This is a genomic window from Streptomyces sp. NBC_00210 (assembly GCF_045160975.1).
Lineage (GTDB): Bacteria > Actinomycetota > Actinomycetes > Streptomycetales > Streptomycetaceae > Streptomyces.
In genome coordinates this window covers 6,601,045-6,829,406 of the sequence record NZ_CP108120.1, presented here as the reverse complement: position 1 = coordinate 6,829,406, position 228,362 = coordinate 6,601,045, and the positions used below count along the sequence as shown (strand labels likewise).

Sequence of the window (228,362 nt, the reverse complement as noted above, 5' to 3'; positions counted from 1 at the left end):
AGCTGCGCCGCCCGGACGGTTCGGGCAGCACCCTGCCGCGTTCCGGTGGCCCCGCGGGGGCCGTCGTACGCATCCCCGGGGGCGAGCGGCTCGTACTGGAGGAGCCGATCGCCCCCGGTGCGCAGCGGCTGTGGTGGGCGTCGGTGTCAGTGGACGTGCCGACGCTGCTGGGTCGGTACGGCCGTCCGATCCGGTACGGATACACGGTGCAGGACCAGCCCCTGTCCGCGTACCAGACGGTCTTCGCGCTCCCCTGCCCCGACGGCTCGGGATCCGCGGAGATGCCGAGCGCCGCGCGCCCCTTCACGGCCGGGTTGGTCGCGGAGCTGGTGAGCCGCGGAGTGCAGTTCGCGCCGCTCACGCTGCACACGGGGGTGGCATCGGCGGAGGCGCACGAGCCGCCGTATCCCGAGCGCTTCGAGGTGCCCGCCTCGACGGCGTGGCTGGTGAATGCCGCGCGGGCGGGGGGCGGCAGGATCATCGCGGTGGGCACGACGGCCGTACGCGCCCTGGAGTCGGCGGCACGTGACGACGGTGTGGTGCGCGCGGCCGCGGGCTGGACGGATCTGGTCATCACGCCGGGGCGCGGGGTGCGCGCCGTGGACGGGCTGCTGACCGGGCTGCACGAGCCGGAGGCCTCGCATCTGCTGATGCTGGAGGCCATCGCCGGGCGGGAGGCACTGGGCCGCGCGTACCAGGAGGCTCTGGGCCATCTCTACCTCTGGCACGAGTTCGGCGACGTCCACCTCATTCTTCCGAATGAGGGCCCTCACTCTTTGCATTGCTGGCGCAACGGATGGTGAACCCGTTTCGCGCCCGGTGTGAGCCCGGGCATAGGACGTACATCACTTACGAACGCCTCTAGTGGATACATAAAGGGCACTTGAGCGGGGACGGGGCGGTCGAAAGGGGGCTATTGGGACACCCTGATCCACTACTGCGGATAGTACGTCACACCTTTGCCAAGGCATTTTGCGGCCGCTAAGAATTGCCGACGTCGCCCGCCGAGGAGCGCAGCGCCGCCCCGGCCTGATGCGACTTCCGCTATTCGAAGAGGTATGACTGTATGTCCGCGTCCAGCACCCGCCTGACCAAGACCCACAAAGTCTCGATCGCCGGTATCGCCGCCGCCGCGGTCGCAGCACTCACGTTCTCGCTCGTCCCTGACAACGCCTCCGCCGAGGCCGAGGGCCTCGTCGCGAAGTCCGCTTCCGTGAAGACGCTGTCCGCCCAGGAGCGCGCGGCACTGGCCAAGGCCCACGCGCTGACCAAGGCTCACGCCGAGGCCGTCGCCCACGCCCAGGCCAACGCCCACACCGTCGCCAAGGCCAACGCCCACCTCAAGGCGAAGGCCCACGACATCGCCCAGGCCAACAAGAGGGCCCGCGTGCACAACGCGGCCAAGGCGCACGACATCGCCCAGGCCAACAAGAAGGCCGCTGCCAAGGCCGCCGCGAAGAAGCGCGCCAAGGCGCTTGCGGCCAGCCGTGCCGCCGCCCGCAAGCCGATCTACGCGAACAACCTCGACGGCTGGATCCGCGAGGCGCTCGACATCATGAAGAAGCACAACATCCCGGGCTCCTACGAGGGCCTGCACCGCAACATCATTCGTGAGTCCGCCGGTAACCCGAACGCCATCAACGGCTGGGACATCAACGCGATCAACGGCACCCCGTCGATCGGCCTGCTGCAGGTCATCAAGCCGACGTTCGACGCCTACCACGTCGCGGGTACGGCCAACAGCCAGTACGACCCGGTCGCCAACATCGTCGCCGCGGCCAACTACGCCGCCGACAGGTACGGCTCGATCGACAACGTCAACAGCGCCTACTGAGCAGTCGGACGTCTCACGCCTGACACGTGACGTCTGACACGGAAGGGCGGCACCCCATGCGGGTGCCGCCCTTCGGCGCGTTGCGGATCGTGCCGGTGATGCCGGCGATGCCTGTCGTGCTTACTTGCGCATGACCTCGGGCTCGTGACGGCGCAGCAGTCGCGCGACCGCGATGCCGCAGAGGACGCCGATCACCAGCAGGATGGTGATGTTCATGCCCCACTGGCCCGCCGAGTGCTCCCACAGGGGGTCCAGGTCGGTGGGCTTGTTCGGGTCCCACGGCGGCATCAGGTGCGACAGGTCGAGCGTCGCGCCCGCACCGGCGATGGCCCAGCGGGACGGCATCAGCCAGGCGAACTGCTCCAGGCCGGGCGAACCGTAGACCTGGAAGAGGATGCCGGTGAACACGACCTGGACGATGGCGAACATGACCAGCAGCGGCATGGTCTTCTCTGCGGTCTTCACCAGCGAGGAGATGACCAGGCCGAACATCATCGAGGTGAAGCCCAGCGCGATGACGACGAGGCAGATCTCGACGGCCGGCGGCATGATCAGGCCCTCTTCGGGCAGCTCGCGGGTGGCGAAGCCGATGCCGCAGATGATGACGCCCTGGATGGCCGTGATCACGCCGAGGACGATCACCTTGGACATCAGATACGCCGAGCGGGCCAGGCCGGTGGCCCGTTCCCGTTCGTAGATGACCCGTTCCTTGATCAGTTCTCGTACGGAGTTGGCCGCGCCCGAGAAGCACATGCCGACCGCGAGAATCAGCATGATCGTGCCCGCGTCGCCGTTGAACTTGCTCGGCGGCGTGGGCGGCGCGAGGCCGAACTTCGCCGGGATGACCACGCTGACCAGGCCGAGGACCGCGGGCAGGATGACCATCAGCCCCATGAAGCCCTTGTCGGAGGCGATGACGGAGGAGTAGCGGCGGATCAGCGTCCACAGCTGTGAGCCCCAGCTCTGCGGCTTCGGCGGGCGCATCTGCTGCGGCGACGGCATGTTCACCGACTGCGCAGCGACGGCGTCGATGTCGGCCGCGTACATCTGGTAGTGCTGCGAACCGCGCCAGCGGCCCGCCCAGTCGTAGTCGCGGTAGTTCTCGAACGCCGAGAAGACATCGGCCCAGGTGCTGTAGCCGAAGAAGTTGAGTGCCTCCTCGGGCGGGCCGAAGTAGGCCACCGAGCCGCCGGGGGCCATCACGAGGAGCTTGTCGCAGAGCGCCAGCTCGGCGACGGAGTGGGTGACCACCAGGACCGTGCGGCCGTCGTCGGCGAGGCCGCGCAGCAGCTGCATGACGTCGCGGTCCATGCCGGGGTCGAGGCCCGAGGTGGGCTCGTCCAGGAATATCAGCGACGGTTTGGTCAACAGCTCCAGGGCGACGGAGACGCGCTTGCGCTGACCGCCGGAGAGCGAGGTGACCTTCTTCTCCTTGTGGATGTCGAGCTTGAGCTCGCGCAGCACCTCGTCGATACGGGCCTCGCGCTCGGCCTCGGCGGTGTCGCCGGGGAAGCGGAGCTTGGCCGCGTACTTGAGCGCCTTACGGACCGTGAGCTCCTTGTGCAGGATGTCGTCCTGCGGAACCAGACCGATGCGCTGGCGCAGCTCGGCGAACTGCTTGTAGAGGCTGCGGTTGTCGTAGAGGACGTCGCCCTGGTTGGCGGGCCGGTATCCGGTGAGCGCCTTGAGCAGGGTGGACTTGCCGGAGCCCGAGGGGCCGATGACGCCGATCAGCGACTTCTCCGGTACGCCGAAGGAGACGTCCCGCAGGATCTGCTTGCCGCCGTCGACCGTGACCGTGAGGTGGCGGGCGGAGAAGGAGACCTCGCCGGTGTCGACGAACTCCTCCAGCCGGTCGCCGACAAGACGGAAGGTCGAGTGGCCGACGCCGACGATGTCGTTGGGGCCGATGAGTACGGTGCCGGACTTGGCGATCGGCTGACCGTTGACGTACGTGCCGTTGTGGGATCCGAGGTCGCGGATCTGGAAGCGGCCGTCGGGGGTCGCCGTGAACTCGGCGTGCAGACGCGAGACTTGGAGGTCGGAGACGACCAGTTCGTTCTCGAGCGCACGGCCGATGCGCATCACGCGGCCGAGGTCCAGCTGGTGGAAGGTGGTCGGGCTGCGGTCCCCGTACACCGGCGGGGCCCCCGCGACACCGCCCGCGCCGCCCGGTCCCTGCTGGTGCGGGATCTGTGCCTGCGGCTGCCAGGCCTGCTGCGGCTGCCCTGCCTGGGGCTGCTGCCAGCCCTGGTTCGGCTGCTGCGCCGGGGCCTGGGCCTGCTGATTGACCGCCTGCTGCTGGGGCGCGGCGCCCTGGCCGCTGTACGCACCGGCGCCTGCCGCGGCACCGGAGAGGTTCAGCCGGGGGCCGTCGGTGGCATTGCCGAGGTGCACGGCGGAGCCGGGGCCGACCTCCATCTGGTGGATCCGCTGGCCCTGCACGTATGTGCCGTTGGTGCTGCCGTGGTCCTCGATCACCCAACTGCGGCCGCCCCAGCTGATGCTGGCGTGCCGCCACGAGACCCTGGCGTCGTCGATCACCAGGTCGCCCTGCGGATCACGTCCGAGGGTGTATGACCTGGACGGATCGAGGGTCCAGGTCCTTCCGTTCAATTCCAGTACGAGTTCCGGCACTCCATGCCCCACTAGTTGTCCCCCGACATACCCCCATTGCAGGGAGTCTAGGGATGGCGAACATCGTGAGGAACTATTTCAGGCCCGGTCGTGTATCCGAAAGTCGGGCCATGTGAAGACCGCGGCCGGGATGACCGTTGACGAAGGAGAAACACGCCCGGAGAGTAGTAAGCGCCCATGAGTGCGTACGGATCATGCGCGAGTGGGGGTAACTGGGTCAAACCCAGCAGGGATCGGGGGGTCCGATGGATGCGAGCGGCAGCACCGGCAAGGTGCCGTGGGGCGACGTGGTGCTGGCGTCGGTCGCCGCGGTGAGCTGGGCGCTGGTCGGGATGGCGGGCGCGGCGGCGCTCGGACTGCATCTGCTGGGCGCGGATTCGGCGGCTGCGCTCGGGCCGATGACCGCGGCGGCGGTGGTGCTCGCGGTGGGCGGATCGGTCACTCCGACAGGTGAAGTGTCCGCGTTCGGGCTGGAAGGTGCACAGGCGCGGACGGCCGTCGACATCACGCCACTTGGGGTGGGCCTGGTCGGGGCACTGCTCCTTGCGTACTTCTTTCTACGTTCGCTGCGCCGCGCGGAGCCGTATATCTCGGGGGGTGAACTCGCCGCGCGGGCGGCCGGGGTGGTGGTTCTGTTCGTCGCGACCGTCGGCGGGTTGGCGTGGGCAGGTCACGACGTGATCACGATCGACGGAGCGAAGCTCGGTCTTGACGATCTGCCGGGCGGGGGCGGGGGCGGCATCGAGGTGCCGGGGCTCGGCGACATCGAGGGGCTGCTGCCGGACCGGCTCGGAGATCTGGTGGACGCGAAGGCGGCGGTCGGGTTCAGCGTGAACACCGCGGATTCGTTGGCGGGTGCCCTGTTCTGGGTGCTCGGGGTGCTGGTGATTTCACTGCTCGCCTCGCGGCGTATGCCCCTGCCGCGCGGCGCGGTGTCGGCGGCGCTGAAGCGGAATGTACGGCCGGCGGCGTCCGCGGTCGTGGCGGTGCTGCTGGTCGCGGTGCTCGCGGGGTATGCGGCTGCGGGGTACGCGGCTGCGGGCGACGACAGCCCGAAGCGCATTGCGGGCGCTGCACTGCTCGGCGCTCCCAACGGGGTGTGGCTCGGGGTCCCCCTCGGTCTCTTCGTGCCGTGGGACGGCCAGGCGAAGGGTGAGCTGGCGAAGGTGCTGCCGGATCCGCTCGACGAGCTGTTACGGGTCTCGGCCGACGAGCCGGCGACGGTGGGCAGGCTGGCGGAACTGGACGGGCGGGTGTGGCTGCTGGCGGTCGCGGCGGCGGTGATGATGCTGTACGCGGGCGTGCTCGCCGCGGCGCGCACGCCCCGGGGCGGGCTGCGGGCGCCGGCCTTTGCGGGGCGGTGCGCGGTGCGGCTGGCCGCGGTGACGGCGTTGGCGCTGCCGCTGCTGGTGTGGCTGACGGATGTCTCGGCGGCCGCGTCGCTGTCGGTGCTGGGCTTCGACGCGTTCGGCGCGGGGATCGAGCTGCACGGGTCGCTGGGGGTGGCGCTGCTGCTGGGGGCGGTGTGGGGAGCGGGTGCGGGGGGTGTGGGGGCGCTGCTGGTGTACGCGACGCGGGGTGAGCCGGCGCGGGCCGTGCCGGTCGCTGCGTCCGAGGCGGAGCTGCCGGGGCCGTACCGTCCGGCGCCGCCGTACCGCCCGTCGAACGATGCGACGAATCCGTATCTGCGGCTCCCTCCTGAAATCCACGGCGCCCCGACGATGGCGAGCCCGCTGGCTCCGCCCCCGCTCCCACCCCCGCCTGCGGACCCGGAGGACGGCCCGCCGCCACCGGACAGGCCGCGGAGGGGCGGCTGAGGAGCGGCTGAGGAGCGCGCAGCCGGGACCGGAGCCGGGGGCCACAGCCCCAGAGCCGCCCCACGGGGTCCGGGGCCCGGCCCCGGTGGTGTCCGGCAGGCGGGACAGGGCGGCTGTCCCGCCTGCCCGCCAGATACGGTGGAAGCACCATGAGCGCTTCGCAGACCTCCGACGTACGCACCCTTCTCGTCAAGATCTTCGGGAAGGACCGTCCCGGGATCACCGCCGGGCTCTTCGACACCCTCGCCGCCTACTCCGTCGATGTCGTCGACATCGAGCAGGTCGTCACCCGGGGCCGCATCGTGCTGTGCGCCCTCGTCACCGCCCCCACCGTCGGTGAGAGCACCGAAGGGGACCTCCGCGCCACCGTCCACAGCTGGGCGGAGTCCATGAAGCTGCAGGCCGAGATCATCTCGGGCACCGGCGACAACCGCCCCCGCGGCAGCGGACGTTCGCACGTCACTGTCCTCGGGCACCCGCTGACCGCCGAGTCGACCGCCGCCATAGCGGCCAGGATCACCGCGACCGGGGGCAACATCGACCGGATCTTCCGGCTCGCCAAGTACCCGGTCACGGCCGTCGAATTCGCGGTGTCCGGTACCGAGACCGAGGCCCTGCGCACCGTACTGGCGACCGAGGCCGCCGGGATCGGTGTCGACATCGCGGTCGTGTCGGCCGGGCTGCACCGCCGGGCCCAGCGCCTGATCGTCATGGATGTGGACTCGACCCTCATCCAGGACGAAGTCATCGAGCTGTTCGCCGCACACGCGGGCTGCGAGGACAAGGTCGCCGAGGTCACTGCCGCCGCAATGCGCGGGGAGCTCGACTTCGAGCAGTCACTGCACGCCCGCGTCGCGCTGCTCAAGGGGCTCGACGCCTCGGTCGTCGACAAGGTGCGCGCCGAGGTCCGGCTGACTCCCGGCGCCCGCACCCTGATCCGTACCCTCAAGCGCCTCGGCTTCCAAGTCGGCGTCGTCTCCGGCGGGTTCACCCAGGTCACCGATGACCTCAAGGAACGCCTCGGTCTTGACTTCGCCTCGGCGAACACGCTGGAGATCGTGGACGGAAAGCTCACCGGTCGCGTCACCGGCGAGATCGTGGACCGCGCGGGCAAGGCCCGCCTGCTACGCCGGTTCGCCGCCGAGGCAGGCGTACCGCTGGCCCAGACCGTTGCGATCGGCGACGGTGCGAATGATCTGGACATGCTCAACGCGGCCGGTCTCGGCGTCGCCTTCAACGCCAAGCCGGTCGTGCGCCGCGCCGCCCACACCGCGGTCAACGTGCCGTTCCTGGACACCGTCCTCTACCTGATGGGCATCACCCGCGAAGAGGTCGAGGCCGCGGACGGCGAGGGCGAAGAACACTGACCGGACACTGCTGACCCGACGCAGTACAAGGCCCCGGCGCGCAGACTTCGCGCCGGGGCCCGTTTTTCGGCAGACGAGGCTGTTACGCGTGCGGCGCCCAGTATTCGAGCAGCGTGCCCACGCCGTGCTCGACGGACTTCCAGGAGCCGGAGAAGCCGACGACCGCGAACGCCGCAGCCGGGAAGCCGCTCTGGGTCATCCGCGCCAGCGTGTCGCCCTCGGCCTTGCCCGCAAGCGCGTCCGCGAGCGCGTGCACCCCGGGGTTGTGGCCGATCACAAGCAGATCGTTGACCTCGTCCGGGGTCTCGTTCAGCAGCGCGATCAGCTCGCCGAGGGAGGCTTCGTACAGCCGCTCCTCGTACACCGTCTTCGGGCGGTGCGGCAGCTCGTGCACCGCCAGCTTCCACGTCTCGCGCGTTCTGCTCGCGGTCGAGCACAGAGCCAGATCGAAGGCGATACCGGAATCGGCCAGCTTGCGGCCGGCCACCGAGGCATCCATGCGGCCGCGCTCGGCGAGCGGGCGGTCATGGTCGGACATCTGCGGCCAGTCGGCCTTCGCATGCCGGAGGAGCACAATCCTGCGGGATTCAGGGGATCCGGGGGCAGTCCCCGCGGAAGACACGGCGTCGCTCATGCACCCCAGCTTCGCATGAAATGCGCCAGCGGGCGCGGGGTGTTGACGGGCTCCCCCATGACGGGTGAATCACTCACCGGGACAGGGTCTGCTGGATACGCTCCAGGATCTGCCCCACCGCGGGCTCGCCGCCCGCGGCCTGCGCCTGGGCGGGGTCCGCGATCAGCACGAGCAGCACGACGAAGGCGAGCATGGGCAGTGCCACGGCCCACCACGGCAGCCGGATGTCGACGCTGCCCGCGGCCTTGCCGGTGGACGGGGTGTGCGTGTGGGCCGACATGGCCGCCTCCGGGGCTCCGTAGGTCTGCGGTCTGATGCTTCAAACCTACGGATCATGGGCGGCCGGGCCCATCCGGTGACCCACCCACTTCACCCTGAGCCTGACCCCCTAGGGGATGGTGGTGCCAGCACCACCATGAGGGCCGCGGAGCGCCGAACGCCCGCTTCAGGGCGAGGCGATGGACGCGATGATCGCGATCACGACCGTGACGGCGATCATGGCTCCGAAGACATAGAGGAGCTTCTTCTGGCCATTCTGGGGGTTCGGGTCGAGCACAGGCATGCAGCCAGTCTCGCACCTCAGCATTCGTCCTCGATCGTCCGGTCCCGCCCGGCCAGCACACCGACCGCGATCTGCGGCACGATCAGCCCCGCCATCAGCGCGATCGGCAGCTCCCAGCCGCCGCTGTGCTGGTAGAGCACGCCCACCAGCAGCGGGCCCGGGATGGAGATCAGATAGCCGGTGGACTGCGCGAAGGCCGACAGGCGCACGACTCCGGCCCCGGTCCTGGACCGCATGCCGATCATGGTGAGGGCGAGCGGGAAGGCGCAGTTGGAGATGCCCAGCAGCAGGGCCCACGCCCAGGCTCCGGCGGCCGGTGCGAAGAACAGGCCCGTGTAGCCGGTCAGTCCGCACAGGCCGAGGGCGACGACGAGCGGGCCCTGGGTCTTCATCCGGGTGGCCAGCCGCGGGATGACGAAGGCGAGCGGCACGCCCATCACCATGGTCACGGCGAGCAGCACCCCGGCCGTGCCCGCCGAGACCCCCGCGTCACGGAAGATCTGCGGCATCCAGCCCATGGTGATGTACGCGCCGGTGGCCTGGAGGCCGAAGAAGCAGCCGAGCGCCCATGCGGTGCGGCTGCGGGTGACCCGGGGCTCGGGGCTCTGCCCGGCGCCGGGCCGTGCGACGCTGCGCGCAGCTGCGCCGCGATCACCGGCCAGGCCGATCCAGGGCAGTACGGCGAGGGCGGCGAGGACCGCCCAGACCCCGAGGCCGACCTGCCAACTACCGCCCAGCGCCTCGGTCATGGGCACGGTCGCGGCCGCGGCGACGGAGGTGCCGAGTGCCAGCGCCATCGAGTAGAGCCCCGTCATGGAGCCGACGCGATCGGGAAAGTACCGCTTGACGATCACGGGCATCAGGACGTTGCTGACGGCGATGCCCATGAGGGCAAGCGCGCTGGCGGCCAGAAAGCCCGCCGTGCCGCCCGCGAAGGGGCGGATCAGCAGGCCGGTCGCGATGGCGGCCATGCCCGCGCAGACGACGGCGCCGGGGCCGAAGCGGCGGGCGAGCCGCGGCGCGGCGATCCCGAAGATCGCGAAGCAGAGCGGCGGCACCGAGGTGAGAACGCCGGCCACGCTGCCGCTCATGTGCAGTCCGACCCGGACCTCTTCGAGGAGTGCGCCGAGGCTGGTGATCGCGGGACGGAGATTGAGTGCCGCGAGGACGATGCCGACGATGACGAGCCGGGTGAGCCAGAGCCGTGGGGCCGGGACATCCACGGCGGTACGGTCCGTTGCGGCGGGGCTCAGCGTGTGCGTCTGGGTCCGGGTCTCGTCGGGCATGAGAGCCATCATAGAATCATGGGATGATTGATTGTCCAATCGTCCACTCGTCTTGTACGCAAGGAGCACGATGTCGCTGACCTCCCCCCGGCGTTCGGGGCTCACCGACCAGGTGATCGCACAGCTGCGGAACCAGATCACCTCGGGCGAGTGGCCGGTCGGTTCCCGCATCCCGACCGAACCGGAGCTGGTCGAGCAGCTCGGGGTGGCCCGTAACACCGTCCGCGAGGCCGTCCGCGCGCTCGCGCACAACGGGCTGCTGGACATCCGGCAGGGCTCGGGGACGTACGTCGTGGCCACAAGTGAACTGGCGGGCGTGATGCACCGCCGCTTCGCCGACGCAAGCCCGCGACACATCGCCGAAGTGCGCTCGACCCTCGAGTCCTCGGCCGCCCGGCTGGCCGCGCAGCGGCGTACGGACAAGGACCTGGGGCAGCTCGACACGCTGCTCGCCCGGCGCGACGAGGCGTGGCAGGCGGGCGACGCGGAGCAGTTCGTCGCCGCGGACTCGACCTTCCATATGGCCGTCGTGGCGGCCTCCCACAACGAGGTGCTCACCGAGCTCTATGCCGACCTCGGCGATCTGCTGCGGGACTGGCTGCGCGACGACGTGGGCCGGGAGCTGGGCCCGGAGAACGCCATGGACCATGCGCGGATGGTTGCGGCGATCCGGGCGGGCGACGGAGAGGCCGCGGCCGCGGAGGCGGCGAGCTACCCGTTCATGTGCCTGCGGAGTCCCGCTGGGGCTGATGGCTGACCCACACCGAGCTGATCTCCTTCCAGCAGCGGTCGGTGAGCTCGGTGTACCCGGCGGGGGCGATCTCGACGGGCGCGCTGTCCACGTCGATGTCCCACCAGCGGGCGCACTCGATGTGCAGCTGGACACGGTCGGTGGCGGGGTAGGGGTTGTGACAGTAGGCGGTGGCCCGGGAGCCGTCGATGACCGTACGGCAGTCGGCCTCGAAGGCCTGGGGCTTGGGCTCGGGCTTCGGCTTGTCGCGGTGCTGCTGGGAGACGGCGAGCGGCGCCGTCCACAGCGTGACCGTCACCGCGGCCAGTGCGGAGGCATAACGCCAGGTCGGACGCACAAGCGGGACCTCCTCGGCCGTACTGCGGCCGGGTGGGCCGCGGCTGCACCACAAGGGGGATTGCCTCTCCAGCGTCGCCGCCCGCGCGCCGCGGCGCGCGCTTTGGCGGCCGAACGGGCGACGCCCCGCTCCCCGCGCGCTGCGGGGAACGGGGCGTCGTCGACGTACGCCGCTCGGGGCCTTGGACACCGTCGAGGCCGCGCCGGACGCAGGTCCGGGGCGGCCGCCTCACGGTGCCAACGCCTAAGACGTGCTAGGCACCCATCATGTGTACGCCGCCGTCGACGTGGACGATCTCGCCCGTGGTCCGCGGGAAGAAGTCCGAGAGCAGACCCACGACACCGCGGCCGGCCGGCTCCGGGTCGGCCAGGTCCCAGCCGATCGGGGCCCGGTGGTTCCAGACGTCCGCGAGCTCCTCGAAGCCCGGGATGGACTTCGCGGCAATCGACTTGATCGGGCCGGCCGCGATCAGGTTGCAGCGGATGTTCTTGGCGCCCAGGTCGCGGGCCAGGTAGCGGTTGGTGGACTCGAGCGCCGCCTTGGCCACGCCCATCCAGTCGTACTTCGGCCACGCGATCGTCGCGTCGAAGGTGAGACCGACGACCGAGCCGCCCCGCTCCATCAGCGGCAGGCAGGCCATGGTCAGCGACTTGTAGGAGTACGCGGAGACCTGCACCGCGGTCGACACGTCCTCCCAGCCCGCCTCCAGGAAGTTGAAGGCGCCCTGCGGGCCGAAGGCGATCGAGTGCACGATGCCGTCGAGGCCCGAGTCGTCGCTGGAGTGCTCGCGGATCTTGTCCGCGAGGGAGTCCAGGTGCTCCTGGTTGGTGACGTCGAGCTCGATGACCGGGGCGGGCTTGGGCAGCCGCTTGGCGATGCGCTCGACGAGGGTGAGCCGGCCGAAGCCGGTGAGGATGACCTCCGCGCCCTCCTCCTGCGCCACCTTGGCCGCGTGGAAGGCGATGGACCCCTCGGTGAGGACGCCCGTGACGAGAATGCGCTTGCCGGCGAGGATTCCACTCATGGTGATCAGTGACCCATGCCCAATCCGCCGTCAACGGGGATGACGGCTCCAGTGATGTACGAGGCGTCGTCGGAGGCGAGGAAGCGCACCGTTGCGGCAATCTCCTCCGGCTGCGCATAGCGGCCGAGCGGCACCTGCGAGACGATGCCCGCACGCTGCTCGTCCGTGAGCGCCTGAGTCATGTCGGTGTCGACAAAGCCGGGTGCGACGACGTTGAACGTGATGTTCCGCGAGCCCAGCTCACGGGCGAGGGAGCGGGCGAAGCCCACGAGACCGGCCTTGGAGGCGGCGTAGTTGGCCTGCCCCGCCGAGCCCAGCAGCCCCACCACGGAGGAGATCAGCACGACACGGCCCTTCTTGGCGCGCAGCATGCCGCGGTTGGCGCGCTTGACGACCCGGAAGGTGCCGGTGAGGTTGGTGTCGATGACGGAGACGAAGTCCTCCTCGGACATCCGCATCAGCAGCTGGTCCTTGGTGACACCGGCGTTGGCCACCAGCACCTCCACCGGACCGTGCTTGTCCTCGATCTCCTTGTAGGCCTGCTCCACCTGCTCGGCGTCGGTGATGTCGCACTTGACGGCCAGGAAGCCGGCCGGCGGCTCGCCGGAGCGGTACGTGATCGCGACCTTGTCGCCGGCATCGGCGAACGCGCGGGCGATGGCGAGGCCGATGCCCCGGTTTCCTCCGGTGACGAGAACCGAGCGGCTCAACGGATCACCCTTTCGATAGCGGTCTGGTACCTCGGAAACCTATCGGTCCTGTCCCTCTCGCGGAGAATCGGGCCCTGACAGCGCCTTCATCCAGTCACTGTCGGGTCCCTACAGAATGGCGCTGGGCAATCACGCCCCCGGCGCGACATGATCAGGGCGACCCGTCTCGACGACAGGAGACATCCGTGCCTCATTCCATCGACGAAGCCTTCACAGCGCTGCCGCTGCGGGCCCTCGCCGACGCGGCACTCGCCCGGGCGCGTGCGCTCGGCGCCGAGCATGCCGACTTCCGCTTCGAGCGCGTGCGCAGCGCGGCCTGGCGGCTGCGCGATGCCAAGCCCGCCGGTTCATCGGACACCACGGACCTCGGGTACGCGGTCCGGGTGGTGCACGGCGGCGCCTGGGGGTTCGCCTCCGGGGTCGACATGACCATGGACGCGGCGGCCAGGGTCGCGGGCCAGGCGGTCGCGATGGCCAAGCTCTCGGCGAAGGTGATCGCCGCGGCGGGCTCCGACGAGCGGGTGGAGCTGGCGGACGAGCCGGTGCACGCCGACCGCACCTGGATCTCCTCGTACGAGATCAATCCTTTCGAGGTACCCGACGAGGAGAAGACCGCGCTGCTGACGGAGTGGAGCGCGCGGCTGCTGCGGGCCGAGGGGGTGGCGCACGTTGACGCGGCGCTGCTCACCGTCCAGGAGAACAAGTTCTACGCGGACACCGCGGGCACCGTCACCACGCAGCAGCGGGTGCGGCTGCATCCGTCGCTCACGGCCGTCGCCGTCGACGAGACGACGGGCGAATTCGACTCGATGCGCACGATCGCGCCGCCGGTGGGGCGCGGCTGGGAGTATCTGACCGGCACGGGCTGGGACTGGGAGTCCGAGCTGGAGCAGATCCCGCCGCTGCTGGCCGAGAAGATGCGTGCGCCGAGCGTCGAGGCCGGGCGGTACGACCTGGTGGTCGACCCGTCGAATCTCTGGCTGACCATCCATGAGTCGATCGGCCACGCCACCGAGCTGGACCGGGCGCTGGGGTACGAGGCGGCGTACGCCGGGACGTCCTTCGCGACCTTCGACCAGCTGGGGAAGCTGGCGTACGGCTCCTCGATCATGAATGTGACGGGCGACCGGACCGCCGAGCACGGGCTTGCCACGATCGGCTACGACGACGAGGGCGTCGAGGCGCAGTCGTGGGACCTGGTGAAGGACGGCACGCTGGTGGGCTACCAGCTGGACCGGCGGATCGCGAAGCTGACGGGCCTCGGCCGGTCCAACGGCTGTGCGTACGCGGACTCACCCGGCCATGTGCCGGTGCAGCGGATGGCGAACGTATCGCTGCAGCCGGAACCCGGCGGTCTGTCGACGGAGGATCTGATCGGCGGCGTGGAGCGCGGGATCTATGTGGTCGGCGACCGCTCGTGGTCGATCGACATGCAGCGCTACAACTTCCAGTTCACCGGGCAGCGCTTCTTCCGCATCGAGAACGGCAAGCTGGCGGGTCAGCTGCGGGATGTGGCGTACCAGGCGACGACGACGGACTTCTGGGGCTCGATGGACAAGGTGGGCGGCCCGCAGACGTATGTACTGGGCGGCGCTTTCAACTGCGGCAAGGCCCAGCCGGGCCAGGTCGCGGCGGTCTCGCACGGCTGCCCGTCCGCGCTGTTCCGCGGCGTGAACATCCTCAACACGACGCAGGAGGCGGGCCGGTGAGGGGGCACCACGCAATCTGCCGGGGGTCCGGGGGACGCCCCCCGGGCAAGCACAGTCTCAACACGACGCAGGAGGCCGGTCGATGAGCCGCAACAGCAAGCCGCACGAGATCGTCGAGCGGGCCCTGGAGCTGTCCACGGCCGACGGCTGCGTCGTCGTCGCCGACGAGCACTCCTCCGCCAATCTGCGCTGGGCCGGCAACGCCCTGACCACCAACGGCGTCACCCGCGGCCGCACCCTCACCGTCATCGCGACCATCGACGGCGCCGAGGGCACCGCGTCCGGTGTCGTGTCGCGCTCCGCCGTCACCGCGGACGACCTGGAGCCGCTGGTGCGCGCCGCGGAGGCCGCCGCGCGCGGGGCAGACCCCGCCGAGGACGCCCAGCCGCTCGTCGAGGGGGTCCCCTCATCCCCCGACTTCACGGACGCGCCCGCGGAGACCTCCTCCGCCGTCTTCGCGGACTTCGCGCCCGCCCTGGGCGAGGCCTTCGCCCGTGCCCGGGCCGGTGAGCGCGAGCTGTACGGCTTCGCCAACCACGAGTTCACCTCCACCTATCTCGGTACGTCGACGGGGCTGCGGCTCCGTCACGACCAGCCCAACGGCACGCTGGAGCTCAACGCCAAGTCGCCGGACCGCTCGCGTTCCGCCTGGGCGGGCCGCGCCACGCGGGACTTCAAGGACGTCGACCCGGGCCTGCTCGACGCGGAGCTCGCACAGCGGCTCGGCTGGGCGGAGCGCCGTATCGACCTGCCCGCGGGCCGGTACGAGACGCTGCTGCCGCCCACCGCGGTGGCGGATCTGCTGATCTACCAGATGTGGTCGTCGACGGCCCGGGACGCTGCCGAGGGCCGGACGGTCTTCTCCAAGCCGGGCGGCGGCACCCGCGTCGGCGAGACGCTTTCGCCGCTGCCGCTGACCCTGCGCAGCAACCCGAACGAGCCGGGACTGGAGTCCGCGCCGTTCGTGATCGCGCACTCCTCCGGCGACGACGCGTCGGTCTTCGACAACGGCCTGCCGCTGTCGGCGACGGACTGGGTCCGCGGCGGAAGGCTGGAGCATCTGATCACCACCCGGCACAGCGCCGGTCTGACCGGGCTGCCGGTCGCCCCCGGGATCGGCAACCTGATCCTGGACGGCGGCGGTGAGCGTTCGCTGGACGAGATGGTCTCGGCGACCGCCCGCGGGCTATTGCTGACCTGCCTCTGGTACATCCGCGAGGTCGACCCGGCGACGCTGCTGCTGACCGGGCTGACCCGGGACGGCGTCTACCTCGTGGAGAACGGCGAGGTGGTCGGCGAGGTGAACAACTTCCGCTTCAACGAGTCGCCCGTCGACCTGCTGTCCCGGGCCACGGAGACCGGCCGCACCGAAAAGACGCTGCCGCGCGAGTGGAGCGACTGGTTCACGCGGGCCGCGATGCCCGCGCTCCGGGTCCCGGATTTCAATATGAGTTCGGTCAGCCAGGGCGTATAACCTCGTACACGTCTATTGGCACAGCGAAGGAGACGCGAGAGACGTGACGGACATCGTCGACGAACTGCAGTGGCGGGGGCTGATCGCCCTCTCCACTGACGAGGACGCATTGCGCAAGGCGTTCGCGGACGGTCCCGTCACGTTCTATTGCGGCTTCGACCCGACCGCGCCCAGCCTGCACCTCGGCAATCTCGTCCAGATCCTGACCATGCGCCGGATCCAGCTGGCGGGCAACCGTCCGCTGGGCCTGGTCGGTGGCGCCACCGGTCTGATCGGCGACCCGAAGCCGAACTCCGAGCGCACGCTCAACGCGCGGGAGGTCGTCGCAGGCTGGGTGGACCGGCTGCGCGGCCAGATCGAGCGCTTCCTCGACTTCGAGGGTCCGCACGCCGCGATCATGGTCAACAACCTGGACTGGACGTCGGGCCTGTCGGCGATCGACTTCCTGCGCGACATCGGGAAGTACTTCCGGGTCAACAAGATGATCGCGAAGGAGGCGGTCGCCCGGCGGCTGAACTCCGACGCGGGCATCAGCTACACCGAGTTCAGCTACCAGATCCTGCAGGGCATGGACTTCCTGGAGCTGTACCGGCGGTACGGGTGCGTCCTGCAGACCGGCGGCAGCGACCAGTGGGGCAACCTCACCGCGGGCACCGACCTGATCCACCGGGTCGAGCCGGAGGCCGCGGTGCATGCGCTGGCCACCCCGCTGATCACCAAGGCCGACGGCACGAAGTTCGGCAAGACGGAGACGGGCACGGTCTGGCTGGACGCGGAGCGGACCACTCCGTACGCCTTCTACCAGTTCTGGCTGAACGCGGACGACCGGGACGTCTCCAAGTTCCTGCGGATCTTCAGCTTCAAGTCCCGCGAGGAGATCGAGGAGCTGGAGAGGCTGACCGAGGAGCGGCCGCAGGCGCGTGCCGCGCAGCGGGCGCTCGCGGAAGAGCTGACGACGCTCGTCCACGGCGCGGACCAGTGCGCCGCGGTCGTCGGCGCGTCGAAGGCTCTCTTCGGACAGGGCGAGCTGGCCGAGCTCGACGAGCCGACGCTGCGCGCGGCACTCTCCGAACTGCCGCACGCCAGGGTCGCCGAGCCGGCTCAGGTGGTGGACCTGTTCGCCGAGGTGGGTCTGGTGGCCAGCAAGTCGGCGGCCCGCCGCACGGTGAAGGAGGGCGGGGCCTACGTGAACAACGTCAAGGTCACGGCCGAGGACGCGGTGGTGGCCCCGGAGGATCTGCTGCACGGCCGCTGGCTCGTACTGCGCCGTGGCAAGAAGAACCTCGCCGCGGTCGAGGTCACGGGTTAGGTCCTGTCCGGTCGATCAGGCCGGATCAGCGAGCCCGGCAAGATCGGCCGGACAGGACCTCGTAACAGAGCGGCGGCCGGGCGGGCATCGTGCCCGTCCGGCCGCCGTCGCCCTGCGCGCAGGCGCGCTCAGGCTCTGCCTCTGCGGCGTTGTGAGGAGTTGTAGGCCTTGTCCCCGAAGAGGACGAGGACGACGGCCGCACCGAGCTGAAGGGCATGACGGCCCCAATCGATGCCCCTGGTCTCGGCGATGCCCAGCCCCGATGCCATCCAGTTGCCGAGCAGGGCCCCACCGATGCCCAAGATGGTGGTCATCCAGAGGGGCAGGTGCTGCTTGCCCGGGATGACCGCCTTGGCGATCAGCCCGAGTACGAATCCCACGATGATCGCCCACAACCAGCCCATGGCTGCCTCCTCGTACGGCTCTGCGTGAGCAGTTACGCCGTCAGTCTCGGCTTGTCCGCCATACAGCGCATGTCGGGCGGCGCCATACGCGCGAAGACGCAGCCCGCGCGCGCAACCCGGGCCCGACCCCCTCTCGTAGGTGTCGGAGCTGCGGCGTACCGTGGAATCCGTCAGGACCGGGGAGCGTCCGGCATGGAAACCTGGTGGTGGAACGTGATGCGGAAGCACGGCAATGCGGAGGTCTTCCGGATCACGGGAGCGCGGCAGGGCCTCGCCGATGATGTGCGCGGCCGGCAGCGGCGCTATGTGATCTCCATGTCGGTGCGGACCCTGTCGGTGATCCTCGCCGCTGTCCTGTGGAATGTGGAACGCCCTGTGGCGATCGTGGCACTGGTGCTCGGCGGAATTCTCCCGTACATCGCCGTCGTGATCGCCAACGCGGGCCGGGAGAGCGCTCCTTCGCTGCCCTCGACATTCGTCACCGCACCTACTCCGCCGATGATCGCCCCCGCCTCAACCGCCACCGCCGCGGAACCCGAGCCGGAAGCCGATGGCAGCCGACAGGAGCGCCAGCAGGGGGAACCAAGCTGATTCCACCGTGCCTGGGAAGCTCAGGAAAAGCTCAGATCAATCATGAAGTTCCGGTGCACCGCACCCCGCTTGCCGTGACATACTTCGAAGCGCGCTCCGCATCCCCCGTCGGAGCGACGGACCGACGCCGGGCAGCTCCCCCCGTGGCTGCTCGGCGTCGCCATGTGGTCGCCTTCTCCGTACGGACGTAAGAGTGAGTGACGAGACCCCGATCTGTTCCGCGAAAGGCTGCCGCGCCGACGCGGTCTGGGTGCTCGCGTGGAACAACCCGAAGCTGCACACCCCCGAGCGCCGCAAGACGTGGCTCGCCTGTGACGATCACCGCGAGCATCTCTCCAACTTCCTTGGCCTGCGCGGCTTTCTGAAGGATGTGCTGACGCTCGATGACTGGGAGCGGGGCCACGGCTCCGGCTCAGCCGCGGATCGCTGACGCCCGTCGATCACTGAACCTGATCCGCTGACGGTCTGCAGCCTGACGGTCGGCCGCCGATCGGGACGCTGATCCGGCCGACGCTCAGCCGCCGATCGCCGACATCGGGCGGTCGGGCTGCAGGAACGACGGATCGTCGAGGCCCGAGCCCGCCTTCTTGCCCCACATCGCCAGCTTCCAGATGCGGGCTATCTCCTCGTCCGGAGCCTCCGAGCGCAGCGCAGCGCGCAGATCCGTCTCCTCGCGGGCGAACAGACACGTGCGCACCTGGCCGTCGGCGGTGAGCCTGGTGCGGTCGCAGGCCGCGCAGAAGGGGCGGGTGACGGAGGCGATGACCCCGACGCGGTGCGGTCCGCCGTCCACGATCCAGCGCTCGGCCGGCGCGGAGCCGCGCTCCCCCTCGCCCTCGGCGGTGAGCGTGAAGCGCGTACGCAGCGAAGCCAGGATGTCGCCTGCGGTGATCATCCCGTCGCGCTTCCAGCCGTGCTGCGCGTCGAGCGGCATCTGCTCGATGAAGCGCAGCTCGTAGTCGTTGGCCACGGCCCAGGCGAGCAGCTCGGGGGCCTCGTCGTCATTGAGGCCGGGCATCAGGACCGTATTGACCTTGACCGGGGTGAGGCCCGCGGCGCGGGCGGCCTCCAGGCCGTCCAGCACATCGTGGTGGCGGTCGCGGCGGGTCAGGGTCTTGAAGACGTCGGGCCGCAAGGTGTCCAGCGAGACATTGACCCGGTCCAGGCCCGCGGCCTGCAGGGCGCTCGCCGTGCGCTTCAGCCCGATGCCATTGGTGGTCAGGGACATCTTGGGGCGGGGCTCGAGGGCGGCGCAGCGCTCGACGATCCCGACCAGACCGGGCCGGAGCAGCGGCTCTCCGCCGGTGAAGCGGACCTCGGTGACGCCGAGGTCGGTGACGGCTATGCGGATCAGCCGGACGATCTCGTCGTCACTGAGCAGATCGGGCTTGGCGAGCCACTGCAGGCCTTCCTCGGGCATGCAGTACGTGCAGCGCAGATTGCACCGGTCGGTGAGTGAAACGCGCAGGTCAGTGGCCACGCGGCCATAGGTGTCGATGAGCACGGTGGGCCCCCTCCCCGGTTCAGCGGATCTTATTGCCTCCGAGCCTACGCCAGAGGTCCGACAACGAAGGGGGCCGATTGTCACGAGGAGCGGCACGGCCGCGTCGTAGGACTCTACGACGCGGCCGTGCCAGGCATGCCTGCGATGCCCGGTCAGTGGGCGGTCGGATGCCCGGTCAGTGGGCTCCGATCCCGGTGAGGGACTTGACCTCGAGCTCCGCGTACTTGCCCTTGTCGGGCTCCTCCTTGGACAACAGGGTGCCGAGCCAGCCGAGCAGGAAGCCCAGCGGGATCGAGATGATGCCCGGGTTCTCCAGCGGGAACCAGTAGAAGTCCGCCTCCTTGAACATCGAGGTGGGCTTGCCGGAGACGACCGGTGAGAAGAGCACCAGCACCACGGCCGCCGTCAGACCGCCGTAGATCGACCACAGGGCGCCCTGCGTGGTGAACCTCTTCCAGAACAGGCTGTAGAGGATCGTCGGCAGGTTCGCGGATGCGGCGACCGCGAAGGCGAGAGCGACCAGACCGGCGACGTTCAGATCGCGGGCGAGCGCGCCGAGCCCGATGGAGACGACGCCGATGGCGACGGTCGCCCAGCGCGCCGCGCGGACCTCTTCCTTCTCGGTGGCCTTGCCCCTGCGGATGACGTTCGCGTAGATGTCGTGGGCGAAGGAGGACGAGGAGGCCAGGGTCAGGCCCGCGACCACCGCGAGGATGGTGGCGAAGGCGACCGCTGAGATCACCGCCAGCAGGATGGAGCCGCCGGTGGATCCCGAGCCGCCGCCGATCTCCAGGGCCGCCAGTGGCGCGGCCGTATTGCCCGCCTTGTTGGAGGCGATGATGTCGCCGGGCTTGAGCAGGGCAGCCGCGCCGAAGCCGAGCACGATCGTCATCAGATAGAAGGCGCCGATGATGCCGATCGCCCAGTTCACCGACTTACGGGCGGCCTTCGCAGTGGGCACGGTGTAGAAGCGGATCAGGATGTGCGGCAGACCCGCGGTGCCGAGCACCAGCGCGATGCCGAGCGAGATGAAGTCCAGCTTCGATGTGCCGGTCTTGCCGTACTTGAGTCCCGGCTCCAGGAAGGACGCGCCCTTGCCGCTGTTCTCGGCCGCCTTGCCGAGCAGGTCGGAGAGGTTGAAGTTGAACTTCAGCAGGATCAGGAAGGTGATGAGCACGGTGCCCGCGATGAGCAGGACAGCCTTGACCATCTGCACCCAAGTGGTGCCCTTCATACCGCCGATGGTCACGTACACGATCATCAGTACGCCGACCAGGGCGACGATCGCGACCTTGCCCGCATCGCTGGTGATGCCGAGCAGCAGCGAGACGAGTACGCCCGCGCCCGCCATCTGCGCCAGCAGATAGAAGATCGAGACGACGATGGTGGAGGTGCCTGCAGCGGTGCGGACCGGGCGCTGGCGCATGCGGTACGCGAGGACGTCGCCCATCGTGTAGCGGCCGGAGTTGCGCAGCGGTTCGGCGACCAGCAGCAGCGCGACCAGCCAGGCGACCAGGAAGCCGATGGAGTAGAGGAAGCCGTCGTAGCCGAAGAGGGCGATGGCGCCCGCGATGCCGAGGAAGGACGCGGCGGACATGTAGTCGCCGGAGACCGCGAGCCCGTTCTGGAAGCCGGTGAACTGGCGGCCGCCCGCGTAGAAGTCGGCGGCGTTCCTGGTCTGGCGGCCGGCCCACACGGTGATGAAGAGGGTGGCGACGACGAAGCACGCGAAGAGCGTGATGATCAGTGGCCGGTGCTCGCTCGCCCCGTCGGCGGCCAGCTGGACGGTGGGATACGCGGCGTGCGCGGCGCTCATGCGTCGTCCTCCATGCGGGACTTGATCGCCTCGGCCTTCGGGTCGAGCTTCGCGGCTGCATGACGCGAGTAGAGCCAGGCGATGAGGAAGGTGGTGGCGAACTGGGCGAGTCCGAAGACGAGGGCGACGTTGATATTGCCGAAAAGCTTCGTGCCCATGAAGCCGCCGGCGTAGTTGGACAGCAGGACGTAGAGCAGGTACCAGGCGATGAACGCGACGGTCAGCGGGAAGGCGAAGGAGCGGTATGTGCGGCGCAGTTCGCCGAATTCCGCACTCTCCTGTACGTCGACGAACTGCTCTGTCGTGGGCTGAGCTGGGCTGGTGTCCGTACCGCCGGGGGGCGACGGTGCATCGGTAGCCACGGAATCTCCTCGCGACGCGGGTGCGGTGGGGAAGGACAGGGGGCCTCACTGGGGAAGTGGTTTTGATGTTGCTCCACCCCCTGACAACGGCACGGAGAGCACACCGGACCGGTTCAACATCGGCCTTTTTCTTCCCGACTTTCTTCGGGTTTCTTCTCGAACTGATTGATGGACGGCCATGATCGGCGATAGCTTCGCTGGTCATGTACCCGCCCATTTCATAGGGGTCTGGGCGGGACACGGATGATGTGGAGAACCCATGGCTCATCTGGGATCCAGACGGCGGCGCGCACTCGCGCTTCCCGCCGGTCTGGCGCTCACGGCCTCGCTCGGCTTCCTTCCCGCGGGAGCCGCCTCGGCAGCCCCGGCGGACGAAGTACCCGCCGCGGTGGCGACCGACGGTCCGAAGCTGTCGTACGTGGTGAACGTCAAGGGCGGTCACGGCACCGCCAAGTCGGTGAAGAAGGCGATAGCCAAGGCCGGCGGTTCGGTGGTGATCGCGTATGACCAGATAGGCGTCATCGTCGTCCACTCGCAGAACCCCGCCTTCGCCAAGACGATCCGTCAGGTCAGGGGCGTCCAGTCGGCCGGCGCGACGCGCACCGCGCCGATCGCTCCGGCGGCCGACACGGCGATCGACTCCGAGCGCCCGCTGACCGCCCAGGAGGCGAAGACCGCGGCGGCGCAGGCCACCGCCGGCCAGGACCCGCTCGAGCCGCTTCAGTGGGACCTGCCCGCCATCAAGGCGGACAAGGCTCACAAGAAGACGCTGGGCAGCAGGAACGTCACGGTCGCGGTCATCGACACGGGTGTTGACGACACCCACCCCGACCTCGCGCCCAACTTCGACGCCAAGGCGTCGGCCAACTGTGTGACCGGCAAGCCGGACACCACTCCCGGCTCCTGGCGGCCGGCCGCCAACGAGAGCGACCACGGCACGCATGTCGCGGGCACGATCGCCGCGGCCAAGAACGGCGTTGGCGTCACCGGTGTCGCCCCGGGCGTCAAGGTCTCCGGCATAAAGGTGGCGACCACGGACGGCTTCTTCTACACCGAGGCGGTCGTCTGCGGCTTCGTCTGGGCCGCCGAGCACGGCGTCGATGTGACCAACAACAGCTACTACACCGACCCGTGGCTGTTCAACTGCAAGAACGACCTCGACCAGGGGGCTCTGGTCGAGGCACACCGCCGGGCCATCGGGTACGCGGAGCGCAAGGGCGTGGTGAACGTCGCCGCGGCCGGCAACTCCAAGATGGACCTCGCCGCCGACGAGCTCCCCGACGCGACGAGCCCGAACGACACCACCCCCGTCGAGCGGGTCATCAACCCCCGTGAGTGCCTGGACATTCCCACCCAGATTCCCGGGGTCGTCACCGTCTCCGCGCTGGGTGCGAAGAACCTGAAGTCCTCGTACTCCAACTACGGTCTCGGCGTGGTCGACATCTCCGCCCCGGGCGGTGACTCGACCCTCTTCCAGCGGCCGGACGCGCCGGCCGTGGACGGCCGGATCCTGTCCACGCTGCCGGGCGGCAAGTACGGCTACAAGGCCGGCACGTCGATGGCCTCGCCGCATGTCGCGGGCGTCGTCGCGCTGATCAAGTCGAAGCACCCGCATGCCTCGGCGGCGCAGGTGAAGGCGCTGCTGTACGCGGAGGCGGACGACAGGGCCTGCACCAACCCGTACGACATCGACGCCGACGGCAAGGTCGACGCGGTGTGCGAGGGCCCCAAGGGCAAGAACGCCTTCTACGGGACGGGTGTCGCGGACGCGCTGGACGCGGTTCGCCGGTAACACCTGCTGAGGCGGGCAACACCTGCTGGGACAGTGCTGTTCGGGGCCGGACGCGGCGTTTCGCGTCCGGCCCTCTGCTGTTTCTACGGCTTGATGAGGACCTTGAGCGCGGTGCGCTCGTCCATCGCCCGGTAGCCCGCGGGGACGCCGTCGAGGCCGACCGACAGGTCGAAGACGGGCGACGGGTCGATCGTGCCGTCCAGGACGTCGGGCAGCAGCTCCGGTATGTACGCGCGCACGGGCGCGACGCCACCGCGCAGGGCGATGTTGCGGTCGAACATGACGGAGAGGTCCAGGCCGGTGCCGCTGCCGTGCGGCACGCCGACATAGCCGATCGCGCCGCCGTCGCGGGTGATTTCGACGGCCGTACGCATCGACTGCTCGGTTCCGACGGCCTCGATCACGGCGTGTGCGCCCTGACCGCCGGTGAGCTCGCGGACGGCCGCGACGGCCGCGTCGCCGCGCTCGGCGACGACATCGGTGGCGCCGAAGGTCTTGGCGATGTCGGTACGCGCCTGGTGGCGCCCGAGCGCGATGATCCGCTCGGCGCCGAGCCGCTTGGCGGCCAGCACACCGCACAGCCCGACCGCGCCGTCACCGACGACCGCGACGGTGGAGCCCCGGGTGACGCCTGCGCCGATCGCCGCGTGGTGCCCGGTGCCCATGACGTCACAGAGCGCAAGCAGCGCGGTCAGCAGCCGGTCGTCGGACACGGCTTCGGCCGGGAGCTTGACGAGGGTGCCGTCGGCGAAGGGCACGCGTACGGCCTCGCCCTGGCCGCCGTCGTAGCCGACCGAGCCCCAGAAGCCGCCCTGCGGGCAGGACGTCTGCAGGCCCTCCGAGCAGAAGTCGCAGGTCCCGTCGGACCAGACGAACGGCGCGACGACCAGGTCGCCGGGCTGGAAGCCGGTGACCTCGGAGCCCGCCGCCTCGACCACGCCCAGGAACTCGTGGCCGATGCGCTGCCCCGGCTGCCGGGCCGACTCGCCGCGGTACGCCCACAGGTCGCTGCCGCAGATGCAGGCCCGCAGGACGCGCAGCACCACATCGGTGGGCTGCTGGATCGCCGGGTCGGGCACCTCCTCCACGCGGATGTCGTGCGGAGCGTGGATGACGGTGGCGCGCATGCTGCGGGTCCTTGCTGATCAGACGGATGTACAGCCCTCCACGGTACGCCTGTGAGGAAGCGGTCAGCGCTCCGGTGGCCGGCGGCGGCCGGGCCGCACACCAGGTGAGCATGATCCAGAAGCCGGGCACGGTCGCGGTCGGGCCGCCGCACGCCGCCGCGCCGGCACGAGGCCCCCGCAGGCCGAGTCGGACCTCAGACGCCCGCCGCGCCGAGCAGCGAGCCCACTGCGTAGGTCACCGCCATCGCCAGTGCTCCCCCGCCCACGTTCCGCAGCACCGCGGGCCGCAGCGCCGCGGCGCCCAGGCGGGCGCTCCACCAGCCCGTCAGGGCCAGCGCCGCGAGCACCGACAGGACCGTGACCAGCAGGCGCAGGGACGAGGGCGGCAGGACGATCGCCAGCAGTGGCAGCAGCGCGCCCACCGTGAAGGCCAGGAAGCTCGCGCCCGCCGCGTGCCACGGGTTGGCCAGCTCGTCCGGGTCGATGCCGAGCTCCACGCGCGCGTGGGCGCGCAGTGCGTCCCGTGCGGTGAGCTGTTCCGCCGCCTCGCGGGCCACTTCCCGGGACAGGCCGCGGTCCACCAACAGCCCGGTCAGCTCCTCCAGTTCCTCCTCCGGCTGCTCGCGCAGCTCGCGCCGCTCCAGGGCCAGGGCCGCCTTCTCGGAGTCGCGCTGGGTGGAGACGGAGACGTACTCACCGGCCGCCATGGACAGGGACCCGGCCAGCAGTCCGGCGAGACCGGCGGTGAACAGAGCGGCGCGCGAGTCGGTGGCGCCGGCGACGCCGACGACGAGGCCCGCGGTGGAGACGATGCCGTCATTGGCGCCGAGGACCGCGGCCCGGAGCCAGTTGAGGCGCGTGCCGAGTGCCCCGTCGTGGGCCTCGTCGTGAGTCGATGGCTCAGTCATCCCGGGAGGGTCTCACTCCCCCTGTCACCAGACGCGCACCGACCCGCCTTTGGCGAACGCAGGGCTCGTCGCCCCCGGCGGGATGTCCGTCAGCGGCTCGGCGATCTCCTCGACGGTCGGACCCACCCTCGCCGCGATCGGGTCGAGCAGGCCGAGGTCGAAACCGTAGACGCGCGCGGCGTTGCCGCCGGTCATCGCCGCGACCTCGTGCCTCGACAGGCCCGCGTAGGCGATGCGGAGGCCTTCGCGGGAGTAGGGGGCTGTGCCTTCGTCATGCGGATAGTCGCTGCCCCACATGATCTTGTCGAGGCCGATCCGGTGGCGCAGCGGCACCTCGTGCGGGCGCATGAAGCTCGCGCCGACGAAGCAGTTGTCGCGCCAGACCTCACTGGGGCCGCCGCCCATCGAAGCGGCAAGCCCCGCACCGAACTTGGACTCCGCGGTGGCGGCCTTGGTCGCGGCTGCCACCAGCCGGGCGTGGTAGTAGTCCAGCATGTCGAGCACGCCCGGGATCCAGCCCGAGCCCTGTTCGGTGAGGACCAGCTTCAGGTCCGGGTGGCGGCGGAAGGCCCCGCCGAAGATCAGATGCCACAGGGCCCGGTGCGAGAACCACGTCGTCTCCACCATGAACACCGCACGCGCCGCCGGTTCCTCGCCGAGCGGCGGGGACGCCGAGCCGCCGTGGTGGTTGACGGGTACGCCGAGTTCGTCACAGACCTCCCAGATCGGGTCGTATGTCTGCGAGTACAGCTCGGGAAGGCCGGAGCCCGGTGGCGTACCGGGCAGCAGGATGCCGCCTGTCAGACCCGCCGACGCCACCCGCCGGATCTCGCGGACCGCCTCGTCGACGTCGTTGAGGAGAATCTGCGCCACGCCTGCCCGGCGCCCCGGTGCGGCGGCGCAGAAGTCGGCGAGCCAGCGGTTGTGGGCGCGCAGACCGGCCCAGCGCTGCTCGTACTCCTCCTTCGACGGCGCCGGGGCCATGAGTGAGGCGCTGGGGAAGAACGGCGGGATGGTGTTGGGGAAGACGACTTCGGCAACGATGCCGTCGGCCTCCAGCTCGGCAATGCGCCGGTCGGAGTTCCAGTTGCGGTCCGCCGTTTCGGCCTGGAGATCCTCGTACGGATTGACGTATGTGGCCGCCCAGGCGTCGAAGTCGTCGTGGTAGCTCTTCTCCAAGTACGGCTCGTAGTCGAGGAGATCGGCGCCGGCGTGGCAGTCGGCGGAGATGACGGTGTAGCGGTCCGCTCCGTCAATCATGACGCCCCCAGGACCGGGAAGTCGTGGTCCGTCAGCCAGTGCCGGCCCACCTCTCGCGACCTCGCCCAGGACGCCTCCACGGCCGACTGGTCCGCCGACTGGCCGAGTTCGGCCGGTGTCGGTCCGATGCGGCGGGCGATCGGGGCCAGCTTGCGGGTGTCGAAGCCGAAGACCTCGGCCGCTGCCAGGCCCAGCATGCGGCGGGTTTCGGCGACCGGGATGTCGTGGAAGGTTCTCGCCAGCCATGCGCGCGTGTCGGGCCAGGTGCCCTCGGGGTGCGGGAAGTCGCTGCCCCAGAGGATGTTGTCGACCCCGATCTCGTAGCGCTGGGCGAGTTCGCGCCGCTTGGTGTTGGTGGCGCAGATGAAGACCTGGCGGTCCAGATACTCGCTCGGCGGCCGCTTCAGCTCGGCGAACGGTGAGAGCTTCTTGCCGCCGTGCGCGCCGAGATAGAGCCGGTCCATGAACCAGAGCAGATTCGGCAGCCACCAGCACCCGGACTCGGCGACGCCGAACGTCAGACCGGGATGCCGCTCGAAGACACCGGACCAGAGCAGGAACCACAGCGGGCGGGCCGGCCACCAGGTGACCTCGGAGACGTAGATCCCCAGGTGGTCGCCGTACTCATGGCGCGGGGCCGCACCGGAGTGGGTGACCATGGGCATGCCTGTCTCGGCGGCCGCCGCCCAGATCGGGTCGTAACGCCGGTCGTGGTACGGCGCCTTGTCCACCCACATCGAGGGGATCATCAGCGCCCCGAGCCCGGACTCCTTGGCCCGGTGGATCTCGGCGACGACCCGCTCGACCTCGCCCGTGACGGGCAGCAGGGCCACCCCGCAGTGCCGTTCGGGGTTGGCGGAGACGAACTCGGCGAGCCACCGGTTGTGCGCCTGCGCGCCCGCCATGCCGAGGTCGGGGTCCTGGTCGCCGGAGAGCCCGAGCCCCACGCCGAAGGGAGCGGCCGTCTGGCTGTCGACGGCGTCCGCGTCCGGGAAGACGACCTCCGCCGCCACTCCGTCGCCGTCGAGCTCCTTGAGCCGCTGGGCGGGGTCCCAACCGCCTTTCAGTCCTTCCTCGTTGTCGCTGAACCACTTGCTCGCGAAGGCTTCGTTACGTACGCCGAGCCGGGTCATCTCCTCCCGGCGGCGGTCGCGCCCGGCGAGGAATTCGTCGAAGTCCCGGTGGAACCGGGCGTCCAGATAGGGCCGGTACTGCTCGGTCGGCAGTCCGGCGTGGCAGTCGGAGGAGATGATCAGGTACGGGTCCTGCTGTGCCGTCATCACGTGTCCCTCATCGGTCCAGAATGAATTTCTCCAGGTACGACGGGTTGGCGCGGTCGAGCATCGACTGCGCCCGCGCGCGGATCTGCCGGTCGCTGTGCTCGCTCGCCGGCAGCAGCCAGAAGCGGCCGGCGCGGATCCCGTCCACGACGAACGCGGCGACCTCCTCGACCGGTGTGAACGCAACCTCGTGCCCGGCGTCCTTCATCGCCGCCTCCCACTGGTCGAGGCTGCGGTAGGGAGTTCTGCGCGGCCGCTCCTTGGCGTACCGCTCCGGCCTGTTGCGGTGCGACTCCCACAGCCCGGTACGCAGCATGTGCGGCCCGGGGAACAGGACGGACGCGCCCACGCGCGCGTGTTCCGCCTTCAGATGCGCGTACAGCGACTCGGTCATCGTCACGACGGCGGCTTTGGTGACGGCGTAGACCGATGCGGTGGGCAGCGGCGCGATCCCGCCGTCACCCGACGAGGTGTTGACGACATGGCCGGGCTCGCCGCTCGCGATCATGTGCGGCACGAAGGCCTGGATGCCGTGGAAGACACCCCAGACGTTGACGGCGAAGGCCCACTTCCAGTCGTTGGGCTCGTGCTCCCACATCCGGCCCTCGGCGCCGGAGCCGACCCCCGCGTTGTTGCACAGCACATGGACGGCGCCGAAGGTCTCGTACGCGGCGTCCGCGAGCTCCGAGACGGAGTCGCGGTCGCCCACGTCGACGGTCTGCGCGAACACCCGGGCGCCGTCCTGTGCGAGCTGGTCCGCCGCCTTGTGCAGAGCCGCCTTCTCGACGTCCGCGAGGACGACTTTCAGCCCCTCGGCCGCGAACCGCCGCGCCATGGCGAGCCCGATGCCGCTCGCCGCGCCCGTGACGACGGCGACCTGTCCCTGGCTCAGCCGCATCACAGGCTCCCCGCAGGCGGTCCGTCGAGGATCTGCTGCGGGTCGTCGTAGCGCTGGTGGATGTACGGCAGCAGCGCCTGCGCGCTCACCCGCTCGACCGCCTTCCCCCGCTGGTCGGTGGTCTTCTCGCCGAGGGTGAGCTCGACGAGACGGCGTACGGGGAGGTCGGCGACGGGGTCGTACGGCGACTCGCGCAGCACCACGTCGCCGCTGAGCCTCTCCAGCCTGCGGAACTTCTCGTTGCGGATGCAGTGGACGAGTACGGGGTCGGCGTCGAAGCCCCGACCGTCCACCGCGGGCAGGAACTTGAAGTAGAAGTCCAGCTTCTCGGCCGGCTCGGGCAGCGGCAGCGGTCCCTCCACCGCGCCGCGCACCTCGACGAAGGCGATGCCGTGCCGGGCGAGCAATGCCCGTACCAGCAGACCGTCGCGTTCGACGGCGACCTCGCCCAGCTTCTTCGGCTCGCCGAAGACCTCGCGTCCGCCGATCAGCGCGCGCTCATGGGTCATCGGCATGACGAGCGGGTACCAGCCCTCGAGCCCGTCGTGCAGCGCGGCGACGGCCACCGAGCCCGCGCCTGGGGGTACCTCCCGCGCCGAAGGCTGCGGGGGAGGGTAGCCGGGCAGGTCGACCTTGCTGATGTTTGCCCGTACAAGGGGCCGCCCGGTGGGCTTGAGGGGCGGCGGGAGTACGGCCGCCACCGCGTCCGGGTCGCTCTCCCACACCGCCACGACGCCCGTGGACCAGATGTCGGGGAGCCGGGAACCGGCTGCGCGGGCCGCGGCGATCTCCGCCTCGCTGCGCGCGCCGTACCGTACACGTGCCATGACGTACCACCCTTCGCTTCATCGTCGGGGGTCGGTTCTGTAACACAGTTACACCGGCGGCGATGAAGGGTAAAGAGCCGTGCATGCAGATGAGTTGAGGAGCGAGATGCCACGCACCGCGCTGACCCGCGAAGAGGTGCTCCGGACGGCGGCAGCCCTCGTGAAGCAGCACGGACCCGACGCGCTCACCATGCGCAAGCTCGCCGCAGAGCTCGGCACGGCGGTCACCTCGATCTACTGGCATGTGGGCAATCGCGAATCCCTGCTGGACGCACTGGTGGAGCGCACGGTCAAGGAGATGGGCGCGATCCGGCCGGTGGGGCGCACGCCCGCGCAGCGCGTCGTCTCGGTCGCCCGCCGGCTCCGCCGTGAGCTGCGCGAGCGGCCCCATCTGATCGCGATGGTCCATGAACGGGGGCTCACGGAAAGGATGTTCCTGCCTGCGCAGCAGGCGCTCGTCCATGAGGTGCACGCCGCCGGGCTGCGCGGAGCGCGCGCCGCCGAGGCCGTGCGCGCCGTCCAGTTCCAGGTCGTGGGCTTCGTACTCGTCGAGCGCAACCGCGAGCGCTCACCGGTCCAGTCGCCCGGCGAGGGGGAGCTGTGGGACGCGAGGACGTCGGAACACGACGCGGCGCTGGCCCGCGCGCTGGCCAGGCCCGCGGACCCGGAGCGGCTCTTCACCTCGTCCGTACGGGCGTTGGTGAGCGCACTGCTGGGGGCGTGAAGGAGCATACGGACCAGGCGGATCCGGCGATGTCAGTCCCGGCCCGTATTCTCTGTGACCATGCTCGACGACCGTACGACTGCAGCGACAGCGTGGCCGGCCGCGTATCCACAGGGGTACGCGGTCGTCGACGTGGAGACCACCGGACTCGCCCGCGACGACCGGATAATCTCCGCTGCGGTGTACCGCCTCGACGCACAGGGGGATGTCGAGGACCACTGGTACACCCTGGTCAACCCGGAGCGCGATCCGGGTCCGGTGTGGATCCACGGTCTGACGAGCGATGTGCTGGAGGGCGCACCGCTCTTCGGCGATATCGCCACGGAGTTCTCACAGCGACTGGACGGCCGCGTCCTCGTCGCGCACAACGCCATCTTCGACTGGTCGATGATCGCCCGGGAGTACGCACGCGCGCAGCGCACCGCGCCCACCCGGCAGCGGCTGTGCACCATCGCGCTCTCCAAGGAGCTCCGGCTGCCGCTGCCCAACCACAAGCTGGCGTCGCTCGCCGCGCACTTCGGGGTGGTGCAGCAGCGGGCGCACCATGCGCTGGACGATGCGCGGGTGCTGGCGGAGGCGTTCCGGCCGAGTCTGCACACGGCGGCCCGCGACGGGGTGCGGCTGCCGCTGCACGAATGCCGCCCGCTGACCGAGTGGTCGGACTCCCCCGTGACTCCCCGCATCGGCTACCAGGCGTCGTACGGCCAGTCGTCCGGTCAGTCGTCGTCCGGGTCGTCCTACGGGCAGTCGGTCTACGGCCACGGCAGCTGGCGTCCCTCGCGCAAGCGCCCGCCCTGCCCGTACCCCAACCCCGGTCGGTACGAGGTGGGCAGAGCGCTTGTGCAGGGCATGCGGGTGGCGTTCTCCGGCGACACCTCCGTCGACCGGGAGCTGCTGGAGGACCGGGCGATCGAGGCGGGCCTCCATGTCGCGACCAGCGTCTCCCGGCTGACCAGCCTGCTGGTGACCAACGATCCCGACTCGTCCACCTCGAAGACCGTGAAGGCGAAGTCCTACGGCACGCCGGTCATCGACGAGGCGGCCTTCACCCAGCTGTTGCGCGATGTGGCCCCTGCAGACGGGTGACGGCCGGGCGTGCCGCCCACACCTCGGGGACCGTGCCGCGCACCCTGTGGCGCATGGCACGTTGCGAGGTATGCGGAAACGACTACGGCATGTCCTTCGAGGTGCACGCGCAGGGCGCCGTGCACGTCTTCGACTGCTTCTCCTGCGCCATTCACCGCATGGCGCCCATCTGTGAGCACTGCCGGGTCCAGATCATCGGCCAGGGCGTCGAGGTCGACGGCCACTGGTACTGCGGCGGGCACTGCGCCCGCGCGGAGGGGAGGGCGGGCATCGTCGACAAGGTGTGACGGACAGGCGGGGCGCGCGGCCCGGACGGGACCCACCGTCCGGGCCCGGGGCGGCAGCGGGTACGGTCGAAACCGTGTACCGCTTCCTGTTGTCCCGCCAGTGGGTGATCCTCACCCTCATCGGCCTCGTACTCATCCCCACGATGATCGAGCTGGGCTTCTGGCAGCTCCACCGGCACCAGCACCGGGTCGCGCAGAACACACTGATCGCCGAGAACCTCCGGGCGAAGCCTGTCCCGGTGACCGAGCTGACCTTCCCCGGTCACACCGTCCCGCGCGCCGACTACTGGCGCCGGGTCACCGCCACGGGCACCTTCGACACCGCGCACGAAGTCGTCGTACGCCGACGAACTTCCGCCGACGACCAGGTCGGCTTCCATGTGCTGACCCCGCTGATCCTGGCCGACGGCCGCGCCGTCCTGATCAACCGCGGCTGGATCCCGGCCGCCGCCGACCAGAAGGCCTTCCCCTCCGTGCCGCCCGCCCCCAAGGGCACGGTGACCGTGACCGGCCGGCTCGAGGCCGACGAGACGACCCGGGCCAGCGGCATCAAGGACCTGGCCGGTCTGCCGCCCCGCCAGGTCATGCTGATCAGCAGCGCACAGCAGGCCGAGTCGCTGGGCCGCACCGTGCTCGGCGGCTATCTGGAACAGACGGCGCCCGAGCCCGCGGGCAGCAGCCCCGAACTGATCCCGGATCCGGACCACGACTCCATCGGCCCCCACATGGCCTATGCCGTTCAGTGGTGGCTGTTCGCCGCGGGGGTACCCGTCGGCTGGGTGATTCTGGTACGCCGCGAGAAGCGCGACCGCGAGGCCGCCGCGGACCCCAGCACCCCGGAGCCCACCCCGGCGAGCGTCTAGGGCCTGTCTTCCCGCGAAGGTCCGGCGGTCACCCGCAGCCCGGACCTCGACTGCTTAACCACCGCACTGGGCGGGAACACGCCAAAGCGTGACGCTACGCATCGAGGACTACGCCCTCATCGGCGACCTGCAGACGGCCGGACTCGTCGGCAAAGACGGCTCGATCGACTGGCTGTGCCTGCCCCGCTTCGACTCGGCGGCCTGTTTCGCGGCGCTGCTCGGCAACAAGGAGAACGGCCACTGGACGATGGCTCCCAAGGGCGCGGGCCTGTGCACCCGGCGCGGCTATGTCGGCGAGTCGCTCGTCCTGGAATCGGTGTGGGAGACCCGCACCGGCACGGTGAAGGTCATCGACTTCATGCCGCAGCGCGACGCGGCACCCGATGTCGTACGCATCGTGGAGGGCGTCAGCGGCTCGGTCGAGATGAGGGGCACGCTCCGGCTGCGCATGGACTACGGCTCCGTGGTGCCGTGGATGCGGCGGTCGGACGGGCAGCGCGTTGCCGTTGCGGGCCCCGACTCCGTGTGGCTGCGCAGCGAGCCGGAGGTCAAGACATGGGGTCAGCAGTTCAGCACCGTGTCGTCGTTCACGGTCGGCCCCGGGGAGAAGGTGGCGTTCGTCCTCACCTGGCATCCCTCGCACCAGCCCCGGCCGACGCTCGTGGACCCGTACGAGGCGCTGGAGAGCAGCCTGGCGGACTGGACCGAGTGGTCCAGGAGCTGCTGCCGGACCGCGGGCCCCTATCAAGAGGCCGTCCTGCGCTCCCTGGTCACGCTGAAAGGGCTCACGTATGCCCCGACCGGCGGAATCGTCGCCGCGCCCACCACGTCGCTGCCGGAGGAGCTCGGCGGGGTACGGAACTGGGACTACCGCTACTGCTGGCTGCGCGACTCCACCCTCACGCTGGGCGCGCTGCTGGCGGCCGGCTATCACGAAGAGGCCGAGGCCTGGCGCGACTGGCTGCTGCGCGCGGTGGCCGGGGACCCGGCGGACCTCCAGATCATGTACGGGCTGGCGGGCGAGCGGCGGCTGCCCGAGATGGAGCTGCCGTGGCTGAGCGGCTATGCGGGCTCCGCGCCGGTCCGCACCGGCAACGAGGCCGTGACCCAGCTTCAGCTCGATGTGTACGGAGAGGTCATCGACTCCCTCCATGTGGCGCGGGAGGCGGGCCTGCCGGCGGAGAAGCACGCCTGGAGCATCCAGTTGAGCCTGCTCGGCTTCCTCGAGTCGAAGTGGCGGGAGCCGGACGAGGGGTTGTGGGAAGTGCGAGGTCCACGCCGCCACTTCGTGCACTCCAAGGTCATGGCATGGGTGGCGGCGGACCGTGCCGTACGCACCCTGGAGGCGTGCCCCGAGCTGAGCGGCGACCCGGCGCGCTGGCGGGCGATGCGGGACGAGGTGCACCGGGAAGTCTGCGAGAAGGGGTACGACCCGGTACGGAACACCTTCACGCAGTCGTACGGCTCCGCCGAACTCGACGCAGCGACGCTGCTGATCCCGCGGGTCGGCTTTCTGCCGGCGGAGGATCCGCGGGTGATCGGGACAGTGGACGCGGTGCAGCGGGAGCTCGGCACGGGCGGTCTCGTACGCCGCTACAGCACCGAGGGCATGCCGGTGGACGGGATGCCGGGGAGCGAAGGGGCATTTCTGGCCTGCTCGTTCTGGCTGGCCGATGCGCTGCGGATGACGGGGCGGGCGAAGGAGGCGAGGGAACTCTTCGAGCGGCTGCTCGCGCTGCGCAACGACGTGGGGCTGCTGGCCGAGGAGTACGACCCGGTGGCCGGGCGGCAGCTCGGGAACTTCCCGCAGGCGTTCAGCCATATCGCTCTGGTGAACACGGCCCTCGCGCTCGGGCAGGAGGAGACGGCAGGATAGCTCCATGGATCTTGGACTGAAGGACCGCGTCTATGTCGTCACGGGTGCGTCGCGGGGGCTGGGCAACGCGACGGCGCGGGCGCTTGTCGCGGACGGCGCGAAGGTCGTCATCACCGGACGGGACGAGAAGACCGTCGCGGACGCCACCGCCGAACTGGGGCCGAACGCGGTGGGCGTTGCCGCGGACAATGCCGACCCGGCGGGTGCGGAGCGCCTCGTCGCCGCGGCACGGGCGCACTTCGGCGGCTTCGACGGCATTCTGATCAGCGTGGGCGGCCCGGCGCCGGGCTTCGCGGTAGACAACACGGACGAGCAGTGGCAGGCGGCGTTCGACGCGGTGTTCCTGGGGGCGGTACGGCTGGCCCGCACCGCGGCGGCGGCGCTGGGCGAGGGCGGGGTCATCGGCTTCGTCCTGTCCGGTTCGGTCCATGAGCCGATCCCGGGCCTGACGATCTCCAATGGCCTCCGCCCGGGCCTGGCGGGCTTCGCGAAGTCCCTCTCGGACGAGCTGGGCCCCCAGGGCATCCGGGTCGTGGGCCTGCTCCCGGCCCGCATCGACACGGACCGCGTGCGCGAACTCGACGCACTGTCGGGCGATGCGGAGGCGGCGCGCACGGCGAACGAGTCACGAATTCCGCTGCGGCGGTACGGGACGCCGGAGGAGTTCGGCAAGGCGGCGGCGTTCCTGCTGTCGCCGGCGGCGTCGTACCTGACGGGGGTCATGCTCCCGGTGGACGGGGGCGCACGCCACGGGTTCTGACACGGGGTGGGGGTGGGCCCCCGCTGCGCGGGGGGCTTCGTCCCGCCCGTCCTATCACTGGTCGGCCACTGCGGGCGAGCAGCATGCCTGACGCTCGGCGCAGGCCCGAGCACGGCGGCGCGAAGCTGCCGCTCACCCCGCGAGCGGGTGCCCCGCAAACCGCACCCCTGAGGGGTCCGGGGCCAAGCCCCGGTTCGGGGGGAGTCGCGGGGTGGCGAAAGCCCCGCGCAGCGGCCAACCGTTCCGCCCCGCCAAACCGCACCCCTGAGGGGTCCGGGGCAAAGCCCCGGTTCGCGCGGAAGGAGTCAACTCACCCTCTGCGCACCGTGCTTCGCCGCGCGCAGTCTGACCTCCGCCGGCAGCACCCCCAGCCCCGCCGAGTCACGCGCATGCCCCACCGCCTCCTCCGTCAGCCGCGCAAGGGCGTCCCCGGGCGACGCGAACGGTTCCAGCAGCAGGTTCACCCGTGCCTCCGGGGCGCTGCGGCGGCCCGTCAGCATGACGTGGGCACGGGCAACGCCCTCCAGGGATTCCGCCTCGCTCTCCAGGACGCCCTCCAGCGCGCGGCCCCGCAGCAACGCGCCCTCGCCGTCGCCGCTGTCGACCAGGACCTCCGCCAGCCGGGCCCGGCGGAACTGGGCGATCAGCCACCACAGCGCAAGCAGCACCACCACCGCCAGCACCGCGATGACCACCGGCCACCACCAGCCCTCGTCGCGCCAGCGATCCCGGGCCGCCTTGCTCAGCAGGACGTCGTCCGGGCCGTCCCAGGGCCACCAGGACGGCACCGGCCACCCGGCCCCCGCGGCGAGCACCGCGCCGCCCACGCACAGCAGCACCAGCCCGGCGAGGCCGAGCAGTACACGATTGACCACCCGAAGCATTCCCGCCTCACCTCTTCTTCGCCGGTGGCCGGCCGACATGCACGGTCAGGGCGGGTGGCCTGGCAAGGCCGAGCTCACCGATCGCCGCGGCCGTCGCGACATCCAGATCCGCCCGTACGTCGTCGAGTTCGCGGAAGTGCGACTGCGCGCGCACCGAGACCTTCGCCCGCCCCATCCGTACCCGGACCGACTGCACCCCGGAGATCTCCATCGCCCGGTCCCGCAGCACGAACGCCGCGGCCTCCCGGTCGATACCCGCGCGCACCGAGGCGACGTCGCGGCGCATCGGCAGCAGCGACCGCAGTCCGGGTGTGACGGCGAGGACGATCAGGACGACGCCGATGACCATCGCGACTGCTGCGGCCGCCAGCACCCCGGGGTCGTCGAGCCGCCACTTCGCGAGGTCTGCCGCGAGCACCCGGCGCCAGTGCATGGCGGGTCGGCCGGCCCGTACCGCCGCGATGTCGTACAGCAGCAGCCCTGAGCCCCCGAGCACCACCAGGGCCACCACGCCGGCGGGCACGCGGCGCACGGACCAGAAGCGACCGCCCTTGCCGCCCTCGCCGTCCTTCGGCCCCGGCCCCGGGTGGTAGGCGGCGGCGGACGCCGACTGGTCGAGATCGAGTACGGGCCGTACGGGCTCGCTCATCGGATCCTCCCGTGTGCCGCGCTGCGCGAGTAGACCGAGTGCAGTCGTTCGACCTGCACGGCCACCTCGGGCACGTCCATCCCCGCCAACGCCTTTACCCGCTGGGCGACTCGGTGACGCACCGCGCCGCACTGGCCGCCGATGTCGGAAGGATAGTCGAGCTCCAGGCTGACCCGCACCCGGGCGTGGTCATGGTGCACCGTGACCATGGCGCGGGGCGGCACGCCGCCCTCCGGAACACCGGACAGCGCTTCCCGCGCCGCCTGTGTGGCGATCTTCGCCACCACCCGGTCGGCGATCGTCGTCGCCCCGCGCTCGGCGGCCGGGACTCTCCCCCTACGCCCGGTGGAGGGACCCCCAGTGGCCACGGCGGGTCACCGCCGCCGGTCGCCGCGCTCGCGACTGCGGAAGAAGTCGCCCGGTTCGAGGTCGCCGTCAAGGAACCGGCCCGCCACGAAACCGACCGCCCCCAACGCCGCGACCAGCAGAAAGGCACCGAATCCGCCGAAGTATCCAGCGAAGCCGAGCGCCATGCCGGCGATCAGGCCAGCCACAGCCATGCTCATCGTGGGCTCCTCCACTTCAGATGCCGAAGGCGCTTACTGGAGACGTTGCTCCGGCTCTTCGTCTTCCTCATCGGGCAGTTTCACATCGCTGACCGCGATATTGACCTCGACGACCTCGAGTCCCGTCATCCGTTCCACCGCGGAGATGACGTTCTCGCGCACCGCACGGGCGACGTCCGAGATGGAAACGCCGTAGTCGACGACGATCTCAAGGTCGAGGGCCGTCTGCACCTCGCCCACCTCGGCCTTCACACCACGCGTGGCGGTGGACTTGCTGGTGCCCGGCACCCGGTCGCGGACCGCGCTGAAGGTGCGGGAGATCCCGCTGCCCATCGCATGGACACCGAGCACATCGCGGGCGGCGAGCCCGGCGATCTTCTCGACGACGCCATCAGCGATGGTGGTACGGCCACGGGATGCGGGGTCGCCGCCGCCGCGCTTGGTCGTGGAGGTCTTCCTGGGCTCCTCGGCCGAGCCGAACGACTCGCCACCGGGGTTCTCGGGTCGGCTCCGCAGCATAGGGTCGGTCATCGCCGTGTGTCCTTTCCCTGTCGAATCCGGGTCGGGGTCGGTCCACTCCTCCGGACGGGATCCATTCCTTTGCCCACACTAAGTGCGCTTGCCCGCTCTCGCGCCAGGGATGCGGCAGGCTGGAGCAATGACCACGGCTGATGCGGTGCGGCGACGGCTCGGACTCGGAAGGCTGCTTCCGCTGGGCGGCGCGGCGGACGGGGCCTGGCTGGCCGAACAGGCTGCCGAGGCGGTACTTCGGTCGGCGGCGGCACAGGTGCCCGGGGTGGCGCCCGGCCGGCTGAGGCTGGCGCTCGCGGACCCCGACACGGCGGCGACGCCCGCCGTCCCGCCACCGCCGAGCGCGCTGCCGCCCGGCCCGCTGCGTATCGAGGCGGATTTCGCCGCGGTGGCACAGGAGCCGCTGCCGGCCACCGCATCCACGCTGCGTACGGCGCTGTTCGCGGCCTCGGCCCAGCTGCTGGATCTTGAGGTCACCGAGGTGGATCTACGGGTGACGGAGCTGCTGGACGCGGCCCCGGAGACCCGGGCTCCCGCTCCGCCACCCGGGGTACGGGCCGTCGATCCGACGGATGCTGCCGGCACGGCGGCGTCCGGCGCCCCGGGCGTGGCTCATCTGACGGCCACGCTGGGCACGCCGGTGCATCTGGCGCCGGACCATGTCCGCGTCGAAGTGGCGACGGCGAGCGGTCACCGTCCGCTGGAGGTGGTCCGGGCAGTCCGCGAGGCTGTGACGGCGGCTCTCGCGGACGGGCGCCCGGTTTCTGTGCTGATCACCTCGGTGAATGGGTGATCAGTCGCCGGTGCCCGCGCGGTCGCGGAATCGCCGATCAGTCGCCGATCCCCGCGAGGTCGCGCAGCCGGCGCGCCTGCGCCGCCCGCTCCGCGGTGCGCTGCTCCTCGTACGAACGACCCGTCACTCCCTGCAGCAGCGCCTTCGTCTCGATCACCGCGTCCCGCGGCGCCGCAAGCAGCGCCGCGGCCAGGTCCCGTACCGCGCCGTCGAGTTCGTCGCCGGGCACGACAAGGTTGGCCAGGCCGGTGCGCTCGGCCTCGTCCGCGTGGACGAAGCGGCCGGTCGCGCAGATCTCCAGCGCCCGGGCACAGCCGACGAGCGACACCAGCGGGTGAGTGCCGGTGAGGTCGGGGACGAGCCCGAGGCTGGTCTCGCGCATGGCGAACTGCACGTCCTGCGCGACGACCCGCAGGTCGCAGGCGAGGGCGAGCTGGAAGCCTGCACCGATCGCATGCCCCTGGACGGCCGCAATCGTGACGATGTCACTGCGGCGCCACCAGGTGAACGCCTCCTGGTACTCGGCGATGACCAAGTCGAGCTCCTTGTCGGAGCCGCGTGCGAGGTCGATGAAGGACGGCTCGCCGTCGAAGCCCTCGGGTGTGAACGCCTGCCGGTCGAGGCCGGCGGAGAAGGACTTGCCCTCGCCGCGCAGCACCACGACCCGCACACTGCCCGGCAGTGACCGACCCGCCTGCGCCAACGCCCGCCACAGAGCGGGAGATTGGGCGTTGCGCTTGTCCGGGTTGGTCAGCGTGACCGTGGCAACCGCGTCCTCGACGGTGAGCCGTACGCCGTCCTTGTCGAGCACAGAGTCGAGCGAAGTCATGGGGCGCCTCCGGTTCGGGTGCAGTCGGTCCGTATCGGCAAAGCCGACACGGACGAAGTTAAGTGACTGCACAGTAACCACCTGGTCGATCGCATGACCGACCGGGTGGCCACCGCAGGAACCGGTGGACCGGAGGAGCCTCGATGTTCAGGCCGAAGCGGTCAGGCCGTGGCCTTCTTGCCTCGCGTCGCTCCGCCGCGTCCCCGCAGCGTGACTCCGGACTCGCTGAGCATCCGGTGTACGAACCCATAGGAGCGGCCGGTCTCTTCGGCCAGCGCCCGGATGCTCGCACCGGAGTCGTACTTCTTCTTCAGGTCTGCCGCGAGCTTGTCGCGCGCGGCGCCGGTAACCCGGCTGCCCTTCTTCAGAGTCTCGGCCACCCGTGCCTCCTCATGGGAAGTGCGCTCTGGACTTCTCATGATCACCCCTCGAGGGCTTCCTGGCCACCCATTCGGCAAGGTCCGTGCGACAAGCTTTGCCGTGTGCTGTGCGACCGACACGACCGGAATCAATCATTCCGCACGTCTGTGTTCGCACGTCCGAGCGGGTTTCCGGCAGAAATGCCAGGTCAGCGCCGCGCACGGGAGACGGGCGCGGCGAGGGACCGGACGGAGCGGATCCGCTCGGCGCCACGCCGCTGTACGAGACACACTCACTCAGATGATGGATCACCTGTAGGCCGAATGATCCATACGGAGTGGATCAGAGCCGGACGCGCCCCGGAAGCGCCGGACCGGGGGCCCGGAACCGCTGGACCGGGACCCGGAAGCGCCGGTCCGGGCCCGGTGGAGCCGGTCCGTGCCCGGTCAGGCGAGCGCCACCAGGTCCGCGTAGTCCGCGCCCCACAGGTCCTCGACGCCGTCCGGCAGCAGGATGATGCGCTCGGGCTCGAGCGCCTCGACCGCTCCCTCGTCGTGCGTGACGAGGATGACCGCGCCCTTGTAGGTGCGCAGGGCGCCGAGGATCTCCTCGCGGCTGGCCGGGTCGAGGTTGTTGGTCGGCTCGTCGAGCAGCAGGACGTTCGCGGACGAGACGACCAGGGTGGCCAGCGCCAGACGCGTCTTCTCGCCGCCGGAGAGAACTCCGGCCGGCTTGTCGACGTCGTCGCCGGAGAACAGGAAGGAGCCGAGCGTCTTGCGCACCTCGACGAGGTCGAGATCGGGCGCGGAGGAACGCATGTTCTCCAGGACCGTGCGGTCCGGGTCGAGAGTCTCGTGCTCCTGGGCGTAGTAGCCGAGCTTGAGCCCGTGACCCGGAGTGACCTCGCCGGTGTCCGGCTGCTCGACGCCGGCGAGCAGGCGCAGCAGCGTCGTCTTGCCCGCGCCGTTGAGGCCGAGGATGACGACCCGGGAGCCCTTGTCGATGGCGAGGTCCACATCCGTGAAGATTTCGAGGGAGCCGTACGACTTGGACAGGCTCTCCGCCGTCAGCGGGGTCTTGCCGCAGGGCGCGGGCTCCGGGAAGCGCAGCTTGGCGACCTTGTCGGAGACACGTACCGCTTCCAGGCCGGACAGCAGCCGCTCGGCCCGCTTGGCCATGTTCTGCGCGGCCACGGTCTTGGTGGCCTTGGCGCGCATCTTGTCGGCCTGGGAGTTGAGGGCCGCGGCCTTCTTCTCGGCGTTCTGGCGCTCGCGCTTGCGGCGCTTCTCATCGGCCTCGCGCTGCTGCTGGTAGAGCTTCCAGCCCATGTTGTAGACGTCGATGTTGGCGCGGTTGGCGTCCAGATAGAACACCTTGTTGACGACCGTCTCGACGAGGTCGACATCGTGGGAGATCACGATGAAGCCGCCGCGGTAGGACTTCAGGTACTCACGGAGCCAGACGATCGAGTCGGCGTCGAGGTGGTTGGTGGGCTCGTCGAGCAGCAGGGTGTCGGCGTCCGAGAAGAGGATGCGCGCGAGCTCGACGCGCCGGCGCTGACCGCCGGAGAGCGTATGGAGGGGCTGGCCGAGCACCCGGTCGGGCAGGCCGAGCGCGGCCGCGATGGTGGCGGCCTCGGCCTCGGCGGCGTAACCGCCCTTGGTGAGGAACTCCGTCTCCAGGCGCTCGTACTTCTTCATCGCCTTCTCGCGGGTGGCGCCCTTGCCGTTCGCCATCCGTTCCTCGTTCTCGCGCATCTTCTTCAGCACGGAGTCGAGGTCGCGGGCGGAAAGGATCCGGTCGCGGGCGAGAACGTCGAGGTCGCCGGTGCGCGGGTCCTGCGGGAGGTAGCCGACCTCGCCGGAGCGGGTGATGTTGCCGGCGGCGGGGATGCCTTCGCCCGCGAGGCACTTGGTGAGGGTGGTCTTGCCCGCGCCGTTGCGGCCTACCAGGCCGATGCGGTCGCCTTTGGCGATACGGAAGGAAGCGGACTCGATGAGGATGCGTGCGCCGGCGCGCAGCTCGATGCCGGAAGCGGTGATCACGGAAAGACTCCAGGGCGGTATGGACGGCGGAAGGGATGGGCGTGGGAGCTTCGACGCCGTCTAATGCGCAAGGAGAATTGCCATACGACTCAGTCTAGCGGGGCCCTGCAAGTGCTTTTGCGCCAGCTTTCGCGGCGGTGGCCCGGGCTCGATCGGCGCTTGAGGGCAGGGCGTTGCCGGGGCCGCCCGCCGCCGCCAGCGGTTCTGCACCGGCTTGCGCACCGGCGACGTGGCCCAGCGCACCGCCTTCCGCCGACTGTCAGTGCCCACTGCCACACTGAGATGCAGATCACATTTCCATCGTCGAGTCTGAAGGAGTGATCGGGATGTCGCAGTCACCGAGCATCTGTCCGACGCTGGTGTACGCGGACGCGAAGGCCGCGATCAAACAGCTCACGGAAGCCTTCGGCTTCACCGAGCACGCGGTGTACGAGGACGAGACCGGCGCGGTCGTGCACGCCGAGCTGACGTACGGCAGCGGCATGGTGATGCTCGGCAGCAAGGGCACCGGCAGCGAGTTCGACAAGCTGATGAAGGGCGGCGGGCCGACGGGCGTGTTCGTCCATGTCGACGACGTCGATGCCCATCATGCCGGTGCGCTGGAGCACGGTGCGGACATCGTGATGCCGCCGACCGACCAGGACTACGGCGCGCGTGACTACATGGCACGCGACATCGAGGGCAATGTGTGGAGCTTTGGCACCTACGCGCCGGGGGCGGCGGAGGGCTGAGGCCTCTCTCCGCCGCCGCTCGCCGAGTCCGCCGGGCGTCGAGTCCGCCCGGGTCAGACGCCTCCGGTGTGCACCTGGAACGCCGCCCTGCGTACGGCCTTGGCGAGGGCGGGGTCGGGGTGCGCTGCGGCCAGGGCCACCAGAACCTGCACGGTGCGGGGGTGGCCGCCGGCCCGGACCGCTTCGAGCAGTGCGGGGACCGTGCCCTGGACCGCGGAGTCGAGGTGGCGCAGCAGCAGCTGGGGCTCGCCGTGGTCGGCGACTGCCGCCGCGGTGTCCACCCACAGCCAGGTCGCTTCCTCGCGGGTGAGGACGTCGGCCGCGTCCTCGGGGTCCGCGCCCTCGTACTCGGCGAGCCACAGGAGTACGTAGGGGCGCAGCGAGGGCTCGACGACGGCGGCGCGGACCTCGGCCTCGGCGGGGGCGCCGACGACGCGCAGCGCCTCGAAGGCGAGTCCGCGCAGCAGGGCGTCCTCGCCGCGGGCCACGGCGAGCAGCTCGGTGACCGCACTGGAAACGGTGCGGGCGGCGAGCCAGGCGCGGTACTCGGCGCGGGCCGGGCCCGGGGTGAGGCGGGCGCAGCCGCGCAGCATGTCCTCGGCGGACTGCTCGATATTGCCTGCGGGGCTCTGGGCGGCGACGCAGATCTGCTCCAGCTTGACCCAGACCGCCCAGTTGCCGAGGGGGGTGAGGGTGGCGGAGCGGCCCTTGTCGAGGGTCAGCGCACCGACGGAGGAAAGGCCCTCCAGCGCCCAGTCGAGAAGGAGCGAGACGGGTACGTCAGCACCCGAGTCGGCACCGGAGTCAGCACCGGACCGGGCGTCCGGCTGCGGGCCGTAGGGGACTTCGCAGCGCTCCTCGCGCAGTTCGGCGACGCGCTGCTGGAGCAGGTCGAGCAGGACCGGCACGAGCACCGGGCCGGCCGAGAGCTGGAGGAGGGAGAGCACCTGGGGGACGGCCTCGACGACCTCGGCGACCGCGGTGGGCGCGACATCGTCGGGCGCCGGGTGGGCCAGCGACCAGGCATCGAAGAGGGCTACCCAGCCGCGCAGCACGGCCATGTCGTCGCGGTCCCAGGCGCGCAGCCGCCAGCCGGGGCGGGCCGTGTCACCGTGCAGCTCGACCAGGCCGGCGAGGCGGGCCCGGTCCCACCCCGCGCGGACCTGGAGCGGGGTCAACTCCATCGCGGCGGCGGCCCGTTCCTGGGTCCGTTCGGTGAGCTGTGCGGTGCTGGGGTCCCTCTCGACGGCGGCCCAGCGGGCGATTCGTACGGCGTCGGCCAGCACCGTCCGCGCCTGGCGGGCGAGCTCCGAGGGGGCGGGCGTGCCTTCGGGCGGCCGGGGGGCCGGCCGGGTGCGCCGGGTCGTCACGGCCCGCCGTGCGGTGGCCAGGGATCGCGGGCGGACAAGACGAAGTCTGGTGTTGCGCGCCAATTGCTCATCAGGCTTTCGGGACGTCACGGGGAGCAGTCTTCCCGCTGACGGCCCGAAAGCCCAAACGGAACGTGCCCGGCCGGGCCCGGCGGCCCGGCGCGAGTGCTACATCAAGGGGGTGAGGAAGCGGCGGAGGGCCTCTTCGTAGCGTTCCGGGTCGGCGTTCCACATGGCGGCGTGGGGGGCGTCCGTGACGGTGTGGAGGCTGACCAGGTCGGGTCGGCGGGCGGCCAGTTCGCGGGACGGCCCCCAAGGGGCGAGGGTGTCGTCCGGGCCGTGGAAGATGAGGGTCGGCACCCGCATCGCCTTGGGGTCGGCCGCTTCCTGCAGCCGGTCGCCGTGCAGTCCTGTCCTGCCCTTGGCCGCCCTGACGGCGAGCGGCAGCAGGAACGCCGGGGTCCGGCGGGCGGCGGCCAGAGCCCGCAGGGTGGCTTCCCAGTCCAGGACCGGCGAGTCGAGGACGAGGCCGCTGATCCGGTCGCGCAGCCCGGAGTTGACCGCGGCGTGCAGAGCCATCGAGGCGCCGGTGGACCAGCCGTGCAGGATGACCTTTTCGGCGCCGAAGCGGACGGCGAAGCGGATCGCGGCGTCCAGGTCGCGCCATTCGGAGTCGCCGAGATGCCCGAGCCCGTCGTGAGGCTCGGGTGCGCCGGGGTCTCCGCGGTAACCGAGGCCGAGCACCGGGAAGTGACGGGTGTGCAGGAACGGCAGGAGATTCAGAGGGTGTTCCCGCGTGGTACCCAGGCCGTGCACGGCGATCACCCAGGTGTTGCGGTGTCCGGGCACGAACCAGGAGGGCAGCGCGCCCAGTTCGCCTGGTATGTCCACATCGCTGTGATACATGCCGAACGCGCTCGACGGATCGCCCGTGTGCACCTGCGGCGTGAGTCGCACCCGGCTGCCCGGCTCCAGGCTGCCGAGACTGACCCGCTCCAGGCGGCGTACGACGGTGTCGACGGGGTGCGGCACCGCGTCGAGCACCGGTCCGACGACGGCATGGATGCCCTCGCCGTCGAGTCCGTATCTGCCGGGGCGCTGTGCGGCGAGGCTGCGGGTGAGGGTGATCTGGCCCGCGGCCGTGGCGTGCACGGTGAGCCTGGGGTCGCCGGGCAGTGGGCGCCCTTGGGGCAGCTTGAGCGCGGCGTCGCTGGCGTACCGGCCGGCCGCGACCGCGGCCGCGCCGAGTCCGATCAGGGTGGTGACGGTCGCTGCCGTCGCTGTTGCCGGGCGCACCCGTCCAGTGTCGGCACCCGCGCGCCGGGCTGCCAGTGGACGGCAGCCGCCGGTGTCAGCGCGGCTGGCCGTAGCTCCGGAACTTCTCGGCGGCTTCGCTCAGCTGGGAGTCGGAGAGGAGGCTGGGCGCATATCCGGGCAGCGCCGCCGCGGTCAGCCAGAGACGGCACATCCACTCCAGCTGGGCGGTGCGGTCGTAGGCCTGGTCGAGGCAGTCGCCGTACGCGACCGTGCCGTGGTTCTGCAGCAGGCAGACGGTGCGCTCCGCCAGGGCGCGGAGCATGTTCTCGGCGAGCTCCTCGGTTCCGAACAGTGCGTACGGGGCGACGCGGACGGGGCCGCCGAGTGCCGCGGTCATGTAGTGGATGGGAGGGAGCACGGGGACGAGGGTGGAGACGGCGGTGGCGTGCACGGCGTGGGTGTGGACGACGGCGCCGGCGGAGGTGTTGCGGTAGACCTCCAGATGCAGCGGCAGTTCGCTGGTGGGGGCGAGATCGCCGAGGAGCTGGTTGCCGTCGAGGTCGACGGCGACGACGTCCTGCGGGGTGAGCCGGTCGTAGGCGACTCCGGTCGGGGTGATGAGGACGAGTGGGCCGACCCGCACCGAGACATTGCCCGATGTGCCGACCACCAGGCCTTCCGCCGCCGTCCTGCGGGCCGTGGCGACGAGGTCCAGCCATGCCCGTTCGATCGCGTCCTGCCGCATCTCATCGGTCATGCGGCGATCCTGCCAGGCGGGGCCTCAGGCCGCAGGGGCGACCGTGACGAAGATCACGCGTATCGCCACAAACCCAGCCTTTCGCGGCGCTACTCCTTCGATACCGGCCCGGCAGGGCAAGCGGAGCGAGGAATCCTCACGCGCAGACACCGCTACGCCTGCCTCAGTTCATCTTCCGTTCATCCAGATTACCTACGTTCAACAGGCCAATGACGTCGAACGATTGCCTGGGTAAATGGAACACATCACCTTGCTGCTCGCGATTGTGATCGTGACAGCGCTCGTGTTCGATTTCACGAACGGTTTCCACGACACCGCCAACGCGATGGCCACGACCATCTCGACCGGCGCCCTGAAGCCCAAGACCGCGGTGGCCATGTCCGCCGCGCTCAACCTCGTCGGCGCGTTCCTGTCCGTCGAGGTCGCCAAGACAATCTCCAGCGGCATCGTCACCGAGGAAGGCATCACACCGGAGGTCATCTTCGCGGCGCTGGTCGGCGCCATCCTCTGGAACCTGATGACCTGGCTGATCGGCCTGCCGTCCAGCTCCTCGCACGCCCTGATGGGCGGACTGGTCGGCGCCACCATCGCCTCGGTCGGCGTCAGCGGCGTCAACGGCGGCACCGTCGTCACCAAGGTCCTGATCCCCGCGGTCGCCGCCCCGCTGGTGGCCGGCATCGCGGCCTTCCTCGCCTCCAGGCTGACGTACAAGATCGGCCAGAACGCCGACGCGAAGGCCACCGCGAAGGGCTACCGCGCCGGTTCCATCGCCTCGGCGGGCCTCGTCTCGCTGGCCCACGGCACCAACGACGCGCAGAAGACCATGGGCATCATCACGCTGGCGCTCATCGCCGGCGGCGTGCTCTCCCCCGGCTCCAACCCTCCGCTGTGGGTCATCGTCTCGGCCGGCAGCGCGATTGCGCTGGGCACCTCCCTCGGCGGCTGGCGCATCATCCGCACCATGGGCAAGGGACTCACCGACCTCCAGCCGCAGCAGGGCTTCGCCGCCCAGACCAGCGCGGCCAGCGTCATCCTCGCCTCCTCCAACCTCGGCTTCTCGCTGTCCACCACGCACTCCTGCTCCGGCGCCGTGATGGGCGCGGGCCTGGGGCGCAAGGGCGGCGTGGTCCGCTGGTCCACCGCCACCCGGATGTTCGTCGCCTGGGGTCTGACCCTGCCGGCCGCGGCCCTGGTCGCGGCGGGCTCGGAGTTCGTGGCCAGACAGGGCGACTGGGGCGTCGCGGTGGTCGCGGCCTTCCTGATCGGCGCCTGCGCCGCGATCTGGTTCGTCTCACGCCGCCAGGTGGTCGACCACACCAACGTCAATGACGTGGCCGGCGACGCCGAGCCCGCGGGCGTGGTGACCGCCGCCATCGCGGCCGTCGCCCCGCCGCCGGCCGGCACCCCCGCGCAGGACCTCAAGACGACCATCCAGGCTCCGGCGCCCGCCGCGGGCTCCGAGCCGGCGACCCGCCCGGCCGCGGTGTAAGGACAGATCAGCATGAAAATCGACTGGGCAGCTCTCGGCTCCGTCTTCGGCGTGAGCCTCGTGGCCACCGTCGCCCTGGTGGGCCTGTTCACCCTGGGCGTCGTGGGCCTGACCAAGCAGGAGTCGGCGGCGGGAGGCTCCGCGGTCCTGGCCCGCACCGGCGCGTATGCGTGCTTCGCACTGTGCGCGGCGGCCGTGTCGTACGGGATCTATCTCATCGTCGCCTGAGCACAGACAAGAGCAGACGCAGTGTGGGCGGGACGGATGTCCCGCCCACACTGCGTTTTTCGACGGTCCGCGCGTGGTGCCGGTGTGGGCCTTCGCACACTGTCCCGTCGCAGGTCAAGGGTGAGTTGACGGCCCTCACGGGGCCGTGGTGGACTGCCGGAGCCAGCTACGGCGGCAGCAGAGGAAGCCGGTGCGAATCCGGCGCGGTCCCGCCACTGTCACCGGGGAACAGTCCCCCGGAAGCCAGGAACTCTCGCCGCCGGTCTCGTCGAACCAGGGCGCGGACACCCTGAGTGAGGACATATCGCCATGCCCGGGTGCAGTTCGCTTCCTGCTGTGAGTACGAGGGTCCGTCCAGGCGAAGCGCCGGCCTGAACCCATGCGTGCCGACCGGCAATTCATGTACGGCGCCACCGCCGGCCTCGTCGGCGACCTGCTGCTCGGCGATCCTCGCCGGGGGCATCCGGTCGCCGCTTTCGGGCGCGCGGCGGGCACCGTCGAGCGCCTGCTGTGGCGTGACCACCGCGGCTGGGGCGCGCTGCACACCGCCGTGTGCGCCGGAGGCGCTGCCGCGACCGCCGCGCTCCTCGCACGCGGGGTACGGAGCCGCCCCGCCGCATCTCTCGCGCTGACCGCCGCCGCCACCTGGGCGGTTGTCGGAGGCACTTCGCTGGGCCGCGAGGCGCGGGCCATCGGCGGCGCGCTCGCGGCCGGGGACGTCGAGGCGGCCCGGGAGCGGCTGCCGCATCTGTGCGGGCGCGACCCGCAGGCCCTGGACGAGCAGCAGATCGCGCGCGCCGTCGTCGAGTCCGTCGCCGAGAACACCTCCGACGCGGTGGTGGGCGCGCTGGTGTGGGGAGCGCTGGCCGGTGTACCGGGACTCGTCGCGTTCCGCGCGGTGAACACCCTCGACGCGATGGTGGGGCACAAATCGGCCAAGTACCGGCGATTCGGCTGGGCTTCGGCGCGCCTCGACGATGTGGCCGGGTGGCCGGGGGCCCGCCTCACCGCGGGACTCGCAGTGCTCGCGGGCCCGGATGCGCGCGGAGCCGTACGGGCGTGGCGCGCCGACGCGAAGAAGCATCCGAGTCCCAATGCGGGGCCCGTGGAAGCCTCGTTCGCGGGCGCTCTGGGTGTACGGCTGGGCGGGACGCTCTCGTACGGCGGCCGGGTCGAGCACCGGCCCGTACTGAATGGCAATGGTCGCCCGGTGGAGTTCGGTGACGTCGAGCGTGCCGTACGGCTTTCGCGCCGCATCGGCTGGCTGACACTGGCGGCCTGCGCGGCGGGCCGCCTGACGGGGCATGCGCTGCGCGCGCGGCGCGCGGGAAAGGGGCGGACATGACCGGTACCGGCCGCACCGGCGGCGGGCTGCTCGTCGCGGGCACCACCTCCGACGCCGGCAAGAGCGTCGTGACCGCCGGGATCTGCCGGTGGCTCGTACGGCAGGGAGTGAAGGTCGCGCCCTTCAAGGGGCAGAACATGTCCCTCAACTCCTTTGTGACGCGGGAGGGCGCCGAGATCGGGCGTGCCCAGGCCATGCAGGCGCAGGCCGCCCGCGTGGAGCCCAGCGCGCTGATGAACCCCGTGCTGCTCAAGCCGGGCAGCGACCGGTCCAGTCAGGTCGTGCTGATGGGCAGACCGGTCGGCGAGCTCAGCGCACGCGGGTTCTTCGGGGGGCCTGGGGGGGCGTCCCCCGGGAAAACACTGCACGGAGGGCGGCAGGAAGCCCTGCTTTCCACCGTTCTGGAGTGCCTGGAGGAACTGCGGGGCACGTATGACGCCGTGATCTGCGAGGGGGCGGGCAGTCCGGCCGAGATCAATCTGCGGCGCACGGACATCGTGAACATGGGCATCGCACGGGCCGCGCGGCTGCCGGTGCTCGTGGTCGGGGACATCGACCGCGGCGGTGTCTTCGCGTCCTTCTTCGGTACGACGGCGCTGCTCAGCGCGGCCGACCAGGCGCTGATCGCGGGATATCTGGTCAATAAGTTCCGGGGCGACGTGACGCTGCTCGAGCCGGGCCTTGAGATGCTGCACGGGCTGACCGGGCGGCGCACCTACGGCGTGCTGCCCTTCGCCCACGGCCTCGGCATCGACGAGGAGGACGGGCTGAGGGTCTCACTGCGCGGTGCGGTACGGGAGTCGGCCGTCGCGCCGCCGGTCGGCGAGGACGTACTGCGGGTCGCCGTGTGCGCGGTGCCGCTGATGTCCAACTTCACGGACGTGGACGCGCTGGCCGCCGAACCGGGTGTGGTCGTGCGGTTCGTGGACCGCGCCGAGGAGCTCGTCGACGCCGACCTGGTCATCGTGCCGGGCACCCGCGGCACCGTGAAGGCCCTTGCCTGGCTGCGCGAGCGGGGGCTTGCCGACGCTCTGCTGCGGCGGGCCGCCGAGGGGCGGCCGGTGCTCGGCATCTGCGGCGGCTTCCAGGCGCTGGGCGAGCGGATCGACGACGAGGTCGAGTCGCGGGCGGGCACCGTCGACGGGCTCGGGCTGCTGCCCGTACGGGTGCGGTTCGCGAAGGACAAGACCCTCGCGCGGCCCGTCGGCGAGGCGCTCGGCGAGCGGGTCGAAGGCTACGAGATCCATCACGGGGTCGCCGAAGTGCTCGGCGGGGAGACCTTCCTGGACGGCTGCCGGGTCGGCTCGGTGTGGGGCACGCACTGGCACGGGTCGCTGGAGAGCGACGCCTTCAGACGCGCCTTTCTGCGCGAGGTGGCGGCGGCAGCCGGCCGGCGCTTCGTACCGGCCCCGGACACCAGCTTCGGCGCGCTGCGCGAGGAGCAGCTGGACCGCCTGGGCGACCTGATCGAAGAACACGCGGACACGGACGCGCTGCTGCGGCTGATCGAGTCGGGCGCTCCGCCGGAACTGCCCTTCATTCCACCGGGAGCGCCATGAGCACCGTGCTGTTGTTGTCCACCGCCGACACCGATCTGCTGGCGGCCCGCGCCTCCGGCGCGCCGTACCGGATCGGCAACCCGACCCGGGTCGATGTCGCCGGTGAACTGCCCGCGCTCATCGAGGGCTGCGACATCGCCGTCGTCAGGCTGCTGGGCGGCAAGCGAGCCTGGGAGGACGGGCTCGCCGCGCTGAAGGCGGCCCGGATTCCGACGGTGCTGCTCGGCGGCGAGACCGTGCCGGACGCCGAGTTGATGGCCGAGTCGTCCGTGCCGGCCGGTGTGGTGGCGGAGGCCCTGCGGTATCTCGTCGAGGGCGGTTCCGGGAACCTCGTCGAGCTGGCCCGCTTCCTCTCCGACACCGTGCTGCTGACCGGTGTGGGCTTCGCCGGGCCGCAGAAGATGCCCGAGTACGGCGTCCATGGCACGCGCCCGTTCACGGAGGGCCGCCCGACGGTCGGTGTGCTCTTCTACCGGGCGCACGAACTGTCCGGGAACACGGCCTTCATCGATGTGCTGTGCGACCGCATCGAGGAGCGGGGGGCCAACGCCCTTCCCGTGTACTGCGGTTCGCTGCGCGGCGCCGACACCGGGCTGTACGAACTGCTCGGCAGGGCCGACGCGCTGATCGCCACCGTGCTGGCCGCGGGCGGCACGCGCGCGAGCGACGCGAGCGCCGGCGGGGACGACGAGGCATGGGACATCGGGGCGCTCGCCGAGCTGAACGTGCCCGTTCTGCAGGGCCTCTGCCTCACCTCCTCGCGCGCCGTGTGGGAGGCGTCGGACGCCGCCCTCTCCCCCATGGACGCTGCGATGCAGGTCGCGATCCCGGAGTTCGACGGACGGCTGATCACGGTCCCGTTCTCCTTCAAGGAGCAGGGCCCCGACGACGTACCGGTGTACGTCGCGGACCCGGAGCGGGCCGGTCGCGTCGCCGGAATCGCCGTACGCCACGCCGAGTTGAAGCACAAGCCGAACGCGCAGAAGCGGCTCGCGCTGGTCTTCACGGCCTATCCGACCAAGCACTCGCGGGTCGGAAACGCCGTGGGCCTCGACACGCCCGCATCCGCGGTACGAGTCCTGGACGCCCTGCGCGATGCCGGATACGGCGTCGACGGCCACCCGGCAGGCGGCGACGAGCTGATCCACCGCCTCATCAACGCCGGTGGGCACGACGTCGAGTGGCTGACCGAGGAGCAGCTGGCCGCCGCCCCCGCCCGCGTGCCGCTCGCCGACTACCGCGCCTGGTTCGACACGCTGGACCCGCAGCTGCGCGAGGGAATGCTGGAGCACTGGGGCGAGCCCCCGGGCTCGCTCTATGTCGACGGCGACGACATCGTGCTCGCTTCCCTCCGGTTCGGGAACGTCGTGGTGATGATCCAGCCGCCGCGCGGCTTCGGTGAGAACCCGATCGCGATCTACCACGACCCCGACATGCCGCCCTCGCACCACTACATGGCGGCCTACCGCTGGCTGGAGGCCGCGGCATCGGAGGGGGGCTTCGGCGCGGACGCGATCGTCCACATGGGCAAGCACGGCACCATGGAATGGCTGCCGGGCAAGGGCCTTGGCCTTTCGGCGGGCTGCGGACCGGACGCGGTGCTCGGCGAACTCCCGCTGATCTACCCCTTCATCGTCAACGACCCGGGCGAGGGTACCCAGGCCAAGCGCCGCGGCCACGCCACGATCGTGGACCATCTGGTGCCACCGATGGCGCGCGCGGACACCTACGGGGATCTGGCAAAGCTGGAGCAGCTGCTCGACGAGTACGCGCTCGTCAGCGATCTCGACCCGGGGAAGGCCCCGGCCGTACGGGCGCAGATCTGGACACTGGTGAAGGCCGCGGAGCTCCACCACGATCTGCATGTCGACGAACAGCCGGACGACGGCGACTTCGACGAGTTCGTGATGCACATCGACGGCTATCTCTGCGAGATCAAGGACGTCCAGATCAGGGACGGTCTGCACATCCTCGGCGGTGGTCCGCAGGCGGAGGCGCGGGTCAATCTCGTGCTCGCCGTGCTGCGCGCCTCGCAGGTGTGGGGCGGACAGGCCCATGCGCTGCCGGGGCTGCGGGCCGCGCTCGCCGAGCACTTCTCTCTTGTGGAGAAGGCGCTGCTGGGCGAGCCGGGCGCCGCGGTGAAGGTGCCGGCCGAGCTGACCGCGCTGGTCGATGGTCCGGCCCGGACCGCCGCCGATGCGATCGATCTGCTTGAGCAGCTGTGCCGGCGGCTCGCCCTGGGCATGGAGGAGCGCGGCTGGGACGCGGCCGCGGTGCCCTCTCTCGTACGTGAGGTCGTGGGCAGCGAACTCCCCGACGCCGTCGCGGTGCTGGAGTTCGCCTGCCGTGAGGTCGTGCCGCGGCTGGCCCGTACGACCGACGAGATCGGCAACATCCTGCGGGCACTGGACGGCGGCTACGTCCCGGCCGGCCCCTCGGGCTCTCCGACACGCGGCCTGGTCAATGTCCTGCCGACCGGGCGCAACTTCTACTCCGTCGACCCGAAGGCCATCCCCTCCCGGCTGTCGTGGGAGGTCGGCCAGGCGCTCGCCGACTCGCTGGTGGAGCGGTATCTGGCGGACACGGGCGCGTATCCGAAGTCCGTGGGTCTGACGGTGTGGGGCACCTCCGCGATGCGCACGCAGGGCGACGACATCGCCGAGATCCTGGCGCTGCTCGGCTGCCGCCCGGTCTGGGACGACGCATCCCGCCGCGTGACGGGCTTCGAGATCGTGCCGGCGCAGGAGCTGGGTCGGCCGCGCATCGACGTCACGGTCCGCATCTCCGGCTTCTTCCGGGACGCCTTCCCGCATGTGGTGGGCCTGCTCGACGACGCCGTACGGGCGGTGGCCGAGCTCGACGAACCCGCGGAGGCCAACTATGTACGCGCGCACGCGGACGAGGACACGGCACAGCACGGCGACCGGCGGCGGGCCACGGCGCGGATCTTCGGCTCGAAGCCTGGGGCGTACGGAGCCGGTCTGCTGCCGCTGATCGACGCGCGGAACTGGCGCTCCGACGCGGACCTCGCGGAGGTGTACGCGGTGTGGGGCGGCTATGCGTACGGGCGCGGTCTTGACGGCCGGGCGGCGCGCGGGGACATGGAGACGGCGTTCCGGCGGATCGCGGTCGCCGCGAAGAACGTCGACACGCGGGAGCACGATCTCGTCGATGCGGACGACTACTTCCAGTACCACGGCGGGATGGTCGCCATGGTGCGGCATCTGACGGGTGAGTCGCCCGAGGCGTATGTGGGTGACTCCGCTGTTCCGGACCAGGTCAAGACGCGCACGCTGGGCGAGGAGACGCATCGGGTCTTCCGGGCGCGGGTGGTCAATCCGCGCTGGATGGCGGCGATGCGGAGGCACGGCTACAAAGGTGCGTTCGAGATGGCCGCGACGGTGGACTACCTGTTCGGGTACGACGCGACGGCGGGCGTCGTGGACGACTGGATGTACGAGAAGTTGTCGGCGGAGTACGTCTTCGATCCGGAGAACCGGGAGTTCATGCAGAAGTCCAATCCATGGGCGCTGCGCGGGATTACGGAGCGGCTGCTGGAGGCGGCCGATCGCGGGCTGTGGGCCGAGCCGGACCAGGACACGCTGGAGCGGTTGCGCGCGACATATCTGGAGCTCGAGGGCGATCTGGAGGGGGACGCGTGAACGTCTTTTCCTGCTGGGGGCTCCGCCCCCATACCTCGCGCCTCAATCTCCCCCGGACTTCGTCCGGGGAGACCCCCACCACGGGGCTGGTTTTTACGATCGAGGAGTCCGCATGAGCACCCCCTACCCGTTCACCGCGATCGTCGGGCAGGAGGACCTGCGGCTCGCGCTGCTGCTCAATGCGGTCAGCCCGCAGGTCGGTGGCGTGCTCGTGCGCGGCGAGAAGGGGACCGCCAAGTCCACCGCCGTACGTGCGCTTTCCGCGTTGATCCCGGAGGTTCCGGTCGTCTCCGGGTGCCGGTTCTCGTGCGACCCCGCGGCGCACGACCCGGCGTGCCCCGACGGCCCCCACGAGGCGGGCGGTGATACGACGCGGGCCGCGCGGATGGTCGAGCTGCCCGTCGGCGCCTCCGAGGACCGGCTCGTCGGCGCGCTCGACATCGAGCGGGCGCTGGCGGAGGGAGTGAAGGCCTTCGAGCCGGGGCTGCTCGCCGACGCCCACCGCGGAATCCTCTACGTCGACGAAGTCAACCTCCTCCACGACCACTTGGTGGATCTGCTCCTGGACGCGGCCGCGATGGGCGCGTCGTATGTGGAGCGCGAGGGTGTGTCGGTGCGCCATGCCGCGCGTTTTCTGCTGGTGGGGACGATGAACCCCGAAGAGGGCGAGCTGCGGCCCCAGTTGCTGGACCGCTTCGGGCTCACCGTCGAGGTCGCGGCCTCGCGCGAGCCCGATCAGCGGGTCGAGGTGGTGCGGCGCCGGCTCGCGTACGACGACGATCCCGGTGGTTTCGCCGGTCGCTGGTCGGACGACGAGGCCGCGCTGCGGGCGCGGATCGTGGCGGCGCGGGCGCTGCTGCCCGATGTACGGCTCGGCGACGGCGCGCTCAGGCAGATCGCCGCCACCTGCGCGGCCTTCGAGGTGGACGGTATGCGCGCGGACATCGTGATGGCGCGGACGGCGACGGCGCTGGCCGCGTGGGCGGGGCGCAGCGACGTACTCGCGGAGGATGTGCGGCAGGCCGCTCTGCTGGCGCTCCCGCACCGGCGGCGGCGCAATCCCTTCGACGCGCCGGGCCTGGACGAGGACAAGCTCGACGAAACGCTGGAGGAGTTCGGCGACGACGATCCGGATCCCGGTCCGGACGGGCCGGGCGGGGGCGGTGGGCAGCCTCCGCAGGACGGTCCGGAGACATCGCCGCCTGGTGACGCGGGTGAGGCCGAGACGCCCGCCGAGACGCAGGAGGCCGAGGGCGGGCAGCCGCAGCCCTGGGGCGGCGGTGAGCAGCAGCCCGTACGGGCCGGGGAGCCCTTTCGTACGAAGGTGCTGAGCGTGCCCGGTCTCGGTGAGGGCGCGGCGGGGCGCAGGTCGCGTGCGCGGACCGAGCACGGGCGGACGACGGGCGCGCGCAGGCCCCAAGGGGCGCTGACCAAGCTGCACTTGGCGGCGACCGTACTGGCCGCGGCCCCGCACCAGCGGGCGCGCGGGCGGAGTGGGCGCGGCCTGGTGGTCCGGCGTGACGATCTGCGGCAGGCGACCCGGGAGGGGCGCGAGGGCAATCTCGTGCTGTTCGTGGTCGACGCTTCGGGCTCGATGGCGGCCCGGCAGCGGATGAGCGCGGTCAAGGGTGCGGTGCTCTCGCTGCTCCTCGACGCCTATCAGCGGCGCGACAAGGTCGGTCTTGTCACGTTCCGCGGGAAGGACGCGGAGCTGGCGCTGCCGCCGACTTCTTCGGTGGACGCCGCCGCCGCCCGTCTCGAGACGCTGCCGACGGGCGGCCGTACGCCGCTGGCGGCCGGGCTGCTGCGGGCGCACGACGTGCTGCGGGTGGAGCGCATGCGTGATCCGTCGCGCCGCCCGCTGCTGGTCGTGGTGACGGACGGGCGCGCGACGGGCGGCGTGGACCCGGTCGCGCTCGCCTCACGGGCCGCGCGGCTGCACACCGCCGAGGGCACGGCCTCCGTCGTCGTGGACTGCGAGTCGGGGCCGGTGCGGCTCGGGCTCGCCGGGGACCTCGCCCGTGATCTGGGCGGCACCGCCGTCACCCTGGACGAGCTGCGCGCCGACAGCATCGCCGGGCTCGTCAGGGATGTACAAGCGACCAGGAGGGCCGCGTAATGCCGCAGGGACAACCGTCCGTCGTACCCGAGGACGGGCTCACCACCCGCCAGCGCCGCAACCGGCCGCTGGTGATGGTCCATACGGGCGTCGGCAAGGGCAAGTCGACGGCCGCCTTCGGGATGGCGCTGCGCGCCTGGAACCAGGGCTGGCCGGTCGGGGTGTTCCAGTTCGTCAAGTCCGCGAAGTGGAAGGTCGGCGAGGAGAATGCCCTGAAGGTGCTCGGCGCGAGCGGCGAGGGGGGCACGGTCGACTGGCACAAGATGGGTGAGGGCTGGTCCTGGATCCAGCGGGCCCCGGCGGACGGCGAGCTGTCCAACGAGGAGAAGGCGCGGGAGGGCTGGGAGCAGGTCAAGCGCGACCTGGCCGCGGAGTCGTACAAGTTCTATGTGCTGGACGAGTTCGCGTACCCGCTGCACTGGGGCTGGGTCGACACGGACGAGGTGATCCAGGTGCTGCGCGACCGCCCCGGCACCCAGCACGTGGTGATCACCGGCCGCAACGCCCCCGCCGAGCTGGTCGACTTCGCCGATCTCGTGACCGACATGTCGAAGGTGAAGCACCCGATGGACGCCGGTCAGAAGGGGCAGCGGGGCATCGAGTGGTAGCACGTCTCGTCATCGCCGCGCCGTCGTCCGGCAGCGGCAAGACCACCGTCGCGACGGGCCTGATGGCGGCCTTCGTCGCGGCGGGCCTCGCCGTGTCCCCGCACAAGGTCGGCCCCGACTACATCGACCCGGGCTATCACTCGCTCGCGACGGGACGTCCGGGACGGAACCTGGACTCGTTCCTGTGCGGTACGGAGCTGGTGGCGCCGCTGTTCGCGCACGGCGCGACGGGGTGCGACGTGGCCGTGGTCGAAGGCGTGATGGGCCTGTACGACGGCGCGGCGGGCGCGGGCGAACTGGCCTCCACGGCACAGGTCGCGAAGCTGCTGCGGGCGCCGGTGGTGCTGGTGGTGGACGCGTCGTCGCAGTCGCGTTCGGTGGCGGCGCTGGTGCACGGCTTCGCGTCGTGGGATCCGGAGGTGCGGATCGGAGGCGTGATCCTGAACAAGGTGGGGTCCGACCGGCACGAGGAGCTGCTGCGGGAGGCGCTGGAGGAGTCGGGGGTGCCGGTGCTGGGGGTGCTGCGGCGGGTCGAGTCTGTCGGGACGCCGTCCCGGCACCTGGGTCTTGTGCCGGTCGCCGAGCGGCGGGCGGACGCGGTGGCCGCAGTGGCGGCGATGGCGGAGGTGGTGCGGCGGGGCTGCGACCTGGAGGCGCTGCTTGCGCTGGCGCGGTCGGCCCCGCGGCTGGATGGGGGTGCGTGGGATCCGGCGGCCGTGCTTGCCGGGGAGACTTTTCCCCACCCCGCCCTCCCCCTACGGCCTGGCGGCCGTGATAGGTACCCCCATCCCGTAACGGGCTCCGCCCCGGACCCCACGCCTCAAACGCCGGCGGGGCTGAAAGTGTCGGCCGGGCCGCACAATCAAGCCCCTCCGGCGTTTGAGGAGCGGGGGTTCGGGGGCGGAGCCCCCGGTTACAGGCGACCCGTCGTCGCCGTTGCCGGTGGCCCCGCGTTCACCTTCTCCTACGCCGAGCACACCGAACTCCTCACCGCCTCCGGCGCCGACGTCGTCCCCTTCGACCCGCTCCGGGACGAGCAACTGCCCGACGGCACCTCCGGGCTCGTCATCGGCGGCGGGTTCCCGGAGATGTACGCCGCCGAGCTCTCCGCCAACGAGCCGCTCCGCAAGGCCGTCGCCGAGCTCGCCCACACCGGCGCGCCCGTCGCCGCCGAGTGTGCCGGGCTGCTGTATCTCGCCCGCTCCCTCGACGGGCAGCCCATGTGCGGCGTCCTGGACGCCGAAGCGCGGATGTCGAAGCGGCTCACGCTCGGCTACCGCGAGGCCGTCGCCGTGAGCGACAGCGTCCTCGCCGCGGCCGGGACACGACTGCGTGGACACGAGTTCCACCGGACCGTCGTGGAGCCCGCCGCGGGCCCGGCCCCCGCCTGGGGCATGCACAAGCCTGAGCGACGCGTCGAGGGCTTCGTACAACAGGGCGTGCACGCGAGCTATCTGCATACGCACTGGGCTGCCGAGCCCGGTGTGGCGCGCCGATTCGTTGAGAGGTGTACGCGATGAGCAGGCTGATCGGCGTCGGAGTGGGGCCCGGCGACCCGGAGTTGGTGACGGTGAAGGGCGTACGTGCGCTTCGGGAGGCCGACGTCGTCGTCGTACCGGTGATGGACACGCTGGAGCGCGGGCGCGCCGAGGCGACCGTGCTGCACTACGTGGGTGAGGAGAAGGTCGTACGGATCGTCTTCGCGCTCAACGAGCGCACCGACCGCGCCCGCCGCGAAGCCGCGTGGGACGCCGCCGGTGAGCGCGTCGCCGAACTCCTGCGCAGCCACGGGACCGTCGCCTTCGCGACGATCGGCGACCCCAACGTGTACTCGACGTTCACCTATCTCGCGCAGACGATTGGCGAGGTGGTCCCGGGGACGGCCGTCGAGACCGTGCCCGGCATCACCGCGATGCAGGATCTCGCGGCCCGCAGCGGCGCAGTGCTCACCGAGGGAACCGAGCCGCTGACGCTGGTTCCGGTGACCGCCGGGGCCGCCGTGCTCAAGGACGCCCTGGAGGGTCCGGGCACGGTCGTGGCGTACAAGTTCGGGCGGCTGGCGGCCCAAGTGGCGACCGCGCTGCGGGAGACGGGGCGTACCGAGGGCGCGGTGTGGGGGTCGGCGCTCGGGCTGCCCGAGGAGTCGATCCGGTCGGCCGCGGAGCTGGGCGAGGACCCGTTGCCGTATCTCTCGACGCTGATCGCGCCCGCGCCGCGGGACGGCGGACGCGGGGGCAAGCTGTGAGCCGACCATCCGGGTCCTCACTCGGCGAGGCCCACCACCAGCCAGATGAAGCCCACTCCCCCGGCCGTGCACAGCAGGGTGGAGCGGGCGGGGTGGGCGTGGTGCGCCTCGGGCAGGATCTCGGCGGCGGCGAGGTAGAGCAGCGCGCCGCCGAAGAACCCGAGGTAGCTGCCGAGGAGTTCCACGGGAAGCGTGAACAGCACGGCGGACGCGGCGCCGACAAGAGGCGCGAGCGCGTCGGCGACGAGCATCGCGACCGCCTTGCCGTGGGTGTTCCCGTACAGGCTGGTGATCGTGTACGTGTTGAAGCCGTCGGCGAAGTCGTGGGTGATGACGGCGAGCGCCACGGTCGCGCCCATGCCGCCGCCCACCTGGAAGGCCGCGCCGATCGCGACGCCGTCCATCAGGCTGTGGCCGACCATGGCCGCGGCCGCCGTCAGTCCCACCTGCGGCATCCTCTCGTCCGCACCGTGTGCCGCCTTGCGGACCGCCAGCAGCCGTTCCACCAGGTGGGCCGTGAGAAAGCCGCCGACGAACAGCAGCAGTGCCTGCGGCACCCCGAACACCTTGTTGCCCGCCGCCTCAAGGGCCTCGGGCAGGAGGTCCAGGCCGACCACGCCGAGCATCAGACCGCCGGCCAGGCCGAGCACCAGGTGGCGGCGGTCGGTGACGCGCTGCGCCGTCCAGCCGCCGAACAGCGTCATCAGGAACGCGCCGAGCGCGACGAGCACCGCCATGCGCCCTTGCTAGCGGATTGACCGGCTTCCTGGCACATCCGAGCTGTCCAGATCCACCCGAATGACACGAATAACCCGAGAGGACCACCGCTCATGGCCGATGCCGCCACCCGTGGCAAGGTGACCTTCGTCGGCGCGGGCCCGGGCGCCGCCGATCTGCTGACATTCCGGGCCGCACGGGCGATCGCCGATGCCGACATCGTCATCTGGGCGGCCAGCCTGGTGCAGGCGGAGGTCCTGGAGCATGCGCGCGAGGGCGCCGAGATCCTCGATTCGGCGGCCATGTCGCTGGAGGACGTCGTCGCCGTGTACGAACGGGCGCGGGCGGACGATTTGCGCCTCGCCCGCATCCACTCCGGCGACCCGGCGCTGTGGGGCGGCACTCAGGAGCAGCTCGACCGCTGTGTGGCGCTGGGCATCGACGTCGAGATCGTGCCGGGCGTCTCGTCGTTCTCTGCGGTCGCGGCGCTCGCGCAGCGCGAGCTGACGATCCCTGAGGTCGCGCAGTCCGTGATCCTGACCCGGCTCGGCGGCGGGAAGACGCCGATGCCGCCGGGCGAGGAGGTACGGGAGTTCGCGCGGCACGGCACGACGATGGCGCTCTTCCTGTCGGCGGCCCGCTCCGGGCAGTTGACGCAGGAGCTGCTGGAGGGCGGCTACCCGACGAGTACGCCGGTGGTGGTCGCGTACCAGGCGACCTGGCCGGAGGAGCTGATCCTGCGCTGCACGATCGGCACGCTGGAGGAGACCGTCAAGGAGCACAAGCTCTGGAAGCACACGCTGTTCCTGGTGGGGCCCGCGCTGGCCGCTTCGGGGACGCGCTCGCACCTCTATCACCCGGGCCACTTCCATGGCTTCCGGAAGGCCGATCCGGCCGCCCGCAAGGCCCTGCGCACCAAGGGAGCGAATCAGTGATCGGCCTGATCTCCGCCACGGCGGCGGGCGCTGCCGCCCGCGACCGGCTGGCCGCCGCCTGGCCCGAACGGACCCGGATCTACGAGGGCCCCGTACGCCGGTCGGTGGAGCGGGCATTCGCGGAGTGCGAGCAGCTGGTGTGTTTCCTGGCGACGGGCGCGGTGGTGCGGCTGATCGCCCCGCTGCTGGCGGGCAAGTCGGCGGACCCGGGCGTGGTGTGCGTGGACGAGGGGCAGCGGTATGCGGTGTCCCTGCTGGGCGGCCACGGCGGTGGTGCGAACGAGCTGGCGGCGCAGGTCGCCGACGTTCTGGGCTGCGCCCCGGTGGTGACGACGGCGACGGACGCGGCGGACATTCCGGGACTGGACACCCTGGGCTGGCCCGTCGAGGGCGCGGTCGCGTCGGTGACGCGGGCGGTCCTCGACGGCGAACCGGTGGTGCTGCGGGCGGACGCGGTGTGGCCGCTCCCGCCGCTGCCGGCCAATGTGACGCCGCAGGACACCACGCCGGAGGACACCGCGCCGCAGGAGGGCGTGGCGCGGGAGGGCGTGGCGCCGCAGGACGCCGGCGCCGTACTCCATGTCACCGACCGGTCCTTCGACGCCGGACCGAACGACGCCGTGCTGCGACCGCCGTCGCTCGTCGTCGGCGTCGGGGCCTCCAAGGGCGCCCCCGTCGACGAGGTCGTCGGCCTCGTCGAGCAGACCCTGCGCGGGGCGGGGCTCTCGGCGCTGAGTGTGGCCGAGCTGGCGACCGTCGATGCAAAGGCCGACGAGCCGGGGATCTTCGGAGCCGCGGAGCGCCTTGGCGTGCCCCTGGTGACGTACCCCGCCGAGCGGCTCGCCGAGATCGCGGTGCCGAACCCGTCCGGCGCGCCGCTCGCCGCAGTCGGAACGCCCTCCGTCGCCGAGGCCGCAGCGCTCGCGGGGAGCGGCGAACTCCTCGTCCCGAAGCGGAAGTCGAACCCCGCCGGCCGGGCCGCGATGGCGACCTGCGCGGTCGTGCGCCGAGCGCCGCGCGGGCGGCTCGCCGTGGTCGGGCTCGGGCCCGGGGCCCGCGATCTGCTCACCCCGCGCGCGACGGAGGAGCTGCGCCGCGCATCCGTACTGGTCGGGCTCGATCAGTACGTGGACCAGATCCGTGACCTGCTCAGGCCGGGCACCCGGGTCGTCGAGTCCGGCCTCGGCGCGGAGGAGGAGCGGGCCCGTACGGCGGTGGCCGAGGCCCGCGCCGGACATGCGGTCGCGCTCATCGGCAGCGGCGACGCGGGCGTGTACGCGATGGCATCCCCCGCGCTCGCCGAGGCGTCCGACGACATCGACGTGGTGGGCGTGCCGGGCGTGACCGCGGCGCTGGCCGCCGCCGCGATCCTCGGTGCCCCGCTCGGGCACGACCATGTCTCGATCAGCCTCTCCGATCTGCACACGCCGTGGGAGGTCATCGAGCGCCGGGTACGGGCCGCGGCGGAGGCGGACATCATCGTGACCTTCTACAACCCGCGCAGCCGCGGCCGTGACTGGCAGCTCCCGAAGGCGCTGTCGATCCTCGCCGAACACCGCGAGCCGGGCACGCCGGTGGGCGTCGTACGCAATGCGTCCCGGGCGGACGAATCGAGCCGCCTGACGACACTCGAGGGACTGGATCCGGCGACGGTGGACATGATGACGGTCGTGACGGTCGGCAACACGGCCACGCGCGAGATCGCCGGCCGCATGGTGACACCGCGCGGCTATCGGTGGCAGTCATGAAGGACCGGAAATCCTCCAATCACTGCCGCGCCCTCGCCCCGGGCGGCGTCGCGCGCGATGCTCTGCCGTACCACCCCCACATCAAGGAGAACGCGTGACCACCCCGCCCGCACTGCTGATCGCCGGTCACGGCACCCGTGACGAAGCCGGGGCCGAGGCCTTCCGGGACTTCGTACGGGAGCTGGGGCGGCGCCATCCCGAACTCCCCGTCGGGGGCGGCTTCATCGAGCTGTCCCCGCCGCCCCTCGGCGAAGCCGTCACCGAACTGGTCGAGCGGGGCGTGACGCGCCTCGCCGCGGTTCCGCTGATGCTGGTGTCCGCCGGGCATGCCAAGGGCGACATCCCGGCCGCTCTTGCCCGTGAGCGGGAGCGGCACCCGGAGATCTCGTACACCTACGGCCGCCCTCTCGGCCCGCACCCCGCGCTGCTGCGCGTTCTGGAGCGGCGGCTGAACGAGGCGCTGGGCTCCGGGCCGCGCACGCCCGCGGACCGCGCCGATGTGACGGTGCTGCTGGTGGGCCGCGGTTCGACCGACCCGGACGCCAATGCCGAGGTGCACAAGGCGGCCAGGCTGCTCTGGGAGGGACGGGGGTACGCGGGCGTGGAGACGGCGTTCGTGTCGCTCGCCGCGCCCGATGTGCCGAGCGGTCTCGACCGGTGCGTGAAGCTGGGGGCCGGCCGGATCGTGGTGCTGCCGTACTTCCTGTTCACCGGCATCCTGCCGGACCGGGTGCGGCAGCAGACGGAGGGCTGGGCGGAGGCGCACCCCGGCGTCGATGTGCGCTGCGCCGATGTCATCGGCCCGGAGCCGGAGCTGCTCGACCTGGTGATGGAGCGCTACCGGGAGGCCGTGGCGGGCGACATCCGGATGAACTGCGACTCGTGCGTCTACCGGATCGCGCTGCCGGGCTTCGAGGAGAAGGTGGGCTCTCCGCAGCAGCCGCACTTCCACCCGGACGACGACGGGCACCATCACGACGGACACCACCACGGCCACGGCCATCAACACCACGGCAGCCATGCGCACTCCCATTGACGCACACGACCTGCGGCACCACGGTGACGCGGAGGTACGGGACGCCGGTCTGACGGATCTCGCCGTCAATGTCCGCTGCGGGACTCCCCCGGAGTGGCTGCGTGAGCGCATCACGAGCTCGCTGACCGCTCTCGCCGCCTATCCGGACGGGCGGGCGGCACGCGCCGCGGTCGCGCAGCGGCACGGAGTGCCGGTGGAGCGGGTGCTGCTGACGGCGGGGGCGGCGGAGGCGTTCGTACTGCTGGCCCGAGCGCTGACGGTACGTCACCCGCTCGTCGTGCACCCGCAGTTCACGGAGCCCGAGGCGGCGCTGCGGGACGCTGGGCACCAGGTGGCCCGGCTGCTGCTGAAGGAGGAGGACGGTTTCCGGCTCGACCCGGCGGCCGTGCCCGACGCGGCGGACCTCGTGATGATCGGGAATCCGACCAACCCCACATCCGTACTGCATCCGGCCGCCGACATCGCCGAACTGGCCCGTCCAGGAAGGCTGTTGGTGGTGGACGAGGCCTTCATGGACGCGGTGCCCGGCGAGCCCGAGGCGCTGGCGGGACGGACCGACATCCCCGGCCTGGTGGTGCTGCGCAGCCTCACCAAGACCTGGGGGCTCGCGGGCCTGCGCATCGGCTATGTGCTCGCCGAGCCCGGGACCGTCGCGGCGCTGCAGCAGGCTCAGCCGCTGTGGCCGGTCTCGACGCCCGCGCTGGCGGCGGCGGAGGCGTGCATGGGGCCCGGCGCGCTCAAGGAGGCCGAGCAGGCGGCGCAGGTGATCGCGACGGAGCGGGCCCATCTGCTGGCGGGTCTTGCGGAGTTCGACGAGGTGCGGGTGGTGGCGGCGGCCGAGGCCCCGTTCGTACTCGTCCACGTCCGGCGTGGGGCCGAGGTGCGGGAGCGGCTGCGGGCTCTGGGCTTCGCGGCCCGCCGGGGCGACACGTTTCCAGGGCTCGGTCCCGGCTGGCTGCGGCTGGCGGTGCGCGACCGGGTGACGACCAATCGCTTTCTGCAGGCGCTCGACCAGGCGCTGACGATGGTCGGGGACTGACGCGCCCCGGCCGACGTCGCGCACGGACGTCGGCCGGGGCTGCAGCGCCCGGCACCCATGATCGATCCCTTGTCGGCCCGCGGTCGGCGGCGGGCATGAGCGCCGTGGTCAGCGGCGGGCGCGGGCGCGCCTGTCAGCAGCGGGTTCGGGCGCCGTGGTCAGCGGCGGGCGCGGGCGCGGGCCAGCACCATGACGCTGCCGCCGAGCGCCAGCAGCAGGGCCGCGCCTCCGGCGATGTACGAGGTCGCGGCGCTGCCGCCCGTCTCGGCGAGGTCGTCCTGGGCCGGATCGGCGCCGGACTGCGCCTTGACACCGGTGCCCGGCTTGCCAGTCGGGCCCTGCGCGGCGGACGGGTCCTGTGCGGCCGCCGGGTCCTGTGCGGCCGCGGGCCCGGACTCGTCGTGTGCCGCGCCGGGCGACTCGCACTTCGCCTCGGCGAGGGTGACCGAGCCGGTCACCTCGGCGACGTTCAGCTTGGCCGGGTTGACGGAGACCCTGAGCTCCAGCGCCGTGGCCGCAGCGGTACGGGACGTGGTGTGCGTCTTGGAGAGATCGAGCGTCACCTCACCGACGCCCGGCACCTCGACCCGGGTCGTGCCACCGGTGGAGAGCGTGGTCCGCTTGCCGAGCACGGTCACCCGGCCGAGCAGATTCGACTCTGCGACCGGCTGCCTGCCTGCCTCGCAGACGGCCTTCGACGTGACCTTCTCGACCTCGACGACCGAGAGCAGCGGCAGTCCCGGCACATGTACCCGGGCACGGACGAGGTTGCTGTACGCCTCTGCCCGGTGCCGGTCGGCGCTCGCCTTCGCGGTGGCCACGTCCGCGCGCAGCAGCTGGACGGGCCTGCCCCGGTCGACTCCGTCCACGTGCACGCGCAGCGTGGTCTTCTCGGCGCTCGCGGGCGCCTGCACCTCGTTGAGCGCGGCCTTGACCGGAACATCGACGGACTTGTTGAGCAGGGACACATCGAGCCCGGCACGGAGTACGACCGCACTGGCCCGGCCCTCGCCGCCGCCCCCGGTGGCGTTCGCCGGCCCGGCGACCACGACGGGTCCGGCGACCAGCGCGGCTGCTGCCGTCACGGCGGCGCAGCGGCGTGCGGGCATGCGGAAGGTGTTGCTGTTCAAGGTGGTGGAACCCCCACAAGAGACACGGCGTCGCCGCCGCCCGACGGGGACACGTGGGGCGGCGGCGACTGAACACGGGAAGTTTCACGGCACTGAGAGTGAACTGACAGTTGCCTGGCGCGAGTTCACCCCAAAGTGGGGTTTCCGCCACGGCATTCGAATCTCTCGGTACGTGTGTTCCCGCGGCTCACCCGTGTCGCGTATCCCGAGAGCGCACTGGGGGCGCTTGCGTGGGAGCGCGCCAGAAGTGGTCGAACGAGGAACGTGGGCCAGGGGTAACGCACTGTCAACCCTGCAACAGGGACAGCGGGGACAGCAGGGCCGGGTTATCAGCCGATCACCCGGCCGTTGAGGATCACCCGGCTCGGCGCCGCCAGCGCCCTGACGTCCGCCCGCGGATCCTCGTCGTACACCACGAGATCCGCCGGCGCGCCCTCTTCGAGCGCCGGGCGGCCGAGCCACTGCCGCGCCCCCCAGGTCGTCGCCGACAGGGCCTGCAGCGGCGGGATTCCGGCCTTCACGAGTTCGACGACCTCGGCCGCCACCAGGCCGTGGGCGAGCGAGCCGCCCGCATCGGTGCCGACGAAGACCGGGATGCCCGCGTCGTACGCCGCGCGCACCGTGTCATAGCGGCGCTGGTACAGCCGCCGCATATGGGCGGACCACCGGGGGAACTTGGACTCGCCGCCCGCCGCGAGGTCCGGGAAGGTGGCGATGTTGACCAGGGTCGGCACAATCGCGACGCCGCGCTCGGCGAAGAGCGGGATGGTGTCCTCGGTGAGGCCGGTGGCGTGCTCGATGCAGTCGATGCCCGCCTCGACCAGGTCCCGCAGCGAGTCCTCGGCGAAGCAGTGCGCGGTCACCCGCGCGCCGAGCCGGTGCGCCTCGGCGATGGCCGCCTCGACGGCGCCACGCGGCCAGCAGGCGCCCAGGTCACCCGCTTCGCGGTCGAGCCAGTCGCCGACGAGCTTGACCCAGCCGTCCCCGCGCTGTGCCTCCCGCGCGACATGGGCGACGAGCTCGTCCGGCTCGATCTCATGGGCGAAGTTACGGATGTAGCGGCGGGTGCGCGCAATGTGACGGCCGGCCCGGATGATCTTCGGCAGGTCCTCGCGGTCGTCGATCCAGCGGGTGTCGGCGGGAGACCCCGCGTCCCGGATGAGCAGGGTGCCCGCATCCCGGTCGGTCAGCGCCTGCTTCTCGCTGGTCGTCTCGTCCACCGCACCGTGGGCGTCGAGCCCGACATGGCAGTGCGCGTCGACCAGGCCGGGGAGCGCCCAGCCCTGGACGGTGACGGCCTCGGCACGCGGCCGCTCGTACGAGATCCGGCCATCGACCACCCACAGCTCGTCCCGCGCCTCCTCGGGCCCGACGAGCACCCGCCCCTTCACATGCAGCACCACGTGATCGCTCATAGCCAGCACTGTACGAGGCCCCCCGGCGCCCGCGACCGAGCGGCTGCACGGGCACCGGCCCCCGGCGCCGAACCGGTCGCACTCCCGGTGAACTCAATTTCTCAGGCCGTGAAAGTCTGGGTTAATTAAGGAATGCTGGAAGCTGCTTTATTTCGGGCAGCTTCCCACATTCTTCTGCCCCCGTTCCCGGATCCTAAACACCAAGATTTCAACAAGATCAGACTGCGTAATTCGAGCGGGTCTCGTGACAGTTACGGATATGTGACCGACCCCACAGCGCGCCCGGTTCATCGCTTATTTCCGCTGCAAATCGCCCGAAAAGGCCGCTGTCCACCACTAGCGCACGCGCCCGCGCGATAACACAGGGAGCCGCTCCACCCAACCCCTTCCGACAATGCAATTTCAGAATTAGCTCGGTAAATTACCTCGGCATGACCGCCGCACAGGAAGACCTTGTACGAACCAGCACGCCGAGCGAATTCACGACGATTGACACCCCACGAGTGGAGGACGGAGCCGCGATCTGGCGCATCGCCCGCGACTCCCAGGTCCTGGACCTCAACTCCTCGTACAGCTATCTGCTGTGGTGTCGCGACTTCGCCGCCACCTCCGTGGTGGCGCGCGACGCCGACGGCGCACCGATCGCCTTCGTCACCGGCTATGTGCGCCCCGAGCGCCCGCAGGCCCTCGTCGTCTGGCAGGTCGCCGTCGACCACGCGCACCGCGGGCAGGGCCTGGCCGGTGTCCTCCTCGACGCGCTGACCGCCAAGGTGACCGGCAAGGGCGGGGTGCGTGAGGTCGAGACGACCATCACCCCCGACAACACCGCGTCCGACCGGCTCTTCACCTCGTACGCGAAGCGCCACGAAGCGCCCCTTGCACGCGAAGTCCTCTTCGACGGCGGGCTGTTCCCCGAAGGAACCCACCAGCCCGAAGTCCTCTACCGCATCGGCCCTCTCTCCGCCTGACGCCCCCCACCTCTGGAGACTTGCTGTGACTATCACCCCGCCCGCCCTGAGTGTCTTCGAGACCCTGGAGTCGGAGGTGCGCAGCTACTGCCGCGGTTGGCCGGCCGTGTTCGACCGCGCGCAGGGCAGCTACCTCCACGACGAGGACGGCCACACCTACCTCGACTTCTTCGCCGGCGCCGGATCACTCAACTACGGACACAACAACCCGGTGCTGAAACGCGCGCTGATCGACTACATCGAGCGCGACGGCATCACCCACGGCCTGGACATGGCCACCACGGCCAAGCGCGCCTTCCTGGAGTCGTTCCAGAACGTGATCCTGCGGCCGCGCGACCTTCCGTACAAGGTCATGTTCCCGGGCCCGACCGGCACCAACGCGGTCGAGTCCGCGCTCAAGCTGGCCCGCAAGGTCAAGGGGCGCGAGTCCGTCGTCTCGTTCACCAACGCCTTCCACGGCATGTCGCTCGGGGCGCTCGCCGTCACCGGCAACGCCTTCAAGCGGGCCGGCGCCGGCATCCCGCTGGTGCACGGCACGCCGATGCCCTTCGACAACTACTTCGACGGCCAGGTCCCGGACTTCCTCTGGTTCGAGCGCCTGCTGGAGGACCAGGGCTCCGGCCTCAACAAGCCGGCCGCCGTGATCGTCGAGACCGTGCAGGGCGAGGGCGGCATCAATGTGGCCCGCCCCGAGTGGCTGCGCGCGCTCCAGGAGCTGTGCCACCGCCAGGACATGCTGCTGATCGTCGACGACATCCAGATGGGCTGCGGCCGCACCGGCGGCTTCTTCTCCTTCGAGGAGGCGGGCATCACGCCGGACATCGTCACCCTGTCGAAGTCCATCAGCGGCTACGGACTGCCCATGTCGCTCTGCCTGTTCAAGCCGGAGCTGGACATCTGGGAGCCGGGCGAGCACAACGGCACCTTCCGCGGCAACAACCCCGCGTTCGTCACCGCCGCCGCCGCGCTCGACACCTACTGGGCGGACGGCCAGATGGAGAAGCAGACCCTCGCCCGCGGCGAGCAGGTCGAGCAGGCGCTGCTGGCCATCGTGGGCGAGAGCGCTGAGCCCGGCGTGAGCTTCCGCGGCCGGGGCCTGGTGTGGGGCCTGGAGTTCCAGGACAAGGCGCGCGCCTCGGCCGTGTGCGCCCGCGCCTTCGAGCTGGGGCTGCTGCTGGAGACCTCGGGCCCGGAGAGCGAAGTGGTGAAGCTTCTCCCCGCGCTCACGGTCTCGCCCGAGGAACTCGACGAGGGCCTGCGCATCCTGGCCCGCAGCGTCCGCGAGACGGCTTGACCACAGATCAGAAAGGCAGCAACTCACCGTGATCGTCCGATCGTTCAAGGACATCGAGAACACCGAGCGCCATGTGAAGGCCGCGTCCGGGACCTGGGAGAGCAAGCGCATCGTGCTCGCCAAGGAGAAGGTCGGCTTCTCGCTGCACGAGACCGTGCTGTACGCGGGTACGGAGACGTCGATGTGGTACGCGAACCACATCGAGGCCGTGCTCTGCGTGGAGGGCGAGGCCGAGCTCACCAACGACGAGACCGGCGAGACCCACTGGATCGAGCCCGGCACGATGTATCTGCTGGACGGCCATGAGCGTCACACCATGCGCCCCAAGACCGACTTCCGCTGTGTCTGCGTCTTCAACCCGCCCGTCACCGGACGGGAGGACCACGACGAGAACGGCGTCTATCCCCTGCTGACCGAGTCCGAGGAGGGCTGAGAGATGACCACCGCCGCTGTACGCACCGACCTGTACCCGACCCGTGGCGTGGGCGAGGTGACGACGCCTCGCCAGGACCCGGTCGTCTGGTCGCCGCCCGGCGCCCCGGGCCCGATCGTCCCGTCCGAGCTGATGGGTTTCGAGCGGGACGGCTTCCTCACCGTCGACGAGCTGATCTCGCAGGATGAAGTCGCTCTCTACCGCGCCGAGTTGGACCGGCTGATCGCCGATCCCGCGGTACGGGCCGATGAGCGCTCGATCATCGAGCCGAAGTCCCAGGACGTGCGCTCGGTCTTCGAGGTGCACAAGCTCAGCGAGATGTTCGCGGCCCTGGTGCGGGACGAGCGAGTGGTGGGCAGAGCGCGGCAGATCCTCGGCTCGGACGTGTACGTCCACCAGTCCCGGATCAATGTGAAGCCGGGCTTCGGCGCCTCGGGCTTCTACTGGCACTCGGACTTCGAGACCTGGCACGCCGAGGACGGGCTGGCGAACATGCGCACCGTGTCCGTCTCGATCGCACTGACCGAGAACCTGGACACCAACGGCGGCCTGATGATCATGCCTGGCTCGCACAGGACGTTCCTGGGCTGCGCGGGCGAGACGCCGAAGGACAACTACAAGAAGTCGCTGCAGATGCAGGACGCGGGCACGCCGTCGCACGCGGCGCTGACGCGGTTCGCCGACCGGCACGGCATCCGCCTGTTCACCGGCAGGGCCGGGTCCGCGACCTGGTTCGACTGCAACTGCATGCACGGCTCCGGGGACAACATCACCCCGTATCCGCGCAGCAATGTCTTCATCGTCTTCAACAGCGTGGAGAACCATGCGGTGGAGCCCTTCGCGGCGCCGGTGCCGCGTCCGGACTTCATCGGGGCGCGCGACTTCACGCCGGTGCGCTGACAGCGCGAAGGGGGCGGGGCCGGTCCGGTGGACCGGCCCCGCCCCCTTTCTGTGCGGGTCAGCTCGCGCTCAGCGCCGGGTAGTCGGTGTAGCCCTTGTCGTCGCCGCCGAAGAACGTGGCCGTGTCCGGGGCGTTGTACGGGCCTTCGGCCTTGAGCCTGGCGGGCAGGTCCGGGTTGGCCAGGAACAGCGAGCCGAAGGCGAGGATGTCCGCGGTCCCGTCCTCGATCAGCCCGAGCGCCCCGTGGTCGGTCGGGCCCTCGGTCGCCGGGTTGAGTATGAAGGTGCCGCTGAAGTGCTTGCGCAGCTCCAGCGTGACGTCCCGGAAGCCCGGGGTCATCTCGACGACGTGCAGGTAGCCGAGGCCCAGCGGCTCGATCGCGTCGACCAGCGCGGGGTAGACCGCCGTGGTGTCGGTCTCGGCGATGTCGTTGTACCCGTTGCCGGGAGAGACCCGCAGTCCGGTGCGCTCCGGGCCGATGACATCGGCCACGGCCTTGGCAACCTCGACGGCGAAGCGGATGCGGTTCTCGACGGAGCCGCCCCACTCGTCGGTGCGCAGGTTGGTGTTGGGGGCGAGGAACTGGTGGATGAGGTAGCCGTTGGCGCCATGCAGTTCGACGCCGTCGAAGCCGGCGGCGACGGCGTTACGGGCCGCCTCGACGAACTCCGCGATGATGCCAGGGATTTCACCGGCGCTCAGCTCGCGCGGGGCGATGAAGTCCTTGGGTCCCTCGTGCGTGTAGAGCTGGCCGGCGGGGGCCACGGCGGACGGGGCCACACTGATCAGTTCCTGGTCCGGCCACAGCACCGGGTGGCCGATGCGTCCGGCGTGCATGATCTGGGCGAAGATCGTGCCGCCCTTGGCGTGCACGGCGTCGGTGACCTTGCGCCAGGCGGCGACCTGCTCGTCGGTGTGCAGGCCGGGCGTGTTCGGGTATCCCTGGCCGAGGACGGAGGGCTGGATGCCTTCGGTGACGATCAGTCCGGCCGAGGCGCGCTGGCTGTAGTACTCGACCGTGGACTCGGTGACCGTGAGGCCCTCGCCGTACGCGCGGCTGCGGGTCATCGGCGCCATGGCGATGCGGTTCGCGAGCTGCGTGCTGGACAGTTCGATGGGGTCGAACGCGGTGGTCATGGGTGCTCCCAAAGAGTTATATGGTCGGCCAAGTATTCGCGCCGAGTGCCACTGTAGACCATTAATTGGCCGACCAAGGTAAAATTCTTGGAGACACTGTCCACGCGACAGTTGCACCCCTGCCGAGGAGGCCCCGATGACGCCCGAGACCGCGGCCGATCCTGTCTGTTCCGAGATGCCGGCCACCGCGCTCGGCGGACCCGTCAGCCTTGCCGTCTCCCGGGTCGCCCGGCTGCACCGCATGGCGGCGGGCAAGCTGCTGCGGGGAGCCGGGCTCTACCCGGGGCAGGAGCTGGTGATGATGCACCTGTGGGACGCGGGCCCGGTGCGCCAGTCGGAGCTGATCAAGGCCGTCGAGCTCGACCCGTCCACCGTGACGAAGATGCTCCAGCGGCTGGAACAGGCCGGACACGTCCGCCGCCGCCCCGACCCCGCCGACCGGCGCGCCGTACTCGTCGAGGCCACGCCGGACAGCTGCGCCCTGCACTCCGCGGTGGAGGACGCCTGGGCCAACCTGGAGGAGCACACCCTCGCCGGGCTCGACCCCGACGAGCGCAGTGAGCTGACCCGGCTGCTCGGGAAGGTCGAGAAGAATCTCTGCGTCCAGACCGCGGACTGCCCCGCTCGGTCTCAGCCGGAGAGCACGTCCAGCACCCGGTCCACCTCGGCGGCCGTGTTGTAGAGATGGAAGGCGGCGCGCAGATTGCCCGCCCGCTCCGCGAGGATCACTCCCGCATCGGCCAGCCCGGGGACCCGGTGGCCGAGACCCGGCACGGCGACGATGGCCGAATCGCCCGGCACAGGCTGGTGCCCGAGCTCCGTCAGCCCTGCCCTGAACCGCCGGGCGAGCGCCGTGTCATGCGCGTACACGGCGTCGATGCCGGTCTCCTCAAGGAGCGCGAGGGACTCCTTGGCCCCGTGGTAGGAGAGAAAGGCCGGGGGTTCGTCGTACCGGGCGGCCGAGGGCGCCAGTTCCTCGATCGGACCGTACGTGGTCGCCCACAGGTCCTCCGCGGCGAAGGTACCGGCGTGGATCGGCGCCACGGACTCCTGCGCCTCCTCGCTCAGCGTGAGGAACGAGACGCCGCGCGGGCAGAGCAGAAACTTGAAGCCGCCGGTAACCGTGAAGTCCCACGCGCCCGCGTCCAGCGGCAGCCAGCCCGCCGACTGGCTGGCGTCGACGAGCGTACGGGCCCCGTGGGCGGCCGCCGCGGCGCGAATTGCCGCCAGATCGGCGATCCGGCCGTCCGCGGACTGCACCGACGAGAACGCCACCAGCGCGGTGCCCGGCTGCACCGCGTCGGCCAGGCGCCGCAGTGGCGCGTACCGCAGCTTGAGATCGCCGCGCACGAGGAAGGGCGTGATGACCGAGGCGTACTCCCCCTCCGGAAAGAGGACTTCCGCGCCCGGAGGCAGTGAGGTCGCGATCAGTCCGACATGCACGGACACCGAACCGCCGACGGCGACCCGCGTCTCGTCCACGCCGGTCAGCCGGGCGAAGGACTGCCGGGCGGCGCTCACCGACGAGTACTCGCCGGCGCCGCCCGGACGCCCGGCGGCGAGCTCGTCGGCAAGCAGCTTCACTGCCGCGACGGCCCGGCGGGGCAGCAGCCCGCAGGTGGACGTGTTCAGATACGTCATTTCCGGCGCGAACTCGGCGCCGCCCAAGGTCTCCATGTGATCACCCTGCGGTGCCCTCAACGGCAGGTCAATCGCGAATCGTTGAAGGACACCTCTCAGCAACGCTTATGCATGGGCCCCGGGCTGCGGGACCTCGCAGACTCCGTCGGCGTCGCAGGCGGCGGCATCCGCGCCGATGGGGGTGAGGATCCGGCCCTGCCACGCCTGCTCCAGCGCCTGGGTGAACAGCTCGGCCGGCTGTCCGCCCGAGACCCCGTAGCGCCGGTCGAGCACGAAGAACGGCACCCCGGTCGCGCCCAGCTCGGCGGCCTCGCGCTCATCGGCCCGTACCTCGCCGGCGTACGCGTCCTCGTCGGCGAGCACCGCCCGCGCCTCGTCCGCGTCCAGACCCGCCTCGACCGCGAGATCCACCAGGACCTCGGGGTCGAACACGGACCGCTCCTGGGCGAAGTTGGCCCGGTAGGCGAGGTCCAGCAGCTCGCTTTGACGGCCGCGGGCCTTGGCCAGATGCAGCAGCCGGTGGATGTCGAAGGTGTTGCCGTGGTCGCGGCCCTCGGTGCGGTAGTCGAGCCCGTCGGAGCGCGCGTTGGAGGCGACGTGCTCCTCCATCGCCTGGGCTTCCTCGATGGTGCGCCCGTACTTCTTCGCCAGCATGGGGACCACCGGGCCGGTCTCGCCCTTGGCGCGGTTCGGGTCGAGCTCGAAGGAGCGGTGCACGACCTCGACCTCGTCGCGGTGGGCGAAGGCGGCGAGCCCCTTCTCGAAGCGTGCCTTGCCGATGTAGCACCAGGGACAGGCGATATCGCTCCAGATCTCGACGCGCATCTTTTTCATCACTCCAGGGTCGTTCGGGACAACGATGTGCGGAGGCACCCTCCGCTGGGACGACAACGCGCTGCGGGACCGGCTCATTCCCCAGGTTGCCGGGGCACCCGGGAGTCAGCGCCCCGTCCAGAGCGGAAATTTGGCAGAACAGGGCAGCCCAAAGCGCCGAGCAAGGCCCGGTGGTCCGTGTCTTCAGAACATGCCGTTGGGGTTCCTGGGGTTGGCGGGGATGGCCTGGAGTACATCCCAGTGTTCGACGATCTTTCCGTTGTTGTCGAAGCGGAAGATATCGACGCCCGCATACTCCTGGTCCGGCCATACCTGGTGACAGTGAAGGACGACGTGCTCGCCCTCGGCGATGGCGCGCTTGAACTCCACACGCTTTCCCGGGAATTCGGTGGCCATCCGCTCGAAATAGTCGACGAAGTCCTGCCTGCCGTCGCCGCCGAGCGGGTTGTGCTGGATATAGGTGTCGCCCACGTACGTGTCGTAGGCAGCAGCTGGACGGCACTCGTTGAACAAGAGGTCGTAGAACGCCTTGGCCGTGGCCTTGTTTCGTTCGAGATTGTCATCTGTCATGGCAGCCACAGTAGGCATTACCGGTAAGTAGCCCACAGACCGATCCCTCAGTGGTGTCGGCTTGTGACCATACAAGCCTCCGCTGCTCCGGCGTCGGCTCCCGGTCCGCGAGCACGACGGGGCGGCAGAAGGGGCTCAGCCTCGGGCCGCCGGTGCTGCTGAGGGCGAGGTTCCCGTCCACATCCCGGTCGTGGTCTCTGCGCGCGGAGTGGCGGAAGGCGATCGGGGTCTGACCGGTGCGCTGGTGAAAGTACTTGCTGAAGTTGGTGGCACTGGAGAAGCCGAGCTGGGCGGCGATCCGGGACGCGGACAACTCGCCGTGTGCGAGCAGGCGCTTGGCCTCCAGTACGACCCTGCGGTCGATGAACTCCTTCGCCCCGACGCCGGCGGCGGCGAGCGTGGCCCGGGAGAGGGTACGCGCCGAGTAGCCGAGCGCACGCGCGTAGTCGTCGAGGCGACGGGTGCGGGCGAAGTCGCGCTCGACCGCGTCACGGAAGCGCAGATAGGCCGAGCCCGGCTCGGGCGCGGAGCCGTCGGCGGGCGAGGTCAGGTGTGCGAGGCGCAGGACGAGGACGGCCAGCAGATGCCGCAGCACCGCGACGTGTACGTCGACCGGCATCCGTGTCGCCGCGTGGAACTCGCGGTCCAGATGGCGAGCGGCGGTGTGCAGCACATCGACGGCATCGCCGAGCGGCGTCCGTACGACCGGGGCGTACGGGTCGTCCAGGCAGGCGACGGCCGCGGTGGCCGGGTCGGGGAAGTCTTGTTCGAACAGGAACAGCGTGCCGATGGCCCCGGTGATGTCTCCCCACTGATGCACCTGACCTGGCCGAACCCACAGCCAGGACCCGGGCCTGAGGGTGTACGCGGTGAAGTCAACGGTCTGCCGCAGGGACCCGTCGGTGAGGGTGAGCAGGACGTGGAAGTCGTGCCGGTTCGGCCCCGCCAACTGCCTGGGTGTGATCCGTGTACGCAGCTCCGCCAGGGCAAGGACCTCAACCCCGGCCGGGGTGCCAACGGGCGGAGTGAAAGCAAGCTCAGGGATCATCCGGGAACCCCTTGTCGGTTTTTGACCATCACGAGTCGCCAGAATATCAGCATGGGTCCCAGATCCGTCCCTAACATTGCGGCGGGATGCGAGGCGGCTGAATTCCGCCCGTACCGCCACTTGAACGGGCGTTGGATCACGGTGGATTCGCCCTGTGTCATCGAATTTGCTCAATGTAGCAAGTGGGGGCTTGAGGACATGCCTGCACACCTTCCTGGAATGTGCAGGTAGCAGCCGACTCGGGTTCTCCCCATACGGTAAGAATGGTCAGCGAAGCAGGACCCATCTCCGCACGGCCTGCTCGCCATGCACGAGGGATCTCTACTGCTCATGACAGCCAAACTGGACAGCGCGCTGGGTCTCTACCTGGGCGGAATCCGCGACGGCAACATCCGCGAGGCTCTTGACCGGTACATCGGCGATCGCTACACGCAGCACAGCACGGGGGTCGCCGACGGAAAGGAAGGGTTCCTCACCTTTTTCGAGCCTTTCCTGGCCCGCAATCCGCAGCGGGAAATTGACGTCGTACGGGCCATCGAGGACGGGCCGTACGTCTTTCTGCACGTTGCCCAGACGCTCGGCGGATCCACTCGGTGGGTGACCGCCGACCTGTTCGACACCGACGGGAACGACCGTATCGTCGAGCACTGGGACACCATCGCGCTCGGCGGGCAGACCACGCCCTCGGGGCACACCCAGATCGACGGAGCGACCCAGATCACGGATCTTGACCGCACCGCGGAGAACAAGGACAAGGTCGCGGAGTTCATCGCCGTGGTCCTGCAAGGCGGACAGACCGGACGGATCCAGGAGTACGTTTCCGCGGATCGCTACGTACAGCACAACCCGCAAGTCGCCGACGGCATCGAGGGATTCGGGGACTTTTCGGCGGGCCTCGCCGCGGAGGGGAAAGCGCTGACCTACGTCAGGCTGCACCGGCTCATCGGCCAGGGGAACTTCGTTGTCACCCTCAGTGAAGTGGAGCTGGGGGGAACCCTCATGGCCGTCTTCGACATTTTCAGACTCGAAAACGGCCTCATTGTCGAACACTGGGACAACGCCGAACCCATCCCCACACCGACTGAAGCCAACAACAGCGGGAAGTTCTGACCGAGAGCCGGTCGGCGCCGGGCGGCGGGTGCACGTTGGAGGCTGTCCGTTCTTGACCTCAGTGGTTCGGAAATCTACCTCCCACGCCGGATCAATTCCGACAACTCTGGAGGTGCAGCTGGCGGACACCAGGTCCGCCACCCCGGCACCATTGGATGCGCACGTCATGAACAACAAGGATCTGGTCCTCAAGGCCGTAGAAGAGCTGTTCGGCGACAAGGACCCGTCAGCGGTGGATCGCTGGGTCTCGCCGGCATACAGGCAGCACAGCGCGCTTGCCGCCGACGGCCCCGAGGCTCTGCGTGAATTGGTCTCCTCGCTGTCCGCGGACTTCCGCTACGAGGGCGCCCGGGTCATCGCCGACGGGGACCTGGTCGCCATGCACGGGATCTACCACGGATTCGGTCCCGCGCCGCTGGTCGCCTTCGACATCTACCGAGTGGAGGACGGCAAACTCGCCGAGCACTGGGACGCCCTGGTGCCGGTGATCGAGGACACCGTCAGCGGTCGCTCCCAGGTCGACGGCCCGACCCAGGTCAGGGACCTGGAGATCACCGAGGCGAACCGCAAGCTCGTCGCCGAGTACGCCGAGAGGGTGCTCAAGGGCGCTGACTACTCGGCGTCGACCGAATTCACCTCCACCGAAACCTACCTCCAGCACAACCCTGAGGCCGGTGACGGTCTGGAGGGGTTCGGCGTGGCCGCCGCCACGTGGGCCGAGCAGGGCAAGAATGTGGTCTACGCGACGATTCACAGGGTGATCGCGGAGGGTGACTTCGTCCTCGTACAGGCCGAGGGTGAGTTCGGCGAGCCGGTCGCCTACTACGACCTGTTCCGCCTGGCAGACGGGAAGATCGTCGAGCACTGGGACGCCATCCCGGCGATTCCCGCCGAACTGCCGCACGGCAACGGCCTGTTCTGACAGCCTCTCACCAGGGAACACGAAACTCATGGCCAGACCCATGACGGATGCCGAATGGCGTGCTTTCGTGAGCGCAGGCACCCGGACCGCGAAGATCGCCACAACCCGCGCCGACGGACGGCCGCACGTGGCACCCGTCTGGTTCCTGCTGGACGGCGAAGACGTCATGTTCAACACCGACAAGAACTCCGTCAAGGGCCGCACGCTTGTCCGCGACGAGCGCCTCGCCCTCTGCGTGGACGACGATCAGCCGCCGTTCTCCTTCGTCGTCATCGACGGCAACGCGCAGGTGAGCGAGGACTTGCCGGAGGTGCGCGACTGGGCGACGCGGATCGCTGCCCGCTACGTGGGCGAGGAGCGCGCAGCAGAGTACGGCGTCCGCAACAGCGCACCCGGGATTCTCCTGGTGCGGGTGTCGATCGACGAGGTCCTGGCGATCAGCGGCATAGCCGACTGAAGTGAAGATCGCCGTCACCGCGTGAGCGGAGTCAGGATCCGTCGCGCAGCCCCTCCGGCCAGCCCGGCCGGAACTCGATCCGGTCGAACGTCACCACACAGCCCTCCCCCACCGGTGACTGCGCCAGAAAGCCGACCAGCGCGGCCCCGGCCTGCTCCTCGTTCCCCAGCGCGAAGATCCGTACGAAGGTCCACCGCTCGCCGTCCGTCGAGGCGTGGAAGGCAAAAGCCTTGCCGGTGCGGCTGATCCGCAGCCACACGCTGTCGCCGTCGACCACGAAGGAGTTGGCGTCGGACTTGTGCGTCTGCGTCGCCCGCATTTACCAGGCGGAGCGGGATCTTTCAGAGCGCGGGCTCATGGTGACTGCCGAGCGAGGCACGGTGTCATCTACCGGCACGCTGCGTGCGCCCGCAAGGTGGAGCGATGAGGACGAGCGTGATTCCGATGGAGGAGTACAAGAGTGCCCGCGGAGAGGCAGAACACGTGGCGGCGCTGCTACGTGCCGCGCTGACGCGGGCAGGGTTGCCGGAAGATCAGGTTGCCAACGTGCGTCCGCTCGTCACCTCTGCGGGACGCTCCTACGTCCAGTTGGGAGCCTTGCGACTACGCGATGCGGTCACGTTGCTGGAGGCTCTGCCGCTGAGCCAGCCACTGCCGTCGTCCGGGACCGCAAAGTGATCCGCTCACTGGGCCGGGCCATGCAGCAAGGGAGGTGAACTCGCTGGCGCCGGTCTGCGTCGGCCATCGCGTCAGCTCCCGGTCACCGCCGGTAGGAGCTGTCGTAGGACGTCGTCGATCCTGGTCGCTTCGTCGTTGCAGAGCACCGCGACAGTCACTCTCAGGCGGGGCAGCCAGGCGAGGAAGGACTGATACCCGGGATTGTCACCGAAGTGGAAGCGCGCCGCGTGCCCGGCCAGACTGCCCAGGCAGTAGCCGTACCCGTAGGCGTCGGCGGTTGCTGGGCCCTCGGCACCCCATGCCCCCGCCATGGACGCTTGTGAGGCCACCATCGCCTCACGCGAGCGCGCGGTGAGGATGCCACCGGAGTTGAACCCGGCGGTGAACCTGTCCAGGTCGCCGACCGTCGACCAGACGTCGCCGGAGCCTGGCAGGGCCGCGAACTTTGCGGCATCCACCCGCAAGCCCTCCCGATAGCCGCAAGCCACCGCCGCGGTAGGAGGTTCACCGACGCACGTCGACGTCAGGCCGAGCGGCTGCAGGACCCGCTCGGTGAGGAAGCCCGCGTACGCTTGCCCGCTGACCTGCTCGATGATCCGCGCCGTCAGGAGGTATCCGGGCCCGCTGTAGTGCCACGCGCTGCCGGGCGTGCCGAGCAGTGGCACCTTTGAGAACTGGTCGAGGAGTTCATCGACATCCCCTGGCTGGTTGATGTCGAAGCCGGGGTGGTCCCGCCAGTGCCCCATGCCAGATGTGTGCGAAAGCAGCTGCTGGAGCGTCAGATCGTGCCAGCGTGTAGGGCAGTCGGTCAGCCAGGAACTGATCGGGTCACCGAGAGAGACTTCTCCTTCTTCGACCAGAAGCATCGCGGCCGTGGCGGTGAACTGCTTGCTCACCGAGGCAATCTGGAAGCGGGTGTCAGTGGTGCACATCGCACCGGTGTCGAAGTCCGATACCCCGGCGGACGCTTGCAGGACAGCCGTTCCATCACGCGTCACCAGGACCGCACCGCTGAATCCGCAGATCGCCTCCACCCGGCAACGCTAAGCCATCCTTGAAGTGGCCGGAAGGCCCTTCGCCTGTTGTCAAAGCCCTGTCGTGCGAGTCGAGGCGCTCGCGGACAGGTGGGGGTGGACGACGGGCCGGCTCCCCGCGAGACGGTCTGGGCGGAGCTCAGCCTGACGGCCCTGTGACCGGCGCCCGGAAGGCCGGGATCCGGGGTTCCGGGAGATCCCAACCAAAGAACCCTCAGGAAAGAACCAACCAACCCAACCAAACCCGCCCGAGTCACCCTCACGAGTGATCCGCCCCAACTTGGCTGGCGCATATGCCTGTTGTCAGTGCAGTCTCGGCACCAACAACCCCATACATGTGACGGCCCCCGGCCGGGACTCGCAATCCCGATCGAGGGCCTGACCACCCGAGGAAGTAAGGCTTCCCCGATGGCTGAGCAGCAGCTTAACGCGCCGCCGCGCGCGCTTTCCGTCGTTCATGAAACGACCACCGGCGTGATCCAGGTGCACGAGTACCAGGCCGACCGGTACACGATCGTCGGCAACCACCTTGCGCAGCACACCGAGTTGTCGCTGACCGCGATCGGGCTCGCGACGCACATCCTGTCGCTGCCCAACGGGTCGCAGGTGGACATCCGGACGCTGGCGGAGAGATTCCCCGAGGGCAGGGACCGGATCACGGCGGCCTTGCAGGAGCTCGAGGAACACGGCTACGTACAGCGGGTCCTGGTGCGTACGGCCAAAGGGCAACTGGTCACGCGGACATACGCCTTCAGCGACCCCAAGGCGACGCGGACCCGCCTGGCTCGCGAGGCCGAGGACGAGCCGAGGCCCGCCCATGAACCGGTGCCGGAGCGGCCCGCACGGGAGCTGGAGCCAGAGCCGCATCCAGCAGCCGAGCCCGTACGGTCGAGCGTCACCACCGCACTCCTCACCGATCTGCGCCGCCACGACGCCCGGCTGCTGCTGTCCGAACGGGACGTACACGGGCTGGCCCCACTCGTGGGCGCCTGGCTGGAGCGCGGCATCGCACCCGATGACGTTCGCCGCGCCATCACGGCGAGCCTGCCACCGGACCTCCGCAACCCGGTCGGCCTCCTGCGCCACCGCCTCACCACGCTGCTGCCGCCGCCGCTCGCAGCGGCTCCGGCGACCGCCCGCCCCGCCCCGCTCCAGAACTGCGACCACTGCGACCGCGCCTTCCGCGCCACGGGACCGGGCCGCTGCCGCGACTGCCGCCCGCCTCTGGCCCAGGCCGCCTAGCATGAGGGTGATGACTCCGGCCCCGAGGCACAGACAGGGAGCGAGCGCCATGACCATCGCCCCGGACGACGCGCAGCGGGACGCCTCCCTGTACCGGGCGATGCGGGAGTTCGTTCAGTCGATGGACGACACCCTTCCAGGGAAGTTCGAGATCACGAAGGAAGGCATCGTCCACGACATGATGGCGCCCGCCGGCCCTCACGAGCTGACCGTACTGCGAATCCGAAAACGCCTTGAGAAGGTGATGCCGGACGAGCTGGTGGCTCACACCGGGACACCGGATGTGGAAGATCCGTCCGAGGGCATCATGCGTCACCCCGACGTGATGGTGATCGCGGAGGCGGATATGGAGGTCGAGGGGTCCGTCGCCCCCCGTACGCTCATCGCCGCCGTCGAAGTCGTATCGCGCTCCAACCCGGACAACGACTGGGTGAGCAAGATGCGGGACTACCCCCTGCTCGGGATTCCCATCTACGTGATCTTCGACCCTCGGACCGGATCCGGCGCGGTGCTCTCCGAGATTCACCGGACCCCGGACGGCCCGCGCTATGCGAGCCGCAAGGACTTCGTCTACGGCGAGGACATCACGGTCGCCGAGTGGACCATCTCGACGGACGACCTGCCGCGCTACCCGTAACCGGTGATCACCGGCGCGTTCAGCCGAGTGAAGATCGCCGTCACCGCGTGAGCGGGGTCAGGATCCGTCGCGCAGCCCCTCCGGCCAGCCCGGCCGGAACTCGATCCGGTCGAACGTCACCACACAGCCCTCCCCCACCGGTGACTGCGCCAGGAAGCCGACCAGCGCGGCCCCGGCCTGCTCCTCGTTCCCCAGCGCGAAGATCCGTACGAAGGTCCACCGCTCGCCGTCCGTCGAGGCGTGGAAGGCAAAAGCCTTGCCGGTGCGGCTGATCCGCAGCCACACGCTGTCGCCGTCGACCACGAAGGAGTTGGCGTCGTCCGAGTGGCCGCGGGTGACGACCGTGCAGATGGTGGGCTTGTCCGGGGAGAGCTCCAGGCAGAGCTTGGCCCACTCCCGCTCGCCGACGTGCAGATAGAGCACCCCCGCGTCGAAAGCCGCGGCGAAGCCCACCGTGACCCGCGCGATGAGCTGGAAGTCGCCCTCCGGCGCGCCGAGCAGGCGGGGCGCGTCGGAGGCGGGCTCCAGGGCCTCGCCCGCGGGCGGCACGAAGCGGTCCTGCCGGGCGCCGGCCCAGCCGGTCAGCACGCCCTCGTCGTAGGACCAGTTGGCCTCGGGGCCGTACGGCCGCAGCGGGAAGGGGAGTTCGGGCAGTTCGATCTGGTCGCTCACACGCTCAGCTTCCCGGAGTCTCCCGGCGGCCGTCCACCCGACGCGGCAGTGCGAGCGGATTGTCGTCGCGCAGCTCGGGCGGCAGCAGCGCCTCGGGGGTCGTCTGGTACGTGACCGGGCGCAGCCAGCGCTCGATGGCGGTGGCCCCGACCGAGGTGGAGGTGGAGGTGGTGGCCGGATAGGGGCCGCCGTGGTGCTGGGCGGGGGCGACGGCGACTCCGGTCGGCCAGCCGCCGACCAGAACGCGGCCCGCGAGCGGGGTGAGCTCGGCGAGCAGTTCGGCGCCCCGGCCATCTCCCGCGGCCTCGCCGTCGGAGAGGTGCAGGGTGGCGGTGAGATTGCCGGGCAGCCGGCCCAGTACCGCGGTGATCTCTGCGTCCGACTCGTAGCGTGCGACGACGGTGACCGGGCCGAAGCACTCCTCGAGCAGCAGGTCGTGCGGTCCTTCGGCGGCCAGCAGCCGGGCGGGTACGGACAGGAAGCCGGCGCTCACGGTGTGCTCACCGCCCGCGCCGGGGGTGATCGGGGCCTGAACGTCAGGCAGTGCGGCCCTGACCCGTACGCCCTCGACGAAGGCGGAGCGCATCCGCTGGTCGAGCATCACGCCGGGCTCGGTCTCGCTGACCGCGTCCGTCAGTGACTTGAGTAGCCGGTCGCCCGCGTCGCCCGCGGGGGCGAGCACAAAGCCGGGCTTGGTGCAGAACTGGCCCTCCCCGAGGGTCATCGAGCCCGCGAGCCCGGCCCCGAGCTGCTCGGCGCGCTCCCCGGCCGCCGCCTCGGTGACGACGACGGGGTTGAGTGAGCCGAGTTCGCCGTGGAAGGGGATGGGCGCGGGCCGGGCGGCCGCGGCGTCGAACAGCGCGCGCCCGCCGCGTACGGATCCGGTGAAGCCCGCCGCGGCGACCAGCGGGTGCCTGACCAGTTCGACGCCCGCATCGAAGCCGTGCACAAGGGTCACGACGTCGTCGGGCAGGCCGACGCGGCGGGCGGCCCGGCGCAGGACGGAGGCGCACAGTTCGGCGGTGGCGGGGTGGTCGGGGTGCGCCTTGACGACGACCGGGCAGCCGGCCGCGAGGGCGCTCGCGGTGTCGCCGCCGGGCACGGAGAAGGCGAGCGGGAAGTTGCTGGCGGCGTAGACGGCGACGACACCGAGGGGGATCTTGTAGCGGCGCAGGTCCGGCCAGGGCGGAGTCCGCGTGGGGTCCGCGTGGTCGATGTGGATGTCGAGGAAGGAGCCCTCGTCGACGACATCGGCGAAGGCGCGCAACTGGGCGGTGGTGCGGGCGAGTTCACCGGTAAGGCGGGTGGGGCCGAGCGCGGTCTCGGCATCGGCGGCCTCGATGACATGCTCGCCGGCCTCGTCGAGCAGGTCGGCGGCGGTGCGCAGCAGGAGCGCGCGTACACTCCGGTCGGCGAGCGCTGGGCGGGCGGCGTCTGCCGCGCGGACCGCGCGGTCGATCTCGTCGGCGGTGGACTCCACCGCAACCTGCTCACGCGGGTTCCCGGTTCGGGGGTCGACACTCCAGACTGGTGCTGCTGCCACCGCGGCTTCCTTCCCGGTCTACTGCCACCCAGGAGTTGTTCGGTATTCTGAACAGCGTTCCCGATGGTGAATGTGTGGGACTCTATTTCCGGGCGTTCTGCGCGGTCAAGAAGGTCAGCGGGTTCAGGTCAGCGGGTCAAGAAGGGGCGAAGAGCAATGTCGACTGCCGATTCCGGTGGGGCACAGGTCAAGTCCGCGGTGCGGACGGTGGAGTTGCTCGAGTATTTCGCCGGGCGCCCCGGCATGCACTCGCTCGCCGCGGTCCAGGAGGCCGTCGGCTATCCCAAGTCCAGCCTCTACATGCTGCTGCGCACGCTGGTCGAGCTCGGCTGGGTGGAGACGGACGCGACGGGCACGCGGTACGGCATCGGCGTACGGGCGCTGCTCGTGGGCACCTCGTACATCGACGGCGACGAGGTGGTGGCGGCGGCCCGCCCCACCCTGGACCGGCTCTCCGACGACACCACCGAGACCATTCACCTCGCCCGCCTCGACGGCACCAATGTCGTCTATCTCGCCACCCGCCAGTCGCAGCACTATCTGCGCCCCTTCACCCGCGTCGGCCGCCGGCTGCCCGCCCATTCCACCTCGCTGGGCAAGGCGCTGCTCGCCACCCACAGCGACGAGCAGGTGCGCAAGATGCTGCCGGAGACCCTGGCGTCGCTGACCGAGCACACCATCACCGACCGCGAGCAGCTCATCGAGGAGCTGCATGTGATCCGCGAGCAGGGCTATGCCGTGGACCGCGAGGAGAACACGCTGGGGCTGCGCTGCTTCGGGATCGCGATCCCTTACCGCACCCCGGCGCGCGACGCGATAAGCTGCTCGGTGCCGGTGGCCCGGCTCACCCCCGGACACGAACAGATGATCAAGGACGCGCTCTTCGACGCGCGCGACCGGCTCACGCTCGCGACCCGGAGGCTCTGAAGTGTCTGTGCACGTCACCCTGCGCGAAGTCGTCGACAGTGATCTGCCGGACTTCTTCCGGCACATGAGCGACCCCGAGTCGAACCGGATCGCCGCCTTCACCTGCGAGGACCCCACCGACCGGGCCTACTTCGACGCGCACTGGGCGCGGATCCGCGCCTCGGACGCCGTCATACGGACCGTCATCGCCGACGACGTGGTCGTGGGCCACGCCTCGGTGTACGGACCGCCCGAGGAGCGCGAGGTCACGTACTTCATCGACCGCGCGTACTGGGGCCGCGGTGTGGCCACCGCCGCGCTGCGCGCGCTGATCGAACTCGTACCGCAGCGCCCGCTGCACGCGCGCGCCGCAGCCGACAACGCGGGCTCGATCAGGGTCCTTCAGAAGTGCGGCTTCACCGTCACCGGCAAGGACCGGGGTTACGCGCATGCCCGCGGCGCGGAGACCGACGAGGTGCTCCTCACCCTGGCGGGCTGACTCCTCTCCCCCGCACGGCGGAGAGGGATCGTCGCAGCGCAGGAGGTGCGGGGCTCCGGGAGCCGGGAGCGTAAGCAGCATGAGCCCGCACAGTGGTCCCCGTTCCAGCCCCTTCCCGAAGGCGGGGGCAAGCCCCCGCACCCCCGAGCGCCGATTTCGCGGCGCACCCGAGCGGCACGACCCCGCACACCGAGTGCTGCGCGCCGTCGTGATCGCCTCCTGCGTTCCCTATCTCTCGCTCAAGATCGCCTGGATCGCGGGCAGCCGGATCGGCATCCCGGACGGCAGCGTGCTGCTCGACAACCGGGCCCTGATGGCCGTGGCCAACAGCGTCACCGTCCTGATGGACGGTGCCGTCATCGTGCTGGCGCTGCTGCTCACCCAGGGCTGGGGCAGGCGGGTTCCCGCCTGGCTGCTCGCAGTCCCCATGTGGGTCGCGGGCGGACTGCTGCTTCCGATCATGGTCGGCTTCCCGGTCCAGCTGCTGGTCAAAGCCTTCACCGACGGCGGGATCGAGCGCTCCACGAGCGAGCCCTTCCTCGACGAGTGGGTCTTCGGCGTCGTCTACTCCGGCTTCATCGTCCAGGGTCTGACCCTCGGCACGCTCTTCGTGCTGTACGCGAAGGAGCGCTGGGGGCATGTGTGGCGGGGCCGGGTCTGGGATCTGCCCTCGGCCGCCGCCGGCCGGCTGCTGAAGGTGTGCGCCGCGGCCGCCGCCGTGCTCGCGCTCTTCCCCTTCACGATGCGTCTGCTCTGGGCGTGCGGCGCCACGACCGGTCTGAGCCACCCGCGCATAGAGCAGCGCACGGCCGACTTCTATGTACTCGAAGGGGTAAGCGCCCTCTTCGTGGCCGTGGCCGTGGCGGGAGCGCTGCTCATCGCCTTCCGCCCGGCCCCGGCACTGCCGCTGAAGACGCCGCTGGCGATGGCCTGGGTGGGGTCGGGCGCGGTCGGCTGCTGGGGCATCTGGCTGCTGATCGCCGCCATACTGCCCGGGCCCGAAGACGGTGAGCGGGCAACGGGGTTGATGGCCCTGACCTACGCTGTGGGCATGATCGTCGGCCTGCTCGTCGTCACCGGCACCGCCTCATTCCTGCGGCGGCGCGGCGCGTGAAGAGAGCCCTCAAGGTGTCCGCCCGGGCCCTGTTCGGGACGCGGGCAAGGCTTCGCTGGCTCCATCTGATCCTGGGCGGCGCCCTGTTGATGCCGTACTGGCTGGTGGGCACGGTGATCGTCGGCCCGCTCGTCGGTGCCAAGAGCATGTTCTCCGACTCCCTCGCCCTCCAGTTCGGCGCGTACGGCGTCGCGCTGCCGATTGCCGCGGTGACCGCGCTGTTGTTCCCGCTCACCAGACCGCTGGCGGTCGCCCTGGCGAAGGCCCTGTGCGGGGTGCCCGCCGAGCGGTTCGCGGAGGGGCCGACGCGCTCGTGGGACGCGCAGCTGCGGACCTCGGGCTGGTTCACGCTGCACGCGGGAATCGGCGCGTTGATCAGCGGCGCCTCGCTCGCGCTGCCGCCGTTCGCCGTGACGTTGATCCTGCTGCCGCTCTCCGGAGGGCTCAGGGACTGGGTCATGGTCCCCGACTACCTCGGCCACCCCTGGGCACTGGCCCTGTGCCCGTTCGCCGGGATCGCCATGCTGATCGCGCTCGCGGGCTGCGCGGCCGCGGCCGGGGCACTGCTGGCCCGCCAGGCCCCGGTTCTCCTCGGCCCGACCCCCTCGGACCGTCTTGCCGCCGCCGAGCGCCGGGCCACCGAACTGGCCGAGCGCAACCGTCTGGCCCGCGAGCTGCACGACTCGGTGGGCCATGCCCTGAGCGCCGTCACTCTCCAGGCGGGTGCGGCCCGCAAGGTCCTCGACAGCGATGTGGAGTTCGTACGCGAGGCCCTGGCCGCGATCGAGGAGACCACTCGGCGCACGGTGGGCGAACTCGACTCCGTGCTGGGCCTGTTGCGCCAGGGCGAGGACGGAGCGGCCCGGCTCACCGGGCCGACCCTCAAGACCCTGGACGGTCTGATCGCCCGCAGCGGCGTGCCGGTCTCGCTCACCGCCGACGGCGACCTGGCCGCCGTCCCGGCGCCCGTCTCGTGCGAGGCGTACCGCATCGTCCAGGAAGGGCTGAGCAACGCCCTGCGCCATGCCGGGGCGTCCCCGGTGTCCCTGTGGATCGCCCTGCACGGCGAGGAGTTGGAGATCACGATGGAGAATCCGCTGCCCGACAGGGCACCGGTGGTCCGCCCGGGAGGCGGCCGCGGAGTGCGCGGCATCGCCGAGCGTGCCGCGCTGCTGGGCGGACACGCGCAGGCGGGAGAGCAGGACTCGGTGTGGCGGCTGTCCGCGCGCCTCCCCCTGGGCGGCGGACGGTGAGCGCGATCCGGGTCGTGCTCGCCGACGACGAGCGGATGGTCCGTACGGCGCTGCGCGTGATCCTCGACGCCGAGCCCGACCTGGAAGTCGTCGGCGAGGCGTCGACCGGCGCCGAGGCGGTGTCGGTGGTGCGCGAACTGCGCCCCGACGTAGTCCTGATGGATGTGCGGATGCCTCGGATCGACGGCATCCGGGCCACCGAACAGATCCTGGGCACACTCACCGAAGCGCCGCGGATCGTGGTGGTGACGACCTTCGAGAACGACTCGTACGTGTACGACGCGCTGCGTGCCGGAGCCGCCGGCTTTCTGCTCAAACGGGCCGCGGCGGAGGAGCTCGTCCAGGCGGTGCGGCTGGTCGCCCGCAGCGATTCGCTGCTCTTCCCGTCCGCGGTGCGTTCGCTGGCCGCCGAGTACGGCAGCCGTCGGCCCGCGGCTCCCCCGCCGTGGGCGGCCCGGCTGACCGAGCGCGAGGCCGAGGTGCTGCGGCTGATGGCTACGGGGCTGACGAACGCGGAGATCGCCGGGCGGATGGGCGTGGGTCCGGCGACGACGAAGACGCATGTGGCGGCGGTGCTTGCGAAGACAGGCGCGAGGGACCGTACGCAGGCGGTGATCGCGGCGTACGAGTCCGGGTTCATCTCGCCGGGCTGACTCGGGGCGCCGTACGCCTGGTTCACGTCCTACGCCTAGGCCGACCAGAACACAGCCGGTGGCAAGGAGGTCGCGGTCGCCGTCATGATCGAGGATTCGGGCGCGGTCCGCCCCGAGGTCAGCGGCAACGGTCTGGCCGCGCCCATTGCCCAAGATGATGGCCGCGGCCCTGAGGTCCTGATGACCGGCTCGAGATGCCCCGCGCCCCAGCTGCTCGCTGCGGCGTTCAGGCCAGGCCTGACAGCGCGTCCGCCACCGTCGCAAGGTCCGCGTCGGACGCCAGCCCCGCGTGGTAGAGCCGCAGTTGGTTCGCGCCCAGCCCGGCGGCCCGGGCCGCGTCCTTGGCCAGCGTGCCGGGGCTGCCGCCCATGCCCCGCACGACGGTGAGGTTGGCGGCCAGCACCGCGCCGTCGACCCGGCGCTCCGCGAAGGGGGTGAGCAGCTGGGCGCCGCCCGTGCAGGGCACCACCACGCCGTCCGCGACGGACAGGATGTGCGCGGGGTCGACTCCCGCGTTCGCCCCGCAGTGGTAAGCGACGGGGTCGGCGTGCAGCAGCACCTGGAAGCCGTCGGGAGCCGCCGCCCGCACCGCGGCGACGGCGGCCTCCTGGAGGGTGCGGGCCGTCCGCGTCCGGAACTCCAGCGTGGCTGCGGTCAGTTCCGCGCCGAGCAGCTTGTCGACCGGCGCGTCGGCCTGCGCAGTGCCGGCCCAGACCGGCTCCAGCGCGTCCCGTACCGCGGCGGCCAGCAGGTGCGGTTCCAGGCCCTGTCGTCCGTACCCCTGGCGGCAGGCGGGGCAGAAGCACAGCGACATCAGATACTGCGCGGCCTCGCCGATGCCGACACCCGCGATCTTGTCGTGGGCGTGCAGATGCGCGAGGCCGTACCAGCCGCAGGACTCCAGCTCGGTGCCGTGCGCGCCCCTTCTGGTCGCCGCCTCGGCCGCGAGGTCCACCAGCAGGGCGCGGACGCCGCTCTGGGCGATGCAGGGCGCCCAGGGGTAGCGGTCGCCGTAGGCGTTGACGACGGAGGTGTCCGGATGTTCGGCGCCCAGACGGGAGTTGTGGGCGAGGACGACCCAGGTGTGGACCTCGAGTCCGGCGTCGGCCAGGGTCGCTGCGGCCTCTGCGTAGGCATCGCCGGGGGCCCAGTCCCCGGCGGGGTACGGCCGCAGCTCCCGGCCCGCCCAGCGCTCCTGGTCCACTTCGTAGAGCACGGCGGCGTGCTGCGCCGTGACGATCCGGTGCCGGGGGTGGCGCGAGGTCAGGGCACGCGTCGAGTGGTAGGCGGCGGCCAGGGTGACCTGCTGGACGCCGAGGTCCGCGATACGGCCTGCGGCGTCCGGGTCCCCGGTGACGTCCCAGGGGTAGAGGAACGCGGAGACCTTCACGCGCCCTCCGCCAACAGGGCGCGGCCGCGCTCGATCAGCGCCGCGAGTGCCTTGATGTGGATGTCGAGGGGCTCGCTCAGCGGCGGCCGCACCTCGCCCACCTCCAGGCCGCCGAGGCGTACGCCCGCCTTGACGAGCGATACGGCGTAGCCGCGGCCGAGACTGCGCAGTTCGACGAGCGGCACGAAGAAGCCGTCGAGCAGCCGACCCACGGTCTTGTCGTCGCCCGTGGCCAGCGCGCGATGGAAGGCGAGGGCGATGTCGGGGGCGAAGGCGAAGACGGCGGAGGAGTACAGGGTGATGCCGATGCCGCGGTAGGCGAGGCCGGTGAGCTCGGCGGTGGGCAGCCCGTTGAAGTAGAGGAAGTCCCGATCCGGCAGTTCACGGCGGACGGCGCTGACGATGCGCTGCATCAGGTCGAGGTCGCCGTGGCCGTCCTTGAGGCCGATGATGCCGTCGACCTGGGCCAGTTCGACGACGGTCTCAGGGGTGAAGACGGCGTTGTCGCGCTGGTAGACGATGACGTCGAGGGAGGTGCCCTCGGCGAGTGCCGTGTAGTGGTGCAGAAGTCCGGGCTGGTCGGCTACGACGAGGTAGGGCGGCATGGCGAGCAGCCCGTCGGCGCCCGCGGCCTCGGCGATCCTCGCGTACTGGAGGGCGAGCGCGGTGCCGTAGCCGACTCCGGCGACGACGGGCACCTCGCCGGCCGTCTCGGCCACGGCCGCGGCGACGCACTCGCCGAACTCCTCGGGGGTCAGGGCGTGGAACTCGCCCGTTCCGCAGCACGCGAAGACCGCGGCCGCGCCGGAGTCGATGCCGTTCCTCACATGGGCGCGGAAGGCATCGAGGTCGAGGGCGCCGTCCGGTCCGTACGCGGTGACGGGAAAGAACAGCGGTCCTTGGACCCGGGTGAGCCGGGCGGCGAGCGGGGCTGAGGTCACGGGCGCTCCCTGGGCCGTGCACCGAGCCTGCAGACTCGTGCACAATTCTGATCGACGTCCATATTTATGAACGCCCGTCACGCTAGGGCAGCCACACGGGGCAGGTCAAGACGGAACGCCGCAACTCAGAGGCGGATTCGACCCCTCCGCGGGACACTTGACGGTGTCCGGACCACTCCCTAGCGTGTCCATGCATGTGAATGTCGTCTACGGACCTGAGCAGTTCAAGGAGATCCATCCATGCCCGCTCCCCGCACCGTCCTGCTCACCGGCGCCGCCGGCGGCCTCGGCACACTGATGCGGGGGCTGCTGCCCGCGTACGGCTACGAGCTCCGCCTCTTCGACGCCACCCTCATCGAGGGTGTGCCGGATGCGATCACCGCCGACCTCGCCGACAAGGAGGCGCTGCGCGCAGCGGTACGGGGCGTCGACGCGATCATCCATCTCGCGGGCATCTCCCTGGAGGCCTCCTTCGACAAGATCCTCCGCGCGAACATCGAGGGGACGTACAACCTCTACGAGGCGGCCCGCGAGGAGGGCATCGGACGCATCGTCTTCGCCTCCAGCAACCACGCGGTCGGCTTCACCCCGCGCCCGCACGGCCTGCCGCCCTTCGCGCCGGACCAGCTGATCCCCATCGACACCCCGCGCCGCCCCGACACGTACTACGGCCTGTCCAAGTGCTTCGGCGAGGACCTGGCCCAGCTCTACTGGGATCTGCACGGCCTGGAGACCGTCTCCGTCCGGATCGGCTCCTGCTTCATGGAGCCGACATCGGTACGGATGCTCTCGGTGTGGATGAGTCCGGGCGACGGCGCGCGACTCTTCCATGCGGCCCTCACCGCCGAGAACGTCGGCCACGCCGTCGTCTACGGCTCCTCCGCCAACACCCGGCTGTGGTGGGACCTCACAACGGCACGCGCTCTCGGCTACGAACCGCAGGACGACTCGGAGCAGTACGCCGAGAAGCTCATCGCGGAACAGGGCGAACTCGACCCGGACAATCCGGACCACGCGTATCTGGGCGGGCACTTCACGACCAGTCCGCCCCGGTGGCCGTACTGAGCGCCACAGGCTCGGCAAGACAGGGCCGGTAACAGGGCCGCAAGGTAAGGGAACGGTAAAGCGCCCTCGCTCGTTACGTCTGGCATGACAGCTATGACCCCCGGCTCGAACATCCCTCTCGCTGCCGCCCGCGTGGCGGTGGACGTCGCCGCCCCGGTGCGGCTCGACGTATCGGGCCTGCTGCTCACCGCCGACGGCAAGGTGCGCTCAGACGACGACTTCATCTTCTACAACCAGCCGGCGGGCCCCGGCGTCAGCTATCGCTCGGGCGGCGGCACCGCCCCCGACGCGATCGTGGTGGACACCGCCGCCGTCCCGCCCGGCATCGAGAAGATCGTCGTCACGGCGAGCCCGGACGCCGCGGGCCAGACCTTCCAGGGCATCGAGCCCACCGCCACCATCCGTAACGCCGACGACGGAAGCGCGCTCGCCACCTTCACCCCGCCGCGGCTCGGCACCGAGACCGCGCTGGTCGTCGTGGAGATCTATCTGCGGGGCGGCGCCTGGAAGGCCCGCGCGGTCGGCCAGGGCTATGCGAACGGCCTGGCGGGCATCGCCACGGACTTCGGCGTCTCGGTCGACGAGGAGCCCGCCGCCGCAGCCGCTCCGGCCGCGCCCGTGCCCCCCGTCCCTGCGGCCGCGCCCGCCGATCCGCGGATCGCCGCTGCCGCACCGCCCGCACCCTCCACGCCCCCGGCCGCCCCTGCGCCCGGCGCCGGGAAGATCAACCTGGACAAGGGCCGGGTCAGCCTGCAGAAGAACCAGACCGTCTCGCTGGTCAAGGGCGGCCGCCCGCTGCTCTCCCAGGTCAAGATGGGCCTCGGCTGGGAGCCCGCCTTCCGCGGCAAGGACATCGACCTCGACGCGTCCGTCATCGCCTACGGCCCGAACCGCAACCACCTGGACAGCTGCTACTTCGGCAAGCTCTCGATCCTGAACGGCGCGATCAAGCACTCCGGCGACAATCTGACGGGCGAGGGCGCGGGCGACGACGAGGTGATCGTCGTCGATCTGGGCCGCCTCCCGGCCGATGCGACGGGCCTGGTCTTCACCGTCAACTCCTTCTCGGGACAGAAGTTCACCGAGGTCGCCAAGGCCTACTGCCGACTGCTCGACGCGGCGACCGGCGAGGAGCTGGTCCGCTTCGACCTGACCAGCGCCGAACCGCAGACCGGCGTGATGATGGCCAAGCTGATCAAGCAGTTCTCGGGTGAATGGGAGATGACCGCCCTGGGCGACTTCGTGAAGTCCCGCACCGTGCGAGGCATGGTGAAGCCCGCCGCCCAGGCGCTGTGACCCACGCCGCCGGGCCCCCCATCGACCCCGATTCAGGTGATGGCGGGCCCGGTGGCCACGGTCCTCAGAGTTTGGCCAGCTTCGAGTAGGGGCTCAGGATTCTTCCCTGACGCCCGGAGAAGTCGACCAGTACGGCGGCATTGTCACCTTCGACTGCGATGACTCTGCCGAGCCCGAACTGGTCGTGCGAGACCCGGTCACCCACTTCGTACTGCTCGATCGGCGGCGCAGCTGCGGCCGGTCGGTTGAAGGGGCTGGAGGGCAAATGGCGGCGGGATCCGGCTGATTTAGTCATTACCTGGAGTATGGGGCCTCGGGACCCCGCCACGCCACGTCAGAACAGCGCGCTGTAGGCATTGAGTGCGGGCTGCCCGCCGAGATGGGCATAAAGCACCCTCGCCCCCGAACCGATCTCACCGCGTGTGACCAGGTCGATCAGCCCCGCCATCGACTTTCCCTCGTAGACGGGGTCCGTCACCATCCCCTCCGTACGGGCCGCGAGCCGCATCGCCTCCAGCGTCGTTTCGTCCGGAATGCCGTACGTCCCCGCGTGGTAGCGCTCGTCCAGTTCGATGTCCGTATCCCGCAGCTCACGCTCCACCCCGATGAGTGAGGCGGTGTTGCGTGCCATACGCCCGATCTGCTCCCTGGTGCGCTCCGGCGCGGCGGACGCGTCGATGCCGATCACGCGCCTCGGCCGGCCACCCGCCTCTTCGAGCGCGGCGAAGCCCGCGACCATCCCGGCCTGGGTGCTGCCGGTCACCGAGCACACCACGACGGTGTCGAAGAAGATCCCCGACGCCCGCTCCTGCTCGTCCACTTCGTACGCCCACTGCGCAAAGCCGAGGCCACCCAGCGGGTGGTCGGAGGCGCCGGCCGGGATGGCATAGGGCCGCCCGCCGCTCTCCTCGACCTCGTGCAGCGCCTGTTCCCAGCTCTCCTTGACGCCTATGCCGAATCCGGCGCGCACCAGCCGGACGTCGGCGCCCGCGAGCCTGCTGATCAAGATGTTGCCGACCTTGTCGTAGCCGGCGTCCTGCCAGTCGACCCAGCTCTCCTGCACGAGGACACAGGCAAGGCCGACGCGGGCGGCGACCGCGGCGACCTGGCGGGTGTGGTTCGACTGCACCCCACCGATCGATACGAGGGTGTCGCAGCCCTTGGCGAGAGCGTCGGCCACCAGGTACTCCAGCTTCCGCGTCTTGTTGCCGCCGTAGGCGATGCCGGAGTTGCAGTCCTCGCGCTTGGCCCAGATCTCGGCGCGGCCGAGGTGGCGGGTGAGCCGGTCGAGCCGGTGCACCGGCGAGGGGCCGAACAGTAGCGGACAGCGCTCGTACGACGTGATCGAGGCGGTCGGCACGGTGAGCTCCTTCGGATCGGACGCTGGTCGGACGCTGGTCGGACACGGATCAGATGCGAATCAGATGCGGATCAGATGACAGAGGCTCCGTCCGCAAGCTCTTCGAGCGCGCGCCAGATCCGGGCGGTGATACGGGCCGCCCCGTCCGCGTCCGATCCGGCGCAGGCGTCGATGAGCCGCTCATGCAGCTCGGCCGACTCCAGCGCGCTCGCCTCGGCGAACTGCCGCCACTCCAGTCGGCGGATCAGTGGGGTGTAACGCGAGATCGTCGCCGCGACGGCGCGGTTGCCACAGGCCCGTACGAGAACGTCGTGCAGCTCGTCGTCCGCCTGAAGCGCCTCACCGACCGCGCCGCTGCGGGTCGCGTTCTCGAAGCGGGCGTTCGCGGCCCGCATCGCGGCGACGTCCTCGGGCGTGAGCAGCGGCACGGCGGCGCGGGCGGCCAGTTCGTGCATGGCCCGTACGACCACGGCCGCCTCGCGCACGGCCCGCGGTTCCAGCCGTGTCACGCGTGTGTAGCTCTGCGGCTTGGTCTCGACGAGCCCTTCGTCGGCGAGCCGCGCGAGCGCGTCGCGCACCGGGGCTCGCGAGAGCCCCAGCCGCTCGGCGAGGTCTGCGTCCCGCACCGGCTCTCCCGGTGGGAGCTCGCCGCGCACAATGGCGTCGCGGATGGCCGCGTACGCCGTGTCGCGCAGCAGGGTCCTCGGTACCGGTCGCAGTGCTCCCATGAACTGAAATGTTAGATGTCAATCCATGGAAGCACAACGGCGAGCCCAACGGCCGCGGCTCATCCCCAGGGCCAGTCGGCGTCCCGGCCCCGCTCGAGCAGCGGCACCATGCGGAAGGCCGCATCCGTGAGGCCGCCGAAGGTGTGCCGGTTCGGCTTCCCCGACTGCGCATGGCCCGCCCCGTAGCCCGCCAGGTTCCAGGTGTAGACCGGAATGTGCGCCGGGATCTGCTCGGTCGGGTCCCCGTGGTAGCTGTACGCCGTCTGCTCGTCGGTGACGATCAGCACCCGGTCGTGTCCCTCGTAGTGGGCCCGTACCGCCGAGGTCGTGTCGGTGCCGCCGAGGTTGCCGAAGCGGCCCAGAACCCTGAGCACCGACTCGCCCTTGGGATACCTCACGCGCGAGCTGGTCGTACCGAACTGCACCAGGTCGGCGTCGGCCGCCCGCATCGCCACGGCCGTGCCGAAGATCGCGGCCGCGTCCGCGCGGTTGAGCTCGGAACGGTCCGAGAGCGGCGCCCACATGGAGCCCGAGCGGTCGACCAGGACCAGCGTGCGGCCGGGCAGCGCGGGCACATTGGCCAGTGAGTGGCCGAGCGCCTGCTCCAGCGCGTACGACCAGCGCAGCGAGGGGGCGTGCTGGTAGGCGGCGAGATAGCGGAACGGGAACTGACGCGACTTCACGACGACTTCCGGGTCCGAGATCTTCGCCGCGACCGCTGCGGCAACCCTGTCCGAGATTCCGGCCTCGTCGAAGTTCCGCAGATTGCGGACCAGCGCCATCGCGCCCATGGACGGGATCACGGCCTCCCAGGCCGTCGCGTCCATGGGGCCCTGCAGCCAGCCCGCGAGCGCCTCCCAGGTCATTGACGCCCCGGCGAGGCGTGCGGCCCCCTCGGGCGCGGTGATCACCGCGCGCCGCTCGGCGACCGGAACCGCCATCAGCGCCCGGTGGGCGGCGAGAGCGGGGATCGCGGCGGGCGGCTCGGCCGTGTCCGGGTTGTGCCGGCGGTCGAGTGCGTACTGGAACAGCGCGCCCTGCCACGGCTTGTCGGGGTCGGGCGAGGCGTGCACCAGGTTGAGGATGTCGCCGAAGCGGTAGCCCTTGGAGGCCGTGTCGTACTTCAGCAGGGACGTAGCGCTGTACAGGCGCGCCACGGCGTCGGCAATACCGCGCTTGACGGGCTTGGGCACGGCGCGGCCGTACTGCGAGGTCCAGTAGCCGAGCAGTTCGCCGGGCTCGTCGGCGCGGCGCAGCACGGAGTCGACGACCTGACGGTTCGCCGGTCCCCCGGTGGCTCCGGCGTCGAGGCGCGCCTTGACGTACTCGGCGGCGCCGACGATGGAGGCGGTGCGCATATTGCCCTCGCCGCTCAGCCAGCCGAGCAGCCCCGCGGTCCACTCCGGGTCCTCGACGGCGAGCTCCCGCACGAGAGTGCTGAAGCGGTCGTCGCGGTCGCCGCCGGACTCGTAAAAGGTCTGCTGCGAAACGAAATTGGCTACCGCGAGCAGAAAAAGCTCGCAGCGTGCGTCGCGCTCGGCGCCGATGCCGCCCTGGTGAGTACGCAGGGTGCGACCGGTCGAACGCACGGGAGAGGTCGCTCCCGCCCTGGCCTTGCGGATATTGAAACGTGCCATGTGAATCCCCCGAATTCCTGGGGGAAGCACAGCAAAGGAGTGCCCGAGATCAGAGGTCGGCGACGGACTAGCCGGGCGAGCTTCCAGACTGCTCCACATCGCCGAAGCTGGGCGGGATTCGAACCCGCGACCTCCCGGTCCGAAGAAGTAACCGTTGCCTGCGCACCGGGCACCCCATGCTGAGCCTCCCGAGATCAAAAGTGGCGGCGGCGTGATTTCGTTGGAGGAAGTAGCCGCAGCCTGCGCACCGGGAGGTGCATGAAGCTTTCGTCGAAGACTCTAGGAGCCCAACCCCAAGGCGCGCCAAGGGTTTTCCGGGGCCAGGCCCTGGGTTCAGTCGCGCTGCGAGTGGCGCTTCCAGGGGCCCGTGATCGCGAGCATGATGCCCGGGGTCTGGATATTGGCGTACAGAGTCTTTCCGTCGGGCGAGAAGACGACGCCCGTGAACTCGCTGTCGTTGAGGTCGTTGCGGGCTATCGGGTACGTCCGCCCACGCTCCGTCGCGCCGAAGAGGTGTTGGATGCCCTCGCCGTCCTCCGCGATGACGAGACCGCCGTACGGCGAGACCGTGATGTTGTCGGGGCCGTCGAAGGCGCCGTCCTTGGCCGGGTCCGGGTTGACGCCCAGCAGCACCTTCAGGGTGAGGGTCCGGCGCCGCGGGTCGTAGAACCAGACCTGGCCGTCATGCTGGACAGGGCTCTCCTCACGGGCGTACGAGGAGACGATGTACACGCCGCCGTCGCCCCACCACATGCCTTCGAGCTTGCGGGCGCGGGTGATGTCCTTGTCGGCGAACTGCTTGCGTACGGACGCGGTGCGGCCGTCGCGGTCGGGTACGTCGACCCAGTCGACGCCGTAGACCGTGCCGATCTTCGTGGCGCGCGAGAGGTCGTCGACGAACCGGCCGCCGGAGTCGTAGCACTTGGTCGCCTGGAGTACGCCCGCGTCGTCGGCAAGCGTCCTCAGCTGTCCGCGGCCGTGTTTGAAGCCGTGCGGCGGGACCCAGCGGTAGAGCAGGCCGTTGGGGCCGGACGCGTCCTCGGTCAGATAGGCGTGGCCGCGCTTGGGGTCGATGACGACGGCTTCGTGGGCATACCGGCCGAAGGCCTTGACGGGCTTCGGGTTCTGGTTGGCGCGCCGGTCGCAGGGGTCGACCTCGAAGACATAGCCGTGGTCCTTGGTCATGCCGTTCTTGCCGGCGAGGTCCTCGGTCTCCTCGCAGGTGAGCCAGGTGCCCCAAGGGGTGCGGCCGCCGGCGCAGTTGGTGGAGGTGCCCGCGATGCCGACCCACTGGGCGACCTCGCCGCTGCGGTGGACCTCGACGACCGAGCAGCCGCCGGACGCGGCGGGGTCGTAGACGAGTCCTTCGATGAGCGGGACGGGGTACTTCCAGCCGGACCGGGGGCCCTTGAGCTCGTGGTTGTTGACCAGGAGCGTCACTCCGCGCGGGCCTTCGAAGGTGGCGGTGCCGTCGTGGTTGGACGGGGTGAACTCACCCGACTCCAGCTTGGTCACGCCGCTCTCGGTGATGATCCGGTACGTGAATCCGGCGGGCAGCGCGAGGATGTTCTTGGGGTCGGGGAGCAGCGGACCGTAGCCGGGCTCGTGGTGGTGGCCGGCGGTCTCGGCGGTCTCGGTAGTCTCCGCGGTGTCCTCCGCGGCGAGGGCGCCGGGCGCGGTGGCGAACGCGCCGACGGCGCCGGTGAGGGCGACTCCAGCGCCGGTGATCGCGGACTGTCTGGCGAATTCCCTGCGGGTGAGCGGCATCGAGTACTCCTGAAGGAACACATCCGGCTGGCTGATGACGGCCACACCCTCCCGCCCGCGCATAAACGGGACTTGAACACAGGCCGACAACGAGAGGCCCCGCTGCCCATGAATATCCATGCCACCGGCCGCCGCGTCCTGGTGGGCGGAGGCTCCCGGGGCCTCGGCCGTGCCGTCGCGCAGAGGCGGTCTGGGCCCCTCGGTCTCAACGGCGCCTCACGTCTGCGCACCTGACGGCATGTCCGAAGAGTATTGGTAAACATCTCAACAGGAACGGATCACTACCAATCCCAAGATTTAGTGCAGAACTCCTTGACCCCCGAGGGGCCTGGCAATAGACATGCCCTACACCTGCATCACCTGCGGGGGGAGGCGAGCCGCTCGGATGGATGCGAAACGGGCTCGCGAACTCCATGAGAGCCGGCTCATGCGGCTGGCCAATGTGACCGGTGTCGGTACCGGGCGGGACGAGCACTCGGGCGTGGACGTGATCGTCGTCTTCGTCACCCGCAAAGTGCCCCGCGACCGGCTCCGGGAAGAAGACGTGGTTCCCGCACAGCTCGAAGGCGTACCGGTGCGCGTGCTCGCCGTCGGTGAAGTCGGCGCCCACGACCAGGAGCTGTGAGGAGCCCCTTCGAACCAGGGGAAGAGGTGGTCTGGCGTGACCAGCCAGCCCGAAATGATGCGAGGACCGACCGGCGGACAGCTCAGTGACAGCTCCCGTCGGCAAGCGATGAGTGACTTCCTGCGGCCGCAGGCGCCGCTCGCCAATGTCGTGGGCTTCGGCCACGGCGTGAAGTGGAGCGACGGCCAGCCGACCGGTGAAGAGGCGGTGCTCGTCTTCGTGACCCAGAAGGTCCCGGAGTCGATGCTGCCGGAGCGGGATGTGATCCCGCAGCAGATGGATGACGGAACGCAGACCGATGTGATCGCGGTCGGTCATGTCTCCGCGCAGCGCCGGCAGCGGCAGCAGCCGCGGAGTGCGGCGGAGCCGGAAGCCGGCTACCGGCCGGACGGCAGCGTCGCGGACCAGCTCGCGCAGCTGTCACAGCCGCTGCTCGAGGAGCTCCGTGAGATGGGCACGCTGGAGCCGCAGCTGCTGCGGCGCCGGTTACGGCCCGCGCCCTCGGGGATCTCGGTCGGCAATGTGAAGGTGACGGCCGGGACGCTCGGCAGCGTGGTCTACGACTTCCTGCCCGGCGCCACGACGGACCCGCCGGGGCCGGGGCTGGGAGTGCCGGGGAAGTTCTACATCCTCTCCAACAACCATGTGCTCGCGGACTCCAACCGCGCGCAGCTGGGCAGCCCGATCGTGCAGCCCGGTGTGTTCGACGGCGGGCAGGACCCGGCCGACCGGATTGCGACGCTGGACCGGTTCATCACGATCCAGTTCGCGCCGCAGATCCCGCTCGACCGGCACAACAACGTGGTCGACGCGGCGCTCGGCAAGGTCGAGTTCGAGGACGCGACGCGCGAGCAGTACTTCGGCGCCGCGCCGCGGGCATGGCGGCGCAAGGCGAATGTGGCGGTGGGCGACCTGGTGAAGAAGACCGGGCGTACGACGAACGTCAGCTTCGGCCGGATCATCGCGGTGGACGCGACGATCGACGTCAACTACGGCACGGCGGGGACGGCTCGCTTCAAGGACCAGATCCTGACGACGAACATCTCGGCGGGCGGCGACTCCGGTTCGCTGGTGACGTCGCTCGACAACGTCGCGCTCGGTCTGCTGTTCGCGGGGTCCTCCGTGGTGACCGTGGCCAACCACATCGAGAACGTCCGCGCGCTGCTGCGCGTCGAAATCGCCGAGCAGCTGGCCTGAGGAGAGGACGCACGATGACCACGCAGGCGCGTAAGCAGAAGGGTCAGGCGCGGGCCGAACACCGCTACCTCAACCCGCAGGGCGCGGAGGTCAAGACGCGCGACGAGGCGTTCGCCAGGCCGATGGAGGTCGCGGCGGAAGCGCTCCAGACGACGGCGAAGCTGGAACTGCACAACGGTCAGGTCACCTTCGCCATCGAGGTGAAGTACAACCCGAACACGTACCCGCACGTGGTGACGGGCGGCCAGATCACATCGGGCATCTGTGGCGCGCCGTGGAACATCACGGGCGGCACGATCGGCGACCAGTTGCGGCTGGACGCGAAGCGGGCGGGCCAGGGTTCGTGTGCGAACACGATCACGATCGTGGGCGAGTACCAGAACCCGCCGGCCTACCGGGGTACGTACGGTTTCGAGGGAGCGACGTCGTCGTTCAAGCACACGACCAGGTACGAGTGCTGACGGACCCTCACGGACTGGGCGCCGTCCCTTCACTGGGGCGGCGCCCGCCACTTGCGCCACGTGCGCCCGCGCGGCGAAGCCGGCGCCCTGCGTTTCCGGGCGCCCCGGACGAGTGGGGGCTTCGCCCGCTGGACCCCCAGTACGCGCTTCGCGCGTGTCCTCAATCTCCCCCAGACTTCGTCCGGGGCCCCCAGACGGGCTCAACTTCAGCCCCGCCGGCGTTTGAGGCGTGGGGGTCCCCCCACGCCCGCAGGGCGTAGGGGGAGGGTCCGGGCGGAGCCCCGGTTGAAGAAACCGGCGGAGACACGCCCCCGGTGCGGCGCGAGCCTCAACCCCCCGACCGTGACCGCGCCTTGAACGCCGCCTTGCGCGCTTCCTTGGCCGCCCTCTTGTCCCGGTGCAGCCGCCCCATCGCCTCCAGCACATCCGCCGTCGCCGGGTGCTCCACCCGCCAGGCCGCGTCGAAGAACCCGCTGTGCTGACCGACCAGCCCCTCCACCAGGCCCTGGAGCTCCTCCAGCTCCCCCTCCGCGTCCAGCTGCGCCGCAATCGTGTCGATCGCCAGCCAGAAGATCATCGACTCCGGCGGCGCCGGCACATCACTCGCGCCGCGCTCCGCCAGCCACACCCGCGCCAACCCGCCGAGCTCGGCGTCGTCGAGGACCGCCCGTACCTCCGGTTCGGCCTGCGGGCCCACCAGGGCCAGCGCCTGCTGGCAGTGCAGGCGGCGCAGCGGACCGCCCGAGTCCGCGCCCCTCGCCGCCCCAAGGATTTCGCGCGCGGCGTCGGCCGGCCCTCGCCGGGCCAGCCACTGCTCCGTCTCCGCCCGCGCCGCCAGCTCCGGGAAGTGCGCAAGACCGTCCAGCAGAACGTCCGCGCCCTTGTCCGCCAGCTCCCCCACTGCCGGCGCGTCGATCCCCGCCTCCAACATCCGCGCTCTGATGCCGTAGAGACCGAGCGGGGTGAGCCTGACCATCCCGTACCGGGAGACGTCCTCGTCGTCCACCGGCGGTGCGGGCTCTTCGCCCTCCTCCGCCATCAACGCCTCGTCCACCGGCCGGTATTCGACCAGGCCCACCTCCTCGAACAGGCGGAACTGGTCGTCCAGCCGCATCATCGCCACCGACACCTGCTCCAGCACGTCGTCCGTGGGCTCGCCCATGTCGTCCGGCACGATCATCGACGCCGCGAGCGCGGGCAGCGGCACCGGCCCCTCCGCGCCGCCCTCCGTGACGGTCAGCAGATACAGATTCCCCAGGACCCCGTCGAGGAACTCCGCCTCCGCGTCCGGGTCCCAGTCCAGCGCGCCGTAGTCGATCTCGCCGTTCTCGGCGATCGCGTCGGTCAGCTCGTCCAGTACCGGCGCGATGGCGTCGGCGTGCACGACCTCGAGCGCGTCCAGCCAGATGGCGAGGATGTCCTGCGGCCCGCCGGAGATGATCACCGCAAGGGTCTCCCCCGCGGCGGCCGTGCCGTACTCGGCGTCGTCGTCGGCCGGGTCCTGGACTTCCACCAGCCCGGTGTCGACGGCGGTACGCCATGCCTCGCTCGCGTACGCCGGGCCGTCGTCGTCTGACCCGAGGCCCAGCTCTTCGGCGGCCGCGGGCAGCTGCTCGTCGACGAGTTCGCCCCCCGCGCCGACCCGCGTGTCCGGCCCCGCCCAGCGGGCGAGCCGTACGGCCCTGGTCAGCAGCGGCGCGGCGAGCGCGTCCCGCGCCAGTTCCGCGTCCGAGTGCAGCCGCACCGGCGGCAGGGTGGGGCGGTCTTCGGGCATCTGGTGGTTCTCCTCGGCGCGTACGGGGTTCCGGGCGGCGGCCCTGTGGGCGGCCCCAAGCGTAGACGCATTTCACCGGGTTTCGCCGCGCTCGGCCGCGAAGCGCAAGCAGCCCGGCCACGGTTCGCAGGTCGGCCCGCACACGCGGCGCGGGACAGCCCGCCCTCGCTGCCTGAGACAGCCCGCGCACGCTGCGCAAACAGCCCCGCCCTGCGCGGCCCCCGCGGCGCCGGCAGCCCGGTTCACCCGCCCTTCGATCGGTGTACACCCGTCAACTCTTGACAACTCCCCTGTGCAACCAAGAGATTGACGCGCGTAGACCAAATGCACCGCACTGCATCACCCTCATCCCTCACACTTCCGGAGTTCCTTGATGCCTTCCTCCGTCGTACCGAGAACGGCCGTCGCGGCTGTCGTCGCCGCCGCGCTGGCCGCCGGCCTGCTCGCCGGATCGTCCGCCGCCTCCGCAGACTCCGCCGCCGAGGTCCGGATCCATGACATCCAGGGCACCACCCGGATATCCCCGCTGGCCGGACAGCAGGTGACCGGCATCCCCGGCATCGTCACGGGCGTACGGACCTACGGCTCCAAGGGCTTCTGGTTCCAGGACCCGCAGGCCGACGCCGACCCGGCCACCAGCGAGGGCATCTTCGTCTACACCGGCTCCAACCCGACCGTCGCCGTGGGCGACAGCGTGCTGGTCAGCGGCACCGTCGGCGAGTACATCCCCGGCGGCACCTCCTCCGGCAACCAGTCGCTCACCCAGATCGCCAAGCCGGCCGTCACCGTGGTCTCCTCCCAGAACCCGCTGCCCGCACCGGTCACGATCACCGCACGGTCGGTGCCCTCCGCGTACGCCCCGTCCGGCGACGCGGCGGCCGGCAACAGCATCAACGCGCTCCCGCTCCAGCCCGGCACGTACGCCCTGGACTACTACGAGTCCCTGGAGGGCACGAACGTCCGCATCGGCACTTCGCGCGTAGTCGGCGCCACCGACCCGTACGCCGAGCTGTGGGTGACGGTGAAGCCGCACGAGAACCCGAACCGCCGCGGCGGCGCGGTCTACGGTTCGTACACCGCCCAGAACACCGGGCGCCTGCAGATCCAGTCGCTGACGCCGCTCGCCCAGCAGCCCTTCCCCAAGGCGAACGTCGGCGACGTCCTCGCCGGGACGACCGAAGGCCCCCTGGACTTCAACCAGTTCGGCGGCTACACGATCACGGCACGCACCCTCGGCACGGTCACCGACCGCGGCCTGAAGCCCGAGGCGACCTGCAAGCAGGGGCGCGGCGAGCTCGCGGTCGCCACGTACAACGTGGAGAACCTCGACCCGACCGACCCGCAGGAGAAGTTCGACGCGCTGGCGAAGGCCGTCGTCAACAACCTCGCCTCGCCCGACATCGTCGCCCTGGAGGAGATCCAGGACAACAACGGCGCCAAGAACGACGGCACGGTCGCCGCCGACGAGACGGTGAAGAAGTTCACCGCGGCGATCGCCGCGGCCGGCGGCCCGGCCTACGACTGGCGCTCGATCAACCCCGAGAACAACAAGGACGGCGGCGAGCCCGGCGGCAACATCCGCCAGGTCTTCCTCTTCAACCCTCAGCGGGTCTCCTTCACCGACCGCGCGGGCGGCGACGCGAAGACGGCGACCGGCGTCGTGGCGGACAAGGGCCGCGCGGCCCTCACTCTCTCCCCCGGCCGGATCGACCCGGCGAACTCCGCCTGGGAGAGCAGCCGTAAGCCGCTCGCGGGCGAGTTCACCTTCCGCGGCCGCACGGTCTTCGTGATCGCGAACCACTTCGGCTCGAAGGGCGGCGACGAGGGGCTGACCTCGCACCACCAGCCGCCGAACCGTTCCTCCGAGGCCAAGCGTCTGCTGCAGGCGCAGGCCGTGAACGCCTTCGTCAAGGACGTCCTCAAGACCGACCGTCGCGCCGACGTCCTGGTCCTGGGCGACATCAACGACTTCGAGTTCTCGGCGACGACCAAGGCGCTCACCGACGGCGGCGCGCTCTACCCGGCGGTCAAGTCCCTGCCGCGCAGCGAGCGTTACTCGTACGTCTACCAGGGCAACAGCCAGGTCCTGGACCAGATCCTGATCAGCCCGTCGATCGGCGACTTCGCGTACGACAGCGTGCACATCAACGCGGAGTTCGCGGACCAGAACAGCGACCACGACCCGCAGGTGCTGCGCTTCCGTCCGTAACCGTCCTTACTGCTACGCGCCCGCGCCGAAGCTCCTGAAGCTCAGTGCGGGCGTGTAGCGGCTCACGCCGCCACCGTGCCTCGCGGTGCACGTCGTCACTGTTCAGCCTTGCTTTCCCCTCACCCCAAGAAGAACTAAGTAGACCTTCACAGTCGTGGGGTTGAGACTGCGAAGCATGACCACACCACGCCCTTTCGGCCGCGCGCTCTGCGCAATGATCACGCCCTTCGGCCCCACCGGCGAGCTGGACCCGGAGGCGGCCGCCCGCCTCGCCGTCCGCCTGGTGGCCGAGGGCTGCGACGGACTGGTCCTCAGCGGCACCACAGGCGAGTCCCCGACGACCAGCGACGCCGAGAAGACCGCGCTGGTACGGGCCGTACGCGAGGCGATCGGAGAGAGCGCGTACGTGGTGGCGGGTGTCGGCACCTCCTCCACGCGCCACACCGTCGAGCTGGCCCGGGCGGCCGAAGAGGCGGGCGCGGACGGTCTGTTGGTGGTCACTCCGTACTACAGCCGCCCGCCGCAGGACGCGCTCCAGGCGCATTTCCGTACCGTCGCGGACGCCACCGGTCTGCCCGTGATGCTGTACGACATCCCCGGGCGCACCGGCACACGTATCGAGGTGGGGACCCTGCTGCGGCTGGCGGAGCATCCGCGCATCGTGGCCGTCAAGGACTGCGCGTACGACCTGCTCGGCTCGGCCAAGGTGATCGCGCGCACCTCGCTGGCGTACTACTCGGGCAGCGAGGAGCTGAATCTGCCGCTGTACGCGGTGGGTGGCGCGGGGTTTGTGAGCACGGTCGCGAATGTGGCCGCGCGGCAGCTGCGCGCGGTGCTCGACGCGTACGACAAGGGCGACACCGCCGAGGCCACGCGGCTGAATCAACTCACGCTCCCGCTGACCGAGTTGATGATGGCGTCCGGCCTGCCGGGCACGGTGACGGCCAAGGCGCTGCTGGCCGCGGGCCCGGTCCGGGAACCGCTGCAGCCCGCCGGCCGCGAGGCGGTCGACGGGCTGCGCAAGGCGTACGAGGAGTTGCTCAGCGTGTCCGGCCGATCTTGCCGGGCTCGCGTGCCCTGGCACGGCACTCCCCCGTAGCCCTTCGGGCACGGGAGGTACCCCCACGCTGCGTTGTCGTCAGTCGCCTACGCTCCGCGTGGGCTCTCCCCCTGCCTTCGGCGGGGGGACCCCCATCCTCCGCCTTGCGATGCACCACGCCAGACCCTCCCCCTACGCCCTGGGGGCGTGGGGGAACCCCCACTCACTGATCCGGCCTGATCGACCGGACAGGACCTAGTTGTGGCTGTGCAGGACTTCGTTGAGACCGCCCCAGACCGCGTTGTTCGGGCGAGCCTCGACCGCGCCCGTGACCGAGTTGCGGCGGAAGAGGATGTTGCTCGCGCCGGAGAGCTCGCGGGCCTTGACGATCTGTCCGTCGGGCATGGTGACGCGGGTGCCGGCCGTGACGTACAGACCGGCCTCGACGACACACTCGTCGCCGAGCGCGATGCCGACGCCCGCCTCGGCGCCGATCAGGCAGCGCTCGCCGATGACGATGCGGACGTTGCCGCCGCCGGAGAGGGTGCCCATGGTGGACGCGCCGCCGCCGATGTCCGAGCCGTCGCCGACGACGACGCCCGCGGAGATGCGGCCCTCGATCATCGACGTGCCGAGCGTGCCGGCGTTGAAGTTGACGAAGCCTTCGTGCATGACGGTCGTGCCCTCGGCGAGGTGCGCGCCGAGCCGGACGCGGTCGGCGTCGGCGATGCGTACGCCCTTGGGCGCGACGTAGTCCGTCATCCGCGGGAACTTGTCGACGCTCGTCACGGCGAGGTGCAGACCCTCGGCGCGGGCGTTCAGCCGCACGGTCTCCACCTGGTCGACGGCGACCGGGCCGAGCGAGGTCCAGGCGACGTTGGCGAGCAGCCCGAAGAGGCCGTCCAGGCTCTGGCCGTGCGGCTTGACCAGCCGGTGGCTCAACAGGTGCAGCCGCAGATACGCGTCGTGGGCGTCCAGCGGCTTGTCGTCGAGCGAGGCGACGACCGTACGGACGGCGACAACCTCGACGCCGCGGCGGGCGTCCGGGCCGACCGCCTTGGCGGCGCCCTCGCCGAGCAGCTCGACGGCCCGCTCGGCGGTCAGCCGCTCGGTCCCGGCGGGCCCGGGCTCGGCGACGAGCTCGGGGGCGGGGAACCAGGTGTCGAGGACGGTGCCGTCGGCGGCGAGGGTGGCGAGTCCGGCGGCGACGGCGCCGTTGGTGCGGGTGGCAGTGGTGCTGTCGGGCGAGTCAGTCATGGTCGAACGCTAACCGCCCGAGGCCCGCGGGGGCGAACCGGTCTCAGTTCCCGGTCTCCACGCAGCGCCCGGCGGCCTCCGACAAGGACACCGTGAATGGGCCCGCGGCCCGGCGCCGGAACGCCCGGTCCCTCGGCGAGGCCGAGCAAGCGGCCGGAAAACGGGGTCGTCGACCCAGGCGCGCCGGGTGCCCCGTGCCGTGGAGCCAGGCAGACGGGCTCCTACAGATGCAGCCTGGCCCGCCCGGCGAGCCCGCCGGACGGAGGCCCGGCGCTCCCGGACGCGTCACGCGCTCGCGTCGATGATCCGCGCCAGCATCTCCCGCGCGTACTCCTCTTCGTACCGCGCATCCGTCAGCAGCACCTGCAGACAGATCCCATCCATCAGCGCCACCAGCGCCCGCGCTGTGACCGGATCGGTCCGCCTGGCCAGCGGCTCCGCCAGCCCTTCGCACCACTCCGCGGCGACCGGCCGCAGCGCCGGGCGCCGCAGGCCCGCCAGGTAGAGCTCGTACTCCAGCTCCACCCCGGTGCGCTCCCCCGCGAGCCACTGACCCATCAGCCGGGCGAGCTCCCCGGCGAGATCCGCTTCCGGGTCGGCGAGGGCGCCGCTGTTGCGCACCGCCGCCGCGAAGCCCTCATTGGTCTGGCGCAGCGCGGCGACCAGCAGTTCGTCGAGGGAGGCGAAGTGGTACGTGGTCGAGCCGAGCGGCACATCCGCCTCCGCCGCAACCGAGCGGTGACTGAGCCCGGCGATCCCCTTGCTGCCCACCACCCGGATCGCCGCGTCGATGATGCGCTGACGCCGCTCGGGGTCGTACCTCCGGCCCATCAGTGGGCACCGCCCATGTTGAGCACGACGACCCCGGCGATCACCAGAGCGATGCCCGTGATCTTGGCCAGGCTGGTCGACTCACCCATGAAGGCCATGCCGATCGCGGCGATCGCGGCGGTGCCGGCACCGGCCCAGATCGCGTACGCGGTGCCCACCGACAGCGTCTTCAGCGTCTGCGCGAGCAGCGAGAAGGCGAGCACATAGCCCACGACGGTCAGCAACGAGGGCCAGAGCCTGGTGAAGCCCTCGCTGTACTTCATGGCCGTCGTCCCGGCCACCTCCGCCGCGATCGCCGCAGCCAGCAGTCCGTATCCCATGCGTACGAGTGTACACATCGTTGCGTACGCCTGTACACAACTCCTCGCGCCTCAGAACCGGACTAACCTTGCTTGCACACATGCAATGGACGGGATGGAGCGCCATGTCCAACCAGGACCGCGGACCGCTGCTCGGGCGGCTCGCAGACATCTACCGCGGCTATCTGACCGCCGTCGTCCTGCACGGCCAGGCGGCCGCCGACACCCTCGGGCAGAACCCCACGGATGTGTACGCCCTCAACGCCCTGGAGCTCGCGGGCCCCCTCACCACCGGCGCACTCGCCGAACGCATCGGCCTCTCGCAGAGCGCCACCACCCGGCTGGTCGACCGGCTGGAGCGGGCCGGCTGGGTCCGCCGCGGGCCCGACGCAGCCGACCGCCGACGCGTCGTCGTCGAGGCCGTACCGCTCACACGCGAGCAGGACGAGGCGGCCTTCGGCGCGGCCCGCAGCCGGATGGCCGAGGTCTTCGAGGGCTTCGGCCCCGACGAACTGCGCGTCCTGCTCCGCTACTTCGAGCAGGCGACGCCCGCGCTGCGCGAGGCGACGGCGGAGACGAGGAGCGAGACGCGGCGCGAGGCAAAAGCCGAGGCAAAGACCGAGGCGAGGAGCGAGGGGAGGGGGCCGCAGTGACCCCACCGGCGCCGCCCCGCTACGGTGTCCCGTCCGATCAGGCACACCAGACTTGCGACGCGCGGGAGACACCTCAGTGGCTTACGGAAACATCCCCCCGGCCGGACCTCCTCCCGGCTGGGGCGGCTGGATGCCCCCGCCGCCACCCAAGCCCGGAGTGATACCGCTGCACCCGCTCGGCCTCGGCGACATCCTGGGCGGGGCGTTCGCCACGATGGGCCGCTACTGGAAGCAGTTGCTCGGCATAGCCCTGGCCGCCTACGGCGCCGCGGCAGCCGTCGCCGGCGCGGCCCTGGCAATTGCCTACGCCCTCGTCGCCGATCACGTCGACAGGATCAAACACCTCGACGAGGCGCAGGCCCCGGCCTGGGAGGACATCCGGCCGCTGCTCTTCGCCTTCCTCGCCGTATGGGGCACCACCATGATCGCGATGCTGCTCGCCACCGCGATGGTCTACGCCGCCTGCCCGGCGACGCTCCAGGACGCCGTGCTGGGCAAGCCCACCACGTTCGGCGTGGTCTGGCGACGGGCCGCGGCGGGCGTACCGGCCGTCATCGGCACGGTGTTCCTCACCTCTCTGATCCTCCTGATCCCGCTCGCGCTGTTCCTCACGGCCTTCGTCACCCTGGTGATCGCGCTCATCGCGATAGGCACCGGGCCGCTGATCGTGCCCCCGCTGGCCTTCCTCGGCGCCCTGGCCACCGCGCCGGTGGCCGTCTGGCTCTGGGTGAAGTTCAGCCTCGCCCCCGCGGCCGCCGTCTTCGAACGCCAGGGCGCCCTCGCGGCTATGCGCCGCTCGGCGCACCTGGTCCGCGGCGACTGGTGGCGGATCTTCGGAATCACGCTGCTCGCCGCGGCCATCGCGGGCGTGGCGAGCTACATCATCCAGCTGCCGGTCAACCTGCTGGGCATGTTCCCCGGCACGGTGGGCACTTCGGACTTCGGCCCCGACCCGACGGCTTCGCAGGTCCTGGTCTCGCTCGGCGGCGTACTGATCGTGCTGATGGTGACCCAGCTGATCGGCCAGATCTTCGTCGCCGTGTTCCCTCAGCTGGTGACGAGCCTGCTCTACGTCGACCAGCGCATCCGCCGGGAGAACCTGGCCGCGGCCCTGGCGGAGGCAGCCGCCCCCACGCCGCCCTCGTACCAGCCCCCTTCTTAGTCGAGCAGCGTCTTCTTCGGCCGCAGCACGCAGAACTCATTGCCCTCGGGATCCGCCAGCACCACCCACGTCACGTCCTCCCCCTGCCCGACGTCCGCCCGTCGCGCCCCGAGGGCCAGCAGCCGTTCGATCTCTGCGGCCTGGTCGTCGGGCGTCAGGTCGAGATGCAGCCGGTTCTTGACCGTCTTCGGCTCGGGTACGGGGAGGAAGACGATCCCCGGCAGGGCGGTCTCGTCCGCACCGATGACAACCTCGTCATCGGCCTCGTAGACGACCTTCCAGTCCAGGACCTGGCACCAGAAGCGCGCCAGGCCCTTCAGGTCGTCTGCGTCGACAGCGATCTGATACAGCTTCAGCCCCATGGCCACAGGGTGGCACGCACACATACGTGTAGGGCCCCCGGCTCACCGCCGGGGGCCCTACACGCATCAGCAAACAGACTCAGACGTTGAAGCCCAGCGCGCGCAGCTGCTCGCGGCCGTCGTCCGTGATCTTGTCCGGGCCCCACGGCGGCATCCAGACCCAGTTGATCTTCAGCTCGTTGACGATGCCGTCCGTCGCCGACTTCGCCTGGTCCTCGATGACGTCGGTCAGCGGGCACGCCGCGGACGTCAGCGTCATATCCAGGGTCGCGACATTGGAGTCGTCGATGTGGATGCCGTAGATCAGGCCGAGGTTGACCACGTCGATACCCAGCTCGGGGTCGACGACGTCGTACAGCGCCTCGCGGACCTCCTCCTCGGAGGCCGGCTTCACCGTGGCGGTCTCGTTGTCAGTCATGCCGTTTTCCCTTCGGACAGCGCCTGCGCCGTCGCGTCCTTCCATGCCATCCAGCTCAGCAGCGCGCACTTCACCCGGGCCGGGTACTTGGAGACACCGGCGAACGCGACCGCGTCCTCCAGCACCTCTTCCATCGCGTCGTCCGGCTCGATCTGGCCCTTCGACTGCATCAGCTCCAGGAAGGCCGCCTGGATCTTCTGCGCCTCGGCGAGCTCCTTGCCGACCAAAAGCTCGTTCAGTACGGAGGCGCTGGCCTGGCTGATGGAGCAGCCCTGGCCCTCGTACGAGACGTCCGCGATCAGCGAACCCTCGTACTTCACACGGAGTGTGATCTCGTCGCCGCACGTCGGATTGACGTGGTGCACCTCGGCATCGCCATCCCGCAGACCACGCCCGTGAGGGTGCTTGTAGTGGTCCAGGATGACTTCCTGGTACATCGAATCAAGCTTCACCAGTCACCCAACCTCAGCCGAAGAAGTTCCGGACGTGCTCCAGCCCGTCGATCAGCGCGTCGACCTCCGACGGCGTGGAGTACAGATAGAACGACGCTCGCGTGGTCGCAGGAATTCCGTACCGCAGGCAGACGGGCCGCGCGCAGTGGTGGCCGACCCGGACCGCGATGCCCTGCTCGTCCAGGACCTGGCCCACGTCGTGCGGGTGGATGTCTCCCAGCACGAAGGAAATCGCCGCGCCGCGGTCCTCGGCCGTGGTGGGGCCGATGATGCGCAGGTCGGGGACCTCGAGCAGCCGCTTCACCGCGTACTCGGTGAGGGCGTGCTCATGCTCGGCGATCTTGTCCATGCCGATCGAGGTGAGGTAGTCCACGGCCGCGCCGAGGCCGACGGCCTGGGCGATCGGGGGCGTACCGGCCTCGAATTTGTGCGGCGCGGGGGCGTAGGTCGACGAGTGCATCGACACCGTCTCGATCATCTCGCCGCCACCGAGGAACGGAGGAAGATCCTCGAGCAGCTCCTGGCGGCCCCACAGCACTCCGATGCCCGTCGGGCCGCACATCTTGTGGCCGGTGAAGGCCACGAAGTCGGCGCCGAGCGCCTGGACGTCCAGCGGCATGTGCGGCGCGGCCTGCGAGGCGTCGAGCAGCACCAGGGCGCCGACGTCCTGCGCACGGCGGACGATGGCATCGACCGGGTTGACCGTGCCCATGATGTTGGAGACCAGCGTGAAGGAGACGATCTTCGTCTTCTCGGTGATGATCTCGTCGAGGTTGGACAGGTCGAGCCTGCCGTCGTCGGTGAGGCCGAACCACTTCAGCTTCGCGCCGGTGCGCTGCGACAGCAGCTGCCACGGAACGATGTTGGAGTGGTGCTCCATCTCCGTGATGACGATCTCGGTCTCGCGGTCCACGCGGTAGGGCTCGTCGGCCCAGCCGAGCATGTTGGCCACGAGGTTGAGCGACTCCGAGGCGTTCTTCGTGAAGATCACCTCGTCGCGGCTCGGCGCGTTGATGAAGGCCGCGACCTTGTCACGGGCTCCCTCGTACAGCGCCGTGGCCTCCTCGGCGAGCACATGAACACCGCGGTGGACGTTGGCATTGTGCTGTTCGTAGTACTCGCTCAGCACATCGAGCACCTGGCGCGGCGTCTGTGACGTCGCCGCGTTGTCCAGGTACACGAGCTTCTTCCCGTCGTGGATCACGCGGTCCAGGATCGGGAAGTCCTTGCGGATCGCCTCGGTGTCGAGGAGGCCCGGCAGCTGTGTCACGCGGATACGCCACCCTTCGTGTATGCCTCGTAGCCCTCGGCCTCGAGCTTGTCGGCGAGCTCGGCGCCGCCGGACTCGGCGATGCGGCCATTCGCGAACACGTGCACGAAGTCGGGCTTGATGTAGCGCAGAATGCGCGTGTAGTGCGTGATCAGCAGGGTGCCGACCTCGCCGGTCGCGTGGACGCGGTTGACGCCCTCGGACACCTGGCGCAGCGCGTCGACGTCCAGGCCGGAGTCGGTCTCGTCGAGGATCGCGATCTTCGGCTTGAGGAGCTCCAGCTGAAGGATCTCGTGGCGCTTCTTCTCACCGCCGGAGAAGCCCTCGTTCACATTGCGCTCGGCGAAGGCCGGGTCCATCTGGAGCTGCTCCATGGCCGTCTTGACCTCCTTCACCCACGTACGGAGCTTGGGGGCCTCGCCGCGGATCGCCGTCGCCGACGTACGCAGGAAGTTGGAGACCGAGACGCCGGGGACCTCGACCGGGTACTGCATGGCCAGGAACATGCCGGCGCGGGCGCGCTCGTCGACGGTCATCTCCAGGACGTCCTCGCCGTCGAGGGTGACGGTGCCACTGGTGATCGTGTACTTGGGGTGGCCCGCGATCGAGTACGCGAGGGTCGACTTGCCGGAGCCGTTGGGGCCCATGATGGCGTGGGTCTCACCCTGCTTCACGGTCAGGTCGACGCCCTTGAGGATCTCGCGGGGGCCGTTCTCGGCCTCGACGGAGACGTGCAGGTCGCGGATTTCAAGCGTTGCCATGGGTGACTCAGGACTCCTGGGTGACGGAGACGAGCACATCGTCCCCTTCGATCTTTACGGGGTATACGGGGACGGGGCGCGTCGCGGGCAGGCCATTCGGCTTACCGGTACGGAGGTCGAAGCTGGAGCCGTGCAGCCAGCACTCGATCGAGCAGTCCTCGACCTCGCCCTCCGAGAGCGAGACGTTCGCGTGCGAGCAGATGTCGTTGATCGCGAACACCTCCCCCTCGGCGCGGACGACGGACACGGGCGTGCCGTCGAGCTCCACCCGCTTGGGGGTGCTCTCCTCCAGCTCGCTCAGCCCACAGGCTCGGACGAAGGCCATCAGACGGACGCCTCCAGCTCCGCGTCGATCTTGGCGAGCAGGCGCTCCTCGACGTCGGGCAGGCCGATCTTCTGGACCAGCTCGGCGAAGAAGCCGCGGACCACCAGGCGGCGGGCCTCGTCGGCCGGGATGCCGCGGGACTGCAGGTAGAAGAGCTGCTCGTCGTCGAAGCGGCCGGTGGCGGAGGCGTGACCGGCACCGACGATCTCGCCGGTCTCGATCTCCAGGTTCGGCACGGAGTCGACCCGCGCGCCGTCCGTGAGAACGAGGTTGCGGTTCATCTCGTACGTGTCCGTGCCCTCGGCCTTGGCCTCGATCAGGACGTCGCCGATCCACACCGCGTGCGCGTCCTGGCCCTGCAGCGCGCCCTTGTAGGCGGCGTTGGAGCGACAGTGCGGGGCGTTGTGGTCGACCAGGAGGCGGTGCTCCTGGTGCTGGCCGGCGTCGGTGAAGTACAGACCGAGGAGCTCGGCCTCGCCGCCGGTGCCCGCGTACTGCACGCGCGGGTGCAGACGTACGACGTCGCCGCCGAAGGTCACCACGATCGACTTGAAGGAGGCGTCCCGGCCGACCAGCGCATTGTGCTGGGAGACATGGACGGCCTTGTCGTCCCAGTCCTGGACGGCGACGACGGTGAGCTTCGCGCCGTCGCCGAGCAGATAGTCGACGTTGGCGGCGAGCACCGCGTCACCGGTGTGGTCGATGACCACGACGGCCTCGGCGAAGGCGCCGAGCTCGATGACCTGGTGGGCGAAGGCGGTGCCGCCCTCGCCGTGCACGGCGATCCGGACCGGCTCGGTGAGCACGGTCTCCTTGGGCACGGTGACGACCGAGGCCTTCTCGAAGGAGGAGTACGCCTGGGCGGCCACCCGGTCCACCGGGGTGCCGGCCCTGCCGAGCCGCGCGTCGTCACGGCCGACGGTCTCGATGATGACGCCCTCGGGCGCGTCGATGTCGACCTTGATGCCGTTGCCGGTGGCGATCGCGGTGCCGTCGTGCAGACCGCGCAGCCGCTCCAGGGGAGTGAAACGCCACTCCTCCTCGCGGCCGTGCGGCACCGGGAAGTCCGCCACGTCGAAGGACGGGGGCGCACTCATACGGGTGGCGACGGTCGACTCGGCGGCCACCGCGACGGCTCCCGCCGTGATGGAGCCGGAGGTGGTGGCACCCGCCGGGATGTTCTGGGCCTGAGCCATGGCTGTCGTACTGCTCGCTTTCTGCCTCGTCGTACTCGCCCGCCGTCGGCGGCGGGACCGGCGGCGCCTTTCGGCGCTGCCCTGCCCTGCCGCCGTGCGGCGTGCTCGGGGCTCAGCGGCTGAGCCCGGGGTCGTTGGTCGTCGCTGCCGGGCGCTCAGCCCACGGAGCCCTCCATCTGCAGCTCGATCAGCCGGTTGAGCTCCAGCGCGTACTCCATCGGCAGTTCCTTGGCGATCGGCTCGACGAAGCCGCGCACGATCATCGCCATCGCCTCGAACTCGGTCATGCCACGGCTCATCAGGTAGAAGAGCTGGTCCTCGGAGACCTTGGAGACGGTCGCCTCGTGGCCCATGGACACGTCGTCCTCGCGGACGTCCACGTAGGGGTAGGTGTCCGAGCGGGAGATCGTGTCGACCAGCAGCGCGTCACAGAGCACATTGGACTTCGCGCCCGGCGCGCCCTCGCCGATCTCGATCAGACCGCGGTAGGAGGTACGGCCGCCGCCTCGCGCCACCGACTTGGAGACGATGTTGGAGGAGGTGTTCGGGGCCATGTGGACCATCTTGGCGCCGGCGTCCTGGTGCTGGCCCTCGCCCGCGAAGGCGATGGACAGGGTCTCGCCCTTGGCGTGCTCGCCCATCAGGTAGACGGCCGGGTACTTCATCGTCACCTTGGAGCCGATGTTGCCGTCGACCCACTCCATGGTCGCGCCCTCGTAGGCCACGGCCCGCTTGGTGACCAGGTTGTAGACGTTGTTCGACCAGTTCTGGATCGTCGTGTAGCGGCAGCGGCCGCCCTTCTTGACGATGATCTCGACGACGGCACTGTGCAGCGAGTCGGAAGAGTAGATCGGGGCCGTACAACCCTCGACGTAGTGGACGTAGGCGTCCTCGTCGACGATGATCAGCGTCCGCTCGAACTGGCCCATGTTCTCCGTGTTGATACGGAAGTAGGCCTGCAGCGGGATGTCGACGTGCACGCCCTTCGGCACGTAGATGAACGATCCGCCGGACCACACGGCCGAGTTCAGCGAGGCGAACTTGTTGTCGCCGACCGGGATGACCGTGCCGAAGTACTCCTGGAAGAGCTCCGGGTGCTCCTTCAGCGCGGTGTCCGTGTCGAGGAAGATGACGCCCTGCTCCTCCAGGTCCTCACGGATCTGGTGGTAGACGACCTCGGACTCGTACTGGGCGGCGACGCCGGCGACCAGGCGCTGCTTCTCCGCCTCGGGGATGCCGAGCTTGTCGTAGGTGTTCTTGATGTCCTCGGGCAGGTCCTCCCAGGACTCCGCCTGCTTCTCCGTGGAGCGCACGAAGTACTTGATGTTGTCGAAGTCGATGCCCGACAGGTCCGAGCCCCAGCTCGGCATGGGCTTCTTGCCGAACAGCCGCAGCCCCTTCAGGCGCAGCTTCAGCATCCACTCCGGCTCGTTCTTCTTCGCCGAGATGTCGCGTACGACGGCTTCGGAGAGACCGCGCTTGGCCGCGGCGCCTGCCGCGTCGGAGTCGGCCCAGCCGAATTCGTACGTACCCAGACCCTCGAGTTCGGGGTGGGCAGTCTCCGTGGGGAGAGTCATGCGGGGTTCCTCCCGGCCGTGCTTTCAGATGCTGGTGGTGTGCTGGTCTGTGGGGCGCCGTGCGGGATGAACGTGGTGCAGACGCCGTCGCCGTGGGCGATGGTGGCGAGACGCTGCACATGTGTTCCCAGGAGGCGGGAGAAGGTCTCCGTCTCCGCCTCGCACAGCTGTGGGTACTGCTCGGCGACATGGGCGACCGGGCAGTGGTGCTGGCAGAGCTGTTCGCCGACCGGTGCGCTACGCGCCGTAGCAGCGTACCCGTCGACGCTCAAGGCCTTGGCCAGCGCTTCGGTGCGCTCCTCGGCGGGCGCGGCTTCTATCGCCGCGCGGTAGGCCTTGGCCTGTGTCTCGAGCCGGTCCCGGGCGAAGGCGGCGACGGCCGCCTCTCCCGCTTCCCCGCCGCCTGCGGACCGCTCGATCCAGCGGAGCGCATCGACGGCCAGCGTGTCGTAGGACTGGTCGAAGGCATCCCGGCCGCAGTCGGTGAGGGCGAACACCTTGGCGGGCCGCCCGCGCGTGCGCGCGCCGTAGATCCGCTGCTCGCGGGGCTCGACCACATTGTCCGAGACGAGCGAATCGAGATGGCGGCGTACGGCTGCCTGGGTGAGGCCGAGCCGGGTCGCGAGATCGGCGACGGTGGACGGGCCGTGGTCCAGGACGGAGCGCGCGACCCGGTTGCGTGTGGAACGCTCTCCGGTCGCGAGTTCCTCGTGGGGAGCCTCGCCAACGTTTTTCACAACACCATTGTTGCGTAATTCCTCTGGCGCTGACAACTGCCGTCCAAGGCGTGAGCCGGTGCGCTTCATCACTAAGGGTCACCTAAGCAAAGAGCCCGCCCGGCTGCCGCCGGACGGGCCCTGACCAGGTATTTCCCTGAGAATCAGCCCACCAGATCGGGGCGGTCGGTGACCCTGATCGAATTCACCAGAGTCTTGCCGGAATTCGCCACGAATCGCAGGTTGAGCTGGCCGTCCGTCACCTGGACCGTGAAGGCGCGGTCGTGCGCCGTGCGGACGCCCGCTTCCAGCGCCAGGTCGAGGTTCGGTACGTACTGCGTCCCCTCGGCCATCACGTCGAAGACCCGGTCCGTCGGGTCCTTGGAGCTGAGCTCGGCGAAGCCCAGCTCGATCCGGTAGGTGCCGGCCGGCAGCCCGTCGAAGCGGTATTCGTACATGCCCTGCCGGGCGGTCCGGTAGAGCTTGGGGTCGGCAGCCCCGGTGATGGCCCGGCTGGTGGAGATCTCACTGGCGCTGCCCAGATATCCGTACGCGCCGGTGGCGTGCTTGCGGTCCGGGCTCCAGGCGTCACCCAGCGCGTCCACCGAGGACGTGGCCGTGCCGGTGTCGATGGCCGTCCGGTAGGCGGGAACGACCACCTTCACCGGGATGTCGATCACGGGCCTCCGGCCGCTCTCGGACTTCACCTGCAGGGTCCCGGCCAGGACCGTGCCGGGAGCGGCTCCCGTGGTGTCGATGCTCAGAGCCACCTTCTGCGCGGCCCCGGCCGGCAGCTGTCCGGTGCCGGGCGCGACCTTGATCCAGCTCTTGCCGTCCTTCTCGGCGATCGTGAAGGGCGTGTCGGAGCCGGTGTTGGCGAGGGTGAGCGCGCGGGTGCGCTGCTGGGCCGCCGGGGCGACGACGGTCAGCGAGGTGCTGTCGGCGGCCACCCGGCCGGTCTTGAGCACGGCGTCCGACACCGCGATCTCGCCGGGCTTCGGGGTCTGCCTCGCGCTCGCCCCGGTGTAGGCGGGGGCGGAGACGGCGATGTCGTACGAGGCGTCGGCGGGCACCTGGAGGAGATAGCCGCCGTCGGCGCCGGTGACATCGCTGCCGGTGGCCGCGCCGCCGCTGCTCACGGCCACGGCTGCGCCCGCGACCGGCTTGCCGTCGTTGGCGTCGGTGATCCGGCCGGCCACGACTGCGCTCCTGGTGGTACGCAAGCCGATGCTCAGGCCGTCGCGAACGGTGCCCTCGTTGAAGGAGTAGAGCAGCGCGTCGGTGCCGGTCGCGTTCTCGGCGCCGATGGTCGCGCCCGAGCCGTTCTCGAAGCCGGTTCCGGAGATGTCCTTGTAGTGGAAGGACGCGGAGCCGTCCTCGCCGAGGACCGCCGCGAAGGAGACCCGCTCGGAAGTGGTCGCGGCGATCAGCGCGTTGCGCCACTCGACGACGATCTTCCGGTGCGGGGCGCTGCCGGTCGCGGACCAGTACACGCCCGCGTCGGCGTCGACCGTGAGGTTGTCCCAGAACGGATAGAGCGAGCCGTTCGGGGCGAAGCTGGTGGGCAGGGTGCTGTTGGTGCTCGATGTGGAGGCGGTCCCGAAGGAGAGCACCCCGTCGATGGACGCGGTCGCCGCCCGGTAGGTGCGGCCGTAGAAGGCCACCGGGAAGGGCAGCTCGAAGGAGGCCGTGCCGAAGGTGGTGCTGGTGTACGCCAGCTTGGTGGCGCCGGCCGGGAAGTCGCCGCCGCCCAGTGCGCAGGCGGTGCCGAAGGCGTCGGTCCGGTCGGGCAGCACGATGTCCTTCGCCGTACTGCCGCTGACCTCGACGCGCACGCTGGTCGCCGATGCGCAGCGGTGGCCGGGGGTGACGGCGAGGTCGTACGTGCCGACCGGGAGACGCAGCGTGTAGCTGCCGTCGGCGGCGGACTTGGTGGTGACCGGGGTGCCCTGGGCGGTGACGACGGCGCCCGCCTCGGCGCCGGCGTAACCGGTGATCTTGCCGGTGACATCGGCTGAGGCCGCCTCGTCGAGCGCGAAGTCCCTGACCGTGCTGCCGTTCTCGACGACGGTGACGGAGCCCTGCGCGGTGCCGTATCCGAATTTGGCGACACTCACCGTGTAGTCGCCGACCATCAGCTTGGGCAGGGCGTAGCCGCCGTCGGCGCCGCTTGTGACCGTCGTCTTCATCGGGCCCTCGAAGCGCAGGGTGGCGTCGGCGAGCGGGCCCGCGGCGGTGGTGACCTTGCCGCTGACCGCACCGAGCGCGCCGCGCGGGGTGGCCGTGACGGCGGCGTACGCGTCGAGGCGGCCCTCGCCGAAGACGTTGTTGTCGGCGGCCGTGCCGCCGCACGTGGTGTTGTCCACGTCGACGGCGGTGGCGTCGAGGAGCTTCTCGGTCTCGGCGACATTGCCGCGGATCGCGGGCGCGGCCGACCACATCAGCGCCACGGTGGCGGCGGTGTGTGGAGAGGCCATCGACGTACCGGAGATGGAGTTGTAGCCGCCGCCGGTCCAGGAGGAGCGGACGTTGACGCCCGGGGCGGCCAGATTGGGCTTGAGGCCGCCGGCCTCACCGGTGCCGCGCGAGGAGAACGACGCGATGGTGTTGTTGATGTCGAAGGCGCCGGAGGAGTACGAGTTCGTGTACGCGCCGGGAGATCCGGAGGTGTTGCAGCCCGGACCGCTGTTGCCGTTGGAGAACGCCGGGAAGATGCCCGCGTCGCGCCACGACTGCACGACCTCCTTGTACCAGGGGTCGATGACGGCACTGCCCCAGGAGTTGTTCACCACGTCGGGTGCGAGGTCGGGGCGGGGGTTGGCACCCGCGGGGTCGGTGGGCGCGACGATCCACTGGCCGGAGCGCAGCAGCGAGTCGCGGCTGCAGGAGCTGGTCTCGCAGCCCTTGGCGGCGATCCACTTGGCGCCGGGGGCGACGCCGATCTGGTTGCCCGCGCCGTCGTCGCCGACCATGGTGCCCATGGTGTGGGTGCCGTGACCGTTGTTGTCGCACGGTGCGGCGGTGGTGCAGATCTTTGCCGGGTCGAACCAGTTGTAGGCGTTGTCCACGCTGCCGTCGGACTTCAGCCCGCGGTACTTGGCCTTCACGGCCGGGTGGTCGAACTGCACGCCGGAGTCGATGCTGGCGACGACCACGCCCTCGCCGCGTATGCCGAGTTCGGACCAGACCTTGGGGGCGTTGATCCGGTCGACGTTCCACTCGACAGCGTCCAGGCGCGCTTCGTTCCGGCCCGGCAGCGGATCGGGGATGGTGATCGGGTCGTCGGCCTCCAGTGCTGCGACGTCGGAGCGGGCCGCGATCTTCTCGGCGAGCGCCTTGCCGGCGGTCACCTTGAGGGTGTTGGCGATCCAGAACGACTCGTAGCGGACGCCGGCGCCGTCCAGCAGGGCCCGCAGCCCGGCCTGGGACTTCGTCGCGTACGCCAGCTTCGTTTCGTACAGGGTGCGCGCCTTGGCACTCTTGCCCTTGGCTCTGCGGGCGGCGGATGTGTCGGCCTCATGCGTCAGGGCGACCCAGAAGGTCGCCCTGTTCTTGGCGTCGAGCTGCGCGAGGACGCCGGCCTCGGTCTTGGTCCGATACGCGGACGGTGCGGCGGATAAGGCCGCGTCAGGTTGCTGTGCCTGGGCCGGGGCGGCGCCGAGCGCGATGGGCAGGGCCACGGCCACTGCGGTCAGGGCGGCCAAGGCTCTGCGCCGTCCCGGGGTGCGTCTAGCCACGAACTCTCCTTCGTGAGTGGGTCCGTACCGACACTCGATCGTGAAGGAATTGGCAGGTTCATGTGAAGAACGCCTCAGGAGTCAGTTCAGGCCATTCCGCCCCCGGCACCCCAGGCGTCCCGGCCCCGCCCCTCGGGGGCCTTCGACCCCCGCCTAGACTGCCCGGCATGCGAAGCGAGTCCGTCGTCCAGATCCGTGGCCTGGTCAAGCGGTACGGATCCAAGACGGCCGTGGACGGGCTCGACCTCGAGGTCCCCCACGGCTGCGTGACCGCCGTCCTCGGCCCCAACGGAGCCGGCAAGACCACCACGATCGAGACCTGCGAGGGCTACCGCCGTGCCGACGCGGGCACCGTGCGGGTGCTCGGCCTCGATCCCGTCGCCGACGCGGCGAGGCTGCGGCCCAGGATCGGCGTGATGCTCCAGTCCGGCGGCGTGTACTCGGGCGCCCGCGCCGAGGAGATGCTCCGCCATATGGCGAAGCTGCACGCCCACCCGCTCGATGTGGACGCGCTCATCGAACGGCTCGGCCTCGGCAACTGCGGCCGCACCACCTACCGGCGGCTCTCCGGCGGCCAGCAGCAGCGGCTCGCACTGGCGATGGCCATCGTCGGCCGCCCCGAGCTCGTCTTTCTGGACGAGCCGACCGCGGGCCTCGACCCGCAGGCCCGCAGATCCACCTGGGAGCTGGTCCGCGAGCTCCGCGCCGACGGCGTCTCCACCGTCCTGACCACGCATTTCATGGACGAAGCCGAAGAACTGGCGGACAACGTCGCGATCATCGACGCGGGCCGGGCCATAGCCCAGGGCAGCCCGGAGCAGCTCTGCCGCGGCGGCGCCGAGAACACCCTGCGCTTCACCGGTCGGCCGGGCCTCGACGTCGGCTCACTGCTGAAGGCACTGCCGGACGGCACGGAGGCCGCGGAGCTCACGCCCGGCGCGTACCGCATCACCGGCCAGGTCGACCCGCAGCTGCTTGCGACCGTGACGTCCTGGTGCGCGCAGCACGGCGTGATGCCGGACGGCATCTCGGTCGAGCGCCACACCCTCGAGGACGTGTTTTTGGAGCTGACCGGTAAGGAGCTGCGGTGATGGCGCGGGATGACGCCGGTCTCGGCCGGGGGTCCGGGGGTTGTCCCCCGGGAAAACACAGCTTGGAGCTGACCGGTAAGGAGCTGCGCTGATGAGCGCCGGTACGTACACGCCGAACCCCGGGGCGGCTCCGGTCGGACGGATGATCGCGGCGCAGGCGTCGTTCGAGACGAAGATGCTGCTGCGCAACGGCGAGCAGCTGCTGCTCACCGTGATCATCCCGTCGCTCCTGCTGGTGCTGTTCTCGACGGTCGACATCATCGACACGGGAGCAGGCAGTGCGGTCGACTTCCTGACTCCCGGTGTCCTCGCGCTGGCCGTGATGTCCACCGCCTTCACCGGCCAGGCCATCGCGACGGGCTTCGAGCGGCGGTACGGAGTACTCAAGCGGCTCGGCGCGTCGCCGCTCCCCCGCTGGGCGCTGATGACCGCGAAGACCCTCTCCGTACTGGTCACCGAGGTGCTGCAGATCGTCCTGCTGACGGTCATCGCCTTCGCGCTCGGCTGGTCCCCGCAGGGCAACCCGTTCGCCGTCCTGCTGCTGCTCGTTCTCGGCACCGCCGCCTTCTCCGGCCTCGGGCTGCTGATGGCCGGGACGCTCAAGGCCGAGGCGACGCTCGCCGCCGCCAACCTGGTCTTCCTGCTTCTGCTGGTCGGCGGCGGGGTGATCGTGCCGCTGGACAAGTTCCCGGACTCTGTCCAGTCGGTCCTCGCGCTGCTGCCGATCTCGGCGCTCTCGGACGGTCTGCGCGATGTGCTTCAGCACGGTGCCGCGATGCCGTGGGGCGATCTCGGCATCCTCGCCGTCTGGGCGGTGCTCGGCCTGGGCGCGGCCGCCCGGCTGTTCCGCTGGGACTAGGCCCGGAGCCCGCAGGTCCTGGGAGTAAGCCCACAGGTCTTCCGCCGGGCCAGGTGTCTTCCGTTCGCACTGACTCACGGGCCAGTATGAGCCTGCCAAGATCCGCCCGGGATCCGCACGGTGGGAGGCCTCGATGGAGCGGACTGCCGCACTGCGACTGGACGCGGAATGGGCCAAGGTCAGGTCCGGCAGGCCCGGCGTCTCGCCCCGCGCACGCGAGCGCATGCTGACGGAACTGATCGCCGCACTCGCCCCGCACGCCGAGGACGACCTCTCGCTCACCGCGAGGCTCAGCCTGCGCTACGGCGATCTGGCGCGGCACCACTTCGACACCGGCCGCCGTGCGGAGGCCCTGACCGCCGCCGACGACGCGGTCCGGCGCTGCGAGGAGCCCGCCCGGCACGACCCGGAGCACGCCCGCTGGTACGCCAGGGCGCTGATCAGCCAGGCCGTCTATCTCGCCGAGCCGCTGAGCGACGAGCTGGGTCTGCCGCGGTACGCGTTCCAGCCGGACGGTGAGCAGCCGCCGCCCGGCGATCGCGCGGACGGGCTGGCCGCGCTGGCGGCCACCCGTCGGGCCATCGAGGTCTGGGAGGGTCTTGACCCGTCGGACCCGCGGAACCGGGAGGGTCTTGCCCAGGCCCATGTCTTCCTCGGCGACCGGCTGGAGGAGCTGGGGCAGCCGGTGGAGGCCGCGGCCTGGGCGGTACGGGCGGAGCGGGAGTTCCACGCCCTGTGGCCGGACTCCGAGGCGAGCGAGTCCAGGCCTGCCGCCGCCCTGGAACACCTCGGCGACCAGCTGGAACGCAGGCTGCGGCGCTGCCCCTTCGACGGCGGGCTGATCCGGCTGCGTACCCAGGAGCTCCTTCCGGCACGGCTGCTGCCGCTCGCCGTGGTGGCGGCGCGCATCGAGGGCGTGGAGCCGGATGCGATCGCCGAGGGGCTGCGGCTGGAAGGCGCAGAGGTCCGCAGGATCCTGCGGGCGCGGTCCTGGCGCGCGGTGTGGCGCTTCGACGTACGGGATGCCGCGGACGGGACCTGGCGCCCTATGACGTACCCCTGGCGCGGCATGGACGCCGTCACGGACCGCAGCGCGGAAGCAGTGGCGGCGGAGCTGACGGACGCGTTCCTGAACTCGCCGTACCGGCCGCCGACGTCGGCGCACTGGCGGATCGCGGTGTGGTGGGAGGAGGAGGACCATCTGGACGGCTCGCGCTTCCGAAGGACGTACGCGCCGTCCTGACCCCGAACCGGCCGGCACCGGACCCGGGAACCGCCGGGCCGCGCCCCGGAACCCGGCCCCCAACCGGCCGGGACCCGACCCCTCGTGAAAACGTGCACAATCGCCGCCCTACGATAGAGCCCGTGCAAACCCCCCTCGCCTACATCGCCAAGCGCTGGACGCCCACCCCTGAGGCGGTCCGGCGCGCCGCGCTCTCCGCCGTCGTCATGAGCGTGGTCATCATCGTCACCGGCGGCGCGGTCCGGCTGACCGGCTCCGGTCTCGGCTGCGACACCTGGCCCAAGTGCACGGACGACAGCCTCTTCGCCACGCCCGCGCAGGGCATCCACGGCGCGATCGAATTCGGCAACCGGATGCTGACATACGTCCTGTCGGCCGCCGTCGGCTGGACGATCATCGCGGCGAGCGCGGCCAGGCCGCGGCGCCGGCGGCTGACCCGGCTGGCCTGGGCGCAGTTCTGGATCGTGATGGGCAACGCCGTTCTCGGCGGCATCACGGTCATGGCGGGCCTCAACCCCTGGACCGTCGCGGGCCACTTCATGCTCGCCACCGGGCTCCTCACGGTTGCCACCCTCACCTGGCAGCGGGCCCGCGAGGGCGACGGCACACCGCGCCCGCGCGTCCCGCGCCCGGTCCGCAAGCTGTCGTGGGCGATCGTCGTCACCTCAGCGCTGCTGATCGCCCTGGGCACCTCGGTGACCGGTTCGGGCAAGCACGCCGGCGACAGCAGCCAGGTGCCGCGCATGCCGTGGGACTGGGTGGACGCCGCACACGTCCACGCGGCCGCCGCATGGGTGGTCTGCGCGCTCGCCGTCGCGATGTGGCTGGTGCTGCGGGTGGTCGACGCCCCCGATGACATCCGGGCGCGCGCCCGGGACCTGCTGCTCGTGCTGCTGGCCCAGGGGGCCGTGGGCTACGTGCAGTACTTCACGCATGTCCCCGAGGCCCTGGTCGCCGCCCATATGCTCGGCTCCGCGCTGATGTGGATCGCGGTGGTGCGGCTCGCGCTGAGCCTGCGCGAGCGCCCCGAGGAGACCGCGGAGGTCCCGGCCCAGGCCGACCCGGCGCTCTCGAACGCCTGACAGCCCGGCGTCCGACACCGGGCGCGCCCCCTTGGTCACTCAGCCGTCCGACAGTCCGTAGATGCGGCGGGCGTTGCCCGCCGCGATCATCTCGGCGACCCGGTCCGCGTCCGCACGGGCCCAGGCCCCGTCGCCGACCCAGTCTCCGAGCACCCGCGCAAGCGCCTCGCGGAAGATCCGCGCGCCCACCACATGAAGCTCGGGCAGCCCGCGCGCACCGCTGGAGAAGAGAAGCTTCCCGAACGGCGCGAGCTCCAGGATCTCCGCGAGGACGGCCGCGGCCCGCGCCCCCGTATGCACGAGGGCGGGTCCCAGATCGGCGTACACGTGCGGAAAGACGCTCGCCAGATGTGCGGCATGACGGTGGTACGGATAGCCGTGCAGCAGCACCAGATCGGTGCCGAGCCCCGCGGTGGCGGCCGCGAAGCCGGCCATCAGCATCGGGTCCTCCACGCCGACGTGGAGCTGGAGCGGCAGCCCTGACGCGACCGCGATCCACAGCAGATGCCGCACCAGTACGGGATCGGTGATCTGGCCGCCGACCTGCCGTCCGGCCAGCCAGCGTCCGGCCGCCCCGCGGACCTCGCCCGGGCCGGGTGGCTCCGGGGCGAGGGCGAGCCCGTGTCCCACGGCGGCGACGGAGGTGAAGGCGACGGCGGACGCGGCGGCTCCGTGGACGCCCTCGGCGAGATTGGCGAGAAAGCTGTCGACCGTGCCCGAGGTGTCGGCGACCTGTTCCGCCACCAGTTCCAGACGCACGATTTCCCGCGCCTGCGCCGCACCCGCCGCGGCGATCTCGGGCGGCCCGGTCAGATCCCCCGGCAGCCCGGTGTCGACCAGATACGTGGAGATTCCGCTGCCTCTGAGCAGCCGCCTGCCCGACTCCAGTACGCCCAGCTCACGGCGGCGGGCGAGATAACGGGCGGGCGGGCAGTGCGGCTCAAGACCCAGCAGCGGTGGGCACCAGCGCCGTACCGCGAAGCCGGTCTGGGTGTCGAAGAAGGTGGTGCCGGGGGCGGGCGGTCCCGCGGTCCTGCCCAGATGCGCCTCGAAGGTGCCGAGGCCCAGCTCCGTGCGGAGCACTCCGTGGCAGTACTGGTCCACGAGGGTCGGTGTGTCGATCATCCGGGCTCCCAGTCATGGACTGTGTTTCCACAGTCCTAACGTGGGACACCCGGGTGAGGTGTTGCTCAGCCGTTGGACGGGCCGCCGAGCTGGATGCCTGCCATCCGCTTCCACTCGTACGGACCGGTGCGGACCTTCGCCGCGAAGTCGCCGTCGAAGGACTCGTGCAGCGTGATCCCGGCCTGCTTCGCGGCGGCCTCCGCGATGGCGTGGGTCGGCGCGACGAGGTCGCCCCAGCTGCCGTCCTCGCCGACGAGCACGATGCGGGTGCCCATCTGACCGATGTACGCGAGCTGCCCCTCGGCGCCGCCGTGCGCCTTGGCGAAGGCGCTGATCTGCTTGGCGAGCTTGGCCGCCTTTCGCTCCGCGCGGGCTGCCTGCATCTCGTCCACCTGGGTCTCTGCCATGCTGCGATGCTACTCGCGGGTACGCGTCCTGACGAGGCGGGGGTCACGTGGCGCGGGCCACTGAGGGCTCCGCCCCCGGACCCCCGGTCCTCAATCTCCACCGGACTTCGTCCGGGGGGACCCCCGGACGGGCTGGACAAAAGAGGGTTCAGCGCAGGAAGGGGTCCACCGCGACCGCCACGAAGAGCAGCGAGACATAGGTGATGGACCAGTGGAAGAGCCGCATCTCCTTGAGCTTGCCGCCCGTCACCCCGCTCTTCGCGCGGTTCTGCAGGGAGTGCGCCTCCCACAGCCACCAGCCGCCCGTCACCAGCGCCACCGCGGTATAGAACCAGCCGGTGTAGCCGAGCGGCGTCAGCAGCAGGGAGACCGCGACCATCACCCAGCTGTAGAGGACGATCTGGCGGGCCACGACCCTGTTGGAGGCGACGACGGGGAGCATCGGGACGCCCACGCGCGCGTAGTCCTCCTTGACCTTCATCGACAGCGGCCAGTAGTGCGGCGGCGTCCAGAAGAAGATGACCAGGAAGAGGATGACCGCCGCCCACGACATCGAGTTGGTGACGGCGGACCAGCCGATCAGCACCGGCATACAGCCGGCGATGCCGCCCCAGACGATGTTCTGCGCGGTGCGGCGCTTGAGGATCATCGTGTAGACGATGACGTAGAAGAGCAGGGCGCCCAGCGACAGCGCGGCCGACAGCCAGTTGACCAGCAGACCGAACCAGAGGGTGGAGACGACGGCGAGCACCAGGCCGAAGACCAGGCCCTCGCGCGGGGAGACCATTCCGGTGACCAGAGGTCGCTGCGAGGTGCGGTCCATCAGGGCGTCGATGTCGCGGTCGATGTACATGTTGAGCGCGTTGGCGCCGCCCGCGGAGAGGTAGCCGCCGACGCACGTGGTCAGCACGAGCCAGAGGTCGGGCACATCCTGGGCGGCTAGGAACATCACCGGAACGGTGGTGATCAGCAGCAGCTCGATGATGCGCGGCTTGGTCAGCGCCACGAATGCCTTGACGCGGGCCCCGAACGGCCGATGGCCCCCCGGGCTGGGAGTCAAGACGACCCCTGCGGGTCGGGACTCGACGGCCGTCACGCACACCCCTGACAGAGAAATCCCAGCAAGCTCCGGGAGTGAAGACCCGGTAAAGACTTGCGCGTACCACGCCACTCTAGACGTTGCCCAGACACCGATCTTCGCGGGGGTGGGCTCGTGTTGAGCCGCCGCCGCACGGCGCGCGTATACATCGCCGACAGGCGCAGACCCGGCCGGGACGGCACCCTGGCTGTGTCCGGTGTTTTGAATGGCGAACACTCGAAAAGTTGCCCATAGCTCCGGGGGTAGGCTCGACAACGCCCGGTGCTTCCGTCGTCACCGGGATACGAACATGTGGAGAGGAGCCCTGACACAGGGTGAGCACCAAGCCGACCACCACAGACCTCGAGTGGACCGATCTGGACCAGCGGGCTGTTGACACCGTCCGCGTCCTGGCCATGGATTCCGTACAGAAGGTCGGCAACGGCCACCCCGGTACGGCCATGAGCCTCGCGCCCGCCGCGTACGTCCTGTTCCAGAAGCTGATGAAGCACGACCCCGCCGACCCGGACTGGACCGGCCGCGACCGGTTCGTGCTGTCCGCGGGCCACTCGTCGCTGACGCTCTACATCCAGCTCTACCTGGCCGGGTACGGCCTGGAGCTCGACGACCTCAAGGCCTTCAGGACCTGGGGCTCGAAGACCCCCGGCCACCCGGAGTACGGGCACACCCCGGGCGTCGAGACGACGACCGGGCCGCTCGGCCAGGGTGTCGCCAACGCCGTGGGCATGGCCATGGCCTCCCGCTACGAGCGCGGCCTGTTCGACCCGCAGGCCCCCACGGGCAACTCCCCGTTCGACCACACCATCTGGGTCATCGCCGGCGACGGCTGCCTCCAGGAGGGCATCTCCGCCGAGGCCTCCTCGCTGGCCGGGCACCAGAAGCTCGGCAACCTGGTGATGCTGTGGGACGACAACCACATCTCCATCGAGGGCGACACCGAGACGGCTGTCTCGGAGGACACCCTCAAGCGTTACGAGGCGTACGGCTGGCATGTCCAGCGCGTCGAGCAGCTGCCCAACGGCGACCTCGACCCGGCCGGGCTCTACCGGGCCCTGAAGGCGGCGCAGGCCGAGACCGAGCGCCCCTCCTTCATCGCGGCCCGCTCGATCATCGCCTGGCCCGCCCCGCACGCGCAGAACACCGAGGCCGCGCACGGCTCGGCGCTCGGCGACGAGGAGGTCGCGGCCACCAAGCGCGTCCTCGGCTTCGATCCGGAGAAGTCCTTCGAGGTCTCCGACGAGGTTCTCGCGCACACGCGCGAGGCGCTCGACCGTGGCCGCGAGGCCAAGGGCGAGTGGGAGAAGACGTTCGCCGCCTGGCGCACCGCCAACCCGGAGCGCGCGGCCGAGTTCGACCGGATCCGCTCGACCGAGCTGCCCGCGGGCTGGGAGGAGAAGCTTCCGGAGTTCGAGACCGGCAAGAGCGTCGCCACCCGCGCCGCCTCCGGGAAGATCCTGCAGGCGCTGGGCGCGGTCATCCCGGAGCTGTGGGGCGGTTCCGCCGACCTCGCGGGCTCGAACAACACGACGATCGACAAGACCTCGTCGTTCCTGCCCAAGGGCAACCCGCTGCCGGGGGCCGACCCGTACGGCCGCACGATCCACTTCGGCATCCGTGAGCACGCGATGGCCGCGTCCATGAACGGCATCGCGCTGCACGGCAACACCCGCATCTACGGCGGCACCTTCCTGGTGTTCTCCGACTACATGCGCAACGCGGTGCGGCTCTCGGCGTTGATGCACCTTCCGGTGACATACGTCTGGACGCACGACTCGATCGGTCTCGGCGAGGACGGCCCGACCCACCAGCCGGTGGAGCACCTGGCCTCGCTGCGCGCCATCCCGGGCCTGAACATCGTCCGCCCGGCCGACGCGAACGAGACCGCGGTGGCGTGGCGCGAGATCCTCAAGCGCTACACCAAGAAGTTCGGTGTGGGCGCCCCGCACGGCCTGGCGCTGACCCGCCAGGGTGTGCCGACGTACGAGCGCAACGAGGATGCGGCAAAGGGCGGTTACGTCCTGTTCGACGCCGAGGGCGGCGAGCCGCAGGTCGTGCTCATCGGCACCGGCTCCGAGGTGCACATCGCCGTCGAGGCGCGCGAGCAGCTGCAGGCCGCGGGCATCCCGACCCGGGTCGTCTCGATGCCGTCCGTCGAGTGGTTCGAGGAGCAGGACCAGGGGTACCGGGACTCCGTGCTGCCGCCCGCCGTGAAGGCGCGGGTGGCGGTCGAGGCCGGTATCGGTCTGACCTGGCACCGTTTCGTCGGCGACGCGGGCCGCATCGTTTCGCTGGAGCACTTCGGCGCTTCGGCCGACGGCAAGGTCCTCTTCCGCGAGTTCGGCTTCACTGCCGAGAACGTGGCCGCCGCCGCGCGGGAATCTCTTGAAGCCGCCGCGCGCTGACGCCGGTATACGACTAGTAGGAGATGCAATTCTCATGACAGACGCACTCAAGCGCCTCTCCGACGAAGGCGTCGCGATCTGGCTCGACGACCTGTCCCGCAAGCGGATCACGTCCGGCAATCTCGCCGAACTCATCGACCAGCAGCACGTGGTGGGCGTCACCACCAACCCTTCGATCTTCCAGAAGGCGATCTCGCACGGTGACGGTTACGAGCAGCAGCTCACCGACCTCGCCGTGCGCAAGGTGACCGTCGAGGAAGCCGTACGGATGATCACGACGGCGGACGTCCGCGACGCCGCCGACATCCTGCGGCCGGTCTTCGACGCCACCGGCGGTCAGGACGGCCGGGTCTCCATCGAGGTGGACCCGCGCCTGGCGCACAACACCCCGGCGACCATCGCCGAGGCCAAGCAGCTCGCCTGGCTGGTGGACCGCCCGAACACGCTGATCAAGATCCCGGCGACCAGGGCCGGCCTGCCGGCCATCACCGAGGTCATCGGCAGGGGCATCAGCGTCAACGTCACGCTGATCTTCTCGCTGCAGCGCTACCGCGAGGTCATGGACGCCTACCTGGCCGGCCTGGAGAAGGCGAAGGCCGCCGGCCTGGACCTCTCCAAGATCCAGTCCGTGGCGTCCTTCTTCGTGTCCCGCGTGGACACCGAGATCGACAAGCGTCTGGACGCCCTGGGCACGCCCGAGGCCAAGGAGGCCCGCGGCAAGGCGGCCGTCGCCAACGCCCGGCTGGCGTACGAGGCGTACGAGGAGGTCTTCTCCTCCGACCGCTGGGCCGCGCTGGACAAGGCGCAGGCCAATAAGCAGCGTCCGCTGTGGGCCTCGACAGGCGTCAAGGACCCGGCGTACAAGGACACGCTGTACGTCGACGAGCTCGTCGCGCCCGGCACGGTCAACACCATGCCGGAGGCCACGCTCGAGGCCACCGCCGACCACGGTGGGATCACCGGTGACACCGTGCGCGGCAGGTACGAGCAGGCCCGCGCCGAACTCGCCGCCGTGGAGAAGCTCGGTATCTCCTACGACGAGGTGGTACAGCTGCTCGAGGACGAGGGCGTCGAGAAGTTCGAGGCGTCCTGGAACGACCTGCTCAAGTCGACCGAGGCCGAGCTCGAACGCCTCGCTCCTTCGGAGGGCTGAACACTGCCAAGCAGCAATCCGCTGCGTGACCCCGCAGACCGACGGCTCCCGCGTATCGCGGGGCCGTCGGGCCTGGTCATTTTCGGTGTCACGGGCGATTTGTCCCGTAAAAAGTTGATGCCTGCCATCTATGACCTGGCCAATCGCGGTCTGCTGCCGCCGGGCTTCTCGCTCGTCGGCTTCGCCCGCCGCGAGTGGCAGCACGAGGACTTCGCGCAGGAGGTCCACGACGCCGTCAAGGCCCATGCCCGTACACCGTTCCGCGAAGAGGTCTGGCAGCAGCTCATCCAGGGGATGCGCTTCGTCCAGGGCGACTTCGACGACGACGACGCCTTCGAGACGCTGAAGAAGACGATCGCGGAGCTGGACGAGGTGCAGGGCACCGGGGGCAACTTCGCCTTCTATCTGTCCGTACCGCCGAAGTTCTTCCCCAAGGTCGTCAAGCAGCTCAAGAAGCACGGACTGGCCGAGCAGAAGGGCTCCTGGCGCCGCGCGGTCATCGAGAAGCCCTTCGGCCACGACCTGGCCTCCGCCATGGAGCTCAACCAGGTGGTGCACGACGTCTTCCCGGCCAACGAGGTCTTCCGGATCGACCACTACCTGGGCAAGGAGACCGTCCAGAACATTCTGGCGCTGCGCTTCGCGAACACGCTCTTCGAGCCGATCTGGAACCGGTCGTACGTGGACCATGTGCAGATCACCATGGCCGAGGACATCGGCATCGGCGGCCGGGCCGGCTATTACGACGGCATCGGCGCCGCCCGTGACGTCATCCAGAACCACCTCCTCCAGCTGCTCGCGCTGACGGCGATGGAGGAGCCCGCCTCCTTCGAGGCGGACGCGCTCGCGGCCGAGAAGACCAAGGTGCTGGGCGCGGTGAAGCTGCCCAAGGACCTGGCCGCCGGCACGGTGCGCGCGCAGTACGCCGCGGGCTGGCAGGGCGGCGAGCAGGTCGTCGGCTATCTCCAGGAAGACGGCATCGACCCCCAGTCGAACACCGACACGTACGCGGCCATAAAGCTGGAGATCGACAACCGCCGCTGGGCGGGCGTCCCGTTCTATCTCCGCACCGGCAAACGGCTCGGCCGTCGGGTCACCGAGATCGCGGTCATCTTCCAGCGCGCCCCGCACTCCCCCTTCGACCACACGGCCACCGAGGAACTCGGGCAGAACGCCCTGGTCATCCGGGTCCAGCCGGACGAGGGCGTAACGCTGCGGTTCGGCTCGAAGGTGCCGGGCACCTCGATGGAGGTCCGGGACGTCTCGATGGACTTCGCGTACGGCGAGTCCTTCACGGAGTCCAGCCCCGAGGCCTACGAGCGGCTGATCCTCGACGTCCTGCTCGGCGACTCCAACCTCTTCCCGAGGCTGACGGAGGTCGAACTGTCCTGGAAGATCCTCGACCCGATCGAGCAGTTCTGGGACAAGCACGGCAAGCCCGCGCAGTACCCGGCCGGTACGTGGGGGCCGGTCGAGGCGGACGAAATGCTCGCACGAGACGGACGGAGCTGGCGTCGGCCATGAAGATCGACCTTACGGACACCACCTCCAGCAAGATCAACAAGGCACTGGTGCAGGGGCGGCGGGCAATCGGCACGCCGGCCGTCGGCATGGTGCTCACCCTGGTCATCGTCACCGACGAGGAAAACGCCTACGACGCGCTGAAGGCGGCCAACGAGGCGTCGCGTGAACACCCTTCGCGCAAGCTGGTCGTCATCAAGCGGGTCTCGCGCTCCCCGCGCGACCGCGCGAAGCCACGCCTGGACGCCGAGGTGCGGGTCGGCGCGGACGCCGGCACCGGCGAGACGGTCGTGCTGCGGCTGTACGGCGAGGTCATCAACCACGCCCAGTCGGTGGTCCTCCCGCTGCTGCTGCCGGACGCGCCCGTCGTGGTCTGGTGGCCGGTGAACGCGCCGACCGACCCGGCCAACGACCCGCTGGGTGCGCTGGCACAGCGCCGCGTGACGGACACGTACGCCTCCGAGCAGCCGGTGCACGAGCTGACGGCGCGCACCGAGACCTACACGCCGGGCGACACCGACCTGGCCTGGACCCGGATCACGCCGTGGCGCTCGATGCTCGCGGCGGCTCTGGACCAGGTCGACTGCAAGGTCACATCGGTAGAGGTGGAGGGCGAGGAGTTCAACCCGAGCTGCGAGCTGCTCGCGATGTGGCTGGCGGACCGGCTGGATGTGCCCGTGAAGCGGTCGCGCTCGTCCGGTCCCGGCCTCACGGCGGTACGGATGGCGACCGACAGCGGGCCGATCGGGCTGGACCGGGCGGACGGCTCACTGGCAACGCTGTCCATCCAGGGGCAGCCGGACCGTGCGGTGGCGCTGAAGCGGCGTGAGACGTCCGAGCTGATCGCGGAGGAGCTGCGGCGGCTGGACCCGGACGACACCTACGCATCCGCGCTGCGGTTCGGCGTGGGCCGGCTGGCCGACGGGGACCCGTCGGCTGCGGATGCGCCGAAGTCCGAGGGCGATGCGAAGTCCGCGCCGAAGGCTTCCCCCGCCAAGAAGGCCGCCCCGGCCAAGAAGGCGGCATCGAAGTGAGTGCGCCGCAGCTCGTCGTCCACCGCGACAAGGAGCTGATGGCGCAGGCCGCGGCGGCCCGGCTGATCACGAAGATCGTGGACGCCCAGGCCGCGCGCGGTTCGGCGTCGGTGGTCCTGACGGGCGGCCGCAACGGCAACGCCCTGCTGGGCGCGCTCGGAGCCTCCCCGGCCCGGGACGCGATCGACTGGCCGCGGCTCGACCTGTGGTGGGGCGACGAGCGGTTCCTGCCGGAAGGCGACCCGGAGCGCAATGTCACGCAGGCCCGCGAGGCCCTGCTGGACAGCGTGCCGGTGGACCCGGCGCGGGTGCATGCGATGCCCGCGTCGGACGGTCCGCACGGCAACGACGCGGATGCCGCGGCCGCTGCGTACGCCGCCGAACTCGCCGCGGCGGCAGGGCCGGAGGACCACGGTCCGGTGCCGACGTTCGATGTGCTGATGCTGGGCGTCGGCCCGGACACGCATGTGGCATCGCTCTTCCCCGAGCTCCCCGCGGTCCGCGAATCGTCCCGCACGGTGGTCGGAGTCCACGGCGCCCCCAAGCCCCCGCCGACCCGCATCTCCCTGACCCTCCCGGCGATCCGGGCGGCACGCGAGGTATGGCTGCTGGCTGCGGGCGAGGACAAGGCGAAGGCGGTGGCGATGGCCCTGTCGGGAGCGGGCGAGGTCCAGGCCCCGGCAGCGGGTGCGTATGGCCGGAGCCGGACGCTGTGGCTACTGGACGCGGCTGCGGCGTCCCAACTCCCGAGAGGGCTGTACCCGCCTGCGTCGCCCTGAACCGGAGGCTCTGCCCCAGACCCCCGCACCACAATCGCCGGCGAGGCGGAAATCAAGCCCGTCCGGCGATTGAGGACAACGCCCGAAGGGCGTACGGGGTCCGGGGCGTAGCCCCGGTTACGAGATGGGGGTACCTCCCACGGCCGCCAGGCCGTAGGGGGAGGGCGGGGTGGGGAACAGGCAGGTGTTCAGCCCGCCCGATTCTCCACGCGGCGGACGAACTTCAGGCCCGACCAGTCCTCCCCCAGCGCCGCAACCTTCACATCCACCACCCCCCGGGGCAGAAACAACTCCCGCAACCCGTTCTCCGTGATGTCACTCTCGTGGCCCCCGGCCTTCCGCGGCCACGCGATCCAGAGCATCGCCCGGTCCGCCAGGCCCTCCACCAGCGTCGCCGCCTCGGCCGCCAGATCGCCGTGCGTGCGGTAGAACGCAAGCGTCACATCGGCATCCCGCGAGCCACGCTCCCCCACCGTGACCCCTTCGGGCAGATCAGGGATCGACCAGCCCCGGGGCCGGTGCCTGAGCACGACGTGCTGACCCGGTTTGATGCCGATCTTCTTGGCCAGCGGAGTGCCCGAGTACCCGGATGCGGTCATACGGGGATTGTCGCGCCGCCCTCGGCCGCACCGCATCCCGCCACCCGGTCGTCCCGTACGAGGAACGGTTCCAGCAGCCCCGGCACCGCCTCCGCCGCGAACTCCAGCCCCTCGCCCTCCGCCGCGTCGTACACCGAGTACGCCCCCGCTCCCGCTGCCGTCGTGGCCGTCAGGTTCAGGACTCCGGCGCGGCGCTGGAAGAGCGACTGCTTCACCGTCCAGCCGATGACACCGCCGCGCTGGAGCGCGACCGTCGCGCGCCGGACCGTGCCGGAGCGGGCCAGGAGGTAGCCGCCGCTGATGCCGTGACCCAGGCTGCGGTACGCGTCCAGGGCGAGGACGACCGCGGCCGGCAGTGCCACGACCGCGCAGGCACCCGCGATGTACAGCAGTACGGGAGTGAGCCAGGCACCCAGAGCCGCCAGCGTCAGCGGGGGCAGCAGCGCCGAGGCGAGTGCCCAGCGCAGTCGGCGGGTGCGGGCGGCCGAGGGGTGGGCGGTCAGGCGGGCCGCGCTCGTCGGGGAGACGGGCTCTCGCAGCACCTGCGCGGCCGCCTCGTCCGCAACCTCACGCGGGGCGGGTGGCAGCAGCACCTTGAGGTCGGCGTGCTTGTCCTGCTCGTCGTCGGTGAGGCCGGTGGCGACCGCGTCGAGGCGGGCGGCGCCGAAGAGTCTGATGCCGAGCGGCTCGACGAGTTCCACTCCGCGCAGGCGGCGCTCCTCTATGGATATCGAGCGTGCGGTGAACAGGCCTCGCCGCACCCGGAGTGTGCCGCCCGGCTCCCGCTCCAGGCGGTAGTTCCACCACATCTCGATCCAGAGACCGAGCGCACCGACGACACCCGCGGCCACGGCCGCGACCACGAGCACCACGACCATCCAGAGGAGGGGGGTGTCCTGGAAGCGGTCCCGCACCCAGTCGATGACCTTGCCCTGCGCCCCGAACCACTCGCTGACCTGCATCACGCCACCGACCGCCGCGCCGCCGAGGAGCGGGGCCACGAACGAGACCGGTGCGTAGCGGATCCAGGACGGGTCGAGGGCGGCGAGCCGGCCCTCCCGGTGCGGGCCGGCAGCGGTCGCCACCCGGGCGAGCAACTCCGTACGCAGCCGCTCGCCCTCCGCCTTGCTGACCGCGTCGAGCTCCAGCGTGGACTCGCCGCCGGTGTGCTCGCCGGTGCCGATGCGCACCTTGACCAGACCGAGTATCCGAAGCAGCGGATTGGCGGACAGGTCGACGCTGCGTATCCGTTCGCGGGCCAGCGAACGGCGTTTGACCAGCAGCAGTCCCGTATGAAGTTCGGCGCGCTCGGGGCCGATGCGGTAGCGGGTCCTGCGCCACCGTACGTAGTCCGCGGCGCTGCCGGCCGCGATCAGCAGCACGGTTCCGACCAGCACCCAGCCGAATGCCTGCCACGGCGGCATGCCCCCCGCGAGGCCGAGGGCGGTGGGCAGCCCGCCGCCCGCGGCGACACCCGCCATCACGCACGCGGTGACGAGGACCGTACGCCGGTCCAGCCGCCGCCACTCCGCCACGGTCGCCGCCTCGCGGGGCGCAGGAACCCCGGGCGCCCCCGCGGGCTCGCTCATGTCGCGTCCCCGGGCGTCGCCCGGGTTATCCGGGTCAGCCGCTCCGCCAGCTCCGCGGCGAGCTCATGGTCGAGCCCCTCGATCCTGATCGCGCCCTTGGACGAGGCCGTCGTGACGGTCACCGTGGCGAGCCGGAACGCCTGCTCCAGCGGTCCACGCACCGTGTCCACCGTCTGGATCCGGGACATGGGCGCGATCCGCCACTCCTGCCAGAACGCCCCCGTGCGGACGTAGACCGCTTCGTCCGTGACCTCCCAGCGGTGCAGCCGGAACCACCACACAGGGAGGAAGGCGGTGCCGGCCAGACCCAGCACCGCCAGCGCTCCGGCGATGGTCAGCAGCCATGGGCGCGCGGGCGCAAGGAGCGCGCCCAGCACAGCCACGACTGCCACCGGGACAGCGGTCGTCAGCAGCAACTGGACGCGCCACCAGCCGACGACCCGCTCGTTCAGCGCCTGGTTGGGCGGCCTCAGCCGCACCGCGCCCTCCCCGCTCTCCCCCGTCATCGGCTCAACGACCGCGCAGCGTGCGGTATGTGTCCACGAGCGTCGCGGTCGAGCCGTCCAGCTGCTCGCCACCTGTGCCTGCCGTCAGCACCGGCTCGATCCTCTTGGCGAGCACCTTGCCGAGCTCGACTCCCCACTGGTCGAAGGAGTCGATGTTCCAGACGGCCCCCTGGACGAACACCTTGTGCTCGTACAGTGCGATCAACTGGCCCAGCACGGACGGGGTCAGCTCCTTGGCGAGGATCGTGGTCGTCGGGTGGTTGCCCTGGAACGTCTTGTGCGCCACCAGCTCCTCGGGCACGCCCTCCGCCCGCACCTCCTGAGGCGTCTTGCCGAAGGCCAGCGCCTGCGTCTGCGCGAAGAAGTTGGCCATCAGCAGATCGTGCTGGTCGGCCAGGCCCGGCGACAGATCCTCGACGGGCTTGGCGAAGCCGATGAAGTCCGCCGGGATGAACTTGGTGCCCTGGTGGATCAACTGGTAGTACGCGTGCTGGCCGTTGGTGCCCGGCGTGCCCCAGACGACGGGACCCGTCTGCCAGTCCACCCGGTTGCCCTCGCGGTCCACGGACTTGCCGTTGGACTCCATGTCGAGCTGCTGGAGATAGGCGGTGAACTTGCTCAGATAGTGGGAGTACGGCAGCACGGCATGCGACTGCGCGTCGAAGAACTCGTTGTACCAGACCCCGAGCAGGCCCAGCAGCATCGGCGCGTTGGCCTGTGCCGGGGCGGTGCGGAAGTGCTCGTCGATCAGATGGAAGCCGTCCAGCATCTCCCGGAAGCGCCCCGGGCCGATCGCGATCATCAGCGAGAGCCCGATCGCGGAGTCGTACGAGTACCTCCCGCCGACCCAGTCCCAGAACTCGAACATGTTCGCCGTGTCGATGCCGAAGTCGGCGACCTTCTCGGCGTTCGTCGACAGCGCCACGAAGTGCTTGGCGACGGCCTCCTGGCCGGCTCCCAGCCCGGTGAGCAGCCAGTCGCGTGCCGAGGTGGCGTTGGTGATGGTCTCGATGGTGGTGAAGGTCTTGGAGGCGATGATGAACAGCGTCTCGGCCGCGTCCAAGTCCCGTACGGCTTCGTGCAGATCGGCCCCGTCGACGTTCGAGACGAAACGGAACGTCAGATCGCGCGCGGTGTAGGCGCGCAGCGCCTCGTACGCCATGGCCGGGCCCAGGTCGGAGCCGCCGATGCCGATGTTGACAACGTTACGGATGCGCCTGCCGGTGTGGCCGGTCCACTCGCCGGACCTGATCCGCTCGGAGAAGGCGCTCATCCTGTCGAGCACCGCGTGCACTGCCGGCACCACGTTCTCGCCGTCCACCTCGATCACGGCGTCCCGCGGCGCGCGCAGCGCCGTGTGCAGGACGGCCCGGTCCTCGGTGGTGTTGATCTTCTCGCCGCGGAACATCGCGTCCCGCAGCCCGGCGACGTCGGTGGCCACGGCCAGCTCGCGCAGCAGCGCCAGCGTCTCGTCGGTCACCAGATGCTTGGAGTAGTCCAGGTAGAGATCGCCGACCTGGAGGGTGTACGCGCTGCCGCGGTCCTGACCGGCCGCGAACAGCTCCCGCAGATGCGTCTGTCCCAGCTGCTCCCGGTGCTTGCCGAGAGCGATCCATTCCGGCGTCCGGTTGAGCCTGGTACGTCCTTCTGCGTTCATTTTGGACATCAGCCCACTTCTTCTCGTACCTGCCTGCGTGCCCCGCTGCGGTTCCCAACCTAATTGATCAGCGAGGTGGGGGACGCGACTGCCGGCATGAAGAATCCGCGCTGCGCTTGGGGACGACGGCGATCGCAAAGGGGCCACGGAAAGCCGGGTAAGCCGGTCGAGGAGGCACTGACCGTCAAAGAAAAGTCCGGCCGTGCACCCTGGGGTGTCCGGCCGGACCAGAACTTCTAGATCTCGCCCCGCAGTTTGGCAAGCGCCTCGGCGAGAATCGCTTCGCCGTCCGCGTCGCTGCGCCGCTCGCGCACATAGGCGAGATGCGTCTTGTACGGCTCCGTACGCGGCGGGTCCGGCGGATTGTCCCGATCCTGACCGGCCGGGAAGCCGCAGCGCGGGCAGTCCCAGTTGTCCGGGACCTGTGCGTCACTGGCGAAGCTCGGCTGCGTCTCGTGCCCGTTCGAGCACCAGAAGGAGATGCGCAGGCGCGGCGCGGACTCGCCCCGCTCGGCCTCACCCATCGGCCCCGCTCCGACCCGGCTTCCCCGGATCGCGTTGCCACTTGCCACGGTCGTAACTCCCTGCGTGATGGTGCTGCACAGCGTCTCACAGCGGCTGCGCCGCGGTGCCCCAGTCTACGTAAGGCCCAACGCTCGTCCAGTGATTGGAGTTACACCCCAGCCCGGGACGGGGAAGGCTTGGGTCAGCTGTCCAGCTTGAGCAGCAGACCAAGTACGACAATGCACGCAAACCACAGCAGACCGATCACTACGGTGATCCGGTCGAGGTTGCGCTCGGCGACCGACGAGCCGCCCACCGAGGACTGCATTCCGCCACCGAACATGTCGGAGAGGCCGCCGCCCTTCCCCTTGTGCATCAGCACCAGCAGCATCATCAGCAGGCTGAAGACGATCAGGGCAATCGAGAACCCGACAATCACGGCTGGACCAACTTCCTAGGACTGATATGGACGACGGGGGCCGGGCTCAGAGCCACGGCCCCCGCAAGGGTACGACGGATCCGCGCTACCGCATACTCACTGGTCGCGGAACCGGACGATCTTGACGAACTCGTCGGCGTCCAGCGCCGCACCGCCCACCAGGGCACCGTCCACATCGGGCTGCGCCATGATCGAGGCGACGTTGTTGGCCTTGACCGAGCCGCCGTACTGGATGCGGACCTTGTCGGCCAGCTCCTGCGAGTACAGCTCGGCAAGACGCCCGCGGATCGCACCGCAGACCTCCTGGGCGTCCCCGGGGGTCGCGACCTCGCCGGTGCCGATGGCCCAGACCGGCTCGTAGGCGATCACGATGGACTCGGCCTGCTCGGCCGGGATGTCCTTGAGGCCGCCGTCGAGCTGCGCGAGCGTGTACTCGACCTGCTGTCCGGCCTTGCGGATGTCCAGGCCCTCGCCGATGCAGAGGATCGGGGTCAGGCCGTGCTTGTACGCGGCCTTCACCTTGGCATTGCAGATCTCGTCCGTCTCGGCGTGGTACTGCCGGCGCTCGGAGTGGCCCACGGCGACATAGGTGCACTTCAGCTTGGCCAGCATCGAGCCCGAGATCTCGCCGGTGTACGCACCGGAGTCCTGCGCCGAGAGATCCTGGGCGCCGTACTTGATCTTGAGCTTGTCGCCGTCGACCAGGGTCTGCACGGACCGCAGGTCGGTGAAGGGCGGCAGGACGGCGACCTCCACGGCCTCGTAGTCCTTGTCCGCCAGGGCGAAGGCGAGCTTCTGGACATGGGCGATGGCCTCGAGGTGGTTGAGGTTCATCTTCCAGTTGCCCGCCATCAGCGGGATACGGTCACTCACGGTGTTCAGTCCTCCAGTGCGGCGAGGCCGGGGAGCGTCTTGCCCTCGAGGTACTCGAGGCTGGCGCCACCGCCGGTGGAAATGTGGCCGAATGCGTTCTCGTCAAAACCGAGCGTGCGGACGGCGGCGGCCGAGTCGCCGCCGCCGACGACGGTGAAGCCGTTGCCGTCGAGCAGCGCCTGGGCGACCGCCTTGGTGCCCCCGGCGTAGTCGGGGTGCTCGAAGACGCCGACCGGGCCGTTCCAGAAGACGGTCTCGGCGTCGGCGATCTTGGCGGCGAACAGTTCGCGCGACTTCGGGCCGATGTCCAGGCCCTCCTTGTCGGCGGGGATCTTGTCCGCGTCGACCGTGATGAAGTCGGCCGGGGCCTTGGTCTTCAGGTCGGGGAACTCGCCCGCGGCCAGCACGTCGACCGGCAGGATCAGCTCGACGCCGTTCTTCTCGGCGCGCTCCATGTACTCGGTGACGGTCGGGATCTGGTCCGCCTGAAGGAGGGAGATGCCGACCTCGTACCCCTTGGCCTTGAGGAAGGTGTAGGCCATGCCGCCGCCGATGAGGATGCGGTCGGCCTTGCCCAGCAGCTCGTCGATGACGCCGAGCTTGTCGGAGACCTTGGCGCCGCCGAGTACGACGACGTACGGGCGCTTGACCTCCTCGGTGAGCTTCTTCAGGACCGCGACCTCGGTGGCGATGAGGTAGCCGGCGGCGTGCGGCAGCCGGGCCGGGAGGTCGTACACCGAGGCGTGCTTGCGGTGCACGGCCCCGAAGCCGTCGCCGACGTACAGATCGGCGAGCTGCGCGAGCTGGTCGGCGAAGGCGCCGCGCTCGGCGTCGTCCTTGCTGGTCTCGCCGGCGTTGAAGCGAAGGTTCTCGATGACGGCCACCTGGCCGTCGGCGAGGCCCGCGACGACGGCCTCGGCGGACTCGCCGACGGTGTCGGTCGCGAAGGCGACCTCGGCGCCGAGCAGTTCGCCGAGCCGCCCGGCCACGGGGGCGAGCGAGAACGCCGGCTCCGGGGCGCCCTTGGGGCGGCCCAGGTGGGACGCGACGACGACGCGCGCGCCCGCCTCGGCGAGCTTGGCGATCGTCGGCACAACAGCTCGAATACGGCCGTCGTCGGTGATGGCCGTGCCGTCGAGCGGCACATTGAGGTCGGCGCGGACGAATACCCGCTTACCGGCGACCCCTTCGGCGAGAAGTTGATCGATCGTCTTCATGGAATTACGGCTCCTCAGAGGGGCTGGGACGTGCTACAGGGCTCGAACCGCGCTGCGTTGCGCTGCCCGAGCCCTGTCGCTTACATCGTGGTGCTCTCGTTGCAGATCAGAGCTGGCCGCCGACGAAGACCGTGAGGTCGACGAGGCGGTTGGAGTAGCCCCACTCGTTGTCGTACCAGCCGATGACCTTGACGTTCTTGCCCTGGACCATGGTCAGGGAGGAGTCGAAGGTGCAGGAGGCGGGCCAGTTGACGATGTCCGAGGAGACGATCTGGTCCTCGGTGTAGTCCAGGATGCCCTTGAGCTGACCCTCGGCGGCCTTCTGGAACGCGGTGTTGACCTCGTCCTTGGTGACCTCGCGCTCGAGCTCGATGACCAGGTCGGTCACGGAGCCGGTGGGAACCGGGACGCGCATCGCGATGCCGTCGAGCTTGCCCGCCAGCTCCGGGATGACCAGCGCGGTGGCCTTGGCGGCACCGGTGGTGGTCGGGATGATGTTCTCGGCGGCGGCGCGGGCGCGGCGCAGGTCCGAGTGCGGGAAGTCCAGGATGCGCTGGTCGTTCGTGTACGCGTGGACCGTGGTCATCAGGCCCTTGACGATGCCGAAGTTCTCCAGGAGAACCTTGGCCATCGGCGCCACACAGTTGGTGGTGCAGGAGGCGTTGGAGATGACGTGGTGATTGGCCGCGTCGTACTTGTCCTGGTTGACGCCCATCACGATGGTGATGTCCTCGTCCTTGGCCGGAGCCGAGATGAGGACCTTCTTGGCGCCGCCCGCGATGTGCTTGGCAGCGTCGGCCTTCTTGGTGAAGATGCCGGTCGACTCGATGACGATGTCGACGCCCAGCTCGCCCCACGGGATGTCGGCGGGGTTGCGCTCGGAGAGCACCTTGATGGTGTGGCCGTCGACCGTGATCGTGTCGGCGGTGTGGGTCACCTCGGCCTTCAGACGGCCGAGGATGGTGTCGTACTTCAGCAGGTGGGCCGTGGTCGCAGTGTCACCCAGGTCGTTGACAGCCACGATCTCGATGTCTGCACCCTGCTCCAGCAGCGCGCGGAAGTAGTTACGACCGATGCGGCCAAAGCCGTTGATGCCTACGCGGATCGTCACGAACCGATCTCCTCGTTGGTACGCCGGGTTTCGACGCCGGCGAGCTGTATGGGATGTCCCCGACCGCCTACGACCCTACCCCCCTGGAGGCGCTTCGGTGACATCGAGAGGGCGCGTGCGTGGCACGGCGGCCCGTACCCCTCAGTAGGGTTCGCGGGCCGCCGCAACCGTCGGCCGGGAGCAAGATCCCGACTACTCAGCGTCAGCGCCGCAGAGCGCTGAGCGCCTTTCCGATCAACTGCTTGCGGTCGGCCGCGCCGGGCACATGCTCCAGGCCGAAGCCGATGAGCACGGTGTTCCGTGTGGTGATCGCGCCCGCGGACGGGAACAGGTCCTGGCTGCGGGCCCAGTTTCCGCGCAGCGCCGGGCTGCCGTCCGGCGGACCGGACGCCGTCCACGGCCCCAGCGAGGTCTCGAAGCCCTCGGCGCCCAGCTCACCGCCGCCGACGACCAGCTTGGTGTCGTCCACGAAGATGCCGCGGCCGCCGTCACCGGGGTCGGTGATGTACGAGACGGACACCTCGATCTGCTTGCCCGCGTACGCGCTCAGATCGAACGAGGCGGCCTTCCAGCCGTCGGATGCGCCGGTGAACGAGTTCCAGCTGCCGCTGGTGCCGCTCGGGGTGCAGGCGCTGGAGCCGACCGTGAGGTAGTGCCGCAGGAACGGGTGCTGGTTGACGTAGAAGCCCTCGTCGCACTGGGTCGGCACGGTGGTCTGCGTGCCGCCGTTGGCGTCCGGCAGCGTGGTCCAGTCGTCCTGGCCGACGGTGTGGACCTCGAAGACCGCGTTGTCGTAGCCGGGCTCGGTGTTGAAGCTGATCCGCAGGTTCATGGCGGGCTTGGCGGCTGCGCCGACGGCGGTCAGGTCGAGCGGACGGGACAGCCGCATCCAGGAACCGTTGCTGTGCGAGGCTGCCGCATACCACTGGCCCTCGTACGGCGAGAAGGGCATCCGGACACCCGGGTAGTCGCCCGCCGCCTTGCTGCGGAACTGCGGGAACTGTGCGGGCGGCAGCGTGTCCGAGGTGATCGTGTACGCCCCCGCGGCGTCCAGCGGGTTGTCCGGCGCACCGGCCAGCCCCGCGGATGCGCCGACAAGCCCTCCCGTACCCAGGAAGTTGTTCACTCCGGCCAGCGAGGCGCGGCCGGACGCACCGAGGTAGTACTGGGCGAAGTCGTCGCTCAGCGCACCGCCGAGGTTGGCGTTGCCGCCGGCCCGTTCACCGGTGGTGATGAGCTTGCCGCCTTCGTTGACGAACTCCCGCACGGCCTGGGTGGTGGCCCAGGAGGGGGCGGCCGCGCCGGTGTACCAGAGGGCCGTCCTGAAGTGGCTGAGCACGCCGAGCCGGTGCGGGGCGCCCTGCGTGGCGACGTCCCAGACAGCGGACCTGCGGCCGTTGTCGGCGAGTGCCTTGGTGTAGGCGGCGGTGTTCTTCGCCGGGGTGGTGCCACCCTCTTCGGCGATCACCAGCGTGTCGCCGCGCGGCCGTTCCGCGACCGTGTAGGTGAAGTGTTCGCTGGAGGTGGGGGTTCCGTCCCGTGTCTCACCGGTGAACCAGACCTCGACCTTGTCGCCGACGTCGCCGTCCTGGACCTTGGCGCGGTATTCGTCGAAGCGGATGTTGTCGTCGCCGCCGTAGGTCTCACCGCCCTTGAAGGGCCTCAGCGTCTGGTCGTGGACGGTGCCGCCGTTGACGCGGTACTTGAGCTCCTTGTCGCGTACGGACTTGCGGGCGGTGACGGCGACTTCCTGGTCGCCCCCGCGTGCGTAGGAGACGGTGAAGGGGTCGGGGGTGAAGTCCGCGGCCTTCAGACCGAGCGCGGAGGACGGCTGGTCGGGATGGGCGGAGGTTTCGGCGACGGAGAGCGCGAACGGGATGTTCTTGGCGAACTCCTGCTGGATCAGCTTCTCGTCGTCGGGGAAGGTGAAGACGGAGGCGCAGTCGGCCGCGTTCCACGTGTCGTTGGGGTCGACCCGGGAGGCGGTGGCGCAGGTCGACATCTCCGGGGTGTACATCATCATGCCGTTGACGTTGGCCGCGTGTCCGTCGGCCTCGCCGTTGGTGGTGTAGAGCTCGGAGGAGACCTGGGGGCGGTAGCCGGGGATCGCGGAGTTGCCGGGCGTACCGGCAAGCGACTTGTAGAGGACGTCGTCGGGGGTCGGGGTCGCGACCTGCCAGCCGACTCCGTAGAGCAGCAGTTCGGCGGCGGAGTGGTAGTTGATGCCGTACTCGAAGCCGATGCGCTTCTCGAAGGCGTCGAGTGCCCGGGTCTCGGGCTCGGAGGCCGGAGCGGTGCCTCGATAGGTCTCGTCGAACGGGTCCGGGGACGAGCCCTCGTTGTCGTAACCCCACTTGTAGGTGAAGTTGCGGTTGAGGTCGACGCCGTCGCCGGGGGCGATCTTCCCGTCACCGTTGTTGTCGTGGAGGTTCTTGCGCCACTGGCGCTCGGCGGTGCCGGTGAAGGTGTAGTCGTATCCGTCGGGGTTCGCGGAGAGCACGAACCACAGCTCGCCGGAGTCCACGATCTTGGTGATCCGCGGGTCCTTGCCGTAGTTCGCAAGGTAGTAGTGCATCAGCCGCCGGGTCATCTCCGGGGTGATCCACTCGCGGGCGTGCTGGTTGGACATGTACAGCGTGGCGGGCTTGGAGCCGTCCCGGTACTTCTTGGCGCCCTTGCTGACCTTGAGGGCGAGGATGTCCTGCCCCTTGAGGGTCTTGCCGATGCTGACGACTTTGGTGAGGGCGGGGTTGGCCTGTGCGGTGGCGAGGATCTCGCGCTGCAGGCCGCTCTCGCCGCTGTACGGGCGGAAGACGCCGTCGCCCGCGGCTGCCACGCGCTTCTGAGCCCTGGTCGAAAGAGTGTGCTCGGTGATACCGATGCCCTGCTCGCGCAGTTCACCGGCCTGCTTCTTGGTGAGGTAGAGCTCGACGGTGGCGGTGCCCTTGTCGGGCACCTGTTCGCTGAGCTCGTGACCGTCGGCGCCCGCCGCGAGGATCAACGGGACCTGGGCCTTGCTGACTTGGGCGTGCCATACGGAGAGTCCGTCGTCGCCGACGGGTTGCGCCTGGGCGAGCGGCACGGCTGCCAGTCCTGCTGTCAGCAGTGAAATAGCGGCGAGGATCGATCTCGCTCTGCGTCTCATAAGCCCCCCTTGCTGGTGTCTGCCAGGAAAGTGAACAGACGCCAGACTCATCACACCCCATGGTCATGTCAAGGCAGCCACGCCGGGCATACGAGTGCAACAAGCTGCTGCCGGTGTCCGTTGGACACCGGCAGCGGTGGAAAAGGCGGGTGACGCTACGTCAGCCGACGAGGCCGTCGGCCATCTCCTCGGTGAGATTGGATTCCGTACCGGGGATGCCGAGGTCCTGGGCCCGCTTGTCGGCCATCGCGAGCAGACGGCGGATACGGCCCGCGACCGCGTCCTTCGTCAGCGGCGGGTCGGCGAGCGCGCCCAGCTCCTCAAGGGACGCCTGCTTGTGTTCCATCCGCAGCCGGCCGGCCGCGGCGAGGTGCTCGGGCACCTCCTCGCCCAGGATCTCCAGCGCGCGCTGCACCCGGGCGCCCGCGGCGACGGCGGCGCGCGCCGAGCGACGCAGATTGGCGTCGTCGAAGTTGGCCAGGCGGTTGGCGGTGGCGCGCACCTCGCGCCGCATCCGCCGCTCCTCCCAGGCCAGTACGGACTCGTGCGCGCCCAGCCGGGTGAGCAGCGCGCCGATCGCGTCGCCGTCGCGGACAACCACGCGGTCCACGCCCCGCACCTCACGGGCCTTGGCGGCGATGGAGAGCCGGCGGGCCGCGCCGACCAGGGCGAGGGCGGCCTCCGGACCCGGGCAGGTCACCTCCAGCGAGGAGGAGCGGCCCGGCTCGGTCAGCGAGCCGTGTGCCAGGAACGCGCCGCGCCAGGCGGCCTCCGCGTCACACGTGGCGCCGGAGACGACCTGCGGCGGCAGCCCCCGGATCGGGCGGCCCCGACCGTCGACCAGACCGGTCTGGCGGGCCAGCTGGTCACCGCCCGCCACCACCCGTACGACGTAGCGCGAGCCCCGGCGCAGCCCCCCGGGCGCCATCACCATGAGCTCGGAGCCGTGCCCGAAGATCTCCAGGATGTCCCGCTTCAGCCGGCGCGCCGCGATTCCGGTGTCCAGCTCCGCCTCGATCACGATGCGGCCGCTCACCAGGTGAAGGCCGCCCGCGAACCGCAGGATCGCCGAGACCTCTGCCTTTCTGCAGCAGGTCCGGGTGACGGGAAGCCGGGAGATTTCGTCCTTCACCGCTGCCGTCATCGCCATGGGCCGATCCTTCCATGCATCCGAAAAATACGGTCGTACGCGGCGGCCAACAGCTCCGGGTCGTGCTTCGGAACGCCGTCGGTCGCGGCTACGGGGGCCAGCTCGACCGCGGCGCCGAACCGCTTTGCGGCTTCGGCGAGGGACTCGCGGTCGGGCACGGCGGCCTCGTCGGCCAGCACCACGTCCAGGGCGAGTTTAGGCGCGTGTCGTCCCAAAACCTCCAAATGACGCTGCGGTGAGAAGCCTTCTGTTTCACCGGGCTGGGGGGCGAGGTTGAGTGAGAGGACCCGGCGGGCCTTCGTCTCGACCAGCGCGTCGAGCAGCTCGGGCACCAGCAGATGCGGGATCACCGAGGAGAACCAGGAACCCGGGCCGAGCACCACCCAATCGGCGTCCAGGACGGCGGCGACGGCCTCCGGGACGGCGGGCGGGTCGTGCGGGACGAGGTGCACGGACTGCACCTCGCCCGGGGTGAGCGCCACGGTCGCCTGGCCGCGCACCGTGTCCACCTCGTCCGGGCGCGCCGGGTCGTGGCCCCGTACCAGCGCCTGCAGCTCAAGTGGCACGGCGGACATCGGCAGCACCCTGCCGTGGGCGCCGAGCAGCTTGCCGACCAGGTCCAGGGCCTGCACATGGTCGCCGAGCTGCTCCCACAGGGCGACGATCAGCAGATTGCCGACCGCGTGCTCGTGCAGCTCGCCCTGGGACTGGAAGCGGTGCTGGATCACCCGCGCCCAGGTCTGGCCCCAGTCGTCGTCGCCGCACAGCGCGGCCAGGGCCTTGCGCAGATCGCCGGGCGGCAGCACGCCGAGCTCCTCCCGGAGCCGGCCGCTGGAGCCGCCGTCGTCGGCGACGGTGACGACCGCGGTCAGGTCGCCGGTGATACGGCGCAGGGCCGTGAGCGACGCGGACAGGCCCATGCCGCCGCCGAGCGCGACGACCTTGGGCTGCGCGCCGCGTTTCCGTCCTGTCGGCGCGTGCGTGGTGGACCTGCGCAGCCGCCGCAGCCGGAGGTTACGTCCGGTCACTCGCGCCCCATGTCCCGGTGGACGACGACGGTCTCGATCCCGGCGGAGGAGAGCCGGGCGGCCAGCTTTTCGGACGTGGCGACGGACCGGTGCTTACCGCCGGTGCAACCGACAGCGACGGTCACATACCGCTTGCCCTCGCGGCGGTAGCCCGCGGCGATCAGCTGGAGCAGCTCGGTGTAGCGGTCGAGGAACTCCTTGGCGCCGGGCTGGTTGAAGACGTAGTTCGACACCTCTTCGTTGAGGCCGGTGAACGGGCGCAGCTCGGGCACCCAGTGCGGGTTCGGCAGGAAACGCATGTCGACCACGAGGTCCGCGTCCACGGGAAGTCCGTACTTGAAGCCGAACGACATCACCGTGGCGCGCAGCTCCGGCTCCTCGTCGCCCGCGAACTGGGCGTCCATCTTGGCGCGCAGTTCATGGACGTTGAGGCTGGAGGTGTCGATCACCAGGTCGGCGTCGCCGCGCAGCTCGCGCAGCAGATCGCGCTCGGCCGCGATGCCGTCGACGATCCGGCCGTCGCCCTGCAGCGGGTGCGGGCGGCGGACCGACTCGAAGCGGCGGACCAGGGCCTCGTCGGAGGACTCGAGGAAAACGATCCGCCGCGTGACCTGCTTGGTGTCCAGGTCGGCGAGGGACTCCCGGAGGTTGTCGAAGAACCGCCGGCCGCGTACGTCGACGACGACGGCGATCCGCGCGACATTGCCCTGCGAGCGGGCGCCGAGCTCCACCATGGTGGGGATCAGCGCGGGCGGCAGGTTGTCGACGACGAACCAGCCGAGGTCCTCCAGACACTTCGCGGCCGTGCTGCGCCCGGCGCCCGACATTCCGGAGATGATCACCAGCTCGGGGATGGCCGCCTCCGCGGCCCCGCCGGGCTCGATCGTGGTGCCCGTACTCACGTCTGCTGCTCCGTCTCCGTCGTGCTCAGTCATCTCGTGCTTCCCCCGTCGTTCTCTTCAATGATCTCTCCTGTTGCCGTATTCACGGCAGGGGCGGCCGGAGCCGCCTGGGCAAGGGCCACGACCACGGACTCTGCCGTCTTGCGGCCCATGCCGGGTACCTCGCAGATCTGCTCGATTGTCGCCTGCTTGAGCCGCTTCACCGAGCCGAAATGTTTGATCAGCGCCTGTTTCCGGGTCTCGCCGAGGCCGGGGACCGCGTCCAGCGGGCTGGTCCTGATGCGCTTGGTCCGCTTGGAGCGCTGGTAGCGGATGGCGAAGTCGTGAGCCGTGTCACGCACCCGCTGCAGGAGATACAGCCCCTCGCTGGAGCGCGGCAGGACCACCGGGTCGCTCTCGTGCGGCAGCCAGACCTCTTCGAGGCGCTTGGCGAGCCCGCAGACCGCGACATCGTCGATGCCGAGCTCGTCGAGGGCGCGCTGGGCGGCAGCCACCTGGGGCTGTCCGCCGTCGACCACGACGAGCTGCGGCGGATACGCGAAACGCTTGGGCTTTCCATCGTCCTCGGGGGCGTCCTCGCCGATCCACTCCCCCGTCTTGTCTTTTTCTGCGAGGTAGCGCCTGAAGCGGCGGGCGACCACCTCGTGCATGGACCGGACGTCGTCCTGCCCCTCGCCGTGCCAGATCTGCTCGTCTCCGACACGACCCTTGATCTGGAAGCGGCGGTACTCGCTCTTGCGCGCAAGCCCGTCCTCGAAGACCACCATGGAGGCCACGACGTCCTCGCCCTGGAGGTGCGAGATGTCGAAGCACTCGATCCGCAGCGGCGCGGAATCCAGGCCAAGGGCCTCGGCGATCTCCTCCAGCGCGCGGGAGCGGGTCGTGAGATCGCTGGCGCGCTTGGTCTTGTGCAGGACGAGTGCCTGCTGGGCATTGCGCTGGACCGTCTCCATGAGGTCCTTCTTGTCGCCGCGCTGCGGGATGCGCAGCGAGACGTTCGAGCCGCGGCGGCCGCTCAGCCACTGGCCGACCGCGCCGGTGTCCTCGGGGAGAGCGGGGACGAGGACCTCCTTGGGAACGGCGTCGCCGCTCTCCTCCCCGTACAGCTGCTGCAGCGCGTGCTCGACCAGGCCCGCGGTGTCGACGGCCTCGACCTTGTCGGTGACCCAGCCGCGCTGGCCGCGCACCCGGCCGCCGCGGACGTGGAAGATCTGTACGGCCGCTTCCAGCTCGTCCTCGGCGACGGCGATCAGATCGGCGTCGGTGGCGTCCGTGAGCACGACGGCGTTCTTCTCCAGGGCCCGCCTGAGGGCTTCTATGTCGTCGCGCAGCCTGGCCGCCTTCTCGTACTCCATCTCCTCGGCCGCCGCCATCATCTGCTTCTCCAGACGACGGATATAGGTGCCGGTGCGGCCGGCCATGAAGTCGCAGAACTCCTCGGCCAGTTCGCGGTGCTCCTCGGGGGTGACCCGGCCCACGCAGGGCGCCGAGCACTTGCCGATGTAGCCGAGCAGACAGGGGCGGCCCTTCTGCTGGTGGTTCCTGAAGACCCCGGCGGAGCAGGTGCGTACGGGAAAGACGCGCAGCATCAGGTCGACGGTCTCGCGGATGGCCCAGGCGTGGCCGTAGGGACCGAAGTAGCGCACGCCCTTCTTCTTGGCGCCGCGCATGACCTGGACCCGTGGGAAGTCCTCGTTGAGGGTGACCGCGAGATACGGATAGCTCTTGTCGTCCCGGTACTTGACGTTGAACCGGGGGTCGAACTCCTTGATCCAGGAGTACTCCAGCTGGAGCGCCTCGACCTCGGTGGCGACGACGGTCCACTCGACGGAGGCCGCCGTGGTGACCATCGTGCGGGTGCGCGGGTGCAGACTCGCCAGGTCCTGGAAGTAGTTGGCGAGCCGCTGGCGCAGGCTTTTTGCCTTCCCGACGTAGATCACCCGGCGGTGCTCGTCGCGGAATCTGTAGACCCCCGGCGAGTCGGGGATCTGTCCCGGCTTGGGGCGGTAGCTGGAGGGGTCTGCCATGCCGCCCAGCCTACTGGCGGGCGGTGACAGTGCGGACGCACGCCGGTGGTCTGGGGGCTCGGCCCCGGCCCCGGCCTCCTACGCCCTGGCGGTCGCCGGAGGGGCCAATTCGAGCCCGTCCGGCCATTGAGGACATAGTGAGGGCATGCGGCCGAAGGTCGCACACGGGGGCCGGGGCGGAGCCCCGGACGGTCAGGCCCGGCGGCGCCGGATCGCCGTACCGATCAGGGCCAGCACGGCGAGCGCACCCGCGCCAGCCGTCGCCGCGGCGGCCGTGATCGCCGGGTCGTCGTGCGGCGTCGCAGCAGGCGGTGCGTAGCCGCCCGCGCTGCCCTTCTTCGCGTACGCAGAGCCGGGGAGCTTGTCCGCGTACGCGGCCCGGACCCGGGCCCCGTAGGCGGCGAGCGTGGTGCCGCGGCTGCCCACCGCCCGTATCGCGTCCGCGTCGAGCGGTAGCACCCGCGTGCCCTTGGCGACGTACCAGGCGTCGATCTGCGGTTCGCGGAATACCGTGCCGCCGGGGAGCTTCCGGGTGCCCAGCTGTGTGTACCGGAACTCGTCATCGCCGGTGGCGATGTTGACCACCTGCCACTTCCCGCCCTGGCGGGCCGTCCACAGCGAGGCCTGCTGGCCGTCCGACGAGACCGCCCTGGTGGCCAGGAACTCGGTCCGGGCGACGGCGGCGCCCGGCTTCCCGCTCACGAACTCGGGCGCGAGCGTGTAGACGGGGACGGTCTCGCCCTCGACGCGGGGTGCGGCCGCCGCCATGGTGACGGCACCGTCGCGGGCGAAGAAACGGGACAGGGTCTGGGCGGTCGCGGGGGCCATGGCCGCGCGCCGGGCTGCCGCCCGGTCCGCCGCGGAGGGGTCCCCTACGGTGCCGGCTGCGGTGGCAGTGCCGATCGCGCCGAGGGAGAAACAGGCCGCGACCGCGGCGGTGACCGCGGCCCGTGCGGTTCTCTTCATCGCGTTCATCGCGCGCTCACGCCCCGATCCGGTAGAGCGAGTGGGTCCAGGAGAAGGAGTCGTTGCCGACGTACCAGGCGTGGGAGGCCCAGTTGTAGCGGTAGCTGGAGGGCCATGGATCGCCCCAGTAGACCCAGCTGTTGGCGGTGTCGTAGCCGTAGATCACGTGCATGTGCCCGCCGCCGCTCGACCACTGGATGCGGGACTCGATGGGGCGGCCCGCGTCGATCTCGGTCTGGACGGTCGGGTACTGCAGCCAACCGGTGACGTACGAACCCGAGTTGATGCCGGCCCAGTTCAGTGCGTTCTGGACATTGCCGAGCGTGGCCTGCGAGTTGGGGCACTCGCTGCCCTGCGCCCGGTTGAAGGCGGCGTTGCAGAACTGGTTCTGGGAGTAGTTGCGGCCGTAGTACGTGGCGATGGTGTTGCCACTGGCCGCCCAGCACCAGTTGGTCTTCTGCTGCTCCTGCATGGTGATGCCGAGGCGATTCCAGGCGAAGGCGGCGGCCGAGGCATGGGTCGGTGCGACAGGGGCAGGGGCGTCGACCGCGGCGGCGGCCGGTGCGGCGGCGGCCGTCGGCCCGGTGAGTGTCGTCAGGGTGGTCAGGGTGAGTAGTGCGGCGAAGAGGGCGGCTGCGGCTGGAAGCCGTCTCTTGGTCTTGCGCATCGCGTTCCTCCCGATGAGGTGGGGGTGGAAGGATCGCGTCCGGACGCTGCGGATGAGCATCAGTCCTTGTCGAGCGCAGGTCAACACGCTTCAATGCGGGGTGACAGGGCCCTGTGAACACGGTGGCCGGAATGTGAACACCTCCGTCCCGCTCCACCAGGACGCCTGTCGCCGCCCACCCTCAGCGGCTCGGCCCTCGCCGTGAACGTTCACTCGCATCTGCCGTCCCATCAGTCGCTGGAGGAACAATGGGGCACACCGAGGCCGATCTGGCACAGGTGCTGCACACCGGCCCGTTCCATCTGGCGCTGCGTGCGGCCCTCGCGGTGCGCGGACTGCCGCTCCAGCGCGTCCAGCACCATCTCGCACACCGCGGTATCAAGGTCGGTGTGACCAGCCTCAGTTACTGGCAGCAGGGTGCGCGCCGTCCGCAGCGCCCCGAGTCGCTGCGCGCCGTGCGAGCCCTTGAGGACGTACTCGAACTGCCGGGGAACTCACTGATCCGGCTGCTCGACGTCGGCGAAGGCAGCGCGCGCGGCGATGTCGAGCGCCCCGCCGCCCGCTCGTACCGCTCACTGACGGAGGCCTCCGGCGCGGTGGAGCAGCTGCTCCACGAGCTGGAGTCGCCGGCCGACGGCGGGCTGCACACGGTGGGCCACCACGAGCGGGTACGGATCGGGGCGGGGCGGGAGCTGATGGGACGCGACTCGGCCCAGGTCGTGCGCGCCCACCGCGACGGCATCGACCGCTATCTGGCCATCCACCACGGCGACCCGGGCTGCGACCCCGCGCGGGTGGAGGTGAGCGCCCTGGAGAACTGCCGCACGGGGCGGGTGCGATGGCATCGCCAGACCGGGGTGCTGATCGCGGAGCTGCTCTTCGACGCCAGGCTGCGCGCGGGTGAGACGTATTTCTTCGGCTACGGCTTCGAGGACGGGACCGGCGGGCCGAGCGGTGAGTATGTGCGCGGCTTCAACTTTGCCGGTGGTCAGTACGTACTGCAGGTGCGCTTCGACGAGGGCGCGCTGCCCGTACGGTGCCGGCGGTTCGCCCAGGCCACGACGGGGGTGCCGCGCGGGGCCCGGACGGATCTGACGCTGAGCGGCAGGCATCGCACGGTCCATCTGGTGGAGCAGGGGGTACGGCCGGGGATCCTGGGGATCGACTGGGACTGGGAGTGAGGCGCGGCTCTATGTTTGGGGGCCGGCGACGAGGTTGCCGCCCTCCGCCGTGATCGGGACCTCGGGGAGCGGCACGGTCGCCGGGCCCCTGACCGCCTTGCCGGTGGTCACGTCGAAGCGGCTGCCGTGGCAGGGGCAGTTCCCCTCCGTGCCCTCCAGCTTGTCCAGGACGCAGCCCGCGTGTGTGCACTGCGCGCTGAACGCCTTGTACTGACCCTCGGCCGGGCAGCTCACGACGAGACGCTGCTCGCGGTAGAGCTTCGCGCCGCCGACCGGGACAGCGTCGGCCGCACCCAGCTCTACGGGCGCGGTCGGGGTGGGGTTCTGGGCGTGACCGAGCTTCGAATCGGTGGAGCAGGCGGCGACCCCCAGCCCGGCGGCCCCGGCGAGGGCGGCGCCTTTCAGCACGGTACGGCGGGCGGCTGGCTGGCCGGACATGGGGAACTCCACGGTTCAGTGCGTCTGGGCGGGGTGCGTGTCGCTGACAGACCCGACGATACCGGCGGAGATCGGCGGCCCGGAGAGCGGGCCCCTGTCGCCGCCCGGAGGCTATGGGTTACGTTCGGGCCGTGATCGTCGTCGCCGGAGAATCCTTGATCGACCTGGTCCCGCAGGGGGACGGCGCGCCCCTGCCGGCGCTGCTGCCGCGGCTCGGCGGCGGGCCGTACAACACGGCTGTCGCGCTCGGGCGGCTGGGCGCATCGGTCGGGTTCTGCTCCCGTGTCTCGACGGACGGCTTCGGCGACGCGCTGCTGGCCGGGCTGCGTACGGCGGGGGTCGAAACCTCTCTCGTACAGCGCGGCCCCGAGCCGACCACACTGGCCGTCGCGACCATAGGTGCGGACGGCTCCGCCCACTACGGCTTCTATGCGCAGGGCAGCGCCGACCGGCTCTTCGAGCTGCCGCCGCAACTGCCCGAGTCGGTACGGGCACTGGCATTCGGGACCTGCTCGCTGGTGCTGGAGCCGGGCGCGACTGCGTACGAGGCGCTGCTGCGACGGGAGGCGGGGCGCGGGGTCTTCACCCTGCTCGACCCGAACATCAGAGCCGGTCTGATCCAGGACGCGGACGTGTATCGGGCGCGGTTCGCCGACTGGCTGCCGTATGTGTCACTGCTGAAGCTCTCGGAGGACGACGCCGAGTGGCTCGGCGGTGTGCCCGAGGGGCCCGCGGCGGTGGTGCTCACGCGGGGCGGGGAGGGTCTTACGGTACGGACGCGGTCCGGCCTTGAGGTCTCGGTCCCGGCCACGCCCGTGACCGTCGCGGACACGATCGGAGCGGGCGACACGGTGAACGCGGCGCTGCTGCAAGGCCTTGCCGCCCGGGACGCGCTGTCGGCGGATGCGCTGGGTGAGCTGGGCGCGGACGGGTGGCGCGAGGTGCTGGGCCTGGCGTGCCGTGCGGCGGCGGTGACGTGCTCCCGGACGGGTGCGGAGCCGCCGTACGCGTGGGAGCTGTCTTAGCCCCACCCTGCCCCCTTTCCCGCTATGACACTTTGCGGCTCCGCCGCGTGGTGGGGGGCAAGACCCCAGACGGTCCCCCTACGCCCTTCGGGCGTGTCTCAGTCCCCCCGGACTTCGTCCGGGGGACCCCCAGACGGGCTGAAATTCAGCCCCTCCGGCGATTGAGGAGTGGGGGTCCCCCCACGCCCGCAGGGCGTAGGGGGAGGGTCCGGGGCGGAGCCCCGGTTACGGGATGGGGGTACTCCCCCTGGCTGCGCCGGGGGCACCCCCACCCAGGCGAAGCTCTGGGGGAGGGCGGGGCGGGGAGGGGAGGGGAGGGGAGGGGAGGGGAGGGGAGGGGAAAAACGCCCCGCGCAGCGGACCCGGCTGCGGCCGGGCTCAGGCCTTGCGGGCCCGGGCCGTCCTGGCCGTGGCCGTCTTCTTCGTCGGGGCCGCCTTCGCCGCGACCGTGTTCTTCACCGCGGCCGTCTTCTTCGCCGCCGCCTTCCTCGGCGCCTTCCGCGCCGCCGGCACCACCGCGTCGCTGATCCGCTCCACGTCCAGGATGTCCCGCAGGAACTTGCCGGTGTGACTGGCCGGCACCCCCGCGACCTGCTCCGGGCTGCCCTCGGCGATGACCAGACCGCCGCCGTTGCCGCCCTCCGGGCCCATGTCGATGACCCAGTCCGCGGTCTTGATGACGTCCAGGTTGTGCTCGATGACGACGACCGTGTTGCCCTTGTCGACCAGCCCGGACAGCACCTTGATCAACTTGCTGATGTCCTCGAAGTGCAGACCCGTCGTCGGCTCGTCCAGGACGTAGACCGTGCGTCCTGTGGAGCGCTTCTGGAGCTCCGAGGCCAGCTTCACCCGCTGGGCCTCACCGCCCGAGAGCGTCGGCGCCGACTGGCCGAGCCGGACATAGCCCAGACCCACCTCGTGAAGGGTCTTCAGATGGCGGGCGATCGTCGGGACGGCCCCGAAGAAGTCCAGCGCCTCCTCGATCGGCATGTCCAGCACCTCGGCGATGGACTTGCCCTTGTAGTGGACCTCCAGCGTCTCCCGGTTGTAGCGCGCCCCGTGGCACACCTCGCACGGGACGTACACGTCCGGCAGGAAGTTCATCTCGATCTTGATGGTGCCGTCGCCGGAGCAGTTCTCACAGCGGCCGCCCTTGACGTTGAAGGAGAACCGGCCGGGCAGATAGCCCCGGACCTTCGCCTCCATCGTCTCCGCGAAGAGCTTGCGGACATGATCGAAGACGCCGGTGTACGTCGCCGGGTTGGACCGCGGCGTACGGCCGATGGGCGACTGGTCGACATGCACCACCTTGTCCACGAGGTCGTCGCCGTCGACCCGGGTGTGGCGGCCCGGCACCGACTTCGCGCCGTTCAGCTCGCGGGCGAGGTGGGTGTAGAGGATGTCGTTGACCAGCGTCGACTTGCCGGAGCCCGAGACGCCCGTGACCGCCGTGAGCACGCCGAGCGGGAACGACACGTCGATGTCGCGCAGATTGTTCTCCCGGGCGCCGTGAACGGTGAGCTGCCGCCCGGGGTCCACCGGCCGCCGGATGTCGGGCGTCGCGATGGACCTCTTCCGCGCGAGGTATTGCCCGGTCATCGACTCCTTGTTGGCCAGCAGTTCCTTCAAGGGGCCGGAGTGCACGACCTTGCCGCCGTGCTCACCGGCGCCCGGGCCGATGTCGACGACCCAGTCGGCCACCTTGATGGTGTCCTCGTCGTGCTCGACGACGATCAGCGTGTTGCCCATGTCGCGCAGGCGGACAAGGGTCTCGATGAGCCGGTGGTTGTCGCGCTGGTGCAGTCCGATCGACGGCTCGTCCAGCACGTACAACACGCCGACCAGGCCGGAGCCGATCTGCGTCGCGAGCCGGATGCGTTGCGCCTCGCCGCCGGAGAGCGTGCCCGCCGCGCGGTTCAGCGAGAGGTAGTCGAGGCCCACGTCGACCAGGAACTTCAGCCGTTCGTTGACCTCCTTGAGCACCCGCTCGGCGATCTTCTTGTCGCGGGCGTTGAGCCTCAGCTCGCCGAGGAACTCCGCGCACTCGCTGATCGACATCGCGGCGACCTCGGCGATGGACTTCTCCATCACAGTGACCGCGAGAACGATCGGCTTCAGCCGGGTGCCCTCACAGGTGGGGCAGGGCACCTCACGCATATAGCCCTCGAAGCGCTCCCTGCTGGAGTCGCTCTCGGCCTCGCTGTGCCGCCGCTTGACGAACTGCACGGCCCCTTCGAAGGCAGGCGAGATGTACGCCCGCTCCCGTCCGTACCGATTGCGGTAGCGGACCTCGACCTGGGTCTTGTGTCCGTACAGCAGGGCCTTCTTGGCGCGCTGCGGCAGCCCGGCCCAGGGCATGTCGGTGGCGAAGCCGAGGGCCTCGGCGAGTCCGCCGATCAGCCGCCCGAAGTACTCCTTGGTGTGGCCGTGCGACCAGGGGTGGATCGCCCCCTCGTCGAGGGACCTCTCCTCGTCCGGGACGATCAGCTCGGGATCCACCTCCATGCGCGTGCCGATGCCGGTGCAGTCCGGGCAGGCGCCGAAGGGAGAGTTGAAGGAGAAGGAGCGGGGCTCCAGCTCCTCGAAGGACAGGTCGTCGTACGGGCAGTACAGATGCTCCGAGTACATCCGCTCGCGCTCGGGGTCGTCCTCGGGGAGATCGACGAAGTCCAGGACGACCATGCCGCCGGAGAGGCCGAGGGCGGTCTCCACGGAGTCCGTCAGGCGCCGCTTGGCGGAGTCCTTCACGGTGAGGCGGTCGACGACCACCTCGATGGTGTGCTTCTCCTGCTTCTTCAGCGTGGGCGGCTCGGCGAGCTGGATCGTCTGTCCGTCGACCCGCGCCCGGCTGTAGCCCTTGGTCTGGAGATCGGCGAAGAGATCGACGAACTCTCCCTTGCGCTCGCGCACGAGGGGCGAGAGGACCTGGAAACGGCTGCCCTCGGGCAGCTCCAGGACCTTGTCGACGATGGCCTGCGGCGACTGGCGCGAGATGGGCCGGCCGCACTCGGGGCAGTGCGGCTTGCCGATGCGGGCGAACAGCAGCCGGAGGTAGTCGTAGACCTCGGTGATGGTGCCGACCGTCGAGCGCGGGTTGCGCGAGGTCGACTTCTGGTCGATGGAGACGGCGGGCGACAGACCCTCGATGAAGTCGACGTCCGGCTTGTCCATCTGGCCGAGGAACTGCCGGGCGTACGAAGAGAGCGATTCGACGTACCGACGCTGACCCTCGGCGAAGATCGTGTCGAACGCGAGGGACGACTTGCCCGACCCCGAGAGCCCGGTGAAGACGATGAGGGAGTCACGCGGGAGGTCGAGCGAGACGTTCTTGAGATTGTGTTCGCGAGCGCCACGGACGATGAGACGGTCGGCCACGCCGGTCCGCACCTTTCTTGAGAGAAGCGGGGGCACAGCCCCCGTCCCAGACTCTTCCAGCCTATGGGGGGCCGCCAGATCGATGAATGCCTAACAACCAAGGATGCCTCCACTGAGCCTATAGCACGCGCATTCGATTTCCGGCCGCCGCCTGACACCTTCACCCGATCGTGTGGCGGGACTATCGTCGGCCCCATGATCGATCCCCTGCGTGACCTGGCCTCTCTACGCGAAGCCACCGACCGACTCCTCACCGCAGTCACCGCGCTGGACGACGGTGACGCCGCCCGACCCTCGCGGCTACCGGGCTGGAGCCGCGGCCATGTGCTGGCCCATCTCTCCCGTAACGCCGACGCGCTCGTGAATGTTCTCGAGGGCCGCCCGATGTATGTCAGCGCCGAGGCACGCGAGGCGGACATCGAGCGGGACGCGCCCCGGCCTCTCGCGGCCCAGCTCGCCGACGTACGCGAGTCCGCCGCCCGCTTCCAGGATGCGGGCGCGGTCCCTGCCGACTGGGGCCGCACCGTCGAGCTGCGCAACGGCATCACCGACGCCGCGGCCCGCGTCCCCTTCCGCCGTCTCGTCGAGGTGGAGCTGCACCATGTCGACCTGGACATCGGCTACGAGCTGGAGGACCTGCCCGAAGAGTTCACCGACCGGGAGATCGCCTTCCTCGCCGAGCGGTTCTCCGGCCGCCCGGACGTCCCGCCGACGCGGATCGTGGCGAGCGACCGGCCCGCCGATGGCGGGGACACAGTTGCCAAGGACGCGGGCGACTGGCACACGGGCGGCACCGACGGCGCCCCGGTGACGGTCACAGGACCCGCCCCCGAGCTGCTCGGCTGGCTCGCGGGACGCCGCGACGGAGCGGGTCTGGACACCGCCGGCGCCCTGCTGCCGAAGCTGCCCCCGCTATAGGCTGAGTCCATGACGTACAGCGGAGTGGTGAAGGTCGGCGGCCGGGCTGATGTGCACGAGTTGACGTCTCTGATGATCTCCAAGGTCGCGGTCGGCCCGATGGACAACAACAGCTATCTGCTGCGCTGTCGGACCACCGGCGAACAGCTGCTGATCGACGCGGCCAACGAGCCCGAGACCCTGCTCCATCTGATCGGCGACGACTCCATCGCGTCCGTCGTCACCACCCACCGCCACGGCGACCACTGGCAAGCGCTGGCCGAGGTCGTCGAGGCGACCGGCGCCCGCACGTATGCCGGACGGTACGACGCGGAGGGCATCCCCGTCCCGACCGATGTGCCGGTCGCGGACGGGGACACGATCCGGGTCGGCCGGGTCGAACTGACCGCCCGTCATCTCGTGGGACACACCCCCGGCTCGATCGCGCTGGTCTACGACGACCCGCACGGTCCGCCGCACGTCTTCACCGGCGACTGCCTCTTCCCGGGTGGGGTCGGCAACACCTTCAAGGATCCCGAGGCGTTCGCCAGTCTCATCCACGACGTCGAGACGAAGCTCTTCGACGTGCTGCCGGACGAGACCTGGGTCTACCCGGGCCACGGCAAGGACACGACACTGGGCGACGAGCGGCCGCATCTGCCGGAGTGGCGGGAGCGCGGCTGGTAGCGCGGGCGAGCCTCAGCCGGGCCGGCAGCTCACCCGCCGACTGCATACGCCACCTCTCAACCGGTCCGGCAGCGCACCGGTTCCGTACGCCGCCCTCAGCCGCCGTCCAAGGACGGGACGTCGCTCGGCCCCAGGTCGTCGAAGCGGGCCGCCACCGTCGGCGGCAGCGGCCCCAGCCGCAGCAGCCCGGTGACCAGCCGGGTGGTGAGCGCGTGCCAGGCGCCCGCCCGGCGGAGCATCGCATGGTCGCCGCCCGGCATCCGCAGCGCACAGGACTCGGCGCCGGCGGCCCGTGCCCTGACCGCCAGCTCCCAGGAGCCGCGCGGGTCCGTCACCCGGTCGCGGTCGCCGTGCACCAGGACGATGCGTTTGCCTGCCAGATGCTCCACCGGCTCTCCTTCAGGGCACCACGGGGCGAGGCCGACGACCGCCTCGACCAGGGGATGGCTCGCGGCGCGCAAGGCCGCTCGCCCTCCCATCGAGTGCCCGACCAGGACGACGGGCACGGGCCCTGTCAGCAAGGCCAGTTCGTCCAGGGCCTGCAGCGCGTCCTGGGCCGCGTCGGCGCGCGCTCCGTTCCAGCCGCGACGGCGGTAGCGGACCGCGCCGAGCACCACGTCGTCGTCGATGGTGGCGCGTGCGATGGCCCGGGCGAAGGGGCGCATCCGGGCCCCGGGCAGATTCAGCTGCGGAGGCGGCTCCAGCGCGTCGGCGCGGCCGCCGTGCAACAGCACAACGGCAGCCCGCGGCGGCTCGGCGGCCCGGTCGAGCCGCAGGGCGGAGGCGGGCAGGCGCTCCTCTTCCCGTGTGCGTATGGCTGTCACATCCAATCCAGTGTCCCCGGGCGACGGTGCCCGGCTACGCTCCGATCATGACGGAGCCCGCTTATCCTCCCAAGCCCCGCCCCGGCGACCGGATCGCCGTACTCTCGCCGTCCAGCGGACTGCCCGGTCTGCTGCCCCTGCCGTACGAACTCGGTCTCTCCCGGCTGCGGAACGACTTCGGCCTTGAGCCGGTGGAGTATCCGACGACCCGGAAGATGGGCTCGACGCCGCAGGAGCGCGCCGACGACATTCACGCCGCCTTCGCCGACCCCGATATCAAGGCGGTCGTCGCGAGCATCGGCGGGGACGACCAGATCACCGTGCTGCCGCTGCTCGACCGGGAGTTGATCCTGGCGAACCCGAAGCCCTTCTTCGGCTTCAGCGACAACACCGCACTGCACTGCTACCTCTGGAACACCGGAATCGTCAGCTATCACGGCGGAAGTGTGATGTGCGAGTTCGGCCGGCCGGTGGCCATGGCACCGCTGACCGCCGACTCGCTGCGGGCCGCGCTGTTCACCTCCGGTCCGTACGAACTGCGGCCCGCCGAACGGTTCGGAGTCATCAACCGCGACTGGGCGGACCCTGCGACCTTCGAGGCCGAGCCGGAGACCGAAGCGGGTGACGGCTGGATCTGGCACCGTCCCGAGACGGTCGTGGAGGGACGCTCCTGGGGCGGCAATCTGGAGATCCTGTCCTGGCTGCTGATGGCGGACCGCGAGATCCCGGCGGAGCTCTCGGCGTACGACGGCGGCGTGCTGGTCCTTGAGACCTCCGAAGAACTGCCGTCCGCTCAGGAGGTGTTCCGGATTCTGCGCAACATGGGCGAGCGCGGGCTGCTGCGGCGCTTCCCCGCGCTGCTGATGGGTCGTCCCAAGACCTGGTCGTTCGCCGAGCCGCAGGACGAGAAGGAACGGGAGCGGTACGCACGTGAGCAGCGCGAGTCGGTACTGCGGGCGCTGAGCACGTACGCGCCGGAGACGATGGCCGTGTTCGATGTCGACCTCGGACACACCGATCCCCAGCTGATCGTGCCGTACGGCGGGACGGTTCGCGTCGACGGGCCCGGTCGGCGCATCACCGTGACGTACTGATGGATCCGCGCAAGGTCGGGGTTCCCCTGACTGCTTGAGCGCCTTCGTCAGGACGGCAGCGTGGCCGTCACCACCAGCCCGATGGGGGCGCCCCTGCCGGGGAGGTGCCTCAGGCCTCGACGCTGTCCTTCTGAGAGCCTTCTGCCGAGTCGGCCGTCTCCGGTATCCCGGTCCCCCGGGCCGACTCCGCCGCTTCCCGCTCCGCCTGCTTCTTCGACGCGATCAGACTGGTGATCGTGGTGACGATCAGCACGCCGCAGATGACCGCCAGCGAGAGAGGAATGGAGATCTCGGGGACATGCACCCCGCTCTCGTGCAGAGCGTGCAGCACCAGCTTGACGCCGATGAAGCCGAGAATCACCGACAGGCCGTAGCTGAGGTGGACCAGCTTCCTGAGCAGTCCGCCGATCAGGAAGTACAGCTGGCGCAGACCCATCAGCGCGAAGGCGTTCGCGGTGAAGACGATGTACGGATCCTGGGTCAGGCCGAAGATCGCGGGGATGGAGTCCAGCGCGAAGAGCACATCGGTGGTGCCGATGGCCAGCATGACCACCATCAGCGGCGTCAGCACACGCTTGCCGTTAGTGCGTATGAAGAGCTTGGTGCCGTGGTACTTGTCGGCGACGCCGAAGCGGTTCTCGATGGACTTCAGCAGGCGGTTCTCCTCGAACTCATCCTCCTCGTCGTCGGAGCGCGCCTCCTGGATGAGCTTCCAGGCGGTATAGATCAGGAACGCGCCGAAGATGTAGAAGACCCACGCGAAGCTGGCGATGATCGCGGCGCCTGCGGCGATGAAGATGGCGCGCAGGACCAGGGCTATCAGTACGCCGACGAGCAGCACCCGCTGCTGCAGACGGGACGGCACCGAGAACTTCGCCATGATCAGCACGAAGACGAAGAGGTTGTCGACGCTGAGCGACTTCTCGGTGATGAAGCCCGCGAAGAACTCGCCCGACATCTGGCTGTTGCCGAAGATCAGCAGGCCGAGACCGAAGAGGGCGGCCAGCACGATCCAGACGACGGTCCAGATTCCGGCTTCCTTGATCGACACGTCATGGGGCTTGCGCCCGATGAAGAAGTCGACTGCGATCAAGGCGCTGAGACCAAGAATGGTCAGCGCCCACAGGGTGAATGAAACGTCCACTGCGCCTCCGGCGTCGTACGGCTACTGATCAGCGTCGTCGCTGCCGGAGGTCTCCTCCACCCGCCGCGGCCTCTGCCGCCACGGGCCGGCGCCCCGGGACCGATGTCGGTCCGTACTGACGGGAACGCCGCAGCCGGGAGTACTCCCCTCCGCCCAAAGAACGGTACAGGAAACCCCAAGGGAAGGTAAAGAGCTTGGTAAAGCGAACTTCAAGTACGCAGGTCAGCGCCGCCAGTCGCGACGGGCGGCGACCATCTGGTCCAGCACCTGGCGGAGCACGGCACTGCCCGCCGGTACGGTCAGCGGCTCGTACGTCCAGGCGTGCCGCACCCATGGATCGGCCAGATGATCGTCCGGGACCGGCGTGAGGCGCAGCAGGGAGCGCCACAGCGGGTCGAGGACCGGGCCGTACGCGCTCGCGTCCTCGCGGTCCGCGACCATCATCAGATGGACGCCGACCGCCGGGCCCTCGTCGGCGAGATAGCGCAGCTGGTTGACCGCCCGGTCGTCGAAACCGTGCGGGAAGTCGTTGACGATCAGCAGCTGCTCCCCCGTGTCCAGATCCGGCGGCAGCGCGTCGGCCGCGCCGCCGCGCACCGCCATCGTCACCAGGTCGACCCGCTGGGTGAGCTTGGCGAGCGTGGCGCTCACGCCCTGGGCGCCGGCCGCGGGCGGCCCGGCCAGGGCGCCGGACTCGACCAGCGGGGCAAGGGAGGCGGCCGCAGCGCCCGCCGGGTCGATGACATGGATGGAGAAGTCGCCCGGCGGGTAGACCGCCAGCAGCCTGGCCGCGTGGGCGACGGCGGAGTCCATGGCCAGCCTGCGCAGCTGTGCGTCGTCGAGCGCCATCGCGGCCTCGGAACCGGCGCGTCCGCTGTCCACCCACAGCCCGCGCTCCAAGGGCAGCCGCACCAGCAGCGGGATGCGCAGCTCGGGACTCTCGGGCAACTGGAGATCGCCGAGGCGCACCGCCATCGGGACCTCCATCGGGACGCGGTAGGCGTGCCAGACGGGGTTGTCCCAGCGGGCGAACGCGGGCGGCAGGGCGGGCTCGACGACGGCCGACTCGGCGGTGAGCTGGGCCAGGTCCCGGTCGAGGGCCTGGCGGGCCTGGTCGGTCAGCTGCTCGCACTTCGCGCGGGCCGCTTCGCGGGCCGCCTCCCCGGCGCCGCCGATGCGGCTGCGCGGGTCGGACAGCGCCTGGTCGAGCTCCTGGTCCATCCGGGTCTCGGCGAAGTCGACGGCGCTGCGGTACGCGGCGACCGCGCGGGCCAGATCCTCGAACATGCCCCAGATCTGGTTGTAGAGCCGCTCCTCCATGGACCAGCCGGTGGCGTCGCCCGCGACGGGCGGGGCCGGCTGACCGGGCTGGGCCGGTGGTGCTGCCGGGGGCGGCGGCGGAGGCGCGACGGACTGCCGACGCGGATGCGAATAGTCGATGGGCCCGCCCGGTGCCGGCGGAGCGTCGGGCGTGGGGGTCTGCTGTGGACCTGTGGAGCCGGACTGCTGGCCGGGGGTCGAGATGCCGTCGGGAAGCGTGGCGTCCGGCCCGGGCGCGGCCGTCTGGTCGGGACGCGGCATGTCCGGCCTGATGTACGCGCCGTCGGCGGCGCTCGTCCGCAGCTGTGCCGGTTCCGCCCGCGGCGTGCGCAGCGTCCCCGCCGACCCGTGGATGTCCGCGGCCCTCTCCGGGGCGGTGGCCAGCCCCTGGTCGGCCAGCAGCTGCGCGAGTCCGCCCGCGTACCCCTGGCCCACCGCGCGCACCTTCCAGGCGCCCTGGCGGCGGTAGAGCTCGACCGCGACCAGCGCGGTCTCGCTGTCCAGGCCGGTGATGGTGAAGCTGGCCAGCTCGGCGTCGTCCCGGCCGGTGACGGCGACAAAGGGGGCAGCGGTGGCGCCGAAGTGGGCGGGGCCGCCGGGCCCTTCGGGGAGCGCGAGCAGCACATTGACCTGGTGCACCGCCTCCGGCACCGCATCCAGGTCGACGGTGAACCGGGGCGCTTCGGTGGCCCGCCGGGAGACCTCGACCCCGGGCAGCGTGGGAGCGCCGGGGTGCGCGATCCATTCGTCGCGTACGGTCCCCTGCGCGTCGGAGCAGGTGGCGCAGGCCACGACGGGGTGGCCGGCCGACACCCGGATCTCCACTCGGGTGTCGGGCAAGGGGTGGTTCTGCCCCCGGACCAGCTCGTCCGTCATCGCTCTGTCCCCTTCGGTGCTGTGCGGTGGTGGTGAGCGGGGCAGCTCCCGGCGGCCTGGTGCCGCCGGGAGCTGCATGTCTTCCGTACGAGCCGTGCTGCCGGTCCGTACGAGCCCGCGCCTACAGGTGCGGCAGGATCGCCGGCATCAGGTCCTGGAAGGTACGGCCGTTGGCGGGGTTGCCGAGGGCCGTCATCTGCCAGCCGCCGCCCACCCGGTGAACCTTCGCCATGATCTGCGCGGTGTAGTTGCCGCCGCCGTCCAGCGTGTAGCGGGCGAGCTCCTGGCCGTTGGTCTCGTCGACGATGCGGCAGAAGGCGTTCTGCACCTCCTGGAACGTCTGGCCGGTGAAGGAGTTCACCGTGAAGACGATCTGGTCGATGTGGACCGGCACGCGCTGCAGGTCGACGAGGATCGCCTCGTCGTCGCCGCCCGAGCCCGCGCCGCCGACCAGGTTGTCGCCGGTGTGCTTGACCGAACCGTCGTCGCTGACGAGGTGGCGGAAGAAGACCACGTCCACCGGCTGCTTGTCGGCGAACAGCACCGCCGACGCGTCCAGGTCGATCTCCCTGGTGCGCGAGCCGAAAAGACCGCGGCGCGGCGCCGCCTGCCAGCCGAGCCCCATCCGCACCGCGGTGAGGGTGCCCCCGTCGCTCTTCTGCAGGCTGATGGCCTGACCCTTGGTCATGTTGACCGTCACGCGCTGTCCCCTTCTCCCGAATAGCTGCCGCCCATATGTGCGGTTGTCCTGCACCCTACGCAGTGGCGCCAATGACGCAGCACAATTGGCTGGTTTTTGTGTCGGTCTTGAGACACACCACGGGGAACGCACCAGGTCTCCTAGGCGAGACCGGCCTCCTTCATCTGGCGCAGCTCCTTCTTCAGCTCGCTCACCTCGTCACGCAGCCGCGCGGCAATCTCGAACTGCAGGTCGGCGGCCGCGGCCCGCATCCGGTCGGTCATCTCCTCGATGATCCCCGCCAGTTCGGCGGCGGGACGGTCGGTGAGCACCTCGCCCTTCTTGCCTGCGCTCTTGCCAAGTGCCGGGACGGGGGCCTTGGCGCCCTTGCCGGGCTTCTCGGCCTTCGTCTGCCGGTAGCCGGTGCCGAGCAGCTCCTCGGTGTCGACCTCCTCGCGTGCGATGGTCGCGACGATGTCGTTGATCTTCTTGCGGAGCGGCTGCGGGTCGATGCCGCGCTCGGTGTTGTATGCGACCTGCTTCTCCCGGCGGCGGTTGGTCTCATCGATCGCTTGCGCCATCGCCGGGGTGATGGTGTCCGCGTACATATGGACCTGGCCGGAGACATTGCGCGCCGCGCGGCCGATGGTCTGGATCAGCGAGGTGCCGGAGCGCAGAAAGCCCTGCTTGTCGGCATCGAGGATGGCCACCAGGGACACCTCGGGCAGGTCGAGGCCCTCCCGCAGCAGGTTGATGCCGACCAGGACGTCGTACTCACCGGCGCGCAGTTCGCGCAGCAGCTCGACCCGGCGCAGGGTGTCGACGTCGCTGTGCAGATACCGGACCTGGATGCCCAGCTCCAGGAAGTAGTCGGTGAGGTCCTCGGCCATCTTCTTGGTGAGGGTGGTGACCAGGACGCGCTCGTTCTTCTCGGTGCGCTCGCGGATCTCGTGGACCAGGTCGTCGATCTGGCCCTCGGTGGGCTTGACGACGACTTCCGGGTCGATCAGGCCGGTGGGGCGGATGATCTGCTCCACGAAGCCGTCGCCGCGGGACAGTTCGTACTTGCCGGGGGTGGCGGAGAGATAGACGGTCTGGCCGATCCGCTGCTGGAACTCCTCCCACTTCAGCGGACGGTTGTCGAGCGCGGACGGCAGCCGGAAGCCGTGGTCGACCAGGGTGCGCTTGCGCGATGCGTCCCCCTCGTACATCGCGCCGATCTGCGGCACGGTGACGTGCGACTCGTCGATAACGAGGAGGAAGTCCTCGGGGAAGTAGTCGAGGAGGGTGTTGGGGGCGGAGCCCGGCGCGCGGTCGTCGAAGTGCATCGAGTAGTTCTCGATGCCGGAGCAGGAGCCGATTTGGCGCATCATCTCGATGTCGTACGTGGTACGCATGCGCAGCCGCTGCGACTCCAGCAGCTTGCCCTGCTTGTCGAGCTCGGCGAGGCGCTGCTCCAACTCGACCTCGATGCCGTTGACCGCCTTCTCCATGCGCTCCGGGCCCGCCACATAGTGGCTGGCCGGGAAGACGTACAGCGATTCGTCCTCGCTGAGGATCTCGCCGGTGAGCGGATGGAGGGTGGACAGGGCCTCGATCTCGTCGCCGAACATCTCGATACGGACGGCGAGCTCCTCGTAGACCGGGAAGATCTCGATGGTGTCGCCGCGGACCCGGAAGGTGCCGCGCGCGAAGGCCACGTCGTTGCGCGTGTACTGGATGTCGACGAAGCGGCGCAGCAGCTGGTCGCGGTCGATCTCTTCGCCGACCTGGAGGGGGACCATCCGGTCGACGTACTCCTGCGGGGTGCCGAGGCCGTAGATGCACGAGACGGAGGCGACCACGATCACATCGCGCCGGGTGAGCAGCGAGTTCGTCGCGGAGTGGCGCAGCCGCTCGACCTCCTCGTTGATCGAGGAGTCCTTCTCGATGTAGGTGTCCGACTGCGGGACGTACGCCTCGGGCTGGTAGTAGTCGTAGTACGAGACGAAGTACTCCACCGCGTTGTTCGGCAGGAGCTCGCGGAACTCGTTCGCCAGCTGGGCGGCCAGGGTCTTGTTCGGCGCCATCACCAGCGTGGGGCGCTGAAGCTTCTCGATCATCCAGGCGGTGGTCGCCGACTTGCCGGTGCCGGTCGCGCCGAGCAGGACGACATCCTTCTCACCGGCACGGATACGCCGGTCCAGGTCGGCGATGGCCGTCGGCTGGTCGCCGCTGGGCTGGTAGGAACTGACGACCTCGAAGGGCGCCACCGTACGTTCGATCTTGGAAACGGGCCGCATGGATCCACCGTACGACCCACCACTGACAACCGGGTCCCGGTCGCGGATCAGGCGGTCACCAGTCCCGGGCAGGGATCAGGCGGTGGTCACCAGTCCCGGGCACTCGGCGGCTCCCGGCGTGTGGACCGGTCGGCGGCCCAGCCCACGGGCGCCCTGAGCGGTCCCTGGGCCCGCTGGGCGGGAACCCCCGGCCGGCCGGGCTCCCCGTCGGCGGGCCGTCCCCAGTCCGGCTCGCCCATCACCAGCAGCGGATCGAACATCACTACCACCCCGGCGAGGAGCAGGAAGACCACCGGACCGACCATCATGGGCGCGAGCAGAGTGGCGGGCGAGTCCCCGGTGCCCGCGGAGCCCGCGGCTCCGTGCAGATGGACGCTGACAGCCGCCATGCCGGTGTAGTGCATGCCGCTCACCGCGACACCCATCACGAGGCTGGCGCCCAGGCTCGCCAGGAAGCCGTGGACGGACACTGCCGCCCACAGGGCGGTCGTGGCGGCGACGACGGCGATCACCACCGAGAGACAGACGGTCAGGGTGTCGTACTCGAGGCGTCCCTGCAGTCGCATTCCGGCCATGCCGAGGTAGTGCATGGAGGCCACACCGAGGCCCGTGATGGTGCCGCCGGTGACAAGAGCCATGGGGGTCGCACCGCGGTACCCCACTATGAAGATCCCGATGCCGACCATGACGATCGCGACAACAAGGCTGGCGAAGGTGGTCGGCCGGTCGTAGCCGATCGGAGCCTCGGCGACGGTGAAGCCCATCATCGCGACGAAGTGCATGGTCCAGATTCCGGAGCCGATCGCGAGCGCGCCCAGGGCGAGCCAGCCGGGCTTGAAAGAGCGCCGGTTGCGGACGGATCTGGTCGTGCAGCGCAGGCCGAGGGCGCCGCCGAGGCAGGCCGTGGCGTAAGCCGCCACGGGTGTGACGAGGCCGTAGGTGAATCCGTCGACAGTCCCCTGCATGCCGATACGCCCTTCGCTCCTTGTGATCCCCGTGATCCCCGTGATCCCTGACGGAACGTCTGGTCCGGGGGCGAGAGTATGGCTCTCGCCACGCCAAGCAAACAATTGAACAGAGATTTATCGACATGGAAACGGTCAGGTGATGCGTTCAGGTTCTGGCCATACTTCGCCTGTTCCTCGTTGGTTGTCGACTGTCACCCTCTGCCCGTCCGTAACCCGACGCCGTAAGGAGTCCAGGTGTACGCACGACCCGTCGCAGCAACGGCCACTGTCGTTCTGGGGGTCAGCTCACTGCTGCTGCCCGGCCCGGCGGTCGCGACCGCGCCGTTCGCGACCCGGCCGGCCGGCCGGCACTGTGAGCCCCTTGTGATCGCCCACCGCGGAGCCTCCGCGTATGCGCCGGAGAACACCCTCGCGGCCATCGACCTCGCCGCCGACATGGGCTTCGCCTGGATGGAGAACGACGTCCAGCGCACCGAGGACGGCGAGCTGGTGGTCATCCACGACGACACCCTGGCGAGGACCACGGATGTGGAACAGCGCTTCCCGGGGCGCGCGCCGTGGAAGGTCAAGGACTTCACCGCCGCGGAGATCGCGACGCTGGACGCCGGCAGCTGGTTCGGGGCCAAGTGGGCGGGGGCGCGGGTGCCGACGCTGAAGCAGTATCTGAACCGGGTCGACGACAACGGCCAGAAGTTGCTCCTGGAGATCAAGAAGCCCGAGGCGTATCCGGGCATCGAGAAGGACACTCTGCGGGTGCTGCGCGCACAGGGCTGGCTCGACCGCGCCCATGTCACGCACAAGCTGGTCGTCCAGAGTTTCGGCGCGCACAGCGTGCAGGCGGTGCACCGGCAGCGACCGGACATCACGACCGGCTTCCTCGGTACGCCCGCGGTCGCCGACCTGCCCGCGTACGCGGCCTTCACCGACCAGATCAATCCGACGCACACATCGCTCTCCGCGGAGTACGTGGCCGCGGTGCACGCGCTGAAGGGACCGCACGGCAAGCGGCTGCGGGTCAACACCTGGACGGTGAACGACGCGACGGGCACCGTGCGGGTGGACGGCTTCGGAGTGGACGGCATCATCACCAACAACCCGGACGTCGTACGGGACGCGCTGGGCTGAAACCGGCGCTGACCAGGCACGGGACCGGCACGGGACCGGCACTGTCAGTGGCCGGTCGTACGGTGGTCCGCATGAAGAGCTTCGAGTGGACCGTCGTGGGCACGGACATCGGACCGCTGCTCCTCGCCGCGACCGACGAGGGTCTGGTGAGCGTGGTCTTCCATGCCGACGCGGCGGTGCGGGACAAGGCGCTCGGGCGGCTGGCGGGCCGTCTTGCCGCCGAGCCGATGGAGGACTCGACGGGCCTGCTGGCCGAGCCGATACGTCAGCTGGAGGCGTATTTCGCGGGCGGGCTGCGACAGTTCGACCTGCCGCTGGACTGGTCGCTGTCCGGCGGGTTCAACCGGAAGGTGCTCGGGGAGCTCGCTGACGGCGTGCCGTACGGCTCGGTCGTCGGCTACGGCGATCTCGCGGCCCGGGTGGGCGAGCCGGGCGCGGCGCAGGCCGTGGGCGCGGCGATGGGGTCCAATCCACTGCCGGTGGTGGTGCCGTGCCACCGCGTGGTGGAGACGGACGGCGGGCTCGGCGGGTTCGGGGGCGGTCTGGAGACCAAGCGGAAGCTGCTGGCGCTGGAGGGGGTGCTGCCCGAGCCGCTGTTCTGACCGGAGGGCCGGACGAGCACCCCGACGGGCGGACCGGCGGGCGGCGGGGTCGGCGGGCGGGCGGCCCCGCGGACGGACCGGCAGGCGGCCGGGCACCGGCGAATGCGGTTTCGTACGCGCGTGCGGGCTGGCACACTGCGCCAGTGACCACCTGTCCTGACGCACCTGACATACCCCCTGCGCCCAGCACCACGGCCCCCGCCCCGGCGCACGCATCCGGGCCCGCGCAGTGACCTCGATCGACAAGGCTGCGGCCCTCGCGCCCGTTTCGGTGGACGAGCTGCCCGCGCTGCGGCGGCGTATCACCGCCGTGCTCATCGCCGGCCAGATCCTCGGTGGGCTCGGCGTCGCCACCGGAATCGCGCTCGCCACCGTGCTCGCACAGCAGGTGAGTGGGACAGAGGCGCTGTCCGGGCTGGCGCCGACCGCGACCGTGGCCGGGACCGCGCTGCTGTCCATGCCGCTCGCCGCGCTGATGACGGCACGCGGGCGGCGGCCCGGGATCGTACTCGCCTATCTGCTCGGCGCGTTGGGCGCGGGCGTGGTCGTGCTCGCCGCGGTCGTGGAGAACTTTCCGCTGCTGCTTGTCGGCATGGCCCTCTTCGGCGCCGCTTCGTCGGCAAATCTGCAGTCACGCTTTGCGGCCGCCGATCTGGCCGAGCCCGAGCGGCGAGGACGGGCGATCTCCAATGTCGTGTGGGCGACCACGATCGGCGCTGTGCTCGGCCCCAATATCGCCGCGCCCGCGGGCCGCAGCGTCGCCGGGCTCGGCATACCGCCGGCCGCGGGGCCGTTCCTCTGGGCGGCCGGGGTCTTCCTGATCTCCGCGGTCGTGGTTCTCGTCCTGCTGCGCCCCGATCCGCTGCTCACCGCCCGGGCGCTCTCCCCTGCCGACCGTTCGCCCGAGGGGCGCTCGCTGCGGGCCGGGCTGCTGGCCGTACGCAAGTCGCCGATGGCCCGGCTCGCCCTTGTCACCGTCGCCGTCTCGCACACCGCCATGGTGTCGATCATGTCGATGACCCCGCTCGCGCTCAGCCACCACGGCGCGGGCATCGAGCTGATCGGCCTGGTGATCAGCGGTCATATCGCGGGCATGTATGCCTTCTCGCCGGTCATGGGCTGGCTGGCGGACCGCATCGGGCGGCTCGCCGTGATCGGTCTCGCGGTGGGGCTGCTCTGCTCGGCCGCGCTGCTCGCCGGTACGGCGGGCCCCGCGCACGGACAGACCGCCGCCGGGCTCTTCGTGCTCGGTCTCGGCTGGTCGGCGGGTCTGGTGTCCGGTTCGACCCTGCTCACCGACTCCGTGCCGCAGCCCGCCCGCGCGGCCGTGCAGGGCCTGTCCGACCTGACCATGAACACATCGGCGGGCATCGGCGGCGCGGCCGCCGGACTCATCGTGGCGCAGGCGAGCTACGGCTGGCTGAACGTCGTCGGCGCCTGCCTGCTGCTGCCGATGGCGGCCCTCGCGGTACGCAGAGTGCTCAGCTGACGGGAGCATGCGACGAGGGCGGGGGCGGACCGCCTGCCCTCTTGCCCCGGTGCGGCTGAGGGTTTGGGCGCGGCGCCTGTGTGCCAGAGATTGGACATGCTGCTGACCGAAGTCACCGAGGAAGTACAGGAAGCGCTGGCCGCCCACCGGCCCGTCGTCGCCCTGGAGTCGACGATCATTGCGCACGGGCTGCCGCGTCCGCGCAATCTGGCCGTCGCCGAGGAACTGGAAGGGCTCGTACGGTCCGGGGGCGCCGTGCCCGCGACCATTGCCGTGCTGGACGGGAAGGTCCATGTCGGCCTGGACAAGAGCCAGTTGGAGCGGGTCGCGGGGGACGACGACGTACGCAAGCTCGGGCACCGGGATCTCGCACCGGCACTGGCGGCGGGGGTGAGCGGAGCCACGACGGTGTCGGCGACCGCGTTTTTGGCGTCGCGGGCCGGGATCCGGGTCTTCGCGACCGGCGGGCTCGGTGGAGTGCACCGCGAGTGGGCCGAGACACAGGACGAGTCGGCCGACCTGCGGGTCCTCGCGCAGACCCGGATCGCGGTGGTGTGCGCGGGGGTGAAGTCGGTGCTGGACGTACCGGCGACGCTGCAGCGGCTGGAGACGCTGGGAGTCGGGATCGTCGGCTACGGCACCGACCGGTTCCCCGGCTTCTATCTGACCTCCTCCGGGGAGCCGGTCGACTGGACGGTCCATACGCCGGAGGAGACGGCGGAGGTGATCCGGGCCCAGGATGCGCTCGGCGGGCCGGACGCGGCGCTGGTTGTCGCGAACCCGGTGCCGGAGGCCGATCAGCTGGATCCGGCGCTGCACGACCGGGTGCTCGGCGAGGCGCTGGACGAGTGCCGGGAGCGGGGCATCGTGGGCCAGGCCGTGACCCCCTTCCTGCTCGACTATCTGATGCGGCTGACGGAGGGGGCTTCGCTGGAGGCCAATGTGGCGGCGGTACGGGGGAATGTGCGGTTGGCGGCGCAGATCGCGGCAGCCTTGTGCGTGGGGACGCACTGGGTGGGGACCGTGTGAGCCAGGACGAAACGGGCTCGGACCGAAGGAGCCGGGGCGCCGCGAGCTGGGGCGCGCTGCTCGTCATCGGTGACGTCGTCACCGATGTCGTCGCCCGCCATCGCGCGCCTCTCGCCCGGGGGACGGACACGGCGGCCCGGATCCGTATCCTGCCGGGCGGCGCGGGGGCCAACGCGGCCTGCTGGGCGGCGCGCCGGGGCTGCCCGGACGTACGGCTCCTCGCGCGCGTCGGCGCCGACGAAGCGGCCTGGCACGACGCACGCCTGCGCGCCGCGGGCGTACGGCCTCTCCTCGTCCCGGATGCCGAAGCGCCGACAGCCACGGTCATCGCGTTCGTGGACGCCAGCGCCGAGCGGACGTTCCTCACCGACAGCGGCGCGGTGCTGCGCCTGACCCCCGCCGACTGGTCACCGGCACTGCTCGACGGCGTGGCCCATCTGCATGTCTCCGGCTATCTGCTCTTCGCCGACACCAGCCGCCAACTGGCCCTGCTGGCCATGGAGTCGGCGCGGGCCCGGGGCATCCCGGTGAGCGTGGACCCCGCCTCTGCGGGTTTCATCAAGGAGCTGGGCACCGGCCGCATGCTGGCGACGCTCGCAGGCGCGGACGTCCTCTTCCCGAACGCCGACGAGGCCCGCCTCCTCACCGGCCTGCCCGACCCTGCCGAGGCCGCGGCGGAACTGAGCCGCCATGTCCCGCTGACCGTGGTGACGCTGGGCGGCGACGGCGCGCTCGTCGCGGAGTCGGGCACGGTCACGGCCCGCGTCCCGCCGGTGCCGGCCGACGCGGTGGACTCCACGGGCGCGGGAGACGCGTTCACGGGCGCGTTCCTCGCCGCCCGTCTGGCGGGGGCGGACGCGGCGACGGCAGCGGCCGAGGGCTGCCTGGCGGGCGCGCAGGCCGTGACGCTGATCGGCGGCCGCCCGGATCAGCGCAGGCCGCCCCACGCGGGATGACGCGGATCGTCGGCCCGCACCACCGCATCGGCGGCCACCTCCGGCTCCACCTCGTCCTCGTACCGCCGATACGCGGGCAGAGTCCACAGCTCGCTCTCCTGCGTACGCCGCCGCAGTGCCGCGGGCGACAGCCGCAGATGCGCGGTGAGATCGAACGGGAACCAGTGCCCGAGCAGAAAGGGTCCGTGCAGCAACAGCACTCCGCCGGGCGGGAGTTCGACGTGCGGGCTCCGGGTGGCCCGGTCGGTCACGGGATCCCACAGATCGGGCAGCACCCGCCCGCTGCCACCCGCCTCCAGCGGCCCGAAGACCTCCCGCCACAGCGCTCCGGTGTCGAACCAGCCGCTGTAGTACGTGTCGGGGTCCTCGCGCCCGTACTCGTACCGCAGCGAGGCGGGCCGCAGAAACCCGCCGGTCCCGACGACCAGGACACTCCGCCCCCGCAGCCGGAGTGCTTCCCCGACCCGCCCGGCCAACTCCCCGCCCGGCGCGACGGGCGCCCCGTCGAAGCCGATCCGCAGCCAGGGGCTGCCGTCCTCGGCCTTGGCCGCCATGACCCGGTCGACGATGGCCCCGGTCAGCCGCTCCCAGGTGATCGCTTCGACTCGCATCCGTCCATCATCCACCGGGCTTGACCGTCGCCTCCGACGCGCCGGACGGGCGGGCCGTCCGCTACCGCCCGGCGCAGGGCGGCGCGTCCGCGTCGTTCGACAGCGGGCTGCCCTTGGGCAGCAGATACGTCACGTACAGCACCACCGGCTCGGTGCCCAGGTTGCGCCCGATGTGCCGGTGCCGCGGTCCGGACGGCTCGACGAAGGCCGCGCCCGCAGGGGTCACCTCGACCGAGCAGTCGTCCAGAGTGCGCGTCAGCGTGCCGGACTTGACGACGGCGAGCAGCTGGCCGGCATGCGAGTGCCAGCCGGTGGAGCCGCCCGGGGCGATCGTGATCGTCCGTACGACCACGTCGGTGCGGCCCTTGGCCTTCAGCTTCAGGGTTCCCTCCGAGACGCCCTGCGCGAGGACCGTGCCCGAAACGCCGCTGCCGGGCGTGGCGTTCGCCGCGGAGGGCACCGTCGCGAGCGCCGCGAGGCAGCCCGTCAGGACCATCGCCGTGCGTGTTCTGTCCTTGAACCTCATTGAAGCCTCCAGCTCACCGGCGTCGCCAAAACGGCCTCAACGTACCGGAGGAGGGGGCTGCTGCGGGCCGGAAAACGGGAGCGGGCCCGGAGGCGTAGCCGGCCTCCGGACCCTGTGATGCCACCCATGTAGCACGCCGGCACGCTTGAGAACCCGGGTCAGTCGTTATGTCGCCGCGTCCTGCCTTTGGACCACCGCGTATCGAGCTACGCGGGCCGGACTTGAACCGGCATTTCGACGCACCAGGGCCCGGGCCCGGTCGATCCGGCGATCGGCGGCGAATGCTGAGTCTGGAGCAATAGTCTGAGATTGATCGCGGTCTGCCTCTGCCGAGTTGGGCTACCGCGGCCCGTACGTACGGAAAATGCCGCGGGGAGGAATCGAACCTCCACTGGAACCGCTCAGTCACGACAAGCTTCAGTTTCAGCTTGCGCTCCTCGCGCACCCCGCCCGCACGCAGGCGGACGGGGAGTCATTGAGGCTACCCGAACAGGTAGCCGAAGACGGCGTCACCCACTCGCTGGTCGGTCACATCCGCGGCGTTGGCCTCCTCGCGGGCGAACTTCACCGCCTGCTGCAGCTTCTCCACCCGCTCCAGCAGTTCGTTCACCCGCCGTGCCGGCAGCGCGCCGGAGAACTTCACCGTCGTCCAGTAACCGACCGGGATGTCCTCGTAGTACACCTCGACCTGTGCCGGGTGCTTCTCGGTCGCCTCGGCCTTCACATGGTTGCGGGGCACCTTCTTCGTACGCAGCGTGCGCACCGCCTCCGTCTTCCAGGCGTCCGTCGACGGGTCCTGGGACCATGACTCGGAGGCGTCCAGCACCGGGAGCTTGCGCACAAAGGTGTTGATGTCCGTCAACTGCTTCTCCAGGAAGAGGAGATACGCAACCGGCACCTCGCTCACCAGGACGCGCCCGTCCACCGTCACATCGGCGCGCGCGGTGCAGTTGGCCCAGTCCTTGGTGGCGGTGACGTCGAACAGCCGCGTCAGCGTCCTAGCCGTCTCGCGCAGCACGTCCTCGGTCTTTACCTGGACCCGCGTGGACTCCGGCGGCAGTTGCTCGCCCTCCTCGTCCTTGGGCTGGTACGTACGCGAGATACCGGCCAGCAGCGCAGGCTTCTGCAGCCCGTGATGGGCCGCCGTCAGGTCCTGGTGCGCCTTGGACTTGACGCCTTTCTCGACTGCGATGATCTGATTGAGTTTCGCCACGTCGATCAAGCTACCAAGACCGCTCACGCACGCTCGAACGATTATTCACACAACTCGTTCAAGTCCTCTGGGGAGTACGCACCATGGAGACAGCTGTCATCGCGGTCATAGGCACCCTGCTCGGCTCGGTGGCCACCCATTTCTTCCAGCGTCAGACGGCCGAGCGCGCGGCGGTTCTCAGTCGTGCCGAACAGCTGCGCCAGGAGCGGATCTCCGCGTACAGCGCCTTCGCGGGCGCGCTCGTCGACTACCGGCGCGGCCAGAACGACCGCTGGCACCGCGCACGGCAGGCGCCGGGCAGCATGACGGCCGAGGAGGCGCGCATCGACTCCTACCGGCTGCGCTCGACTGCTCATCAGGCTCTGATCCGCGTCCAGTTGGTGTGCGAAGACTCGCAGGCGCTGGGGCTTGCGGCGGCCGCCTTCGAGGTGACGAACTGCATGCACGAGGCACGGGACGAGTCGGACCGCTCGCAGCGTTCGGAGCAGGCGCGCGAGACGCTGTCGGAGTTCATCGGGGCGGCGGCGCCGGGCGTGCGCTGAGAGTGCGCAGGGGGCTGCCGTCGAGGTAGGCGGCGATGTCCTCGACGGCCTGCTGGAAGTAACCCTCGTAGTTGCGCCGGGTGACATAGCCGAGGTGCGGCAGCCCGAGGAAGTGCGGAGCGGTGCGCAGCGGGTCGTCGGCGGGCAGCGGCTCGTGCTCGAAGACGTCCGATCCGGCGCCGGCGATCCAGCCGTCGTGCAGCGCCCGTACGAGAGCGGCCTGGTCGACGATCGCGGCGCGCGATGTGTTCACGAGGTAGGCCGTACGCCGCATCCTCTTGAGCTCGCTCGTACCGATCAGACCGCGGGTGCGGTCGCCGAGCTGGAGATGTACGGAGACGAAGTCACCGGATTCGAGGAGCTCTTCGAGGGAGTGTGCGCGTACGACACCGTGTTCGGCGGCCCGCTCGTCGGTGAGGTTCCGGCTCCAGGCCATGACCTCCATGCCGAAGGCCAGGCCGACCCGGGCCACCTTCGCGCCAATCTTCCCGAGGCCGAGGAGGGCAAGGCGGCGGCCGTGCAGATCGGCGCCGATCGTGGACTGCCAGGGGCCGCCCGCCCGCAGCGACGAGGCCTCCTGCACCACACCGCGCGCCAGGCCGAGGATCAGCGCCCAGGTCAGCTCGGCGGGCGGTTCGGAGCTGCTGGCGGTACCGCACACGGTGACGCCGTGCCGAGCGGCTGCTTCGAGGTCGATGGAGGCATTGCGCATACCGGAGGTGATCAGCAGCCTGAGCCGCGGCAGCCGCGCGAACATCGACTCGGGGAAGGGAGTCCGCTCCCGCATCACGACGAGGATCTCGCAGTCGCCGACGGCTTCGGCCACCTCTTCCTCCGTGGTGAAGTGGCTGTGCAGCGAACGGACTTCAATGTCCTTGGCGAGGGCCGACCAGTCGGCCAGGGACAGCGCGACGTCCTGGTAGTCGTCGAGCACGGCACAGCGCAGCTTCATGGGAGCGGAGCGTACATGGATCTGGTGGTGATCCAGCCACTGAAGGGACGGCACTGTGCGGAGTGCCGTCAGGGGCCGCTGACCATGCACCTGCTGGAGTTCAACGCGCCGGTCTGCCTGGACTGCGCCGACCTTGCCCATCTCGTTTTTCTGCCGCGCGGCAGTGCCGCGCTCACCCGCCGGGCCCGCGAGGCGAGTTCGCTGTGGGCGGTCGTGGTGCACTTCAACCGCCGGCGGCGGCGGTACGAACGCCAGGGGCTCCTTGTCGAGGAGGCGGCGCTGGCCCGCGCCGAGTCGGCGTGCCTGGCGGACGCGGATGCGCGGGCCCGGCGGCGCGAGCGGGACGCGGTGCGCCGTGCGGCCGAAGACGTACGGTTCACGGTCGCTCTGACGGCCGAGATCCTGCGGCTGTTCCCGGGCTGTCCGCCCACCCGCGCCGAGGACATCGCCGCCCACGCCTCGGTGCGGGGCAGTGGCCGGGTGGGCCGCACCGCCGCGGGCCGCTCCTTGGCACGGGCGGCGGTCACGGCCGCGGTGCGGGCCTCCGTACGGCATCTCGACACGGACTACGACACCCTGCTGATGGCCGGGGTCGCCCGCCAAGAGGCGCGGGCGCGGGTGGCGGCGGTGATCGAGGGGGTGCTGGCGTCCTGGCTCGGGCCGGCGGAGCGCTAGGACCCGCGGGCGGGTGGCCAGGACCGCGGACCGCTGGCGGGTGGCCAGGACTCGCAGGCGGACGCTAGGACTCGCGGGCGGGCCGGAAACGGCGGTAGAGGACGATGCCGCCGAGCAGCAGTGCGGCACCGGCGGGCGCGGCGAGGACGACCGGTCCGGAACCGGTGTGGGCGAGGGACTCGCCCGGACGGGGCGCCTGGGGGCGCGGCGCCGGCGTGTGCGGCGCGGGCTTCGGCGGGGTGGCGGGCCGCGGGCGGACGGGCGGCCTGCCGGGGGTGTTGGCGGAGGAGTTGCCGGTGGCGGCGTTCCCGAGGCCGACGATGTTCACGGAGTTCCCCGTGACGTTCACGGGCAGATCGATGGCGAGTTGCCCGCCGTTGCCGGAGAGGACACCGGGGGAATCCTTTCTGCCGGCTACGGCGGCGGCGCCCGCGGGCCGGTGAGCGCCCTGCGAGGTGCCCGCCGAGCGGTTGGCACAGGAGTTGCCGGCGGCCGGGTTGAGCAGTCCGACGACATTGACGGTGTTGCCGCACACATTGACCGGGACATGCACCGGAAGCTGCACCGTGTTGCCGGCCAGCAGTCCGGGCGAACCGGCCGCACCACCGTCCGCGTTCGAGTCCGCGTGCGCATGCCCCGCCATGGCGAGCGCGCCACCGGTGACCATCACGGCGGCCAGACCCTTTCGGTGAACCTGCCTCATGGGTTCCCTGCCTTCAGGAGACGTTCACGGGCACTCGCCCGCACCGTCACCAACGCCCATGAGGCCATTCGGGTTATGGCATATACGCCTTTCACTCCATCGAGTGGGCGTTTTGTCGAACTGGTCTCCTCGCCTCCCCTACCCCTCGTAGTCCTGGATTCGGCGCCCCTTGCGACGCTCGGTCAACGCCGGTAGCTGCTGGGTCAGTTCGGCGACGATGGCGGGCACATCCAGGGTCAGCAGCATCCGGTCCCGCATCAGAATCCGCCCGTCGACGATGGTGGTGCGTACGTCTCCGGAGCGGGCGCTGTGCACAAGCGTCGCGGCGATGTCGTGCAGCGGCTGCGTGTGCGGCCCACTGAGATCGACCAGAATCAGATCGGCCCGCCGCCCCGGGGCGAGGGCACCGATCCGATCCCCGAGCCCGATGGCCCGTGCGCTCTGGGTTGTCGCGTGATCGAGCGCCTGGCGGGCGGTCAGCCAGGTCGGGTCGTTCTCCACGGACTTCTGTACGAGCGCGGTGAGCGCCATGCTCTCCCACACATCGAGCGTGTTGTTCGACGCGGCCCCGTCGGTGGCGAGTCCGACCGGAATCCCCGCGGCGGCCAGCGCCCGGATCGGCGTGGTGTTCCAGGCGAACCTGAGATAGCCCTTGGGCGCGGTGGCCACCGCGATCCGCCCGGCGCCCCGCTGCAGCACCGCCAGATCCTTCTCGGTGATCCCCGTCCCGTGCGCGATGAGCAGATCCACATCCAGCAGCCCGGCCCGCTCGAGCACCTCGACGGGTGTACGCCCGTACCGTTCAAGGCTGTTGTCCGTCTGTGTCCTGTTCTCGGCCGCGTGGATGTGCACCAGCAGCCCATGCTGCCGGGCCAGCTGAGCGGTCACCGTCAGATCGGCGTCGTCGACGGTGTACGGCGCATGAGGAGCGAGCGACGTACTGATCCGCCCGTGTGCCGCACCTCGCATCCGCAGCGCGAAGTCGAGTGACCGCTCCCGGCCTTCGGCGCCCTGGCTGGAGAAGTAGGCCAGGCCGAGATTGGCCCGCAGCCCGCTGTCCAGCACGGCAGCGGCCACCTTGTCCATCGAGAAGTAGTGATCGGCGAAGGCGGTGACCCCGCCCCGGATCATCTCGGCGCACGCCAGCCGCGCCCCGAGCTCCACGGCATGCTCGGTGAGGTTGGACTCGATCGGCCAGATCCAGTCGTTGAACCACTCCTCGACGGGCATGTCCTCGGCGATCCCGCGCAGGGCGACCATCGGCGAGTGGGTATGGCAGTTGATCAGCCCCGGCATGGCGAGCTGCCCACGCGCGTCGATCCGCTCGACGGCGGGGAGCCCAGCGACGGCACGCGCGGAGGTGACGGCCTCGATCAGCTGGCCGCGTACGACGACGGCGGCGTCCCGGAGGAAGCCGATCCCCGTCTCTTCGTCGTGTACGAGGGCGATGCACCCGTCAATGATCAGATCCGCGGGCCGCTCGGCGTCCGCAGCAACCATGTGGTCCTCCTCCTGACGTCCTCTTGCTCCCAGTCTGTCGGTCAGGCTCTGCCCGCGGACACAACGAGGGATGCGCTCGCGCGGGTGGTTTCCGGACGAATTCGGCGTCCTGGCGCACTGTTTCGTGGCCCCCTTGGTGGAGTCGCAACGCACGTGGTGGCCGCCCTGCGGCCCCCGATGGAAGGACCCGCTCCCCGTGCCCACCTTGAAGCAGCGCACTCTCCTCGCCGTCGCCGGTGCCACCGTCGCCGTACTGACAGTGGGTGCGCCCGCCTCCACCGCCGCGCTCGACAGTGAACGGGCGAAGGCACCCAGGGCCTCGTCCGCAGCGGCGCGTGGGGCGGCGTACGTCGAGACGCGGCTGTTCTTCGGTACAGAGCGTCCCGACGGCGGACCCGATGTGACAGACCGGCAGTTCATGGCATTCATCGACCGGAGGGTCACGCCGAGCTTCCCGTCCGGGCTGACAGTCCAGGACGGCCGCGGACAGTGGCGGGACTCCAACGGCACCATCGAACGGGAGCGTTCGTACGAGCTGATCCTGCTCTACCCGGCCGCGGAGGCTCACGTACGCGACCCGCTGATCGAGCGGATCCGCGAGGCCTATGTCGCGGCGTACGCACAGGACTCGGTGGCCCGGCTGGACGAGACAACGCTCGCCGACTTCTGAGAGCGGGCCTGCCTGCGAGCGGGGCCTTCCTGCCAGCGCCGACTTCTGAGAGCGGGGCCTTCCTCTGAGCGCCCCGGCTCAGAAACGCACGGGCAGAGAGAGCAGCCCTCGGGCACGCATCGAAGGCCGCCACCGCAGTTCGCCGTACGCGACATCGAGAACCAGCCGCGGAAACCTCTCCAGCAGCGCGGCCAGCGCGATCTCCGCCTCCATCCGGGCCAGGGGGGCGCCCAGGCAGTAGTGGATGCCATGGCCGAGCGCGAGATGGCCGGTGGCGTCGCGGCCGATGTCGAGGCGGTCGGGGTCGGTGAAACGGTGCGGATCGCGGTGCGCGGCCGCGAGTGAGAGCAGGACGGTCTCACCCGCCGGGATCGTGACGCCGCCGATGGTGATGTCCTCGACGGGAAAGCGGCGAATGGCCAGCGGGACAGGGCCGTCGTAACGGGCCAACTCCTCGACGGCGCCGCTCAGCCGGGCGGGGTCGGCACGCAGCGCGGCCAGTTGGTCGGGGTGGCTGAGCAGGGCCAGGGTGGCGTTGCCTATGAGGTGGACGGTGTTCTCGTATCCGGCGAACAGGATGAGGAAGGCCAGGGACATCAACTCGTCCTCGCTCAGCCGGTCTTCCTCATCGCGTACCGCGATCAGGGCGGAGAGCAGGTCGGCGTCCGGCTCGGCGCGCTTGCGGGCGATGAGCTGGGTGAAGAACGCCAGCATGCCCCCGACCGCTTCCTTCGCCCGTGACGGCTGCGCAGGATCCGGGGCGACCAGGGCGTCGGTCCACGCCCGGAAATCACGCCGGTCCTCCGGGGCCACGCCGAGCAGGTCGCAGATGACGCTGATCGGCAACGGCGCGGCGTACGAGGCGATCAGGTCGGCGCGGCCGTGCGAGGCGATGGCGTCCAGCAGTTGGTCGGCTGTTTTACGGATCGGCTCACGCAGCTGCGCGATGCGACGCGGGGTGAACGCCTGGGAGACCAGGCGCCGGATGCGGGTGTGGTCCGGCGGGTCCATGTTGAGCAGATTCGCGTCCAGCGCCGGCGGCAGCGCCATCCCCCGGTAATTGCCAGGTGCCGCGTTGCGCTTGTCCAGGGAGAGCCGGGGATCGGCCAGTGCCTGACGTACGTCGTCGTAGCGGGTGACCAGCCAGGCCGGCAGCCCGTCCGTCCCGGCGATCCGGTGCACGGGCCCGGCCTCGCGGAGCCGCGCATACACGGCGTAGGGGTCGGCCATCAGCTCGCTCGTCGGATCTTGGAGTGCCATGGCTCCACCCTAGAGGCGCCGCATTCCGGAGCTGTCGACGGCTGTCTGCCGAATTACGGCCCGGCAGTGGGCAGTTGTCCCTCAGGACGGACCGCCCTTCGCGCGAGAGCACGGCTGCCAACCGCAATGGTGAGCGCGACGACGATCAGCATCGCGGCGACTGCGAACGTGATCCGCATACCGGTGGCAACGGCCTCGGGATGCGCCGTTGTGACGTCGGTCGTCGCCGATGCGAGCGCGAACACGGCGCCCATGACGGATGCGCCGGTGACGAGCCCGAGATTGCGCGACAGGTTGAGCATGCCCGAAGTGACGCCCCGCTGATCCGGGCGGACATCTGTCATGACGGCGGTGTTGTTGGCCGTCTGGAACACCGCATAGCCGACGGTGGTGACCACGATGGGGGCGATGTAGCCCAAGATGCCGAGCGTCGCCGACGTCATGGACAGAATGAAGGAACCGGCCGCTATTGAGATGAGCCCAGCGATGGTCATGCGTTGTGCGCCAAAACGGTCCGCAATGCGACCGGCCGGCACACCGGTCAGCGCAGTGACGAGCGGACCGACGGACAAGACGAGTCCGACAAGAGCCTCATCGAGTCCGAGCGTACGAGAGAGATAGAACGGCCCCACCACCAGCGTCGCCATCATCACCGTCGAGACGAGCGCGCTCATGGCGAGGCTCGCACTCAGCGCTGGATCGCGGAACATCCCCAAGCGGATCAACGGTGATGCTGCTCTCGCCTCGGCGCGCACGAAGAGGCCGACTCCGAAGGCGGCAGCCAACAGCAGGGCCATGTTGAGCGAACCGAAACTGCCGCGCCCCATTGTCATGGCGAGTGCATAGGCCGCGAGCGTCAGAGCAAGCAGCAGCGTGCCCACATGGTCGAAGCCGGCCCGGTCGGTTTTCGGCTCCCGCCGATCAACGGGCAGGTAGCGGTGCGCGAGTAGAAGAGTCAGGATTCCCAGCGGCGCGTTGACGAGGAAGATTGCCCGCCAACCGAGTCCGGCGATCAGAGCGCCGCCCAGCGATGGACCGAGTGCGGTGCCGATCGCGGACATCGTTCCGAGCAGCCCCATGGCACTACCGGTCTTTGCCTTCGGAACCGTCTCACCGACAAACGCCATGGTGAGGGCCATCATGATGGCCGCTCCGAGGCCCTGTGCCACCCGGGCGGCAATCAGCAGCCAGAGCGTGGGCGCGACGCCGCACAGGAGCGATGCCCCCGTGAACAGGAGGATTCCGGCCAGTAGCAGCCGTCGGCGGCCGGTGATGTCACCGAGCCGTCCGACGCTGACGATCACGGTGGTGATGGCGAGGAGATAGGCGAGGACGATCCACTGGACTTCCTGGAAAGAGGCGTCGAACGCCTCTGCCAACGTCGGCAAGCCGACATTGGCGATGCTGGTGCCGAGCGAGGACAGCAACATGGACAGCGAAAGGCTGGCGAGCGCCCACCGAACCGAAGGCGTCCGCTGGGTACTTCTGGCTGCTGCCTCATCCTGTCCTGTTGTGACTGGCTTCAACATGAACTCCGTTCTCTGGTGAACTCCCGAAGCCCGGTCGTCAGGTGATGGCGGGCACGGTCAGCGTGCCGAGCGCACGCCCGTGAAGACCGTGGTGGCGGACAGGAGGAAGGCGTCGGGCCGCCGCAGAATGCCCTCCGGTGCCCCGGGATCGAGCAGCACGTCGAGTGTGTTGCGGTCCTCCACGTCCAGGGACTCGCTCGCCGTCTCCCGCAACCGGGTCAGATGCGTGTGCAGGAAGGCGCGGGCCGTTTCGCCCAGAGGTGCCGGCAGGTCGAGGAGGGAGGTGAAGCTGCCTACGTCGGTGAGCCCGGCGCGGCTGAGCATCGCGGGCCAGTCCTCGACCACGGTGGTGCTGCCGGGCAGTTCGGCTCGCATGACCTCGAACCAGTGCTCCAGGGCGGCGTCGAGCCGGGCCTGGAGGCCGGGCCTGCCGATGCCGATGTCGCGTGGGAGGAAGCGCATCGGCAGACCGCCCTCCGCCACGGCGAGCAGCCCGCCGGGCCTCAGCACACCGGCGAGCGCGTTCAACGCGCCCTGCTGATCGCCGAGGTGGTGCACGGCCCGGCTGCTCCACACCAGATCCGCCGTGCCGAGGCCGCCGTGCTCGTCACCGCTGTCCAGGCCCCCGGGCAGCTCCGCGTGCCGGACGGCCACCCTGCCGCCGAGGCCGAGCCGCTCGGCGCGAGTCAGGGCGCGGTCCAGCAGCCCGGGCGTACCGTCCACGGCGACCGCCTCGGCGTCCGCGAAGGCCTCGGCGAACACGCAGGTCATCACGCCCGGCCCGCTGCCGATGTCGAGGATGCGCCGGACCTCCTTCTCCGGGTCGAGCAGCTCCCTCAGGCGGTCGGCGGTCCTGCGGAGGACCGGGAGCTGCAGTTCGCCGCTGTTCTCCAGCTGGGCGGCCATGACCTCCCAGTCGATGTCGGTGTGGTGGTGTCCGTGTCCGTGTCCGGAATCGCTGTGTGGGCTCATGCCGAGGAGCGTCCACCCGCCCGAGTGGCGACGGCAACTCTTGTTGCCGATTCCGGGAAAGCGGGGTGGAATGCCCGCATGGACGAACCACCGCCCTATCAAGCGGTCCTCGACGAGGTCGCCCCCCGGCTCAGACGGCTGCGCACCAAGCGCGGCCTCACCCTGGCCGCGCTCTCCGAGGCAACCGGCATCTCCAAGAGCACTCTTTCCCGACTGGAGTCCGGACAGCGCCGCCCCAGCCTGGAACTGCTACTGCCGCTCGCCGGTGCGTACGGCGTGCCCCTGGACGACCTGGTCGGCGCCCCCGAAGTGGGTGATCCCCGCATTCGGCTGACACCCCACCCCTTGCCGAGCGGCGGTACGTTCGTCCCGCTGACCCGGAGCCCGGGCCCCCTCCAGGCGTACAAGATGATCATCTCCGACCGGGGTGCCGAGCCCGATCTCCGTACGCACGAGGGCTATGAGTGGCTGTATGTGCTGGACGGCCGGCTGCGGCTCGTCCTCGCCGAGCACGACCTGGTCCTCGGCCCCGGCGAGGCCGCCGAGTTCGACACCCGGCTGCCCCACTGGTTCAGCAGCGCGGACGGGCGGCCCGTCGAGATCCTCAGCCTCTTCGGGAGACAAGGGGAGCGCATGCACGTCCGCGCGAAGCCCCGCGTATGACGGCGTGACCGGGCGTCATCCGGGCGGGCGGCGCGGATCGACCGCCCTGGGCCACGGTGGCACTAGCTGCCCAGGGCCTCCAGTTCGGCGAGGTCTTCGGCACCGAGACATAGCTCCGTGGCTGCCACGTTCTCCTCCAAGTGGGCGGGCGAGGAGGGCGCACACGCTGTTGTGGTGCTGCCGGGTCCGCCCCGGCTGCTGCGGCGGCGGCTGTTCCGCCACGCCGGACTCAGCCGCCCTGGCCGCCGAGATGGATGTTCCCGATCGTGCCGGTCTGGATGACCGGGCCGTGCTGGGTGCCCCCGCTGATGGTGTTGTGCACGTCGAAGGTGGGCCGCGCCTGCTCCTGTGGCGACAACTCCTGCAGCAGGAGGCGCAGTTCCGCTGCGGCCTGCGGGTCCGCCAGGAGCGTGCGGCGCATGCGGGAGCGCCATTCGGCCTGGATGTCGGCGGCCGTCTCCTCGTCGGTGGACTGCTGGGCGTCGACCAGCTCGGCACGCGCCGCGTCCAGTTCGGCGCCGACGCTCTCGGGGCTCGCGGAGCCGCGCGAGAAGAAACGCACCGCCCTCTCCCGCACCGAGGTCCAGGTGTCCGTGACCATCTGCTGGACGAGCGCGGTCGCTCCTGCCGTCGCCAGTGCCACCAACTCGGCTTCCACAAGGCCTCCTTCGGCCGGTTGCAGGTCTGAGCAGGGAGCCTATCGGTCACCTGCCCAGCAGCGCGGTGAGTGCGCCCACCGGGTCGGCGTCCGGGGTGCCGCGGGGCCACCAGTCCTCGCGGTCCGGGTCCGACTCATAGCCGTACCAGAGGCCGTCGCGGCCGAAGCGGAGCTGGAGGGAGCTCGTGGAGAGGTGGTTGCGCCAGGGGCGGAAGTGCGGAAAGTCCGCTGCGATGAGGGCGGGGCGGGCGCGGTCGAAGGGGCCCGCGGGCGGGTCCCAGGGCTCTTCGAGTACGGCGAGGGCCGCGAGGCCGCCCTGCCGCCAGGCGGCCACCGCGCGGGCCAGGTCGGTGGGGGTGCGGTCGGTGGCGGCGGCGAGATCGCGGTACAGGGCGCGGGTGGAGGCGGTCAGACCGGAGCCGGGGTGGGCCGCGGCCAGGCGGACCGCGTCCTGCCACCGGGTCAGCCGGGCGGTGGGGTCGGCGCCTGTGGTGAGGAGGGTGTGGGCGCGCGACGCCGCCTCGGTGGCGAGGAGGTCCAGGGCGAGAGGGTCGGGCGCGCCGGTCAGGTGAGGGTAGGCCGGTGGGCGGCCCGGATGGGCGGGCGCGGGGAACGAGGGCGGCAGGGCCGGGAGCGAGCGAGCGGCAAGAGCCTCACGGGCCGGGACTGTCGGCACGGGCGCGGCGGTCGCGGCGCTGGTCCGCTCGGCCGCCGACCTGGTCGCGTTGCGATGGGAGAGGTCGGCGAGGATTTCGCGTTCACCGCGGCCGCGCAGCAGGAAGAGCGCGAACGGGTCCTCATCGAGCAGCCTGGCCGTCTGGTAGCAGAGAGCGGCCGCATGCTTGCAGGGGTAACCGTCGTCCGGGCAGGAGCAGTCGGGGATCAGGTCGCCGGGCGTGGGCAGCAGGTCCGCCACGGTCGCCAGCGCGTGCGGCACATCCTTGTCGAGGAGTGCGGCGATGTGGTCGGGACGGGACGCCGCCGCGGCCAGGAAGTCGTCCCAGTCGTCGTCACTGAGGGTCCGGAGCCGGATCTCCGTACGGTACGGGCGCGGTCTGCTGCCGTGGACGTACGCCATGACCCGCCCGGGCGTGACGGTGATCGCGTCGACATGGCCACGGGCCGCATACGCACGCCCCCGGGCGAGCCGGGCCCGGTCCAGCGCGGTGTCCTCCAGCGCCTCCACCCAGGCGTTGCCCCACCAGGTGGACGCGAACTCCTCGCCACCGAGGGGCTCCAGGGCGGGGAAGGTGCGCCGGCGGTCGTCGTGTCGGGGACGGGTGGGTTGGGAGCGCGGGGTCATGACGGCCTCCGCAGCGAGACGAGGTCGGCCAGCTCACGGTCGGTCAGCTCGGTCAGGGCTGCCTCGCCGGAGCCGAGAACCGCATCGGCCAACGCCCGCTTGGACGCCAGCATTTCGGCGATCCGGTCCTCCACCGTGCCTTCCGCGATCAGCCGGTGGACCTGAACCGGCTGCGTCTGGCCGATGCGGTACGCCCGGTCCGTCGCCTGTTCCTCGACCGCCGGGTTCCACCAGCGGTCGAAGTGGATCACATGGCCCGCCCGGGTCAGATTCAGACCGGTGCCGGCGGCTTTGAGGGAGAGGATGAAGACCGGGATCTCGCCGGACTGGAAGCGGTCCACCATGCGTTCGCGCTCCGCCACGGGGGTGCCGCCGTGCAGGAGCTGGGACGGGATCGCCCGGGCCGTGAGGTGCGCCGACAGCAGGCGGGCCATGGAGACGTACTGGGTGAAGATCAGGACCGAGCCGTCCTCGGACAGGATCGTCTCCACCAGCTCGTCGAGGAGGGCCAGCTTGCCGGAGCGGCCCGCCAGCCGGACGGCGCCGGCGCCTGCCGCGGCTCCGTGCTCCTTCAGGCTGTGCCCTTTGGGGCTGTGCTCTTTCAAGAACTGTGCGGGATGGTTGCAGATCTGCTTGAGCCCGGTCAGCAGCTTCATCACCAAGCCGCGCCGCGCGATGCCCTCCGCCCCTTCGATCGCCGCCATCGTCTCCCGCACGACCGCCTCGTACAGCGACGCCTGTTCGCGGGTGAGGGCCACCGGATGGTCGGACTCCGTCTTCGGCGGCAGCTCGGGCACGATGCCCGGATCGGACTTCTTCCGGCGCAGGAGGAAGGGGCGGACCAGCCGGGCCAGCCGCTCGACAGCGTCCTCGTCCTCGCCGTTCTCCACCAGGCGCGCGTGGCGGGAGCGGAAGGCCTTCAGCGGGCCGAGCAGCCCCGGCGTCGTCCAGTCCAGCAGGGCCCACAGTTCGGAGAGGTTGTTCTCGACGGGGGTGCCGGTCAGCGCGACCCGGGCGGGGGTGGGGATGGTGCGCAGGGCCTTGGCCGTCGCCGAGAAGGGGTTCTTGACGTGCTGCGCCTCGTCGGCGACGACCATCCCCCAGGTGTGCGCGGCCAGTCGCTCCGCGCTTGTGCGCATGGTGCCGTACGTGGTGAGGACGAAGCCTCCGTCCAGCTCGGGCAGGGTGCGGTCGGCGCCGTGGAAGCGGCGCACCGGCACGTCGGGGGCGAAGCGGGCGATCTCCCGCTGCCAGTTGCCCAGCAGCGAGGCCGGGCAGACGACCAGCGTCGGGGCCGCGCGGTCGCGGTGGAGGTGCAGGGCGATCACCGTGACCGTCTTGCCGAGGCCCATGTCGTCGGCCAGGCAGCCGCCGAGCCCGAGCGAGGTCATCAGGTCCAGCCAGGCAAGGCCCCGCAGCTGGTAGTCCCGCAGGGTGGCGGCCAGCCGCGCCGGGGGTGCGACGGGGGCGGAAGCCGCTGTGAGCCGGTCGCGCAGGCTCGCCAGCGCGCCCGTCGGCACCGCCTCCACCGTCTCGCCGTCCACCTCGGCCGTGCCGGTCAGGGCCACGGCCAGCGCGTCGACCGGCTGCAACAGCCCCAGTTCCCGCTTGCGCGCCTTGCGTACGAGATCGGGGTCGACCACCACCCACTGGTCCCGCAACCGCACGATCGGGCGGTGCGACTCGGCCAGCGCGTCCATTTCGCGCTCGGTCAGCGGATCGCCGTCAAGTGCCAACTGCCAGTTGAACTTGAGCAGTTCCGCGCTGTCGAAGAAGGGGGTGCCGTCCGTCGCCGAGCCGGGCGCCGACCGTACGACCGCGGCGGCCGAGAGCGTACGCGCCAGCTCCTTCGGCCAGTGCACGGCCACTCCGGCGGCGGCCAGCCGCGCCGCCCCCGGCCCGAGCAGTTCGTACAGCTCGTCCTCGGTGAGCGGCAGCACATCGGGCGGGTCCCGCTCGAGCAGCCGGGCCAGCGGCGGCCAGACCCGGGCGGCGCGGCGCAGCGCAAGTACCGCGTCGATCCGGGCGCGGGGCCCGAAGTCCTCGGCCCCGTCCCCCGCCCACAGCCGGGCCGCGTCGATCACGAGCGTCGGGTCGGCGAGGCTGTGCACCTGGACGACGGCCGCGCCGGCGCTTCGCTCCGCGCCGTCCTCCTCCGCCATGTCGAAGAGCTCGTACGCGGACAGGTCGAGGCGCAGCGAGACCCGCACCCCCGCGTCCATGCCCGCCGCGGCCTCCGCGGCCCACTCGCGCGCGCCGGGCAGATGCTGGGCGCCCGCGGCCGCGAACGGCGCCCCCGCGGCATACGCGGCAGCGGGCGTGCGCGGCAGCGTGTCGGCCACCGCGTCGAAGAACGACCGCACCAGCGCCTCGGGGTCGGGCAGCCGCAGCGGCCGCAGCCCGGGGACGGGGGCGGCATGCGCCTCGTAGGGCATGGCGGCGGCGATGGCCCGCAGCTGGGCGATGTCGTCCGCGTCCAGCGGGCCCGCACGCCAGGCGTCATGGTCGGTCGCGGTCAGCCCGGGCAGCAGTCGGCCGCGCGCCGCCAGGTGGAGAGCGTGCAGCGCTGCCGCGCCCCAGCAGGCCGCCGCGGGGTGCGCGGCCGGGTCGTGACGGGCGCGGGTCAGCAGCGGCAGGGCCTCGGAGACGGGCAGCAGCACGGCGGGCACGGTGCGGCTGCGGATGCCGGTGCCATGGCGGTACACGACGGTGAGCTCGCCGGTCGCTTCCGGTAGCCGCTCACCGGTCGCATCCGGTGGCCGCTCCCCGTCCGGGTGCCAGAAGGCGACCTTGCCCTCGCGCGGGAGCGCGGCCGGGACGAAGACCGCGGCACAGGTGTGCAGCGTGTCCCACGGCATGGGTCACCTCCTCCCGTCGATCGCGTACGGACCCTCGCGTACGAACCACTGGATCTACGACCTTACGGGTGGGGTCTGACAACGGGCTCCGGCGACGGTTGTCGCCGCACCGAGTGCCCCCCGTGCCGGACGGAGCGCAGCCCCGGTCCCCCGTCGTGGCAAACGCCACCCACGGGCGCCGGCTCAACGGTCGGCGGCTCTACGGTCGCCCCAGGGGGTCTACCGCCTGCTCGGCGTACAGCTCAGGCTGCGGGCGGCAACGGCACCGCCGGCGGCGGCTCCTCGGACGGCCCCCGGCCCACTGCCTGCTCGGCAGCCGGACCCGCCACGGCCTCCTCGACGGCCGCATCGGCCGGCGCCCCCGCCACCGTCGGGTCCACACCTGCCGCCACGGCCGGGGCCACGCCGGGCTCCAGGGCCGGTTCCTTGGGTGGGGCCAGTTCCTCGTGCCGCGACTCACCCTGCACGCCCTTCACGCCCTGCGCACTCTCCACGCCCTGCGCCGACTGCGTCGGCTGTTGCACCGCGGGCTGCTGGGCCCGCTCCAGGAAGCGGAGCAACTCCACCGGGAACGGCAGCACCAGCGTGGAGTTCTTCTCCGCCGCGACCGCGACCACGGTCTGCAGCAGCCGCAGTTGCAGCGCCGCAGGCTCCTTGGACATCACGCCGGCCGCCTCGGCCAGCTTCTTCGACGCCTGCAGCTCCGCGTCCGCGTTGATGACCCGGGCCCGCCGCTCACGGTCCGCCTCGGCCTGCCGCGCCATCGACCGCTTCATGGCCTCGGGCAGGGACACGTCCTTGATCTCCACCCGGTCGATCTGCACGCCCCACCCGATCGCCGGACTGTCGATCATCAACTCCAGCCCCTGATTGAGCTTTTCACGGTTCGACAGCAGATCGTCCAGATCACTCTTGCCGATGATCGACCGCAGCGACGTCTGTGCCATCTGCGAGACCGCGAAGCGATAGTCCTCCACCTCGATGATCGCGTTCGCCGCGTCGATCACACGGAAGTAGACGACCGCGTCGACGCGCACCGTGACGTTGTCCCGGGTGATGCCCTCCTGGGCCGGCACAGGCATGGTCACGATCTGCATGTTCACCTTCCGCAGCCGGTCCACGGCCGGAAGGATCATGGTGAAACCTGGGCCCCTGATGCCGCCACGCAGCCGCCCGAGGCGGAAGACCACACCCCGCTCGTACTGCTTGACCACTTTGGCGGCCGCCATCGTGTACACCACAACGGCGGAAGCGGCCGCTAGACCCGCAACCACCAGCTCTTCGACCATCGGGGCACCCCCTACCGTCCGAGCCGGATACCAATTACCACGGTATGCCCGATATACCCCATCGGTCGAACCTCAAGCCTCGCCGGCACCCGCCGCGACGCGGTGGAACGCCGAAAGACCGCTCCCTGTCGCCGGGGGCGGTCTTTCCTGGACCGGTCGGGGCTGGTGCAGCGACGGCTAGAGGCGCTTGCGTACGAGGGCGACGAGCTCGGCCGTGTGGTTGCGGCGCACCCAGGCGATCCCACCGAAGATCACGAACAGGATCACGGGCGTGATCGCGTACTGGCCGTCGAAGACGGTCATCTGCGTGATGAAGGCGCCGATCATCAGGCCCATGAAGGCGAGCGCCGAGAGTCCGGACAGGATCGGGATCACCAGCGCGATCGCACCGGCCAGCTCCAGACCGCCCGTCAGATACATGAACCAGTCACCGAAGCCGATCTTGTCGAAGCTCTCTGCCGCGGACGAGTGGGCGACGAGCTTGGGGCCGGCGCTCGGGATGGCCATGAACACCGCGAGCACGATCTGGAGCGTGCGCACCGCGAGATGCGAGCGGCGGCTCAGCGTGGTTCCGGTAGCGGTGACGGCAGCGGCGTTGGCGGTGCTGGCGGCGGTCGTTGCGGACATCGTGGTCTCCTCCGGTAAGCGTTCCTCAGTGCTTTCGGAGAGGTAGACCGGGACGGGACCCGGGACTCATCGCGCTCCCGGGTCCGATTTTCAGCTTGTTGCACCCCGCAGTCGGCGGTCGCACCCCCGTCTACAACTCGAACCAGCCGTGCCCGCAGTACCAGTGACCGCCCGCCCGCAGATGGTCGCCGATCGCCCGCTCCAGCCTGGTGCGGCCCGCCAGCACATCGAGCGGCAGCTCCGGATCGCCGAAAACAAAGGCGACCGGATCGCCGTCGGCGGCATCCTTCTTCTCGTATGCGATCCGGAATCGTTCCTGGAAGCGGACGATGTTGGAGTCCTTCGGCAGATACCCGGCGAGCTGAGGGTCGAGCAGCCAGGAGTGGCACGTGGCCACCTGGTACCGCTCCTCGGGAAAGTGGCGCGCGAAGAACCCCGTGGCCAGTGCCAGCGAGCGGTCGCATGCCTCGGGCGTGATCGGCCCGAGGAAGTCGGGGACATGTACGTCGAGGGCGAAGTCCTCGGGCCCCAGCGGCAGTCCGGCCGCCCGTACGGCCTCACCCGTCCGCCCGCCCAGCCGGGAACGCTGGAACTGCAGCCGCCCCAACTGGTAGAGCTCGCCCCGGAAGTGCAGCCCGAGCCAGCCCGGTATCAGCAGCCCGCCCGTGCCCACCCGCCTGCGGTGCACGGCCATCTGCCGGCCGAGGTCGGCGAGCGTACGCCGTGATACACCGTCCGATACGGAACGCTCCCGGTGGTACGCCCGCACATACGGCAGCGCCGCGACGAAGACGTACACCGGGAACAGTCTGCCCATGGCGCCCGAGTCCTCGGGCAACCGCGGCAGTTCCCCGCCGCCGTCGGTCTTGCCCATGTCCTGGACCAGCTCCCGGACACCCTTCTCCAGCAGTCGGCGCAGCCCGGGGTCGGCCGCCAGCGGGGCGCGCAGCGCAAGGAGTTCGTTGATGTCCTCGTGCGGCACGGCCAGGTCCAGCAGCGTCTCGGCCAGCTCGTCCGCTTCCGGCAGCTCCACCAATGCGGTTGTCACCAGCGACTCCTCCGGTACTTGGGGGAACAGGTGCATCCTGGAGTAGGAGATGGGATCGCCATGCGCACTGGGAGTGAACCGACGACTGCACGCAGTCCCCTGCGGCTGCGGTTCTGGCTGAGTGTATGGGGGCTGATCTGGGCCGCGGCGGGTACGGCAGGCTTTGCCCTCGCGGCACGTCCCGGCTGGGCGGCCGCATGCGGGGCGCTGATGCTGATCGTCACGGTCGATCTGTTCATGGTCCTGCGCCACATCCACCAGGGCCCGCACTTCCAGCCCGGCCCGGATGTCCCGCCGTACGATCCGGTCCGCGGCAGCGGCCGCCCGCGGCACGGTCATTAGCGGCAGGGTCATTGGAGGAGTGTCGTGAGGGTGTCTCGCGCCCTCACGCCTCCGCGTCGAAACGCGCGGCCTTCACCGCTCCGCGTCGAAACGCGCGGCCTTCAGATACTCCGGCTTCGGGTCCAGCGCGGCCGCCAGGCGGAAGTGCCGCTTGGCCTGTTCGGGGCGGCCGGCCCGCTCGAAGGTGCGCGCCAGCGCGAAGTGGGCGAAGGCATTGTCCGGCTCGCGCTCCAGGACCAGCTCGAACTCGAGCTCGGCCGGGCGCAGTTGGGCGGCGGCGAAGAAGGCGCGAGCGCGCAGCAGCCGGGCCGCGGTGTTCTCGGGGTGGGCGGCGATGACCGAGTCCAGCAGCTTCACAGCACCCCGCGGGTCCCTCGCGGCGAGCAACTGCTCGGCCGCGCGGTAGTCGATGATGTGAGTTTCCGGATTGCTATTGGCCACGGTCGCATCCTTCCCCTTGCTCCACGGTTCCAACACCGGTTACGGCAGCGGTATTCCGATCAAGCGATGCGCCGGCGCACCCAGCGACGCGGCCGGCGCACCCGACGATGCACCCGGCGAACGCGGCGAATCAACTCCCGCCCGACTCCGCGACGGCGCGCCGGCTCAGCTCCGCCCAGACCTTGCGTACCTGCGGCTCCAGCTGCTCAAGCGGCCCTTCGTTGTCGATGACAAGATCGGCGATCGCACGCCGCTGCTCGCGCGTGGCCTGTGCGGCCATCCGCGCACGCGCCTCGGACTCCGTCATTCCGCGCAGCCGCACCAGCCGGTCCAGCTGCGTCTCGGGCGACGCGTCGACGACGGCCACCAGGTCGTAGAGCCCGGCCAGGTTGTTCTCGGTGAGCAGCGGTACGTCGTGGACCACGACGGCGTCCGGCCCGGCCGCCGCCTCCAGTTCCATGGAACGGGCTCCGACCAGCGGGTGGACGATCGCATTGAGCGTCGCCAGGCGCTCGGGGTCGGCGAAGACGATCGAGCCGAGCTTCGGCCGGTCCAGGGTGCCCTCGGCGGTCAGGACCTCGGGGCCGAAGGCCTCGACGACGGCTGAGAGCCCGGGTGTGCCGGGCTCCACGACCTCGCGAGCGATCTTGTCGGCGTCGATCAGCACGGCTCCGTACGACGCGAGGAGACGGGAGACTTCGCTCTTGCCGGCGCCGATTCCGCCGGTCAGGCCCACCTTCAGCATGGGCCGCAGCCTACGCGAGCACTCTGTGCGACATCCTCCCGGTCACACCCCTACGCATCGCCCTCCCGCTCGGCGAGGAAGCGCTCGAATTCCTGGCCGATCTCGTCCGCGGACGGCAGGTCCACCGGCTCCGCGACCAGGCTGCCCCTGGTCTCGGCGCCCGCCACCGCGTCGTACTGGTGCTCAAGCCCCTGCACCAGCGACACCAGCTCCTCGTCGCCCTCGCCGATCTGCCGCTCGATCTCGGTCTGGGTGCGGTGTGCCTCCGTACGCAGGTTGTGCGCGACGCCCGGCAATACCAGGCCGGTCGCGGCCGTGATCGCCTCGAGAGCGGTCAGCGCGGCGTCCGGGTAGGAGGAGCGGGCGACATAGTGCGGTACGTGCGCGGCGACGCCCAGGACGTCGTGGCCCGACTCCATCAGCCGGTACTCGACCAGCGACTCGGCGCTGCCCGGCACCTGAGCCTCGTCGAAGGGGCTGCGGTGGCCCGGCATCAGGTCCGTGCGGTTGCCGTGCGGGGTGAGGCCCACGGGACGGGTGTGCGGGACGCCCATCGGGATGCCGTGGAAGTTGACCGAGAGCCGGACTCCGAGCCGCTCGACGATCTGCCCGACCGCGGCCGCGAAGCGCTCCCACTCGACGTCCGGCTCGGGGCCCGACAGCAGCAGGAAGGGTGCGCCGGTGGCGTCCTGGACGAGCCGGACGTCGATGCCGGGCGTCTCGTACGCGGTCCAGCGGTCGCGCCGGAAGGTCAGCAGCGGGCGGCGGGCCCGGTAGTCCACAAGCCTGTCGTGGTCGAAGCGGGCCACCACCTGGTGGGGCAGCGAGTCCAGCAGACTGTCGACGATCTGCTCGCCCGTCTCGCCCGCGTCGATGTATCCGTCGAAGTGGTAGAGCATGACCAGTCCGGCCGACTCCTGCGCGAGCGCCATGTCGACGACGGCCAGGCCCTTCGGCTCCCATTCGTACAAACCCTGCGGATCAGGCACGATCACCGCTCCTCCTCGTGTTCATAGGGAAGAACGCCCGGTGACTCACAGGCATTCCCGCCGTACGGAGATGAACACCTCGCACGCAGGGCCCAGTTCACCTCGGCGGCTTCACCGCGAACTGGTCCAGACCTTGACATGCCCGATGCCCACCCTTACCGTCACGGGGCAGCTCGAGGTTCACAAACTCGCCCAACGTTTATGTACGAGAACGGAAAGGCACCCCCCATGCATATCCGAAAGCTGCTCCCCGCCCTGCTGGCCGGTGGCATCGCGACCAGCGGACTGTCCTTCCTGACCACACCCGCGGGAGCCGCCGCGGTCATCAATGTGACCACGGCCCCCCAGCTGAAGTCCGCGCTGTCCGCTGCCCGCCCCGGCGACACGATCCAGCTCGCCGACGGCGTCTACACCGGGAACTTCAAGACCACCGCGTCCGGCACCTCCGGCGCACGGATCACCCTGACCGGCTCGTCCAAGGCGGTGCTCACCGCCGGCGGCGGCTACGGCCTTCACCTCAACGGCGCCTCGTACTGGACCGTCAAGGGCATCACCGTCACCGGCGGCCAGAAGGGGATCATGGCCGACTCGGCCAATGGCGTCGTCATCGACTCGGTGACCGTGCACGGCCTGGACATGGAAGGCGTCCACTTCCGTAAGTCCAGCCGCAACGGCGTCATCAAGAACTCGCGGATCTACGACACCGGCAACGACGGCAGCGGCATGGGTGAGGGCGTCTACGTCGGCAGCGCGGGCGGACTCTCCGACAAGAGCGACAACGTACAGATCATCGGCAACACCATCGGACCGGACGTCGGCGGCGAGAGCGTCGACATCAAGGAGGGCACCACCGGCGCGAAGATCATCGGCAATACTTTCGACGGCCGCGGTCTCACCGGCGCGAACTTCGACGACTCCTGGGTCGATGTGAAGGGCAATGGCGTCCTCGTCGAGAACAACGCCGGCAAGAACACCACGAACAACGGCTACGAGACCCATACCCAGCAGAGCGGCTGGGGCTGCGGCACCGTCTTCCGTTCCAACCGGTCGGATCTGACCGGCGCTTCCGGCTCGAAGCGGCTCGCCATCAATGTCACCAACAACAGTGCGAGCTGCCCGACCACCGTCTATGCGAGCAACACCGTCACCGGCGGCAAGGGCCTGACGAACATCCCGGTCACCCCCTGAGACCGCCCCGGGACGGAAGTCAGGGAGAAAGAAGTAAGGCCCGCTCCCCAGGAGGAGCGGGCCTTACTTTCAGTCAGCTGTCAGCTGTGGAGGCAGAGCGTCAGCTCTGGCCGCCCGCCAGCTTCTCGCGCAGCGCAGCCAGGGCCTCGTCCGACGCCAGGGCGCCGGAGTTGTCGTCCGACTCCGAGGAGTACGAGCCGCCACCGGTCGGCGCGGCAGCCGGAGCGGCCTGGCCACCCTCGGCAGCAGCGGCCTCGTCGGCCTCGCGGGACTTGATGACCTGAGCCTGGTGCTGCTCGAAGCGGGTCTGCGCCTCGGCGTACTGGGTCTCCCACGCCTCGCGCTGGGTCTCGAAGCCCGCCAGCCAGTCGTTGGTCTCCGGGTCGAAGCCCTCGGGGTAGATGTAGTTCCCCTGGTCGTCGTACGACGCGGCCATGCCGTACAGCGTCGGGTCGAACTCGACCGAGGCCGGGTCGGCACCGAAGGACTCGTTGGCCTGCTTCAGCGAGAGGCTGATGCGACGACGCTCGAGGTCGATGTCGATGACCTTGACGAAGATCTCGTCGTTGACCTGGACGACCTGCTCCGGGATCTCCACGTGGCGCTCGGCCAGCTCGGAGATGTGGACCAGACCCTCGATGCCCTCGTCGACGCGCACGAACGCACCGAACGGAACGAGCTTGGTGACCTTACCGGGAACAACCTGCCCGATCTGGTGGGTCCGGGCGAACTGCTGCCACGGGTCTTCCTGCGTCGCCTTGAGCGACAGGGAGACGCGCTCGCGGTCCATGTCGACGTCGAGAACCTCGACGGTGACTTCCTGACCGACCTCGACAACCTCGGAGGGGTGGTCGATGTGCTTCCAGGAGAGCTCGGAGACGTGGACGAGGCCGTCGACGCCACCCAGGTCCACGAAGGCACCGAAGTTGACGATCGAGGAGACGACGCCGGAGCGGACCTGACCCTTCTGCAGGGTGGTGAGGAACGTCTGGCGGACCTCGGACTGGGTCTGCTCGAGCCAGGCACGGCGGGACAGGACCACGTTGTTGCGGTTCTTGTCCAGCTCGATGATCTTCGCCTCGAGCTCCTTGCCCACGTAGGGCTGGAGGTCGCGGACACGGCGCATCTCGACGAGAGATGCCGGCAGGAAGCCACGGAGGCCGATGTCGAGGATGAGACCACCCTTGACGACCTCGATGACCGTACCGGTGACGATGCCGTCCTCTTCCTTGATCTTCTCGATGGTGCCCCAGGCGCGCTCGTACTGGGCACGCTTCTTCGAGAGGATCAGGCGGCCTTCCTTGTCCTCCTTCTGGAGAACAAGGGCCTCGATCTCGTCGCCGACCTTGACGACCTCGTTCGGGTCGACGTCGTGCTTGATCGAGAGCTCGCGGCTCGGGATGACACCTTCGGTCTTGTAACCGATGTCGAGCAGGACCTCGTCCCGGTCGACCTTCACGATGACGCCGTCGACGATGTCGCCGTCGTTGAAGTACTTGATCGTCTCGTCGATCGCGGCGAGGAAGGCTTCCTCGTTACCGATGTCGTTGACCGCAACCTGCGGGGTGGTGGCGGTGGTCTCGGTGCTGCTCGTCATGTGGGAAAGGGCTCCGGTACGGACAGTGAGTCGTAGGTACTGCTACGCCGAGAGCCCGTATCGCAGCTGCAGAAGCCGGACAGCCTAGGAAGCGCCGCCCATGAAAAGGGGGCGCCTCGTGAACCGAGGGGACATACATACAGATGCGAGCGCGGCCTGCTCTGTCTGAAGCGCGCAGGCCCGCAGCGCAACTTGTAGCATACGGGGGCAGCCGGACAGGGTCAATGCGCGAAGGCGCACACCCGGGGCGGAACGCCCCATACCCGGCACCAATAATGTTTGCCGAGGCCAAACCGGCCACCATTGGCCGCGCTGAACGCAAACTACAACGACGGTGACGATGTTCCAAGATTTCGAGCCGGAAGCTACCCGACGTATTGCCGGGGACGCGGAGAGCAGCCGAGCCAGCCGTGGCTGGTGGGACCGCAACGCCGATGAGTACCAGACCGAACACGGTGCGTTCCTCGGTGACGACCGCTTTGTCTGGGGGCCCGAGGGGCTCGACGAGGCGGACGCCGGGCTGCTGGGTCCTGCCCCATCGCTCAAGGGGCTCGACGTCCTGGAGATCGGCGCGGGCGCGGCGCAATGCTCCCGCTGGCTGGCCGCGCAGGGCGCTCGCCCGGTGGCGCTGGACCTCTCCCACCGTCAGCTCCAGCACGCGCTCCGGATCGGCGACGACGTCCCGCTGGTCGAGGCCGACGCGGGAGCGCTGCCTTTCCGGGACGGCTCCTTCGACATCGCTTGCTCCGCGTACGGGGCGGTGCCCTTCGTCGCCGACCCGGTGCAGGTGTTCCGTGAGGTACGGCGCGTCCTGCGGCCGGGCGGACGGTGGGTCTTCTCCGTCACGCACCCGATCCGGTGGGCGTTCCCCGACGAGCCGGGGCCCGAGGGTCTGTCGGTGGCGGCCTCGTACTTCGACCGCACTCCTTATGTCGAACAGGACGAGCAGGGGCGCGCCGTATATGTGGAGCACCACCGGACGATCGGCGACCGGGTGCGGGACGTGGTGGCGGGCGGTTTCCGGCTGGTGGATCTGGTCGAGCCGGAGTGGCCCGACTGGAACAGCCAGGAGTGGGGCGGCTGGTCCCCGCTGCGCGGGCATCTGATCCCGGGGACGGCGATCTTCGTCTGCGAGCGGGACTGAGGACAGGACCGGCGCATCCTGGGCGGCTTCGGCCTCAGGACTCTTGCGAGACTGGGGCTGTGATCCGCGACGACGCCCTCGGGGGCCTTCCCGTACGCAGCGCAGTACCCGCGCTGATGCGTGCTCTCGACGAGCACGGGTGCGCGGTGCTGTGCGCGCCGCCGGGGACCGGCAAGACGACGCTCGTACCGCTGGTGCTGTCCGGTCTGGTCGGCGGCGGTCCGCTGCGGCGCGTGGTGGTCGCCGAGCCGCGGCGGATCGCGGCGCGGGCGGCGGCCAGGCGGATGGCGTGGCTGCTCGGCGAGAGCGTCGGCGGGAAGGTCGGTTTCACCGTGCGCGGCGAGCGCACGGTGTCGGCGCAGACGGTCGTCGAGGTGGTCACCACCGGAGTGCTCCTGCAGCGGCTGCAGCGCGACCAGGAGCTGGCCGGGGTCGATGTGGTGGTCCTCGACGAGTGCCACGAGCGGCATCTGGACGCGGACACGGTGGCCGCCTTCGTTCTGGACGTACGGGCCGCGCTGCGGCCCGAGCTGCGGCTGGTGGCGGCCTCGGCGACCACCGACGCCGAGGGCTGGGCGCGGCTGCTCGGCGATGCGCCCGTGGTGGCGGCCGAGGGTGTCGCGCATCCGGTGGAGGTGGTGTGGGCACCTCCCGCGCGCCCGGTGCGGCCGCCGCACGGGATGCGGGTCGATCCGGCGCTGCTCAGCCATGTGGCCGCCACGGTGCGGCGCGCGCTGGCCGAGCGCGCGGGTGATGTGCTGTGTTTTCTGCCCGGCGTCGGTGAAATCGGCCGGGTGGCCGGGCAGTTGAACGATGTCGGTGCCGAGGTGCTTCAGGTGCACGGCCGGGCGCCTGCCGCGGTGCAGGACGCCGTGCTGTCCGGCGGCCCCGGCCGCCGGGTCGTGCTCGCTACGTCGGTGGCCGAGTCCTCGCTGACCGTGCCGGGTGTACGGGTCGTGGTGGACTCGGGTCTGGCGCGGGAGCCGCGCACCGATCATGCGCGGGGTCTGAGCGCGCTGACGACGGTACGGGCCGCGCAGGCCGCCGCCCGCCAGCGCGCGGGCCGGGCCGGCCGCGAAGCCCCCGGCGCCGTGTACCGCTGCTGGTCCGAGGCGGAGGATGCGCGGCTGCCGCGGTTCCCCAACCCGGAGATCAAGGTCGCGGATCTGGCGGCGTTCGCCCTGCAGGCCGCCTGCTGGGGCGACCCGTCGGCCGCGGGACTGGCGCTGCTCGACGCGCCCCCGGCCGGTGCGCTGGCCGCGGCGCGCTCGGTCCTCTCCGCGATCGGCGCGGTGGACGCGACGGGCCGGGCGACCGAACGCGGCGTACGAATGGCACGGTTGGGCCTGCATCCGCGGCTGGCGCGGGCGCTGCTGGACGGCGCGCAGGAGGTGGGCGCACGGCGGGCCGCGGAGGTGGTGGCCCTGCTCAGCGAGGAGCCGCCGCGGGAGTACGGCGACGATCTGGCAGCGGCGTGGCGCTCGGCCCGGCGGGGCGGTGACGGGTACGCGGGGCGGTGGCGGACGGAGTCGGGGCGGCTGGCGTCGTCGCTGTCGTCTGTTCCCCAGGACCCCGGCCACGCCCACACCGCCGACGACGCCGTCGCCGGGCTCGTCGCCGCCCTCGCCTTCCCCGAGCGGGTCGCCGCAGCCCGCGGCGAAGGGGCCTTCCTCATGGCCTCCGGGACCGGCGCGGAGCTCGGCGCCGGGTCGCGGTTGCGCAGCGCGCCCTGGCTGGCCGTCGCCGTCGCGGACCGGCCAGCACACGCCGCCTCCGCGCGGGTGCGGCTCGCCGCCGTCATCGACGAGGAGACCGCGCGTACGGCCGCCGCGCATCTGCTCGGCCAGGGCGACGAGGTGCACTGGGAGAACGGCGATGTCGTCGCCCGGCAGGTGGAGCGGCTGGGCGCCGTCGAGCTCTCCGTACGCGCCCTCAAGGACCCCGACCCCACTCTTGTACGGGACGCCCTGCTCGAAGGGCTTCGGCGCGATGGGCTCGGGTTGTTGCGCTGGACGCGCGAGGCGGAAGGTCTGCGCGAGCGGCTCGCCTTTCTCCACCGGGAGCTGGGCGCGCCCTGGCCCGATGTGTCGGACGCGGCGCTGCTCGACCGTACCGAGGAGTGGCTGGAACCCGAGCTGTCCCGCGCCCGGCGGCGGGCCGATCTCGGGCGCATCCCGGCCGGCCAGGCGCTGCAGCGGCTGCTGCCGTGGGCGAGCGGCGAAGCGGCCCGTCTCGACGAACTGGCGCCGGAACGGATCGAGGTGCCGAGCGGCTCCCGGATCCGCGTCGAGTACGGCGGGACGCAGCCCGTCCTGGCGGTGAAGCTCCAAGAGCTGTTCGGCCTGCGCGAGACGCCCACGGTCTCCGGCGTGCCGGTGCTCGTCCATCTGCTCTCCCCCGCCGGGCGGCCCGCGGCCGTCACCGCGGACCTGGCGTCCTTCTGGCAGGACGGATACCGGTCCGTACGGGCGGAGCTGCGCGGCCGCTACCCCAAGCACCCCTGGCCTGAGGACCCTTCGACCGCCGAGCCCACCCGGCACACCAAGGCGCGTGCCGACCGGGGCGACGACCCGGTCAGGCGCTGACGGGCTCGGGTTCACGCTCCGCGGCGGGTGCCTGTGGCCGACGGCTGCGGGCCTCCAGCCACAGCGAGCCGGCGAGCAGGCCCGTGCCGAGGAGCAGGAAGCCCCACGGCAGATATGACGTCATCAGCAGCACCAGCTGCCGCTGGGACGTGACCAGATCGACGGTGTAGTCGATGTAGTCCGGGCGCATCTTCACATGGCCCGCGAAGGCGGTGACCTTGTCCCGGCCGCCCAGGAGCGAGCCGCCGCGCAGCTCCTCCTTGTGGATCTCCTCGCCGTTGACGGGTGCGCCGGTGACCGGGTCGACCCAGAACATCCGCTTGGTGGTGTACCAGCGTGTCGTGCCGGTCTGCTTCTCCAGCGTCGTCGCGTCGACCCCGGGGATGGGCATCTTCTTCGGGTACGGCACCTTGGTCCACGGGATCGTCTGCTCGAAGTAGTAGACGTCGAGCCCGCGGAACTTCTGCGTCCCCTTGTAGTGGATGGGCGCCGACGTACGGGCCTGGGCGTCGAAGTACTGGTAGTCCCGCTTCTGGGTGAGGAACGGCCACTTGAACTCGATGCCCTCGCGCCGTACCGCGTCGCCGTCCACCGTCTCGCCGGTCGCGTGCACGGGCGCCTGGCTGTGGGCGTCGAAGATGTATCGCTCGGGGATCTGGGAGACCATCTTGCCGTCGGGACCCTGGACGTAGGAGAGCGAGTCCCACACGACGACGTCGCGGCCCGCGCTGCGCTCGATCTTCTCGGACTCCTCCACATTGCCCTTGAGCGTCTGCACGATGGTGACCTTCTCTACCTGCTTCGCCTCCAGGGAGCCGTAGTCGAGAAGGGTCGCGGGCTTCGCCTCCAGGACCATCTCCTGATACTGGCTGGGCGGGATCTTCGCGAGGCGCGGGAATGCGTACCAGCGCAGCAGCGGCGCGAGTGCGGCGAAGAAGACGGCGAGGGCGAGGAGTACGAGGCTCGCGCGGCGGCGCATGGGGGTGGCCCTCCTACTTCTTGGGGCCGGGGACGGTGGTCAGCAGCGGCTTGGGCGATGTCTCGCCGGGTGGCGCGCCGATGGCCGTGATGGTGAGGACGAGGGCGAGTGCGGCGGCCAGCCCGATGGCGGCGGCGACGAGGGCACGCATGCTCGGCCTCCCGGGGCTCGGATCCAGCCGGATCTGATACGGCGTCAGGGCGGGGGCACCGTAGCAATGGAGCCGTGAGATGAGAACACGTTGCACCGCCCCTCTGCCGACGAGCGGCAAAGGGGCGGTGCGGGAATCGCCTGTACGCGTCAGGCGGCCGGGGCGGCGACCTTCAGCTCGATGGTGATGGTCGCGCCGCCCTCGGTGGTGAGGCGGAGCAGGAAGGTGCCGGTCTGGTCGTCCGCGAAGATCTTCGGGAGCTTCAGCACGCCGTTGGCATCTGTCTTCAGATCCGTGAGCGTGCGGATCGTCTTGCCTTCGGCATCTTTGAAGTACGGACCCTTGTCGTTGACGGCCGGGTCGTCCGCGGACTTGATCATGGTGGCGGTGACCGCGACACCCGGGGCAATGGCGCCCTTGTACGTGGCCTTGACCTCGACGACGTCCGCGAACTCCGTGCCGGGGGCGGCCGTCAGGACCTTGTCGTCGGTCCGGGCGACCGCGTCGGCGGCGCGGGCGGTGACTGTCGCTGCGAGGCTGACGGGAGGCAGCGTGCGGTTGACCAGAACCACCGTGGCCCGGACCGTGAAGGCGCCGGCCTTCTCGCCTGCCTGGAGAGCGGGCGCGGTGACCGTTCCGTCCGCGCCGGTGTTCAGGACGACGCTCGCCTTCCCGCCGGTGAAGCGGGCCTCGGTGTCGCCGACGATCTCGAACCGGACGGGCTGCTGCGCGACGGTCCGTCCGGCGGCGTTCTTCACACGCACGGTGGCGTGCGCGGTGAACTCGTGGCCGGCCATGGCGGTCAGCTCGCCGGTGCCCGCGTTCTCGATGCTGCTGACGGGGGACGGCGTCGGAGTGGGCGTGGGTGTGGGTGTGGGTGTCGGCTTGGGGGTGGGGCTCGGGGTGGGCTTGATGGTGCCGTCGGGCTTCGGCGTACTGGGCTTGGGGTCCGGAGTACCGGTGCCCGGCGTGGGGGTGGGCGTGTGGCTCGGCACGGACTCGGAGCTGTCGGGTCCCTCGGTGATCGGCAGCACGCCGCTGCCGTCCGGGACCTCGTGCGTGCCGCGCTTGTAGTACTCGAACCAGGACAGGACCGTACGCAGATACTCCTGCGAGTGGTTGTAGCCGAGGATCGCCCGGTCCAGCTCGGACTTGACCGCCAGGTCACGGCCGTCGGCGCAGAGATAGCGTCCGGCGGCGAGTGCGGCGTCGTAGATGTTGTTGGGGTCCCTGCGGCCGTCGCCGTTCGCGTCCTGGCCCCACTTCTCCCAGGTGGAGGGGATGAACTGCATCGGCCCGACCGCGCGGTCGTGCACCGAATCGCCGTCGTACGCGCCGTGGTCGGTGTCCGAGATGTTGGCGAAGCCGACGCCGTTGAGGACCGGGCCGAGGATCGGGGAGAGTGTGGTGCCGTTGGCGTCGACACGGCCGCCGCGCGCCTGACCGGACTCCACCTTGCCGATCGCGGCGAGCAGTTGCCAGGGGACGTGGCAGCCGGGGTCCGAACCCGCGATGGTCCGCTCGGCCTGCTTGTACGCCGCGAGGACGGAGGCCGGAATGCCCGATTCGGTAGGTCCGTTCGCGGGCAGTTCTATGGAAGTGCCCGGTTTGTTGGGGGTGTTCAGCGGCGGCAGGTCCGTGTAGTACGGGGAGTTGCCGGTGACCGGGGTACCGGGCGGCGGGGTGGCGTCGGAAGCGCCCTGACTGTCGCCCGTGATGGCCTGCGTGATGCCGGGCGCCTGTGAGGCGGAGAGTGCGGCGACAGCAGCCGCGGCTACCGCGGTGGTGGTCGCTCCCCTGCGCAGTCGGCGGCCGAAATGCGCTGCCATACGTCTGTTCCCTCCCCGTAGGCGACTGCCCGCGCTCCCCAGCGCGGGACTCAGGCGACCCTACGGCAACTCGGGGGCACGGGACACCGGCCCCTGACCGGATTTCACCAGTTCGCCACCTCCTGGTTGCCGCAGCGGAGTTCAAACCCGAACTTCGAACGTCACGCATACTGAACGTCATTGATCGACAGAGATCAGGGGTTCAAGGGTCCCGAGGGTTCGAACGGTTCCGAGGATTCCGGCGATTCCGGCGATTCCGAGGGTCCCAGGGGGCGACCACCAGGGGGCACGACCATGCCATTCACGCTGAGCCATGCCGCTGCGGTGCTGCCGGGCATCCGCCGGGACGGGTCCGCGCGCGGACCGCTGCTGGCATCGGTGCTCGTGATGGGCTCGTTCTCGCCGGACATGACGTACTTCGCGGCCACGGCCGTTCCGGGGGCGATGGAGTTCGGGAATGTCACCCACGCCCCGCTCGGGCTGCTGACCGTCGATGTGGCCATCACGGCCGCGCTGCTGGCGGTGTGGCTGATGGTGCGCGAGCCGTTGGTGGCTCTGGTGCCCGCCCGTTGGCAGGGGCGTGTCCACGCCTTCCTGCGCGGGCGGGGGCAGCCCGCGGGCGGACGCGGGGCGCTGGTGCTGCGCTTCTATGTCTCGGCGGTTGTCGGCGCGGGCACGCACATCGTCTGGGACTCCTTCACCCACCACGACCGATGGGGTACGCGGGTACTGCCGGTCCTGAACGAGAAGGTGGCCGGGCTCCCCCTTCATAGCTACGCCCAGTACGGCACTTCGGCGCTTGCCCTGGTGGCGCTGGTGTGGTTCGTGGCGTCGGCACTCCGGCTCCGGCCCGCGGCCGAGACGCCGGCCGCCCCGCCCGCCCCGACGCCCGCACCGACGCTTGACGGGCGGGGGCGGTGGCTGGCGGGGATGCTGCTGGGGTTGTGCGTGCTGCTCGGCGTCGTACAGCGGTGTGCGCGCTGGTACACGTACTACGGGCGGGTGGACTCGCCCCTCGACATCATCCCGACCGCATGCTTCGGCGCGGGCGCGGGCCTCGCGGTGGGACTTCTGCTGTACGGGGTGGTCATGCGCTTGCGGGAGCACGCGATACGGGTCTGAGGCGGGGGGCCGGCCGGGCCGAAGCATGCGGCGCCTTCCCGGTCCGGGGCTTCGCCCCGGACCCTCCCCCCACGCCGCAGGGCGTAGGGGGAGCCCCGACGGGAGCCGGGCGCGGGCTCCGCGGTCAGTGCGCCGCGGACTCCCAGTCCCCGCCCGCACCCACCGAGACATCCAGCGGTGCGCGCAGCTCAACCGCGCCCGCCATCTCGCGGCGGACGATTTCCTCCGCCGTCTCCCGCTCGCCGGGCGCAATCTCCAGCACGATTTCGTCGTGGACCTGCAGCAGTATCCGGGACTTGAGCTTCGCCTCCGTCAGCGCCCGGTCCACGTTCAGCATCGCGATCTTGACGATGTCCGCCGCCGTGCCCTGGATCGGGGCGTTCAGAGCCATCCGCTCGGCGGCCTCGCGGCGCTGACGGTTGTCGCTGTTGAGATCGGGGAGATAGCGGCGACGGCCCAGCATCGTCTCCGTGTAGCCGGTGGCGCGGGCCTCGTCCACGACGCGGCGCAGATAGTCGCGCACGCCGCCGAACCGTTCGAAGTACGTGTCCATCAGGGCCCGCGCCTCGCCCGCCTCGATGTTCAGCTGCTGCGAGAGGCCGAACGCCGAGAGGCCGTACGCAAGTCCGTACGACATGGCCTTGATCTTGCGGCGCATCTCCGCGTCGACCTTGGACCGCTCCACCGAGAACACCTGGGAGGCGACGGTGGTGTGCAGGTCCTCGCCGGACGTGAACGCCTCGAGCAGGCCCTCGTCCTCCGACAGATGGGCCATCACCCGCAGCTCGATCTGGCTGTAGTCCGCCGTCATCAGCGACTCGAAGCCCTCGCCGACGACAAAGCCATGACGGATCGCGCGGCCCTCGTCCGTGCGCACCGGCACATTCTGCAGGTTCGGGTCGGTGGAGGAGAGCCGGCCGGTCGCCGCCACGATCTGGCTGAAGCTGGTGTGGATACGGCCGTCGGCCGCGATCGTCTTGATCAGGCCCTCGACCGTGGAGCGCAGCCGGGCCTGCTCACGGTGGCGCAGCATGATGACCGGCAGCTCGTGCTCGGTCTGCGCGGCGAGCCACGCCAGCGCGTCCGCGTCCGTGGTGTAACCGGTCTTGGTCTTCTTGGTCTTGGGCAGATTCAGCTCGCCGAAGAAGACCTCCTGCAGCTGCTTTGGCGAGCCCAGGTTGAACTCGTGCCCGACGGCTGCGTGCGCCTCCTTCACCGCCTGCTGCACGGCACCCGCGAACTGCTGCTCCATGGCCTCCAGATGGGCGCGGTCCGCGGCGATGCCGTGCCGCTCCATCCGGGCCAGCAGCTCGGAGGTGGGCAGTTCGACCTCGTGCAGCAGGTCGGCCGCGCCGACCTCGATCAGCCGCGCGGTGAACGCATCGCCGAGGTCGAGAACCGCGCGCGCCTGCGCCATCAGGGCGTCGGCCTCGGCCTGTTCGTCCGCGCCGAAGGCGAGCTGCCCGTCGGCGGCGGCCGGGGCGAGCTCACGGCCGAGATATTCGACGGAGAGCGCGTCCAGCGCGAAGGAGCGGCGGCCCGGCTTGACCAGATAGGCGGCGAGCGCGGTGTCCATGGTGACGCCGTCGACGCTCCAGCCGTGCTCGGGGAAGACCCGCATCGCGCCCTTGGCGTTGTGCATGACCTTCGGCCGGTCGGGGTCGGCGATCCAGTCGGCGAAGGCCCGCTCGTCGGCCTCGTTCAGCTGGGTGGTGTCGAACCAGGCGGCGGGTCCCGTGGCCGTGGCGAGCGCGATCTCGGCGACGCTGCCGGTGCCCGGATCCCGCCCGTCTTCCGCCACCACCCCTCCAACGAGGCGCTTCGCGCCACCCGCCTTAATCGTGTCGACGGTGGCCACGCCGAGCGGCTGACCGCCGTGCTCCTTGAGCCAGGGGGCGAGCTCACCGGTGCCGAGCACCGTGCCGTCCAGCTCGACGCCGGCGGCGGGAGCCGGGGCCTCTTCCGCCTCGGCGCCCGGGTCTACCGCGAGGAGCCGCTCGCGCAGGCTCGGGTTGCGGATCTCCAGCACCTCCAGGAACCCCTTCAGCGCGGTCCTGTCGTACGCAAGGCGCTCCAGGTCGGCGACGGCCTTCGGCAGCTCCACGTCCCGCACCAGCTCTGTGAGGTGGCGGTTGAGCTTGACGGATTCCAGGTGGTCGCGAAGCGCCTGCCCGACCTTGCCCTTGACCTCGTCGGCGCGCTCCACCAGCTCCGCGAACGAACCGAACTGGCTGATCCACTTCGTGGCGGTCTTCTCGCCGACGCCCGGGATGCCCGGCAGGTTGTCCGACGGGTCGCCGCGCAGGGCCGCGAAGTCCGGGTACTGCTGGGGGGTGAGTCCGTACTTCTCCTGGACCTTCTCCGGCGTGAAGCGGGTGAGCTCGGAGACGCCCTTGGTGGGGTAGAGCACGGTGGTGTGCTCGCTGACCAGCTGGAAGGAGTCCCGGTCGCCGGTGACGATCAGCACCTCGAAGCCGGCGGCCTCGGCCTGCGTGGCGAGGGTGGCGATGATGTCGTCCGCCTCGAAGCCGTCCACCGCGAACCGCACGGCGTTCATGGTGTCGAGCAGCTCGCCGATCAGCTCGACCTGGCCCTTGAACTCGTCCGGGGTCTTGGAGCGGTTCGCCTTGTACTCGGGGAAGTCCTGTGAGCGCCACGTCTTGCGGGACACGTCGAACGCCACCGCGAAGTGCGTGGGCGACTCGTCGCGCAGCGTGTTCGCCAGCATCGACGCGAAGCCGTAGATGGCGTTGGTCGGCTGGCCCGTCGCGGTCGTGAAATTCTCCGCGGGCAGCGCGAAGAACGCCCGGTACGCCAGGGAATGCCCGTCCATGAGGAGCAGGCGCGGTCGGTTGTCTGCGGTCTTCTTCGATGCTGTCTCAGCCACGTCCCCGATCCTGCCACGTACCACTGACATTCCCGACCGTGGCAGGATCAGGGGTCGCACCGCACACGCAGGCTCAAGGGAGAGCGCGATGGCCACCAAGCCGCCCACCGGTGACCCGGTCCAGGACGCACCGCAGGTCGCCGCCCCGCATCATGCGGCCGCCGGTCTGGCCGCCATCGGGCACACACTCCGTATCGCCCAGCAGCAGATGGGTGTGCGCCGTACCGCGCAGACCCTCCTCAAGGTCAACCAGAAGGACGGCTTCGACTGTCCGGGATGTGCCTGGCCGGAGGAGGACAAGCGGCATACGGCGGAGTTCTGCGAGAACGGCGCGAAGGCGGTGGCCGAGGAGGCGACGCTGCGCCGCGTCACACCCGACTTCTTCGCCGCGCACTCCCTGGCCGATCTCGCCTCACGCAGTGGGTACTGGCTGGGGCAGCAGGGACGTATCACGCAGCCGATGTATCTCCCCGAAGGGGCTGACCGGTACGAGGCGGTGACCTGGGAACGGGCCTTCGCGATCATCGCCGAGGAGCTGACGGCGCTGGCATCCCCCGACGAGGCGCTCTTCTACACCTCGGGCCGCACCAGCAACGAAGCCGCCTTCCTGCTCCAGCTCTTCGCCCGCGAATTCGGCACCAACAATCTCCCCGACTGCTCCAACATGTGCCACGAGTCCTCCGGCTCGGCGCTCACCGAGACGATCGGCATCGGCAAGGGCAGCGTCTCGCTGGAGGATCTCCACCAGGCGGACCTGATCATCGTCGCCGGGCAGAACCCCGGCACCAACCACCCCCGGATGCTCAGCGCCCTGGAGAAGGCCAAGAACGCGGGCGCGAAGATCATTTCGGTGAATCCGCTGCCCGAGGCCGGCCTGGAGCGGTTCAAGAATCCGCAGACCCCGCAGGGCATGATCAAGGGGACGGCTCTCACCGATCTCTTCCTGCAGATCCGCATCGGTGGCGACCAGGCCCTGTTCCGGCTGCTGAACAAGCTGATCCTCGAGACGGACGGGGCCCTCGACGAGGAGTTCATCCGCGAACACACCCACGGCTACGAGGAGTTCGTCGCCGCGGCCGCGGCCGCCGACTGGGACGAGACGCTGGCTGCGACCGGCCTTCAGCGCGCCGAGATCGAGCGGGCGCTCGCCATGGTTCTGGCCTCCAAGCGCACCATCGTCTGCTGGGCGATGGGCCTGACCCAGCACAAGCACGCGGTGCCGACCATCCGCGAGGTGGTCAACCTCCTTCTGCTGCGCGGCAACATAGGCCGCCCCGGCGCCGGCGTCTGCCCGGTGCGCGGACACTCCAATGTCCAGGGCGACCGCACCATGGGCATCTTCGAGCGGCCCGCTCCGGCCTTCCTGGACGCCCTGGAGAAGGAGTTCGGCTTCGCGCCGCCGCGCCACCACGGCTTCGACGTCGTACGTTCCATCCAGGCGCTGCGTGACGGCGAGGCGAAGGTCTTCTTCGCGATGGGCGGCAACTTCGTGGGCGCGACGCCCGACACCGAGGTCACCGAGGCGGCGATGCGCCGGGCCCGGCTCACCGTCCATGTGTCGACCAAGCTGAACCGCTCGCATGCGGTCACCGGCGCGCGGGCACTGATCCTGCCCACCCTCGGCCGGACGGACAAGGACGTCCAGGCGGGCGGCAGGCAGGTGGTGACGGTCGAGGACTCGATGGGCAAGGTGCACGCCTCGCGCGGCAATCTGCCCCCGGCGAGCCCTCATCTGCTCTCCGAGCCGGCCATCGTGACCCGGATGGCGCGTGCGGTGCTCGGTCCCGCGTCGACGACGCCCTGGGAGGACTTCGAGAAGGACTACGGGACGATCCGCGACCGCATCGCGCGCGTGGTGCCCGGTTTCGAGGACTTCAACGCGAAGATCGCCCGCCCCGACGGCTTCACGCTCCCGCATGCCCCGCGCGACGAGCGCCGCTTCCCCACAGCCACCGGGAAGGCGAATTTCACTGCCGCGCCGGTGGAGTTCCCCGAGGTCCCGGCGGGCCGGCTGCTGCTGCAGACGCTGCGCTCGCACGACCAGTACAACACCACGATCTACGGCCTCGACGACCGCTACCGCGGTATCAAGGGCGGCCGCCGGGTCGTCCTGGTGAACCCCGAGGACGCCCGGGAGCTGGGCCTTGCGGACGGCTCGTACACCGATCTGGTCAGCGAGTGGAAGGACGGCGTGGAGCGGCGGGCGCCCGGCTTCCGAGTGGTGCACTACCCCACCGCGCGTGGCTGCGCGGCCGCGTACTACCCGGAGACCAATGTGCTGGTGCCGCTGGACTCCACCGCCGACGTCAGCAACACCCCGGCGAGCAAGTCCGTGGTGGTGCGGTTCGAGCACGGGCAGTGAGGGGCCGCGGGGAATGGGGACACCCCGCTAAGCGTTCGCTCAGGCATCTGATAAGACGGTGCACACAGCACGCAAGGTACTGAGATCGGAGCCGGGCCCCATGGGCGAGCAGAGAACCGTGAAGTTCCCGCAAGAGGTCATCGACGAATACGCCGCGCTCGGGGTCGACCTGCCCGCGCTCTTCTCCGCGGGGACGCTGGGCGACCGTATGGGCGTGGAGATCACCGAGGCCTCGGCGGAACGCGTCGTCGGCACGATGCCGGTCGCGGGCAACACCCAGCCGTACGGACTGCTGCACGGCGGCGCGTCCGCCGTGCTCGCCGAGACGCTCGGCTCTGTCGGCTCGATGCTGCACGGCGGTAGCACCAAGATCGCCGTCGGCGTGGACCTCAACTGCACGCACCACCGTGGCGTCCGCTCGGGCCTGGTCACCGGCGTGGCGAGTCCGGTGCATCGCGGCCGCTCCACGGCGACGTACGAGATCGTGATCACCGATGAGCAGGACAAGCGGGTCTGCACGGCCAGGCTGACCTGTCTGCTGCGGGATGCGAATCTGGGCGGCACGACGGGCTGACCGGCACTGCGGTCCGGCGTCGCACACCGGCACCGGACCGCAAATCCGTGCCAACTTCCCCTCGGCCGCAGGAATCAGTCAAGCAACAGCCAAAGATTCCCGTCACTCTTGCAGCACGGCCCACACGCGCGCTTCACTGTCGGCCACCCCACAGGAGAACCCCCGTCCCGCGACACGAAGGGTCTCCCCTTGACTGCCGTACCCGTACGCCTGAGTGCCGCCACCGCGGCAGCCTGCGCGCTCGTCCTCAGTGCGGCTCTGCCGTCCTCAGCGATCAACTCGTACAACGCCACGCCCGCGCCGGAACGCACCGAGGTCGGCGCCCTCGTGGCCACCTGGGACAACGACGACAACCCCGCCACCCCCGACCGGGTCGACTGGGTCTGCTCCGGCACCATGATCGACGCGGACACCTTCCTGACCGCCGCGCACTGCACCACCGACTGGCCGGCGAACGTGAAGTTCTACGTCTCCCTCGACCAGGACGTGCAAGCGGGCCTCGACAGGGCCGCCGCCGAACACCCCGGCGACCCGGCGGCCGTGGCGAGGGCCGTCGCCGTCCAGGGCACCGCCCACAGCCACCCCGACTACCCGGGCCCCGCCTCGGACGGTCACGACATCTCGGTCATCGAACTGCCGGCCGCCCAGGTCAAGGCCCGCTGGACCTTCACCCCGGCCACTCTCCCCAAGGCCGGAGCGCTCGACGCGCTGGGCCCGCAGGGACTGAACGACACTCCGTTCTTCGTCGCAGGGTACGGAACCCAGGAAGCCGCACGCGGCCCCGGCGGCCAGACCCACCCCGGCGGCGGCGTCCGAATGAAGGCCCCCGTCAGCTTCGACGCCCTCAACAAGGCCTGGGTGCGCCTGGCCATGACCGCCCCGCAGGGCAACGGCGGGGCCTGCTACGGCGACTCCGGCGGCCCCAACTTCGCCACCCTGGCCGGCAAGCGCACCCTGGTCGCCACCACCATCACGGGCGACGGCCCGTGCTACGCCACGAACGTCTCCTACCGCCTGGACGCCCCCGGCGCCCGCGCGTTCCTCTCCCCCTTCGCGAAGCTGCCGTAGCCCGTTTCGCCAAGCTGCCGTGGCCCGATTCGCGGAGCAGCTGCAGCCCGATTCGCCGAGCTTCCGCAGCCCGCGCCGCCCTCCCGCGGTGGGTGCCGCCGGACCGCACGTCCGGCGGCACCAAGCGCACCATTGCCCTCTCCCGTCACCCCCGCTAGCGTCGCGGCATGGGGTCCCGACCGCCACGCCGAGCAAGGCACTTTGCGGTGCCCGCCGCCCTGCTGCTGGCCGTCCTCACCGGCTGCGGGGGCGGTCCCGCCGAATCCGCCGCACCGGCTCCGCGCGTCACCTCACCGAAGGAACTGTGCGAACGGCTGATCTCCCACTGGGCGCGGGTCGTCCTCCACGGCGGGAAGCAGGCCAACCTCGACTACCAGGCCATGGGTCTGTCCGGCGGACAGAACCAGATCCTGCTGGACGTGGTGGCCGCCGCCCGCACCGAACAGAAGCGCCTGGGGGCGGACGCCGCAGGGAAGCTGATCGACAGTCAGGCCACAGTCCGGTGCACTGAGCGCTACCGCAGCGGGACTCCGACCGGAGGCCCCTGGCAATGAGCGGAGTCGGCCCGGTCGAGCCGGGCGAGGGCACCTACGCGCCGGACGACGCACCCCCTCCCCGCGCGGCACGGCCGCGGCAGAGCCGAGCCGCCGACTTCGCCGCGCGTCATCGCCCCGCGGTCATCGCCGCCACCTCGGCGGCCGTCCTCGCCACAGGCGCGTCGTACCTCTACGTGACCCGGCCGACGCCGCCTCCGCCGCCCCCGACGCCTTGGCCTGCGCAGGCGGTCGCGCTGGCCTACGAGGCACCCGCCCGGCCGGTCGCCGGACACGACTCGTTCGATTTCACCATCACGGTCACCACCACCTCCGGACCACCGGTCACGATCGAGCGGATCACCCAGACCTCGGAGGGCCTGCGGGTCTCCACCAGGCCCGCAGCGCCGTTCACCGTGAGTACCGAAGGGCCACGCAAAGTACTCGTCATCGTTCAGGTGTCGGATTGCGAAAAGGTGGCACGGAATGCCGGTCTCCCTTTCCTCGACGTAACACTGCGTAATGCGCGAGCAATGCAAGAGCAGAGTTACATTCTGGGCGATCGGTATGCCCGAGACCTGGCCAGAGCGGTTGGCACTGCGTGCCCCGAAGATCAAATGTCAGGACTCAAACCGCCGGACGGTCCTGCACGTTCTCAGCATGCGGACAAGACGAACCGACCGGAATTCCCCCGTTCCACCCGCGAAACTCCGCTATGCAGTACGCCGCGGCATAACAAGAGCGTCACATCCTTGGCCAGACCACTCCACCTCCCCCAATACCGCGCTTAGAGTCACGCCCAGTCACCGCGCCGCCGGATTACCTTCAGTTCGGTTCCAGCGCTCGACTCGGTACGTCCCATGGGGGGCGGCCGTGCCAGGTGAAAGGACTGATCGTGCGTCAACGTTCGCTCATAGCCATGACGGCTGCGCTCACCGCGGGAGCCCTTGCGCTCACCGCCTGTGGCTCTCGCGACGACAGCAAAAGTGGGGCCGAGGGCGGCGGTACCACGGTCGTCATCGGCATCGACGCCCCGCTGACCGGTGAGCTCTCCGCTCTGGGTCTCGGCATCAAGAACTCCGTCGACCTCGCGGCCAAGCAGGCCAACGCGAAGAAGTACGTCAACGGCATCACCTTCAAGGTCGAGGCCTTCGACGACCAGGCCCAGCCGTCCTCCGGACAGCAGAACGCCACCAAGTTCGTCGCCAACAAGGACGTCCTCGGTGTCGTCGGCCCGCTGAACTCCTCGGTCGCCGAGTCCATGCAGAAGGTCTTCGACGACGCCAAGCTGGCTCAGGTCTCCCCCGCCAACACCAACCCGGCCCTGACCCAGGGACCGAAGTGGAACAGCGGCGAGAAGGCCCGCCCCTACAAGTCGTACTTCCGCACCGCGACCACGGACGCCATCCAGGGCCCGTTCGCCGCGCAGTACCTCTTCAACGACGCCAAGAAGAAGAACGTCTTCATCATCGATGACAAGAAGACGTACGGTGCCGGCCTCGCCGCCACCTTCAAGGCGGAGTTCGAGAAGCTCGGCGGCAAGGTCGCCGGCACCGAGCACGTGAACCCTGACACCAAGGACTTCGCGGCCGTCGTCACCCAGATCAAGAGCTCCAAGGCCGACGTCGTCTACTACGGCGGCGAGTACCCGGTCGCGGGCCCGCTCAGCAAGCAGATCAAGAAGTCCGGCGCCGCGATCCCGCTCGTCGGCGGCGACGGCATCTACAGCGCCGACTTCATCAAGCTCTCGGGCAAGGAGGGCGTGGGCGACCTCGCCACCTCGGTCGGTGCGCCGGTCGAGACGCTCCCCTCGGCCAAGGACTTCGTGGCCAACTACAAGGCCGGCGGCTACAAGGAGGCCTACGAGGCCTACGGCGGCTACTCGTACGACTCTGCCTGGTCGATCATCGAGGCCGTGAAGAAGGTCGTCGAGGGCAACGACGGCAAGCTTCCCTCCGATGCCCGCGCCAAGGTCATCGAGGCCCTGCAGGGTGTCTCCTTCGACGGAGTGACCGGCAAGGTCTCCTTCGACGAGTTCGGCGACGCCACCAACAAGCAGCTCACCGTCTACAAGTACGAGGGCGCTGCCTGGAAGGCCGTCAAGTCCGGCACGTTCGCCGGCTGATCCTCACTCCGTAACACCTCACAAGCCGCGCGGGGCGCCGCAGAACCAGCGCCCCGCGCGGTGTCACATCCGTCGAAAGACTCGGAGGACCTGCGGTGCACGAACTGCCGCAACAGCTGGTCAACGGCCTGCTACTGGGATCCATGTACGGGCTCGTCGCCATCGGCTACACGATGGTTTATGGCATTGTCCAGCTCATCAACTTCGCCCATGGCGAGATCTTCATGACCGGAGGGTTCGGGGCCCTCACGGTCTGGCTCATCCTTCCCACCGGCACCACCATGTGGCTTGCCCTGCCACTCATGCTCATCGGCGCGATCATCGTCGCCACCACCATCGCGGTCGGGGCGGAACGCTTCGCCTACCGACCGCTGCGCACCGCACCCCGCCTCGCACCACTCATCACCGCCATCGGCCTCTCGCTGGCTCTCCAGCAGGCGGTGTGGGCCTGGTACCCCGAGGCGAAGTCCTCCCGTACCTTCCCCGAAATCCCAGGTGGCCCCTTCCACCTCGGCAGCATCACCATCCAGACCGGTGACATCTTCCTGCTGATCGCCGCTCCCATCTGCATGGCGATCCTCGCGTTCTTCGTCATGAAGACCCGCACCGGACGCGGTATGCAGGCCACCGCCCAGGATCCGGACACGGCCAAGCTCATGGGCATCAACACCGACCGCATCATCGTGGTCGCGTTCGCCCTCGGCGCCGCTTTCGCGGCCGTCGGAGCCGTCGCGTACGGCCTCAAGTACGGCGAAGTGAACTTCCGCATGGGCTTCATCCTCGGCCTCAAGGCGTTCACCGCAGCCGTCCTCGGCGGAATCGGCAACATCTACGGCGCCATGCTGGGCGGTCTCGCCCTGGGCATCGCCGAAACCATGGCCACGGCCTACATCAACGACATCCCCGGCATGCAGCAGCTCGGCGGCCAGTCCTGGGCCGACGTCTGGGCCTTCGTACTTCTCATCGTCGTGCTCCTCGTCAGGCCACAGGGCCTCCTCGGCGAGCGCGTCGCGGACAGGGCGTGACACCGATGACGACACAGACCACCACCGCGGAAACCCCGCGGACCCCGGCCGACAGCGCACAGTCGGGCCTCATCGCCCTCCCGCCGACCATCGCGCGAGCGGTCGCAACCGGCGGCGGCGCCCTCACCGTCATCTCGGCGTTCACCGCCTGGACCTGGACGGCCGCCTTCCCGGGCGACCTCACCGTCTACGGCTACCCCGGCGGACTCCAGTGGCTCGTCCTCATCGCGGGCGCCCTGACCACCCTGTTCGGACTCTCCTCGTACGGGGTCAAGGGCCTGAAGTGGCTCACCCCCGCCGGTGCCGACAGCTCCATCAGGCTCTCCGCACTCGGCGCCTTCGCCACCACCTGGTTCACCCTGATCGCGATCAGCTACCAGCTCGGCGGCCTCGCCAACCTCGAGCCCGGCGGCTTCGTCGCGGGAATCGCCACCCTGGCCGCTCTCATCGGCGCCCTCGGACTCCCCTTCGAGCGCCCCGCGCCCGACCCGGTGGACCCCGATGACTCCGGCTGGGACCAGTTCCGGCACAACGCCCGCGCCTCCTTCACCACGTTCAAGGCGGCCTTCGCCAGCGGCACCGCGGCACCCGCCCGCAAGCTGCCCTCGTACGTCGAGATCCTGATCATCGTCGCAGCGCTCAGCTTCGGCCTGGTCGTCTTCACGTACGGCATCGGCACCGAGTACGACGAGCTCTTCATCGGCTTCCTCATCACCGCCGGTTTCGGGTTCGGCGCGCTCTTCAAGGCCGGACTGGTCGGACGGGTGTCCGCGATCACCGCGAAGCACCGCAACGTGACGATGGCCGGCGCGTTCGCCGCCGCCGCCGCGTTCCCCTTCACCCAGTCCGACGACCAGTACGCGACCATCGGCGTCTACATCCTGATCTTCGCCACCGTCGCCCTCGGTCTGAACATCGTCGTCGGCCTCGCCGGACTCCTCGACCTCGGTTACGTCGCCTTCCTCGGCGTCGGCGCGTACGCCGCGGCCATGGTCTCCGGATCGCCGTCCTCGCCGTTCGACGTCCACTTCCCCTTCTGGGGAGCGGTCCTCGTCGGCGCCACCGCGTCCATGGTCTTCGGTGTCCTCATCGGCGCCCCGACCCTTCGACTGCGCGGCGACTACCTCGCGATCGTGACGCTCGGCTTCGGTGAGATCTTCCGGATCACCGTCAACAACCTCGACGGCACCTCCGGCCCCGACATCACCAACGGGTCCAACGGCATCTCGTCGATCCCGAACCTGCAGATGTTCGGCTTCGACTTCGGACTCGAGCACAGCCTCTTCGGCGTCACCATCGGCCGGTTCGCGAACTACTTCTTCCTGATGCTGCTGATCACCCTGATCGTCGTGGTGGTCTTCCGCCGCAGCGGTGACTCCCGCATCGGCCGCGCCTGGATCGCGATCCGCGAGGACGAGACCGCGGCGCTCGCCATGGGCATCAACGGCTTCCGGGTCAAGCTCATCGCGTTCGCCCTCGGTGCGACTCTCGCCGGCCTCGCCGGCACGGTCCAGGCCCACGTCACCTACACCGTGACGCCGGAGCAGTACCAGTTCGCCCACGTGGTCCCGCCGAACTCGGCGTTCCTGCTGGCCGCGGTCGTCCTCGGCGGCATGGGCACCATCAGCGGACCGCTCGTCGGCGCCGCGCTGCTCTACCTGATCCCGGCCAAGCTGCAGTTCCTCGGCGACTACCAGCTCCTCGCCTTCGGCCTCGCGCTCGTACTCCTGATGCGCTTCAGGCCCGAGGGACTCATCCCCAACCGGCGCCGCCAGCTCGAGTTCCACGAATCCGCGGAAGCGCCCGCAGTCCTCAGCAAGACAGGGGCCTGATCCATGACCACCGACACCACCACGAAGGACACCGCCCCGGCCACGGCGCCCGGCGAGACGGTCCTCGACGCCCGCGGCGTCACCATGCGGTTCGGCGGCCTCACCGCCGTACGCTCGGTCGACCTCACCGTCAACAGCGGCGAGATCGTCGGCCTCATCGGCCCCAACGGCGCGGGGAAGACCACCTTCTTCAACTGCCTCACCGGTCTCTACATCCCCACCGAGGGCGAGGTCCGCTACAAGGGCACCGTCCTCCCCGCCAAGTCCTTCAAGGTCACGGCGGCGGGCGTCGCGCGCACCTTCCAGAACATCCGCCTCTTCGGCAACATGACCGTCCTGGAGAATGTGCTCGTCGGCCGCCACACCCGTACCAAGGAAGGCCTCTGGTCCGCCCTCCTGCGCGGCCCCGGCTTCCACAAGGCCGAGGCCAAGTCCCGGGCACGGGCCATGGAACTCCTCGAGTTCATCGGCCTCGCCGGCAAGGCCGAGCACCTCGCCCGCAACCTCCCCTACGGCGAGCAGCGCAAGCTCGAGATCGCGCGCGCCCTGGCGAGCGACCCGGGTCTGCTCCTCCTGGACGAGCCGACGGCCGGCATGAACCCGCAGGAGACCCGGGCCACCGAGGAACTCGTCTTCGCCATCCGGGACATGGGCATCGCCGTCCTCGTCATCGAGCACGACATGCGCTTCATCTTCAACCTGTGCGACCGCGTCGCGGTGCTCGTCCAGGGCGAGAAGCTCGTCGAGGGCGACAGCGAAACCGTCCAGGGAGACGAGCGAGTCGTCGCGGCCTACCTCGGCGAACCCTTCGAAGGCGCCCCCGGCGACGAAGAAGTCGCGGAAGTAGTGGCGGCAGAAACCGGCGCAGCGGAGTCCACCGGACCCGCCGAGTCCGCCAGCAAGGAGAACGACTGATGACCGCACTTCTCGAAGTCGAGGACCTGCGCGTCGCCTACGGCAAGATCGAGGCCGTCAAGGGCATCTCGTTCAGCGTCGAGGCCGGCGAGGTCGTCACCCTGATTGGCACCAACGGCGCCGGCAAGACCACCACGCTGCGCACCCTCTCGGGCCTTCTCAAGCCCGTCGGCGGCCAGATCAAGTTCAACGGCAAGTCGCTCAAGAAGGTACCGGCCCACCAGATCGTCTCGCTCGGTCTCGCCCACTCCCCCGAGGGGCGGCACATCTTCCCGCGCATGACGATCGAGGACAACCTGCGGCTGGGCGCCTTCCTCCGCAGCGACAAGGCCGGGATCGAGAAGGACATCCAGCGCGCCTACGACCTCTTCCCCATCCTGGGTGAGCGGCGCAAGCAGGCCGCCGGCACGCTCTCCGGCGGCGAGCAGCAGATGCTCGCCATGGGGCGCGCGCTCATGTCCCAGCCCAAGCTGCTCATGCTCGACGAGCCCTCCATGGGTCTCTCGCCGATCATGATGCAGAAGATCATGGCGACGATCGTAGAGCTCAAGGCCCAGGGCACCACCATTCTGCTCGTCGAGCAGAACGCCCAGGCCGCGCTCTCGCTCGCTGACCAGGGCCATGTCATGGAGATCGGCAACATCGTGCTCTCGGGCACGGGCCAGGACCTGCTCCACGACGACTCGGTCCGCAAGGCGTATCTCGGCGAGGACTGAGCCGTACGTATACGGAGAGGCCCGCACCCCGAGCTCGGGGTGCGGGCCTCTTTGTATGTACTGCTGACATGGCCTGCTGAATGCGCTACTCGCCCTTAGCGGCCTTCTTCTCCTCGGCGTCCTCGATGACCGCTTCGGCCACCTGCTGCATCGACAGCCGCCGGTCCATAGACGTCTTCTGGATCCAGCGGAACGCGTTCGGCTCGGTGAGCCCGTACTGCGTCTGCAGAATGCTCTTCGCGCGGTCCACCAGCTTGCGCGTCTCCAGCCGCTGCGAGAGGTCCGCGACCTCCTTCTCCAGCGCCTTGAGCTCGGTGAAGCGGGAGACGGCCATCTCGATGGCGGGCACCACATCGCTCTTGCTGAACGGCTTCACCAGATAGGCCATGGCTCCGGCGTCCCGGGCCCGCTCGACGAGATCGCGCTGCGAGAACGCGGTCAGCATCAGAACGGGGGCGATGGACTCCTCGGCGATCTTCTCGGCCGCGGAGATCCCGTCCAGGACGGGCATCTTCACATCGAGGATGACCAGGTCGGGCCGGTGCTCCCGGGCGAGCTCGACGGCCCGCTGGCCGTCTCCGGCCTCACCGACGACCGCGTACCCCTCTTCCTCCAGCATCTCTTTGAGGTCGAGCCTGATGAGGGCCTCGTCCTCGGCGATCACCACGCGGGTCGTCAGCGGAGGGACGTGCGACTTGTCGTCATCGGCGGTGGGCTGGGGCGACTCGGGGGCGGTCACGGGACTCCTCATTCCAAGGCAGGGTGCTCCCCATGAGCCTACCCAGCTCCTGTATGGTTGGGACACGAAGGGTCTTCGCCATCCTTTGTTTCCAAGGGCGCCCCGGTAGCCCAGCGGTAGAGGCAATGGTCTCAAACACCATCCAGCGTGGGTTCGAATCCCACCCGGGGTACTTTCCCTCGTTTTCCAAGGTCACGACTGAGGCCCCTCCGAAGGGGGGCCTCACGGCGTTTACTTGGGGCTGTCGTCCTCGCCGATGTGATGCACCCGCACCAGGTTCGTGGAGCCTGGTACTCCGGGCGGGGAGCCGGCCGTGATCACCACGATGTCGCCCTTCTCGCAGCGGCCGATCTTCAGCAGCTCCTCGTCGACCTGGGCGACCATCGCGTCGGTGGATTCGACGCTCGGGCCGAGGAAGGTCTCCACTCCCCAGGTGAGGTTCAGTTGGGAGCGGGTGGCCGGGTCCGGCGTGAAGGCCAGCAGCGGGATCGGCGAGCGGTAGCGGGACAGGCGCCTGACGGTATCGCCGGACTGGGTGAAGGCGACCAGGAACTTCGCGCCCAGGAAGTCACCCATCTCCGCCGCCGCACGGGCCACGGCGCCGCCCTGCGTACGGGGCTTGTTCCGCTCGGTCAGTGGCGGCAGGCCCTTGGCGAGCACGTCCTCCTCGGCCGCCTCGACAATGCGGCCCATCGTCCGCACCGTCTCGATGGGGTACTTTCCGACGCTCGTCTCGCCCGAGAGCATCACGGCGTCGGTGCCGTCGATCACGGCGTTGGCGACATCGGACGCCTCGGCGCGCGTGGGGCGGGAGTTGTCGATCATCGAGTCGAGCATCTGGGTCGCGACGATCACCGGCTTGGCGTTGCGCTTGGCGAGCTTGATCGCGCGCTTCTGGACGATCGGCACCTGCTCGAGGGGCATCTCGACGCCGAGGTCACCGCGGGCGACCATGATCCCGTCGAAGGCGGCCACGATGTCGTCGATGTTCTCGACGGCCTGCGGCTTCTCGATCTTGGCGATGACCGGGAGGCGGCGGTTCTCCTCGGCCATGATCCGGTGGACGTCCTCGATGTCGCGTCCGCTGCGTACGAAGGAGAGCGCGATGATGTCCGCGCCGATGCGCAGCGCCCAGCGGAGGTCTTCGATGTCCTTCTCGGAGAGAGCTGGCACCGAGACGGCGACCCCGGGGAGGTTCAGTCCTTTGTGGTCGGAGACCATGCCGCCTTCGACGACGAGGGTGTGGACGCGGGGGCCGTCGACCGAGGTCACTTCGAGGGCGACCTTGCCGTCGTCGACGAGGATGCGCTCACCGGGAGTGACATCGTCGGCCAGGCCCGGGTAGGTGGTGCCGCAGATCTCGCGGTCGCCCTCGATCTCCTCGACGGTGATGGTGAATTCATCGCCGCGTTCAAGGAGTACGGGGCCTTCGCGGAAGCGTCCCATACGAATCTTCGGGCCTTGAAGGTCGGCGAGGACGCCGACGCTGCGGCCCGTTTCGTCGGAGGCTTTGCGTACGCGCTGATAGCGCTCCTCGTGCTCGGCGTAGGTGCCGTGGCTGAGGTTGAAGCGGGCGACGTCCATTCCGGCCTCGACCAATGCCTTGATCTGGTCGTATGTGTCGGTGGCGGGCCCCAGAGTACAGACGATCTTTGCTCGGCGCATAGTTCGAGCCTAGGCCTTACCGGCCAGTAGAGAATTGGTCCCGGATGACTACTCAACAACCTTTGCGTGAAGGGTTATTGACAAGTGTTGAATTGGGCGCGGGGGTGCTCCGATGAGCATTTCCGGCCGTTCGGCGCTCCCTGACTAGAGCTTCGGCGGCGTCATCGTAAAGCGGGCGTTGACCTGCGCGTACACAGTCTGTCGCTGCGGCTCCAGGTCAAGGGCCGGGGCCATTTCGGCGGACTCGTCGGATCCGTATGCGGCCATCCTCATGCCGCCGGGGGCGGGCGGCATTCCATATGCAACGGCGTTCTCGGCGCCGAGGTCGGCGAGCTCCACCAGTGCGGCCAGTCGCGCGCCGAGGGCCTCGGCGTATTCGCGGGCCCGCTGGACCGCTTCCTTCACCGCTTGGCGGCGCGCCTCGCCGTGGGCCGGCGAGTCCGGGCGCAGCGCCCACCAGGGGCCGTCCACCCGGGTGAGTTCGAGGTCCGCGAGGCGGGTGGTGAGCTCGCCGAGCGCGGTGAAGTCGCCGAGCTCGGCGGTGATGTGGACGCGGCCGTAGTAGGCGCGGACGCGTTCGCCGCGGCCGTGCCGGGTGAGCTCGGGGGTGATGGAGAAGGCGCCGGTCTCCAGTTTCTCCACCGATTCGCCGTACGACTTGATCAGGTCCAGGACGCCTGAGTTGCGCCGGGTGAGGTCCTCGAGCGCGCTGCGCCGGTCCGTGCCGCGCGCGCTGACCGTGACACCGATCCTGGCGATCTCCGGGTCGAACTCCAGGCGTGCCTCGCCGCGCACGGCGACCCGCGGCGTCTCGGGGGTGCCGTACGGCGCGGCGGTGGCGGGTGCGTCGGTGGTCACGGGAGGCTCCCTCTGTACTGCGTGGTCGTACCGGCGGACGTAATGGACACCTTTGCATCCCTCGCGGGACAACCGGCAGACATCAGATAGAAACCCGCGAGGGCTGTTGTTGATTGGTACTCCTGAGACAGAATCTACGCGCGTTGTGCACGGCGCGCAGCACCGAAACGAGGGAGACGAAATGCCGCTGAACCGTAGGACGTTCCTGGAGCGGTCGGCCGCCGCCGGGGCCGGTGTGGCCATCGTCGGCAGCGCCGCGCTGCCGGCCGAAGCCGCAGAGGCCACCGAGCAGGACCACGGCCGGGGACGTCCGCCGAAGCGGTACTCCTTCACCGTCATGGGCACCACCGATCTGCACGGCAATGTCTTCAACTGGGACTACTTCACGGACAAGGAGTTCGACGACAAGGCGCACAACGACGTGGGCCTGGCGAAGATCTCCACGCTGGTGGAGAAGATCCGGGCGCAGAGGGGCCGGCGCAACACGCTGCTCATCGACGCCGGTGACACCATCCAGGGCACCCAGCTCTCGTACTACTACGCCAAGGTCGACCCGATCACGGCCGAGCGCGGCCCGGTGCACCCCATGGCCCAGGCCATGAACGCCATCGGATACGACGCGGCGGCGCTCGGCAACCACGAGTTCAACTACGGCATCCCGGTGCTGCGCAAGTTCCAGCAGCAGTGCCGCTTCCCGCTGCTCGGCGCGAACGCGCTGGACGCCAGGACGCTCCGCCCGGCCTTCCCGCCGTACAGCATCCACCGGCTGTGCACCCCGCACGGCCGTGACGTCAAGGTCGCGGTCCTGGGCCTGACCAACCCCGGCATCGCGATCTGGGACAAGGCCAACGTCCAGGGCAAGATGGTCTTCCCCGGTCTGGAGGAGCAGGCCGCGAAGTGGGTGCCGAAGCTGCGCTCCATGGGCGCGGACGTCGTGATCGTCTCTGCCCACTCGGGTTCCAGCGGCACGTCCTCGTACGGCGACCAGCTCCCGTACATCGAGAACGCCGCCGCTCTGGTCGCCGAGCAGGTGCCCGGCATCGACGCGATACTCGTCGGCCACGCGCACACCGAAATCGCCGAGTACTTCGTCGCCAACAAGGAGACCGGCCAGAAGGTCGTGCTCTCCGAGCCGCTCAAGTGGGGCCAGCGGCTGACCCTGTTCGACTTCGAACTGGTCTGGCAGAAGGGCCGCTGGACAGTCGAGACTGTCGGCGCGCAGGTCCTCAACTCCAACACGGCCGACGAGGACCCGAAGATCGCCAAGCTGCTCGGCGACGAGCACACGAAGGTCGTGGCCTACGTCAACCAGATCATCGGCACCTCCACCGCCGCGATGACCACGGCCGATGCGCCGTGGAAGGACGAGCCGATCATCGATCTGATCAGCCACGTCCAGGCGGAGACGGTGAAGGCGGCGCTGGCCGGCGGCCAGTACGCGGCACTGCCCGTCCTCTCGCAGGCCTCCTGTTTCTCGCGCACCGCGGCGATCCCGGCGGGGCAGGTGACCATCAGGGACGCGGCCGGTCTCTATGTCTTCGAGAACACCCTGGAGGCGCGGCTGCTGACCGGCGCGCAGATCAAGGACTATCTGGAGTTCTCGGCGCGGTATTACGTCCAGACGCCGGCGGGCGGCCCCGTCGACACCGCCAAGCTGACCAACGCCGACAACACCCCGGACTACAACTACGACGCGATCTCGGGTCTGACGTACGAGATCGACATCGCCAAGCCGGCCGGTGCACGGATCGCGAAGCTGTCCTTCGACGGCAAGCCGGTCGACCCGGCGGCGCAGTTCGTGCTGGCCGTCAACAACTACCGGGCCGCCGGTGGCGGGAACTTCCCGCATGTCGCCAAGGCCCAGCAGCTGTGGGCCAATTCGGAGGAGATCCGGAACACGATCATCAACTGGGTGAAGGCGAAGGGCTCGGTCGACCCGGCGCAGTTCGCGACGGTGGGCTGGAAGCTGACCCGGGACGGTACGCCGGTCTTCTGATCAGGACTGTTCCACCAATGGCAGCAGGCCCGCCGGCACCCGTGCCGGGCGGGCCTGTTCGCGGTCCAGGCCGAAGCTGGTGAAGGCGGTGCGGCGCGGCAGCGGATAGGGCTCCTTGCCGGTCAGGGAGTTGAGGATGCCGGCGCTGCGCCACGCCGCGAGCCCGAGGTCGGGCACGCCCACACCGTGCGTATGGTGCTCCGCGTTCTGTACGTACACCGAGCCGCGCACCGATTCGTCGAGACACAGCCGGAACTGGTCGTCGATGAGCGGCCG

General features: G+C 70.2%; 211 protein-coding genes, 1 tRNA gene, 2 pseudogenes and 1 riboswitch (2 of these 215 only partly in view). Of the genes and pseudogenes, 97 read left to right on the top strand and 117 right to left on the bottom strand.

Annotated elements, in window-relative coordinates; genetic code table 11:
- Positions 1-803, top strand: partial view of an S-adenosylmethionine:tRNA ribosyltransferase-isomerase gene (locus tag OG729_RS30880; RefSeq protein ID WP_405809172.1) — the 3' portion only. Its footprint begins 301 nt before the window's first position; 803 of the gene's 1,104 nt are visible here — the last part of the coding sequence; its start codon lies off the left edge, out of view; its stop codon occupies positions 801-803.
- 263 nt (positions 804-1,066) lie between these two features.
- Positions 1,067-1,834 carry a transglycosylase SLT domain-containing protein gene (locus OG729_RS30875; RefSeq protein ID WP_360879592.1) on the top strand — a complete coding sequence of 256 codons (768 nt, stop codon included), beginning with the start codon at positions 1,067-1,069 and terminating at the stop codon, positions 1,832-1,834.
- A 120-nt stretch (positions 1,835-1,954) separates the two neighbouring features.
- Here the strand turns inward: OG729_RS30875 and OG729_RS30870 are convergent, their stop codons facing one another.
- Positions 1,955-4,483, bottom strand: a complete 2,529-nt coding sequence (locus tag OG729_RS30870; protein ID WP_405809170.1) for an FHA domain-containing protein — start codon at positions 4,481-4,483, stop codon at positions 1,955-1,957.
- 233 nt (positions 4,484-4,716) lie between these two features.
- Here OG729_RS30870 and OG729_RS30865 point away from each other — a divergent pair, with 233 nt between their 5' ends.
- Positions 4,717-6,288, top strand: a complete 1,572-nt coding sequence (locus OG729_RS30865) for a streptophobe family protein (RefSeq protein ID WP_405809168.1) — start codon at positions 4,717-4,719, stop codon at positions 6,286-6,288.
- A 149-nt stretch (positions 6,289-6,437) separates the two neighbouring features.
- Positions 6,438-7,655 (top strand): phosphoserine phosphatase SerB, encoded by a 1,218-nt coding sequence (gene serB, locus OG729_RS30860; protein ID WP_360879583.1) that lies wholly within the window; start codon positions 6,438-6,440, stop codon positions 7,653-7,655.
- A gap of 82 nt (positions 7,656-7,737) precedes the next feature.
- Here the strand turns inward: serB and OG729_RS30855 are convergent, their stop codons facing one another.
- The 4 genes from OG729_RS30855 to OG729_RS30840 form a co-directional block, all read right to left on the bottom strand.
- Entirely contained in the window at positions 7,738-8,289 is a 552-nt protein-coding gene (locus OG729_RS30855; protein WP_360879579.1) for a histidine phosphatase family protein, read from the bottom strand.
- 73 nt (positions 8,290-8,362) lie between these two features.
- Positions 8,363-8,569, bottom strand: coding sequence for a hypothetical protein (locus tag OG729_RS30850; protein WP_360879576.1), 207 nt, complete (start codon positions 8,567-8,569; stop codon positions 8,363-8,365).
- A gap of 165 nt (positions 8,570-8,734) precedes the next feature.
- Complete coding sequence (locus OG729_RS30845) at positions 8,735-8,851, bottom strand: SGM_5486 family transporter-associated protein (RefSeq protein ID WP_360879573.1); 117 nt, start codon at positions 8,849-8,851, stop codon at positions 8,735-8,737.
- A gap of 17 nt (positions 8,852-8,868) precedes the next feature.
- Positions 8,869-10,137, bottom strand: a complete 1,269-nt coding sequence (locus tag OG729_RS30840; protein WP_405809165.1) for a CynX/NimT family MFS transporter — start codon at positions 10,135-10,137, stop codon at positions 8,869-8,871.
- A 70-nt stretch (positions 10,138-10,207) separates the two neighbouring features.
- Here OG729_RS30840 and OG729_RS30835 point away from each other — a divergent pair, with 70 nt between their 5' ends.
- Positions 10,208-10,894, top strand: a complete 687-nt coding sequence (locus OG729_RS30835; RefSeq protein ID WP_405809163.1) for a FadR/GntR family transcriptional regulator — start codon at positions 10,208-10,210, stop codon at positions 10,892-10,894.
- On the opposite strand, the gene OG729_RS30830 is transcribed toward OG729_RS30835, so the two are convergent.
- From OG729_RS30830 to fabG, 3 genes are all read right to left on the bottom strand, one after another.
- Positions 10,857-11,225 (bottom strand): hypothetical protein, encoded by a 369-nt coding sequence (locus OG729_RS30830; RefSeq protein WP_405809162.1) that lies wholly within the window; start codon positions 11,223-11,225, stop codon positions 10,857-10,859. The genes OG729_RS30835 and OG729_RS30830 overlap by 38 nt on opposite strands.
- Before the next feature lie 253 nt (positions 11,226-11,478).
- Positions 11,479-12,249 carry an enoyl-ACP reductase FabI gene (fabI, locus tag OG729_RS30825; RefSeq protein WP_360879560.1) on the bottom strand — a complete coding sequence of 257 codons (771 nt, stop codon included), beginning with the start codon at positions 12,247-12,249 and terminating at the stop codon, positions 11,479-11,481.
- 5 nt (positions 12,250-12,254) lie between these two features.
- On the bottom strand, positions 12,255-12,959 hold the full coding sequence (gene fabG / locus OG729_RS30820) for a 3-oxoacyl-[acyl-carrier-protein] reductase (protein ID WP_360879557.1): 705 nt from the start codon (positions 12,957-12,959) through the stop codon (positions 12,255-12,257).
- A 185-nt stretch (positions 12,960-13,144) separates the two neighbouring features.
- Here fabG and OG729_RS30815 point away from each other — a divergent pair, with 185 nt between their 5' ends.
- The 3 genes from OG729_RS30815 (at position 13,145) to tyrS (ending at position 17,451) form a co-directional block, all read left to right on the top strand.
- Complete coding sequence (locus OG729_RS30815; protein ID WP_405809161.1) at positions 13,145-14,668, top strand: TldD/PmbA family protein; 1,524 nt, start codon at positions 13,145-13,147, stop codon at positions 14,666-14,668.
- A gap of 82 nt (positions 14,669-14,750) precedes the next feature.
- Entirely contained in the window at positions 14,751-16,142 is a 1,392-nt protein-coding gene (locus tag OG729_RS30810; RefSeq protein ID WP_405809159.1) for a metallopeptidase TldD-related protein, read from the top strand.
- A gap of 43 nt (positions 16,143-16,185) precedes the next feature.
- A complete protein-coding gene (gene tyrS, locus OG729_RS30805) occupies positions 16,186-17,451 on the top strand; it encodes a tyrosine--tRNA ligase (protein WP_405809157.1) in 1,266 nt (421 codons plus the stop codon).
- 128 nt (positions 17,452-17,579) lie between these two features.
- On the opposite strand, the gene OG729_RS30800 is transcribed toward tyrS, so the two are convergent.
- On the bottom strand, positions 17,580-17,855 hold the full coding sequence (locus OG729_RS30800) for a GlsB/YeaQ/YmgE family stress response membrane protein (RefSeq protein WP_360879545.1): 276 nt from the start codon (positions 17,853-17,855) through the stop codon (positions 17,580-17,582).
- 192 nt (positions 17,856-18,047) lie between these two features.
- Here OG729_RS30800 and OG729_RS30795 point away from each other — a divergent pair, with 192 nt between their 5' ends.
- Positions 18,048-18,446 carry a DUF3099 domain-containing protein gene (locus OG729_RS30795; RefSeq protein ID WP_360879542.1) on the top strand — a complete coding sequence of 133 codons (399 nt, stop codon included), beginning with the start codon at positions 18,048-18,050 and terminating at the stop codon, positions 18,444-18,446.
- A 193-nt stretch (positions 18,447-18,639) separates the two neighbouring features.
- Complete coding sequence (locus OG729_RS30790; RefSeq protein WP_405809155.1) at positions 18,640-18,876, top strand: hypothetical protein; 237 nt, start codon at positions 18,640-18,642, stop codon at positions 18,874-18,876.
- Between the two features lie 84 nt (positions 18,877-18,960).
- On the opposite strand, the gene moaA is transcribed toward OG729_RS30790, so the two are convergent.
- From moaA to OG729_RS30775, 3 genes are all read right to left on the bottom strand, one after another.
- A complete protein-coding gene (moaA, locus tag OG729_RS30785) occupies positions 18,961-19,950 on the bottom strand; it encodes a GTP 3',8-cyclase MoaA (protein WP_360879536.1) in 990 nt (329 codons plus the stop codon).
- 175 nt (positions 19,951-20,125) lie between these two features.
- On the bottom strand, positions 20,126-21,766 hold the full coding sequence (locus tag OG729_RS30780; RefSeq protein WP_405809154.1) for a cation acetate symporter: 1,641 nt from the start codon (positions 21,764-21,766) through the stop codon (positions 20,126-20,128).
- Entirely contained in the window at positions 21,763-22,128 is a 366-nt protein-coding gene (locus OG729_RS30775) for a DUF485 domain-containing protein (RefSeq protein WP_360879530.1), read from the bottom strand. The genes OG729_RS30780 and OG729_RS30775 overlap by 4 nt, the downstream gene beginning before the upstream one ends.
- Positions 22,129-22,387: 259 nt before the next feature.
- Here OG729_RS30775 and OG729_RS30770 point away from each other — a divergent pair, with 259 nt between their 5' ends.
- Positions 22,388-23,920: a S8 family peptidase gene (locus tag OG729_RS30770; RefSeq protein ID WP_405809152.1), complete on the top strand. Its 1,533-nt coding sequence runs from the start codon at positions 22,388-22,390 to the stop codon at positions 23,918-23,920.
- Between the two features lie 83 nt (positions 23,921-24,003).
- Here the strand turns inward: OG729_RS30770 and OG729_RS30765 are convergent, their stop codons facing one another.
- From OG729_RS30765 to OG729_RS30740, 6 genes are all read right to left on the bottom strand, one after another.
- Positions 24,004-25,047 (bottom strand): zinc-dependent alcohol dehydrogenase family protein, encoded by a 1,044-nt coding sequence (locus OG729_RS30765; protein ID WP_405809151.1) that lies wholly within the window; start codon positions 25,045-25,047, stop codon positions 24,004-24,006.
- Between the two features lie 194 nt (positions 25,048-25,241).
- Positions 25,242-25,955 carry a VIT family protein gene (locus tag OG729_RS30760; RefSeq protein ID WP_360879521.1) on the bottom strand — a complete coding sequence of 238 codons (714 nt, stop codon included), beginning with the start codon at positions 25,953-25,955 and terminating at the stop codon, positions 25,242-25,244.
- Between the two features lie 24 nt (positions 25,956-25,979).
- Positions 25,980-27,215, bottom strand: a complete 1,236-nt coding sequence (locus tag OG729_RS30755) for an amidohydrolase family protein (RefSeq protein ID WP_405809148.1) — start codon at positions 27,213-27,215, stop codon at positions 25,980-25,982.
- Complete coding sequence (locus OG729_RS30750; RefSeq protein WP_360879518.1) at positions 27,212-28,495, bottom strand: amidohydrolase family protein; 1,284 nt, start codon at positions 28,493-28,495, stop codon at positions 27,212-27,214. The genes OG729_RS30755 and OG729_RS30750 overlap by 4 nt, the downstream gene beginning before the upstream one ends.
- A 10-nt stretch (positions 28,496-28,505) precedes the next feature.
- Positions 28,506-29,393, bottom strand: a complete 888-nt coding sequence (locus tag OG729_RS30745) for an SDR family NAD(P)-dependent oxidoreductase (protein ID WP_405809146.1) — start codon at positions 29,391-29,393, stop codon at positions 28,506-28,508.
- Positions 29,393-30,220, bottom strand: coding sequence for an acetoacetate decarboxylase family protein (locus OG729_RS30740; protein WP_405809144.1), 828 nt, complete (start codon positions 30,218-30,220; stop codon positions 29,393-29,395). The genes OG729_RS30745 and OG729_RS30740 overlap by 1 nt, the downstream gene beginning before the upstream one ends.
- Before the next feature lie 106 nt (positions 30,221-30,326).
- Between OG729_RS30740 and OG729_RS30735 the strand changes: the two genes are divergently transcribed.
- The 6 genes from OG729_RS30735 to OG729_RS30710 all read left to right on the top strand — a co-directional run bounded on the left by OG729_RS30735 (position 30,327) and on the right by OG729_RS30710 (position 35,816).
- Positions 30,327-30,944, top strand: a complete 618-nt coding sequence (locus OG729_RS30735) for a TetR/AcrR family transcriptional regulator (RefSeq protein ID WP_405809143.1) — start codon at positions 30,327-30,329, stop codon at positions 30,942-30,944.
- 60 nt (positions 30,945-31,004) lie between these two features.
- Complete coding sequence (locus OG729_RS30730) at positions 31,005-32,030, top strand: DEDDh family exonuclease (protein WP_405809141.1); 1,026 nt, start codon at positions 31,005-31,007, stop codon at positions 32,028-32,030.
- Positions 32,031-32,083: 53 nt separating this feature from the next.
- Entirely contained in the window at positions 32,084-32,317 is a 234-nt protein-coding gene (locus tag OG729_RS30725; protein WP_307664289.1) for a hypothetical protein, read from the top strand.
- Positions 32,318-32,391: 74 nt separating this feature from the next.
- The gene (locus tag OG729_RS30720; RefSeq protein WP_405809139.1) at positions 32,392-33,180 is read left to right on the top strand and encodes an SURF1 family protein; all 789 of its coding nucleotides are present in this window, start codon (positions 32,392-32,394) and stop codon (positions 33,178-33,180) included.
- A gap of 88 nt (positions 33,181-33,268) precedes the next feature.
- Positions 33,269-35,056: a glycoside hydrolase family 15 protein gene (locus OG729_RS30715; protein ID WP_405809138.1), complete on the top strand. Its 1,788-nt coding sequence runs from the start codon at positions 33,269-33,271 to the stop codon at positions 35,054-35,056.
- Between the two features lie 4 nt (positions 35,057-35,060).
- Positions 35,061-35,816: an SDR family oxidoreductase gene (locus tag OG729_RS30710; RefSeq protein WP_405809136.1), complete on the top strand. Its 756-nt coding sequence runs from the start codon at positions 35,061-35,063 to the stop codon at positions 35,814-35,816.
- 305 nt (positions 35,817-36,121) lie between these two features.
- Here the strand turns inward: OG729_RS30710 and amaP are convergent, their stop codons facing one another.
- From amaP to OG729_RS30685, 5 genes are read right to left on the bottom strand one after another with little or no spacing between them, the layout of a single operon-like run.
- Positions 36,122-36,700 (bottom strand): alkaline shock response membrane anchor protein AmaP, encoded by a 579-nt coding sequence (amaP, locus tag OG729_RS30705; protein ID WP_405809134.1) that lies wholly within the window; start codon positions 36,698-36,700, stop codon positions 36,122-36,124.
- A gap of 7 nt (positions 36,701-36,707) precedes the next feature.
- Entirely contained in the window at positions 36,708-37,349 is a 642-nt protein-coding gene (locus tag OG729_RS30700) for a DUF6286 domain-containing protein (protein WP_405809132.1), read from the bottom strand.
- Positions 37,346-37,717 (bottom strand): hypothetical protein, encoded by a 372-nt coding sequence (locus OG729_RS30695; RefSeq protein WP_360879486.1) that lies wholly within the window; start codon positions 37,715-37,717, stop codon positions 37,346-37,348. The genes OG729_RS30700 and OG729_RS30695 overlap by 4 nt, the downstream gene beginning before the upstream one ends.
- 6 nt (positions 37,718-37,723) lie before the next feature.
- On the bottom strand, positions 37,724-37,915 hold the full coding sequence (locus tag OG729_RS30690) for a hypothetical protein (RefSeq protein ID WP_360879483.1): 192 nt from the start codon (positions 37,913-37,915) through the stop codon (positions 37,724-37,726).
- A gap of 33 nt (positions 37,916-37,948) precedes the next feature.
- Positions 37,949-38,446, bottom strand: coding sequence for an Asp23/Gls24 family envelope stress response protein (locus OG729_RS30685; RefSeq protein ID WP_360879479.1), 498 nt, complete (start codon positions 38,444-38,446; stop codon positions 37,949-37,951).
- 127 nt (positions 38,447-38,573) lie between these two features.
- Between OG729_RS30685 and OG729_RS30680 the strand changes: the two genes are divergently transcribed.
- Entirely contained in the window at positions 38,574-39,239 is a 666-nt protein-coding gene (locus tag OG729_RS30680) for a hypothetical protein (RefSeq protein WP_405809130.1), read from the top strand.
- 37 nt (positions 39,240-39,276) lie between these two features.
- On the opposite strand, the gene OG729_RS30675 is transcribed toward OG729_RS30680, so the two are convergent.
- From OG729_RS30675 to abc-f, 3 genes are all read right to left on the bottom strand, one after another.
- Positions 39,277-40,068 (bottom strand): enoyl-CoA hydratase/isomerase family protein, encoded by a 792-nt coding sequence (locus OG729_RS30675; RefSeq protein ID WP_405809128.1) that lies wholly within the window; start codon positions 40,066-40,068, stop codon positions 39,277-39,279.
- Between the two features lie 161 nt (positions 40,069-40,229).
- Positions 40,230-40,448: a helix-turn-helix domain-containing protein gene (locus OG729_RS30670; protein ID WP_185035675.1), complete on the bottom strand. Its 219-nt coding sequence runs from the start codon at positions 40,446-40,448 to the stop codon at positions 40,230-40,232.
- 426 nt (positions 40,449-40,874) lie between these two features.
- Positions 40,875-42,473 (bottom strand): ribosomal protection-like ABC-F family protein, encoded by a 1,599-nt coding sequence (abc-f, locus tag OG729_RS30665; protein WP_360879468.1) that lies wholly within the window; start codon positions 42,471-42,473, stop codon positions 40,875-40,877.
- A gap of 326 nt (positions 42,474-42,799) precedes the next feature.
- On the opposite strand from abc-f, the gene OG729_RS30660 reads away from it, so the two are divergent.
- The gene (locus OG729_RS30660) at positions 42,800-43,204 is read left to right on the top strand and encodes a VOC family protein (RefSeq protein ID WP_405809126.1); all 405 of its coding nucleotides are present in this window, start codon (positions 42,800-42,802) and stop codon (positions 43,202-43,204) included.
- A gap of 53 nt (positions 43,205-43,257) precedes the next feature.
- Here OG729_RS30660 and OG729_RS30655 read toward each other — a convergent pair whose 3' ends face one another.
- The 3 genes from OG729_RS30655 to OG729_RS30645 all read right to left on the bottom strand — a co-directional run bounded on the left by OG729_RS30655 (position 43,258) and on the right by OG729_RS30645 (position 46,588).
- Entirely contained in the window at positions 43,258-44,664 is a 1,407-nt protein-coding gene (locus OG729_RS30655) for a hypothetical protein (RefSeq protein ID WP_405809124.1), read from the bottom strand.
- Between the two features lie 78 nt (positions 44,665-44,742).
- Positions 44,743-45,870 (bottom strand): alpha/beta hydrolase, encoded by a 1,128-nt coding sequence (locus OG729_RS30650; protein ID WP_405809122.1) that lies wholly within the window; start codon positions 45,868-45,870, stop codon positions 44,743-44,745.
- Positions 45,871-45,925: 55 nt separating this feature from the next.
- Positions 45,926-46,588 carry a class II aldolase/adducin family protein gene (locus tag OG729_RS30645; protein WP_405809120.1) on the bottom strand — a complete coding sequence of 221 codons (663 nt, stop codon included), beginning with the start codon at positions 46,586-46,588 and terminating at the stop codon, positions 45,926-45,928.
- A gap of 235 nt (positions 46,589-46,823) precedes the next feature.
- Between OG729_RS30645 and OG729_RS30640 the strand changes: the two genes are divergently transcribed.
- The 9 genes from OG729_RS30640 to cobI all read left to right on the top strand — a co-directional run bounded on the left by OG729_RS30640 (position 46,824) and on the right by cobI (position 59,843).
- Positions 46,824-48,077, top strand: a complete 1,254-nt coding sequence (locus OG729_RS30640; RefSeq protein ID WP_405809119.1) for an anion permease — start codon at positions 46,824-46,826, stop codon at positions 48,075-48,077.
- A 12-nt stretch (positions 48,078-48,089) separates the two neighbouring features.
- A complete protein-coding gene (locus OG729_RS30635) occupies positions 48,090-48,305 on the top strand; it encodes a hypothetical protein (RefSeq protein ID WP_360879452.1) in 216 nt (71 codons plus the stop codon).
- 179 nt (positions 48,306-48,484) lie between these two features.
- Positions 48,485-48,558: riboswitch (cobalamin riboswitch) on the top strand.
- Between the two features lie 126 nt (positions 48,559-48,684).
- Positions 48,685-49,650, top strand: coding sequence for a cobalamin biosynthesis protein (locus tag OG729_RS30630; protein ID WP_405809118.1), 966 nt, complete (start codon positions 48,685-48,687; stop codon positions 49,648-49,650).
- A complete protein-coding gene (locus tag OG729_RS30625; protein ID WP_360879446.1) occupies positions 49,647-51,209 on the top strand; it encodes a cobyric acid synthase in 1,563 nt (520 codons plus the stop codon). Before OG729_RS30630 ends, OG729_RS30625 begins: the two co-directional genes overlap by 4 nt.
- Positions 51,206-54,871, top strand: a complete 3,666-nt coding sequence (gene cobN / locus OG729_RS30620; protein WP_405809116.1) for a cobaltochelatase subunit CobN — start codon at positions 51,206-51,208, stop codon at positions 54,869-54,871. Before OG729_RS30625 ends, cobN begins: the two co-directional genes overlap by 4 nt.
- Before the next feature lie 112 nt (positions 54,872-54,983).
- A complete protein-coding gene (locus OG729_RS30615; RefSeq protein WP_405809114.1) occupies positions 54,984-56,990 on the top strand; it encodes a putative cobaltochelatase in 2,007 nt (668 codons plus the stop codon).
- Positions 56,990-57,598: a cob(I)yrinic acid a,c-diamide adenosyltransferase gene (cobO, locus tag OG729_RS30610; RefSeq protein WP_360879437.1), complete on the top strand. Its 609-nt coding sequence runs from the start codon at positions 56,990-56,992 to the stop codon at positions 57,596-57,598. Before OG729_RS30615 ends, cobO begins: the two co-directional genes overlap by 1 nt.
- Complete coding sequence (locus OG729_RS30605) at positions 57,592-59,118, top strand: cobyrinate a,c-diamide synthase (protein ID WP_405809111.1); 1,527 nt, start codon at positions 57,592-57,594, stop codon at positions 59,116-59,118. Before cobO ends, OG729_RS30605 begins: the two co-directional genes overlap by 7 nt.
- The gene (cobI, locus tag OG729_RS30600; RefSeq protein WP_360879431.1) at positions 59,115-59,843 is read left to right on the top strand and encodes a precorrin-2 C(20)-methyltransferase; all 729 of its coding nucleotides are present in this window, start codon (positions 59,115-59,117) and stop codon (positions 59,841-59,843) included. The genes OG729_RS30605 and cobI overlap by 4 nt, the downstream gene beginning before the upstream one ends.
- 17 nt (positions 59,844-59,860) lie before the next feature.
- Here cobI and OG729_RS30595 read toward each other — a convergent pair whose 3' ends face one another.
- Positions 59,861-60,580: a permease gene (locus tag OG729_RS30595; protein ID WP_360879428.1), complete on the bottom strand. Its 720-nt coding sequence runs from the start codon at positions 60,578-60,580 to the stop codon at positions 59,861-59,863.
- A gap of 93 nt (positions 60,581-60,673) precedes the next feature.
- Between OG729_RS30595 and cobM the strand changes: the two genes are divergently transcribed.
- From cobM to cobC, 4 genes are all read left to right on the top strand, one after another.
- Complete coding sequence (gene cobM, locus OG729_RS30590; protein WP_405809109.1) at positions 60,674-61,495, top strand: precorrin-4 C(11)-methyltransferase; 822 nt, start codon at positions 60,674-60,676, stop codon at positions 61,493-61,495.
- On the top strand, positions 61,492-63,243 hold the full coding sequence (gene cobJ / locus OG729_RS30585) for a precorrin-3B C(17)-methyltransferase (protein WP_405809108.1): 1,752 nt from the start codon (positions 61,492-61,494) through the stop codon (positions 63,241-63,243). The genes cobM and cobJ overlap by 4 nt, the downstream gene beginning before the upstream one ends.
- Positions 63,244-63,337: 94 nt before the next feature.
- Positions 63,338-64,279: a sirohydrochlorin chelatase gene (locus tag OG729_RS30580; protein WP_360879419.1), complete on the top strand. Its 942-nt coding sequence runs from the start codon at positions 63,338-63,340 to the stop codon at positions 64,277-64,279.
- Positions 64,263-65,318 carry an Rv2231c family pyridoxal phosphate-dependent protein CobC gene (gene cobC, locus OG729_RS30575; RefSeq protein WP_405809106.1) on the top strand — a complete coding sequence of 352 codons (1,056 nt, stop codon included), beginning with the start codon at positions 64,263-64,265 and terminating at the stop codon, positions 65,316-65,318. Before OG729_RS30580 ends, cobC begins: the two co-directional genes overlap by 17 nt.
- 158 nt (positions 65,319-65,476) lie before the next feature.
- On the opposite strand, the gene OG729_RS30570 is transcribed toward cobC, so the two are convergent.
- Together OG729_RS30570 and OG729_RS30565 are read right to left on the bottom strand one after the other, a co-directional pair.
- The gene (locus OG729_RS30570) at positions 65,477-66,448 is read right to left on the bottom strand and encodes an SCO1860 family LAETG-anchored protein (protein ID WP_405809105.1); all 972 of its coding nucleotides are present in this window, start codon (positions 66,446-66,448) and stop codon (positions 65,477-65,479) included.
- 329 nt (positions 66,449-66,777) lie between these two features.
- On the bottom strand, positions 66,778-67,863 hold the full coding sequence (locus OG729_RS30565; protein ID WP_405809104.1) for an amidohydrolase family protein: 1,086 nt from the start codon (positions 67,861-67,863) through the stop codon (positions 66,778-66,780).
- Positions 67,864-68,294: 431 nt separating this feature from the next.
- Here OG729_RS30565 and ectA point away from each other — a divergent pair, with 431 nt between their 5' ends.
- Genes ectA through thpD form a run of 4 tightly spaced genes read left to right on the top strand, consistent with a single transcriptional unit; the run spans position 68,295 to position 71,458 of the window.
- The gene (gene ectA / locus OG729_RS30560; protein ID WP_405809102.1) at positions 68,295-68,831 is read left to right on the top strand and encodes a diaminobutyrate acetyltransferase; all 537 of its coding nucleotides are present in this window, start codon (positions 68,295-68,297) and stop codon (positions 68,829-68,831) included.
- 25 nt (positions 68,832-68,856) lie between these two features.
- Positions 68,857-70,125 carry a diaminobutyrate--2-oxoglutarate transaminase gene (ectB, locus tag OG729_RS30555; protein WP_405809101.1) on the top strand — a complete coding sequence of 423 codons (1,269 nt, stop codon included), beginning with the start codon at positions 68,857-68,859 and terminating at the stop codon, positions 70,123-70,125.
- A gap of 28 nt (positions 70,126-70,153) precedes the next feature.
- Positions 70,154-70,558, top strand: coding sequence for an ectoine synthase (locus OG729_RS30550; RefSeq protein WP_405809099.1), 405 nt, complete (start codon positions 70,154-70,156; stop codon positions 70,556-70,558).
- Between the two features lie 3 nt (positions 70,559-70,561).
- Positions 70,562-71,458 (top strand): ectoine hydroxylase, encoded by an 897-nt coding sequence (gene thpD, locus OG729_RS30545; RefSeq protein ID WP_360879396.1) that lies wholly within the window; start codon positions 70,562-70,564, stop codon positions 71,456-71,458.
- Between the two features lie 58 nt (positions 71,459-71,516).
- Here the strand turns inward: thpD and OG729_RS30540 are convergent, their stop codons facing one another.
- Positions 71,517-72,596, bottom strand: coding sequence for an alkene reductase (locus tag OG729_RS30540; RefSeq protein WP_405809097.1), 1,080 nt, complete (start codon positions 72,594-72,596; stop codon positions 71,517-71,519).
- Between the two features lie 136 nt (positions 72,597-72,732).
- Here OG729_RS30540 and OG729_RS30535 point away from each other — a divergent pair, with 136 nt between their 5' ends.
- Positions 72,733-73,278 carry a MarR family winged helix-turn-helix transcriptional regulator gene (locus tag OG729_RS30535; RefSeq protein ID WP_360883808.1) on the top strand — a complete coding sequence of 182 codons (546 nt, stop codon included), beginning with the start codon at positions 72,733-72,735 and terminating at the stop codon, positions 73,276-73,278.
- Here the strand turns inward: OG729_RS30535 and OG729_RS30530 are convergent.
- From OG729_RS30530 to OG729_RS30515, 4 genes are all read right to left on the bottom strand, one after another.
- On the bottom strand, positions 73,227-74,273 hold the full coding sequence (locus tag OG729_RS30530; RefSeq protein WP_360883811.1) for an aminotransferase class V-fold PLP-dependent enzyme: 1,047 nt from the start codon (positions 74,271-74,273) through the stop codon (positions 73,227-73,229). The two genes, OG729_RS30535 and OG729_RS30530, sit on opposite strands and share 52 nt — an antisense overlap.
- Positions 74,274-74,342: 69 nt before the next feature.
- On the bottom strand, positions 74,343-75,062 hold the full coding sequence (locus OG729_RS30525; protein WP_405811342.1) for a DsbA family oxidoreductase: 720 nt from the start codon (positions 75,060-75,062) through the stop codon (positions 74,343-74,345).
- A gap of 192 nt (positions 75,063-75,254) precedes the next feature.
- Positions 75,255-75,641 (bottom strand): nuclear transport factor 2 family protein, encoded by a 387-nt coding sequence (locus OG729_RS30520; RefSeq protein WP_405809096.1) that lies wholly within the window; start codon positions 75,639-75,641, stop codon positions 75,255-75,257.
- Positions 75,631-76,689 (bottom strand): helix-turn-helix domain-containing protein, encoded by a 1,059-nt coding sequence (locus tag OG729_RS30515; RefSeq protein ID WP_405809094.1) that lies wholly within the window; start codon positions 76,687-76,689, stop codon positions 75,631-75,633. The genes OG729_RS30520 and OG729_RS30515 overlap by 11 nt, the downstream gene beginning before the upstream one ends.
- Positions 76,690-77,019: 330 nt before the next feature.
- Here OG729_RS30515 and OG729_RS30510 point away from each other — a divergent pair, with 330 nt between their 5' ends.
- The 3 genes from OG729_RS30510 (at position 77,020) to OG729_RS30500 (ending at position 79,178) form a co-directional block, all read left to right on the top strand.
- Positions 77,020-77,799 carry a nuclear transport factor 2 family protein gene (locus OG729_RS30510; protein ID WP_405809092.1) on the top strand — a complete coding sequence of 260 codons (780 nt, stop codon included), beginning with the start codon at positions 77,020-77,022 and terminating at the stop codon, positions 77,797-77,799.
- Between the two features lie 166 nt (positions 77,800-77,965).
- Positions 77,966-78,721 (top strand): nuclear transport factor 2 family protein, encoded by a 756-nt coding sequence (locus OG729_RS30505; RefSeq protein WP_405809090.1) that lies wholly within the window; start codon positions 77,966-77,968, stop codon positions 78,719-78,721.
- 28 nt (positions 78,722-78,749) lie between these two features.
- Positions 78,750-79,178, top strand: a complete 429-nt coding sequence (locus tag OG729_RS30500; protein ID WP_405809089.1) for a PPOX class F420-dependent oxidoreductase — start codon at positions 78,750-78,752, stop codon at positions 79,176-79,178.
- A gap of 31 nt (positions 79,179-79,209) precedes the next feature.
- Here OG729_RS30500 and OG729_RS30495 read toward each other — a convergent pair.
- Positions 79,210-79,488, bottom strand: a pseudogene (locus tag OG729_RS30495) (DUF1349 domain-containing protein); the annotation flags it as partial.
- A 134-nt stretch (positions 79,489-79,622) separates the two neighbouring features.
- Between OG729_RS30495 and OG729_RS30490 the strand changes: the two are divergent.
- On the top strand, positions 79,623-79,856 hold the full coding sequence (locus tag OG729_RS30490) for a hypothetical protein (protein WP_405809087.1): 234 nt from the start codon (positions 79,623-79,625) through the stop codon (positions 79,854-79,856).
- A gap of 71 nt (positions 79,857-79,927) precedes the next feature.
- Here OG729_RS30490 and OG729_RS30485 read toward each other — a convergent pair whose 3' ends face one another.
- A complete protein-coding gene (locus OG729_RS30485; RefSeq protein ID WP_405809085.1) occupies positions 79,928-80,890 on the bottom strand; it encodes a serine hydrolase domain-containing protein in 963 nt (320 codons plus the stop codon).
- 408 nt (positions 80,891-81,298) lie between these two features.
- Between OG729_RS30485 and OG729_RS30480 the strand changes: the two genes are divergently transcribed.
- Complete coding sequence (locus OG729_RS30480) at positions 81,299-82,132, top strand: helix-turn-helix domain-containing protein (RefSeq protein ID WP_405809083.1); 834 nt, start codon at positions 81,299-81,301, stop codon at positions 82,130-82,132.
- Positions 82,133-82,181: 49 nt separating this feature from the next.
- Positions 82,182-82,769, top strand: a complete 588-nt coding sequence (locus OG729_RS30475) for a Uma2 family endonuclease (RefSeq protein ID WP_360883816.1) — start codon at positions 82,182-82,184, stop codon at positions 82,767-82,769.
- A gap of 57 nt (positions 82,770-82,826) precedes the next feature.
- Here OG729_RS30475 and OG729_RS30470 read toward each other — a convergent pair whose 3' ends face one another.
- Together OG729_RS30470 and OG729_RS30465 are read right to left on the bottom strand one after the other, a co-directional pair.
- Positions 82,827-83,441, bottom strand: coding sequence for a DUF1349 domain-containing protein (locus OG729_RS30470; protein WP_360883818.1), 615 nt, complete (start codon positions 83,439-83,441; stop codon positions 82,827-82,829).
- 4 nt (positions 83,442-83,445) lie between these two features.
- A complete protein-coding gene (locus OG729_RS30465) occupies positions 83,446-84,984 on the bottom strand; it encodes an aldehyde dehydrogenase (NADP(+)) (protein WP_405809081.1) in 1,539 nt (512 codons plus the stop codon).
- A 156-nt stretch (positions 84,985-85,140) separates the two neighbouring features.
- Here OG729_RS30465 and OG729_RS30460 point away from each other — a divergent pair, with 156 nt between their 5' ends.
- The 6 genes and pseudogenes from OG729_RS30460 to OG729_RS30435 all read left to right on the top strand — a co-directional run.
- Positions 85,141-85,911 carry an IclR family transcriptional regulator gene (locus OG729_RS30460; protein ID WP_360883824.1) on the top strand — a complete coding sequence of 257 codons (771 nt, stop codon included), beginning with the start codon at positions 85,141-85,143 and terminating at the stop codon, positions 85,909-85,911.
- A 7-nt stretch (positions 85,912-85,918) separates the two neighbouring features.
- A complete protein-coding gene (locus OG729_RS30455) occupies positions 85,919-86,389 on the top strand; it encodes a GNAT family N-acetyltransferase (protein ID WP_360883894.1) in 471 nt (156 codons plus the stop codon).
- Positions 86,390-86,468: 79 nt separating this feature from the next.
- Positions 86,469-87,503 (top strand): hypothetical protein, encoded by a 1,035-nt coding sequence (locus OG729_RS30450; protein WP_405809079.1) that lies wholly within the window; start codon positions 86,469-86,471, stop codon positions 87,501-87,503.
- Positions 87,500-88,756 (top strand): sensor histidine kinase, encoded by a 1,257-nt coding sequence (locus OG729_RS30445; RefSeq protein WP_405809077.1) that lies wholly within the window; start codon positions 87,500-87,502, stop codon positions 88,754-88,756. Before OG729_RS30450 ends, OG729_RS30445 begins: the two co-directional genes overlap by 4 nt.
- 35 nt (positions 88,757-88,791) lie before the next feature.
- Complete coding sequence (locus OG729_RS30440) at positions 88,792-89,409, top strand: response regulator (RefSeq protein WP_405811341.1); 618 nt, start codon at positions 88,792-88,794, stop codon at positions 89,407-89,409.
- 9 nt (positions 89,410-89,418) lie between these two features.
- Positions 89,419-89,590 (top strand): annotated as a pseudogene (locus OG729_RS30435) (penicillin-binding protein 2); the annotation flags it as partial.
- 45 nt (positions 89,591-89,635) lie between these two features.
- Here the strand turns inward: OG729_RS30435 and OG729_RS30430 are convergent.
- Both OG729_RS30430 and OG729_RS30425 read right to left on the bottom strand, forming a co-directional pair.
- A complete protein-coding gene (locus tag OG729_RS30430; protein ID WP_405809076.1) occupies positions 89,636-90,799 on the bottom strand; it encodes a hypothetical protein in 1,164 nt (387 codons plus the stop codon).
- A complete protein-coding gene (locus tag OG729_RS30425; RefSeq protein ID WP_405809075.1) occupies positions 90,796-91,740 on the bottom strand; it encodes a 5-dehydro-4-deoxyglucarate dehydratase in 945 nt (314 codons plus the stop codon). The genes OG729_RS30430 and OG729_RS30425 overlap by 4 nt, the downstream gene beginning before the upstream one ends.
- A gap of 240 nt (positions 91,741-91,980) precedes the next feature.
- Between OG729_RS30425 and OG729_RS30420 the strand changes: the two genes are divergently transcribed.
- Both OG729_RS30420 and OG729_RS30415 read left to right on the top strand, forming a co-directional pair.
- Positions 91,981-92,805: an NAD-dependent epimerase/dehydratase family protein gene (locus tag OG729_RS30420; RefSeq protein WP_405809073.1), complete on the top strand. Its 825-nt coding sequence runs from the start codon at positions 91,981-91,983 to the stop codon at positions 92,803-92,805.
- Positions 92,806-92,889: 84 nt separating this feature from the next.
- Positions 92,890-94,101, top strand: a complete 1,212-nt coding sequence (locus OG729_RS30415; RefSeq protein ID WP_405809071.1) for a TerD family protein — start codon at positions 92,890-92,892, stop codon at positions 94,099-94,101.
- A gap of 64 nt (positions 94,102-94,165) precedes the next feature.
- Here OG729_RS30415 and OG729_RS30410 read toward each other — a convergent pair whose 3' ends face one another.
- From OG729_RS30410 to OG729_RS30390, 5 genes are all read right to left on the bottom strand, one after another.
- Positions 94,166-94,396, bottom strand: coding sequence for a hypothetical protein (locus OG729_RS30410; RefSeq protein WP_360883843.1), 231 nt, complete (start codon positions 94,394-94,396; stop codon positions 94,166-94,168).
- 39 nt (positions 94,397-94,435) lie between these two features.
- Entirely contained in the window at positions 94,436-95,461 is a 1,026-nt protein-coding gene (locus OG729_RS30405; RefSeq protein WP_405809069.1) for a 1-aminocyclopropane-1-carboxylate deaminase, read from the bottom strand.
- Positions 95,462-95,532: 71 nt separating this feature from the next.
- Positions 95,533-96,189, bottom strand: a complete 657-nt coding sequence (locus OG729_RS30400; protein ID WP_360883848.1) for a GntR family transcriptional regulator — start codon at positions 96,187-96,189, stop codon at positions 95,533-95,535.
- A gap of 59 nt (positions 96,190-96,248) precedes the next feature.
- Complete coding sequence (locus OG729_RS30395) at positions 96,249-97,826, bottom strand: TROVE domain-containing protein (protein WP_405809066.1); 1,578 nt, start codon at positions 97,824-97,826, stop codon at positions 96,249-96,251.
- A gap of 333 nt (positions 97,827-98,159) precedes the next feature.
- Positions 98,160-99,593, bottom strand: a complete 1,434-nt coding sequence (locus OG729_RS30390) for an alkaline phosphatase PhoX (RefSeq protein ID WP_405811339.1) — start codon at positions 99,591-99,593, stop codon at positions 98,160-98,162.
- A gap of 385 nt (positions 99,594-99,978) precedes the next feature.
- On the opposite strand from OG729_RS30390, the gene OG729_RS30385 reads away from it, so the two are divergent.
- The 3 genes from OG729_RS30385 to OG729_RS30375 are packed head-to-tail and all read left to right on the top strand — an operon-like array spanning position 99,979 to position 101,876.
- Positions 99,979-100,218, top strand: a complete 240-nt coding sequence (locus tag OG729_RS30385; RefSeq protein WP_360883854.1) for a hypothetical protein — start codon at positions 99,979-99,981, stop codon at positions 100,216-100,218.
- Between the two features lie 36 nt (positions 100,219-100,254).
- A complete protein-coding gene (locus OG729_RS30380; RefSeq protein WP_405809064.1) occupies positions 100,255-101,415 on the top strand; it encodes a hypothetical protein in 1,161 nt (386 codons plus the stop codon).
- Between the two features lie 14 nt (positions 101,416-101,429).
- Positions 101,430-101,876 carry a hypothetical protein gene (locus tag OG729_RS30375; protein WP_360883859.1) on the top strand — a complete coding sequence of 149 codons (447 nt, stop codon included), beginning with the start codon at positions 101,430-101,432 and terminating at the stop codon, positions 101,874-101,876.
- A gap of 328 nt (positions 101,877-102,204) precedes the next feature.
- On the opposite strand, the gene OG729_RS30370 is transcribed toward OG729_RS30375, so the two are convergent.
- Entirely contained in the window at positions 102,205-103,650 is a 1,446-nt protein-coding gene (locus OG729_RS30370) for a hypothetical protein (protein WP_360883861.1), read from the bottom strand.
- Between the two features lie 373 nt (positions 103,651-104,023).
- Here OG729_RS30370 and OG729_RS30365 point away from each other — a divergent pair, with 373 nt between their 5' ends.
- Together OG729_RS30365 and dapA are read left to right on the top strand one after the other, a co-directional pair.
- Positions 104,024-105,859, top strand: coding sequence for an endonuclease/exonuclease/phosphatase family protein (locus OG729_RS30365; protein WP_405809062.1), 1,836 nt, complete (start codon positions 104,024-104,026; stop codon positions 105,857-105,859).
- A 175-nt stretch (positions 105,860-106,034) separates the two neighbouring features.
- Complete coding sequence (gene dapA / locus OG729_RS30360; protein WP_405809060.1) at positions 106,035-106,958, top strand: 4-hydroxy-tetrahydrodipicolinate synthase; 924 nt, start codon at positions 106,035-106,037, stop codon at positions 106,956-106,958.
- Positions 106,959-107,153: 195 nt separating this feature from the next.
- Here dapA and dapD read toward each other — a convergent pair whose 3' ends face one another.
- The 3 genes from dapD to OG729_RS30345 all read right to left on the bottom strand — a co-directional run bounded on the left by dapD (position 107,154) and on the right by OG729_RS30345 (position 109,306).
- On the bottom strand, positions 107,154-108,155 hold the full coding sequence (dapD, locus tag OG729_RS30355) for a 2,3,4,5-tetrahydropyridine-2,6-dicarboxylate N-succinyltransferase (RefSeq protein ID WP_405809058.1): 1,002 nt from the start codon (positions 108,153-108,155) through the stop codon (positions 107,154-107,156).
- A gap of 285 nt (positions 108,156-108,440) precedes the next feature.
- Positions 108,441-108,986, bottom strand: a complete 546-nt coding sequence (locus OG729_RS30350; RefSeq protein WP_360883873.1) for a TetR family transcriptional regulator — start codon at positions 108,984-108,986, stop codon at positions 108,441-108,443.
- Positions 108,986-109,306 (bottom strand): multidrug efflux SMR transporter, encoded by a 321-nt coding sequence (locus OG729_RS30345; protein ID WP_360883876.1) that lies wholly within the window; start codon positions 109,304-109,306, stop codon positions 108,986-108,988. Before OG729_RS30345 ends, OG729_RS30350 begins: the two co-directional genes overlap by 1 nt.
- Before the next feature lie 104 nt (positions 109,307-109,410).
- On the opposite strand from OG729_RS30345, the gene OG729_RS30340 reads away from it, so the two are divergent.
- On the top strand, positions 109,411-109,938 hold the full coding sequence (locus tag OG729_RS30340) for a MarR family winged helix-turn-helix transcriptional regulator (RefSeq protein WP_405809056.1): 528 nt from the start codon (positions 109,411-109,413) through the stop codon (positions 109,936-109,938).
- Between the two features lie 76 nt (positions 109,939-110,014).
- Positions 110,015-111,100 (top strand): hypothetical protein, encoded by a 1,086-nt coding sequence (locus OG729_RS30335; protein WP_405809054.1) that lies wholly within the window; start codon positions 110,015-110,017, stop codon positions 111,098-111,100.
- Here the strand turns inward: OG729_RS30335 and OG729_RS30330 are convergent.
- The 10 genes from OG729_RS30330 to OG729_RS30285 all read right to left on the bottom strand — a co-directional run bounded on the left by OG729_RS30330 (position 111,097) and on the right by OG729_RS30285 (position 121,914).
- Complete coding sequence (locus OG729_RS30330; RefSeq protein ID WP_405809053.1) at positions 111,097-111,462, bottom strand: VOC family protein; 366 nt, start codon at positions 111,460-111,462, stop codon at positions 111,097-111,099. The genes OG729_RS30335 and OG729_RS30330 overlap by 4 nt on opposite strands.
- Before the next feature lie 79 nt (positions 111,463-111,541).
- A complete protein-coding gene (locus OG729_RS30325; RefSeq protein ID WP_360873700.1) occupies positions 111,542-111,880 on the bottom strand; it encodes a metal-sulfur cluster assembly factor in 339 nt (112 codons plus the stop codon).
- Entirely contained in the window at positions 111,877-112,332 is a 456-nt protein-coding gene (gene sufU / locus OG729_RS30320; RefSeq protein WP_360873703.1) for a Fe-S cluster assembly sulfur transfer protein SufU, read from the bottom strand. Before sufU ends, OG729_RS30325 begins: the two co-directional genes overlap by 4 nt.
- 13 nt (positions 112,333-112,345) lie before the next feature.
- Positions 112,346-113,602 (bottom strand): cysteine desulfurase, encoded by a 1,257-nt coding sequence (locus OG729_RS30315; protein ID WP_360873706.1) that lies wholly within the window; start codon positions 113,600-113,602, stop codon positions 112,346-112,348.
- Complete coding sequence (sufC, locus tag OG729_RS30310) at positions 113,599-114,363, bottom strand: Fe-S cluster assembly ATPase SufC (protein WP_360873709.1); 765 nt, start codon at positions 114,361-114,363, stop codon at positions 113,599-113,601. Before sufC ends, OG729_RS30315 begins: the two co-directional genes overlap by 4 nt.
- A gap of 7 nt (positions 114,364-114,370) precedes the next feature.
- Positions 114,371-114,688, bottom strand: a complete 318-nt coding sequence (locus OG729_RS30305) for a non-heme iron oxygenase ferredoxin subunit (RefSeq protein ID WP_360873712.1) — start codon at positions 114,686-114,688, stop codon at positions 114,371-114,373.
- Positions 114,688-115,884 carry a Fe-S cluster assembly protein SufD gene (sufD, locus tag OG729_RS30300; RefSeq protein WP_360873715.1) on the bottom strand — a complete coding sequence of 399 codons (1,197 nt, stop codon included), beginning with the start codon at positions 115,882-115,884 and terminating at the stop codon, positions 114,688-114,690. Before sufD ends, OG729_RS30305 begins: the two co-directional genes overlap by 1 nt.
- A 155-nt stretch (positions 115,885-116,039) precedes the next feature.
- The gene (gene sufB, locus OG729_RS30295; RefSeq protein ID WP_405809051.1) at positions 116,040-117,461 is read right to left on the bottom strand and encodes a Fe-S cluster assembly protein SufB; all 1,422 of its coding nucleotides are present in this window, start codon (positions 117,459-117,461) and stop codon (positions 116,040-116,042) included.
- Positions 117,458-118,198, bottom strand: a complete 741-nt coding sequence (locus OG729_RS30290) for a helix-turn-helix transcriptional regulator (protein ID WP_405809049.1) — start codon at positions 118,196-118,198, stop codon at positions 117,458-117,460. The genes sufB and OG729_RS30290 overlap by 4 nt, the downstream gene beginning before the upstream one ends.
- Before the next feature lie 143 nt (positions 118,199-118,341).
- Positions 118,342-121,914 (bottom strand): S8 family serine peptidase, encoded by a 3,573-nt coding sequence (locus OG729_RS30285; RefSeq protein WP_405809048.1) that lies wholly within the window; start codon positions 121,912-121,914, stop codon positions 118,342-118,344.
- 167 nt (positions 121,915-122,081) lie between these two features.
- On the opposite strand from OG729_RS30285, the gene OG729_RS30280 reads away from it, so the two are divergent.
- The 4 genes from OG729_RS30280 to OG729_RS30265 all read left to right on the top strand — a co-directional run bounded on the left by OG729_RS30280 (position 122,082) and on the right by OG729_RS30265 (position 126,189).
- Complete coding sequence (locus OG729_RS30280; protein ID WP_360873725.1) at positions 122,082-123,005, top strand: ABC transporter ATP-binding protein; 924 nt, start codon at positions 122,082-122,084, stop codon at positions 123,003-123,005.
- A 91-nt stretch (positions 123,006-123,096) separates the two neighbouring features.
- Entirely contained in the window at positions 123,097-123,864 is a 768-nt protein-coding gene (locus OG729_RS30275) for an ABC transporter permease (RefSeq protein ID WP_360873728.1), read from the top strand.
- A gap of 133 nt (positions 123,865-123,997) precedes the next feature.
- Positions 123,998-125,107, top strand: a complete 1,110-nt coding sequence (locus OG729_RS30270; protein ID WP_360873731.1) for a hypothetical protein — start codon at positions 123,998-124,000, stop codon at positions 125,105-125,107.
- A 122-nt stretch (positions 125,108-125,229) separates the two neighbouring features.
- On the top strand, positions 125,230-126,189 hold the full coding sequence (locus OG729_RS30265; RefSeq protein WP_360873734.1) for a COX15/CtaA family protein: 960 nt from the start codon (positions 125,230-125,232) through the stop codon (positions 126,187-126,189).
- Between the two features lie 39 nt (positions 126,190-126,228).
- Here the strand turns inward: OG729_RS30265 and OG729_RS30260 are convergent, their stop codons facing one another.
- The 3 genes from OG729_RS30260 to OG729_RS30250 form a co-directional block, all read right to left on the bottom strand.
- Positions 126,229-127,314, bottom strand: coding sequence for an amidohydrolase family protein (locus OG729_RS30260; protein ID WP_405809046.1), 1,086 nt, complete (start codon positions 127,312-127,314; stop codon positions 126,229-126,231).
- Positions 127,315-127,379: 65 nt separating this feature from the next.
- Positions 127,380-127,721 (bottom strand): hypothetical protein, encoded by a 342-nt coding sequence (locus OG729_RS30255; RefSeq protein ID WP_405809045.1) that lies wholly within the window; start codon positions 127,719-127,721, stop codon positions 127,380-127,382.
- A 148-nt stretch (positions 127,722-127,869) separates the two neighbouring features.
- A complete protein-coding gene (locus tag OG729_RS30250; RefSeq protein ID WP_360873742.1) occupies positions 127,870-128,817 on the bottom strand; it encodes a heme o synthase in 948 nt (315 codons plus the stop codon).
- A 317-nt stretch (positions 128,818-129,134) separates the two neighbouring features.
- Between OG729_RS30250 and tkt the strand changes: the two genes are divergently transcribed.
- The 5 genes from tkt to pgl are packed head-to-tail and all read left to right on the top strand — an operon-like array spanning position 129,135 to position 135,709.
- On the top strand, positions 129,135-131,222 hold the full coding sequence (gene tkt / locus OG729_RS30245; RefSeq protein WP_360873745.1) for a transketolase: 2,088 nt from the start codon (positions 129,135-129,137) through the stop codon (positions 131,220-131,222).
- Positions 131,223-131,256: 34 nt separating this feature from the next.
- Entirely contained in the window at positions 131,257-132,375 is a 1,119-nt protein-coding gene (gene tal / locus OG729_RS30240) for a transaldolase (protein WP_405809042.1), read from the top strand.
- A 3-nt stretch (positions 132,376-132,378) separates the two neighbouring features.
- On the top strand, positions 132,379-133,899 hold the full coding sequence (gene zwf / locus OG729_RS30235) for a glucose-6-phosphate dehydrogenase (protein ID WP_360874079.1): 1,521 nt from the start codon (positions 132,379-132,381) through the stop codon (positions 133,897-133,899).
- Complete coding sequence (gene opcA / locus OG729_RS30230) at positions 133,896-134,930, top strand: glucose-6-phosphate dehydrogenase assembly protein OpcA (protein ID WP_405809040.1); 1,035 nt, start codon at positions 133,896-133,898, stop codon at positions 134,928-134,930. Before zwf ends, opcA begins: the two co-directional genes overlap by 4 nt.
- Entirely contained in the window at positions 134,927-135,709 is a 783-nt protein-coding gene (gene pgl, locus OG729_RS30225) for a 6-phosphogluconolactonase (protein WP_360873753.1), read from the top strand. The genes opcA and pgl overlap by 4 nt, the downstream gene beginning before the upstream one ends.
- Positions 135,710-135,897: 188 nt before the next feature.
- Here pgl and OG729_RS30220 read toward each other — a convergent pair whose 3' ends face one another.
- From OG729_RS30220 to OG729_RS30145, 16 genes are all read right to left on the bottom strand, one after another.
- Positions 135,898-136,308, bottom strand: a complete 411-nt coding sequence (locus tag OG729_RS30220) for a DUF3052 domain-containing protein (protein WP_405809039.1) — start codon at positions 136,306-136,308, stop codon at positions 135,898-135,900.
- Positions 136,305-137,897 carry a PH domain-containing protein gene (locus OG729_RS30215; protein WP_405809037.1) on the bottom strand — a complete coding sequence of 531 codons (1,593 nt, stop codon included), beginning with the start codon at positions 137,895-137,897 and terminating at the stop codon, positions 136,305-136,307. Before OG729_RS30215 ends, OG729_RS30220 begins: the two co-directional genes overlap by 4 nt.
- Complete coding sequence (locus OG729_RS30210; RefSeq protein WP_360873762.1) at positions 137,894-138,403, bottom strand: PH domain-containing protein; 510 nt, start codon at positions 138,401-138,403, stop codon at positions 137,894-137,896. Before OG729_RS30210 ends, OG729_RS30215 begins: the two co-directional genes overlap by 4 nt.
- 4 nt (positions 138,404-138,407) lie before the next feature.
- Positions 138,408-140,060 (bottom strand): glucose-6-phosphate isomerase, encoded by a 1,653-nt coding sequence (gene pgi / locus OG729_RS30205; protein WP_405811337.1) that lies wholly within the window; start codon positions 140,058-140,060, stop codon positions 138,408-138,410.
- A gap of 236 nt (positions 140,061-140,296) precedes the next feature.
- Complete coding sequence (locus OG729_RS30200) at positions 140,297-140,632, bottom strand: RNA polymerase-binding protein RbpA (protein WP_078947476.1); 336 nt, start codon at positions 140,630-140,632, stop codon at positions 140,297-140,299.
- A 134-nt stretch (positions 140,633-140,766) separates the two neighbouring features.
- A complete protein-coding gene (secG, locus tag OG729_RS30195) occupies positions 140,767-141,003 on the bottom strand; it encodes a preprotein translocase subunit SecG (RefSeq protein WP_360873765.1) in 237 nt (78 codons plus the stop codon).
- A gap of 96 nt (positions 141,004-141,099) precedes the next feature.
- The gene (gene tpiA / locus OG729_RS30190; protein WP_360873768.1) at positions 141,100-141,876 is read right to left on the bottom strand and encodes a triose-phosphate isomerase; all 777 of its coding nucleotides are present in this window, start codon (positions 141,874-141,876) and stop codon (positions 141,100-141,102) included.
- A gap of 5 nt (positions 141,877-141,881) precedes the next feature.
- Entirely contained in the window at positions 141,882-143,093 is a 1,212-nt protein-coding gene (locus OG729_RS30185; protein WP_360873771.1) for a phosphoglycerate kinase, read from the bottom strand.
- Between the two features lie 106 nt (positions 143,094-143,199).
- On the bottom strand, positions 143,200-144,204 hold the full coding sequence (gene gap / locus OG729_RS30180; protein WP_360873774.1) for a type I glyceraldehyde-3-phosphate dehydrogenase: 1,005 nt from the start codon (positions 144,202-144,204) through the stop codon (positions 143,200-143,202).
- 202 nt (positions 144,205-144,406) lie between these two features.
- Positions 144,407-147,349 carry a M14 family zinc carboxypeptidase gene (locus tag OG729_RS30175; RefSeq protein WP_405809033.1) on the bottom strand — a complete coding sequence of 981 codons (2,943 nt, stop codon included), beginning with the start codon at positions 147,347-147,349 and terminating at the stop codon, positions 144,407-144,409.
- 160 nt (positions 147,350-147,509) lie between these two features.
- Positions 147,510-148,499: a DNA-binding protein WhiA gene (gene whiA / locus OG729_RS30170; protein WP_360873779.1), complete on the bottom strand. Its 990-nt coding sequence runs from the start codon at positions 148,497-148,499 to the stop codon at positions 147,510-147,512.
- Positions 148,490-149,527: a uridine diphosphate-N-acetylglucosamine-binding protein YvcK gene (gene yvcK, locus OG729_RS30165; RefSeq protein ID WP_360873782.1), complete on the bottom strand. Its 1,038-nt coding sequence runs from the start codon at positions 149,525-149,527 to the stop codon at positions 148,490-148,492. Before yvcK ends, whiA begins: the two co-directional genes overlap by 10 nt.
- Positions 149,524-150,462 carry an RNase adapter RapZ gene (rapZ, locus tag OG729_RS30160; RefSeq protein WP_360873785.1) on the bottom strand — a complete coding sequence of 313 codons (939 nt, stop codon included), beginning with the start codon at positions 150,460-150,462 and terminating at the stop codon, positions 149,524-149,526. Before rapZ ends, yvcK begins: the two co-directional genes overlap by 4 nt.
- Positions 150,459-152,456, bottom strand: coding sequence for an excinuclease ABC subunit UvrC (gene uvrC / locus OG729_RS30155; RefSeq protein ID WP_360873788.1), 1,998 nt, complete (start codon positions 152,454-152,456; stop codon positions 150,459-150,461). The genes rapZ and uvrC overlap by 4 nt, the downstream gene beginning before the upstream one ends.
- 192 nt (positions 152,457-152,648) lie before the next feature.
- Positions 152,649-153,431, bottom strand: a complete 783-nt coding sequence (locus OG729_RS30150; RefSeq protein ID WP_405809031.1) for a hypothetical protein — start codon at positions 153,429-153,431, stop codon at positions 152,649-152,651.
- 7 nt (positions 153,432-153,438) lie between these two features.
- Entirely contained in the window at positions 153,439-154,089 is a 651-nt protein-coding gene (locus OG729_RS30145) for a papain-like cysteine protease family protein (protein ID WP_360873794.1), read from the bottom strand.
- A 248-nt stretch (positions 154,090-154,337) separates the two neighbouring features.
- Here OG729_RS30145 and OG729_RS30140 point away from each other — a divergent pair, with 248 nt between their 5' ends.
- Positions 154,338-155,270 (top strand): hypothetical protein, encoded by a 933-nt coding sequence (locus OG729_RS30140; protein ID WP_360873797.1) that lies wholly within the window; start codon positions 154,338-154,340, stop codon positions 155,268-155,270.
- A gap of 9 nt (positions 155,271-155,279) precedes the next feature.
- Here the strand turns inward: OG729_RS30140 and OG729_RS30135 are convergent, their stop codons facing one another.
- Positions 155,280-155,708, bottom strand: a complete 429-nt coding sequence (locus OG729_RS30135) for a Rieske (2Fe-2S) protein (protein ID WP_405809029.1) — start codon at positions 155,706-155,708, stop codon at positions 155,280-155,282.
- A 131-nt stretch (positions 155,709-155,839) separates the two neighbouring features.
- Between OG729_RS30135 and OG729_RS30130 the strand changes: the two genes are divergently transcribed.
- Complete coding sequence (locus OG729_RS30130) at positions 155,840-156,733, top strand: carbohydrate kinase (protein WP_405809028.1); 894 nt, start codon at positions 155,840-155,842, stop codon at positions 156,731-156,733.
- 378 nt (positions 156,734-157,111) lie between these two features.
- Here OG729_RS30130 and uvrA read toward each other — a convergent pair whose 3' ends face one another.
- Positions 157,112-160,108 carry an excinuclease ABC subunit UvrA gene (uvrA, locus tag OG729_RS30125; protein ID WP_360873806.1) on the bottom strand — a complete coding sequence of 999 codons (2,997 nt, stop codon included), beginning with the start codon at positions 160,106-160,108 and terminating at the stop codon, positions 157,112-157,114.
- Between the two features lie 195 nt (positions 160,109-160,303).
- Here uvrA and OG729_RS30120 point away from each other — a divergent pair, with 195 nt between their 5' ends.
- Together OG729_RS30120 and OG729_RS30115 are read left to right on the top strand one after the other, a co-directional pair.
- Complete coding sequence (locus OG729_RS30120; RefSeq protein WP_405809025.1) at positions 160,304-161,026, top strand: maleylpyruvate isomerase family mycothiol-dependent enzyme; 723 nt, start codon at positions 160,304-160,306, stop codon at positions 161,024-161,026.
- A 9-nt stretch (positions 161,027-161,035) separates the two neighbouring features.
- Positions 161,036-161,692, top strand: a complete 657-nt coding sequence (locus tag OG729_RS30115; protein ID WP_360873812.1) for an MBL fold metallo-hydrolase — start codon at positions 161,036-161,038, stop codon at positions 161,690-161,692.
- 95 nt (positions 161,693-161,787) lie between these two features.
- On the opposite strand, the gene OG729_RS30110 is transcribed toward OG729_RS30115, so the two are convergent.
- Positions 161,788-162,516 carry an alpha/beta hydrolase gene (locus OG729_RS30110; protein ID WP_405809023.1) on the bottom strand — a complete coding sequence of 243 codons (729 nt, stop codon included), beginning with the start codon at positions 162,514-162,516 and terminating at the stop codon, positions 161,788-161,790.
- A 47-nt stretch (positions 162,517-162,563) separates the two neighbouring features.
- Here OG729_RS30110 and OG729_RS30105 point away from each other — a divergent pair, with 47 nt between their 5' ends.
- On the top strand, positions 162,564-163,610 hold the full coding sequence (locus tag OG729_RS30105) for a S66 peptidase family protein (protein WP_405809021.1): 1,047 nt from the start codon (positions 162,564-162,566) through the stop codon (positions 163,608-163,610).
- A gap of 109 nt (positions 163,611-163,719) precedes the next feature.
- On the opposite strand, the gene OG729_RS30100 is transcribed toward OG729_RS30105, so the two are convergent.
- From OG729_RS30100 to OG729_RS30080, 5 genes are all read right to left on the bottom strand, one after another.
- Entirely contained in the window at positions 163,720-164,754 is a 1,035-nt protein-coding gene (locus OG729_RS30100) for a TerC/Alx family metal homeostasis membrane protein (protein ID WP_405809019.1), read from the bottom strand.
- A 222-nt stretch (positions 164,755-164,976) separates the two neighbouring features.
- Entirely contained in the window at positions 164,977-166,950 is a 1,974-nt protein-coding gene (locus OG729_RS30095; RefSeq protein WP_405809018.1) for a TerD family protein, read from the bottom strand.
- A gap of 121 nt (positions 166,951-167,071) precedes the next feature.
- Positions 167,072-167,650, bottom strand: coding sequence for a TerD family protein (locus OG729_RS30090; protein WP_360873824.1), 579 nt, complete (start codon positions 167,648-167,650; stop codon positions 167,072-167,074).
- A gap of 140 nt (positions 167,651-167,790) precedes the next feature.
- Positions 167,791-169,911, bottom strand: a complete 2,121-nt coding sequence (uvrB, locus tag OG729_RS30085; RefSeq protein ID WP_405809016.1) for an excinuclease ABC subunit UvrB — start codon at positions 169,909-169,911, stop codon at positions 167,791-167,793.
- 86 nt (positions 169,912-169,997) lie between these two features.
- Positions 169,998-170,876 (bottom strand): MHYT domain-containing protein, encoded by an 879-nt coding sequence (locus OG729_RS30080; RefSeq protein ID WP_405809015.1) that lies wholly within the window; start codon positions 170,874-170,876, stop codon positions 169,998-170,000.
- A 237-nt stretch (positions 170,877-171,113) separates the two neighbouring features.
- Between OG729_RS30080 and OG729_RS30075 the strand changes: the two genes are divergently transcribed.
- From OG729_RS30075 to OG729_RS30055, 5 genes are all read left to right on the top strand, one after another.
- Positions 171,114-172,004 carry a glycerophosphodiester phosphodiesterase gene (locus tag OG729_RS30075; RefSeq protein ID WP_405809013.1) on the top strand — a complete coding sequence of 297 codons (891 nt, stop codon included), beginning with the start codon at positions 171,114-171,116 and terminating at the stop codon, positions 172,002-172,004.
- 71 nt (positions 172,005-172,075) lie between these two features.
- Positions 172,076-172,606, top strand: coding sequence for a methylated-DNA--[protein]-cysteine S-methyltransferase (locus OG729_RS30070; RefSeq protein WP_405809011.1), 531 nt, complete (start codon positions 172,076-172,078; stop codon positions 172,604-172,606).
- A 229-nt stretch (positions 172,607-172,835) separates the two neighbouring features.
- Positions 172,836-174,095: an MFS transporter gene (locus OG729_RS30065; protein ID WP_405809009.1), complete on the top strand. Its 1,260-nt coding sequence runs from the start codon at positions 172,836-172,838 to the stop codon at positions 174,093-174,095.
- A gap of 96 nt (positions 174,096-174,191) precedes the next feature.
- Positions 174,192-175,124: a pseudouridine-5'-phosphate glycosidase gene (locus tag OG729_RS30060; protein WP_360873842.1), complete on the top strand. Its 933-nt coding sequence runs from the start codon at positions 174,192-174,194 to the stop codon at positions 175,122-175,124.
- Positions 175,121-176,080 (top strand): carbohydrate kinase family protein, encoded by a 960-nt coding sequence (locus tag OG729_RS30055; RefSeq protein ID WP_405809007.1) that lies wholly within the window; start codon positions 175,121-175,123, stop codon positions 176,078-176,080. The genes OG729_RS30060 and OG729_RS30055 overlap by 4 nt, the downstream gene beginning before the upstream one ends.
- Here OG729_RS30055 and OG729_RS30050 read toward each other — a convergent pair.
- The 3 genes from OG729_RS30050 to OG729_RS30040 all read right to left on the bottom strand — a co-directional run bounded on the left by OG729_RS30050 (position 176,053) and on the right by OG729_RS30040 (position 178,430).
- Positions 176,053-176,691: a uridine kinase gene (locus OG729_RS30050; RefSeq protein WP_405809006.1), complete on the bottom strand. Its 639-nt coding sequence runs from the start codon at positions 176,689-176,691 to the stop codon at positions 176,053-176,055. The genes OG729_RS30055 and OG729_RS30050 overlap by 28 nt on opposite strands.
- 61 nt (positions 176,692-176,752) lie before the next feature.
- Entirely contained in the window at positions 176,753-177,217 is a 465-nt protein-coding gene (locus tag OG729_RS30045) for a cupin domain-containing protein (RefSeq protein WP_360873851.1), read from the bottom strand.
- 481 nt (positions 177,218-177,698) lie between these two features.
- Complete coding sequence (locus OG729_RS30040; RefSeq protein WP_360873854.1) at positions 177,699-178,430, bottom strand: hypothetical protein; 732 nt, start codon at positions 178,428-178,430, stop codon at positions 177,699-177,701.
- Positions 178,431-178,513: 83 nt separating this feature from the next.
- Between OG729_RS30040 and OG729_RS30035 the strand changes: the two genes are divergently transcribed.
- Positions 178,514-178,972, top strand: coding sequence for a hypothetical protein (locus tag OG729_RS30035; protein ID WP_360873857.1), 459 nt, complete (start codon positions 178,514-178,516; stop codon positions 178,970-178,972).
- Here the strand turns inward: OG729_RS30035 and OG729_RS30030 are convergent.
- Positions 178,941-179,924, bottom strand: coding sequence for a D-2-hydroxyacid dehydrogenase family protein (locus tag OG729_RS30030; protein WP_405809003.1), 984 nt, complete (start codon positions 179,922-179,924; stop codon positions 178,941-178,943). The genes OG729_RS30035 and OG729_RS30030 overlap by 32 nt on opposite strands.
- Positions 179,925-179,939: 15 nt before the next feature.
- Between OG729_RS30030 and OG729_RS30025 the strand changes: the two genes are divergently transcribed.
- Positions 179,940-180,599 (top strand): DUF2293 domain-containing protein, encoded by a 660-nt coding sequence (locus OG729_RS30025; protein WP_405809001.1) that lies wholly within the window; start codon positions 179,940-179,942, stop codon positions 180,597-180,599.
- Between the two features lie 64 nt (positions 180,600-180,663).
- On the opposite strand, the gene OG729_RS30020 is transcribed toward OG729_RS30025, so the two are convergent.
- Positions 180,664-181,302 (bottom strand): chaplin, encoded by a 639-nt coding sequence (locus OG729_RS30020; protein WP_405809000.1) that lies wholly within the window; start codon positions 181,300-181,302, stop codon positions 180,664-180,666.
- 138 nt (positions 181,303-181,440) lie between these two features.
- On the bottom strand, positions 181,441-182,802 hold the full coding sequence (locus tag OG729_RS30015) for an amidohydrolase (RefSeq protein ID WP_405808998.1): 1,362 nt from the start codon (positions 182,800-182,802) through the stop codon (positions 181,441-181,443).
- A gap of 196 nt (positions 182,803-182,998) precedes the next feature.
- On the opposite strand from OG729_RS30015, the gene OG729_RS30010 reads away from it, so the two are divergent.
- Positions 182,999-183,472, top strand: coding sequence for a DUF3574 domain-containing protein (locus OG729_RS30010; protein WP_405808996.1), 474 nt, complete (start codon positions 182,999-183,001; stop codon positions 183,470-183,472).
- A gap of 78 nt (positions 183,473-183,550) precedes the next feature.
- Here the strand turns inward: OG729_RS30010 and OG729_RS30005 are convergent, their stop codons facing one another.
- The 3 genes from OG729_RS30005 to OG729_RS29995 are packed head-to-tail and all read right to left on the bottom strand — an operon-like array spanning position 183,551 to position 187,233.
- Positions 183,551-184,732 (bottom strand): cytochrome P450, encoded by a 1,182-nt coding sequence (locus OG729_RS30005; RefSeq protein ID WP_405808994.1) that lies wholly within the window; start codon positions 184,730-184,732, stop codon positions 183,551-183,553.
- 53 nt (positions 184,733-184,785) lie between these two features.
- Positions 184,786-186,261: an MFS transporter gene (locus OG729_RS30000; protein ID WP_405808992.1), complete on the bottom strand. Its 1,476-nt coding sequence runs from the start codon at positions 186,259-186,261 to the stop codon at positions 184,786-184,788.
- 57 nt (positions 186,262-186,318) lie between these two features.
- Positions 186,319-187,233 carry a class I SAM-dependent methyltransferase gene (locus OG729_RS29995; protein ID WP_405808991.1) on the bottom strand — a complete coding sequence of 305 codons (915 nt, stop codon included), beginning with the start codon at positions 187,231-187,233 and terminating at the stop codon, positions 186,319-186,321.
- Positions 187,234-187,311: 78 nt separating this feature from the next.
- Between OG729_RS29995 and OG729_RS29990 the strand changes: the two genes are divergently transcribed.
- Positions 187,312-187,896: a helix-turn-helix domain-containing protein gene (locus OG729_RS29990; protein ID WP_360873881.1), complete on the top strand. Its 585-nt coding sequence runs from the start codon at positions 187,312-187,314 to the stop codon at positions 187,894-187,896.
- Positions 187,897-188,125: 229 nt separating this feature from the next.
- On the opposite strand, the gene OG729_RS29985 is transcribed toward OG729_RS29990, so the two are convergent.
- The 6 genes from OG729_RS29985 to OG729_RS29960 form a co-directional block, all read right to left on the bottom strand.
- The gene (locus OG729_RS29985; RefSeq protein ID WP_360873884.1) at positions 188,126-188,554 is read right to left on the bottom strand and encodes a hypothetical protein; all 429 of its coding nucleotides are present in this window, start codon (positions 188,552-188,554) and stop codon (positions 188,126-188,128) included.
- A gap of 46 nt (positions 188,555-188,600) precedes the next feature.
- Positions 188,601-189,857 (bottom strand): SWIM zinc finger family protein, encoded by a 1,257-nt coding sequence (locus OG729_RS29980; RefSeq protein ID WP_405808989.1) that lies wholly within the window; start codon positions 189,855-189,857, stop codon positions 188,601-188,603.
- Entirely contained in the window at positions 189,854-192,715 is a 2,862-nt protein-coding gene (locus tag OG729_RS29975; RefSeq protein ID WP_405808987.1) for a DEAD/DEAH box helicase, read from the bottom strand. Before OG729_RS29975 ends, OG729_RS29980 begins: the two co-directional genes overlap by 4 nt.
- Positions 192,716-192,957: 242 nt before the next feature.
- Entirely contained in the window at positions 192,958-194,004 is a 1,047-nt protein-coding gene (locus OG729_RS29970) for a slipin family protein (RefSeq protein WP_405808985.1), read from the bottom strand.
- Between the two features lie 177 nt (positions 194,005-194,181).
- Complete coding sequence (locus OG729_RS29965) at positions 194,182-194,631, bottom strand: DoxX family protein (RefSeq protein WP_360873895.1); 450 nt, start codon at positions 194,629-194,631, stop codon at positions 194,182-194,184.
- A gap of 130 nt (positions 194,632-194,761) precedes the next feature.
- A complete protein-coding gene (locus OG729_RS29960; RefSeq protein ID WP_405808983.1) occupies positions 194,762-195,715 on the bottom strand; it encodes an acyltransferase domain-containing protein in 954 nt (317 codons plus the stop codon).
- Positions 195,716-195,739: 24 nt separating this feature from the next.
- On the opposite strand from OG729_RS29960, the gene OG729_RS29955 reads away from it, so the two are divergent.
- A complete protein-coding gene (locus OG729_RS29955; protein ID WP_360873901.1) occupies positions 195,740-196,021 on the top strand; it encodes a DUF6343 family protein in 282 nt (93 codons plus the stop codon).
- A gap of 72 nt (positions 196,022-196,093) precedes the next feature.
- Here the strand turns inward: OG729_RS29955 and OG729_RS29950 are convergent, their stop codons facing one another.
- From OG729_RS29950 to OG729_RS29940, 3 genes are all read right to left on the bottom strand, one after another.
- Positions 196,094-196,462 carry a tetratricopeptide repeat protein gene (locus tag OG729_RS29950; RefSeq protein WP_405808981.1) on the bottom strand — a complete coding sequence of 123 codons (369 nt, stop codon included), beginning with the start codon at positions 196,460-196,462 and terminating at the stop codon, positions 196,094-196,096.
- A gap of 130 nt (positions 196,463-196,592) precedes the next feature.
- Entirely contained in the window at positions 196,593-197,207 is a 615-nt protein-coding gene (gene coaE / locus OG729_RS29945; RefSeq protein ID WP_405808979.1) for a dephospho-CoA kinase, read from the bottom strand.
- 50 nt (positions 197,208-197,257) lie between these two features.
- Positions 197,258-198,196 (bottom strand): PAC2 family protein, encoded by a 939-nt coding sequence (locus tag OG729_RS29940; RefSeq protein ID WP_360873910.1) that lies wholly within the window; start codon positions 198,194-198,196, stop codon positions 197,258-197,260.
- A 228-nt stretch (positions 198,197-198,424) separates the two neighbouring features.
- On the opposite strand from OG729_RS29940, the gene OG729_RS29935 reads away from it, so the two are divergent.
- The gene (locus tag OG729_RS29935; RefSeq protein WP_405808977.1) at positions 198,425-199,384 is read left to right on the top strand and encodes a right-handed parallel beta-helix repeat-containing protein; all 960 of its coding nucleotides are present in this window, start codon (positions 198,425-198,427) and stop codon (positions 199,382-199,384) included.
- 100 nt (positions 199,385-199,484) lie between these two features.
- Here OG729_RS29935 and rpsA read toward each other — a convergent pair whose 3' ends face one another.
- A complete protein-coding gene (gene rpsA / locus OG729_RS29930; RefSeq protein ID WP_360873916.1) occupies positions 199,485-200,981 on the bottom strand; it encodes a 30S ribosomal protein S1 in 1,497 nt (498 codons plus the stop codon).
- A 340-nt stretch (positions 200,982-201,321) separates the two neighbouring features.
- Here rpsA and OG729_RS29925 point away from each other — a divergent pair, with 340 nt between their 5' ends.
- Both OG729_RS29925 and hrpB read left to right on the top strand, forming a co-directional pair.
- Complete coding sequence (locus OG729_RS29925) at positions 201,322-202,125, top strand: class I SAM-dependent methyltransferase (protein WP_405811335.1); 804 nt, start codon at positions 201,322-201,324, stop codon at positions 202,123-202,125.
- 59 nt (positions 202,126-202,184) lie between these two features.
- The gene (hrpB, locus tag OG729_RS29920) at positions 202,185-204,710 is read left to right on the top strand and encodes an ATP-dependent helicase HrpB (protein WP_405808975.1); all 2,526 of its coding nucleotides are present in this window, start codon (positions 202,185-202,187) and stop codon (positions 204,708-204,710) included.
- Here hrpB and OG729_RS29915 read toward each other — a convergent pair.
- The 3 genes from OG729_RS29915 to OG729_RS29905 all read right to left on the bottom strand — a co-directional run bounded on the left by OG729_RS29915 (position 204,700) and on the right by OG729_RS29905 (position 207,669).
- The gene (locus OG729_RS29915) at positions 204,700-205,689 is read right to left on the bottom strand and encodes a DUF3068 domain-containing protein (protein WP_405808973.1); all 990 of its coding nucleotides are present in this window, start codon (positions 205,687-205,689) and stop codon (positions 204,700-204,702) included. The two genes, hrpB and OG729_RS29915, sit on opposite strands and share 11 nt — an antisense overlap.
- A 13-nt stretch (positions 205,690-205,702) precedes the next feature.
- Positions 205,703-205,840, bottom strand: a complete 138-nt coding sequence (locus OG729_RS29910; protein WP_360873925.1) for an SPW_0924 family protein — start codon at positions 205,838-205,840, stop codon at positions 205,703-205,705.
- Positions 205,841-205,989: 149 nt separating this feature from the next.
- Positions 205,990-207,669 carry a lytic murein transglycosylase gene (locus OG729_RS29905; RefSeq protein ID WP_405808971.1) on the bottom strand — a complete coding sequence of 560 codons (1,680 nt, stop codon included), beginning with the start codon at positions 207,667-207,669 and terminating at the stop codon, positions 205,990-205,992.
- Positions 207,670-207,963: 294 nt separating this feature from the next.
- Here OG729_RS29905 and OG729_RS29900 point away from each other — a divergent pair, with 294 nt between their 5' ends.
- Entirely contained in the window at positions 207,964-208,791 is an 828-nt protein-coding gene (locus OG729_RS29900; protein WP_405808969.1) for a DUF4184 family protein, read from the top strand.
- 124 nt (positions 208,792-208,915) lie between these two features.
- On the opposite strand, the gene polA is transcribed toward OG729_RS29900, so the two are convergent.
- On the bottom strand, positions 208,916-211,624 hold the full coding sequence (gene polA, locus OG729_RS29895) for a DNA polymerase I (RefSeq protein WP_405811333.1): 2,709 nt from the start codon (positions 211,622-211,624) through the stop codon (positions 208,916-208,918).
- Positions 211,625-211,766: 142 nt separating this feature from the next.
- Here polA and OG729_RS29890 point away from each other — a divergent pair, with 142 nt between their 5' ends.
- The 4 genes from OG729_RS29890 (at position 211,767) to OG729_RS29875 (ending at position 216,236) form a co-directional block, all read left to right on the top strand.
- The gene (locus OG729_RS29890; RefSeq protein WP_405808967.1) at positions 211,767-214,040 is read left to right on the top strand and encodes an FdhF/YdeP family oxidoreductase; all 2,274 of its coding nucleotides are present in this window, start codon (positions 211,767-211,769) and stop codon (positions 214,038-214,040) included.
- 100 nt (positions 214,041-214,140) lie between these two features.
- Complete coding sequence (locus tag OG729_RS29885) at positions 214,141-214,614, top strand: PaaI family thioesterase (RefSeq protein ID WP_405808965.1); 474 nt, start codon at positions 214,141-214,143, stop codon at positions 214,612-214,614.
- 189 nt (positions 214,615-214,803) lie between these two features.
- On the top strand, positions 214,804-215,682 hold the full coding sequence (locus OG729_RS29880) for a trypsin-like serine protease (protein ID WP_360873940.1): 879 nt from the start codon (positions 214,804-214,806) through the stop codon (positions 215,680-215,682).
- 206 nt (positions 215,683-215,888) lie between these two features.
- On the top strand, positions 215,889-216,236 hold the full coding sequence (locus OG729_RS29875; protein ID WP_405808963.1) for a hypothetical protein: 348 nt from the start codon (positions 215,889-215,891) through the stop codon (positions 216,234-216,236).
- A 241-nt stretch (positions 216,237-216,477) separates the two neighbouring features.
- On the opposite strand, the gene OG729_RS29870 is transcribed toward OG729_RS29875, so the two are convergent.
- Positions 216,478-216,666, bottom strand: a complete 189-nt coding sequence (locus OG729_RS29870) for a hypothetical protein (RefSeq protein WP_360873946.1) — start codon at positions 216,664-216,666, stop codon at positions 216,478-216,480.
- A 444-nt stretch (positions 216,667-217,110) separates the two neighbouring features.
- On the opposite strand from OG729_RS29870, the gene OG729_RS29865 reads away from it, so the two are divergent.
- From OG729_RS29865 to OG729_RS29845, 5 genes are all read left to right on the top strand, one after another.
- Positions 217,111-218,340, top strand: a complete 1,230-nt coding sequence (locus OG729_RS29865; protein WP_360873949.1) for a branched-chain amino acid ABC transporter substrate-binding protein — start codon at positions 217,111-217,113, stop codon at positions 218,338-218,340.
- A gap of 95 nt (positions 218,341-218,435) precedes the next feature.
- Positions 218,436-219,365 (top strand): branched-chain amino acid ABC transporter permease, encoded by a 930-nt coding sequence (locus OG729_RS29860; RefSeq protein WP_355832226.1) that lies wholly within the window; start codon positions 218,436-218,438, stop codon positions 219,363-219,365.
- Between the two features lie 5 nt (positions 219,366-219,370).
- A complete protein-coding gene (locus OG729_RS29855; RefSeq protein WP_405808960.1) occupies positions 219,371-221,197 on the top strand; it encodes a branched-chain amino acid ABC transporter permease in 1,827 nt (608 codons plus the stop codon).
- Between the two features lie 3 nt (positions 221,198-221,200).
- Positions 221,201-222,112: an ABC transporter ATP-binding protein gene (locus OG729_RS29850; protein WP_360873956.1), complete on the top strand. Its 912-nt coding sequence runs from the start codon at positions 221,201-221,203 to the stop codon at positions 222,110-222,112.
- Complete coding sequence (locus OG729_RS29845) at positions 222,112-222,828, top strand: ABC transporter ATP-binding protein (RefSeq protein ID WP_405808959.1); 717 nt, start codon at positions 222,112-222,114, stop codon at positions 222,826-222,828. The genes OG729_RS29850 and OG729_RS29845 overlap by 1 nt, the downstream gene beginning before the upstream one ends.
- 85 nt (positions 222,829-222,913) lie before the next feature.
- Here the strand turns inward: OG729_RS29845 and OG729_RS29840 are convergent, their stop codons facing one another.
- Complete coding sequence (locus tag OG729_RS29840; protein WP_360873962.1) at positions 222,914-223,567, bottom strand: response regulator; 654 nt, start codon at positions 223,565-223,567, stop codon at positions 222,914-222,916.
- A 99-nt stretch (positions 223,568-223,666) separates the two neighbouring features.
- On the opposite strand from OG729_RS29840, the gene OG729_RS29835 reads away from it, so the two are divergent.
- A tRNA-Leu gene (locus OG729_RS29835) sits at positions 223,667-223,739 on the top strand.
- A gap of 59 nt (positions 223,740-223,798) precedes the next feature.
- Here OG729_RS29835 and pyk read toward each other — a convergent pair.
- Positions 223,799-225,232: a pyruvate kinase gene (gene pyk / locus OG729_RS29830; RefSeq protein WP_405808957.1), complete on the bottom strand. Its 1,434-nt coding sequence runs from the start codon at positions 225,230-225,232 to the stop codon at positions 223,799-223,801.
- Between the two features lie 144 nt (positions 225,233-225,376).
- Positions 225,377-226,090 (bottom strand): SIMPL domain-containing protein, encoded by a 714-nt coding sequence (locus OG729_RS29825; protein WP_360873967.1) that lies wholly within the window; start codon positions 226,088-226,090, stop codon positions 225,377-225,379.
- 181 nt (positions 226,091-226,271) lie between these two features.
- Between OG729_RS29825 and OG729_RS29820 the strand changes: the two genes are divergently transcribed.
- Positions 226,272-228,086 (top strand): bifunctional metallophosphatase/5'-nucleotidase, encoded by a 1,815-nt coding sequence (locus tag OG729_RS29820; protein WP_405808955.1) that lies wholly within the window; start codon positions 226,272-226,274, stop codon positions 228,084-228,086.
- Here OG729_RS29820 and OG729_RS29815 read toward each other — a convergent pair whose 3' ends face one another.
- Positions 228,087-228,362, bottom strand: the 3' end of a protein-coding gene (locus OG729_RS29815) for a SidA/IucD/PvdA family monooxygenase (RefSeq protein ID WP_360873973.1). 1,164 nt of this gene lie beyond the right edge of the window; the window shows 276 of its 1,440 coding nt (coding positions 1,165-1,440); the start codon falls outside the window, past its right edge; the stop codon is at positions 228,087-228,089. It lies immediately after the preceding gene.

Bases quoted from the DNA above. Each gene is read 5' to 3' on its own strand.
- OG729_RS30875 (WP_360879592.1), top strand. From the start codon at position 1,067: ATGTCCGCGTCCAGCACCCGCCTGACCAAGACCCACAAAGTCTCGATC.
- OG729_RS30865 (WP_405809168.1), top strand. From the start codon at position 4,717: ATGGATGCGAGCGGCAGCACCGGCAAGGTGCCGTGGGGCGACGTGGTG.
- serB (WP_360879583.1), top strand. From the start codon at position 6,438: ATGAGCGCTTCGCAGACCTCCGACGTACGCACCCTTCTCGTCAAGATC.
- OG729_RS30855 (WP_360879579.1), bottom strand. From the start codon at position 8,289: ATGAGCGACGCCGTGTCTTCCGCGGGGACTGCCCCCGGATCCCCTGAA.
- OG729_RS30850 (WP_360879576.1), bottom strand. From the start codon at position 8,569: ATGTCGGCCCACACGCACACCCCGTCCACCGGCAAGGCCGCGGGCAGC.
- OG729_RS30845 (WP_360879573.1), bottom strand. From the start codon at position 8,851: ATGCCTGTGCTCGACCCGAACCCCCAGAATGGCCAGAAGAAGCTCCTC.
- OG729_RS30840 (WP_405809165.1), bottom strand. From the start codon at position 10,137: ATGCCCGACGAGACCCGGACCCAGACGCACACGCTGAGCCCCGCCGCA.
- OG729_RS30835 (WP_405809163.1), top strand. From the start codon at position 10,208: ATGTCGCTGACCTCCCCCCGGCGTTCGGGGCTCACCGACCAGGTGATC.
- fabI (WP_360879560.1), bottom strand. From the start codon at position 12,249: ATGAGTGGAATCCTCGCCGGCAAGCGCATTCTCGTCACGGGCGTCCTC.
- OG729_RS30810 (WP_405809159.1), top strand. From the start codon at position 14,751: ATGAGCCGCAACAGCAAGCCGCACGAGATCGTCGAGCGGGCCCTGGAG.
- OG729_RS30800 (WP_360879545.1), bottom strand. From the start codon at position 17,855: ATGGGCTGGTTGTGGGCGATCATCGTGGGATTCGTACTCGGGCTGATC.
- OG729_RS30795 (WP_360879542.1), top strand. From the start codon at position 18,048: ATGGAAACCTGGTGGTGGAACGTGATGCGGAAGCACGGCAATGCGGAG.
- OG729_RS30780 (WP_405809154.1), bottom strand. From the start codon at position 21,766: ATGAGCGCCGCGCACGCCGCGTATCCCACCGTCCAGCTGGCCGCCGAC.
- OG729_RS30770 (WP_405809152.1), top strand. From the start codon at position 22,388: ATGGCTCATCTGGGATCCAGACGGCGGCGCGCACTCGCGCTTCCCGCC.
- OG729_RS30765 (WP_405809151.1), bottom strand. From the start codon at position 25,047: ATGCGCGCCACCGTCATCCACGCTCCGCACGACATCCGCGTGGAGGAG.
- OG729_RS30760 (WP_360879521.1), bottom strand. From the start codon at position 25,955: ATGACTGAGCCATCGACTCACGACGAGGCCCACGACGGGGCACTCGGC.
- OG729_RS30755 (WP_405809148.1), bottom strand. From the start codon at position 27,215: ATGATTGACGGAGCGGACCGCTACACCGTCATCTCCGCCGACTGCCAC.
- OG729_RS30750 (WP_360879518.1), bottom strand. From the start codon at position 28,495: ATGACGGCACAGCAGGACCCGTACCTGATCATCTCCTCCGACTGCCAC.
- OG729_RS30745 (WP_405809146.1), bottom strand. From the start codon at position 29,393: ATGCGGCTGAGCCAGGGACAGGTCGCCGTCGTCACGGGCGCGGCGAGC.
- OG729_RS30740 (WP_405809144.1), bottom strand. From the start codon at position 30,220: ATGGCACGTGTACGGTACGGCGCGCGCAGCGAGGCGGAGATCGCCGCG.
- OG729_RS30735 (WP_405809143.1), top strand. From the start codon at position 30,327: ATGCCACGCACCGCGCTGACCCGCGAAGAGGTGCTCCGGACGGCGGCA.
- OG729_RS30730 (WP_405809141.1), top strand. From the start codon at position 31,005: ATGCTCGACGACCGTACGACTGCAGCGACAGCGTGGCCGGCCGCGTAT.
- OG729_RS30725 (WP_307664289.1), top strand. From the start codon at position 32,084: ATGGCACGTTGCGAGGTATGCGGAAACGACTACGGCATGTCCTTCGAG.
- OG729_RS30710 (WP_405809136.1), top strand. From the start codon at position 35,061: ATGGATCTTGGACTGAAGGACCGCGTCTATGTCGTCACGGGTGCGTCG.
- amaP (WP_405809134.1), bottom strand. From the start codon at position 36,700: ATGCTTCGGGTGGTCAATCGTGTACTGCTCGGCCTCGCCGGGCTGGTG.
- OG729_RS30700 (WP_405809132.1), bottom strand. From the start codon at position 37,349: ATGAGCGAGCCCGTACGGCCCGTACTCGATCTCGACCAGTCGGCGTCC.
- OG729_RS30690 (WP_360879483.1), bottom strand. From the start codon at position 37,915: ATGAGCATGGCTGTGGCTGGCCTGATCGCCGGCATGGCGCTCGGCTTC.
- OG729_RS30685 (WP_360879479.1), bottom strand. From the start codon at position 38,446: ATGACCGACCCTATGCTGCGGAGCCGACCCGAGAACCCCGGTGGCGAG.
- OG729_RS30680 (WP_405809130.1), top strand. From the start codon at position 38,574: ATGACCACGGCTGATGCGGTGCGGCGACGGCTCGGACTCGGAAGGCTG.
- OG729_RS30675 (WP_405809128.1), bottom strand. From the start codon at position 40,068: ATGACTTCGCTCGACTCTGTGCTCGACAAGGACGGCGTACGGCTCACC.
- OG729_RS30660 (WP_405809126.1), top strand. From the start codon at position 42,800: ATGTCGCAGTCACCGAGCATCTGTCCGACGCTGGTGTACGCGGACGCG.
- OG729_RS30645 (WP_405809120.1), bottom strand. From the start codon at position 46,588: ATGACCGATGAGATGCGGCAGGACGCGATCGAACGGGCATGGCTGGAC.
- OG729_RS30640 (WP_405809119.1), top strand. From the start codon at position 46,824: ATGGAACACATCACCTTGCTGCTCGCGATTGTGATCGTGACAGCGCTC.
- OG729_RS30635 (WP_360879452.1), top strand. From the start codon at position 48,090: ATGAAAATCGACTGGGCAGCTCTCGGCTCCGTCTTCGGCGTGAGCCTC.
- OG729_RS30630 (WP_405809118.1), top strand. From the start codon at position 48,685: ATGCGTGCCGACCGGCAATTCATGTACGGCGCCACCGCCGGCCTCGTC.
- OG729_RS30625 (WP_360879446.1), top strand. From the start codon at position 49,647: ATGACCGGTACCGGCCGCACCGGCGGCGGGCTGCTCGTCGCGGGCACC.
- cobN (WP_405809116.1), top strand. From the start codon at position 51,206: ATGAGCACCGTGCTGTTGTTGTCCACCGCCGACACCGATCTGCTGGCG.
- OG729_RS30615 (WP_405809114.1), top strand. From the start codon at position 54,984: ATGAGCACCCCCTACCCGTTCACCGCGATCGTCGGGCAGGAGGACCTG.
- cobO (WP_360879437.1), top strand. From the start codon at position 56,990: ATGCCGCAGGGACAACCGTCCGTCGTACCCGAGGACGGGCTCACCACC.
- cobI (WP_360879431.1), top strand. From the start codon at position 59,115: ATGAGCAGGCTGATCGGCGTCGGAGTGGGGCCCGGCGACCCGGAGTTG.
- OG729_RS30595 (WP_360879428.1), bottom strand. From the start codon at position 60,580: ATGGCGGTGCTCGTCGCGCTCGGCGCGTTCCTGATGACGCTGTTCGGC.
- cobM (WP_405809109.1), top strand. From the start codon at position 60,674: ATGGCCGATGCCGCCACCCGTGGCAAGGTGACCTTCGTCGGCGCGGGC.
- cobC (WP_405809106.1), top strand. From the start codon at position 64,263: ATGCGCACTCCCATTGACGCACACGACCTGCGGCACCACGGTGACGCG.
- OG729_RS30565 (WP_405809104.1), bottom strand. From the start codon at position 67,863: ATGAGCGATCACGTGGTGCTGCATGTGAAGGGGCGGGTGCTCGTCGGG.
- ectA (WP_405809102.1), top strand. From the start codon at position 68,295: ATGACCGCCGCACAGGAAGACCTTGTACGAACCAGCACGCCGAGCGAA.
- thpD (WP_360879396.1), top strand. From the start codon at position 70,562: ATGACCACCGCCGCTGTACGCACCGACCTGTACCCGACCCGTGGCGTG.
- OG729_RS30540 (WP_405809097.1), bottom strand. From the start codon at position 72,596: ATGACCACCGCGTTCGACCCCATCGAACTGTCCAGCACGCAGCTCGCG.
- OG729_RS30535 (WP_360883808.1), top strand. From the start codon at position 72,733: ATGACGCCCGAGACCGCGGCCGATCCTGTCTGTTCCGAGATGCCGGCC.
- OG729_RS30530 (WP_360883811.1), bottom strand. From the start codon at position 74,273: ATGGAGACCTTGGGCGGCGCCGAGTTCGCGCCGGAAATGACGTATCTG.
- OG729_RS30525 (WP_405811342.1), bottom strand. From the start codon at position 75,062: ATGCGCGTCGAGATCTGGAGCGATATCGCCTGTCCCTGGTGCTACATC.
- OG729_RS30520 (WP_405809096.1), bottom strand. From the start codon at position 75,641: ATGACAGATGACAATCTCGAACGAAACAAGGCCACGGCCAAGGCGTTC.
- OG729_RS30515 (WP_405809094.1), bottom strand. From the start codon at position 76,689: ATGATCCCTGAGCTTGCTTTCACTCCGCCCGTTGGCACCCCGGCCGGG.
- OG729_RS30510 (WP_405809092.1), top strand. From the start codon at position 77,020: ATGACAGCCAAACTGGACAGCGCGCTGGGTCTCTACCTGGGCGGAATC.
- OG729_RS30505 (WP_405809090.1), top strand. From the start codon at position 77,966: ATGAACAACAAGGATCTGGTCCTCAAGGCCGTAGAAGAGCTGTTCGGC.
- OG729_RS30500 (WP_405809089.1), top strand. From the start codon at position 78,750: ATGGCCAGACCCATGACGGATGCCGAATGGCGTGCTTTCGTGAGCGCA.
- OG729_RS30490 (WP_405809087.1), top strand. From the start codon at position 79,623: ATGGAGGAGTACAAGAGTGCCCGCGGAGAGGCAGAACACGTGGCGGCG.
- OG729_RS30480 (WP_405809083.1), top strand. From the start codon at position 81,299: ATGGCTGAGCAGCAGCTTAACGCGCCGCCGCGCGCGCTTTCCGTCGTT.
- OG729_RS30475 (WP_360883816.1), top strand. From the start codon at position 82,182: ATGACCATCGCCCCGGACGACGCGCAGCGGGACGCCTCCCTGTACCGG.
- OG729_RS30460 (WP_360883824.1), top strand. From the start codon at position 85,141: ATGTCGACTGCCGATTCCGGTGGGGCACAGGTCAAGTCCGCGGTGCGG.
- OG729_RS30450 (WP_405809079.1), top strand. From the start codon at position 86,469: ATGAGCCCGCACAGTGGTCCCCGTTCCAGCCCCTTCCCGAAGGCGGGG.
- OG729_RS30440 (WP_405811341.1), top strand. From the start codon at position 88,792: ATGGTCCGTACGGCGCTGCGCGTGATCCTCGACGCCGAGCCCGACCTG.
- OG729_RS30420 (WP_405809073.1), top strand. From the start codon at position 91,981: ATGCCCGCTCCCCGCACCGTCCTGCTCACCGGCGCCGCCGGCGGCCTC.
- OG729_RS30415 (WP_405809071.1), top strand. From the start codon at position 92,890: ATGACAGCTATGACCCCCGGCTCGAACATCCCTCTCGCTGCCGCCCGC.
- OG729_RS30410 (WP_360883843.1), bottom strand. From the start codon at position 94,396: ATGACTAAATCAGCCGGATCCCGCCGCCATTTGCCCTCCAGCCCCTTC.
- OG729_RS30400 (WP_360883848.1), bottom strand. From the start codon at position 96,189: ATGGGAGCACTGCGACCGGTACCGAGGACCCTGCTGCGCGACACGGCG.
- OG729_RS30395 (WP_405809066.1), bottom strand. From the start codon at position 97,826: ATGGCACGTTTCAATATCCGCAAGGCCAGGGCGGGAGCGACCTCTCCC.
- OG729_RS30390 (WP_405811339.1), bottom strand. From the start codon at position 99,593: ATGCCGCTCACCCGCAGGGAATTCGCCAGACAGTCCGCGATCACCGGC.
- OG729_RS30385 (WP_360883854.1), top strand. From the start codon at position 99,979: ATGGATGCGAAACGGGCTCGCGAACTCCATGAGAGCCGGCTCATGCGG.
- OG729_RS30375 (WP_360883859.1), top strand. From the start codon at position 101,430: ATGACCACGCAGGCGCGTAAGCAGAAGGGTCAGGCGCGGGCCGAACAC.
- OG729_RS30370 (WP_360883861.1), bottom strand. From the start codon at position 103,650: ATGCCCGAAGACCGCCCCACCCTGCCGCCGGTGCGGCTGCACTCGGAC.
- OG729_RS30365 (WP_405809062.1), top strand. From the start codon at position 104,024: ATGCCTTCCTCCGTCGTACCGAGAACGGCCGTCGCGGCTGTCGTCGCC.
- dapA (WP_405809060.1), top strand. From the start codon at position 106,035: ATGACCACACCACGCCCTTTCGGCCGCGCGCTCTGCGCAATGATCACG.
- dapD (WP_405809058.1), bottom strand. From the start codon at position 108,155: ATGACTGACTCGCCCGACAGCACCACTGCCACCCGCACCAACGGCGCC.
- OG729_RS30350 (WP_360883873.1), bottom strand. From the start codon at position 108,986: ATGGGCCGGAGGTACGACCCCGAGCGGCGTCAGCGCATCATCGACGCG.
- OG729_RS30345 (WP_360883876.1), bottom strand. From the start codon at position 109,306: ATGGGATACGGACTGCTGGCTGCGGCGATCGCGGCGGAGGTGGCCGGG.
- OG729_RS30340 (WP_405809056.1), top strand. From the start codon at position 109,411: ATGTCCAACCAGGACCGCGGACCGCTGCTCGGGCGGCTCGCAGACATC.
- OG729_RS30330 (WP_405809053.1), bottom strand. From the start codon at position 111,462: ATGGGGCTGAAGCTGTATCAGATCGCTGTCGACGCAGACGACCTGAAG.
- OG729_RS30325 (WP_360873700.1), bottom strand. From the start codon at position 111,880: ATGACTGACAACGAGACCGCCACGGTGAAGCCGGCCTCCGAGGAGGAG.
- sufC (WP_360873709.1), bottom strand. From the start codon at position 114,363: ATGGCAACGCTTGAAATCCGCGACCTGCACGTCTCCGTCGAGGCCGAG.
- OG729_RS30305 (WP_360873712.1), bottom strand. From the start codon at position 114,688: ATGGCCTTCGTCCGAGCCTGTGGGCTGAGCGAGCTGGAGGAGAGCACC.
- sufD (WP_360873715.1), bottom strand. From the start codon at position 115,884: ATGGCTCAGGCCCAGAACATCCCGGCGGGTGCCACCACCTCCGGCTCC.
- sufB (WP_405809051.1), bottom strand. From the start codon at position 117,461: ATGACTCTCCCCACGGAGACTGCCCACCCCGAACTCGAGGGTCTGGGT.
- OG729_RS30280 (WP_360873725.1), top strand. From the start codon at position 122,082: ATGCGAAGCGAGTCCGTCGTCCAGATCCGTGGCCTGGTCAAGCGGTAC.
- OG729_RS30275 (WP_360873728.1), top strand. From the start codon at position 123,097: ATGAGCGCCGGTACGTACACGCCGAACCCCGGGGCGGCTCCGGTCGGA.
- OG729_RS30270 (WP_360873731.1), top strand. From the start codon at position 123,998: ATGGAGCGGACTGCCGCACTGCGACTGGACGCGGAATGGGCCAAGGTC.
- OG729_RS30260 (WP_405809046.1), bottom strand. From the start codon at position 127,314: ATGATCGACACACCGACCCTCGTGGACCAGTACTGCCACGGAGTGCTC.
- OG729_RS30255 (WP_405809045.1), bottom strand. From the start codon at position 127,721: ATGGCAGAGACCCAGGTGGACGAGATGCAGGCAGCCCGCGCGGAGCGA.
- tal (WP_405809042.1), top strand. From the start codon at position 131,257: ATGACAGACGCACTCAAGCGCCTCTCCGACGAAGGCGTCGCGATCTGG.
- opcA (WP_405809040.1), top strand. From the start codon at position 133,896: ATGAAGATCGACCTTACGGACACCACCTCCAGCAAGATCAACAAGGCA.
- OG729_RS30220 (WP_405809039.1), bottom strand. From the start codon at position 136,308: ATGACCGCATCCGGGTACTCGGGCACTCCGCTGGCCAAGAAGATCGGC.
- OG729_RS30215 (WP_405809037.1), bottom strand. From the start codon at position 137,897: ATGAGCGAGCCCGCGGGGGCGCCCGGGGTTCCTGCGCCCCGCGAGGCG.
- OG729_RS30210 (WP_360873762.1), bottom strand. From the start codon at position 138,403: ATGACGGGGGAGAGCGGGGAGGGCGCGGTGCGGCTGAGGCCGCCCAAC.
- pgi (WP_405811337.1), bottom strand. From the start codon at position 140,060: ATGAACGCAGAAGGACGTACCAGGCTCAACCGGACGCCGGAATGGATC.
- OG729_RS30185 (WP_360873771.1), bottom strand. From the start codon at position 143,093: ATGAAGACGATCGATCAACTTCTCGCCGAAGGGGTCGCCGGTAAGCGG.
- OG729_RS30175 (WP_405809033.1), bottom strand. From the start codon at position 147,349: ATGAGACGCAGAGCGAGATCGATCCTCGCCGCTATTTCACTGCTGACA.
- whiA (WP_360873779.1), bottom strand. From the start codon at position 148,499: ATGGCGATGACGGCAGCGGTGAAGGACGAAATCTCCCGGCTTCCCGTC.
- rapZ (WP_360873785.1), bottom strand. From the start codon at position 150,462: ATGACTGAGCACGACGGAGACGGAGCAGCAGACGTGAGTACGGGCACC.
- uvrC (WP_360873788.1), bottom strand. From the start codon at position 152,456: ATGGCAGACCCCTCCAGCTACCGCCCCAAGCCGGGACAGATCCCCGAC.
- OG729_RS30150 (WP_405809031.1), bottom strand. From the start codon at position 153,431: ATGAACGCGATGAAGAGAACCGCACGGGCCGCGGTCACCGCCGCGGTC.
- OG729_RS30145 (WP_360873794.1), bottom strand. From the start codon at position 154,089: ATGCGCAAGACCAAGAGACGGCTTCCAGCCGCAGCCGCCCTCTTCGCC.
- OG729_RS30140 (WP_360873797.1), top strand. From the start codon at position 154,338: ATGGGGCACACCGAGGCCGATCTGGCACAGGTGCTGCACACCGGCCCG.
- OG729_RS30135 (WP_405809029.1), bottom strand. From the start codon at position 155,708: ATGTCCGGCCAGCCAGCCGCCCGCCGTACCGTGCTGAAAGGCGCCGCC.
- OG729_RS30120 (WP_405809025.1), top strand. From the start codon at position 160,304: ATGATCGATCCCCTGCGTGACCTGGCCTCTCTACGCGAAGCCACCGAC.
- OG729_RS30115 (WP_360873812.1), top strand. From the start codon at position 161,036: ATGACGTACAGCGGAGTGGTGAAGGTCGGCGGCCGGGCTGATGTGCAC.
- OG729_RS30105 (WP_405809021.1), top strand. From the start codon at position 162,564: ATGACGGAGCCCGCTTATCCTCCCAAGCCCCGCCCCGGCGACCGGATC.
- OG729_RS30095 (WP_405809018.1), bottom strand. From the start codon at position 166,950: ATGACGGACGAGCTGGTCCGGGGGCAGAACCACCCCTTGCCCGACACC.
- uvrB (WP_405809016.1), bottom strand. From the start codon at position 169,911: ATGCGGCCCGTTTCCAAGATCGAACGTACGGTGGCGCCCTTCGAGGTC.
- OG729_RS30080 (WP_405809015.1), bottom strand. From the start codon at position 170,876: ATGCAGGGGACTGTCGACGGATTCACCTACGGCCTCGTCACACCCGTG.
- OG729_RS30070 (WP_405809011.1), top strand. From the start codon at position 172,076: ATGAAGAGCTTCGAGTGGACCGTCGTGGGCACGGACATCGGACCGCTG.
- OG729_RS30060 (WP_360873842.1), top strand. From the start codon at position 174,192: ATGCTGCTGACCGAAGTCACCGAGGAAGTACAGGAAGCGCTGGCCGCC.
- OG729_RS30050 (WP_405809006.1), bottom strand. From the start codon at position 176,691: ATGCGAGTCGAAGCGATCACCTGGGAGCGGCTGACCGGGGCCATCGTC.
- OG729_RS30045 (WP_360873851.1), bottom strand. From the start codon at position 177,217: ATGAGGTTCAAGGACAGAACACGCACGGCGATGGTCCTGACGGGCTGC.
- OG729_RS30035 (WP_360873857.1), top strand. From the start codon at position 178,514: ATGGAGACAGCTGTCATCGCGGTCATAGGCACCCTGCTCGGCTCGGTG.
- OG729_RS30030 (WP_405809003.1), bottom strand. From the start codon at position 179,924: ATGAAGCTGCGCTGTGCCGTGCTCGACGACTACCAGGACGTCGCGCTG.
- OG729_RS30025 (WP_405809001.1), top strand. From the start codon at position 179,940: ATGGATCTGGTGGTGATCCAGCCACTGAAGGGACGGCACTGTGCGGAG.
- OG729_RS30020 (WP_405809000.1), bottom strand. From the start codon at position 181,302: ATGAGGCAGGTTCACCGAAAGGGTCTGGCCGCCGTGATGGTCACCGGT.
- OG729_RS30015 (WP_405808998.1), bottom strand. From the start codon at position 182,802: ATGGTTGCTGCGGACGCCGAGCGGCCCGCGGATCTGATCATTGACGGG.
- OG729_RS30005 (WP_405808994.1), bottom strand. From the start codon at position 184,732: ATGGCACTCCAAGATCCGACGAGCGAGCTGATGGCCGACCCCTACGCC.
- OG729_RS30000 (WP_405808992.1), bottom strand. From the start codon at position 186,261: ATGTTGAAGCCAGTCACAACAGGACAGGATGAGGCAGCAGCCAGAAGT.
- OG729_RS29995 (WP_405808991.1), bottom strand. From the start codon at position 187,233: ATGAGCCCACACAGCGATTCCGGACACGGACACGGACACCACCACACC.
- OG729_RS29990 (WP_360873881.1), top strand. From the start codon at position 187,312: ATGGACGAACCACCGCCCTATCAAGCGGTCCTCGACGAGGTCGCCCCC.
- OG729_RS29980 (WP_405808989.1), bottom strand. From the start codon at position 189,857: ATGACCCCGCGCTCCCAACCCACCCGTCCCCGACACGACGACCGCCGG.
- OG729_RS29975 (WP_405808987.1), bottom strand. From the start codon at position 192,715: ATGCCGTGGGACACGCTGCACACCTGTGCCGCGGTCTTCGTCCCGGCC.
- OG729_RS29970 (WP_405808985.1), bottom strand. From the start codon at position 194,004: ATGGTCGAAGAGCTGGTGGTTGCGGGTCTAGCGGCCGCTTCCGCCGTT.
- OG729_RS29965 (WP_360873895.1), bottom strand. From the start codon at position 194,631: ATGTCCGCAACGACCGCCGCCAGCACCGCCAACGCCGCTGCCGTCACC.
- OG729_RS29960 (WP_405808983.1), bottom strand. From the start codon at position 195,715: ATGCACCTGTTCCCCCAAGTACCGGAGGAGTCGCTGGTGACAACCGCA.
- OG729_RS29955 (WP_360873901.1), top strand. From the start codon at position 195,740: ATGCGCACTGGGAGTGAACCGACGACTGCACGCAGTCCCCTGCGGCTG.
- coaE (WP_405808979.1), bottom strand. From the start codon at position 197,207: ATGCTGAAGGTGGGCCTGACCGGCGGAATCGGCGCCGGCAAGAGCGAA.
- OG729_RS29935 (WP_405808977.1), top strand. From the start codon at position 198,425: ATGCATATCCGAAAGCTGCTCCCCGCCCTGCTGGCCGGTGGCATCGCG.
- rpsA (WP_360873916.1), bottom strand. From the start codon at position 200,981: ATGACGAGCAGCACCGAGACCACCGCCACCACCCCGCAGGTTGCGGTC.
- OG729_RS29925 (WP_405811335.1), top strand. From the start codon at position 201,322: ATGTTCCAAGATTTCGAGCCGGAAGCTACCCGACGTATTGCCGGGGAC.
- OG729_RS29915 (WP_405808973.1), bottom strand. From the start codon at position 205,689: ATGCGCCGCCGCGCGAGCCTCGTACTCCTCGCCCTCGCCGTCTTCTTC.
- OG729_RS29910 (WP_360873925.1), bottom strand. From the start codon at position 205,840: ATGCGTGCCCTCGTCGCCGCCGCCATCGGGCTGGCCGCCGCACTCGCC.
- OG729_RS29905 (WP_405808971.1), bottom strand. From the start codon at position 207,669: ATGGCAGCGCATTTCGGCCGCCGACTGCGCAGGGGAGCGACCACCACC.
- OG729_RS29900 (WP_405808969.1), top strand. From the start codon at position 207,964: ATGCCATTCACGCTGAGCCATGCCGCTGCGGTGCTGCCGGGCATCCGC.
- polA (WP_405811333.1), bottom strand. From the start codon at position 211,624: ATGGACGGGCATTCCCTGGCGTACCGGGCGTTCTTCGCGCTGCCCGCG.
- OG729_RS29890 (WP_405808967.1), top strand. From the start codon at position 211,767: ATGGCCACCAAGCCGCCCACCGGTGACCCGGTCCAGGACGCACCGCAG.
- OG729_RS29885 (WP_405808965.1), top strand. From the start codon at position 214,141: ATGGGCGAGCAGAGAACCGTGAAGTTCCCGCAAGAGGTCATCGACGAA.
- OG729_RS29870 (WP_360873946.1), bottom strand. From the start codon at position 216,666: ATGACGAGTACTTTGCGTGGCCCTTCGGTACTCACGGTGAACGGCGCT.
- OG729_RS29855 (WP_405808960.1), top strand. From the start codon at position 219,371: ATGACGACACAGACCACCACCGCGGAAACCCCGCGGACCCCGGCCGAC.
- OG729_RS29850 (WP_360873956.1), top strand. From the start codon at position 221,201: ATGACCACCGACACCACCACGAAGGACACCGCCCCGGCCACGGCGCCC.
- OG729_RS29845 (WP_405808959.1), top strand. From the start codon at position 222,112: ATGACCGCACTTCTCGAAGTCGAGGACCTGCGCGTCGCCTACGGCAAG.
- pyk (WP_405808957.1), bottom strand. From the start codon at position 225,232: ATGCGCCGAGCAAAGATCGTCTGTACTCTGGGGCCCGCCACCGACACA.
- OG729_RS29820 (WP_405808955.1), top strand. From the start codon at position 226,272: ATGCCGCTGAACCGTAGGACGTTCCTGGAGCGGTCGGCCGCCGCCGGG.